Annotated in this window: 171 protein-coding genes, 2 tRNA genes and 5 pseudogenes (2 of these 178 cut by a window edge); 88 read left to right on the forward strand and 90 right to left on the reverse strand. The window is 72.3% G+C overall.

Annotated elements, in window-relative coordinates; all coding sequences use genetic code 11:
* From WME98_RS36100 to WME98_RS36110, 3 genes are all read left to right on the forward strand, one after another.
* Positions 1-665 carry the 3' end of an RtcB family protein gene (locus WME98_RS36100; RefSeq protein ID WP_437946181.1) on the forward strand. 898 nt of this gene lie to the left of the window's left edge, so the window shows 665 of its 1,563 coding nt (coding positions 899-1,563); its start codon lies off the left edge, out of view; its stop codon occupies positions 663-665.
* 115 nt (positions 666-780) lie between these two features.
* Positions 781-5,016: a PAAR-like domain-containing protein gene (locus tag WME98_RS36105; RefSeq protein ID WP_437946183.1), complete on the forward strand. Its 4,236-nt coding sequence runs from the start codon at positions 781-783 to the stop codon at positions 5,014-5,016.
* Positions 5,017-5,027: 11 nt separating this feature from the next.
* Complete coding sequence (locus WME98_RS36110) at positions 5,028-5,474, forward strand: hypothetical protein (protein WP_437946184.1); 447 nt, start codon at positions 5,028-5,030, stop codon at positions 5,472-5,474.
* A gap of 231 nt (positions 5,475-5,705) precedes the next feature.
* Here WME98_RS36110 and WME98_RS36115 read toward each other — a convergent pair whose 3' ends face one another.
* Entirely contained in the window at positions 5,706-6,413 is a 708-nt protein-coding gene (locus WME98_RS36115; RefSeq protein ID WP_437946185.1) for a DUF4405 domain-containing protein, read from the reverse strand.
* Positions 6,414-6,580: 167 nt separating this feature from the next.
* Complete coding sequence (locus tag WME98_RS36120) at positions 6,581-7,186, reverse strand: RNA 2'-phosphotransferase (protein ID WP_437946187.1); 606 nt, start codon at positions 7,184-7,186, stop codon at positions 6,581-6,583.
* A 111-nt stretch (positions 7,187-7,297) separates the two neighbouring features.
* On the opposite strand from WME98_RS36120, the gene WME98_RS36125 reads away from it, so the two are divergent.
* A complete protein-coding gene (locus WME98_RS36125; RefSeq protein WP_437946188.1) occupies positions 7,298-8,236 on the forward strand; it encodes a LysR family transcriptional regulator in 939 nt (312 codons plus the stop codon).
* A gap of 23 nt (positions 8,237-8,259) precedes the next feature.
* Here WME98_RS36125 and WME98_RS36130 read toward each other — a convergent pair whose 3' ends face one another.
* Positions 8,260-9,204 (reverse strand): hypothetical protein, encoded by a 945-nt coding sequence (locus WME98_RS36130; RefSeq protein WP_437946189.1) that lies wholly within the window; start codon positions 9,202-9,204, stop codon positions 8,260-8,262.
* Positions 9,205-9,650: 446 nt separating this feature from the next.
* On the opposite strand from WME98_RS36130, the gene WME98_RS36135 reads away from it, so the two are divergent.
* Positions 9,651-10,973, forward strand: a complete 1,323-nt coding sequence (locus WME98_RS36135; protein ID WP_437946190.1) for a hypothetical protein — start codon at positions 9,651-9,653, stop codon at positions 10,971-10,973.
* A gap of 130 nt (positions 10,974-11,103) precedes the next feature.
* Complete coding sequence (locus tag WME98_RS36140) at positions 11,104-12,543, forward strand: hypothetical protein (RefSeq protein WP_437946191.1); 1,440 nt, start codon at positions 11,104-11,106, stop codon at positions 12,541-12,543.
* 67 nt (positions 12,544-12,610) lie between these two features.
* On the opposite strand, the gene WME98_RS36145 is transcribed toward WME98_RS36140, so the two are convergent.
* Complete coding sequence (locus WME98_RS36145) at positions 12,611-13,153, reverse strand: DinB family protein (protein ID WP_437946192.1); 543 nt, start codon at positions 13,151-13,153, stop codon at positions 12,611-12,613.
* A gap of 309 nt (positions 13,154-13,462) precedes the next feature.
* Here WME98_RS36145 and WME98_RS36150 point away from each other — a divergent pair, with 309 nt between their 5' ends.
* From WME98_RS36150 to aqpZ, 5 genes are all read left to right on the forward strand, one after another.
* Entirely contained in the window at positions 13,463-14,263 is an 801-nt protein-coding gene (locus WME98_RS36150) for a methyltransferase domain-containing protein (protein ID WP_437946193.1), read from the forward strand.
* 83 nt (positions 14,264-14,346) lie between these two features.
* Positions 14,347-15,906 carry a DUF6798 domain-containing protein gene (locus WME98_RS36155; RefSeq protein ID WP_437946194.1) on the forward strand — a complete coding sequence of 520 codons (1,560 nt, stop codon included), beginning with the start codon at positions 14,347-14,349 and terminating at the stop codon, positions 15,904-15,906.
* Between the two features lie 119 nt (positions 15,907-16,025).
* The gene (locus WME98_RS36160) at positions 16,026-17,933 is read left to right on the forward strand and encodes a GNAT family N-acetyltransferase (protein WP_437946196.1); all 1,908 of its coding nucleotides are present in this window, start codon (positions 16,026-16,028) and stop codon (positions 17,931-17,933) included.
* 122 nt (positions 17,934-18,055) lie between these two features.
* The gene (locus tag WME98_RS36165; RefSeq protein WP_437726777.1) at positions 18,056-18,448 is read left to right on the forward strand and encodes a DUF4156 domain-containing protein; all 393 of its coding nucleotides are present in this window, start codon (positions 18,056-18,058) and stop codon (positions 18,446-18,448) included.
* 263 nt (positions 18,449-18,711) lie between these two features.
* Positions 18,712-19,449 carry an aquaporin Z gene (aqpZ, locus tag WME98_RS36170; protein WP_061626955.1) on the forward strand — a complete coding sequence of 246 codons (738 nt, stop codon included), beginning with the start codon at positions 18,712-18,714 and terminating at the stop codon, positions 19,447-19,449.
* Here aqpZ and WME98_RS36175 read toward each other — a convergent pair.
* Complete coding sequence (locus WME98_RS36175; protein WP_437946198.1) at positions 19,386-20,240, reverse strand: sulfite exporter TauE/SafE family protein; 855 nt, start codon at positions 20,238-20,240, stop codon at positions 19,386-19,388. The genes aqpZ and WME98_RS36175 overlap by 64 nt on opposite strands.
* Before the next feature lie 108 nt (positions 20,241-20,348).
* On the opposite strand from WME98_RS36175, the gene WME98_RS36180 reads away from it, so the two are divergent.
* Both WME98_RS36180 and WME98_RS36185 read left to right on the forward strand, forming a co-directional pair.
* Positions 20,349-22,427, forward strand: a complete 2,079-nt coding sequence (locus WME98_RS36180) for a hypothetical protein (protein ID WP_437946199.1) — start codon at positions 20,349-20,351, stop codon at positions 22,425-22,427.
* A gap of 84 nt (positions 22,428-22,511) precedes the next feature.
* Positions 22,512-24,296, forward strand: coding sequence for an ABC transporter ATP-binding protein (locus WME98_RS36185; protein WP_437946200.1), 1,785 nt, complete (start codon positions 22,512-22,514; stop codon positions 24,294-24,296).
* Here the strand turns inward: WME98_RS36185 and WME98_RS36190 are convergent.
* Positions 24,277-24,708 carry a hypothetical protein gene (locus tag WME98_RS36190; protein ID WP_437946202.1) on the reverse strand — a complete coding sequence of 144 codons (432 nt, stop codon included), beginning with the start codon at positions 24,706-24,708 and terminating at the stop codon, positions 24,277-24,279. The genes WME98_RS36185 and WME98_RS36190 overlap by 20 nt on opposite strands.
* A gap of 356 nt (positions 24,709-25,064) precedes the next feature.
* Between WME98_RS36190 and WME98_RS36195 the strand changes: the two genes are divergently transcribed.
* The gene (locus tag WME98_RS36195; protein WP_437946203.1) at positions 25,065-27,065 is read left to right on the forward strand and encodes a hypothetical protein; all 2,001 of its coding nucleotides are present in this window, start codon (positions 25,065-25,067) and stop codon (positions 27,063-27,065) included.
* Between the two features lie 52 nt (positions 27,066-27,117).
* On the opposite strand, the gene WME98_RS36200 is transcribed toward WME98_RS36195, so the two are convergent.
* The 4 genes from WME98_RS36200 to WME98_RS36215 all read right to left on the reverse strand — a co-directional run bounded on the left by WME98_RS36200 (position 27,118) and on the right by WME98_RS36215 (position 33,770).
* Complete coding sequence (locus WME98_RS36200) at positions 27,118-28,548, reverse strand: DUF1552 domain-containing protein (RefSeq protein ID WP_061627337.1); 1,431 nt, start codon at positions 28,546-28,548, stop codon at positions 27,118-27,120.
* Positions 28,549-28,550: 2 nt separating this feature from the next.
* Complete coding sequence (locus tag WME98_RS36205) at positions 28,551-30,299, reverse strand: DUF1592 domain-containing protein (protein ID WP_437946204.1); 1,749 nt, start codon at positions 30,297-30,299, stop codon at positions 28,551-28,553.
* Between the two features lie 563 nt (positions 30,300-30,862).
* Positions 30,863-31,912 carry an SGNH/GDSL hydrolase family protein gene (locus WME98_RS36210; RefSeq protein WP_437946206.1) on the reverse strand — a complete coding sequence of 350 codons (1,050 nt, stop codon included), beginning with the start codon at positions 31,910-31,912 and terminating at the stop codon, positions 30,863-30,865.
* A 94-nt stretch (positions 31,913-32,006) separates the two neighbouring features.
* Complete coding sequence (locus WME98_RS36215) at positions 32,007-33,770, reverse strand: glycoside hydrolase family 43 protein (RefSeq protein WP_437946207.1); 1,764 nt, start codon at positions 33,768-33,770, stop codon at positions 32,007-32,009.
* Positions 33,771-34,830: 1,060 nt separating this feature from the next.
* Between WME98_RS36215 and WME98_RS36220 the strand changes: the two genes are divergently transcribed.
* The 3 genes from WME98_RS36220 to WME98_RS36230 all read left to right on the forward strand — a co-directional run bounded on the left by WME98_RS36220 (position 34,831) and on the right by WME98_RS36230 (position 38,918).
* Positions 34,831-35,592 (forward strand): hypothetical protein, encoded by a 762-nt coding sequence (locus WME98_RS36220; protein ID WP_437946208.1) that lies wholly within the window; start codon positions 34,831-34,833, stop codon positions 35,590-35,592.
* A gap of 156 nt (positions 35,593-35,748) precedes the next feature.
* Entirely contained in the window at positions 35,749-37,194 is a 1,446-nt protein-coding gene (locus WME98_RS36225; protein ID WP_437946209.1) for an endo-1,4-beta-xylanase, read from the forward strand.
* A gap of 188 nt (positions 37,195-37,382) precedes the next feature.
* A complete protein-coding gene (locus WME98_RS36230; protein WP_437946210.1) occupies positions 37,383-38,918 on the forward strand; it encodes a non-reducing end alpha-L-arabinofuranosidase family hydrolase in 1,536 nt (511 codons plus the stop codon).
* 473 nt (positions 38,919-39,391) lie between these two features.
* Here the strand turns inward: WME98_RS36230 and WME98_RS36235 are convergent, their stop codons facing one another.
* Together WME98_RS36235 and WME98_RS36240 are read right to left on the reverse strand one after the other, a co-directional pair.
* On the reverse strand, positions 39,392-40,750 hold the full coding sequence (locus tag WME98_RS36235) for a DUF1552 domain-containing protein (protein WP_437946212.1): 1,359 nt from the start codon (positions 40,748-40,750) through the stop codon (positions 39,392-39,394).
* A 14-nt stretch (positions 40,751-40,764) separates the two neighbouring features.
* Positions 40,765-42,459 (reverse strand): DUF1592 domain-containing protein, encoded by a 1,695-nt coding sequence (locus WME98_RS36240; RefSeq protein WP_437946213.1) that lies wholly within the window; start codon positions 42,457-42,459, stop codon positions 40,765-40,767.
* 538 nt (positions 42,460-42,997) lie between these two features.
* Here WME98_RS36240 and WME98_RS36245 point away from each other — a divergent pair.
* Positions 42,998-44,467, forward strand: a complete 1,470-nt coding sequence (locus WME98_RS36245; RefSeq protein ID WP_437946214.1) for a PAS domain-containing protein — start codon at positions 42,998-43,000, stop codon at positions 44,465-44,467.
* A 93-nt stretch (positions 44,468-44,560) separates the two neighbouring features.
* On the opposite strand, the gene WME98_RS36250 is transcribed toward WME98_RS36245, so the two are convergent.
* From WME98_RS36250 to WME98_RS36265, 4 genes are all read right to left on the reverse strand, one after another.
* Positions 44,561-45,922, reverse strand: a complete 1,362-nt coding sequence (locus tag WME98_RS36250) for a DUF1552 domain-containing protein (protein ID WP_437946215.1) — start codon at positions 45,920-45,922, stop codon at positions 44,561-44,563.
* 88 nt (positions 45,923-46,010) lie between these two features.
* Entirely contained in the window at positions 46,011-47,372 is a 1,362-nt protein-coding gene (locus WME98_RS36255) for a DUF1552 domain-containing protein (RefSeq protein WP_437946217.1), read from the reverse strand.
* A gap of 31 nt (positions 47,373-47,403) precedes the next feature.
* Complete coding sequence (locus tag WME98_RS36260; protein ID WP_437946218.1) at positions 47,404-48,894, reverse strand: DUF1592 domain-containing protein; 1,491 nt, start codon at positions 48,892-48,894, stop codon at positions 47,404-47,406.
* Between the two features lie 565 nt (positions 48,895-49,459).
* Positions 49,460-50,512, reverse strand: coding sequence for a LacI family DNA-binding transcriptional regulator (locus WME98_RS36265; protein WP_061628533.1), 1,053 nt, complete (start codon positions 50,510-50,512; stop codon positions 49,460-49,462).
* Between the two features lie 337 nt (positions 50,513-50,849).
* Here WME98_RS36265 and WME98_RS36270 point away from each other — a divergent pair, with 337 nt between their 5' ends.
* The 8 genes from WME98_RS36270 to yjfF all read left to right on the forward strand — a co-directional run bounded on the left by WME98_RS36270 (position 50,850) and on the right by yjfF (position 61,216).
* Complete coding sequence (locus WME98_RS36270) at positions 50,850-52,457, forward strand: glycoside hydrolase family 43 protein (protein WP_437946220.1); 1,608 nt, start codon at positions 50,850-50,852, stop codon at positions 52,455-52,457.
* 150 nt (positions 52,458-52,607) lie between these two features.
* Complete coding sequence (locus tag WME98_RS36275; protein ID WP_437946222.1) at positions 52,608-54,287, forward strand: ribulokinase; 1,680 nt, start codon at positions 52,608-52,610, stop codon at positions 54,285-54,287.
* An 11-nt stretch (positions 54,288-54,298) separates the two neighbouring features.
* Positions 54,299-55,804: an L-arabinose isomerase gene (gene araA, locus WME98_RS36280; RefSeq protein WP_437954057.1), complete on the forward strand. Its 1,506-nt coding sequence runs from the start codon at positions 54,299-54,301 to the stop codon at positions 55,802-55,804.
* Between the two features lie 10 nt (positions 55,805-55,814).
* A complete protein-coding gene (locus WME98_RS36285; protein WP_061628530.1) occupies positions 55,815-56,513 on the forward strand; it encodes an L-ribulose-5-phosphate 4-epimerase in 699 nt (232 codons plus the stop codon).
* 114 nt (positions 56,514-56,627) lie between these two features.
* Positions 56,628-57,566 (forward strand): ABC transporter substrate-binding protein, encoded by a 939-nt coding sequence (locus WME98_RS36290; RefSeq protein WP_044988052.1) that lies wholly within the window; start codon positions 56,628-56,630, stop codon positions 57,564-57,566.
* Between the two features lie 43 nt (positions 57,567-57,609).
* Positions 57,610-59,133, forward strand: a complete 1,524-nt coding sequence (locus WME98_RS36295) for a sugar ABC transporter ATP-binding protein (protein WP_437946223.1) — start codon at positions 57,610-57,612, stop codon at positions 59,131-59,133.
* Complete coding sequence (locus WME98_RS36300) at positions 59,130-60,188, forward strand: ABC transporter permease (RefSeq protein WP_061628528.1); 1,059 nt, start codon at positions 59,130-59,132, stop codon at positions 60,186-60,188. The genes WME98_RS36295 and WME98_RS36300 overlap by 4 nt, the downstream gene beginning before the upstream one ends.
* Positions 60,188-61,216, forward strand: a complete 1,029-nt coding sequence (gene yjfF, locus WME98_RS36305; protein ID WP_437954058.1) for a galactofuranose ABC transporter, permease protein YjfF — start codon at positions 60,188-60,190, stop codon at positions 61,214-61,216. Before WME98_RS36300 ends, yjfF begins: the two co-directional genes overlap by 1 nt.
* Positions 61,217-61,305: 89 nt before the next feature.
* Here yjfF and WME98_RS36310 read toward each other — a convergent pair whose 3' ends face one another.
* The 7 genes from WME98_RS36310 to WME98_RS36340 form a co-directional block, all read right to left on the reverse strand.
* Positions 61,306-62,397 (reverse strand): S41 family peptidase, encoded by a 1,092-nt coding sequence (locus WME98_RS36310; RefSeq protein ID WP_437946225.1) that lies wholly within the window; start codon positions 62,395-62,397, stop codon positions 61,306-61,308.
* Positions 62,398-62,408: 11 nt separating this feature from the next.
* Entirely contained in the window at positions 62,409-63,083 is a 675-nt protein-coding gene (locus WME98_RS36315; RefSeq protein ID WP_437946227.1) for a DUF3540 domain-containing protein, read from the reverse strand.
* A 10-nt stretch (positions 63,084-63,093) separates the two neighbouring features.
* Positions 63,094-64,830, reverse strand: coding sequence for a pentapeptide repeat-containing protein (locus WME98_RS36320; protein ID WP_437946229.1), 1,737 nt, complete (start codon positions 64,828-64,830; stop codon positions 63,094-63,096).
* Positions 64,827-67,253 (reverse strand): DUF2169 family type VI secretion system accessory protein, encoded by a 2,427-nt coding sequence (locus WME98_RS36325; protein ID WP_437946230.1) that lies wholly within the window; start codon positions 67,251-67,253, stop codon positions 64,827-64,829. The genes WME98_RS36320 and WME98_RS36325 overlap by 4 nt, the downstream gene beginning before the upstream one ends.
* Positions 67,254-67,277: 24 nt before the next feature.
* Positions 67,278-68,372 carry a hypothetical protein gene (locus tag WME98_RS36330; RefSeq protein ID WP_437946232.1) on the reverse strand — a complete coding sequence of 365 codons (1,095 nt, stop codon included), beginning with the start codon at positions 68,370-68,372 and terminating at the stop codon, positions 67,278-67,280.
* A 47-nt stretch (positions 68,373-68,419) separates the two neighbouring features.
* On the reverse strand, positions 68,420-69,673 hold the full coding sequence (locus WME98_RS36335) for a hypothetical protein (protein WP_437337242.1): 1,254 nt from the start codon (positions 69,671-69,673) through the stop codon (positions 68,420-68,422).
* 173 nt (positions 69,674-69,846) lie between these two features.
* The gene (locus WME98_RS36340) at positions 69,847-70,968 is read right to left on the reverse strand and encodes a DUF4419 domain-containing protein (protein ID WP_061621761.1); all 1,122 of its coding nucleotides are present in this window, start codon (positions 70,966-70,968) and stop codon (positions 69,847-69,849) included.
* Positions 70,969-71,504: 536 nt separating this feature from the next.
* Between WME98_RS36340 and WME98_RS36345 the strand changes: the two genes are divergently transcribed.
* A complete protein-coding gene (locus WME98_RS36345) occupies positions 71,505-72,251 on the forward strand; it encodes a Bax inhibitor-1/YccA family protein (RefSeq protein ID WP_437946234.1) in 747 nt (248 codons plus the stop codon).
* 157 nt (positions 72,252-72,408) lie between these two features.
* Positions 72,409-72,807: a cupredoxin domain-containing protein gene (locus WME98_RS36350; RefSeq protein WP_061621763.1), complete on the forward strand. Its 399-nt coding sequence runs from the start codon at positions 72,409-72,411 to the stop codon at positions 72,805-72,807.
* Positions 72,808-72,849: 42 nt separating this feature from the next.
* Here the strand turns inward: WME98_RS36350 and WME98_RS36355 are convergent, their stop codons facing one another.
* On the reverse strand, positions 72,850-73,389 hold the full coding sequence (locus WME98_RS36355) for a hypothetical protein (protein ID WP_437946236.1): 540 nt from the start codon (positions 73,387-73,389) through the stop codon (positions 72,850-72,852).
* A 446-nt stretch (positions 73,390-73,835) separates the two neighbouring features.
* Between WME98_RS36355 and rplC the strand changes: the two genes are divergently transcribed.
* Together rplC and WME98_RS36365 are read left to right on the forward strand one after the other, a co-directional pair.
* Positions 73,836-74,537 (forward strand): 50S ribosomal protein L3, encoded by a 702-nt coding sequence (rplC, locus tag WME98_RS36360; RefSeq protein WP_437946238.1) that lies wholly within the window; start codon positions 73,836-73,838, stop codon positions 74,535-74,537.
* Positions 74,538-74,622: 85 nt separating this feature from the next.
* Positions 74,623-75,240 (forward strand): SAM-dependent methyltransferase, encoded by a 618-nt coding sequence (locus tag WME98_RS36365; protein WP_020734394.1) that lies wholly within the window; start codon positions 74,623-74,625, stop codon positions 75,238-75,240.
* A 13-nt stretch (positions 75,241-75,253) separates the two neighbouring features.
* Here WME98_RS36365 and WME98_RS36370 read toward each other — a convergent pair whose 3' ends face one another.
* A complete protein-coding gene (locus tag WME98_RS36370; protein WP_437946239.1) occupies positions 75,254-76,315 on the reverse strand; it encodes an NAD(P)H-dependent flavin oxidoreductase in 1,062 nt (353 codons plus the stop codon).
* Positions 76,316-76,425: 110 nt separating this feature from the next.
* Here WME98_RS36370 and WME98_RS36375 point away from each other — a divergent pair, with 110 nt between their 5' ends.
* Positions 76,426-77,328, forward strand: a complete 903-nt coding sequence (locus tag WME98_RS36375; RefSeq protein ID WP_437946240.1) for a LysR substrate-binding domain-containing protein — start codon at positions 76,426-76,428, stop codon at positions 77,326-77,328.
* A gap of 135 nt (positions 77,329-77,463) precedes the next feature.
* On the opposite strand, the gene WME98_RS36380 is transcribed toward WME98_RS36375, so the two are convergent.
* The 11 genes from WME98_RS36380 to WME98_RS36430 form a co-directional block, all read right to left on the reverse strand.
* Positions 77,464-78,648 (reverse strand): acyl-CoA dehydrogenase family protein, encoded by a 1,185-nt coding sequence (locus WME98_RS36380; RefSeq protein WP_437946241.1) that lies wholly within the window; start codon positions 78,646-78,648, stop codon positions 77,464-77,466.
* 72 nt (positions 78,649-78,720) lie between these two features.
* Entirely contained in the window at positions 78,721-80,667 is a 1,947-nt protein-coding gene (locus WME98_RS36385) for a L,D-transpeptidase family protein (protein ID WP_437946242.1), read from the reverse strand.
* A gap of 242 nt (positions 80,668-80,909) precedes the next feature.
* Positions 80,910-82,760, reverse strand: a complete 1,851-nt coding sequence (locus WME98_RS36390; protein ID WP_437946243.1) for an SUMF1/EgtB/PvdO family nonheme iron enzyme — start codon at positions 82,758-82,760, stop codon at positions 80,910-80,912.
* A gap of 510 nt (positions 82,761-83,270) precedes the next feature.
* Positions 83,271-84,068 (reverse strand): creatininase family protein, encoded by a 798-nt coding sequence (locus tag WME98_RS36395; protein ID WP_437946245.1) that lies wholly within the window; start codon positions 84,066-84,068, stop codon positions 83,271-83,273.
* Between the two features lie 2 nt (positions 84,069-84,070).
* A complete protein-coding gene (locus tag WME98_RS36400) occupies positions 84,071-85,768 on the reverse strand; it encodes a benzoate-CoA ligase family protein (RefSeq protein ID WP_437946247.1) in 1,698 nt (565 codons plus the stop codon).
* A 2-nt stretch (positions 85,769-85,770) separates the two neighbouring features.
* On the reverse strand, positions 85,771-87,255 hold the full coding sequence (locus tag WME98_RS36405) for an NADH:flavin oxidoreductase (protein WP_437946249.1): 1,485 nt from the start codon (positions 87,253-87,255) through the stop codon (positions 85,771-85,773).
* Between the two features lie 2 nt (positions 87,256-87,257).
* The gene (locus WME98_RS36410) at positions 87,258-88,481 is read right to left on the reverse strand and encodes an acyl-CoA dehydrogenase family protein (RefSeq protein ID WP_437946250.1); all 1,224 of its coding nucleotides are present in this window, start codon (positions 88,479-88,481) and stop codon (positions 87,258-87,260) included.
* The gene (locus WME98_RS36415) at positions 88,478-89,359 is read right to left on the reverse strand and encodes an enoyl-CoA hydratase family protein (RefSeq protein ID WP_437946252.1); all 882 of its coding nucleotides are present in this window, start codon (positions 89,357-89,359) and stop codon (positions 88,478-88,480) included. Before WME98_RS36415 ends, WME98_RS36410 begins: the two co-directional genes overlap by 4 nt.
* 48 nt (positions 89,360-89,407) lie before the next feature.
* Positions 89,408-89,986: a MarR family winged helix-turn-helix transcriptional regulator gene (locus WME98_RS36420; RefSeq protein WP_437337256.1), complete on the reverse strand. Its 579-nt coding sequence runs from the start codon at positions 89,984-89,986 to the stop codon at positions 89,408-89,410.
* A complete protein-coding gene (locus WME98_RS36425) occupies positions 89,983-90,456 on the reverse strand; it encodes a RidA family protein (protein ID WP_437946253.1) in 474 nt (157 codons plus the stop codon). The genes WME98_RS36420 and WME98_RS36425 overlap by 4 nt, the downstream gene beginning before the upstream one ends.
* Positions 90,453-91,214 (reverse strand): SDR family NAD(P)-dependent oxidoreductase, encoded by a 762-nt coding sequence (locus WME98_RS36430; protein WP_437946255.1) that lies wholly within the window; start codon positions 91,212-91,214, stop codon positions 90,453-90,455. The genes WME98_RS36425 and WME98_RS36430 overlap by 4 nt, the downstream gene beginning before the upstream one ends.
* 216 nt (positions 91,215-91,430) lie before the next feature.
* Here WME98_RS36430 and WME98_RS36435 point away from each other — a divergent pair, with 216 nt between their 5' ends.
* Both WME98_RS36435 and WME98_RS36440 read left to right on the forward strand, forming a co-directional pair.
* Positions 91,431-93,611, forward strand: a complete 2,181-nt coding sequence (locus WME98_RS36435) for a hypothetical protein (protein ID WP_437946256.1) — start codon at positions 91,431-91,433, stop codon at positions 93,609-93,611.
* Positions 93,608-94,366, forward strand: a complete 759-nt coding sequence (locus WME98_RS36440) for a hypothetical protein (RefSeq protein ID WP_437946258.1) — start codon at positions 93,608-93,610, stop codon at positions 94,364-94,366. The genes WME98_RS36435 and WME98_RS36440 overlap by 4 nt, the downstream gene beginning before the upstream one ends.
* A gap of 37 nt (positions 94,367-94,403) precedes the next feature.
* On the opposite strand, the gene WME98_RS36445 is transcribed toward WME98_RS36440, so the two are convergent.
* The 3 genes from WME98_RS36445 to WME98_RS36455 form a co-directional block, all read right to left on the reverse strand.
* Positions 94,404-95,048, reverse strand: a complete 645-nt coding sequence (locus WME98_RS36445; RefSeq protein WP_437946259.1) for a Uma2 family endonuclease — start codon at positions 95,046-95,048, stop codon at positions 94,404-94,406.
* A gap of 72 nt (positions 95,049-95,120) precedes the next feature.
* Complete coding sequence (gene sthA, locus WME98_RS36450; protein WP_437946260.1) at positions 95,121-96,518, reverse strand: Si-specific NAD(P)(+) transhydrogenase; 1,398 nt, start codon at positions 96,516-96,518, stop codon at positions 95,121-95,123.
* 38 nt (positions 96,519-96,556) lie between these two features.
* Entirely contained in the window at positions 96,557-97,084 is a 528-nt protein-coding gene (locus tag WME98_RS36455) for a tetratricopeptide repeat protein (protein WP_437337263.1), read from the reverse strand.
* A 61-nt stretch (positions 97,085-97,145) separates the two neighbouring features.
* Here WME98_RS36455 and WME98_RS36460 point away from each other — a divergent pair, with 61 nt between their 5' ends.
* The 4 genes and pseudogenes from WME98_RS36460 to WME98_RS36475 all read left to right on the forward strand — a co-directional run.
* The gene (locus tag WME98_RS36460) at positions 97,146-99,218 is read left to right on the forward strand and encodes a hypothetical protein (protein ID WP_437946261.1); all 2,073 of its coding nucleotides are present in this window, start codon (positions 97,146-97,148) and stop codon (positions 99,216-99,218) included.
* 73 nt (positions 99,219-99,291) lie between these two features.
* Positions 99,292-100,056, forward strand: coding sequence for an esterase/lipase family protein (locus WME98_RS36465; RefSeq protein WP_437946262.1), 765 nt, complete (start codon positions 99,292-99,294; stop codon positions 100,054-100,056).
* A 37-nt stretch (positions 100,057-100,093) separates the two neighbouring features.
* A complete protein-coding gene (locus tag WME98_RS36470; protein WP_437946263.1) occupies positions 100,094-100,660 on the forward strand; it encodes a hypothetical protein in 567 nt (188 codons plus the stop codon).
* Positions 100,661-100,759: 99 nt separating this feature from the next.
* Positions 100,760-100,873, forward strand: a pseudogene (locus WME98_RS36475) (adenylosuccinate synthetase); the annotation flags it as partial.
* Positions 100,874-101,147: 274 nt separating this feature from the next.
* Here the strand turns inward: WME98_RS36475 and WME98_RS36480 are convergent.
* Both WME98_RS36480 and WME98_RS36485 read right to left on the reverse strand, forming a co-directional pair.
* On the reverse strand, positions 101,148-101,666 hold the full coding sequence (locus tag WME98_RS36480; RefSeq protein ID WP_437946264.1) for a hypothetical protein: 519 nt from the start codon (positions 101,664-101,666) through the stop codon (positions 101,148-101,150).
* Positions 101,667-101,674: 8 nt separating this feature from the next.
* On the reverse strand, positions 101,675-108,760 hold the full coding sequence (locus tag WME98_RS36485) for a DNRLRE domain-containing protein (protein ID WP_437946266.1): 7,086 nt from the start codon (positions 108,758-108,760) through the stop codon (positions 101,675-101,677).
* A 109-nt stretch (positions 108,761-108,869) separates the two neighbouring features.
* On the opposite strand from WME98_RS36485, the pseudogene WME98_RS36490 reads away from it, so the two are divergent.
* Both WME98_RS36490 and WME98_RS36495 read left to right on the forward strand, forming a co-directional pair.
* Positions 108,870-109,052: pseudogene (locus WME98_RS36490) on the forward strand (adenylosuccinate synthetase); the annotation flags it as partial.
* A gap of 50 nt (positions 109,053-109,102) precedes the next feature.
* A complete protein-coding gene (locus WME98_RS36495; RefSeq protein WP_437946268.1) occupies positions 109,103-109,669 on the forward strand; it encodes a hypothetical protein in 567 nt (188 codons plus the stop codon).
* A gap of 1,318 nt (positions 109,670-110,987) precedes the next feature.
* Here WME98_RS36495 and WME98_RS36500 read toward each other — a convergent pair.
* A complete protein-coding gene (locus WME98_RS36500; protein ID WP_437946270.1) occupies positions 110,988-111,206 on the reverse strand; it encodes a hypothetical protein in 219 nt (72 codons plus the stop codon).
* Positions 111,207-111,771: 565 nt separating this feature from the next.
* Between WME98_RS36500 and WME98_RS36505 the strand changes: the two genes are divergently transcribed.
* The 4 genes from WME98_RS36505 to WME98_RS36520 all read left to right on the forward strand — a co-directional run bounded on the left by WME98_RS36505 (position 111,772) and on the right by WME98_RS36520 (position 114,612).
* The gene (locus WME98_RS36505; RefSeq protein WP_437946271.1) at positions 111,772-112,551 is read left to right on the forward strand and encodes a hypothetical protein; all 780 of its coding nucleotides are present in this window, start codon (positions 111,772-111,774) and stop codon (positions 112,549-112,551) included.
* Positions 112,552-112,731: 180 nt separating this feature from the next.
* Positions 112,732-113,475, forward strand: coding sequence for a hypothetical protein (locus tag WME98_RS36510; RefSeq protein ID WP_437946273.1), 744 nt, complete (start codon positions 112,732-112,734; stop codon positions 113,473-113,475).
* A 10-nt stretch (positions 113,476-113,485) separates the two neighbouring features.
* On the forward strand, positions 113,486-113,989 hold the full coding sequence (locus WME98_RS36515; RefSeq protein WP_437946274.1) for a hypothetical protein: 504 nt from the start codon (positions 113,486-113,488) through the stop codon (positions 113,987-113,989).
* Between the two features lie 38 nt (positions 113,990-114,027).
* Positions 114,028-114,612, forward strand: a complete 585-nt coding sequence (locus WME98_RS36520) for a hypothetical protein (RefSeq protein ID WP_437946275.1) — start codon at positions 114,028-114,030, stop codon at positions 114,610-114,612.
* Positions 114,613-114,672: 60 nt separating this feature from the next.
* Here the strand turns inward: WME98_RS36520 and WME98_RS36525 are convergent, their stop codons facing one another.
* The 11 genes and pseudogenes from WME98_RS36525 to WME98_RS36575 all read right to left on the reverse strand — a co-directional run.
* Positions 114,673-118,569: a serine/threonine-protein kinase gene (locus WME98_RS36525; RefSeq protein WP_437946276.1), complete on the reverse strand. Its 3,897-nt coding sequence runs from the start codon at positions 118,567-118,569 to the stop codon at positions 114,673-114,675.
* 216 nt (positions 118,570-118,785) lie between these two features.
* On the reverse strand, positions 118,786-120,150 hold the full coding sequence (gene gcvPA, locus WME98_RS36530) for an aminomethyl-transferring glycine dehydrogenase subunit GcvPA (protein WP_437946277.1): 1,365 nt from the start codon (positions 120,148-120,150) through the stop codon (positions 118,786-118,788).
* Positions 120,151-120,191: 41 nt separating this feature from the next.
* Positions 120,192-120,593: a glycine cleavage system protein GcvH gene (gene gcvH, locus WME98_RS36535; protein ID WP_061629481.1), complete on the reverse strand. Its 402-nt coding sequence runs from the start codon at positions 120,591-120,593 to the stop codon at positions 120,192-120,194.
* 75 nt (positions 120,594-120,668) lie between these two features.
* Positions 120,669-121,790, reverse strand: a complete 1,122-nt coding sequence (gcvT, locus tag WME98_RS36540) for a glycine cleavage system aminomethyltransferase GcvT (protein WP_437946278.1) — start codon at positions 121,788-121,790, stop codon at positions 120,669-120,671.
* An 88-nt stretch (positions 121,791-121,878) separates the two neighbouring features.
* Positions 121,879-122,418: a hypothetical protein gene (locus WME98_RS36545; RefSeq protein ID WP_437946280.1), complete on the reverse strand. Its 540-nt coding sequence runs from the start codon at positions 122,416-122,418 to the stop codon at positions 121,879-121,881.
* Complete coding sequence (locus WME98_RS36550) at positions 122,415-126,062, reverse strand: hypothetical protein (RefSeq protein WP_437946281.1); 3,648 nt, start codon at positions 126,060-126,062, stop codon at positions 122,415-122,417. Before WME98_RS36550 ends, WME98_RS36545 begins: the two co-directional genes overlap by 4 nt.
* 16 nt (positions 126,063-126,078) lie before the next feature.
* Entirely contained in the window at positions 126,079-126,675 is a 597-nt protein-coding gene (locus WME98_RS36555) for a hypothetical protein (protein WP_437946282.1), read from the reverse strand.
* Positions 126,669-127,973, reverse strand: a complete 1,305-nt coding sequence (locus WME98_RS36560; protein WP_437946284.1) for a PilW family protein — start codon at positions 127,971-127,973, stop codon at positions 126,669-126,671. The genes WME98_RS36555 and WME98_RS36560 overlap by 7 nt, the downstream gene beginning before the upstream one ends.
* Positions 127,970-128,575 carry a type IV pilus modification PilV family protein gene (locus WME98_RS36565; protein ID WP_437946285.1) on the reverse strand — a complete coding sequence of 202 codons (606 nt, stop codon included), beginning with the start codon at positions 128,573-128,575 and terminating at the stop codon, positions 127,970-127,972. The genes WME98_RS36560 and WME98_RS36565 overlap by 4 nt, the downstream gene beginning before the upstream one ends.
* Complete coding sequence (locus WME98_RS36570) at positions 128,572-129,111, reverse strand: pilus assembly FimT family protein (protein ID WP_437954059.1); 540 nt, start codon at positions 129,109-129,111, stop codon at positions 128,572-128,574. The genes WME98_RS36565 and WME98_RS36570 overlap by 4 nt, the downstream gene beginning before the upstream one ends.
* Positions 129,112-129,405, reverse strand: a pseudogene (locus WME98_RS36575) (hypothetical protein); the annotation flags it as partial.
* Between the two features lie 137 nt (positions 129,406-129,542).
* Between WME98_RS36575 and WME98_RS36580 the strand changes: the two are divergent.
* Positions 129,543-130,562 carry a DUF6599 family protein gene (locus WME98_RS36580; protein ID WP_437946286.1) on the forward strand — a complete coding sequence of 340 codons (1,020 nt, stop codon included), beginning with the start codon at positions 129,543-129,545 and terminating at the stop codon, positions 130,560-130,562.
* A 125-nt stretch (positions 130,563-130,687) separates the two neighbouring features.
* On the opposite strand, the gene WME98_RS36585 is transcribed toward WME98_RS36580, so the two are convergent.
* From WME98_RS36585 to WME98_RS36600, 4 genes are all read right to left on the reverse strand, one after another.
* Positions 130,688-131,404: a peptidylprolyl isomerase gene (locus tag WME98_RS36585; RefSeq protein ID WP_437337276.1), complete on the reverse strand. Its 717-nt coding sequence runs from the start codon at positions 131,402-131,404 to the stop codon at positions 130,688-130,690.
* 50 nt (positions 131,405-131,454) lie between these two features.
* Positions 131,455-132,303 carry a MaoC/PaaZ C-terminal domain-containing protein gene (locus tag WME98_RS36590; RefSeq protein WP_437946288.1) on the reverse strand — a complete coding sequence of 283 codons (849 nt, stop codon included), beginning with the start codon at positions 132,301-132,303 and terminating at the stop codon, positions 131,455-131,457.
* Between the two features lie 123 nt (positions 132,304-132,426).
* On the reverse strand, positions 132,427-133,263 hold the full coding sequence (locus WME98_RS36595) for a hypothetical protein (RefSeq protein ID WP_437946289.1): 837 nt from the start codon (positions 133,261-133,263) through the stop codon (positions 132,427-132,429).
* A gap of 10 nt (positions 133,264-133,273) precedes the next feature.
* Positions 133,274-135,706 (reverse strand): serine/threonine protein kinase, encoded by a 2,433-nt coding sequence (locus WME98_RS36600; RefSeq protein WP_437946290.1) that lies wholly within the window; start codon positions 135,704-135,706, stop codon positions 133,274-133,276.
* A gap of 125 nt (positions 135,707-135,831) precedes the next feature.
* Between WME98_RS36600 and WME98_RS36605 the strand changes: the two genes are divergently transcribed.
* On the forward strand, positions 135,832-138,147 hold the full coding sequence (locus WME98_RS36605; protein WP_437946291.1) for a segregation/condensation protein A: 2,316 nt from the start codon (positions 135,832-135,834) through the stop codon (positions 138,145-138,147).
* Entirely contained in the window at positions 138,134-139,951 is a 1,818-nt protein-coding gene (gene scpB, locus WME98_RS36610; protein ID WP_437946292.1) for an SMC-Scp complex subunit ScpB, read from the forward strand. Before WME98_RS36605 ends, scpB begins: the two co-directional genes overlap by 14 nt.
* 42 nt (positions 139,952-139,993) lie before the next feature.
* On the opposite strand, the gene WME98_RS36615 is transcribed toward scpB, so the two are convergent.
* Positions 139,994-140,338: a helix-turn-helix domain-containing protein gene (locus tag WME98_RS36615; protein ID WP_061626783.1), complete on the reverse strand. Its 345-nt coding sequence runs from the start codon at positions 140,336-140,338 to the stop codon at positions 139,994-139,996.
* A 77-nt stretch (positions 140,339-140,415) separates the two neighbouring features.
* Here WME98_RS36615 and WME98_RS36620 point away from each other — a divergent pair, with 77 nt between their 5' ends.
* From WME98_RS36620 to WME98_RS36630, 3 genes and pseudogenes are all read left to right on the forward strand, one after another.
* A complete protein-coding gene (locus tag WME98_RS36620) occupies positions 140,416-142,011 on the forward strand; it encodes a lamin tail domain-containing protein (protein ID WP_437946293.1) in 1,596 nt (531 codons plus the stop codon).
* A 200-nt stretch (positions 142,012-142,211) separates the two neighbouring features.
* A pseudogene (locus WME98_RS36625) lies at positions 142,212-142,322 on the forward strand (DNA-binding protein); the annotation flags it as partial.
* A gap of 39 nt (positions 142,323-142,361) precedes the next feature.
* Positions 142,362-142,841, forward strand: a complete 480-nt coding sequence (locus WME98_RS36630) for a DNA-binding protein (protein WP_437954060.1) — start codon at positions 142,362-142,364, stop codon at positions 142,839-142,841.
* 272 nt (positions 142,842-143,113) lie between these two features.
* Here the strand turns inward: WME98_RS36630 and WME98_RS36635 are convergent, their stop codons facing one another.
* Positions 143,114-144,478 (reverse strand): TldD/PmbA family protein, encoded by a 1,365-nt coding sequence (locus WME98_RS36635; RefSeq protein WP_437337284.1) that lies wholly within the window; start codon positions 144,476-144,478, stop codon positions 143,114-143,116.
* Positions 144,479-144,650: 172 nt separating this feature from the next.
* Positions 144,651-145,403 carry a hypothetical protein gene (locus WME98_RS36640; protein WP_437946295.1) on the reverse strand — a complete coding sequence of 251 codons (753 nt, stop codon included), beginning with the start codon at positions 145,401-145,403 and terminating at the stop codon, positions 144,651-144,653.
* A 245-nt stretch (positions 145,404-145,648) separates the two neighbouring features.
* On the opposite strand from WME98_RS36640, the gene larB reads away from it, so the two are divergent.
* A complete protein-coding gene (larB, locus tag WME98_RS36645) occupies positions 145,649-146,401 on the forward strand; it encodes a nickel pincer cofactor biosynthesis protein LarB (RefSeq protein WP_061622021.1) in 753 nt (250 codons plus the stop codon).
* Between the two features lie 368 nt (positions 146,402-146,769).
* Positions 146,770-147,894, forward strand: a complete 1,125-nt coding sequence (larC, locus tag WME98_RS36650) for a nickel pincer cofactor biosynthesis protein LarC (protein WP_437946296.1) — start codon at positions 146,770-146,772, stop codon at positions 147,892-147,894.
* Between the two features lie 108 nt (positions 147,895-148,002).
* Here the strand turns inward: larC and trxA are convergent, their stop codons facing one another.
* From trxA to WME98_RS36690, 8 genes are all read right to left on the reverse strand, one after another.
* A complete protein-coding gene (gene trxA / locus WME98_RS36655) occupies positions 148,003-148,644 on the reverse strand; it encodes a thioredoxin (RefSeq protein ID WP_437337287.1) in 642 nt (213 codons plus the stop codon).
* 197 nt (positions 148,645-148,841) lie between these two features.
* The gene (locus WME98_RS36660) at positions 148,842-149,837 is read right to left on the reverse strand and encodes an ABC transporter permease (RefSeq protein ID WP_437337288.1); all 996 of its coding nucleotides are present in this window, start codon (positions 149,835-149,837) and stop codon (positions 148,842-148,844) included.
* Entirely contained in the window at positions 149,834-151,363 is a 1,530-nt protein-coding gene (locus WME98_RS36665) for an ABC transporter permease (RefSeq protein ID WP_437946298.1), read from the reverse strand. Before WME98_RS36665 ends, WME98_RS36660 begins: the two co-directional genes overlap by 4 nt.
* A gap of 15 nt (positions 151,364-151,378) precedes the next feature.
* Complete coding sequence (locus tag WME98_RS36670) at positions 151,379-152,968, reverse strand: trypsin-like peptidase domain-containing protein (protein WP_437339473.1); 1,590 nt, start codon at positions 152,966-152,968, stop codon at positions 151,379-151,381.
* A complete protein-coding gene (locus WME98_RS36675; RefSeq protein WP_437946299.1) occupies positions 152,968-154,062 on the reverse strand; it encodes a S1 family peptidase in 1,095 nt (364 codons plus the stop codon). Before WME98_RS36675 ends, WME98_RS36670 begins: the two co-directional genes overlap by 1 nt.
* Before the next feature lie 16 nt (positions 154,063-154,078).
* On the reverse strand, positions 154,079-155,899 hold the full coding sequence (locus tag WME98_RS36680) for a Stp1/IreP family PP2C-type Ser/Thr phosphatase (protein WP_437946300.1): 1,821 nt from the start codon (positions 155,897-155,899) through the stop codon (positions 154,079-154,081).
* A complete protein-coding gene (locus WME98_RS36685; RefSeq protein ID WP_437946301.1) occupies positions 155,896-157,914 on the reverse strand; it encodes an FHA domain-containing protein in 2,019 nt (672 codons plus the stop codon). Before WME98_RS36685 ends, WME98_RS36680 begins: the two co-directional genes overlap by 4 nt.
* Before the next feature lie 39 nt (positions 157,915-157,953).
* Complete coding sequence (locus WME98_RS36690) at positions 157,954-158,799, reverse strand: hypothetical protein (RefSeq protein ID WP_437946303.1); 846 nt, start codon at positions 158,797-158,799, stop codon at positions 157,954-157,956.
* A gap of 202 nt (positions 158,800-159,001) precedes the next feature.
* Here WME98_RS36690 and WME98_RS36695 point away from each other — a divergent pair, with 202 nt between their 5' ends.
* Positions 159,002-159,391 (forward strand): hypothetical protein, encoded by a 390-nt coding sequence (locus WME98_RS36695; protein WP_129574434.1) that lies wholly within the window; start codon positions 159,002-159,004, stop codon positions 159,389-159,391.
* An 80-nt stretch (positions 159,392-159,471) separates the two neighbouring features.
* On the opposite strand, the gene WME98_RS36700 is transcribed toward WME98_RS36695, so the two are convergent.
* From WME98_RS36700 to WME98_RS36715, 4 genes are all read right to left on the reverse strand, one after another.
* On the reverse strand, positions 159,472-160,584 hold the full coding sequence (locus WME98_RS36700) for a tetratricopeptide repeat protein (protein WP_437946304.1): 1,113 nt from the start codon (positions 160,582-160,584) through the stop codon (positions 159,472-159,474).
* Positions 160,581-161,672 (reverse strand): low-specificity L-threonine aldolase, encoded by a 1,092-nt coding sequence (ltaE, locus tag WME98_RS36705; protein WP_437946305.1) that lies wholly within the window; start codon positions 161,670-161,672, stop codon positions 160,581-160,583. The genes WME98_RS36700 and ltaE overlap by 4 nt, the downstream gene beginning before the upstream one ends.
* 65 nt (positions 161,673-161,737) lie before the next feature.
* Entirely contained in the window at positions 161,738-163,312 is a 1,575-nt protein-coding gene (locus tag WME98_RS36710) for a GMC family oxidoreductase (protein ID WP_061621451.1), read from the reverse strand.
* Positions 163,309-163,896 (reverse strand): hypothetical protein, encoded by a 588-nt coding sequence (locus WME98_RS36715; RefSeq protein ID WP_437946307.1) that lies wholly within the window; start codon positions 163,894-163,896, stop codon positions 163,309-163,311. Before WME98_RS36715 ends, WME98_RS36710 begins: the two co-directional genes overlap by 4 nt.
* Before the next feature lie 443 nt (positions 163,897-164,339).
* Between WME98_RS36715 and WME98_RS36720 the strand changes: the two genes are divergently transcribed.
* From WME98_RS36720 to WME98_RS36755, 8 genes are all read left to right on the forward strand, one after another.
* Positions 164,340-166,010: a hypothetical protein gene (locus WME98_RS36720; protein WP_437946308.1), complete on the forward strand. Its 1,671-nt coding sequence runs from the start codon at positions 164,340-164,342 to the stop codon at positions 166,008-166,010.
* Positions 166,011-166,488: 478 nt separating this feature from the next.
* Complete coding sequence (locus WME98_RS36725; protein ID WP_437946309.1) at positions 166,489-167,037, forward strand: Spy/CpxP family protein refolding chaperone; 549 nt, start codon at positions 166,489-166,491, stop codon at positions 167,035-167,037.
* A 17-nt stretch (positions 167,038-167,054) separates the two neighbouring features.
* Positions 167,055-167,285, forward strand: coding sequence for a hypothetical protein (locus tag WME98_RS36730; protein WP_044988081.1), 231 nt, complete (start codon positions 167,055-167,057; stop codon positions 167,283-167,285).
* A gap of 58 nt (positions 167,286-167,343) precedes the next feature.
* The gene (locus WME98_RS36735; RefSeq protein ID WP_020734467.1) at positions 167,344-168,030 is read left to right on the forward strand and encodes a response regulator transcription factor; all 687 of its coding nucleotides are present in this window, start codon (positions 167,344-167,346) and stop codon (positions 168,028-168,030) included.
* Positions 168,030-169,394, forward strand: a complete 1,365-nt coding sequence (locus WME98_RS36740; protein WP_437946310.1) for an ATP-binding protein — start codon at positions 168,030-168,032, stop codon at positions 169,392-169,394. Before WME98_RS36735 ends, WME98_RS36740 begins: the two co-directional genes overlap by 1 nt.
* Positions 169,395-169,563: 169 nt before the next feature.
* Entirely contained in the window at positions 169,564-169,938 is a 375-nt protein-coding gene (locus WME98_RS36745) for a response regulator (protein WP_437946312.1), read from the forward strand.
* A 98-nt stretch (positions 169,939-170,036) separates the two neighbouring features.
* Positions 170,037-171,158 (forward strand): hypothetical protein, encoded by a 1,122-nt coding sequence (locus WME98_RS36750; protein ID WP_437946313.1) that lies wholly within the window; start codon positions 170,037-170,039, stop codon positions 171,156-171,158.
* Positions 171,159-171,277: 119 nt separating this feature from the next.
* Positions 171,278-171,841, forward strand: coding sequence for a hypothetical protein (locus WME98_RS36755; protein WP_437946315.1), 564 nt, complete (start codon positions 171,278-171,280; stop codon positions 171,839-171,841).
* 21 nt (positions 171,842-171,862) lie between these two features.
* Here WME98_RS36755 and WME98_RS36760 read toward each other — a convergent pair whose 3' ends face one another.
* The 6 genes from WME98_RS36760 to WME98_RS36785 form a co-directional block, all read right to left on the reverse strand.
* Positions 171,863-172,879: a PEGA domain-containing protein gene (locus WME98_RS36760; RefSeq protein ID WP_437946316.1), complete on the reverse strand. Its 1,017-nt coding sequence runs from the start codon at positions 172,877-172,879 to the stop codon at positions 171,863-171,865.
* Positions 172,876-175,491 carry a Kelch repeat-containing protein gene (locus WME98_RS36765; RefSeq protein WP_437946318.1) on the reverse strand — a complete coding sequence of 872 codons (2,616 nt, stop codon included), beginning with the start codon at positions 175,489-175,491 and terminating at the stop codon, positions 172,876-172,878. Before WME98_RS36765 ends, WME98_RS36760 begins: the two co-directional genes overlap by 4 nt.
* A gap of 13 nt (positions 175,492-175,504) precedes the next feature.
* Positions 175,505-177,076, reverse strand: a complete 1,572-nt coding sequence (locus WME98_RS36770; RefSeq protein WP_437946320.1) for a serine/threonine-protein kinase — start codon at positions 177,074-177,076, stop codon at positions 175,505-175,507.
* A gap of 160 nt (positions 177,077-177,236) precedes the next feature.
* Positions 177,237-178,268 carry a diacylglycerol/lipid kinase family protein gene (locus WME98_RS36775; protein ID WP_061623127.1) on the reverse strand — a complete coding sequence of 344 codons (1,032 nt, stop codon included), beginning with the start codon at positions 178,266-178,268 and terminating at the stop codon, positions 177,237-177,239.
* Positions 178,269-179,456: a hypothetical protein gene (locus WME98_RS36780; protein ID WP_437946321.1), complete on the reverse strand. Its 1,188-nt coding sequence runs from the start codon at positions 179,454-179,456 to the stop codon at positions 178,269-178,271. It abuts the gene before it with no gap.
* A 143-nt stretch (positions 179,457-179,599) separates the two neighbouring features.
* A complete protein-coding gene (locus WME98_RS36785; RefSeq protein ID WP_437337305.1) occupies positions 179,600-180,868 on the reverse strand; it encodes a hypothetical protein in 1,269 nt (422 codons plus the stop codon).
* Between the two features lie 379 nt (positions 180,869-181,247).
* On the opposite strand from WME98_RS36785, the gene WME98_RS36790 reads away from it, so the two are divergent.
* Complete coding sequence (locus WME98_RS36790; protein ID WP_437946322.1) at positions 181,248-182,711, forward strand: MFS transporter; 1,464 nt, start codon at positions 181,248-181,250, stop codon at positions 182,709-182,711.
* A gap of 116 nt (positions 182,712-182,827) precedes the next feature.
* Here WME98_RS36790 and WME98_RS36795 read toward each other — a convergent pair whose 3' ends face one another.
* Complete coding sequence (locus WME98_RS36795; RefSeq protein ID WP_437946324.1) at positions 182,828-183,127, reverse strand: hypothetical protein; 300 nt, start codon at positions 183,125-183,127, stop codon at positions 182,828-182,830.
* A 214-nt stretch (positions 183,128-183,341) separates the two neighbouring features.
* Here WME98_RS36795 and WME98_RS36800 point away from each other — a divergent pair, with 214 nt between their 5' ends.
* The 5 genes and pseudogenes from WME98_RS36800 to WME98_RS36820 form a co-directional block, all read left to right on the forward strand.
* Complete coding sequence (locus WME98_RS36800) at positions 183,342-183,929, forward strand: hypothetical protein (protein WP_437946325.1); 588 nt, start codon at positions 183,342-183,344, stop codon at positions 183,927-183,929.
* Between the two features lie 305 nt (positions 183,930-184,234).
* On the forward strand, positions 184,235-185,092 hold the full coding sequence (locus WME98_RS36805) for a hypothetical protein (protein ID WP_437946326.1): 858 nt from the start codon (positions 184,235-184,237) through the stop codon (positions 185,090-185,092).
* Positions 185,093-185,250: 158 nt separating this feature from the next.
* Positions 185,251-186,732, forward strand: a complete 1,482-nt coding sequence (locus WME98_RS36810) for a M16 family metallopeptidase (protein ID WP_437946327.1) — start codon at positions 185,251-185,253, stop codon at positions 186,730-186,732.
* The gene (locus WME98_RS36815; protein ID WP_437946328.1) at positions 186,729-188,276 is read left to right on the forward strand and encodes a M16 family metallopeptidase; all 1,548 of its coding nucleotides are present in this window, start codon (positions 186,729-186,731) and stop codon (positions 188,274-188,276) included. The genes WME98_RS36810 and WME98_RS36815 overlap by 4 nt, the downstream gene beginning before the upstream one ends.
* Positions 188,277-188,322: 46 nt before the next feature.
* A pseudogene (locus WME98_RS36820) lies at positions 188,323-188,430 on the forward strand (hypothetical protein); the annotation flags it as partial.
* Between the two features lie 248 nt (positions 188,431-188,678).
* On the opposite strand, the gene WME98_RS36825 reads toward WME98_RS36820, so the two are convergent.
* The 3 genes from WME98_RS36825 to WME98_RS36835 all read right to left on the reverse strand — a co-directional run bounded on the left by WME98_RS36825 (position 188,679) and on the right by WME98_RS36835 (position 194,764).
* Positions 188,679-189,311: a hypothetical protein gene (locus tag WME98_RS36825; RefSeq protein WP_437946329.1), complete on the reverse strand. Its 633-nt coding sequence runs from the start codon at positions 189,309-189,311 to the stop codon at positions 188,679-188,681.
* Positions 189,312-189,356: 45 nt separating this feature from the next.
* Entirely contained in the window at positions 189,357-190,895 is a 1,539-nt protein-coding gene (locus WME98_RS36830; RefSeq protein WP_437946331.1) for a DUF6600 domain-containing protein, read from the reverse strand.
* Positions 190,896-191,173: 278 nt separating this feature from the next.
* Entirely contained in the window at positions 191,174-194,764 is a 3,591-nt protein-coding gene (locus tag WME98_RS36835) for an Npt1/Npt2 family nucleotide transporter (RefSeq protein WP_437946332.1), read from the reverse strand.
* Between the two features lie 369 nt (positions 194,765-195,133).
* On the opposite strand from WME98_RS36835, the gene WME98_RS36840 reads away from it, so the two are divergent.
* Both WME98_RS36840 and WME98_RS36845 read left to right on the forward strand, forming a co-directional pair.
* Entirely contained in the window at positions 195,134-196,315 is a 1,182-nt protein-coding gene (locus WME98_RS36840; RefSeq protein ID WP_437946333.1) for a hypothetical protein, read from the forward strand.
* Positions 196,312-197,100: an MXAN_2562 family outer membrane beta-barrel protein gene (locus WME98_RS36845; protein ID WP_437946334.1), complete on the forward strand. Its 789-nt coding sequence runs from the start codon at positions 196,312-196,314 to the stop codon at positions 197,098-197,100. The genes WME98_RS36840 and WME98_RS36845 overlap by 4 nt, the downstream gene beginning before the upstream one ends.
* A 166-nt stretch (positions 197,101-197,266) precedes the next feature.
* Here the strand turns inward: WME98_RS36845 and WME98_RS36850 are convergent, their stop codons facing one another.
* Complete coding sequence (locus tag WME98_RS36850; RefSeq protein WP_437337316.1) at positions 197,267-197,836, reverse strand: serine protease; 570 nt, start codon at positions 197,834-197,836, stop codon at positions 197,267-197,269.
* A 165-nt stretch (positions 197,837-198,001) separates the two neighbouring features.
* Positions 198,002-198,075 (reverse strand) — tRNA-Pro (locus WME98_RS36855).
* A gap of 154 nt (positions 198,076-198,229) precedes the next feature.
* Here WME98_RS36855 and WME98_RS36860 point away from each other — a divergent pair.
* The 5 genes from WME98_RS36860 to WME98_RS36880 all read left to right on the forward strand — a co-directional run bounded on the left by WME98_RS36860 (position 198,230) and on the right by WME98_RS36880 (position 200,874).
* Positions 198,230-198,646, forward strand: a complete 417-nt coding sequence (locus WME98_RS36860) for a VOC family protein (RefSeq protein ID WP_437946335.1) — start codon at positions 198,230-198,232, stop codon at positions 198,644-198,646.
* A gap of 315 nt (positions 198,647-198,961) precedes the next feature.
* Positions 198,962-199,900, forward strand: coding sequence for a hypothetical protein (locus WME98_RS36865; RefSeq protein ID WP_437946337.1), 939 nt, complete (start codon positions 198,962-198,964; stop codon positions 199,898-199,900).
* 172 nt (positions 199,901-200,072) lie between these two features.
* Positions 200,073-200,145, forward strand: a tRNA-Arg gene (locus WME98_RS36870).
* Between the two features lie 22 nt (positions 200,146-200,167).
* Positions 200,168-200,575, forward strand: coding sequence for an addiction module protein (locus WME98_RS36875; RefSeq protein WP_437946338.1), 408 nt, complete (start codon positions 200,168-200,170; stop codon positions 200,573-200,575).
* A complete protein-coding gene (locus WME98_RS36880; protein ID WP_437946340.1) occupies positions 200,572-200,874 on the forward strand; it encodes a type II toxin-antitoxin system RelE/ParE family toxin in 303 nt (100 codons plus the stop codon). The genes WME98_RS36875 and WME98_RS36880 overlap by 4 nt, the downstream gene beginning before the upstream one ends.
* 427 nt (positions 200,875-201,301) lie before the next feature.
* Here WME98_RS36880 and WME98_RS36885 read toward each other — a convergent pair whose 3' ends face one another.
* Positions 201,302-201,526, reverse strand: coding sequence for a hypothetical protein (locus tag WME98_RS36885; RefSeq protein ID WP_437946342.1), 225 nt, complete (start codon positions 201,524-201,526; stop codon positions 201,302-201,304).
* 1,034 nt (positions 201,527-202,560) lie between these two features.
* Here WME98_RS36885 and WME98_RS36890 point away from each other — a divergent pair.
* Entirely contained in the window at positions 202,561-203,559 is a 999-nt protein-coding gene (locus WME98_RS36890; RefSeq protein ID WP_437946343.1) for a hypothetical protein, read from the forward strand.
* A 218-nt stretch (positions 203,560-203,777) separates the two neighbouring features.
* Here the strand turns inward: WME98_RS36890 and WME98_RS36895 are convergent, their stop codons facing one another.
* From WME98_RS36895 to WME98_RS36910, 4 genes are all read right to left on the reverse strand, one after another.
* Positions 203,778-205,172 (reverse strand): phospholipase D family protein, encoded by a 1,395-nt coding sequence (locus WME98_RS36895; protein ID WP_437946344.1) that lies wholly within the window; start codon positions 205,170-205,172, stop codon positions 203,778-203,780.
* Between the two features lie 168 nt (positions 205,173-205,340).
* Positions 205,341-207,800: a TonB-dependent receptor domain-containing protein gene (locus WME98_RS36900; RefSeq protein WP_437946345.1), complete on the reverse strand. Its 2,460-nt coding sequence runs from the start codon at positions 207,798-207,800 to the stop codon at positions 205,341-205,343.
* Between the two features lie 195 nt (positions 207,801-207,995).
* Entirely contained in the window at positions 207,996-209,090 is a 1,095-nt protein-coding gene (locus WME98_RS36905; protein WP_437946347.1) for a hypothetical protein, read from the reverse strand.
* A 154-nt stretch (positions 209,091-209,244) separates the two neighbouring features.
* The gene (locus tag WME98_RS36910; RefSeq protein ID WP_437946348.1) at positions 209,245-210,750 is read right to left on the reverse strand and encodes a lysyl oxidase family protein; all 1,506 of its coding nucleotides are present in this window, start codon (positions 210,748-210,750) and stop codon (positions 209,245-209,247) included.
* Positions 210,751-211,045: 295 nt separating this feature from the next.
* Between WME98_RS36910 and WME98_RS36915 the strand changes: the two genes are divergently transcribed.
* Together WME98_RS36915 and WME98_RS36920 are read left to right on the forward strand one after the other, a co-directional pair.
* Complete coding sequence (locus WME98_RS36915) at positions 211,046-211,525, forward strand: helix-turn-helix domain-containing protein (RefSeq protein WP_437954061.1); 480 nt, start codon at positions 211,046-211,048, stop codon at positions 211,523-211,525.
* Positions 211,522-214,140: a VIT domain-containing protein gene (locus WME98_RS36920; RefSeq protein ID WP_437946349.1), complete on the forward strand. Its 2,619-nt coding sequence runs from the start codon at positions 211,522-211,524 to the stop codon at positions 214,138-214,140. The genes WME98_RS36915 and WME98_RS36920 overlap by 4 nt, the downstream gene beginning before the upstream one ends.
* A gap of 46 nt (positions 214,141-214,186) precedes the next feature.
* Here the strand turns inward: WME98_RS36920 and WME98_RS36925 are convergent, their stop codons facing one another.
* Positions 214,187-215,218 carry an OmpA/MotB family protein gene (locus WME98_RS36925; protein ID WP_437946350.1) on the reverse strand — a complete coding sequence of 344 codons (1,032 nt, stop codon included), beginning with the start codon at positions 215,216-215,218 and terminating at the stop codon, positions 214,187-214,189.
* A gap of 525 nt (positions 215,219-215,743) precedes the next feature.
* Here WME98_RS36925 and WME98_RS36930 point away from each other — a divergent pair.
* From WME98_RS36930 to WME98_RS36985, 12 genes are all read left to right on the forward strand, one after another.
* Positions 215,744-215,911, forward strand: a complete 168-nt coding sequence (locus tag WME98_RS36930; protein WP_437946351.1) for a hypothetical protein — start codon at positions 215,744-215,746, stop codon at positions 215,909-215,911.
* A 1,011-nt stretch (positions 215,912-216,922) separates the two neighbouring features.
* On the forward strand, positions 216,923-217,375 hold the full coding sequence (locus tag WME98_RS36935; RefSeq protein ID WP_437946353.1) for an aromatase/cyclase: 453 nt from the start codon (positions 216,923-216,925) through the stop codon (positions 217,373-217,375).
* Positions 217,376-217,476: 101 nt separating this feature from the next.
* Positions 217,477-218,544: an alpha/beta hydrolase family protein gene (locus WME98_RS36940; RefSeq protein WP_437946354.1), complete on the forward strand. Its 1,068-nt coding sequence runs from the start codon at positions 217,477-217,479 to the stop codon at positions 218,542-218,544.
* Positions 218,545-218,598: 54 nt separating this feature from the next.
* Entirely contained in the window at positions 218,599-219,450 is an 852-nt protein-coding gene (locus WME98_RS36945; protein WP_437946355.1) for a cyclase family protein, read from the forward strand.
* A 69-nt stretch (positions 219,451-219,519) separates the two neighbouring features.
* On the forward strand, positions 219,520-220,473 hold the full coding sequence (locus tag WME98_RS36950) for an aromatase/cyclase (RefSeq protein WP_437946356.1): 954 nt from the start codon (positions 219,520-219,522) through the stop codon (positions 220,471-220,473).
* A gap of 12 nt (positions 220,474-220,485) precedes the next feature.
* Positions 220,486-221,265 (forward strand): SDR family NAD(P)-dependent oxidoreductase, encoded by a 780-nt coding sequence (locus tag WME98_RS36955; protein ID WP_437946357.1) that lies wholly within the window; start codon positions 220,486-220,488, stop codon positions 221,263-221,265.
* A gap of 142 nt (positions 221,266-221,407) precedes the next feature.
* Positions 221,408-222,706 (forward strand): beta-ketoacyl-[acyl-carrier-protein] synthase family protein, encoded by a 1,299-nt coding sequence (locus tag WME98_RS36960; protein WP_437946358.1) that lies wholly within the window; start codon positions 221,408-221,410, stop codon positions 222,704-222,706.
* The gene (locus WME98_RS36965; protein ID WP_437946359.1) at positions 222,703-223,965 is read left to right on the forward strand and encodes a beta-ketoacyl-[acyl-carrier-protein] synthase family protein; all 1,263 of its coding nucleotides are present in this window, start codon (positions 222,703-222,705) and stop codon (positions 223,963-223,965) included. Before WME98_RS36960 ends, WME98_RS36965 begins: the two co-directional genes overlap by 4 nt.
* A 44-nt stretch (positions 223,966-224,009) precedes the next feature.
* Positions 224,010-224,258 carry an acyl carrier protein gene (locus WME98_RS36970; RefSeq protein ID WP_437946360.1) on the forward strand — a complete coding sequence of 83 codons (249 nt, stop codon included), beginning with the start codon at positions 224,010-224,012 and terminating at the stop codon, positions 224,256-224,258.
* Between the two features lie 138 nt (positions 224,259-224,396).
* Positions 224,397-224,795, forward strand: coding sequence for a holo-ACP synthase (locus WME98_RS36975; RefSeq protein WP_437946361.1), 399 nt, complete (start codon positions 224,397-224,399; stop codon positions 224,793-224,795).
* A gap of 707 nt (positions 224,796-225,502) precedes the next feature.
* Positions 225,503-230,062: a copper oxidase gene (locus WME98_RS36980; RefSeq protein WP_437946363.1), complete on the forward strand. Its 4,560-nt coding sequence runs from the start codon at positions 225,503-225,505 to the stop codon at positions 230,060-230,062.
* A gap of 19 nt (positions 230,063-230,081) precedes the next feature.
* Positions 230,082-230,686: the beginning of a YncE family protein gene (locus WME98_RS36985; RefSeq protein WP_437946364.1), read on the forward strand. Its footprint extends 1,540 nt past the window's final position; the window shows 605 of its 2,145 coding nt (coding positions 1-605); the start codon lies at positions 230,082-230,084; the stop codon falls past the right edge of the window.

The following is a 230,686-nucleotide window of genomic DNA, read 5'->3' on the forward strand; positions in this document are numbered from 1 at the left end:
CGCACGGCTTCTATGTGCTGCCGGCGGTGGGGCCCCACGCCCGCGAGGCCTCGGTCTACCTGGATGCGATGCGGAACGCCGCCAACTTCGCGTTCGCGAACCGCCTCTTCCTGGGCCTCATGGTGGTGCGCGCGCTGCAGGAGGTCCTCGGCCGTCGGGTCGCGAGCTCGCTCGTGTACGATGCGCCGCACAACCTCATCTGGGAGCCCGACGGCGCCGAGCCGCGCTACTTGCACCGCAAGGGCGCGACGCCGGCCGGGGGACCGGAGGGGCAGGGCGGGGTGTTCGCGTACACCGGTCACCCGGTGATCATCCCCGGCTCGATGGGCGACGCGAGCTGGGTGCTCGCCGGCGAAGGCCACGCGGAGCTGCTCGCGAGCGCGTGCCACGGCGCGGGCCGCAGCCTCACGCGCGGCCGCTCCGCGCACGCCGACGAGGACCTCTACCGGCGCGCCGTCGAGAAGCTGCATGTCGTGACGCCCCTCGATCCGGATGCGCCGAGCGTCCGGCGGCGGCGCGACATCCTCGCGAAGTACCACCAGCGGATGAAGGAGGAGGCGCCGTATGCCTACAAGCCGATCACGCCGGTCGTCCGTTCCGTCGAGGATGCCGGGATCGCGCGGCGCGTGGCGCGACTCTGGCCGCTCGTCACGGTCAAGGGATAGGGCGCGCTCCGTACGATAAGCGAAACGACCACGCCGCAGGCAGGCCATGAAGCCGCGCACGTTCCGGGTTGGCGCCCCCGGAGCAGCGCTGTAGCCTGCCGCAGGAGGCTCGCTCATGGCCAAGGTGACCGCGCTGGGCATGGACACGATCACCGAGAAGTCCGGCCACCAGATGACCGGCATGGCCGTCAGCGTGTGCCTGACGCCGGCAGCGCCGAGCCCCTTGCCGATCCCCTATCCCACGATGGGCACGGTCGCCGAGGGGATCATCGATCCCTGCATGCGCACGAAGATCGAGGGGGCGAAGATCCTCACGGTGGGCGGCTGCATGAAGGCCTGTCACGGGAACGAGCCGGGCACGCTGAAAGAGGTCGTCAGCCTCAACACGAGCGGGCCGTGCTTCCCCTGGCTCGGGGCGCCCAACGTCTTCATCGAGCTCGGCATGGCCGGCATCACCGGCAGCATGGGGCAGATGAACAAGAGCATCACCGTCGGCGCGGGCGCCAGCGCGAGCGGCGCGGGCGGGGGCGGCGGAGGCGGCGGCGGCGGCAGCGGCGGCGCCGGCGGCCCGGGCGGCGGCGGCCCGCAGGGCGGGGGCAACGGCGGCGGGGGCGGCGGCGGATCGAGCAGCGGCGCCTCGCCGCCGAAGCCGCCCGCGCCGCCTCAGGCCGAGGGGCAGGCCGCCGCAGCGCACCCGATCGACGTGGTCACCGGGACCATGTACACGAACCCCAAGCTCGATGTCCTGCTCCCGGGCCCGTTCTCCGTCGGCCTCGTGCGCCGGTACGCGACCTCGGCGGTGCGCTCCCGCTGCGGGATGGGCTGGGGCTGGTCGCACAACCTGCACTGGTACGCGCGCAGGCAAGGCGACGGGCTCGTGCTCGTGGACCCCGATTTCCGCGAGGTGCACATCCCCGAGCCCGACAGCGATCAGGTGCTCGTGCTGCCTTACGGCGTCAAGGTGGGCCGCGTCGGCGGCGACCTCGTGGTGGACCTCGACGACGGCGCCGTGCGCGTGCTCCGCTACGATCCGGCGGAGCTGCGCTATTGCCTCGCGGAGCTGCGCGACGACGCGGGCAACGTGGTCGAGCTCGAGTGGCGCGAGGGCACGCTCGTGCGCCTCGTCGACTGCGCCGGCCGCGTCCTCACGGTCGAGCGGGACGGGAACCTCGTCGTACATCGGCTCTCGGTGACGGACGACGAGGGGAAGGTCCACCAGAGGACGCTCGTGGTCCTCGAGCTCGACGCCCGCGGCGATCTCGTGCGCGCCGTCGACGTGGGCGGCGTCGAGACGCTCTTCGCGTACGACGAGGATCACTACCTCGTCCGGGAGTCGTCGCCGGACGGCATCGATTACCACTTCGTCTACGCGGACGTCTCCGGCGAGCGCCGCTGTGTCGAGAGCTGGGGCGAGCTCCGGGGCGGCGACGTGCTGCGCGAGATCGGGTGCTCGCCGCCCGCCGGAGCGCCCAGGCCCAAAGGCATCTTCCATACGCGCCTGTCGTGGGGCCCCGAGCCGTTTCAGACGCACGTGATCGACGGCCTGGGTCAACGGCACCTCTACGTGGGCAACGCCTTCGGGCTCGTCACGGCCTACCAGGATCCGCGGGGGTACGTCACCCACTACAGCTACGACGGCTCCGGCCGGCTCCTCGCGATCCGGGACGCCGAGGGGCGCGTCGCACGCCGGCGCGTCGACATGTCGGGCAGGCACACCGAGGTCTCGGTGGGCGGCGATCTCCTGCGCGCCGTGCGCTTCGACGACGGCGCGGGGGCGGTGACCCTGACCGAGCCCGGAGGCGCGACGCGGCAGGTGCGCTACCAGGGATCGAGGGTGACCGAGGAGGTCGACGAGCTCGGCCGCTCCACCGTCTACGGCTACGACCCGCGGGGCCTGCTCGCGCAGGTGATCCACGCCGACGGCACGGAGGACGCTTACGCGTATGACGCGCACGGCAACGTCCGCGAGGTGAGCGCCGGCGGCGGGGTGGCGCGCTTCCGGTACGAGTTCGACCTGCTCGGCCGGCCCGTCCGCGCGGAGACCCCGAAGGGCATCCCGCTCGAGCTCGATTACGACTCTCGCGATTACGTGATCGCCATCCGGGAGCCCGGGGGCAAGGTCACGTACTTCGACTACGGCCCCACGGGGCACCTCATCGCCGAGCGGGCGCCGAACGGGCATGAGATCCGGTACCGCATGGTCGGCGACGTCACGGTGGAGTCGGTGCACAGCGACGGGCGCCGCTACCGCGCCGGCTACGACGCGCTGCTGCGCCTCGCCTGGATCGAGAACCCGGCGGGCGAGCGGCACCTCTTCGAGTACGACCCGTCCGGCAACATCCGCGCGGAGACGTCGTTCTCGGGCGTCCGCACGGAGTACGAGCACAGCGGGGTCGCCGAGATCGCCTCGGTGATGAAGGCGGACGGCTCCTGGGTGCGGCTGTCGAGCGACGCGATGGGCCGGCTGCGCGTGCGCGAGCACTCGACGGGCGAGCGCGAGGAGTACGGCTACGACGAGCGCGGCGGGCTGCTCTGCGCGAGGAGCGCCGCGTCGGAGGTCGTCTTCGTGCGCGATGCCGCGGGCCGGGTCCTGCGCGAGGAGCAGCGCCTCGGCGGCTTCCAGTTCGCGGTGTCCTACCGCTACGACGACGCCGGCCGCGTCGTGGAGCGGAGCTACTCCTCGGGCTGGCGCGTGACGACCGAGCGCCGCCCGGGCGACGGCGCGCCCACGGCATGGGAGGTCGCCGTGGACGAGGCGCGCGCCGCCCGGCTGACGCTCGCCTACGATGAGCGCGGGGTCGAGTCGGAGCGCGCGTTCGGAGAGGACGGGCCGCGCGTGATCACGCGGAGCGACCTGTACGGTCTGCCCATCCATCGGGCCGTGGTGTCGTCGACCGGCGGCGAGATCGCGGCGCGCTCGTATGCGTGGTCCAAGGCGGGGCCGATCGAGGTGGTGGACGACAGCCGCGCGGGGCAGCGGCGCTACGTGCTCGACGAGATGGGCCGCCCGCTGTCGGTGCAGGGGCTCGGCGCGAACGAGCAGCTCTCGTATTCCCCGCAGGGCACCCCGGTGCCCCGGGGCGAGGCGTGGTCGCTCGGCCCCGGGGGGCGCCCCGTGCGCACGGCCGGCGAGCACCTCGCCTGGGACGCCCTCGGCCGGCTGGCGCGCCGCACCTCGGCGGAGCGCGGAAAGAGCTTCGAGTACCGCTACGACGCGCTGAACCGCCTCGCGGCCGCGGTGCGCGACGACGGCCTCGTGATCCAGTTCCTCTACGACGCGCTCGGCCGCCGCGTCGCGATGACGATGGGCGGCGAGAGCGTCTGGTTCGGGTGGGACGGCGACTCCGCGGTCGAGGAGGTGGCGAGCGGGGGAGGGCGCGTGCGGCGCGTCTTCGCCGACGACGGCTGCACGCCGCTCCTCGAGGCGCGGCAAGGGGGCGACTTCCGCGCGGTCGTGACCGACGCCGCCGGCACGCCGTGGCTCTTCCTGTCCGCGGCCGGCGCCTTCGACGAGGTGGACTTCGGCGCGCTGGGCGATGTGACCCGCCGCTCCGGCGATCCAGGGACGCTGCGCTTCGCCGGGCAGCGCTGGGACGCCCCGACAGGCCTCTTCTACAACCGCCACCGCTACTACGATCCAGCGCTCGGCCTGTACATCACGCCCGATCCCGCGGGGCTCGCCGGGGCGTTCCACGAGCTCGGGTTCGTTCCGAACGTCACGCTGTACATCGACCCTTCGGGGCTCACGACGATCATCGTCGGCCAGCGCGGCGACAAGGCGATCGAGAGCCACAAGGCCAATCTGCAGAAGATGTATCCGGGGGCCACGGTGCTTTACCACGACGAGCTGAAGAACGCCCCGCTGGCGAACGAGAACCACGTGATCGTGTCGACGCACGGGTACCCGGGCGGGGTCGAGTGGGGAGAGAAGAAAAAATTCCTGGGGCTCATCCCTTACGGCAACCGGCCCACGATCAACGGGCAGCAGCTCGGGGACGCGCTGAAGGGCGCGGGCTTCAAGGGGGGGCCGGGCTCGCGCGTCGATCTGTCGACGTGCAACGGCGCGACGCCGCCGGATCCGAAGTGGGGTATCGGCAACGACAGCACGGCGCAGGGCGTCGCGAACGTCACGAAATCGAGCGTCTGGGGCGCCAAGTCGAACGACCCCGCCGCCACGTACCGCGGCGATGTCGAGGATATCTCGGGCAAGAAATGGTATCAGTTCTGGAAGAAGCCGAACAACTGGGGGCCTGGGATGATGGCGCCCGTCGGACAGAACCCGGTGAACGGGGCGATGAACCCGAGGCGAGATGTGTACGTCCGGAAGGGCGCCTACGTCGAGACCCGGTGAGGAGCTGAGCCATGCCGGCGCCCCGTCTCCCTCACGTCCCCGCGCGTCTGCCCTGGCCCGACACGACCGGGCCTGACCCTTCCCAGGCGGCGCTCGACGCGCTGTGGTCGAAGACGCGCGCGGTGCGCGTTTACCCCGGCGAGCTCGGTGAGCACGGGCCGCTCGCCCGAGCGCCCGCCGTGGAGCTCCGCGGCCCCGACATCGCCGAGCTCGCGCGTCTGCTCGCGTTCGAGGCGCCGCCGGAGCGCTTCCGGGTGCCGAGCCTCGGGCAGTGCGCGCTCGAGCTCCGGGGCCGCCTGTTCCGCGTCGGTCTGCTCGGGCTCGACGCGGAAGGGGCGCTCCGCGTCCTCGGCTGGGGCTCGGACGTCACGCTGCGCGAACCGGCGGCGGTCTTCGCGTGGATCGCGGAAAAGGGCGGGCCTTCTCTCGCGGAAGCGCGCCAGCAGGGGGCGCGCTAGCGCTCGGGGCAACGGCGTAAGGCTGAACGCCTCCCGAGCTCAGCTGGCGGGCCGCCCTGCTGGGTAGTTGTCGATTTTGCCCAGAGAGAGCCCACATGAAGGCGGGGAGGCGGGAAGATCATCAAGGTTTCTTCCCGCCTTCCCGCCTTCATGTTCAAATTTGACCACGACTCCCTGCTGAGCGGCTCCTCGTCCTCAGTATTCGTAAGCGTCGATCTCTGGTCCACCTCTTCATCTGGCTTCGTAAAGAAGTGTTTCTACGATTTCTTCGGGAGAAGAATCGTTGTTCAACCAGATGTCTTCGATCGTGTCGGCGCCCTCGAGCCCGATTCCCTTCTTGTCCAATGCCGTGGCCGCTTTGATGTGATCAATCTGAAGGACCCTGAATGAGTCGGAGATCGGGGCTCTCGCCACTCTCTCCATGATGATCAAATCTGCCGGAATCTGAGCTCGTTCAAGGGCGATGAGCCCAACGGACAATACGGCCGCAGCGGCGGCTGCAATGAAGAAATTCCGCTTTCCGAAGTGGCTCTTCATGCTCTTCCAGTTGATGGCCACATGGGAAAAAGCAAAGAGCACAAACGTTAGCCCCATCACCTCGTGCAACACCTCTGTGAAGCCGTCGGCTAAGTGGAAGAACATCAACACGCCGGAAAATCCGACAGAGATAAAGATGAATGCAAGAAAAGGGGTTACAAAAGTCCTGTTCAGCTTCATGCTCAATCCTGTGTTGAGGTCCTCGGACGCGCTGACGATCGCCGGAGCTCCCTCGAGGGCGCTGGGCGAGGTGGGCGGCGGCCCCGACTCCGCGTCATCGCAGCCGGCGAACGCGAGAACCGAGATGGCGGCCGCGATCATCGCGGCCGGTTTGGTACCAGCAGCGCCATTTACGGAGATCCTCCGCAGATGGTGTGCGGCCGCTGGACGCTGCTCGCCCACAGACGATTATTGAGTGCTTTATACACGTAATTCCGAAGGGGGCGCGCGTCAAGAAAAATGTGCATGATGCACGCTTCTGCCTGGTGACCGCCCACCCATCGCCGTGGCCGTGGCCAGTCGCGGTGCTCGCCGGGGTCGACCTCCGCTCTCTCCCGCCAGCTCGGCCCTCACCCCCCGCCGATCAGCGCCCGCAGCGCGTCCGCTTCCCGCTTCGCCCGCGCCGCGATCGGCACGAGCCCTACGAGGCACGGCGCCGGCACCTCCCGCGCGAGGATCACGCCGTTCTGGCTCCGGAACACGCGCACGCCGCGCGCCCGGAGCCGCGCTGGGCTGATCTCGAGCATCACGTCGACGTTCGCGCGCTTGCCCACCGCGCTGCCCGGCGCGTCGGTGCAGTGCACGTGCGTGCGCGCCGCCGGCCGGATCCCCTCGCGGGCGATGCTCCGGACCGCGCCCACGCTGGTGCCGTGCCAGATCGACGCGTCGCCGTGCACCTCCTCCCAGGACGCCTCCAGGCCGGCGAGCGTCACCGGCATCCCCTCGCGCGAGTGCCCCTGCGAGGCGCGCACCCGGTCGCCCCGGATCTCGAGGCGGTTCTTCGTGTTGGTCTCCACAACGGCGTCGAGCAGCGAGCGCGGTATCCCCAGCGCCCGCAGCACGTCGTCCACGGCCACCCAGCCTGCCTCGTCCATGGCGACGCCCATCGAGGGCGCCCCGTGGCGGAGCAGCCAGGAGAGCTTCTTGCTCATGTCGGTCAAGCGATCGCGGCCCATCGTCAAGCTCCATCCTTTCGAACGTCGGACGAGGAGAAGCATAAACACCCCGCTATCGCGCGGAAGAAGTATTTCTGGATACGCTATCGCGTTTCGCGATAGCGTCCCGGCATGCTCAACCTCGACTGGCTCGGCGCCTTCGTGGTCTTCTCCGAGCACCTCAACTTCACCCGCGCGGCGCGGGCGCTGCACGTCTCGCAGCCGGCGCTCCACGCCCAGATCGGCAAGCTCGGCGAGGCGCTCGGCGTCACGCTCTACCAGCGGCGCGGGCAGCGGCTGGAGCTCACGGCCGACGGCAAGCGCGTCGCCGCCTTCGGGCGCGAGGTGGGCGAGCGGACGCGCTCGTTCCTCGACGTCCTTCGCCACGGCGAGAGCCGGGAGCCGGTCGTGCTCTGCGCCGGCGAGGGCTCGTACCTGTACCTGCTCGGCGAGGGGATCCGCGCCTTCACCGCGCGCGCCGTCGCCCCGCTCCGCCTGCTCACGCGCGACCGCGAGGCCACGCTCGACGCCGTCGTGGCGGGCGAGGCGCACCTCGGCGTCGCGCCGCTCGAGGGCGCGCCGGACGGGCTCGCCGCCGACCGCTTCACCGAGGTCGAGCAGGTGCTCGTCGTCCCCGAGGCGCACCCGCTCGCCCGGAAGCGCCGCGTCCACCTGCGCGATCTCGAGGGGGCGCGGCTCGTGGTCCCCGCCCCAGGGCGGCCGCACCGGGCCGCCCTGGCGCAGGCGCTGCTCTCGGCCGGCGTCCGCTGGGAGCCGGCGGTCGAGGCGAACGGCTGGGAGCTGATGCTCCACTTCGTCCGGCTCGGCGTCGGCATCGCCGTGGTCAACGCCTGCTGCCGCCTGCCGCGCGGCCTCGTGGCGCGCCCGCTGCCCGAGCTGCCGCGCAAGGTCTTCTACGTCGTCTACCGGCGCGGCGTCGATCTCCAGGGCGGGCCCGCGGCGCTCCGGGACGCGCTGCTCGCGCACGGCGCCGCGTGGCAGCGCAAGCACGCGCGCGGCGCGCCGGCCGCGCCCGACGTCACGCCGAGCGCGCCGGCACGCCGGCGCTGAGCTCCCTCACCCGATCTCCGGGCTCAGGCCGCCTTCTTGGACTTCGACTTGCCCTGCTTCGCCTGCTTGCCGCCCATGTCGTCCGGGCGGCTCACCAGCTTCGAGAAGTAGCTCGGCTCGCCGTTCGCCTTGGCCTCCTGGTACACGAAGGCGAGGTTCGACTCCTCGAACTTGGCGAAGAAGTCGTCCCACGAGATCTCCTCCAGCGTGTCCTCCCCGCTGAACCCCGGGAAATCGATCCGGAGGACGCCGGGCTCCCCGTTCTTCTCGGTCCGCGTGACCGTCGCCGGGCGGCCGCCGCGCGCCTCGACCCACGCGCGGATCTCGTCGTGGTCGACCGTCATGTGGGACGAGTGGTCGTCCTCGGCGCCCTTTCCGCGGGGCTGCTTTCCGCGAGGCCGCTGCTCGGCGCCGCCGCGCTCGCCCTCGCCCTCGTCGAGGTCGATCTGGGCCTCCACCTCGATCTCCTGCGCGCCCTCGCCCGCCTGCCCGCCGCCCTTTCCGCGCGCCTGCTTGGCGTGCGACCGCTGCTCGGCGCCGCCGGGCTCCTTGTCGAGATCCATCTGGACCTCGATCTCGACGTCCAGCTCGCCGCCGCCGCTCCCGCCCTTCGCGCCGCTCGACTTCGCCTTGCTGCCGCCCTTCGCGGCGCCGGACGTGGATTTGCCCTTCTGGACCATGTCCTCCGGACGGCTCACCAGCTTGGAGAAGTTGCTCGTCTGCCCGTCCGCCGTCTTCTCCTGGTACACGAAGGCGAGGTTCGACTCCTCGAACTTGGCGAAGAAGTCGTCCCACGAGATCTCCTCGAGCGAGCCCTCCCCGCTGTAGCCGGGGAAATCGATGCGGAGGATGCCGGGCTCACCCTTCTTCTCGGTGCTCTTCACCGTCGCCGGGCGGCCTCCGCGCGATTCGGCCCACTGGCGGATCTCGTCGTGATCGATGGTCATCTTCGATGAATTGGCCGACATGGTCTCTCTCCTGTGCTCGTACGTCGATTTGGCTCGAGAACGGCAACCTGCGTGCCAGAGGACCATGAGAAGATCCGCGCGGGTGATGGACGGGCTCAGCCGTGGGCGGCCTGGAGCGGCGCGTACGCGCGGCGCGGTACGAGCCCGTCACGCCGTCGCGCGCCGCCGTCGCCCGTGTCGCGCGTGCGAGCCCGGCGTTATCGTGACGAGACCGAGCCGAAAAGGAAGGGAGCTCTGCCGTGGCCGAGCGCGGGCGCGACGAGGCAATCTGCCTCGACTGCGGCGAAATGCTGCCGATCCGATGGGATGATCATGAAAAGAAGGGTGGTTCCGTCCGCTATGTGGGGTCGGGCGCAGATGTCGAGTGTACGCGGGTGCGGCGCTTGACCAGCTCGCCGGCAAGGTTTTAGCTGCTCGGTGGGAGGCTGCGCGATGCGCGGAGTTCTATGAAAATGCACTCAGGCGAACGACAGGAGACGCCCTCAGCGAGGGTCGCGCGCCCGCTGCGCCGCGGGCGCCGGGGATGGGCTGCGGGGGCCGCGCGCGCCGCGCTCGCGTCGAGCGCCGCGGTGCTCGCGCTCGGGTGCGTGCTGGAGATCGACGCCCCCGGCGCGACGGGCAGCGGCGGCGCCGGCGGCAGCGGAACGGCGAGCGTCGGGGCCGGCGGCGAGGGCGGCGGAACGGCGAGCGGCGGGGCCGGCGGCGAGGGCGGCGCGGCGAGCGCCTCGGCGTCCGGCGGCAGCTGCCCGGGAGAGACAGACTGCTCCGGCGTATGCGTCGACACGGGCTCCGACCCGGCGAATTGCGGCGCGTGCGGCGACGCCTGCGCAGCAGGGGAGTCGTGCTGCGAGGGCGCGTGCGCCGATCTGAGCAGCGATGGGCTGCACTGCGGCGCTTGCGGCCATGGCTGTCAGGGTGGGCTGTGCAGCGACGCCGCGTGCCAGCCGGTCGTGCTCGCGGCGGCGGCCGGCGCTCCCCTCGCCGTCGCGGTGGACGCGACCCACGTCTACTGGACGCACCGGGATACGGACGAGATCATGAGCGCGCCCATCGACGGCGGCGAGGCGGTCACGATCGCAGAGAGCTGCCCGTCGTTCGGGATCGAGGTGAGCGCGACGGACGCGACCTGGACCTGCGCCGAGCTCGGCACCGTCTACAGGGCGCCGCTCGAAGGCGGCGAGCCCGTGCCGCTCGCGACCGGGCTGAACTTCCCGATGGGCCTCGCGCTGGACTCGACGAGCATCTATGTGGGCGACGACAGCGCGGTGAAGCGGATCCCGATCGGGGGAGGGGAGGCGGTGCAGCTCGCCGTGGGCAGCGGCTCCCGCCGCCTCGAGATCGACGACACCCACGTCTACTGGACCAACGCGGACGCGAGCACCATCCGGAAGGTGCCGATCGGGGGGGGCGAGGACGTGATCCTCGCGACCGGATACTTCGAGTCGCACGAGGTCGCGCTCGACGCGACCACCGTGTACTGGACGACCCCGGGCGAGGGGCCGAGCGTGGGCTCGGTGAACAAGGTGCCCAAGGCGGGGGGCGCGCCGGTGGCGCTCGCCAAGGGCCAGGCGTCCCCGTTCTTCATCGCGGTGGACGGGACCCACGTGTACTGGGTCAACGTGGCCGACGGCGAGATCAAGAGGGTGCCTGTCGACGGCGGCGAGGCGGTCGTGGTGATCTCCGGCGTATCGCCGAACGACCTGGCGGTCGACGGCACCAGCATCTACTGGACCGATGAGAGCGGCTTCGTGATGAAGCTGGCCAAGTAGGCGTCCGGCGCGCCGAAGGGACGAGGGAGGCCCACGCCGCAGCGCGCCAGCGCGTCTACCCGCTGCGCGAGCGCCGGGCGGGTGCTACCTAGCATCGAGCGGCGCAGGCCGCGCTGCCGAGGCCGAGCACGTGACCGCCGCGTACCATCTGCTCCTCCGAGCCGCTGTGCTCGCCGTGACCACGGCGACCACGACGCCGGCGGCCGCGCGCGAGCCTCGACCTCCTGCGGCTGCTTCCGCCACGGGCGCGCCGCGGTCCGCGCCGCCGTCGGCGCGCTCGCGTCGGCCCGCGCCGGCCCGGCCTGCCGCGCGCGCCCCGCAGCCCGCGCGCGCCCCGCAGCGCGCGCATGCCCCGCCGGCCGCGCCGGAGGCGCCGGAGGCTCCCCCGGTCGCGCCCGAGCCCGAGCCCGCGGCCTGGCGCGCCCTCGTGGTCGGCGGCGGCCCGCGGCCGCCCATGAACCAGGTGGCCATCGAAGGCCACGTCCGGTACTTCCAGTCGCTGCTCCCGGCCACGGTGGAGCGCCGCGTCCTCTTCGCCGACGGGAGCCGGGGCACGCGGAGCGTGCAGTTCCTCGACGGCCTCCGCATGCGCTACCGCGCGCCCAGGCTGCCGCGCATCGACGGCGCGACGACCCGCCGCGGGTTCGACGCGATCTGGCGCAAGTTCGTCCGCGCGCGCCCGGCCGACCCGCTGCTCCTGTACTTCGCCGGCCACGGGAGCCCGGATCCGCGGCGCGATCTCGACAACAACGTGTTCGACCTCTGGGGCGGCGGGGGGCTGTCCGTGCGCGACCTCGCCGCCCGCATGGAGGAGCTGCCCGACGACACGCCCGTCGTCCTCGTCATGGCCCAGTGCTTCTCCGGCGCCTTCGCGAACCTCCTCTTCGAGGGCGGCCGGCCCGACGGCGAGCTCGTCGAGCGCGACGTCGTGGGGTTCTTCGCGGCGACCCGGGACCGCCCCGCGTCGGGCTGCACGCCCGAGATCAACGAGGCGGATTACACCGACTTCAGCAGCTACTTCTTCGCCGCCCTCTCGGGCGTCGATCGCCTCGGCAACCGCGTCGTCGGCGCCGATTTCGACCAGAACCGGTTCGTGGGGATGAACGAGGCGTTCGCGTACGCCCTCCTCCACCAGGCGACCGGCGACGTGCCGGTCGCGACGTCCGATGTGTTCCTCCGCCGCTTCGTGAACAAGCCCGATCACGAGACCATGGCGACGCCCTATGCCAGGGTCCTCTCGTGGTCGAGCCCGGCCGAGCGGGCCGCCCTCGAGGGCCTGTCGGACGCGCTCGGCCTCCGCGGCGAGCACCGGCTGCGGGCGGCGTACGATCGCGAGTTCGGGCCGGGCGCGGGCCGGAGCGACGTGGAGGACGTGACGTCGGCGCACCGGCTGCGGTTCATCCGGCTCGCCAAGAGCGTGGTGCTGGCGAGGGCGCTGCGGCAGAGCGGCGATCGCGCCCTGATCGAGCGCTTCGAGCGGCTGCGCGCCGCCGAGGCGCGCAACCCGCTCGCCGAGGCCAAGGCGGCGAGCCAGGCGCGACAGGACACGAGGCGGCGCGCCGCCCGGTGACCCGGCGGCGGCCTCGCCGGCCTCCCCAGGGCTCCGCCACGGCGCTCGGCGCGAGGCGCCGCGCGCGTCAGGGCGCGGACTTCTCCTCCACCTGCATCGCGAAGAGATCCGTCACGCCGGGGTCGATTCCCATCTGCGTGAGCAGGGTGGTCACCTGGCCGCGGTGATGGGTCTGATGATTGAAGAAATGGCCCACGGTCCACCAGAGCGGCTGGGTCAACACCGTGCCGCCCCGCGTGAACGTCAGGTCGCCCGAGAGCGCCTGCTCATCGATGGCGTGCACCCAGGCGAGGATGTCCGCGTCCGTCCTGGCGCGCTCGCGGGAGAGATCGTCGAAGTCCGCGTAGAGCTCCTGCGACAGCGAGGTGATCTCGATGGCCTTGCCGCTCGCGTCGCGCACGGCGAACCGCTCCTCGTCGCGGGTGAAGCGCACCATCCACCTGCGATCGGCGAGCAGGATGTGGTTCAACGTGCCGTGGATCGACCTGAAGAAGGCGCCGCGATCGCGCTTGCGCTCCGCGTCGTCGAGCTTGCCGACAAGCGCATAGAGCTTGTCGTTCATCCACAGGTTGTAGCGAGCCAATGCGCGATACTGATCTACCCAGCTCATGAGTCAACCCTCGTCCGTCCAGGTGCAGGCACGCACCCTATCACGCCCCGCCGCGACCGCGAACCCCGGCCAGCGCCGCCGCGGACATTGGCGTCGCCGCGCGCGGCGTCGACCGGCCGGCCCGCGCCACCCTCGCGGGCGGCGCGCCTCGGACGCATCACCGCCGTCGCGCGCTGCGACCGAGATCGCGCTTGCTCGGTCCGCTATCGCGGACTATTGTCCTCGATAACAGACACGTGGTGATCGGCGAGATCTCCCGGTTCGGAGCCGCCTTTCGCCCATTTTCACCTCCTCTCCCAAGGAGCCACGATGGTCAGCCTTGCGCTCGATTCAGCTGTCCTGGCCGAGACGTACGATCGCGTCAGCGATCGGCAGTTCAACCACGGAAAGCTGCTCATCGAAGATCTCCAGATTTCCCCGGGCGAGCGCGTCCTCGACGTCGGGTGCGGGACCGGTCGGCTCGGGGCGCATGTCGCCGAGCTGGTCGGCCCGTCCGGCGAGGTGGCCGGCGTCGATCCGCTGCCGCTCCGCGTCGAGCTGGCGAACAAGAAGCGCCGGCCGAACTTCCGCGCCAGCGTCGGTCAGGCCGAGGATCTCTCGCAGTTCGCCGCCGGGAGCTTCGATGTCGTGTTCCTGAACAGCGTGCTCCACTGGCTGCCCGAGAAGCTCGGCCCGCTGCGCGAGGCGCGCCGCGTGCTCAAGCGGGGAGGGCGCATCGGCATCAGCTCTGCGGCCAAGGAGCGCCCGCACGAGGTCGAAGTGGCGCTCGAGAGCGCGCTGTCGTCGCTCGGCCTGGCCGGCACCGCGGAGACGCTCGGCAATACCACCTACAAGGTGACCTCCGACGACCTGAGGGACACCCTCCTGCGCGCCGGCTTCGAGGATCCGAAGCTCCAGATCCGCACCTTCACGGATCACTTCGCGGCCACGGACGATGTGATCGAGTTCTACCTGGCCAGCTCGTTCGGCAATCTCCTGTCCAGCCTCCCTTCGGCGGACGCCGCGCGGGTCAAGGCGGCGCTCGAGGCCGAGCTCGAGCGCCGCCGCGCGCCGGAGGGGATCCGGCTGCGACGTCACCTGATCTTCGCCGTCGCGCGCGCGGGCGGCTGAGCGGCAGCCGACGATCTCCGCACGTCGCCGCGCCCGTGCTCGGGCACACCTGAGCGCGCGGCCGTGGTAGGTTCGCGGCCTCCGTGCTGCCGGCCACCAAGGTAAAGCGACCCGCGGCCGAACCAGCGCCCGATCCGGAGGACGCGCCCCGCGCGGACCACGACGCCGCGGGGCGCGCGTGGTCGTGGCTCGCGCCGTGCGCCGTCTTCGGGGCGGTCGCGTCGATGTCGCGCTCGTTCGTGTCCAACCAGAACACGTACCTCGTGCACGCGGCGCGGAGCTCCGGCGCCTACCCGGAGCTCGCGGCCGACTGGTTCGCGCACACGGCGGATCCCACGCCGTTCTTCACGGGGCTCGTGGCCCCGCTGCTCGCGCTCGCCGGCCCCGGCGTCCTGCCGGCGCTGAACGCGATCCTCACCGCCGCGTGCCTCGCGGCGATCGTCCTCGCGGCCGAGGCGCTCGTGCCCGACGGCGCGCCGCGCGCCCCGCGGTGGGTCGTCGCCTGCGCGCTCGCGGTCGCGTGGCTCGCCAGCCCTCGCGCTCAATACGGCTTCGCGGGGGTCGCCGACCAGCAGGTGCTCCGCAACTTCCTCCAGCCGGCGAATTTCGGCGCGCTGCTCCTCGTCGGCCTCGCCCTGCTGCTCCGCGGGCGCCCGCGCGCCGGCGCGGCGATCGCCGCGCTGGCGGCGGTCATGCACCCCACGTACATCCCTTCCGTGCTGCTCCTCGTCGGCGCGGCGCTCGCGCTCGACCGCGGCGCCCCGTGGCGGCGCAAGGCGGTCGCGGCCGCGCTCGCCGGGGCCGTGCTCGCGCCCCCGCTCCTCTGGACGGCGACGCGCTTCGCCCCCTCCGACCCCGCGACGTTCCGCGCCGCGCAGAGGATCCTCGCCGACGAGCGCATCCCGCACCACACGAGCCCGCAGCTCTGGTTCGATCTCGGGGCCGTCCTGTGCGCGCTGATCGTCGCGGCGGCCCTCCTGATCGCGCGGCGGTCCGGCAAGGCGCTGCTCGGCGCGTACGCGGGCGTCTGCGTGCTCGGCACGCTCGCGGCCGCCGCCTTTCCGCAGCTGTACACGCTGCGGCTCGCCTTCCCGTGGCGGATCTCCACCTGGCTCGTGCCGCTCTCCACCGCCGTGCTGTTCACGGCGCTCCTCGGCCGCCTGATGCGCCGCCCAGCGCGGCGCGTCCTGCCGGGCATCGCCGCGGGCGTGTGGGTGATCGCGACGGCCGTCGCCGTGCGCCAGGGGCTGCACCGCCTGCGGCCCCGCGAGGAGCCGGGCGTCGCGCTCGCCCGCGAAGCGCGGCGCCGGGGGGCGGCGACGGACGTGATCGTCAGCCCCCCGTCCTGGGAGCACCTGCGCCTCAACGCGCCCGCGGCGATCTTCGCGGACTGGAAGTCGCACCCGTACGCGGACCGCGAGGTGCTCGAGTGGGACCGCCGCCTCCGGCTCCTCTCCGAGCTCTACGCGGGGGCGGGCGCCCTCTCGTGCGGCGCGCTCGCGCCGATCCTCGCGAGCGCGCCCGCGGCGCGCTGGGTGATCGTGCCGCGGGGCGCCTCGCTCCCGTGCCCGGGCGTCGAGCTCGCCGTCGAGGCCGCGGACGGCAGCCTCTATCGCGTGCTCGCCGCGCCGCCTCCGGGCTAGCGCGCGGCGGTTGCGCGGCCGCTCGCCTCTGCGAGGATACGGCGCCGAGAGGGGCCGGGAGCCCGGCGGAGCGCCTTCGGGCGGCGCTCTCCGAGGAGAGCCCGCCTCCCGGAGGCCAGGTGAGCGAACGACTCGACGTTGAGGTGCTGAACCGCCGCGAGGCGCTCGAGGCGCTGCGGGAGCCGTGGAGCGCGCTGTGGGAACGATGCCCGGCGGCGACGGTGTTCCAGCGGCCGGAGTGGCTGATCCCGTGGTGCCGCGAGCTCGGGCCCGAGGAGGTGCTGGCCCTGGCGTTCCGGTCGGAGCAGGGGCTGGTCGGCCTCGCGCCCCTCGCGATCCACCACTACCGCGGCGAGCGCCTCGTCGCGCTGCTCGGCGCCGGGCTCACCGACTACAACGACGTCCTGGCCGCGCCCGGGTACGAGCGCGCGGTCGCGGAGGCGGTGCTCGCGTACCTCGACGAGCGCGCGGACGCCTGGGACGTCGCGGATCTCCACGACCTGCGCGGGTCGTCGCCCCTGTTCGCGGCCGAGGCGCCCGCTGGCTGGTCGGACGAGATCGAGAAGCACGAGGCGTGTCCGAGGGTGACGATCCCGGAGGGCGCCGGGCCGGACGAGCTGTTCTCGCCGGGGATGCGCGCGCGCGTCAGCCGCGCGCGGAAGCGGCTCGCGAAGGCCGGCGCGCTGCGCGTCGACGTGGCCGACGCGTCGAGCGTGGACGAGCTGCTCGACGCGCTGTTCGCGAACCACCGGGCGCGCTGGGTCTCGCGCGGGGAGGGCGGGGTGCTGGACGAGGCGCTCCGGCCGTTCCACCGCGCGGTCGCGCGGGGGCTGTGCGCGCGGGGCGCGCTGCGGCTGTTCGGCCTGCGGCTCGACGGGCGGGTGATCGCGTCGCTCTACGGGCTGGCCGAGCGGGGCGGCATGGCGTCGTACATCACCGGCTTCGATCCGGAGTTCGCGTGGTACAGCCCTGGGCTCGTGATGCTCGCCAGCGCGATCGAGCACGCGGCGGCCGAGGGCGCGCGGACCGTGGACTTCCTCCGCGGCCGCGAGCCGTACAAGTACGAGTGGGGCGCCGTCGACCGCTGGACGTACCGCCGGCGGCTGCGGCACCGGCGCGCGCGCGAGGCCGGGCAGGAGGCCGGGCAGGGCGCGCTCGAGGGCGCGGTGGCGGCCGTGATGGCCGGCGAGGCGTCGCCGGAGGTCGGCCTGGTGCGGCTGCTCGGCGCGGCCGGGGACCTCGCGGACGCCGCGCGCGCGATCGAGGCCGCGCGGCCCGCGGCAGGGGAGGCGGCCGCGCGGCTCGAGGCGCTGCGCCGCTGCCTGGACGAGCGGCGCGCCGCGTGCGCGACGGTGGCGGAGATGCTGGGCGCGCACCGCGACGCGGGCGTCGCCGGGCCGGACGCGCCGGCGCGCGCCGCGCGGCTGTTCGACGAGCTCTGCGCGCGCTCGGAGGAGGCGAGCGTCGCGGCGTACTCGCTCGGCGATCCGGCGCTCCTCGAGCGGGCGACGGGGGAGGTGGTCGAGCTCCTCGAGCGGTGGGGCGCGATCGGGGAGGACCGCGCGATCCTGCAGATCGGCTGCGGGATCGGCCGCTTCGAGGCGGCGCTCGCGCCGCGGGTGCGCGAGGCGTGGGGGCTCGACGTCGCGCCGCGGATGATCGAGGCCGCGCGCCGCCGCTGCGCGGGGCTGCCGAACGTCGCGCTCGCGGTCTCGTCGGGCGTCGATCTCGGCGACGTGCCGTCTTCCCGCTTCGATCTCGTGTACGCGGTCGACTCGTTCCCGTACCTCGTGGCGGCGGGCGAGGCGGTCGTGGATCGGCACGTCGCGGAGGCGCGCCGGGTGCTGCGGCCGGGCGGGGAGCTCGCGATCCTGAGCTACTCGTACCGGGGCGACCTCGCGCGCGATGCGGCCGACGTGGCGCGGCTCGCGGCCCGCCACGGGTTCGACGTCCTGGTGAGCGGCGAGCGGGCGTTCTCGCTGTGGGACGGGCGGGCGTACCGGCTGCGGAGGATCGAGGACCGGTGAGGCACCGCCTTCCCAGAGGCAGCCCGCCGCCCGCGAACCGGCGTCGGAACCCTGCCCGACCGGCGGCGTCGCGAGGAAGAAGCGCCGCCGCGCGCCGTATGCATCGGCAGAAGGTACTTGACATGAAGACCACGACCTACCGCGCGTTCGCCCTCGTCCTCCTCTCCTGCCTCACCCTGCCTGCCTGCGCCGCCGTGGAGCTCAACCCGGGTGCGGAGAAGGTCATCGTCACCAAGCAGCCGGCCCCCGAAGGATGCCGGTTCCTCGGCACGCTCGTCGGAGAGCAGGGCGGCTCCATCTCCGGGAAGTTCACCAGCAACGCCAACCTGCAGAAGGGGGCGGTGAACGACATGAAGAACCAGGCCCACGATCTGGGCGGCAACTACGTGGTCCTCGAGAACACGAACGCCGGCACCACCATCTCCGGCGATCGGGACAGCATGTCCGGCGAGCAGACCGACGTCACCCACATGGGCAACGCGTACAGCTGCCCGCCCCAGCTCGTCGGCCTGTAACCTCCCCCGCGCCAGCGAGCCGGCCGCGGCGATGGCCCGCGGTCCGAGGCCCCCGCCGGAAGCGCCGGCGGGGGCCTCGCGCCGTCCGGCAGCAACGCGGCGCGCCTGGGCTCATCCAACGTCGACGAAGCGCAGGTGGAGCGCCGCCTCGGCGGCAGCGCCGGGCGAGCGCGCGGCCTGCCCCGGCGCCGAGGCGGCTCGGCGGACGGGCGCGGCCGCGCTTCGCGCCGCACGAAGGAAAGCCGGCCACAGGAGAGGGGGAGATGGAGCTGTCGTTGTCCAAGCGCACGGCCGCGGAATTTCTCGGGACGTTCTGGCTCGTGCTCGGCGGCTGCGGGAGCGCCGTGCTGTCGGCCGCGGTTCCCGGGCTCGGGATCGGCTTCGCGGGCGTGGCGCTCGCGTTCGGGCTCGCCATGCTCACGATGGCGTACGCGGTCGGCCACATCTCGGGCGCTCACTTCAACCCCGCCGTCACGCTCGGGATGATGGTCGGCGGGCGCTTCCCGGCGCGAGACATCCTGCCGTACATCCTCGCCCAGGTCGCCGGCGCCATCGTCGCCGCAGGGATCATCTACGTCATCGCCAGCGGCTCCGCCGGGTTCTCCGTGAGCGACGGCTTCGCCTCGAACGGCTACGGCGCGCACTCGCCCGGCGGCTACTCGCTCGTCGCGAGCCTCGTGGCCGAGATCGTGCTCACCTTCGGCTTCGTGGTGGTGGTCCTCGGCGCCACCGATCTCCGCGCCCCGATCGGGTTCGCGCCCATCGCCATCGGCTTCGCGCTCACGCTCGTTCACCTGATCGGGATCCCGGTCACGAACGTCTCGGTGAACCCGGCGCGCTCGACCGGCCCTGCCCTCTTCGTCGGCGGGTGGGCGCTGTCGCAGCTCTGGCTCTTCTGGCTCGCCCCGCTCGCCGGCGGCGCGCTCGCCGGGGCGCTCTACCCGATGCTCGTCGGCGCGAGGCCGGCCCGCGCCGCCGTCACGCCGCGCTCGACGGTCTGAGCCGGGTGCTCCGGGCCGAACCGGTCCCACCCGAGCTTGGCCGTGAGCACGAGCCCGAGCGCGACAACGAACCACCGCACCTTGCTCGGCGCGATGCGCCGGGCGACCACGGCGCCGACGAGCGAGCCGACCACCGCCGCCGCCATCATGATCGGCGTGGCGACCGGATCGACCGCGCCCGCGAACAGGAACGCGAGCGCGGCCACCCCGTTGATCAGGCTCGCGAGCACGGTCTTGATCGCGTTCAGCCGGTGGATGTCCACGTTGCCGCCGAACGACGAGAGCAGCGCCAGCATCATGATGCCGATGCCCGCGCCGAAGTAGCCGCCGTACACGCTCACCAGGAACTGGAGCAGGAACACGAGCCACGGCCGCGAGGGCAGGGCGAACTCCTCCGCCGCGCCGCCCTTCGCAGACGGCTTCGCCGGGCGCAGGTTCTGCCAGAGCAGGAGCAGCGTCGCGACGAGCACGAGCCCGGGCACCGCCGCGTCGAACACGCGCTGCGGCGTCACGAGCAGGAGCGCCGAGCCCGCGACGCCGCCGAGCAGCGACGGCAGGAAGAGGACGCCGAGGACCCGGTAGTCCCGGGCGAGCTCGCGTCGATACGCCCACGCCGACGCGAGCGACGCGGGCGTGAGCGCCACGGCGTTCGTCGCGTTCGCGGGCAGCGGCGCGAGCCCCGCCGCGATCGCCGCGGGGAACGACACGAGCGTGCCGCCCCCGGCGACCGCGTTGATGACGCCGGCCACGGCGGCGCCGCCGGCGAGGAGTGCGGCTCGCGTCAGATCCACGCCGCGACATGGCCCGAGCCCGGCCGCGCTGTCAACCGCGGCCCGGAGCCCCTAGCATGGCGCTGCCGCCGATCCCGTCGGCCGCTCCTCCCTGGAAAGCCGAGCGCCATGCCGCGATCCCCCACGTTCTTTCCCGCCGCGTTGCTCTCCGCGCTGTCGCAGGCCGCGATGCCCGCGAGCGCCGCCGCCGGCGAGGCGCAGCCGGATCGCGCGCTCGTCTGGGCGGCCGACGACGGCACGCGCGTCCGGCGCGAGGACGTCGGCCTGCCGCTCTCGCGCGGCGAAGGCAACGCGCTCTTCCGGCCCGGCGGGCCGATCCGGCTCGGCGCGCTCCGCGCGGAGGTCGTCGCCTTCCAGGTGATCGTCGAGGCGGGCGCCGAGCCCCTGCGCGGCGTCACGGTCGAGCTCTCCGGGCTCGCCCCCGCGGCCGCCGCGGGCGCGCCGGCCAGGGACCCGGCCGCGGCGCAGCCGCCGGCCCCGGGCGGCGCGCCCGCGGACGCGATCTCGATCGCCCGCTTCGTCGAGCACTACGTCGAGATCCGGCAGCGCTCGCGCAACGACCAGCGACCCCTGGAGTCGCTCGGGTGGAGCCCGGCGGCGCGCCCGCCGGACGACCGGCACCTCGGGTTCCTCCCCGACGCGCTGATCCCGGTCGAGCTCGCGCCGCCCTGGGCGCCGTATCCGCTCGAGGTCGGCGCCCGCGAGACCAGGGCGGTGTGGGTCGACCTCCACGTCCCGGAGGGCGCCGCCCCCGGCCTCCACGAGGGCAAGGTGGTGGTCCGCTCGGCCTCGCACGGCGAGCTCGCGTCCCTCGATCTGAGGCTCGACGTCGCGCCGGCGACGCTGCCGTACGGCCCGGTCGACTTCATCGCCTTCTACGAGATCGACCGCGTCGCCGAGCGGATCGGCGACGGACCCGCCGTCGAGCAGCAGCTCTGGCAGCTGCTCCACGAGCACCACGTCGACGGCTTCGCGTCGGTCCGGAGCCCCGCCGAGGTCGAGCGGCTGCGGCCGGCCATCGACGGCTCGCTCTACACGAAGGAGCGCGGCTACCGCGGGCCGGGCCAGGGCGTCCCGCCCGCCGCGGTGGCGCTCGGCGCCTACGGCGGCTTCGGCGACCCGAAGGAGGAGACGCTCCGCCGCGTCGAGGCCGTCGCCGACAGCCTCCCGCCGGCGGTGGACGACGTGATGCTCTACGCGATCGACGAGCAGTGCGAGAGCCCCCGCGGGCCCGGGTGGCGCCGGCTCGTCCGCGGCTCGCGCCTGTCGTCGCGCATCCTCGTGGGGCACTCGTGCGGCGAGGTGCACCCGCTGCAGCAGGACGTCGACCTCGTGCTCACGCCGGCCAACCGCTTCGACTCCGTGTGGGCGCGGGCCGCGCGCGAGGCCGGCAAGCGGCTCTGGGTGTACAACGGCGCGCTGCCGCGGACCGGCACCTTCATGATCGACGCGCCGCTCACCGGCCTCATGGCCGACGGCTGGATCGCGGCGACCCACGAGGTGGGCCGCTGGTTCCTCTGGGAGACGGCGTTCTGGCACGACGGCAACCGCGGCGGGAAGGGGCCCGTCGACCCGTTCACGGTCGCCGAGAACTTCCACAACCGCGACGGCGACGCCTGCCTCGGCGACGGCATGCTGCTCTACCCCGGGACGCAGCGCGGGCCGTTCGCCGCCCGCTCCGTCGGCTTCGCCGGCGTGCTCCCCTCGATGCGCCTGAAGAGCCTGCGCCGCGGCATCCAGGACGCCGGCTACATCGCCCTGGCCAGGTCGGCGTCGCCCGGCGCCGCGGACGCGATCGTGAAGGACGTGATCCCGGCCGCGCTCGACGAGACGCTCGACGCCTCGCCGACCGCGTGGAGCAGCGAGGGCGCCGCGTTCTTCGAGGGCAGGGCCGCGCTGCGCGCCCTGATCCCGGCGGGCGCCTCGCTCGACGCCGCCGGCGTCCGCCGCGCGCTCTCCGAGGCGGCGGCCGCGCGGCGCGCGCTCGTCCCGCTCGCGCGGCCGAAGGGCGCGGGCGACGCGCCGCCGGCGGAGGGCCCGGGGCAGGCCGCGCCGGGGCCGCTGCGCCGCTGGGGCGCGACGGGGCTGCTCCTCGCCGTCCTCGGCCTCGGCGCCGCGGCGCTCGCGCTGGCCGTCGCGCTCCACCGGCGGCGGCGGCGGTCCGGGCGCCGGGCCGACCGGCGCTGATCGGCGGGCCGCGCGCCGGCCCGCGGCGCCGCCCGGCCCGCGGCGCGGCCGCCTCCGCGCCGCCTGCTACGCTCGCGCCCCCCCATGCAGAGCCCAGACACCGGCCGGCGCCCCGGCCGAGCGCACCTCCGGCGGCTCCTCCGCCTCGCCCGCCCCGAGCTCGGCAAGCTCGCGCTCGGCACCCTCTTCCTCGGCGTGGGCAGCGGCATCGGCCTCCTGCTCCCCCAGGCGATCCGGAAGATCATCGACGACGCGCTCGGCCCGGGCAGCGGCGTCGAGGCGATCGACGACGCCGCGCTCTGGCTCGCGCTCCTCATCGTGGTGCAGGCCGCCGCCGTCGCGCTGCGGTACGTCCTCTTCTCGACCGCCGGCGAGCGCGTCGTGGCCCGGCTCCGGGCGCAGCTCTTCGAGCACCTCCTCCGGCAGGAGGTGGCGTTCTTCGATGACCACAGGACCGGCGAGCTGACGAACCGCCTCGCCTCCGACACCACGGTCCTCCAGAGCGCCGTCAGCGTGAACGTGTCGATGGCGCTGCGCTACGCCGCGTCCGTGATCGGCGGCGTCGCGTTCCTCCTCTACACGTCTCCGCGGCTCACCCTCCTGATGCTCGCCGTGGTCCCCGTCGTGGCGCTCGGCTCGGTGGCCTACGGCCGCCGCGTCCGCCGGCTCTCCCGCAGCGTGCAGGACGCGCTCGCGCGCGCCAGCGAGGTCGCCGAGGAGGCGCTCTCGGGCATCCGCACCGTCCGGGCCTTCGCCGCCGAGCAGCACGAGGCGGCGCGCTATTCCGGCCGGGTCGCCGAGTCGTTCGACCTCGCCAGCAAGCGCATCCGCGCCTCGGCGAGCTTCATGGGCATGGTCACGTTCGCCGGCTACAGCGCCGCCGCGCTCGTCCTCTGGTACGGCGGCCATCTCGTCGTCGAGGGCCGCATGACGCTCGGCGGGCTCACCTCGTTCCTCGTCTACACGATCGTCGTCGCCTTCGCCCTCGGCGGCCTCAGCGACCTCTGGGCCGACTTCATGAAGGCCACCGGCGCCGCCGAGCGCATCTTCGACCTCCTCGACCGCGAGCCGGCCATGGCGGACGCGGGCGGCGCCCAGCCGAGCGCCGTCGAGGGGCGCCTCGAGCTCCAGCGCGTGCGGTTCAGCTACCCGACCCGCAAGGACGTGCCCGTGCTCAAGGGCATCGACATCGCCGTTCGCCCCGGAGAGGTCATCGCCCTGGTCGGGCCGTCCGGGGCGGGCAAATCCACGATCGCCTCGCTGCTCCTGCGGCTCTACGACCCCGACGAGGGCCGCATTCTCCTCGACGGGCGCGATCTGCGCGAGCTCTCGCCGACCTGGCTCCGCCGGCAGGTCGGGATCGTCGCGCAGGAGCCGCTCCTCTTCGCCGCGAGCGTGGCCGACAACATCCGTTATGGGCGGGAGGACGCCTCGGACGCGGAGGTCGAGGCGGCGGCGCGCGCGGCGAACGCGCACGCGTTCATCCAGCGGTTCCCCTCGGGGTATCGCACGCTCGTCGGCGAGCGCGGGGTGCAGCTGTCCGGCGGCCAGAAGCAGCGCGTGGCGATCGCGCGCGCGATGCTCAAGGACCCTCGGCTGCTCGTGCTCGACGAGGCGACGAGCGCGCTCGACGCGGAGAGCGAGCACCTCGTGAAGGGGGCGCTCGACGCGCTGATGAAGGGGCGCACGACGTTGATCATCGCTCACCGCCTCTCGACGGTGATGGGCGCCGACCGCGTGCTGGTGATGGATGGGGGTACGATCGTGCAGAGCGGGGCGCACGCGGCGCTCATCGCCGAGGACGGCCTCTATCGCCGGCTGGTCGAGCGGCAGTTCGTGAGCGCGCAGCTCACGACGACTGCTGTATGATGAGCTGCTGCGTCGCCTTGCGCTCGCCCACGATGGAGACGGCCGTCTCCGAGGCGAGCGCCGTCGCGCCCTGCGACGTGCGGCGCAGCGTGCCGAGCAGCGCATACCAGCCGTGCTGCCCGTTCGTGAGGGCGCGCGCGCTGATCGCGTCCGTCCGGACGAGCGTCTTGCGCGCCACCCGGAGCACGCTGCGCTGGATACCCTCGATCAGGTCGAGCGTGGCGCCGAGCCGCTCCTGCGTCTCGACGCGCACGTCGTCGAGCAAGCCGAACCCCGCGCGCACGACCTCATCGGCCACGCCGAGGCTGCCGTCCACCCACGTATAGATCAGCCCCTCTCGCGGATTGCTGAGCTGCGCGTGCTCTGAAACGTTGCTGCCGGCCGCGATCTGGCCGGAGATGCTCTCGTCCATCTCGAACCCCCTTTCCTCATGGTGGTTGGCAGGCGACTCGCCTGCTGCGAACCCACTATCGACAACCGAGGTCTCGAATGGGTTATCACAGCGAAACAAAGGTGTGAACCCTTTCTTTCTCATCGCCTCCCTTTCGGATGCGGGCGCGCAGAGGTCGCCTGAAGAGGCTGTCGTGAGCGTTCTGCTGAATCCGTGATAATTCAATGAAAACACGTGAACAACGGCCAGCGTGTCGGTGACGTAAGCTAGCGGCCGCAGGAAGATCCTTAGTCCTTGGCAGGCGCGCCCTGGCTAGCTAGCGTCTCGCGGTGCCCACGCGGCCCACGAATACCGGGCGATTCATGAGGAGAACCACCTTGTCAACGCTTCTTGCCGCCTCCTGCGCCTCCGGCGCGCCGCACGTCGAGGCGCCCCCGGCGGCGCCCGCTCCTGAGCTCCTGGCCTTCGAAATCCAGGAAGGCCGGATTCGTAATCACTTCTTCCGTCATGGTCATATCGCCGCTCATGTCCTGACGACATCCGGCGTGTCGCCGCGGCTCATCGTCGCTTTTCCGGCGGGCGACATGGGAATCGCCGTGTGGTTCGACGCGCTCCCGGCGCCGGCCGAGCTCTCGGTGGAGGGGGGCCTCTCCGGCGTCGAGCGGCCCGGCGGCATGCGCGGCGTCTCGGCGCTGCTCGCGAGCGAGGCCCCGGCGCTGCGCGTCCATCGGCTGATCCTCGGCAGCATCCGCACGGTGCGCGACGTGGGCCGCGACGCGCCGCTCCCGGCCTGGCTGCGCGGCGACGTCGAGGCGGGCGGCGCGTCGATCGCCGCGCGGCGCACCACGCAGGACGGCGAGCACCACCTCGAGCTGCTCGTCGAGCCGGAGGGCGGCACGACGGCCGCGCTGGGGCCGGACGGCCGGATCGAGCTCACCGCGGGCCCGAGCGGCCTGCGGGTCCGGGTGACGGCGCTCTCGGACGAGCCGCCGCTCACGCCGGTGCCGCTCGACGAGCTCGTCACCGAGCGCGCCGCCGACGACCCGCGCCACCGGCAGGCGCTCGCCTTCCTCGCGTACCGGGAGAAGCTCCTGGCCGGGTCGTGGCGCTTCCTCACGTACTTTGGCCGGGACACGCTGCTCGCGGTGAGGATGCTCCTGCCGGTGCTGGAGCCGGCCGCGATCGAGGCCGGCATCGGCTCGGTCCTCGATCGGCTGAGCCCGTCCGGGGAGGTCGCGCACGAGGAGGCGATCGGCGAGTACGCGGCGCTCCTGCACCTCGCCGCCGGCCGCGCCGAGGCGCTGCGCGAGCCCGTCTACGATTACAAGATGGTCGACGACGACTTCCTCCTCGCGCCGCTCTGCGCCGAGTACCTCCTCGGCAGCGCGCCGGGCCGGGAGCGCGCGGCGGCGTTCCTCTCGCGCCGGACGCCGGCGGGCGACACGTATGCGCAGGCGCTCGCGCGGAACGTGTCGCTCGTGCTCCGCCTCGCCGCCCCGTTCGCCGAGACGGGGGATCCGAGGGCGCTCGTCTCGCTCAAGGAGGGAGAGTCCGTCGGCGAGTGGCGCGACAGCGCGGAGGGCCTCGCGTTCGGCCGCATCCCGTACGACGTGAACGCCGCCCTCGTCCCGGCCGCGCTCCGCGCGTCGGCGCGGCTGCTCGCGAGCCCGCTGCTCGGCGCCGACGCGGAGGGCGCCGGCCGGGCGGAGCGGCTCGCGCGCGCGTGGCGGGACGCCGGCGTGTTCTTCCGGGTGGAGGTGCCGGAGGCGGAGGCGCGGCGGCGCGTCGCCGCCTATGCGGCGTCGCTGGGCATCGACGCGGCGCCGGCGCTCGCATCGCTCTCGGGGCCGCTCTCGTTTCCGGCGATCGCGCTCGACCGGGAGGGCAGGCCGCTTCCCATCATGCACTCCGACGACAGCTTCGTCCTCCTGTTCACCGACCCGCCGCCCGGCGCCCTCGAGGAGATCGCCGGCCGCCTGCTCCGCCCCTTCCCGGCGGGCCTGCGAACGCCGGTCGGCGTCCTCGTCGCGAACCCCGCGCTCGCGCCGGATCCGGCGCTCTGGGCGCTGTTCACGAGAGGCCACTACCACGGAACGGTCACCTGGTCGTGGCAGCAGGCGATGCTGGCCGCGGGCCTCGACCGGCAGCTCGCGCGCGGCGACCTGCCGGCCCCCGCGCGCGGCGCGCTGGAGCGCGCGCGGCGCGCGCTGTGGGAGGTGATCCAGGCCTCGCGGGAGGCGAGCACCCAGGAGCTCTGGAGCTGGGCCGTCGAGGGCGGCCGTTACCGGCGGGTCCCGTTCGGCGCCGAGCGGGCGCACCACGACGAGTCGAACGCCGTGCAGCTCTGGAGCACGGTGTACCTCGCGGTGCGCCCGTGATCGGCGCGAGGCGTGATTGGGGAGGGGGAGAGCTCGCCCGGAACGCTCGCGCCTACGCGAACAGCCCCGAGATCGCCGTCGTGTGGAGGTCGGAGTCCCCGATGACGAAGTTCGGGAGGCCGAACGCGCCCGCGCACGCCATCCAGTAGTCGTTGGTCGACCGGAGGCCGCGGCCGCCGTTGTCCCACACGCGCCCGCCGAGGAGCTTGGTGCCCGCGCCGCCGAAGAGCAGCCAGGCCACCTTGTCCCAGTTGTGATGTCGGGTCCCGACCTCGGTGATGTAAGGGACGAGGGTGTTGTCGAGCAGCGATCCGCCGTTCACGTCCTTTGCGGCCGCGAGCTCCTGCAGGAACCCCACCATCTTGTTGGCATAGAACTCCTCCACGCGCGTGAGGAACTCGAGCGTATCCTTCGTGTCGGGATCGTGGCTCGTCGTGTGGTGGACCTTGAAGATCTTCGAGTCCGGCGGCCACAGGTCGCCGAAGCTCACGTGGTTGGTCCCCGGGGCCCACTGGAAGGTCACCACGCGCGTCAGGTCGCACCGGAAGGCCGCCTTGACCACGGCGAAGTGCAGGGCGCCGATGCGCGCGTGCTTCTCGTCGTCGCGCTCTCTCACGACGTGCGACGAGTTGTAAGGGTCGATGTACTCGCTGACGCTGACGATCTCCGGCGGCTGCTCCATGCCGCAGAACGCGGGGTTGGTCGGGTCGGCGTCGAACTCCTTCTCCACCTCGCGGATCGCCTCCAGGTGCGAGTCCAGGAGCTCGCGCTGCGCGCTCGGCGCGAGCTCGTGGAGCCGGCCGATGTCCCGCGTCGCGAAGTCGAGCACGCTCTTCTTCTGCCGGCGCGCCCTGGCGAGCGCCTCGAGGTTGTCGTTCGTCGTCCCGCCGGGCATCAGCGAGCCGAACACCCGCTGGTAAGCGTCGAACGGCTGGTAGTACGGCGTCATCGGGGCCCGCGGGCCGGAGTACGACATGTGGCGCGTCGACACCTCCGGCGTGTCCGCGCGCTTGTCGCACGAGAGCTGGAGCGACGCGATCGCCGTCCCCTGCAGATCGGCCGACTGCTTCTGGATCAGCTGATCGACGCTCGCCGCCTCGGACATCGGGTCGTCCCCGCCGTTGCCGGGGTAGAGCTGCTTGGTCCGCGTGCCGGTCGCCATCAGGACGGTCCCGCGCTCGTGGCCGCCGCCGACCGACCCCTCATACGGCAGCTTCAGGTCGCGGAACACCACCATCTTGTCCTTCACCGGCTCGAACGGCTTCAGGATGCGGGACAGCGTGAAGCTCGTCCCGTTGCCTTGCGGCCACCAGTTCTCGTAGACGGTGCCCACGGGCCGCTGGACGATGAGGAACCGCTTCGGGCTCGGCGCGCCCTCCGCGGTCCGCTCGAGGCCGCGGAGGATCGCGAACATCCCCGCGGCGGCGCCGACGCCCTGGAGGAAGCGGCGGCGGGACGAGACATAGGGCAGGTGGCGGTTCATGGTCACTCCTCCTCCGTGCGCTCGGCGAGCGCGCGCGACGTCGCGACGGCCTTCACGAGGGCCGGCAGGGTGCGCTCGCCCACCGGCAGCGCGTTGATCACGCCCTCGACCTGGCAGTCGTCCGGCCTGAGCTCTTCATCGTCGGTGCTGTAGGTGACGAGGTGCCGCGTCAGGCACGCGGCGAACTCCTCCCTTTGCGCCATCACACCGATGAACTCGACCGCGTTCGGGTAGCTCTCGTACAGCCCGAGGAGCCCGTTCATCTCGATGACCGAGTCGATGGGCTCTCCATCGAGCGTGTCTCGATAGCGGCCCAGCGGATCGTAGTTCTCGAGCGTCAGGCCGAACGGGTCGATCCCCCGGTGGCACACGCCGCAGGTGCTGTTCATCGCGCGCGCCTCGGCGCGCTCGCGCTCGGTCATGTCGGCCTTGAGCAGGTCGGCCACCGCCTGCGCGAGCTCCTCCGGCGGCGACGCGAGCTTCGGCAGGCAGAGCAGCGCGCCGCGGACGAACAGCCCCCGCGCGACCACGCTCGTGTTGTCCGTGCGCGAGAGCGTCGCGAGGACGCTCGCCTGCGTGAGCAGGCCGGCGCGCTGGCCTTCGGGCAGGGTGACCCGCGAGAACTCCTCCGCCGCGCCCGTGTGCTCCACGCCGTACACCTTGGCGAGCGGCTCGTTGACGAACGTCTCGCGCGACGTGAGCAGCTCGGTGACGTCCGCGCCGCGCTCCCAGAGGGTCTCGTCCACGAACAGCTCGGTCTCGTGGAACATGGCCGCCTGGAGCCCGGGACCGTATTCGGGGAACATCCCAGGATCCTTGATCGTGCCGAACAGGTTGCTGAGCCCCCACGCCGCGAGCAGCGTCGTGCTCAGGCTGCGCCGTGTCTCCGGCAGCGCGAGCAGCCGCTCGGTCTGCCGGGCGATCTCCTTCGGGTCGCGGAGGGCCCCGGAGTCGGCGGCGGCCATCAGCTCCGCGTCCGGCTGGCTGTCCGTGAGGAAGAACGAGAGCTCGCTGGCGAGCTCGTGCGGCGTCAGCCGCACGACGCCGTCGCTGTCCTTCTCGCCGAGCTCCGTCCGGTAGGAGAAGGAGGGCGCCGCGAGGATGGCCTCGACGGCGAGCACCACGCCGCGCTCGTAGCTCTCTTCCTTCCCGAGCGCGAACACCTCCATCAGGTCCGCGAGCTCGGCCTCGCCGATCGGCCTCCGGAACGCCTGCGCCGCGAACCGAGCCAGGAAGTCGCGCGCGCACGCGTCATCCCCGTTCTGCGCGCAGCCCGTCACCTCCTGGAAGCGCCCCTTGAGGGTCTCCGCGGCGTAAGCGGCGCTGTCGAGCCGCCCGCGCACCAGCGACGTGCCGGCGACCAGCCCCTTCTTCATGAACGGCTTGGTCTTGTCGTCGGGCGCCAGATCGGCCCGCACGGCGTCGTCCCCGAGCACGGTGCGCACGGAGTTCGTGAACTGAAGATCGGTGAGCAGCACGACGCGGCGCCCGAGCCGCGGCGCGCACTGCGCCTCCGCGTCCGGGTGCCCGTCGTTGGGTCGCCCGCTGCTGCCACCCGGTTCTTGTTCGCCGGAGTTGTCCCCGAGGGTGCCCGTGCACGCCGCCGCCACGAGGGCCGAGGCGCACGCGGCGAGCCACGCCGAGCGGCGCCACGCGGCGCTCCGAGGCGAGCGCTCCCGGGCGGCCTGCCCCTCCCCCGAAGCGGGGGGCGCCGCGCGCTTTATCCGATCCCAAATCCGAGGTCGATGCATGAACAAACCTCCCAATCTATCCCGCGGCGCGAGCGCCTGTTCACTCGCCCATCGTTTGAGACCTGCCTACGGCACGGGGCGAGGTGGGCTTAACCGGTACAGAAGGCAAGCCCCTCTCGACTGGACGCCATCCCGAACCCCCCATGCTCCACACCCTAGGATGCGAAGCCGCACAACGACAACCGTGTCGTCGCCGCAGCGAAGCGCCACCTCGCCGTCGGGCGAGGATCCTCCGGGGGGCGAGCGCGCGGTGCTGCCGAGCGCCCTGCTCACTTCCGAATATGTTTAGTTTCGACCACACACGCTCATGAGTCAAACCAATTTGTCGCGATCAGGGCGTTTGACTAGGACGCCAAGTTTACGACAATACAGCAGTTTTCCGGCGTCCGCGGCGCGTGGAGGCGCCCAGCGCGACGCGTTAGGCTGTGCTCCTCCTGGAGCAGCACCGATTCGCGCGCCGGGGCCTCTGCGACCGCGCAAGCTACGATGTCGGTGGACCGGCGCTGTCCGGCGGCGCGGCGCGCGGGGATCGCCTCGCAGGGAGGCGATCGCGCGCCGTCGCCTCACGGCAAGAGGTCGCCGATCGCCGCGTACCAGACGTCGGCCATGCGCCCGTAGCCGCGCTGGTTGGGGTGTACGCCGTCCGGGAGATCCGACAGCGGATACCCGGAGTGCTGGTCCACCAGCACCACGTGCTTCCCTGCGGACGCCCGGGCCTCGACGATATCCTCCACTGCATCGTTGTAGGCGACCGCCTTGGGATCGGCGGAGCGGATCGGGATGATCTTCGCCACGACCACGAGCGTGTCGGGAGCCGCGGTGAAGATCTTGTCCAGGACCGCTCCCAGGCGCTGCGGCGCGTTGGCGAGGTCATCGTTCTGGTTCACGTCGTTGGTCCCCACCATGAGCAGCACGATGTGCGGGCCGCTCGAGAACGCGGGCGTCGGCACGAGCCCACCGATCTGGTTGATCTTCCAGCCGCTGTGCCCCTCGTGGTTCCGCGGAAACGCAGCGCCGTCGACCATCGTCGGCCCGTTGATGAGCGAGCCGACGAACGTGATGTTCTTGCCCGCGGCGCGCGCCTTCTTGAACAGCTCGATCCGATAGCCGCCGCCGCCTTGCACCCCCCCGACCCCGTCCGTGATGGAGTCGCCGAGCGGCAGGATCTTGCAAGGCTCTCCGTTCGTCGGGCACGGCGTGAACCCGGCCGCGCCGCCCGCGCCGCCCGCGCCGCCCGCGCCGCCTTCGCCCCCCGCGCCGCCTCCGCCCTGGGCGCCTGTGCTGGCATCGCCGCCGCCGTCCGAGCCCCCGGCGCCGCCCGCGTTGTCTCCGCCGCCGCCGCTCGCGCTGGTCGCGCCGCCGCCCGTCGTGCTCGCGCTGGTCGTGCTGCCGCTCGTCGTATCCCCGCTGCTCACGCTAGAGGCAGCGCCCCCGCCGGTCCCGGAGCCGGTCGACGTCGTGTCGCCCGGCTCATCGGAGCACCCGCCGAGCAGCGCCACGAGGGCGACGGCCGCCGCCCTGGCGGCCCACGTCGAACGGCGCGGCCCGCGACGCTCCGCGTCGCTCCGTTCGTGCGATCCACCCCGCGAATCCTGCATTCCAACCAGAATCATCGCATTCCTCCAAGCCACGCACGCTGAATGGCAGAGCCGGAGTTCCCCCGACGCGCTCGCGGTTTCCAGGTGATGTCTCGCGCGCAGCTCGAGTTCACGCGGTCTCCGAGGAGCGTCGACCCGCGGCCCCGTGCCGCCCAGCGCCTCGCGCACGGCGCCGCCGCGCGGCGACCGCGCCCAGCGCGATCAACGCGGCGAGCGCCCCCGCGGGGGAGTTGGACCCCGAGCTGACCCGGAACGCGCACCCGGCCTCGTCGTGGCTGTCGCCGTCAGCGGGGGCGGCGCCAGCGCCGCCCGCGCCGCTGCCCGCCGTCGCTCCGGTGCTGGTGGTCGCTGCGCTGCTGACGCTCCCACCCTCGCCCGAGCCGCCGCTGCCCGTGGCTCCCCCTTCACCCGTGCTCGGGGCGCCGCCGCCGCCCCCGCCGCCCCCGCCGCCCCCGACGCCGGTCGGCTCCGGATCCGGGGCGTCGAGCGGCGTGAATTTCCACCAGTTGAAATTGAACAGAGGACCGTTCCCGCCGGTGAACTTCAGGTACAGATCGTGGATCCCTGTCGCGCCGTCGACCGCGCACGACGTGGTCACCCAGGTCTGGGCGCCGCCGGTACCCTGGACCATGCAGGTCCCCACCAGCGTGCCGGTCGGGCTGTCGAGGCGCAGCTCGATGCTGCCGCCGCCCGTCGCCGAGGCCACCCTCGCGTCGAACGACACCGCGCCGGTGCCGAAATCGACGCCCTTCACCTTGATGAAGTCCCCGTTGTCGATCGAGGTGACGTTCACGCCGCCCTCGCTGCATCGCTCGGTCTCGACACCGGATTCCCAGGCGATGGTCTCAGCCTCCGTCATGACATACGGATTCAGGTTGCCGACGCCAGGCGGGCCCTCCTTCGTCATCCTGATCGTCGGGATTGTACCGTCGGGGTTGAACGTGAACTTCTCGACGGCCGCCGAGCGGTGAAAGCCTCCGCCGCCCGGCAAGGCGCCGTTGTGATAGAAGAAGTAGGAGTTCCCCTTGAAATCGATGACGCCCGCGTGATTGGTGAAGCTGCTGCCCTCCGTGGGCATGATGACCCCGCGGTACGTCCACGGGCCGGTGGGGCTGCTGCTCGTGGAGTAGGCGATGTATTCAGGGATGGGGCCAGCCGCATACACGAGGTAGTACAGCCCGTCGCGCTTGTAGAGCCAGGGACCTTCTTCGTACTTGGTCGTATGACGACCATCATTTTCCCCGGTGCGCTGCCCGAAGCTCGCCGCCGTCATGGGCACGTGCACGACGCCTCCCTGGTAGGAGATCATGTCTTCGTTCAGCTTGACGTAGCACGAGCTCGGGTTCCCCCAGTACAGATAGGCCTGGCCGTCGTCGTCGATGAGCACCGTCGGATCGATGTCGCCGCAGTCGGCCGCGACGAGCGGCTTCCCCAGGGCGTCCTTGAACGGACCGGTAGGGCTGTCCGACACGGCCACGCCGATGGTCATCCTGTTGAGCGAGCGGCTCGTCACAGGCACGTAGTAGTAGAACTTCCCGTTCCTGTGGATGACCTGGCCAGCCCACGCGTCCCCCTTCGCCCAGCTGAAATCGCTGAACTTCAGCGGCGAACCGTGGTCCGTCCAGTTCACCATGTCCTTGGAAGAGTACACCCTCCATTCGTTCATCCCGAACCAGTCCGTGGCGCTGTCTTCGTCATGGCCGGTGTAGAGGTACACCGTGTCACCGTGGACCATGGGCGCAGGATCGGGGGTATAGATGGTCTGAACGATGGGGTTGTCCGCCAGGGAGACGGACGGGAATGCAGCCACGCCGCAAAGTATCGATGCCGCCGTGAGGACCTTACGTTGGATGAGCGTCGTATTCGTTGCCATTCTCGGATCCTTGCTGGTCTCCTGAAGCTTCGTCAGGTATCGTCGATGTCGTAGGCGGCTCGGCTGGAGCATCTCCGGACGGCGTGGCGGCAGCCCATCAAGAGCTCGCCAGCGCTCGCGTCCGACACCACCGCGCGAACGGAGTCGGTGCCGAGATCGATCGGATGACGAGGACCCCGGGCGCGGACGACCCATCCCTGGGGAAGCAGAAGGATACTTCTCCTGGCCAATGTGAACGCTAACATGGCCGGAGTCAACACAGATCGACCGGGCCGCGGGTGATGCTCCGACCCGGGGAAGGCCGAGGCTGGCGGGGCTCCTCCGGCCCGCGGCGTGGAGAGGGGCGGGCGCGGGTCGCCGCGGGACATCAGGCGAGGCCCGCGCTCGTGTGACCTGTCGCCCTCGATCGGTGTCGTTCGCGGCCTCAGCTGCGGAGAAATCCAGGCGTACTGTCGAGTGCGGCAGCATGGCAGGCATGGCAGCATGGATGAAGCCAGCGCCCGCTCTTCTTGACGCGGCGCTCCGGAGGAGCCCTGTCAGCCTTCTCGCTTCAGTTACGAGGAAGATGCAGGGTGGTCGATCTGGATTGACATCGCTTCTGTTAGCGTTAACATGACAACCCATTCGTATCTCTTGCTTCGCTCCGGAGGGGTGGTCATACGCGCCGAGAGCTTCGTCAGCCGATCGATCTCGGCGCCGGTTCAGCACGCTCGGTCGTCACGGGCGCGAGCCACGTTGAGCTCGCGGACGTCGCGGTCGCGGGTCAGCAGCGCTGGGCGCGGGGGCTCCACGGCGACCCGCGCGCGCGTCGGTTCGCGAGCATCTGCTCGACGCCCCGCACATCCACCGATCTGACCCGCGTCGACGACCTCAGGGGGATCACGACCTGAGAGACCCGTCGAGCCGGTCATGAGGCGGCTCGCGGCGCTGCGCCGGGCCGCTCACGACCATGGCATGGCCATTCGAACGAGACGCGATGTCGACGAGACGACGTTTGGCATTCCCACGTTCAATACCGGCGCGCTCGCCGGACTGGTGCAAAATGAGAATTTTTCCACTCGTGGTCCCTGCATTCATGCTCCTCGTCGCCTGTGGCTCCGACGCCGACCCGCCTTCGGGCGACCAGGCTAGCTCCAGCTCCAGCTCCAGCTCGACCGGCGTCGGGGGGGCAGGCGGAGGCGCCGCGACGAGCGCCAGCACGACCGCCTCGACCAGCGCGAGCTCCGTCGGCAGCGGCGGAGCCGGCGGCGACGGCGGCGCTGGCGGCGGCGGGGGAGCCGGCGGCAGCGGCGGCGAAGACCTGCTCGCGGCGGCCGCCAGCATCGACGGCTTCCGCTGGGAGATCCCGTGCGACCAGGACCCCGGCAACCGCGACGAGTGCGCGACGTCCACGCGGGTCGACGAGAAGAGGACGTTCGGCGGCTCGCCCGACACGGTCTACCAGGTGACCGTCCGGCTCCGGGGCGTGGTCGAGCCGGAGACGTATCGTGGCGGCACGCCCGACGGCATGCACTTCCGCGTGGGCGGCACGCCCGACAACGCGACGTACAACAGGTACAGCTTCTCGGTGTCCGACCCGCCCGAGGTCTACTACCTCAACGACAACCCCACCGTGGGGCACGACGTGTTCATCATCGACCACACGAAGACCATCCCGATCCGCGGCGGAGCCACCGTGTCCTTCCTGGGCGACGATCCGAATCGTACGATGATCGCCAACTATAAGCATCTGGTCGTGGACGGCGTGCCGCCGGCGCCCGAGCCGTTCATCGGCCAGTTCATCCAGCTCGACGTGCAATCCGTCGAGCTGGCGCAGCCGTGACCTCGCGCCGCGGCGCACCGCGCGCCGCGGCGCTCTCTTCCGGCCGCCTTGAGGAGTGACGTTATCCTTGAGGAGCGACGTTATATCGATGCATTCCTGCATCGAAGCAGCCGATTCTACGCTACAAACTTACCCGCTTAAGCACAGGAGAACCTTATGAGAATGCGATTCGAACGATGGCCCCTGCTGACCGCCCTCGCGCTCGTCGCGTGCGGTCCCGTCGATCAGCTCGACCTCGACGAAGAGGGCTTCGACTTCGGCGACGCAGCCGAGAGCGTCACCATCGACGCAGCGGCGACCTACACGATCGTCGGCGTGCAGAGCGGAAAATGCGTCGAGGTGGCCGGGGGCAGCACCGCTGACGGCGCGGGCTTGCAGATCGCCACCTGCAACGGGTCTGCGCGGCAACAGTTCCGCATGGAATCGGCGAGCGGCGGCTACTATCGCATCCGCAACGTGGGCAGCGACCGCTGCATGGACGTCGCGAGCGCCTCGACCACCGACGGCGCCCGCGTCCAGCAATACTCCTGCTGGACCGGGGAGAACCAGCAGTGGTCGTTTGCGGACGTCACCGGCGGCGCCGTGCGCCTCACGGCGCGCCACAGCGGCAAGTCCCTGGACGTCTACGGCCGCGGCACCGCGGACGGCACCGCCGTGATCCAGTGGGCGTCGAACGGCGGGACGAACCAGCAATTCCGACTCACGCCCGTGAGCTCGGGCGGAACGGGGACCGGCACCGGTGGAGGCAAGTTCGTCGGCAACATCACGACCGGCGGGCAGGTGCGATCGGATCTGGCCCGATACTGGAACCAGCTCTCCCCGGAGAACGAGGGCAAGTGGGGCTCCGTCGAGGGCCAGCGCAACGTCATGAACTGGTCCGGCATGGATCGGGTCCGGGATTACGCGCGCCTGAACAACATTCCTTACAAGGGCCACACCCTGATCTGGGGCGCCCAGCAGCCGGGCTGGCTCGCCGGTCTGTCGCAGAGCGAGCAGCGCGCGGAGGTGGAGGAGTGGATCCGGGCGTTCTGCCAGCGCTACCCGGACGTCGCCATCATCGACGTCGTGAACGAGCCGCCCCCGCACACCACGCCGGTGTACATGAACGCCCTCGGCGGCGCGGGAGCGAGCGGGTACGACTGGATCGTGCAAGCGTTCAAGTGGGCGCGGCAGTACTGCCCGAACGCCAAGCTGCTGCTCAACGACTACAACAACATCGAGTACAGCGGCGACAACCAGAACACGATCAACATCGTCAATCGGATCCGGGCGGCAGGGGCGCCCATCGACGGCATCGGAGCGCAGGCCCACGCCGCGTTCTCGATGCCGACCAGCACCGTGAAGACCTTCCTCGACCGGCTCGCCGCCACCGGTCTGCCGGTCTACATCACCGAGTACGACATCAACCTGGCGAACGACGCGCAGCAGCTCAGCGTGATGCAGAGCCAGTTCCCCATGTTCTACGACCATCCCAGCGTGAAGGGCATCACGCTGTGGGGCTACGTCAGCGGCCAGACGTGGCTCTCCAACTCGGGGCTCATGAGCAGCGGCGGCCAGATGCGGCCCGCCATGTCCTGGCTGATGGGCTACCTGGGGCGCTGACCGCGCCGACGCGCGCGCCCCCCGCGCGCGTCCCCGACAGCCGCGCGCCCGGAGAGCGCCGCGCAGGCTCGTCCTCACGGCGCAGGTTCGACGGAGCCTGCCCGTGAGCCCGAGCCCGCGCGGCCGATCCCGGGCGCCCTGTGTGTCTTGTTTGCAGCTTCATACCCTGGTGAGTACAGGAGACGATGATGAGAATCGGACTTCGACTATCTTTGCTGTCCACGATGTTCGCCGCCGCGACCGCGTGCGGTCCCGCCGAGCAGCTCGACGAAGAGGGCTTCGATTTCGGCGACCTGGCGGAGAGCGTCACCATCGACACCGCGGCGACCTACACGATCGTCGGCGTGCAGAGCGGAAAGTGCGTCGAGGTGGCCGGAGGCAGCACCGCTGACGGCGCCGGCGTGCAGATCGCGACCTGCAACGGCTCGGCGCGGCAACAGTTCCGCATGGAATCGGCGGGCGGCGGCTACTATCGCATCCGCAACGTGGGCAGCGACCGCTGCGTGGACGTCGCGGGAGCCGCTACCAGCGACGGCGCCCGCGTCCAGCAATACTCCTGCTGGACCGGGGAGAACCAGCAGTGGTCGTTCACCGACGTCACCGGCGGCGCCGTGCGCCTCACGGCGCGCCACAGCGGCAAGTCCCTGGACGTCTACGGCCGCGGCACCGCGGACGGCACCGCCGTGATCCAGTGGGCGTCGAACGGCGGGACCAACCAGCAATTCCGGGTCACGCCCGTGACCTCGGGCGGAGGGACGGGGGGCTCTGACGGCGGGGGCTGCGGCTTGCCCACCTCCTTCCGCTGGCAGTCGAGCGGCATCCTGGTGAGCCCGAAATCGGACGCGACTCACAGTATCGTGTCCATCAAAGACCCGACGGTCGTCTTCCACAACGATCGCTACAACATCTATGCCACCACGGCGAACACCGCCGGCAACTGGCAGATGACGCACCTGAGCTTCACCGATTGGCCCCAGGCCGCGTCCGCGCCGCACTATTATATGGATCGCACGCCCGGGTTCAGCGGCTACCGGTGCGCGCCGCAGATCTTCTTCTTCAGGCCGCAGAACAAGTGGTACCTCATCTATCAATCGCAGCCGCCGCAGTTCTCCACGACCGACGACCCGAGCCGCCCGGAGACGTGGAGCAGGCCCCAGAACTTCTTCGCGTCCACGCCGGCTGGCATGCCCAGCCTGCCCATCGACTACTGGGTGATCTGCGACAGCGCCAACTGCTACCTCTTCTTCACCGGCGACGACGGTAAGATGTACCGCAGCCAGACGGCCCTGCGCAATTTCCCGAGCGGGTTCGGTCCTGTCTCGGTCGCCCTTCAGGACTCGAATCGCAACAACCTGTTCGAGGGGAGCTCCACGTACAAGATCAAGGGCATGGACAAGTACTTGACGCTCATCGAGGCCATCGGCCCGACGGGCGCCAGGTTCTATCGCTCGTTCACCGCCGATCGCCTCGACGGCGCGTGGACCCCGCTCGCGCACACCTGGAACGCGCCGTTCGCAGGCCAGAACAACGTCACCTACGCGTCGGGCGTGGCCGACTGGAGCGATGACGTCAGCCATGGCGAGCTGCTCCGCGACGGCAACGACGAGACCGCGACGATCGACACCTGCAATCTCCAGTTCCTGTATCAAGGCCGCGATCCGAGGTCGGGCGGCGAATACTCGCAGCTCCCGTATCGCCTCGGGTTGCTGCGGGCAGCGCGCTAGAGCGCCGATCGCTCGAGAAATGAGCCGCCAAGGACGCCAAGAACGCCAAGAAGAGAACAAGAGCTTGGCGTCCTTGGCGGCTTGGCGGCTCGGCTTTCTGCTCTTTCGAGCGGCCTCAACGCCAGCGAAGCCGGCGACCGCGTGAGAGGCGATCGACGCCTGTAAGTGGTCAAATTTGAACATGAAGGCGGGAAGGCGGGAAGAAAAACTTGATGATCTTCCCGCCTTCCCGCCTTCATGTGGACTCTCTCTGGGGGAAGTTGACCACTATCCGGCGCCTCGAACCCCCGGCTCAGAACTGCGTGAAGAAGTCCCAGACCTCGCGAGCCGTGTACCAGTGGTAAGCGACGACGAGCCGGTAAGGACGGTCCTTGTCGTAGCCGGCGGGGAGCCACAGGATGTACTTGCGGTCCTTGCCACCGCTCCGGCTCGTGACGGTGCTCTTGTCCTTGACGTGCGGATCTCCTGCTCCCTCAGGCGAGGATCGAATCGACGAGCCCGCCCTCGAGGCTCTCGTCGCCGAAATCGTCGAGCGGGCCGCCCTGGCCGTTCTTGCAGCCGACCGCCGCGCCGATCGTGTTGAGCAGCTTGTTGTTGGTGATCTTGACGTCGACGAACTGGCCGGTCTTCAGGTAGCCCGCGGCGCCGCCGGCGAGGATGTACGGGACCCTCCGGTACCCGTGGAACTTGTCGGCATTGTCGTTGAGCCACACCGCCACGCCGCGGTCGAGGAGCGTCCCCGAGCCGAGCTCGTAGGACGAGAGCCGGTCGAGCAGGTGCTTGAACATCCGCGCGTGGATCCGGTCGATCTGGTGGTGCAGCTCCTGCGCGCCCTCGATCGGCGGACCGGAGGTGCCGTCGCTGTCGATGCGGTGGGAGATCTTGTGGTAGCTCTTCTGCCGGACGCCATGGATCGTGTACTCGGTCCCGTCGTTGCCGTCGCCCACCTGGAGCGTCGCCGCGCGCGTCACGCCGCACGCCATCGCGAGCGCGATGATATCCATCTGCATGCGCGTGACGGTCTCCACGTTCTCGGATCTGCCGACGTTCGGCGAGATCGCCTCCATCTCGGCGACCGCCTCCGCCGGGAGATTGCACGCGAGCGCGACCTCGAGATCGCGGATGCTGTCGAAATGGAGCGCTAGCCGCTCGCGATCGCTCTTGCTGAGGTCCTTCCGGCTCATGAGCGCCCGCATCTCCCCGCGCACCAGGTCGTTGACGCTGGCGCGGCGCTCGGTCAGCGCCTGCTGGGCCTCGGCGCCCACGTCGGCGAGCCCGAAGAGCTTCTTGTACGCGTTGAACGGGTTGCGCTCGGCGGCGCGGAGCTGCTTCGGCCCGCGGTACGAGAGCACCTCGTTGATGTAGCCGCCCATCCTGCCGGCGTAGAGCGTCAGCGGCTCGACGCCCGCCGGGTTGAGCTCGGTCGCGATGCGGTTGTCGATCGACTCGCCCATCGCGAGCGACTCGTTGCCCGATGGCTGATCCGACACGCGCGCGGCCGTCAGGCACTGGTTGCCGCCGCCGGAGTGGCCGCACCCGTTGGCCTTGAACGCGAAATCCACGCCGCGCACCATGATGAGCTGGCTCGCGTAGTCCTTGAGCTCGCTGACCGCCCGGTCGCTGTCCCGCTCCAGGGACGCCTTCGACAGCGGGCCCGTCTCGCTGGGCCAGAACATCTCGGGCTCGTCGCCGGCCGCCTGCGCCACGCCGTTCGCCTGGCGCATGAAGATCGCGAAGGGCGGCGCGTCGCCCGTGCCGGCCGCCGCGCGCCGGGGCGCGAACGTCTCCAGGAACGGGAGCGCGACCGTTACGCCAAACAGGCCTCGAAGCACACGTCGTCGGCTGATCATTGCGCCTCCGCGGGAACACGGGTGAGGAAGGTGTCGGACGAGACGACCTGAAGGATGAGCTCTTTGGTGGAGGCGCCGCCGCGCGACGCCTCGCCGAGTTCCTTGATGGACTGCCGGTCCTTCGCGCCCGTGCTGCGGCCCTGCGCGAACTCGATCCAGCGCCGCGCGTAGCACGCGTGGGCCTCGTCGCTCTCGGCGAGGATCCGGCTGAACTCGATCGCGTCCGCATAGCTCTTCAGCTCGCCGCCGAACCGGTAGGCGTCCGCGGCGTCGACCGGCACGCCGTTGTCGGTCGTGCGGTACTTGCCGATCGCGTCGTAATGCTCGAAGGCGAACCCGGCCGGGTTGATCCATGTCCCGTGGCACGCCTCGCCGCACGTCCCCTTGCCCGTGTGCGCCTCGACGCGCTCGCGGTTGGTCGCGTGCTCGCCCGGCGGCAGCCCCGTCGCGTTGTCCGGCGGCGGCGGCAGCGCGGCGCAGAGGACCCTGAGGTTCACGAAGACGCCGCGGTGGATCGAGTCCGGCTGCCGCGCCGTCGCCTTCGACGCGAGGAAGCCGAGGCGCGTGAGCAGCCCCGAGCGCTCCGCCTCGGCGAGCTCCACCTGCTCGAATTTGTCCGAGAACTCGCCCTCGACGCCGTAGACCGCGGCGAGGTGGTCGTTCACGAACGCGGTGCGCGAGGTGAGCAGGTCGGTGAGCCCACCCTCCTTGTCGAAGACGATGTGCTCCACGAACAGCTCCGCCTCGCGCTGCATGTCGTCCCCGATCTCGGGGACGAACTCCGGGTAGAGCGCCCGGTCCTTGTTGAGATCGTGGTACTGCTCGTAATCGTAGAGCTGCCGGTGGAACGCGCCGACGACCTCGCGGGCGCGCGGGTCGTCGAGCATGCGCTCGGCGTAGGCGCGGACGGCCTCGGGGGTCGAGAGCTCGCCCGCCTTCGCCGCCGCGAGGAGGTCGTCGGAGGGCATCGTGTTCCAGAAGAGGTACGCGAGCTTCGTCGCGATCTCGTGGCCGCTCAGCGGGATGAGCCCGCCCTTCGCGGGCCCGGCGCCGACCTCGACCCGGTAGACGAAATGGGGTGACTGCAGAAACGCCTCGAGCGCCGCGCGCGCGCCGGCGGCGAACGGATCGTCGCCCTCGAAGAGCTCCTCGCCGCGGTGGAACAGCGCGAGGTACGCGTCCCGCTCGCCGGCCGTGAGCGGCCGCCGGAACGCCCGCTCGCCGAACCGCTCGACGAACGCAAGCGCCCGCGCCTCCGGCTCGTCCGGCAGGTCCGCGGGCGCGATCCGATCGAGCTTGCCCTTGTCTTCGGCCACCATCGCCGCGAGCTCCTCGGCGGCGCGCTGGTAATCGCTCCAGAGCCCCGGGGTCACGAGGAGCGCGGCCTCGTTGTTGTCGAACACGCCGCCGAGCGGATCGGTCGTGAACGACGCCGAGAGACCGGGCCTGTCGTCGAGGCGCAGGAGATCGCGCACCGTGTTCTCCCACTGCGCGTGGCTCAGCCGCGGGAACATGCTGCGCTCGGCGACCTGCGCCGCCGCCGCGCCGCCCGGCGAGGCACCGTCGCCCTGAGCCGGGTCGCCCAGGGAGCCGGTGCACCCCGCGAGGAGGAGCGCCGCAGCGCAGAGCCCCGCGCCGAGCGCCCGCCTCCAGCGCGGTCGGCCGGTGATCGAAAAAGACGGTGAGGTCATCATTGTCTCCTCAACAGGCTCTGACGAGTGAGCAGCTCTTTCAGCGTGGCTGACAGCGCAACCACCAGAGACCAGAAACGGTGTGTTCTCCTCCGTCATCGAGCGCGGCTTCGGTTTGACCCGCGACGTCTGGCCGGCGGCCGATCGACGACGAGCAATTCGAGCCCGACCGGAGCTCGCCACATCGCTCGTGCGCGAAATCGCGAGGGATCGCGCGATCCCGGGAGGCGCGCGACCGCGGGCGACCTGCGGTGCGCCGATCCGCCGCTCGCGGCGCGCACCGCAGGACGTACGGAGTCGGGGCGGGATCGAGCGGACGACGAGGGCCTCGGGCGCACGACACCCACCCAAGGCGAAGCAAAAGGATACCGCTTTGGTCGATTGTGAGCGTTCACATTGGGAGTGTCAACGCCAATCGACCGACGCCCCCGCTGCCTGCGAGTGGCGGCTGGTCGGATTTTTGGTGGGATCTCGACTTGCAAGTCCGTTACACTACGGACACGGACGCGCTTTCGGAGCAGCGCGCAGAGGGGCGAGGATGAGCCGCGACAGGAGCGAGGGCACGTCGGGAGCGAGCGGACGCGCCCACGCGCACGGGAGATCCGGAGGAGACCGCGGCTCGGGCGCAGAGGGCTCGGCGGGCGCGTATCGCGAGCTCGACGGGAGCCCCGCGCGGGGTGGGGTGTCCGCGCACATCGGTGGCGACATCGACCCCAAGGCAGAGAGCGCGGCGCTGCGCGCGCGCGTCGAAGAGCTGGAGAGCGAGCTGGCCGCGCTGCGCGGTGAGCTCGCGCGCGAGAGAGGGCTGGTCAGCGCGTCAGCGGGGTACCTCGACGCGCCGTTCGCGCGGGGCGCCACGCGGGTGCCGGCGCTGGTCCACTGGCGCCTGGATGGCACCGTGACGCGCTGGAGCGACGGCGCCGAGGGCCTCTTCGGTTGGAGCGAGGGCGAGGCCGTGGGCCGCCGCCTCTCCGACCTCGTGGCCGCGGATCCGGTGTCGCCCCAGGCGGTGCAGGCGTTCAAGCACGACGCTGGCGAGAGCTTCTTCGCCACGACCACGAGCGCGGGCACGACGAGAGAGGGAGACGCGATCACCTGCCGGTGGACCTACGCCGTGCTGCGCGACGAGCGAGGCGACGTCCGGGAGATCGCGGCCATCGTGGATGAAGGCGACGATCCGCGGCGGAGAGAGCACCTGGTGCACGAGCGCTATCAGCTCCTCCTGCAGCTCGTGGACAACTCGCCGAACGTCATGTTCATCAAGGACGCGGAGGGGCGGTACGTGTTCGTCAACCGCCATTATGCGCGCGCGCTCGGGCGGCACGCCATCGAGTTCCTCGGCAAGGACGAGCATGAGTTCGGCGCCACGCCGCCCAACGTCGCCGACGCGATCGTGGCGAAGGAACGCGAGGTCTTCGCGAGCGGCCGGCCGTTGCGGTACGAAGAGGTGCTGGACTACGGCAGCCAGAATTTCTATTTCTCCACGGTCAAATTCCCGGTTCACGACGCGCGCGGCGAGCTGGTCGGCGTCGGCGGCGTCGTGAGAGAGGACACCGACCTGAGGCGCTCGGAGGCCGAGCGCGCCGCGCTGCAGGAGCAGGTCATCGCCGCGCAGCGGGAGACGCTCCGGGAGCTCTCGACGCCGCTCATCCCGCTCGCCGACGGCGTCCTGGCCATGCCGCTCGTCGGAACGCTCGACCGCGCGCGGGTGGGGCAGGTGATGGAGACGCTGCTCGCCGGGATCAGCAGCCAGCGCGCCCACACCGCGCTCCTCGACATCACCGGCGTGCGCGCCGTCGACGCGCTCGTCGCCGACGCGCTGACGCGGACCGCGCGCGCCGCCCGGATGCTCGGCACGCGCGTGGTGCTCACGGGCATCCGCCCGGAGGTGGCGAGGGCCCTGATCGAGCTCGGCGCGGACCTCTCCGGCATCGTCACGCTGAGCAGCTTGCAGAGCGGCATCGCCCACGCGCTCCGGCCCACGGAGCGCCCGCGCGCCGCCCGTTGAGCGACCGAGCCGGCGCCGCCGGTGCTGGCGGCCGCGCTCGGGCCCGCGGTCACGCGCGGGCGAGGGGAGCGCCCGCTCCGGGCTGCGCCGCGCTCAGACCTGGATGCCTTGAAGCGGTGAGTTGACCCGCCCGGCGTCGATGCCGATCTCGGTCGCCTTCGAGCCCATGATCTGGGCGACCGTCAGGAGCGCCTTGCTCAGGTTGTCGCCGGGGAAGTTGTGGTGCTCGTCGCCGCGCAGCCGCCCGCCGGCCTTGCCCGCGAAGAGCACCGGCCATTCCGTCCGCGAGTGCGTCTTTCCCCAGGCGGTGTCGGACGTGACGAAGACGAGCGAGCTGTCGAGCAAGTTCGAGCTGCCGTGCGGCGTATTCTTGAGCTTGGTCAAGAACTCGTTGAGGCAGCGCATCGTGTAGATCACGCCCTTGTCGACGCGGGGCTGGCTGGATTGATCCCCGGGATCGCCGTGACAGATGGTGTCGTGGAAGTCGTCGTTCATGTCCTGCGCGAGGTGCCGGTAGTAGACGTGCGCGGCGGGCAGCGAGAACATGAAGGAGAGCACGCGGGTCCTCTCGCAGGCGAGCGCGAGCGCCGAGAGCTCGACCATGGCGGTGTTCACCGCCGGGGGCGCCTCGCTCTGTACATCCTTGCCGACGGCGGGGGCCGTCGGGCTGCTGCACTCCGCTGGCGTGCCGTCGCCGGGGGCCGTCGTCTCGAGGCGTCGCTCGATGGCGCGGATCGAGTCGAGGTGCTGCTCCACGCGTTGCCTGTCGGCCGCGCCGAGCCGCTGCTGCAGGCTCGCGCCGTCTTCCAGGACGGAGTCGAGCACGCTCTTCCGGACCCGCGCGAGCTTCGCGGCCTGCTCCGCTTGCGGATCGCTGGGCGCGGGCGATGTGCCCATGAACAACCGATTGAACACGGCCTTCGGGTCGAATTCCGGGTTGTTGCGCGAGTTCGGCCCCCGGTGCGAGACCGTGTGCAGCGAGTCCTGGGGGCCTCCCGGCGTCGCCGGCGTCAATCCCACCTCGAGAGAGCGGTACGGCGCCCCCGCCGAGATGACATCCGCGACGATCTGGTCGATGGAGGCGGCCCGCACGGCGTTGCCGCCGAGCGGCGCGCCGGTCGTCGCCCCCGCCGACCCGGTGGGGTGCTCGAGGCCGGACACGACGAGCTTGTTCTCGAGGCCGCTGATCACGGTGAGGTGCGACTTGTGGTCGGCGAGCGGCTGGAGCTCGGGGCTGAGCTCCCAGGCCGAGCCGGAGCCCGTGCGCGCCGGCTTCCAGCGGCCGGGCAGCGTGCCGTTCCCGAAGAACCAGGTGACGTAGAGCGGCGAGACCGGGGCGTTCGGCGCGGCGTACGCCGTGCCGCTCTGGTTCAGCATGATCTCCAGCAGGGGGAGCGGGATGGTGACGGCGGCGCCCGTCGCCAGCATGCCCCGGAGTACCGTTCGTCGGTTCAAAGCTTTAAGCGTCATGGGGAACACCGTGCGATGAGGGGTGACGTGTTCGCGAGCGCGGGCGGCGCGCCCGCTCCGGGCTGCGCCGCGCTCAGACCTGGATGCCTTGGAGCGGTGAGTTGACCCGCCCGGCGTCGATGCCGATCTCGGTCGCCTTCGAGCCCATGATCTGGGCGACCGTCAGGAGCGCCTTGCTCAGGTTGTCGCCGGGGAAGTTGTGGTGCTCGTCGCCGCGCAGCCGCCCGCCGGCCTTGCCCGCGAAGAGCACCGGCCATTCCGTCCGCGAGTGCGTCTTTCCCCAGGCGGTGTCGGACGTGACGAAGACGAGCGAGCTGTCGAGCAAGTTCGAGCTGCCGTGCGGCGTGTTCTTGAGCTTCGTCAAGAACTCGTTGAGGCAACGCATCGTGTAAATCACGCCCTTGTCGACGCGAGGCTGGCTCGATTGATCCCCGGGATCGCCGTGGCAGATGGTGTCGTGGAAGTCGTCGTTCATGTCCGGCGCGAGGTGCCGGTAGTAGATGTGCGCGGCGGGCAGCGAGTACATGAACGAGAGCACGCGGGTCCTCTCGCAGGCGAGCGCGAGCGCCGAGAGCTCGACCATGGCGGTGTTGACCGCCGGGGGGGCTTCGCTCTGCATGTCCTTGCCGGCGGTGGGGGCCACCGGGGTACTGCATGCACTCGGCGAATCCTCGCCGGAGGCCGTCGCCTCGAGGCGCCGCTCGATGGCGCGGATCGACTCGAGGTGCTGCTCCACGCGGTGCCTGTCGGTCGCCCCGAGCCGCTGCTGCAGGCTCGCGCCGTCTTCCAGGACGGAGTCGAGCACGCTCTTCCGGACCCTCGCGAGCTTCGCGGCCTGCTCCGCTTGCGGGTCGCTGGGCGCGGGCGATGTGCCCATGAACAGCCGGTTGAACACGGCCTTCGGGTCGAACTCCGGGTTGTTGCGCGAGTTCGGCCCCCTGTGCGAGACCGTGTGCAGCGAGTCCTGAGGGCCGTTCGGCGTCGCCGGCGTCACGCCCACCTCGAGAGAGCGGTACGGCGCCCCCGCCGAGATGACGTCCGCGACGACCTGGTCGATGGATGCGGCCCGCACGGCGTTCCCGCTGATCGGCGCGCCGGTCGTGGCCCCCGCCGACCCCGAGGGGTGCTCGACGCCGGACACGACGAGCTTGTTCTCGAGGCCGCTGATCACCGTGAGGTGCGACTTGTGGTCGGCGAGCGGCTGGAGCTCGGGGCTGAGCTCCCAGGCCGAGCCGGAGCCCGTGCGCGCCGGCTTCCAGCGGCCGGGCAGCGTGCCGTTCCCGAAGAACCAGGTGACGTAGAGCGGCGAGACCGGGGCGTTCGGCGCAGCGTACGCCGTGCCGCTCTGGTTCAGCATGATCTCCAGCAGGGGGAGCGGGATGGTGACGGCGGCGCCCGTCGCCAGCATGCCCCGGAGTACCGTTCGTCGGTTCAAAGCTTTAAGCGTCATGGGGAATACCGTGCGACTAGCGTTGGGGGGCGACGGACGAAAAGGCCTTGCTCGTCACGACGTCGAGGACCAGCTCGCGCAGCTGGAACCCCGACGCTTCGAACGAAGCGCTCAGCTCGTTGACGACGCTGCCGTCGACGTCTCGCTCCTCGTGCCCCGCCGCATACGAGTAGAATTTGCGGACGAGGCATTGCGCGACCTTCTCGTTCGAGCCGATGGCCTCGCCGAGCTCGCGCGCGTCGGCGACCGGCTGCTTGTCGAACGACCCGCTCGGGTCGATCGGCAGGCCGTGGTCGGTCGTGCGGTAGCGGCCGATCGCGTCGAAGTTCTCGAGCGGCAGGGCCAAGGGGTCCATGAACGCATGGCAACCGGCGCAGGTGGGGTCGGTCCGGTGGCGCTCGAGCCGCTGACGCTTGGTGAGGGGCATATCCGCGGTCGGCTCGTCGAGCACGATGTCGACGTCGCCGGGGGGCAACGGGATGGTCTTGCACAGAAGGGCCTCGCTCATGAACCTGCCGCGCAGGGTGGGGGAGCCCTCTTTCTGGTTCGCGAACTGCGAGAGGAAGCCTGCCTTGCCGAGGATCCCGAGGCGCGGGCCGTCCGCGGGCAACGAGCGGACCTCGAAGCGGTTCGAGCTGAGGCCGGTCGTGTCGAGGCCGTAGAGCTCGGCGAGCTCCGAGTTGACGACGACCTTCGTGGTCGAGAACAGGTCGAGCGCGCTCGCCTGATCGTCGAACGCGAGGGCCTCCCAGGTGCCTCGCATGTCGCGGACCATCGCCTCTTGCAGCGCGGGGCCGTACTCCGGAAATAGCTCCGTGTCCTTGGCCTGCGTGCCGATGCGCTCGAGCCGCATGTACTCCTCGGCGAACGCGCCGACGGCCTCGCGTCCAGCGGGCGCGTCGAGCAGCCGCGTCGCCGCCTCACGGACCCCCTCCACCGTCTCGAGGGCGCCGCTCTTGGCCTGGTCGAGCAGCTCCTTGTCCGGCAGGCTGTTCCACACAAGGAACGCGAGCCGGGACGCCATCTCGTAGCCCGTCAGGCGGAGCGACCCGCTGGCGCTCGGCGCTCCGAGCTCCGGGCGATACAGGAAGTTCGGCGACGTGAAGAGGGCCACCGTCGCCCAGCGGGCACCCTCGATGGCGCTGCCGAGCTCGGTCGCGGCCGTCGCGGCGACCCCCGCGAGCCGGTCGACCTCCACGGCCTCGAGCGGGCGGCGCCACGCTCGGCGCCCCAGCGTCTCGATGAAGCCGCGCACGCAAGCGTCGTCCTGCGCGCCGCTGGGCGCGCAACCGATGAATCGTTCCCGCCTCGCGGAATCCGCGAACACCGTGTTCACGGCGTCCTCGATGGCCGTGTGGTACTGCTCGACGCCGCGTTCCGAGGTCACGACGGTCGCGGCGCCGATGACTGCAAAGTTACCGTTCCAGCTGTCGGAGTCGAGCTTATTGACGTCGACCTCGACCTCGAACACGTCGCGCACCGCGTTGCGGAACTGCGTTCGCGTCAAACGGCGCAGCATCCCGGCAGCGGGCTGGAACGGCGGAGGAGCCGAGCCCGTCGACGGTCCGTCGCTTCCAACGGAGGGCGGCCCATCGCCGTCATCCGAGTCACCCAGCGTGCCCGTGCACGCGGCCGCGAATGCGAGCGTGCACACAGCGGCGATCTCTCTTGAAGTACGGCGCTCGTGCCACCACGGCTTCTTCATCTTGCTCTCCGATAACGTAAGGGAGTGACGACGCACGGGTGCCCGCGGCGGGCAATCCTGCCTCAGGGCTGCTGGTCGCACCTCGAACCGCACATCGCCCGGCGTGACCTGGGCACAACGTTGATCACCGTCAGCGATCGCTTGCGCGACGACCGTGCGAGCGGTGTCGGCGCGCGGATCGATCCCGATCCCGAGGACGCAGGGCCCGGTACGCACGGCCGCCTCCTCCGGGGCAAAGCGAAAGAATACCCCTGGGGAGAATGTGAACGTTCACATAGCCGATGTCAAAACAAATGTGACGGAGCGTCCGCGCCCGGACCCGGTGGAGGACCGGGCCGGCGGGCCTACGCCGGAGGCCCGTACGCGCTCAGCGATTCCGGGGGGCCGCGGCCGTGCTCTTGCGCACGACCAGCTTGGTCTCGACCACGACGTGCGCATAGGAGCGGTGGCCGCTCTCGATCTGACCGAGCAGGAGGTGGAGGCACCTTCGCCCGAGCGCGGAAAAATCCTGGTTTACGGTGGTGAGAGGCGGCGTGAAGTAGGCCGCCTCCGGGATGTCGTCGAAGCCGACGATGCTGATGTCCTTCGGCACGTCGCGCCCGGCCTCGTGGAGAAAGCGGAGCAGGCCGAGCGCCATCTGGTCGTTGGCCACGAACACGCCGGTGATGCCCGGCGTGCGCACCAGCTGCGGGCCGAGCTCGTACCCCGAGCGGGCGCTCCAGTCGCCGCGCAGGAGAGGGGGCCGCTCGACGCCGGCGGCGACGAGCGTCGAACGCCAGCCGTCGATGCGCTGGTCGGCCTCGAGCCAGTCGGGCGGACCGGCGACGTGCCACACCGTCTTGTGGCCCAGGTCGAGGAGGTGGCGGGTCGCGGCCGCCGCGCCGCCGTGCTGGTCGACGGCGACCACCGGGATCGAGTCGTCCGGCCCACCCTCGACGGCGACCACCGGCACGTCGGAGGTGATGTGGCGGAGCGCGTCCACCGCCGACCGCTGCGGGGCGATGACCACGACGCCGTCGGCGCCCTGGTCGCACAGCCGCTTCACCGCGTCGACCACCGACGCGCGGCTGAGGGACTTGACACTGGCGATGCTGACGCCGTACCCGGCGTCGTGCGCCGCCTCCTCGAGCCCGAGGAGCGTCGACGCGGGGCCGTAGAGCGTCGTGTCGAAGCTGACCACGCCCAGCGTCCGCGAGCGCCCGGTGACGAGCGCCTGCGCCACGGAGCTCGGGCGGTAGTCGAGCTGGCGGATCGCTTCGAGCACGCGCTCGCGTGTCTCGCGGTGCACGTGGGGGCTGTCGTGCAGGACGCGCGAGACGGTCTGGTGCGAGACGCCGGCGAGCTTGGCCACATCGACCATGACCGCGGCGCGGCGCCCGCCTCGCTTGACGCGCCGCTCTGGAGGGGAGTTCTCAGCCATCGGGGCTGGAGCTTAGTCGTGAACGGACAGATTGGAATCCACATCGAACATGACCAGGGCTCGGCGCCCGTCCGCTTGACGCGCCGCTTCAGGAGCGATGCGCCAGCCGCCGCCGGGTCCCAGGCCCAGCCGTCGCGGGCAGGATCAGCATTGACTTCGGCCATGTGAACGTTCACAATGGCGCCTCATCCTTCGGCTTTGCCCCGAAGCGGGCCGCTGCGCGCGCCGGAACCGCCGCTGCCGGGCCCGTTCGGCACGGACGCCGTCCGCCAGCCGTCGTGGGCGCAGCCCAGCCGAGCGCGGGAGGGGCGGGCGAGGCGTGGGACCAGGAGCCACGATGACCATGAGGAGACTCGCTCGTTCTTCGTTGATGCTCGCAGCTGCCCTCTCGGCGCCGAGCTGCGCCGGACCCCTCGACACCCCGGGGTCCTCGACGGGAGGAGGCCAGGGTGGCTCCTCCGAGGGCACGACCGTCAGCACCGGCGGCGCCTCGACGACCAGCGCCGCCGTCTCCACGACCGGCGGCACCGGCGGCGGAGCGACGACGGGCGGGGTCGACGCCACCGGCGGCGGCGGCGGCGGCGCCGGCGGCGCTCCCCCCGGCGTGGCGAACGGGTACGCCCGGAACCCGATCGTGAGCCACATCTTCACGGCGGATCCGTCGGCGCACGTGTTCGAAGGGCGCGTGTACATCTACGCGTCCCACGACCCGGACGACCAGTCGGGCTACTCGATGGTCGACTACCACGTCTTCTCGTCGGACGACCTCGTGAACTGGCAGGATCACGGGGTCGCGCTGGCCGCGGCGGACACGTGGGCCAGGTACCTGTACGCTCCGGACGCCTGCTACAGCGAGGCTAACGGAAAATACTACCTGTACTTCCCGGATTCGGGGAGCGGGATCGGGGTCGCGGTCTCCGACACGCCGGGAGGCCCGTTCAAGGAAGCGCTGGGCAAGCCGCTCATCTCGAAAAGCACGCCGGGCGTCGGGGACGTGGACTGGCTCTTCGACCCCACGTGCTTCATCGACGATGACGGCCAGGCGTACCTCTATTTCGGCGGAGGTCCGACCGGCACGGGCGACAACGCTCGCGTCATCCGGCTCGGCCGGGACATGATCAGCCTCGCGGACGCGTCGGCGACGACCATCAAGGCGCCGGCCTTCTTCGAGGCGTCGTTCATGCACAAGCGCGACGGGAAATACTACTTCTCGTACTCGACCGACTTCACGGGCCACGCGGCGTACATCGATTACATGATGAGCGACAACCCGATGACCGGGTTCACCTACGCAGGGACCGTCCTGCCGAGCCCGGCCGACAACAACGGCGACAACAACCACCACTCGATCGTCGAGTACCAGGGCAACTGGTACATCTTCTTCCACAACCGCGTGCTCGCGAAGCGCGACGGCTTCTCGAACTACCAGCGCAGCATCACGGTCGACAACCTGATGTACGACGCGCAGGGCAAGATCGTCCAGGTCTCCGCCACGAAGGGCAGGGTGGCTCAGCTGAAGAGCGTCAACGCGCGCGCCCGCATGGAGGCGGAGACCATGGCCGCCCAGCGCGGCATCGAGGTCGACGTCGTGCAAGAGGGCGGCGCGCGCGCCGGGGTCGCCGTGGGCTGGATCAACGACAAGGACTGGATCGGGTACTCGCAGCTCGACTTCGGCGGCGGCGTGGAGACGTTCCGTGCGCGCGTGTCCTCGGGCTCGACCGCTGGCGGCTCGATCGAGGTGCTGCTGGGCGGCTGCGAGGGGTTCACCGACGCGCCGGGCGAGCGCATCGGCGTGTGCGCGGTCGGCCCCACGGGAGGCTGGCAGGCGTGGACGGATGTCGAGTGCGCGGCTCCGGTTCCGCCGGGAGTCCACGATATCTGTCTACGCTTCACCGGTAACGGTTCTGATCCTCTGCTCAACCTGGATTATTTTCAGTTCAAGTGATCGCGGCGCCGCGCTCGACGCGCCGGCCAGACGAGCTCGCCCGCCCGGGAGCCGAGCCGCAGCAGCGGCACGGCGATTGTTGTTGACATCGAAGATGTTAACGTTCACATTGAAACATCATCACTTCGGATTGGCCATGAGCAGGTCGTCATGAGCACTGGGACCTTCGTCATCGGGATCGATTTCGGCACCGACTCCGTCCGTTCGGTCGTCGTGGACGCGCGCGACGGCGCGCTCGCGGGGGCGGCGGTCGCGCCCTACCCGCGCTGGGCGCAAGGTCGTTATTGCGACCCGCGCGAGCACCGGTTCCGCCAGCATCCGCTCGACTACCTCTCTGCGATGGAGTCGTCGATCCGAGCGGCCCTGGCGCAGGCGGGCGGCGACGTGGCCGCCCGCGTGCGCGGGATCTCGGTCGACACCACCGGCTCGACGCCGGTCCTGGCCGACGCGAAGGGCAGGCCGCTCTCGCTGCTCCCTGGCTTCGAGGAGGATCCGGACGCGATGTTCATCCTCTGGAAGGACCACACCGCCGTGGCCGAGGCGGCGCGGATCAACGAGCTCGCCCGCTCCTGGGGCGGCCCGGATTACACGAAGTTCTCGGGGGGCGTGTACTCCTCCGAGTGGTTCTGGGCCAAGGCGCTCCACGTCATCGAGAACAACCCGGCGGTGGCGCGCGCGGCGGTCACCATCCTCGAGCACTGCGACTGGATCCCAGCGGTCCTCACCGGCACCGAGGATCTCGGGCGGATCCGGCGGAGCCGCTGCGCCGCGGGCCACAAGGCCATGTGGCACCCGGAGTTCGACGGGTATCCGTCGAGCGATTTCCTGGCGAGGCTGAGCCCACGCTTGCCCGCGCTCAGGGAGACCCTCGGCTCGCGCACCTTCACCGCGGACGCGCCCTTCGGGACGATCTCGCCCGCGTGGGCCGCGACGCTCGGCATCCCGGCGGACGTCGTCGTGGGCGTCGGCGCCTTCGACGCGCACATGGGCGCGGTGGGCGGCGACATCCAGCCTCACCACCTGCTCAAGGTGATGGGCACGAGCACGTGCGACATGCTCGTCGCCCCGAAGACGGACGCGCCCGAGGTCCTGGTCGCCGGGATCTGCGGCCAGGTGGACGGCTCGATCCTCCCCGGCGCGATCGGCTACGAGGCGGGGCAGTCCGCCTTCGGCGACGTCTTCGCGTGGTTCAAGCAGCTGCTCAGCTGGCCGCTCCTCGCGATCCAGCCGGACGCCCCGGAGGCCGGCGATCCGCGCCGGGCGGCGCTCGCCGACGCGATCATGGACCGGATCATCCCCGCGCTGGACAAGGCCGCCGCGGAGATCCCGCCGTCGCGGAGCTCCGTCGTCGCGCTCGACTGGTTCAACGGGCGGAGGACGCCGGACGCGGACCAGCGGCTCCAGGGCGCGATCGCCCGCCTGGATCTGGGCACCGACGCGCCGCGGATCTACCGCGCGCTGGTCGAGGCGATCGCCTTCGGCTCGCGCGCCATCGTCGAGCGCTTCCGCGCGCAGGGGATCCGCATCGACGGCATCATCGGTATCGGAGGGGTCGCGCGCAAGAGCCCCTTGACCATGCAGGTCCTCGCGGACGTGCTCGACATGACCGTCGAGGTCCGCGCCGGCGAGCAGCCGGTCGCCCTGGGAGCGGCGATGTTCGCCGCGACCGCGGCGGGCCTGCACGCCACGATCGAGGACGCGCAGCGCGCGATGTCCTCCGGGACCGAGGCCCGTTATCGACCGGATCCCGCGCGCGCCAGGCTCTATGACGCGCTGTACAGGGATTATGTCGAGCTCGGATCGTTCGTGGAAGAGGAGCTGACGCAATGAGCGGTGTCGCGATGCAGGATCTTCGGGAGAGCTTCGAGGTTTGGTTCTTGACCGGCAGCCAGGACCTCTACGGCGAGGACACGCTGAAGCAGGTCGCCGAGCACGCGCGGGAGATCGCCGGGTTTCTCGACGCCTCGGGCAAGCTCCCGGTCAAGGTCGTCTGGAAGCCGACGCTGAAGAGCCCCGAGGCGATCCTCGCCGTCTGTCGCGAGGCGAACGCGACGCCGCGGTGCGCCGGCGTGATCACGTGGATGCACACGTTCTCGCCCGCGAAGATGTGGATCGCGGGGCTCACGCGGCTCGAGAAGCCGATCGCTCACCTGCACACGCAGCACGGGCGCGAGCTCCCCTGGGGGAGCATCGACATGGACTTCATGAACCTGCACCAGTCCGCCCACGGAGATCGCGAGTTCGGGTACATCGGCGCGCGTCTGCGCATCGAGCGGAAGGTCGTGGTCGGGCACTGGCAGGACGACGACGTGCTCGCCAAGCTCGACGTCTGGGCGCGCGCGGCCTGCGCGATGCTGGACGCGCGGCGGCTCAAGATCGCGCGCTTCGGCGGCATGAACATGCGCGAGGTGGCCGTCACCGGCGGGGACCGCGTCGAGGCGCAGGTCAAGCTGGGGTGGTCGGTGAACGGCTACGGCGTGGGCGACCTCGTCGGGCGGATCGCGGACGTGGACGAGGCCGAGGTCGAGCGCCTGGTGGCGGAGTACGACGAGGCGTACTCGGTCGCTCCCGCCCTGAGGAAGGGCGGCGCGCGCCGCAACGATCTGCGCTACGCGGCGAGGCAGGAGGCGGCGCTGCGCTCCTTCCTGAAGGAGGGCGGCTTCGGCGGGTTCACGACGACCTTCGAGGACCTGCACGGGCTCAAGCAGCTCCCCGGCCTCGCGGTGCAGCGGCTCATGGCCGACGGCTACGGCTTCGGCGCCGAGGGCGACTGGAAGTCGTGCGGCCTCGTCCGCGCGCTGAAGGTCATGGCGACCGGGCTGCGCGGCGGCGTCTCGTTCATGGAGGACTACACCTATCACCTCGTCGACGGGAAGGAGCGGGTCCTCGGCGCCCACATGCTCGAGATCTGCCCGACGATCGCCGCGGGGAGGCCGTCGCTGGAGATCCACCCGCTCTCCATCGGCGGCAAAGCGGACCCGTGCCGGCTGGTCTTCGACTCCGGGATCGGGCCCGCCGTGAACGTGTCCATGATCGATCTGGGCGGCCGCATGCGGATGGTCGCGAACGAGCTCGAGGCGGTGCCGCCCGAGGAGGAGATGCCGAACCTGCCCGTGGCGCGCGCGGTGTGGATCCCGAAGCCGGACTTCAAGCGCGCGTGCGAGGCCTGGATCCTCGCGGGTGGCGCTCATCATTGCGCGCACAGCCGCGCCGTGACGATGGAGCACCTGGAGGACTTCGCGTCGATCGCCGGCGTGGAGCTGATCCGCATCGGGGTCGGGACCGAGATCCACGCGCTGAGGAACGAGCTGCGCTGGAACGACCTCGCCTACCGGCTGTCGCGCTGAGGGATGTGACGTGAGCGCGACCTACCGAGAGCTGCGAGAGCGCGCCTGGGCGGCGAACCTGGAGATCCCGCGCCGAGGGCTCGCGATCTACACGTTCGGCAACGTCTCGGCGTTCGACCGCGACCGGGGCGTCCTGGCCATCAAGCCGAGCGGCGTGCCGTACGACCGGCTGTCGATCGACGACATGGTGGTCGTCGATCTCGAGGGGAAGGTGGTCGAGGGCCAACTCCGACCTTCCTCGGATACCCGGACGCACATCGTCCTCTACGCGAACTTCCGCGGGGTGGGCGGCATCGTCCACACCCACTCGACCTACGCGACCGGCTGGGCGCAGACGGGCATGCCGATCCCGATCTACGGGACGACCCACGCCGATCACCTGGCCGAGGACGTGCCGTGCACCGCGGTGATGCGGCCGGACGCCGTGCAGGGCGACTACGAGACCGAGACCGGCAGGCAGATCCTCGAGTGCTTCGCGGAGCGGAACCCGCTCCACACGCCGATGGTGCTGGTGGCGGGACACGCCCCCTTCGCGTGGGGAGAGGACGCCGACAAGGCGGTGTACAACGCGGCGGTGCTCGAGGAGATCGCGCGGATGGCGTTCATCACGCGCGCCATCCACCCGGGCGCCCCGCGCCTCCCGGACGCGCTCGTGCGCAAGCACTTCGAGCGGAAGCACGGCAAGGGCGCGTATTACGGCCAGAAGTAAGGCCGGACACCGCGAGGGCGACGAAGAGCGAGCGTCCCGCGGACGAGATGTGCATAGGATGGAGCGGAAAGGAGCTGCGCCATGAAGAGGAGCCGTGTTGTCGCCGTCGCGGTGATGGTCCTGACTGGACTATCGGTGATCCTGGGTGGGTTGGGTTGTCAGTCGGAGAAGAAGAAGATCACGCTGGGGTTCTCGCAGATCGGCGCCGAGAGCGAGTGGCGGACGGCGAACACGAAGTCGATCGAGGAGGCCGCCAAGGCCGCGGGGATCGAGCTCAAGTTCTCCGACGCGCAGCAGAAGCAGGAGAACCAGATCAAGGCCATCCGGTCGTTCATCGCCCAGAAGGTGGACGTCATCGCGTTCTCGCCCGTGGTCGAGACCGGCTGGGAGCCCGTCCTGCGCGAGGCCAAGGCGGCCAAGATCCCGGTCATCTTGACCGATCGCGCCGTGGACACGAAGGACGACAGCCTCTGGGTCACCTTCATGGGGTCGGACTTCGTCGAGGAGGGCCGCCGCGCGGCGAAGTGGCTGGTCGAGAAGACGAAGGACCAGCAGGGCACCGTCAACATCGTCGAGCTGCAGGGCACGGTCGGCTCCGCCCCCGCCATCGATCGCAAGAAGGGGTTCGAGGAGATCATCAAGGACAAGCCGAACTTCAAGATCCTCCGCTCGCAGACGGGGGACTTCACCCGCGCCAAGGGCAAGGAGGTCATGGAGGCGTTCCTCAAGGCGGAGGGGAAGAACATCAACGTCCTCTACGCGCACAACGACGACATGGCGATCGGCGCGATCCAGGCCATCGAGGAGGCCGGCCTGAAGCCCGGCAAGGACATCCTGATCATCTCGATCGACGCGGTGAAGGGCGCGTTCGAGGCGATGATGGCCGGCAAGCTCAACGTGACGGTCGAGTGCAGCCCCCTGCTCGGGCCGCAGCTCATGAGCGCGGTGAACGACCTCGTGGCCGGCAAGACGTTGCCCAAGCGCATCGTGACCGAGGAGGGCGTCTTCCCGATGGAGACCGCCGCCGCGGAGTTCCCGAAGCGCAAGTACTGAGCGCGACGGAGAGCTCGGCGCGGAGACCGGACGGAGGAGTGCGATGATGAGCGACGCCCTGCCCATGCTCGAGATGAAGGCGATCTCCAAGCGGTTCTCCGGAGTGCAGGCGCTCCAGTCGGTCGACTTCCGCCTGCTGCCGGGAGAGGTGCACTCCCTCATGGGGCAGAACGGCGCCGGCAAGTCGACCCTGGTCAAGGTCCTCACCGGCGTCCACACCGCGGACAGCGGGCACATCCTCCTCGAAGGCCGGGAGATCAGGCCGACGAGCCCGCTCGAGGCGCAGAAGCTCGGCATCAGCGCGGTGTTCCAGGAGGTGAACCTCTGCACCAACCTGTCGGTCGCCGAGAACATCTGCCTCGGCCGGGAGGGCTCGAGCCCTTACGCCCTCCGGTGGGGGGAGATGCACCGGAGGGCCGCCGCCGCGCTCGAGGATCTGAACGTTCACATCGACGTCACCGCGCCGCTCTCCGACTTCTCGCTCGCCGTCCAGCAGATCGTCGCGATCGCCCGCTCGCTGACCGCCCGGGCCAAGATCCTCATCCTCGACGAGCCGACGTCGAGCCTGGCCGAGGACGAGGTCCGGGTGCTGTTCTCGATCATCCGGCGCCTCAAGGCGCAGGGGATGGCGATCCTGTTCATCTCGCACTTCCTCGATCAGCTGTTCGAGATCTCCGACCGGGTCACGGTGCTGAGGAACGGGCAGCTGGTCGGCGAGTACCCGATCGCCGAGCTGTCGCGGATGCAGCTCATCACGCGGATGGTGGGGCGCGAGGTCCAAGACGAAGGTCCTAGCCGGTCCGCGCGCCCCCGGGCGGAGCGGCCGGCGGGCGGAGACGCGCCGCTCTTGCGGACGCGCGGGCTGGGCAAGAAGGGCTCGGTCCAGGACATCGACATCGAGGTGAGGGCGGGGGAGGAGCTCGCCCTCGCGGGCCTCCTGGGCGCCGGGAAGACGGAGACGGCGCGGCTCCTGTTCGGGGTCGACCAGGCGGATCAGGGCACCATCGAGATCGACGGCGCCGAGGCGCACATCCGCTCGCCGCTCGACGCGATCGCGCACGGGATCGCGTTCTGCCCCGAGGACCGGAAGGCCGAGGGCATCATCGGCGACCTCTCGGTGCGCGAGAACATCGTCCTCGCCCTCCAGGCGAAGCGCGGCATGTTCCGCAACCTGTCCCGGGCTCGACAGGACAGCATCGCCCGCGGCTACATCGAGCGGCTCGGCATCGCGGCGGCCGACGCGGAGGTGCCCATCTGCAAGCTGAGCGGCGGGAACCAGCAGAAGGCGCTCCTCGCCCGATGGCTGGCGACCGATCCGCGCATGCTCATCCTCGACGAGCCGACCCGCGGCATCGACGTGGCGGCCAAGGGGGAGATCATGGGCCGGGTCATGGAGCTCTGCGATCGGGGCATGGCGGTGGTGCTCGTCTCCTCGGAGATGGCCGAGGCGCTGCGCTACGCGGACCGGGTCGTCGTCCTGCGGGACCGGCGCCAGGTGGCGGAGCTCGACGCGGGCCAGACCGACGAGCAGGGGGTGTACCAGATCATCGCGGGAGGGCACGCGTGAGCGCGGCGGCGGCTTCCCTGCGCCGGCTCGCCGGGAGGAGCATCTCCTTCCCGCTGGCGATGCTCGGCCTGCTCCTCCTGTTCAACCTCATCAACAACCCGCAGTTCTTCGCGGTCACGGTCAAGGATGGCCACCTGTACGGCAGCGTCATCGACATCCTGAACCGCGCGTCGCCGCTCATGATCATCGCCATGGGGCTCACCCTGGTGATCGCCACCCACGGGATCGACATCTCCGTCGGCGCGGTCGTCGCCATCTCGGGCGCGGTCGCGGCCGCGCTGATCGGCGGCGAGCTCTCGATGAGCGGCGGGGCCGGCATGGCGGACGTGACCCAGGTCCCGCTGCCGCTCGTGCTCGCCGGCGCGCTGGGCGCGGCGGTGGCCTGCGGCATGTGGAACGGCGCGCTGGTGTCGATGGTCGGCATGCAGCCGATCATCGCGACCCTGATCCTGCTCGTCACGGGCCGGGGCATCGCCCAGCTCATCACGGGCGGCCAGATCATCACGATCTACTACAGCCCTTACCACGCCATCGGGAACGGCTTCTTGCTGGGCATCCCGGCGTCGCTGTTCATCGTGGCGGGCGTGGGCGCCGTCCTCGGGCTCCTGGCCCGCAAGACCGCGCTCGGCATGTTCGTCGAGGCGATCGGCATGAGCCCGGTCGCCTCGCGGCTCGCCGGGATCCGGGCGCGCTCGATCACCTTCGCCTGTTATGCGGTGTGCGGCCTGTGCGCCGGCATCGCGGGGCTGATCGTGAGCTCGAACGTCAAGAGCGCCGACGGCAACAACGCGGGCCTGCTCTTCGAGCTCGACGCCATCCTGGCGGTGGTCCTGGGCGGGACGTCGCTCGCCGGGGGCAAGTTCACGCTGGCGGGGAGCGTCGTCGGCGCCCTCATCATCCAGACGCTCACGACCACGATCTACGCCGTCGGCGTCCCGCCCGAGGTCAACCTCGTGGTGAAGGCGCTCGTCGTCTTCGTGGTCAGCATCCTGCAATCGCAGAAGGTCAGGGGCCTCCTTGGGAGGCAGCGGGCCGGGAGAGTGGCCGTTCCATGATGGACACCGCAGCCGTGACGGGCAACACCGCAACCGTGACCAGGCCGTCGCTCCGGTTGAGCCCGAGGCACCTGCCCCTCGCCGTCACCATCGGCCTGTTCGTGCTCATGTTCGGCGCCGGATCTTGCCTGTTCGACGGGTTCTTCTCGCTGCAGGTGTTCCTCAACTTCTTCATCGACAACGCGTTCCTGGCGATCGCGGCCGTCGGGATGACGTTCGTCATCCTCTCTGGCGGGATCGACCTCTCGGTCGGCTCGGTCATCGCGCTGACCACGATGGTCTCGGCGTCGCTCGTCGAGAAGCACGGCGTCAGCCCGGCGGCGGTCATCCCGCTCGTCCTGGCCATGGGCGCGGGCATCGGCCTCGCGATGGGGGTGATCATCCACTACTTCGAGGTCCAGCCCTTCATCGTCACGCTGGCGGGCATGTTCCTGACCCGCGGGCTCTGTTACCTCATCAGCATCGACTCGATCACCATCCACGACGGCTTCTACGTCGCCGCCTCGTCGCACCGCATCCCGTTCCTGTTCGACACGTCGATCACCTGGAACGTGATCATCGCGCTCGTGCTGTTCGCCGCGGCGATCTACCTCGCGCACTACACGCGCTTCGGTCGCACCGTCTACGCGATCGGCGGCAACGAGCAATCCGCCATGCTCATGGGCCTCCCGGTGGGGAGGACCAAGGTGCTCATCTACACCTTGAGCGGGTTCTGCTCGGCGCTGGCGGGCGTCGCCTTCACGTTCTACATGGTGTCCGGCTACGCGCTGCACGCCGGCGGGATGGAGATGGACGCCATCGCCGCCGTCGTCATCGGCGGCACCCTGCTGACCGGCGGCTTCGGCACGGTCGTCGGGACCCTGTTCGGCGTGCTCATCTACGGCACCATCCAGACCCTCATCATGTTCGAGGGCACGCTCAGCTCCTGGTGGACCAAGATCGTCGTCGGGCTCCTCCTGCTGTTCTCCTGCCTGCTGCAGCGGCTCTTCGAGCGGCGCCTGGCCGGCGGGACGCCGAAGAGGCCATGAGAGCGATACCGGCGAGATGCGGTATCGCTCCCATGGCCGGACCTGCGCCGGAGCCAGCTACGACTTGAACGGGTAAAGCCTCGGACGGCTCACGGATTCGAGGTGACCCCGGCGAAGAGCTGGGCAATCGACGGCGGCACCCCGTCCGGCGCAGTCGCCTCGCTCCCCAGCTCGACGTCCGGCCGGACGCCGACGCCGTGGATCGCCTCCCCGCCCGGCAGGACCATCATCGCCGCCGGCGCGAGCACCGGCGCGCGCTCCGCCGGATCGACCGCGACCTTCAACGCCGTCCCCTTGCCGTACGTCCGCTCCCCCGCGACGATCGCCCGCCCGTGCCACTGCAGGCTGCCGGCGAAGAGCTCCGCCGCGGACGCCGTCGCGGCATCCACCAGGATCCACAGCGGCGCGCGGCACGGGTTCCGGTGGCTCGACCGGTGCACGATCTCGTCGCCGTCCGCGTCGATCGCCCGCGCGAGGACGCTCCCCGGCTCCAGGAAGTCGCCCGCGAGCTCGAGGGACGCCGTGAGCTCCCCCCCGGGGTTGCCGCGCAGGTCGAGCGCGAGCGTCTCCAGCCCCGCCGCCTCGAGCGCGCCGAGCGCCGTGTGGACCCGGGCCGGCACGTCCAGCGAGAACCGGTGGATGCGCAGGTAGCCGACCCCCGGCGCGATCCAGGCGCTATCGACGACGGGCGACGCGCTCCCGCAGGGATGCAGCGACGCGACAAGCGCATCGAGGTCTGCCACGTGCGCAACGCCGGCCGGACGGGCGTCGCGCGCGCTCCCGGCGCTCTCCGCGCTGCCCGCGTTGTAGCCGACGCGTGAGTTGTTCAGGCTCGGGAGCAGCTGGGCGCCGACGGGGCAGTTGAAGTTGTTGCCCATCCTCGGCGACAGGTGCGTCGTCACCGGAAGGCCGTTGATGATGACCTTGATATAGCCGAACGTGTGCCGCCCTTGCCCCATGAACGTCGGGTGCAGCGTGCCCAGCTGGTCGCCCAGCGTGATCGGGCTGAACGACGCCAGGTTCAGGGCGGGCGCCATCGAGAACCACACGTTGGGCGAGAACGGGAACATCGTCGCGTTCGGGTGGAAGTTGAAGAAGGGGTACGGGCCGAGCATCGGCGACAGGCACACGTCCGGAAGACCGGCGCTCATGCCGACGGCCTTGTTGTTCGGGGGGAGCATCGCGTGGCCTCCTAGCCCAAGAGGATCTGCTTGCCGTTCACCGTGACCGTCTCCTCGGTCAGGATCGTGGCGTTCTTCGCCTTCGTGAACGAGGTCTTCTCCACCACCGTGTGCGACTCGCTGGCCTGGACGCTCAGGAGCGCGCTCACCCGCTGGTAGACCGACGTGAACTTCTGGACCACGGCGTCGGCCACCATCCGGATCTTGCCGGCCTGCACCTCGAGCTCCGGCCCCCGGATCTCGACGCCCTTGTCGCCGCACAGCGAGAGCGCGCCCTCCCGCGCGTGCACCGCCACGTCGCCCTGGAGCGACAGGACCGACCGCCCCCGCCCGTGGAGCACGCCGATCGCGTAATACGCGTCGTCCCGCCCGATGACGAGCAGCGTGTCGTCCAGCGCGGGCTCGTAGGGCAGCGCGAGCGCCATCTGGACCGCGACCGGCTGGCCGCCCGGCAGCTCCACCGCGATCGCGCCCGCCTCCGCCGAGGTGACCCGCGCCGGGCCCAGGTACTCCCGCGGGAGCGCCGCGGCCGGGCCCGCCTCGCCCTCCGCCGCGGCGCCGGCCCGCGCCAGGCCGATCCTGGGCAGCTCGGCGCCCCGGCCGCGCGCGGCGTGCTCCTCGCCCCCCGGCGCGTCCACCCGCACGGCCGCCGCGCGATCGCTCTCCTTCATGGCTCCCATCGACATGGCTCCTCCTCTACGAGCGCCGCTCAGGCGGCATCCAGGCCTCGGCCTCCAGCCGGTCCACGTCCGTGCGCCTCGCCGTGGCGAGGTTCGCGTCGAGATAACGCGCCTTCTCGTCGCGGATATGGTGCAGGTTCGCCCACGTCAGATCCGCGCCGGTGAAGTCGGCGCCGGTGACGTCCGCGTGCGAGAAGTCCGCGTAGTTCGCCCTGACGCCCACGAACAGCGCCCCGGCCGCGCGGGCCTCGGTCAGCAGCGACTCCCGGAGATCGGACCCCGCGAGGTTCGCCCCCGCGAGATCGGCCTTCACGAAGATCGCGTTGCGGAGCATCGCCTGCGTCAATACGGCCCCGGCGAGGGTGCCCTCGCCGAAGAAGGCGGCCTTCGCCATGGCGCCCGACAGGGTGGCGTGCCGCAGGTTCGCCTCCTTGAAGTTCGCGTTGGCCAGGATGGCGCCCTCCAGGCGGGTGCGCTCCAGGTTGCACGCGGTGAAATCGCAGTTCGACAGGTCGCACCCCGACAGGTCCATCCCCGAGAGGTTGCCGAGCGCGAAGAAGCACCGCGAGATGGTCAGTCCGGCGAGCGACGTGCGGGTCAGGTCCACGCCGGAGAAGTCCACGCAATCGAAGATCGCCTTCTCGAAGCGGATGCCCTCCACGCGGGCGAGCCGCAGCGTGGTCTGCGAGACGAGCGCGCGGGTCAGGTCCGCGCCCGAGAGGTCCGCCCGCTCCAGGACGCAGCGCACGAGCCGCGACCCGGACAGGTTCGCGCCGGAGAGGTCGGCCTCGGTGAAGACGACCATCTCGAGGTCCTTGCCCGAGAGATCCGCGCCCGGCAGCCGCGCCCCGTACAGCATGCACGACCTCAGCGTCGCGCCCCGGAAATCCGCGCCGGTGAGGTCGCAGTTCGCGAGCGTCGTCTGGTCGAGCGTCGCGCCCCGGAAGCTCGCGCCGCGGAGGTTCGTGCCCTGGAGCGACGACAGCGTGAGGTTCGCGTTCTCGAAGCTCACCCCGGCGAAGTCCATCTCCTCCAGCGCCGCGCCCGCGAGGTCCGCGCCGGAGAGATCGATTCGGCCGAGGCGCGCGCCGTCGAACACGGCCTTCGTGAGCTTCTTCGGGAGCACGGCCTCCCGGAGATCGGCCTTCAGGAACACCACCGTGTCGAGCTCGGCGCCCGAGAGATCGGCCCGCCGGAGGCTCGCCTCGGCGAACGTCGAGCCCTCGATCCGCGCCTGCACCAGCGAGGCGCCCGAGAGGTCCGCCCGCGCGAACGAGGCGTGCGCGAGCGTCGCGCCGTCGAGCGAGGCGTCCGTGAGGTCGGCGAGATCGAGCCGCGCGTTCGACAGGGTCGCCCCCGAGAGCTCCGCCCCCGCGAGCCGCGACTCGGCCAGGTTGGCCCCCTGGATCCGCGCGCCGCTCAGGTTGGCGCCGGCCAGCTGGCCGCGGACCAGGTGGGCCCCCGCGAGGTTCGCGCCGGAGAGGTTCGCGCCCGAGAGATCGCTCTGGGCCACGGCGGCCCCCTCGAGATCGGCGCCCGACAGGTCCGCGCCGCGGAGCCCGCACCAGGCGATCTGCGCCCCGCGGAGGTCGGCGCCCGACAGGTCCGCGCCGTCCAGCTGCAGCCGGCCGAGCTTCGCGCCGCGCAGCCGCGCCTTGCGGAGGTCGGCGCCCCGCAGGTCCATCTCCCCGAGCGCCCGGCCCTCGAGCGCCTCGCCCGCCTGGACCCGCGCCTTCAGCTCGTCCGGGGTCATCGATCCCGCTCCAGCGTCGAGCGCTTCAGGTTCGCCCCCCGGAAATCGCAGCCGGAGCCGGCGGTCTCGTAGAACTTGGCATCGTAGAGGTTCGCATCGACGAACTTCGCCTCCGGGACGAGCGCCTTGTGCAGGTCCGCGTCGAACAGGTTGGCGCGCGTGAAATCGGCCCGCGTGAGGTTCGCCCGGAAGAACCGGGCGCCGCGCGCGTTGGCGCCGAAGAAGCTCGCCCCGTCGGCCACGGCGTCGGTGAAGTGGGCGCTCGTCAGCACGGCGAGCCTGAGATCCGCGCCGGTGAGGTTCGCGCCCATCCACACGCTGCCCTCGCCGCGCGCGCCCGTGAACACGGCCTTTCGCAGATCGGAGCCGGAGAAGCTCGCGCCGGCGAGGGTCGCGCCCGCGAACGTGGCCGAGGCCGCGCTCGCCTTCGACACGAAGCACCGCGCGAGCGACGCCTGGGACAGGTCCGCGCGCTCGAGCACGGTGCCCTCCAGGTACGCCGCGGTCCACCTCGCCTCCCGCGCGGTGGCCCCGGTCATGTCCGCCCGCGAGAAGACGATCTGCGCTCCCTGGCTCTCCGAGAGATCGGCGCCCATGAGCCGCGCGCCGTCGAACGAGGCGCCCTCCAGCGTGGCGCCGCGGAAGACGGCGCGCTCGCCCCACGCGCTCTGGAGCGTCGCGTGGCTCAGGTCCGCGCCCGTGAAGTCGGCGTCGCGCACGTCGGCGTCGAACAACACCGCCTGCTTCAGCGTCGCGCGGGCGAGCTTCGCGCCGCGGAGGTTCGCGCCCGTGAGGATGGCGCCGGTGAGGTTCGCGCCGGTCAGATCGACGCCGCTCAGGTCCTGCTCGCTCAGGTCCTGGCCGGAGAGGTCGCTCCCCGGCCCGGGCTGCCCCGGCGGCCGCGGCGGGGCCGCGGACAGGCCCATCGCCGCGAGCTTCGAGTCGCTCGCGAGCTTGTCCCACGCCGCGAGCGCCGGGACCTGCGCCCCGCGCGCGGCCGCCAGCGACTTCGCCTCCTCCACCGCCCGCGCGACCCGCCGGAAGGCGGTCCGGAGCTGCGCGTCGGTCACCGCGGGCCGCGCGTCCGCGCTCGGCGGCGGGAGGGCCTGCGACGACCGCGGCAGGTTGCGTAGCGCGTCGGCGATCACGCCGCCGAGGGCCTTCCCCCCCGGCACGGCGATGCCCGCGAGCCCCGCCATGGCCCGGCGGATCTTGTCCTGCTGCGGCTTGGCGGCGTCGCCGAGCCGCGCCTTGAGCAGCGCCGACAGCGGGTCGAGCCCGGACGCGTCCGGCGGCGCCGCCTCGTCGCCCTTCCGCGCCAGCGCCTGGAGGGCCTTCCACTCCTCCTTGAGCTCCGGCGCGATCTGCTGCTCGATCTCGAGCGGATCGGCCTCGAACCGCTCGAGGATCTCCCGGTAGTGCTCCGGCGGCGGCGACGGCCCGTCGAGCGGCTCGGAGGCGACGAGCGTGGTGGTGAGCGAGAGATCGTCGTCGGTCACCTCGGTGAGGCCTCGCCAGGTGAGGTACAGGGCCTCCTTGTCCAGGTCGGCGAGCAGCGTGTCGAGGTGCACCGGCACCTCGCGGAACCCGCGCTCCGCGTCCTTGACGAAGACGCGGATCCTGAGCCCCGGGAGCCGCGACCGGAACACCTCCGCGTCCGGGTGGAGGTTCTGGAACAGGAGCTCCTCGTCCCCGCGCAGGTAAGGGAGCCACTGATCGGGCCGAGCGGCGTTGAAGAACGTCCAGTCGAAGTCCTCGGCGTAGTACGGCGCCCGCTTCTCGCGGTACGACTTGCCGTACTGCTTGCCGACCTTGGCGCGCCGGTCGGGCCGATGGGGCGACAGCGGCCCGAAGCCCGCGGGGGCCGGCCGGTCCGAGCGCGACAGCAGGAGATCGTCCGCGTTCTCGACGTTGGGGAGCTCGCGTGTCCCGTGGCCTTTGCCCACCGGGTTCAGCGGGTGTTCGGGCCCGCCGAAGCTGTACCGATCGCCGAGGGGCATCCGGTCGAAGGGGACCGGATCGCTCATGGCCGGCCCGAGGAGGCCATCCATCCACACCCGATCGCCGACCACGCGCAGGATCTTGGACCACGATCCGACGCCGAACCGCACCGGACACTCGGTCATGCGCGCCTTGCCCGGCGTGTGGCAGGTGCCGAGCAAGAGCACGTCCGCGTGCGGCTTGAAGTCGGCGAGATCGCTCGGATACAGGCACTCGCCGGTCATGTCGTGGTCGTCGTCGCGGAACACGTCGCCGAGCAGCGTCCCCTGCGCGAGCGCCGGGTGGCCTTCGGGCAGGGAGAGCGGCGCTCCGGGCCGCAGCGTGAACTTCGCTCGGACGATCAGGGTCATCTCCGGCTGGGGTGGCCGGCGCGAGGTGACCTTGCTGCCGAAGAGGAACGGGGTGAGGTTCTTGTTCGCCATCCGTGGGTTCGCCGCGCTCCTGCGTCACACGAGGAGGTGGACCGCCGCGATGTTCGTGCGGACGGGCGCGGCCTTGCTCCGGTCCAGGGAGATCTTCTCGCGCGAGGGCCCCATCGAGAGCGAGGGGCCGACGCTGGCCTCGAGGGTCGCGGTCACGCTGACGGACGCCTCCAGGCCGACCGTCGCGTCGACCGTCGCCCCGACCGAGAGGGTCGCCTCCCCGCCGAGCGTCGCCTCGATCATCGCCCCGAGGACGACCTCGTTCACCACGCCGAGGTTGATCGTGGTCTCGATCCCGTCGACGACGGTCTTGCTGTTGCCCTGCGTGTAGGAGTCGGCGTCTCCGTACATCTCATCCTCGGTGTCGGCGCGGGTCTCCGAGATGATCTTGTCGGCGGTGGTCTTGTTCTTGATGGTCCCGGCCTTGGTGGTGTCCGAGATGGTCTCTTCGACCGTGGTGGTGGACGAGATCGACCCGGCCTTCATCGTATCTTTCGACGGCCCCTCGACGGTCGTCTCGTCGGTCATCGTCGTGACGTGCGTCTTCGACACCATCGCCTCCGCCCAGGTCTCCTCGTGGATCGAGGGCACCGGCAGCTTCGCCGAGCCGGTATAGGACGAGATGCTCTTCGCCCACGTCCTGGAGACGATCGTGGGGTTCTCGGTCATCACCGACGGGTAGTCCTCGATCGGCGTCGGCGTGTCCGGGTCGCCGGTGCGGCTCACCAGCTTGCCGCCGTAATGGTACTCGTACGAGTCGCCGTGGTAGGTCGAGTGCACCTCGCCCTTGACGGTCGTCTCGCGGATCCGCCGCTGGCCGCGGGGGCCCTTCACGATCTCGATATCGCTCCGCCCCTGGAAGGTGATGCCGCCCTGCTTGATGCGCCCTTCCTCCACCTCCGAGCTGGCCTTGAACTCCCTTCGACCGAGGACCGTCATCGAGTAGGTGCCCCCGATGATCTCGATCTTGTCGCCCCGGGTGGTCGTGATCCGGTTGCCGTCGGTCTCGTCCCGCCACGTGTAATCGTCTTCGGGCGTCGCGCCGATGCGCAGGTACGACGACATCCCCTCGCTGAAGTCGGGGACGTGGAGGATCGCGTATTTGCCATCGCCGGCCATGGGAGCTCCGTATCCGGTGGGCGCGTCGAGCGGGGTGCTCGCCGCCCTCAGAAGAAGAGATTGAACGCCGAGAGGACCTTGTGCGTGAGCGCGATCTCGGTCTTGCTGGCGTGGAGCTCCACGCCGGCCGTCCCCACCTCGAGCTTGGGGCCGACGGAGAAGTCGACGCTCGCGGTCATGCTGAGCTCCACCTTGGCGCCGACGGTCACGTCGAGGGAGCCCCCGGCCGTGAACGTCACCTCGCCGCCGAGCGTCGTCTCGATCATCGCCCCGAGGACGACCTCGTTCACGACGCCGAGGTTGATCGTCGTCTCGATCCCGTCGACCACGGTCTTGCTGTTGCCCTGCGTGTAGGAGTCGGCGTCTCCGTACATCTCGTCCTTCGTGTCGGCGCGCGTCTCCGAGATGATTTTGTCCGCGGTGGTCTTGTTCCGGATCGTCTTCGCCGTGGTCGTGTCCTCCATGGTCCCGTCGACCGTGGTGGAGGACGTGATCGACTCGGCCTTCATCGTGGACACCGACGCTTCCTTGACGGTCGTCTCGTCGGTCATCGACTTGGCGTTCGTCTTCGAGACCATCACCTCCGCCCAGGTCTCGTTCGTGATCGTGGGGACCGGCAGCTTCTCCGAGCCGGTGTAGGACGAGATGCTCTTCGCCCACGTCTCATCGATGATCGTCGGGTTCTCCGTGGGGATCGACTGGGGGGAGGGCGGGTTCGTGTCGTCGATGTAGTCGTCGGTGACCTGCAGCGTGGGGAACGTGTCGGTGCCCGTCTGGCTCTGCTTGATCTTGCCGTAATAATAGTCGTAGACGTCGCCGTGGTAGGTGGTGCGCACCTCGCCCTTGACGGTCGTCTCGACCACCTTCCACGTGCCGCCGTAGTTCTGCACCCACTCGATGGTGGTGCCGCCGCCGAAGGTCTCGCTGACCTCGGTGAGGTGCCCTCCCGAGATGTCCCAGCCGGCCTGGTGCTCGCCGCGGCCGAGGATGAGCAGGCGGTAATTGCCCCCGATCACCTCGACCTTGTCGCCCTTGGTCGTCGAGATCCGGTTGCCGTCCGAGTGATCGCGCCAGCCGCCCTTCGTGTGCAGCTTCGCCGTCTCGGCCTGGCGCTCGCCCTCGGGCACGAAGTCGGGCGAGCCGTCGCGCTTGCGCGTGTCGTCGGTGAAGGTCTGAATCCGCTCCGCGAGGTCGTCGCCCGCGCTCTCGCCGAGGGGCGCGGCGGCCCCGAGGCGCAGGTACGACGGCTGCCCGCCGTTCAGGTCGGGGACTTCGAGTAGCGCGAACTTGCCTCCGGGCACTGGAGCCTCCGTGTCGAGCGTGATGGACGACGCATGGCGTCGCCCCGTGGCGGGCTCCCTATCCTAGGTCACGGTGCGCCAGCCGTCCATGCAGAACCGCCCGGAGCGTTCCCGCCTCGAGCCCCGCGCGGTCGATCGGCATGTGCGCATGCGCGCATGCGCCGGCGCGCGGCTCAGGAGGCCTCGGCGGGGCGCTCTGCGGCAGACTCGGCTGCTTGGTGCACCACGGCCCACACGAACTCGGGGATGAGCGCGAGCGAGTGCGGGTCCTGCGTGACGCCGATCAGGCCGCTGATGAACTCCATGGGGTGCGGCCGGCGGCCCCCGTCGACGAAGCGAAGCTGGGCGCTCGTCAGGCCGGGCGGTATCTCGGAGAGCCCGGGCCCTTGCGGGTTGCCGAGCCCCCCGAGCGCGTCGCTGCGGGACTCCGCCGTCAGCCACCGCTCGTGCCAGCTCTCGATATAGGGGTTCGGGGCGAAGTAGTCGTTGGGCCAGGCGCGCAGGTAAGGAAACAGCACGTGGATCCACCCCGTGAGCTCGTCCGCCGGGTTCTCGTAGCGGAAGAACGCGCGCCAGAACGACCTGTCGGCGCGCCCCTCCGACGAGGCGGCGATCTGGTCGAGCACGGGCAGGAGGGCGCGCGTCCAGCGCTCCTGTCCGACGGCGCCGAGCATCGCCACGCGCTGGCGCACCCAGCGCCAGTCGTCGGAGGTGCCGAGCAGGTACACGCGCGGGATGCCGCGCTGCGGGTACACGAGATCGCCCGGGAACGGCGGCTCCCAGTCGAAGTGCGGCGCGAGCGGGGTCGCCACCGTGAGCTCCGAAGACACCCGCTCGACAGGACCCGTGGTGGAGAAGTTGGCTGTCACGAGATCCCGCAGCGTCCCGACCCGCGCTGAAACCTGCCTGGAGAAATCCGGAAACAACGCGGGCCACGGGTTCACCTGGCCGAGGTTGAAGTCGGGCCGCTCGACGACGAGCGCGAAATCGCGGTCTTCCGCGAGGAAGCGGCGCCGCTGCTCGTCGCTCGCGGCGAGGTGGAGCGTGAAGCCGCGCGCCAGGCAGAACCAGACAACGTCGGGCGAGATCACGAGGGGATAGCGCTGGGTGAAGGCGGTATAGGCCGCCTGGACGAGCGGGTGCAGGTCGGTGCGCCCGACGAGCGGCAGCCGGTGCCGGTAGGACGCCTCGATCGGCGCGACCAGCAGGCTTTGCACGGCGGCCTCGCTGTCGAACCCCGGTAAGGGCGCCGTCGCTGGCTCGACCTCCGCGACGGCGATCGTCGTAACGTTCATGACCCCTCGTCCTCCTGGCCCGGCGCGACGCCGTCGTGATCTGGCGCGTTTCTTTCGTACACGAGCGTGCCGCGCGCGACAACCTGCCGGCTCGCGCGGCCCACGCCGGCCTCGCGGCATGAAACCGCCGCCTTCGCGGGATGAAACGGAGCGGTCACGGAGGCTCGCTGCGCGACGGCGACTCGCCTCGCGATCAGGACGAGCGCACCGGCCAGGGCGCGCCTCGGACGTGGGGACGTGGGCCGCCTCGGGCCGGCGCGGCGCTGCCGGCGCCGCCGGCGCCCGCCCAGGTGAGTGGCGCGCGGCGCGTGGCGACGGCGCGCGGGCGATGCCGTGGGCATGTGATTTTTTGCGGATGGCGGATGGTTGTGGGCGTACTGTGGGCGTGGTGTGCGCGTAAGATCGCGCGTAAATCGCGCGCGGATTGCCGGGCGTTGGTGGGCCTCGTCGCAGCGGTGTTGCACGTCCGTGGCGAATGGTGCACGACTAGACGCTCGCGCAGCCGCTTCGATCGGCTTGAAGGAGGAGCGCAGCAGATGAGTTCACGCCAGGCGGGTTCGTACGTGGCGGGGGCACCGCCCAACGCGAAGGCGGCGCTGCGGATCGACTTTCTGAAGAAGGTCTATGGGCTCTTCACGGCGAGCCTTGTCGTGTCGTCCCTGGGCGCCATGTGCGCGCTCTACATCGGGGCGCCGGACGCGGAGGAGGCGGCCGCGGGGGGCCCGATGCCGCCGCTGGTGGAGCTCTTCGCGAGCCACCCGATCCTCTCGATGCTCATCGTGTTCGCCGTGATGTTCGGCGCCCGCGCGGTGCGCCGCGTCCCCGGCGTCAACGTCCTCGCGCTCTTCGGGATGGCGGCGATCCTCGGGGTCACCACGGCGCCTGCGCTCTACATGGCCCAGGTGGCCGCGGGCCTCGGCGGCACCCTGTCGTCGGCCCCGGTGCGGGACACGTTCATCCTGACGGTCCTCACGTTCGGCAGCCTCACGCTCGGTGTCCTCCTCTCGAAGGAGGACCTGTCGTTCCTGGCCAGCGGGCTCGTGATGGGCGCCATGGTCGTCCTCGGCGCCATGCTCCTCAACGCCCTGCTCGGGAGCACGCTCCTCGGGCTCGCGATCGCCAGCGTGTCGGTGCTCGTGTTCGGGGGATACGTCCTCTACAACACGTCGCGCCTGCTCCACTCGGACGAGCAGGATCCCGTGGGCGGCGCGCTCGACCTCTACCTCAACTTCATCAACCTCTTCTCGTCCATTCTGCAGATCCTCTCGGGCCGCCACTTCTGACGGCCGCCCTCGCATCGCGCGCGCCGGCGCGCGATGCGATCTACGCTCCGCCGTTGCGTTGCGTTGCGCCGCTCCGCGGCCGCGTGCGCGCCCAGGGCGGATGCCCGGGGGGGCGCGGCTTGACGTTCCCTGGGCGCCGGGTAAGAACGCGCGGACCATGCGTCGCCCGCTCTTCGCCGCCGCGCTCGCCCTCCTCCTGTCGTCGCCGCTCGCCGGCGCTGCTTGCAGCAAGCCCGTCGAGGAGACGAAGGCGGTGGCGGCCGCCGAGCTCGCCGCGCCGGCGGGCGTGAAGCGCATCGACATCGCCGTCAACGACAGCGGCTTCTCCCCGTCGACGATCGAGCTCAAGAAGGGAGAGCCGGTGGTGCTGCGCTTCACGCGGACGACGAAGAGCGAGTGTCTGAAGGCGATCGCGATTCCCGATCTCAAGGTCGAGAAGGACCTGCCGCTCAACACGCCGGTCGAGGTGGCCATCACCCCGGAGAAGGAAGGGAAGATGGTGCTTCAGTGCTGGATGGCGATGGTCAAGGCGACCATCAACGTGGTCGGCTCGTGACGCGGCCGCGCCCTCGTCGGGGCGCGGCGCCGCGCGGACCGGTCAGAGGATGAGCCAGAGCTCGGCGTCGTAGCGCCGCGCGCCGCCGGCGTCCCGCGCCGCGCGGCGCGTCCCCGAGGCGGGTGCCTCGGCGCGGCCCGGCTCGGCGGGGGAGCCGGCGGCGCGCGCCGCCGGCGCGGCGGCGCGCGCCATGTCGACGCGCGCCGCCGGCGCGGCGGCGTGCGCCAGGTCGGCGCCCGCGGCGGCGCAGCGGGCCACGGCGAAGCGCAGCATCTCGCGCACGTCGCTCGCGGCGAGCATGCCGTTCGTCCGGTGGCGCGCGAACGCGGCCGCGCGCTCGACGCACGCGGCGCAGGGCGCCGACTCCGACCTGAACCTGAAGAGCAGCGTCCCTTCGGGCCACCCGAGCGCCGTCGCCTCGATGCTCACCACGACGAACGCGCCGTCACGGACCACCTGCGTGCCGCCCACCCCGGCGCCGCCCTCGCCGGCGCCGGGAGCCCCGCCCCTCAGCAGGAACCAGTAACGATCCATGAGGCGCTCGACGCCGCGCGGCTCACCGTGAGCGATGATGTCTGTCATCCATGACCTCCGACGTCAGAATTTGAGGCCCGCGCCTCGGAGCGGCGACGCCGGGGAGGGTCAGGAAATGTCCGGAGAGACGGACAATGTCCGGGCGGCCTCGGCTGCGGCGGCGCGCGCCTCGCCCTGCGCTCACCGCGCCTCGCCCCGCGCTCACCGCGCGGCGGCACCCTCAGGGACGGCGCGCCGCGCTCATGGGCGGCTGCCGCGCCCGCGGTGGCTCAAAAAGTGAGGCGGACCACGTCTGAAGCGGAAACTTTCGCTTCCTTTTGGGCTTGCCGTGAGTAAGCTCTGCGCCCCCCAACGCACCCGGCGGGCGACCGCCCCGGTTCTTCGCTCCGAACCGGCTCGTGACCGAGGCGTGCCGAGGGGATCGCGCCCGCGGCGTGCCGCGCGCGCGGAGGCAGTCCGAGCCACCCCAGACGGAGCGAAGAGGCAACCGCATCATGAATCAGCATCCCGGCATCATCGGCAAGAAGATCGGCATGACGCAGATCTTCAGCGAGACGGGCGAGGTCCTGCGCTGCACGGTCGTGCAGGCGGGCTGCGTCGTCGTCGGCAAGCGCACGCTCGAGAAGGACGGCTACAGCGCGCTCGTCCTCGGCCTCGGCGAGCGGGCGGAGAAGCACACGACGAAGCCGCTCGCGGGCGCGTTCAAGAAGGCGGGGCAGACGCCGAAGCGCGTCGTGCGCGAGCTGCGCTGCTCCCCCGAGCACGCGGCGAAGTTCGAGCTCGGGCAGGCGCTCAAGGTCGACGAGATCTTCGAGGTCGGCCAGCGCGTGGACGCGCAGGGCCGCTCGCGCGGCCGCGGCTTCAGCGGCGTCATCCGTCGGTGGAGCTTCGCCGGCGCGGTGAACTCGCACGGCACCCACGAGTACTTTCGCCACGGCGGCTCGATCGGTACGAACATGACCCCCGGCCGCACGCTGCCCGGCCTGAAGATGCCCGGCCACTATGGCGACGAGACGGTGAGCGCGCTCAACCTGAAGATCGCGAAGCTCCTCCCCGAGGACAACCTCATCCTCATCGAGGGCCCGGTCCCCGGCCCGAAGAACCAGGTGGTCACGATCCGTGGCGCCGTGAAGAAGCGCGGCGGCAAGGGGCTCCCCGTGCCGGCGCAGCAGCCGACCAAGAAGAAGGGCGGCTGATCGGCTGATCCACGCGCCGCTGGTGGAGAACGCGCGCCTCTGAGGAAGCGCGCGCGCCCCGCCGGCGGCGCCCTCCGGTCGCACCGTGCCGCAGAAGCCCAAGAACCCGTACAAGCGCCCGGACGCCTTCACGAAGGCGGCGAAGGCGCAGGGCTACCCTGCGCGCAGCGTCTTCAAGCTCGAGGAGATCGATCGCCGGGTGCGGCTGCTCCGCCCTGGCCAGCGCGTGCTCGACCTGGGCGCGGCGCCCGGCTCGTGGTCGATGTACGCGGCGCAGCGGATCGGCGCGGCGGGGAAGCTCCTCGCGGTGGATCTGTCGCCGATCACGGCGGCGTTCGGCCCGCAGGCGACGGTGGTGCAGGGGGACGCGCTGTCGCTGACGAACGAGGCGCTCGCGCAGTTCGCGCCGTACGACGTGGTGCTTTCGGACATGGCGCCCGCGACGAGCGGCAGCAAGATCGCCGACCAGGCGCGGAGCTACGAGCTGTTCATGCGCGCCGTGGCCGTGGCCGAGGCGCTGCTCGCGCCGGGCGGCGCGTTCGTCGGGAAGATCTTCATGAGCGAGGATTTCGTGAAGGCCCGCGACGCGCTGCGGAACCTGTGCGAGGAGGTCCGGAGCATCCGGCCCGAGGGCACGCGGGCGAACAGCGTGGAGATCTTCCTGGTGGGGCTGCGAAGGAAGGCAGCGGGGAAGGCGGGGTAGGGGCGGCGACAGGTCAACAGGCCGCGCCCGGCCAGCTCTCCCGCATCTCCCGCATCAGCGTCTCGACGAGCTCCCGCGCGGGCATCGGGCGCACGAGCGGCGCCCCCTGGCCCGCCCACAGCAGCATCAGGTCCGCGCGCCCCTGCTTGGCGGCCGCCGCGCGGAGGTCGAGCGTCCTCCGGTGCTGCTCCGGGAAGGGCGGCGTTCGCCGGCCCTCGAGCGCCTCGGTGAAGCGGTTCCGGATCGCGCGCCCCGGCCGCCCCGTGAACGCGCGCGTGACGACCGTGCGCAGCGCGGCGTCCGAGCGGAGCGCGGCGCGGTAGGCGGGCGAGATCCCCGCCTCGGGACAGCCGAGGAACGCGGTCCCGAGCTGCGCCCCCGCGGCGCCGAGGGCGCGCGCCGCCGCGATGCCGCGCCCGTTCATGATGCCGCCCGCGGCGAGCACCGGGACGCGGACGTGCGCCGCCACCTGCGGCACGAGCGCCATCGTGCCGACCAGGCCGTCCTCGAACGAGCCGTGGAAGGTGCCGCGATGCGCCCCCGCCTCGGCCCCCTGCGCCGAGATCGCGTCGACCCCCGCCTCCTCGAGCAGCACGGCCTCATCGACCGTGGTCGCCGTCCCGATGACGACGATGGACGCCGCGCGGAGCGCGCGCAGGTGCTCCGGCGCGAGCAGGCCGAAGGTGAAGCTGAACACCGCCGGGCGGCACCGGAGCACCGCGTCGAGCTGCGCCTCGAAGCGCCCCTGGATCTGTGGCGGCGCCGTCTCGCTCGGCAGCCCGAGCTCCGCGCGGAGCGCGTCGAGCACCGGCGCCGTCTCGGCGACGACCTCGGGCGAAGACGGCTTCGGGGCCTGGGGCGCGAACAGGTTCACCGCGAAGGGCGCGGTGGTCCGCGCCCGGATATCGGCGCAGATCGCCTCGATCGCCTGCGGCGTCATGTACGCCGCGCCGACGGAGCCGAGCGCGCCGGCGCGCGACACTTCGGCGACGAGCTCGGGGGTCGTGATCCCGCCCGCCATCGGCGCCTGCACGATCGGATGACGTATGCCGAGGAGGCTCGCAAGTTTGCTCATGACTACGCTCCCGTGGGTTGACTGGCACAGGGGTAGCGCCTTCCATGTATCGCTTGCAGTGATTTGATTTGATGCGAGCCATCGTTCATGGTGATGCCAGAGGCGATGCCATGAACTCGTCCGATCTGCGCGTCTTCGAGGCGGTCGCCCGCACGGGCGGCATCGGCAAGGCTGCGCTCGAGCTGCGCACCGTGCAGTCCAACGTGACGGCGCGGGTGCGTCACCTCGAGGAGGAGCTCGGCGTCCGGCTCTTCGAGCGGCACCGGCGCGGCGTGATGCTGACGGGCGCGGGGAAGCAGCTCCTGCCGTATGCGCTGCAGGTCGGGCGGCTGCTCACCGAGGCGGAGGAGATCGTCCGGCGCGGCGACGAGCCCGTGGGGACGCTCGCGCTCGGCTCGCTGGAGACGACGGCGGCGCTGCGCCTCGCGCCCGTCCTCTCCGCGTACCACCGCGCGCATCCGCGGGTCGACATCGCGCTGCGCACGGGCACGACGGCCAGCCTGACCGCGGACGTGCTGGGGCGCCGGCTGGAAGGGGCGCTCGTCGTCGGCCCCGTACGCCACGAGGAGCTCGTCGAGGAGAAGCTGATCGAGGAGGAGCTCGTCGTCGTGGCGCCCGCCGCGTGGCCCACGTGGGTGCCGCGCGAAGGGGGGGCGAGGATCGTCGTGTTCCGGGCGGGGTGCTCGTACCGCCAGCGGCTCGAGGCGCTCCTCGCGGGAAAGGGGCTCGTGGCGACGCGCCTGCTCGAGTTCGGGACGCTGGACGGAATCCTCGGTTGCGTGGCGGCCGGTATCGGGATCACGATGCTCCCGCGCGCGGTGGTCGCGCGCAGCGCGCTCGGCGCCGATCTCTCGATTCACCCCCTTCCGGCGAACAAGGGGCGTACGGCGACCGTGTTCATCCGCCGGCGCGACGCGCTCGTGTCCGCGGCGCTCGGCGCGTTCCTCGCGCTCGCACGCGCGATCCACGCGCCGGCGCGGCGCTCGGCGGAGCTCGAAAGAGACATGGGGTGACCGCCACGACGAAAGGGAGAGAAGGAGAGAAGAAGATGCGAGAAGCGCTCTTCAGCGCCCTTCTTCCCCTTGTTCTTCCCCCGGCGTCCTCGGCGCCTCGTCGGCTCAGCCCGCTCGGACCGCCCGAAGGCCCCCTCAGAACGCGTTGTGCCCCGTGATCGCGTTCCCGAGGATCAGGCAATGCACCTCGTCGGTGCCCTCGTACGTGTACACGCTCTCCAGGTTGAGCATGTGCCGGACCACCGGATAATCGAGCAGGATCCCGTTCGCGCCGAGCACGCTCCGCGCGGTCCGCGCGATCTTGAGCGCCCAGCCCACGTTGTTCCGCTTGCACAGCGACACCTGCACCGGGCTGATCCCGCCCGCGTCCTTCAGCCGCGCGAAGTGCAGCGCCATGATCTGCCCCTTCGCGATCTCCGTCGCCATCTCCACGAGCTCCGCCTGGATGAGCTGCCGCGACGCGATCGGCTGGCCGAACTGGACGCGCTCGCGCGCGTACGACACGGCCGTCTCGTAGCAGGCGCGCGCGGCGCCGAGCGCCCCCCACGCGATCCCGAAGCGCGCCTGCGTCAGGCAGCCGAGCGGGCCCCTCAGGCCGACCACGCCCGGCAGCACGTTCTCCTCCGGGACGCGCACCTCGTTCAGGACGATCTCCCCGGTCGGGCTCGCGCGCAGGCTCATCTTGCCGTGGATGAGCGGCGTCTCCAGCCCCTTCATCCCCCGCTCCACCACGAAGCCGCGGATCGACTCGGGGCCTCCGTCATCCACCTTGGCCCACACCACGCAGAGGTCCGCGATCGGCGCGCTCGTGATCCACATCTTCGTGCCCGTGAGCACATACGAGCTCCCGTCCTTCCGGGCGCGCGTCTTCATCGAGCTCGGGTCCGAGCCGCTGTCGGGCTCCGTCAGGCCGAAGCAGCCGATCAGCTCGGCCGAGGCCATCCTCGGCAGCCAGCGCTGCTTCTGCTCCTCGGAGCCGTATTTCCAGATCGGATACATCGCCAGCGAGCCCTGGACGCTGACGAAGCTGCGCAGGCCGCTGTCGCCGTACTCCAGCTCCTGCAGCGCGAGCCCGTAAGCGACCGAGTTCATGCCGGCGCAGCCATAGCCGGTCAGCGAGCCCCCGAGCAGGCCGAGCGCGGCGATCTCGGGGATCAGGTCGGTCGCGAACTCCTCCCGCGCGAACAGGTCCGCGGCGCGCGGGAGGTACCGCTCGCGCACGAAGCGGCGGACGGAGTCGCGGACCATGCGCTCCTCGTCGGAGAGCAGCGGATCGATCGCCATGAGCTGATCGAGCGAGACGGGCTCCTGCGTGGCCATGACGCCAGCGTGTAGCGTGCCTTCGGACGGCGCGGAAGACGGAAGGGCAGAGCGCCGGCGCGCGCCGCCGGATCAGGGGCGGATGGAGACGAGCGTGCCCTTCCGCAGCGAGAGCGCGCCGTGCCAGTCGGCCGGCACCTCGGGGGTCGTCCACTCGAACAGCCAGGCGGCGTCGAGCGGCGAGAGGTTCACGCAGCCGTGGCTGCGCGCGGTGCCGAAATCGTCGTGCCAGTAGGCGGCGTGGAACGCGAAGCCCCCGGTGAAGTACTGGACGAACGGCACGTCGCGGAAATCGAAGGGATCCTCTTCCTCCTCGTCGCCATCCATCGTGACGGTGACGTGCTTCGTGTGGATGCGGAACAGCCCCTGGATGGTCGAGCGCGTCGTCTCGGGGTCGCCGAGGCCGTCCGCTCCGGTCGAGACCAGGGTCACGTAGACCGGGCGAGCGCCCTCGTAGGCGACCAGGCTCTGCTGGTTGATCGAGACGTCGATCCACTTGCGCCCGCGCACCGCCCACGCCGGGGTCCTCGGGAGCGGATCGACGCGCACGATGTCGTCGGCGCGGACGAGCGAGCCGTCCCGCGCCTCGAGGTAGTCGACGCCGGCGACGCGCCGGGAGGCGCCGGACAGCGGGATCGCCTCGCGGAAGCGGAGCGGGGCGCGGGCGAGGCCGCCGCGCTCGCCCGGGACGAGGCGCGCGGCGTGGCGGCGCCGGGCGAAGGCGACGGGCAGGGCGACGCCCTCGGGGAGCAGGAGCCCGGAGAAGGCGCTCGGCCGGATGACGCGGGTGCGGTCGAGCGGCAGGACGGTGAGGTCGGTGGTCAGGCCGAAGCGGCGCCCGTCGTGATCGAAGGTCGAGAGCAGCGCGAAGCCGGAGCGCGTGCGGGCGCGGCCGAGGACGAGCGCGTCGGGCGAACGGCGGTCGCCGGCGAGGCCGGGCGCGGGACGGCCGTAGAGCAGGACGGAAGGGGTCGCGTCGGGGGGCGGCGGGGCGACGAAGTCCGGCGCGCGCGCGGCGACCGCGGCGCGGAGCAGGTGCCCGCCGAGGTCGGGCTCGGCGCTGCGCTGCTCGTCCTCGCTCGGCAGGCGCGCGTACAGCGGCGGGGTGGGGGAGCGCGACATCACGTACGTGTAGGGCAGCCCGCCGAGGAGGGCCGCAGCGTCGAGCGCCTCCGGCGCGGCGGGCGCGGTATCGACCGCATGCACGGCATTCGGAGCGGCGTCGCCCGGCTGCATGGCATTCGGGGCGGCCTCGCCCGGCTGCATGGCGGCCAGCGCGACCTCGCCCGGCTGCATGGCATTCGGAGCGGCCTCGCCCGGCTGCACGGCGGTCGGCGCGCTCTCGCCGGCGCTCGGCGCGGCCGGCGCGGCCTCGCCGCGGACGGTCGGCAACGCGGGCAAAGCGAACCGGCGGACCGGGCGGCGCGACGAGGCCTCGACCGCGAGATCGTGGATGTTCAGCGTCGCGCTTGCGCCGATGCAGACATAGCCGCTCGGCTCGATGCGGTACCAGCCCCCGCCGCACGACTCCCTGCCGGACGGCTCCGGCCGGCGCGCGACGATGGCGCCGGCGCGCAGGTATCCGATACGCCGGCTTGTCCAGCGCGGCTCGGCGAAAATCCAGGTCTCCCGGGCGATGCTCGCGAGCTCGTGGACCTCCTCGGCCGCCGTCGGCGAGGTGACCGGAGGCGGATCCAGCTCGGGCAGCCTGTCGGATCCGTCATCCACGAGCTCCGGCGGCAGCGCCGGCAAGGCGAGCGGGTCGCCGCTCGGCGCCGCCGCCTCAGCGCCCGGCACCGCCGTGACGCCCGCGCCGGCCGGCGCCGGGTCCTCCGCGGCGGCCGGGGGCGCCGGGGCAGCGACCGAGGGGGCCGCTCCGGCGAGCGGCGCGGTGACCGCGGATGCGGGCGCAGGCGCGGGCGCAGGCGACGCCGTCGGCTCGGAGGCAGGGCGCGGGCAGCTCACGCTGAGCGTCGAGAACGCCATCGCTGGCAGCAGGAGAAAGCCTCGCACGCGCATGGAGCGCGCGTATCAAGAGGCGCGGGGGAGGGCCAAGTTCGAGGGATTCAGGAGTGCGCGGGCTCGGGAGCGGGCGCCTCGCTGGCCGAGGCGCTCGTCTGGAACTCGCCTCCGCCGGCGGCCCGGCCGCCGGCGGAGGCGAGGGGCCGCCGGCGGAGGCGAGGGGCCGCCGGCGGAGGCGAGGGGCCGCCGGCGGAGGCGCGGGGACCGGCGCGGCGGGCCCGCGCCCGGCGGACGTCAGCTCACAGGTCGCGCGCGCACATCGCGGTGACGTAGTAGCGGCGATCGTCGTTCCGGTAGGAGACCTGATAATCCGTCGTTTGCTTGAACCCGGCGGCCAGGAAGCTGCCGCCGTGCATGAAGCGCGTGGCAGAATTGTTGTCGAGCCGCGAGCAGTCGTTGCAGGGCACCAGCAGCTGATAGATATCCGAGCCGTCGCGGGTGGCCTTGTACGCGTTGCCGGCCAGGTCCATGTGGCCCCAGCGCCCGGTGCCGTTCGGGAATTTGCCGACCTCGGTGAGGTCCCTCTCGCTGCACGGGTAGAGCGAGGGATACGACGTCTTGCAGGCGCCCGCGACGCTTCCGTCGCCCTGGCAGCACCACGAGGCGTCGTCGATCTCGATGTCCTCGACGCTCGTGCCGCCCCAGGGATAGATGCGCTGCTCGTTGCCGCCTGCAGACACGTAGTTGATCTCCGCCTGCGTCGGCAGCCGTCCGCCGTCCCACGCGCAGAACGCGAACAGCTCGTACCACGTCGCGCAGACGATCGGCTTCTTCTCCTCGGCTCCTGGGGTGTTGCTCCACGACGGCCAGTCCCACTGCTCGCAGATGAGCGCCGTCCGGAGCGCGTCCGTGCTGGCCGTGAGCTTCGAGTTCCACGTCGGATCCCAGCCGCTGTTCGGGATCTTCGGGTGGGCGCCCGCGCCGGCGGGCGGCGGGTTGGCCTGCGTCGGGCCGCCGGTCCGCTCGATGTACTGCCGGAAGCGCCCGACCGTGACCATGTACTTGTCGAGGTAGAAGTCGCTGACCGTCGCGGGGTAGCTCGGGTGGTTGAGCCGGTTGAACGTCCCACCCGGGACCGGCAGGGTCGAGCAGCAGTTGTCGCTGCCCGCGAGGCCGCAGTTCGCGCCGGCGCCCGGCGTGTTGCTGCTGCAGCTGATCGGCAGGCCGGGCACGCCGCCCCCGCCTCCGCCGCCGGCACCGCCCGCGCCGCCGGCACCCCCGGCACCGCCCGCGCCGCCGGCACCCCCGGCGCCGCCCGCGCCGCCGGCACCCCCGGCGCCGCCCGCGCCGCCGGCACCCCCGGCGCCGCCGGAGCCCGAGCTGGAAGCGGAGGTGCTGGAAGCGGAGGTGCTGGAAGCGGAGGTGCTGGAAGCGGACGTGCTGGAGGCCGTGGTGCTCGATCCGGAGCCCGTCGCGCTGTCATAACAGACCGTGAGCTTCGGACGCCGCTCATCCCCGACGGCGTTCGTGTTCTCGCTGGTCCGGATATCGGTGGTATTCGCGGTCTGCTCGAAGAGAACGCCGTTGTTCGCGACGGTGCCGTTCACCCAGCTCTGCACGAGGTCCGTGATGCTGACCGTCTGGTAGCCGTAGGCGAATCCCCCGCTCGTCGTGATGGTCCCGAGGACCCCAGGATCCCATGCCTCCGCGTGCGTGCTCCACTTCGCGGTGGTCTCCTCCCAGGGCAGCGTGACCCGGTGTACGCGGACCACCTCGGCGGTCGCACCGCCGAGGTTCACGGCGAGGTTCGCCGAGATGATGCTGGCGTCAGAGGGAATGGACGAGAGGTCGAACGCCATCAGCCCGAACATCCGCGTCGGGGTCGCCGCGGAGGTCATGCCAACATTCATGTTGGGACCATTGTCCGCATAGCTGCGAGACGACTCATGGATGGTCACATCCTTGACCGTGCCCGTCGTCCCGGCGCGCTGGAGCGTCACGCAGGTCGTCACCGCCTGCTGCGCTTCGTCGACGAGCTCGTCGCCCGCGCCCGGCCCGCCGACGCACCCGGCGGCCGCCGCGCCGGACGCCGCGGCGAGGTAGGCCAGGAGAAGATGCCGATTCCCGCTCACGAACGTGCGATTCCTCATGATGCTCTCCGATCCGCATCGCCGGGCGAGCCCGCCAGCGAGGCCAATAGTGACGCCGTCGCGCTGGAGCGCCAGAGAGCGCCCCCGCCAAACTCATTCTCTGCCTGCGCGCCGTGAGTGATCACCTATGTCAGGCCAACGGTCGGATCGTTCTGGGTTCGATCAGCGCGCGAGGAAAACGATACCGTTGTACGTCTTTAAAAGGAATACGTCAATCGCGAATCGAGATTTGTGATGAGAAACCTTGTGAGAGCACGAGTCGTGTTGAGACAAAAAGAGACATTATTGCGCCAATCGCCAGCGCTTGTCGAGCCCCCGCCTGCTCATTTTTGTGATGCCGCTCACGGGCGCGTCCTCGGGCTACCCGGGCTGCCAGGACTTGCCGGGGCGCGCGGCGCACTGGTGGAATTTTACCGGCAAGGTGCGTGTGCGCGGGGGTGAGGAGGCAGGCCTGATTGCCTCTGCCTACCCGCGTGCCAGTCTGACCACTTACCTGTTCAGGCCGCTAAATCACGCGCTGCTGCCCTGCCCAGGCGCGGAGTCGGGGCCGGCGGCCCTGGAAAGGCCCTCTTCGACCTCGGTGACGATCATCGCCGCGAGGAGATCGAGCAGCGCGAGGCCCTCGTCCTCCGAGGCCGCGCGCGGAGCGCCGGTGTAGGCGGCGTCCATACCCAGGTCGCTGAACCGCTTCACCCCTGCCTTGATGCCCTCCGACAGGCTCACCTCGAGATCGGGCAGGCCCAGGGCGATGTCCCTCCGGACGAGCGCGGGGGCCGCGGCGAGGACGAGCGAGGTCTCGTAGCGGCCGGCGTGACAGGCGCCGCTCCGGAACTCGGCGGAGAGCGTCCGCGCCCAGCGGCGCGCGAGGGGGCAGGCCACCGAGCCGCGGCCCGGGGGCAAGTCGCTCACGGAGGCGCGCACGGCGCGGTCGTGCTCCGGCTCAAGGTGGTTGTTGATGAAGCAGACGTGGGCCAGGCCGGCCGACAGGTAGGCCTCCGCGACCGCGCGCAGGAAGGCGGTGAGCGCGGGCGCCGGGATCGAGATCGCGCCCGCGAAGCCCGCCGCGAAATCGGTGACGCCGTAGCCGACGGGCGGCGCGAGGAGCGCGGCGACGCCCCGCTCCCAGAGCCGCAGGCCGGCACGCTCGGCCGCGGCCTCGCCGATGAGCGTGTCCGTCCCGAGCGGCAGGTGCGGGCCGTGCGGCTCCACCGACCCGACCGGCACGAGCGCGACGCACGGCGCGCCGCCCGACAGGAGCGCGGCGAGCTCGGCCGTCGTGAGCTCGGCGAGGCGCGGCGCGGGCTGCACGCCTACAGGCCCGCCGGGTTCTCGCCGGCGGCCTCGCGCTGCCGGAGCGCCTTGCGATCGACCTTGCCGCGGTCGTTCCTGGGGACGTCGTCGACGAAGACGACCCACCGCGGGTACTTGTGCTTGCTCAGCCGGTCCTTCACGAACGCCTTGAGCTCCGCGGCGAGCTCGGCCCGCCCCCGCTCGGTGGCGACGCGGCCGCGCGCGTCGTCGCGGACCACGATGAACGCCTTCGGCTTCACGAGGCCCGCCTCCTCGGCGCCGATCACGGCGGCGAGGCTGACGGCGGGGTGCTCGGTCAGGCACTCCTCCACCTCGGTCGGCGCGACCCAGACGCCGCCCACCTTGAGCAGCTCGTCGGCGCGGCCGCTGAACCAGAGGTAGCCCTCGGCGTCCATGCGGAAGAGATCCCCGGTGCGGCACCAGTGGCCGTGGAAGGTGCTCCAGCTCTTGTCGCGATCCTGGAAGTAGCCGAGCGCGACCGAGTCGCCCTTCACCCACATGACGCCGGTCTCGCCCGGCGGGAGCTCCGGCGCGCCCGGGCCGATCGCGTCCGAGGCGAGGATCTTGATCGTGTACCCCTCCACGGCGCGGCCGAGCGACCCGGGGCGCACGTCGCCGGGGCGGTTCGTGCAGTAGATGTGGAACATCTCCGCGGAGCCGATGCCGTCGTAGACGTCGGCCTGGAACCGCGCGCGGAAGCGCTCGAGGAGCGCGGGCGGCAGCGCCTCGCCCGCGGAGAGGTGGAAGCGGACGCTGGACAGGTCGAGGCGCGGCTCGCCGCGCGCGGCGCGGGCGTCGTCGTCGTCGAGCAGCTTGCCCATCATCGTCGGGACGTTCGTGACCACGGTGGGGCGGTAGCGCTCGATGTACCGGGCGAGCGACTCGGGCGTCGGGCGCTCGACGAAGAGGCCGGCGGTCGCGCCGACCGCGAACGGGAACAGCAGGTTGGTGCCCGTGGCGTAGCCGAAGAAGAGGCGCGGCACCGAGACGGTGACGTCGTCGCTGCGGTAGCCCACGGTCGCCTTGGCGTAGCGCTCGGTGTTGAAGGCGAAATCGCGGTGCGTGTGGATCGCCGCCTTGCTCCTGCCGGTCGAGCCGGACGTGAACAGCCAGATGGCGACGTCGTCGCGCCGCGTGGGGCGGGGGACGACCGGCGCGCTCCGCGGCACGAGGGCGGCGCGCCCCTGCGCGAGGGCGTCGCGGAGCGAGATGCCCCGCAGCTGACCGAGGGCCGGCGAGACGGCGAGGTCGGCCTCGAGGTCGCCGCCGGTCGGGACCTCCGGCACGAGGACGAGCGTCCGGAGGTCCGCCGCCGCGAGCGCGCCCTGGATCGCCTCGGCGACGCGCGGGATCGTGACGACCGCCGCGGCCCGCGTGTACTCGACGAGGTACGCGAGGTCGGCGGCCGGCGCCTCGGGGTTGCCCATCGCCACGACGGCGCCGTGGTGGAGCGCCGCGAAGAAGGCCCAGACGAACGCGGGCGAGTCGTGCAGGACGATGAGCACCCGCTGCTCGCGCGCCACGTCCTCGACCGCGAGGTGCCCGCGGAGCCGGCGGACCTGCTCGGCGACGTCGGCGTAGGTGTGCCGCTGATCGCCGAAGAGCAGCGCGACCTTGTCGCCGAGCCCCTCGCGCAGCCGGTCGAACAGGTAGTAGTCGGCGAGGTTGAACTCTTCGGGAAATGTCGGTGCGCTCATGGTCACGCCTCCTCTCGCCTCCACCGCGGCGCCGTGAGCCGCCGCTTCCCCCCGTCCGTCGTCGCGACGCCGGGCTCGTCGAGCCCCTCGCGATCCCAGAGCTGGCACGTGACGGGCCGGTGCCGCTGATCGAGCGCCTCGCAGTAGTTGGAGTAGATGCAGCGGCGCACCTCGCCGCCGCGGCCGAGGCGCAGCTTCAGGAACCAGTCGGGGTCGGCCAGCGTCTGCCGGGCGGCGCCGATGAGGTCGGCGTCGCCGGCCGCGAGGATCGCCTCGGCCTGCGCGAAGGTGCAGATCCCGCCCGCGACGACGACCGGCGTGTCGAAGCCGGCCTCGCGCACGGCCCGCCGGACCCGCGCCTGCTTCGGCACCTGCCGCCCGAACGGGCCGGCCGCGTCCGAGAGCGCCGTCGGCATGCACTCGTACCCGCTCGGGCCGGTGTAGGGATACGCGGCCTCGCCCACCTTGGGCTGCTTCGCGTCCTCGAACTTGCCGCCGGTCGAGAGCGAGAGGAAGTCCATGCCGGCGCGCGCGAAGGCGATCGCGAAGAACGCCGCGTCGTCGACCCGGTTGCCGCCGGCGATGACGTCGTCGCAGAGGAAGCGGCAGCCCACCGCGAAGCGGGAGGACACGGCGGCGCGCACGGCCGCGTAGACCTCGAGCGGGAGGCGCGCGCGGCGCTCGCGGTCGCCGCCGTAGCCGTCCGTCCGGGTGTTCAGCGCGGAGAGGAACGAGGCCATCGTGTAGGCGTGGGCGTAGTGGAGCTCCACCCCGTCGAAGCCCGCCTCGCGCGCCCGCGCCGCGGCCGCGGCGAAGAGGCCGGGCAGCGCGCGCGGCAGGTCGCGGATGTGGGGGAGCGCGACGTCGGTCACGCGCTCCCGCTCGCCGAAGCGCAGCGCCTCGAGCTCGCGCGGCGCGAGCACGGCCTCGAGCCGCGCGTCGTCGAGCGCGAGCAGCCGCTCGCGCACCTCGGGCTCCGGGGCGCCCTCGAGCCCCGGCTCGACGAGCGCCTCGGCGAGGGCGCGCCGGTGCGCGCCGGTGATCTCCAGGAACTGCCGCAGGAACCTCTCCCTGGTCGGGCGCCTGCGAATGCGGAGGAAGTCGATGAGCTGGAGGAGCACGCGCGTGCGGCCCGCGCTCCGGGCGCGCACCGTCCGGACGAGCTCCGCGAGCCCCGGGATGAACCGATCGTGGCCGGCGCGGAGCAGCGGCCCGCTCGGCACGTCGCGGATGCCGGTCGCCTCGACCACGAGGGCGCCGGGCTGGCCGTCGGCGAAGCGGCCGTACCAGTCGAGCACGTCCCGCGTGACGAGCCCGTCCTCCGTCGCCCGCCAGGGGACCATCGCCGGCACCCACGAGCGCTCCGCGAGCTCGAGGCCCGAGGCGAGCCGGAGCGGCGAGAAGAGGCGCGCGCGCGCCGCCTCGTCCGCGGTCGGGGGCTCGTCGCGGGGCAGGGCGTGGCGGATCCGCTCCGGCGGCTTCCACATCGCTACCGCGCCTCGCCGCGGGCGGGCTCGCCCGCCGCGAGCTCCGCGGCGGCGCGATCGAGGATCCCCTTCGCGATGATGAGCTTCTGGATCTCGGTCGTCCCCTCGTAGATGCGCAGCGGCCGGATCTCGCGGTACAGCCGCTCGACCTCGGTCCCCTCGACGACCCCGAGGCCCCCGTGGAGCTGGACCGCGCGATCGATGATCCGCTGCGCCGCCTCGGTGGCGAACATCTTCGCCATGGCCGCCTCGGTCGAGACGCGGGCCGTCGCGCCGCCGGTGTCGCGCTTGTGGGCGGCGCGGGCCACGAGCAGGCGCGCCGCGTCGAGCTCGGTCGCCATCTCGGCGAGGTAGGCGCGCACCATCTGCTGCTCGGACAGCGGCGCGCCGAACTGCCGGCGGCGCGTGACGTGCGCGATCGCCTCGCGGAGCGCGCGCGCCGCCATGCCGTTCGCCGCCGCGCCGACCGAGATGCGGAAGGCGTCGAGCGTCCGCATCGCGAGCTTGTAGCCGCCGCCCACCTCGCCGAGGCGCGCGCCGTCCGGCACGCGGCAGCCGTCGAAGCGGAGCCGGCCGATCGGGTGCGGGACCGACATGGGGAGCGGCTCCGCGGCGACGCCGGGCGCGCCGCTGTCGACGAGGAACGCCGTGATCCCGGCGCGGCCCTCGCCCGTGCGCGCGAAGACGACCAGGTGGTGCGCGAGCGGGACGTTCGAGATCAGCACCTTCTCGCCGTCGAGGACCCACCCGTCGCCCTCGCGCCGGGCCTCGGTCCGGAGCGAGGCGACGTCGCTGCCCGCCTCGGGCTCGGTCAGGGCGAAGGCGCCGATGCGGCGCCCCGAGAGCACGTCGGGCAGGATCGCGCGGCGCTGCGCGTCGCTGCCGGCCAGCACGATCGGGTATGAGCCGAGCCCCTGCACCGCGAAGATCGCGTCGGCGAGCGGAGAGACCTGGCCGAGCGCCTCGCGGATGAGCACGAGCGATCGCACGTCGACGGCCGCGGGGTCCGCGGCGGGGCCGCCGCCCGCGGGCGCGCCGCCGAGCGCCTCGGGGACGAGGTGCGCGTAGAGCCCGAGCGGCTCGCCCATGCAGCGCGCCACGGCGGCGGGGCCCTGCGCGCCCGCGAGCGGGGCGAGCGCCTCGGGGGTGAGCCGCGCGGCGAGGGCCGCGTGGCGCTCCTCGAAGAAGACCGGGAGATCGGCCGAGGAGAGCGCGAGCCTCGTCATGTGCGGGGCGCCGACGGGCCGGTGGCCCGGGGGGTGGGGGCCGCGTCGTCCTCGGCGGGCGCCGCCGCGGCGTCGCCCAGGGCGGCGCCCTCGAAGCGCGGCGGGCGCTTCGCCTTGTTCGCCTCGTACGCCTCGCGGAAATCGGGGTGCGCCATGCAGAGCGCCTGCGCCTGCGCCTCGGCCTCGATCGCGGCGGCGAGGGCCATCGTGCGCTCGCTCTCCAGCATCTGCTTGGTGATCGCGTGCGCGAACGCCGGCCCGCGCGCGAGGCGCTCGGCCCACTCGCGCGAGAGCGGGAGCGCGTCGCCGTCGGGGACGACGCGGTTCACGAGGCCGATGCGGAGCGCCTCGTCGGCGCCGATGAGATCGCCGAAGAAGAGCAGCTCGGCGGCGCGCCCGTGGCCGACGATGCGCGGCAGGAGGTAGGAGGCGCCCATGTCGGCGCCGGACAGGCCGACCTTGGGGAAGATGAACCCGAAGCGGGCGCTCGCCGCGGCGACGCGCAGGTCGCAGGCGGCGGCGATCACCGCGCCCGCGCCGACGGCGGCGCCGTTCACCGCCGCGATGACCGGGCGCCGGAGCTCGCAGATGCTCTGGATGAGCGCGCCGGTGACGCGGGTGAACTCGAGCAGCCCCCGCGCGTCGCGCGCGAACAGCTCGGCGATGATCCCCTCGACGTCGCCGCCCGAGCAGAAGCCGCGCCCCTCGCCGGTGAGCACGACCGCGCGCGCGGCCGACCGCTCGAGCGAGCGGAGCGTGGCCGTGAGCTCGCCGTAGATCTCGAAGGTGAGGGCGTTCAGCCGGTCGGGGCGGCTCAGCGTGATCTCCGCGACGCCGTGGGCGATCTCGAGCTGGAAGGAGCGGGGGGTGAGGGTCATCGGGGCCTCTCGGGTTCGGGTGCGCTGCGCTGGGACGAGGTCTCGCGGTCAGGGCTTGGTCCGCGTGCGCCGCGGCGGGCTGCGGGCGCTGCGCTCTGGGTGCGCGCGGGCGCTGCCGGGGCGCGACGGGACGGGCAGGTCCGGCTCGCGGAGCGTGGTGCGCAGCTTGTCGAGCAGCCGCGTCAAGGTCGAGAGCTCGGCCGGGCTCAGCCCGGAGAACACCTTCGCGACGCGCGCGGCGTGGCGCCGCTCGGCGTCGCGGAACGCGCGCTGCCCCTTGGGGGTGAGGTGCACCCGCCAGGCGCGGCGGTCGCTCGGGTCGGCCCGCCGCTCGACCATGCCGTCGCGCGCCGCGCGGTCGACGAGCCCGGTGAGGTTGCCCGCCGTGACCAGCATGCTGCGGGAGAGCGACGCGAGCGTCTGCCCGTCGCTGCGCACGAGGTTCGCGAGGAGGTCGAAGCGCGGGAGGGTCATCTCGTGCTCCAGGTCCTCGCGGATGGCCGCGAGCGCGCGCTTGTGGACCGCGAGGATGCGCACCCAGGCGCGCACGGCGGCCTGATCGCCGCGCGCGCTCTCGGGCGGGGGCGCCGCGGCGAGCGGGCGCCTCGCCGGCGCCCCGCGCCTCACGGGCCGCCCTCGTCGCCGACGGGCGCGGCGCCCGCCGTGGCGCCCCCGCCCGAGAGCGCGCGCGGCTCGACGAGCGCCGCGACGGCCTCGATCTCCACGAGCGCCCGCGGCTCGACGAGCCCCGCGACGCCGACGAGGGCCATCGCCGGGAAGTGCTTGCCGAACCGCGCTCGCCACGCGGCGCCGATCGCGGCGCGCGAGCGCCGGTACGCCTCCAGGTCGGTCACGTAGACGGTCATCCGCGCGACGTCGCCCGGCGCGCCGCCGGCGGCCGCGACGACGGCGAGCACGTTGTCGAGCGCGAGCGCGAACTGCTCGGCCAGGTCGTCGCTCGGGATCTGCCCGGACGCGGCGTCCCACCCGATCTGCCCCGCGACGTGCAGCGTCGGGCCGCGCGTCACGACGCCGTTCGCGTACCCGCGCGGCGCGGGCCACCCGGCCGGCTGCACGATCTCGAGGCCGCCCTTCACCGCATCACCTGCCCGCCGTCGACCGGGATCGCCTGGCCGTGGATGCTGCGCGCCTCGTCGCTGCAGAGCATCGCCACGACGAGCGCGACCTCCTCGGGCTCGACCATCCGGCCCTGGGGCGACATCGCTTCGAGCGCCCGCCGCGCCGCGTCCTCGCCCCGCCCCGTCTTCTCGGCGATGCGGGCGATCGCCTCGTCCGCCATCCTCGTGTTCGCCCACCCGGGGCAGACGCAGTTGATGGTGACCGGGGTCCGGGCGATCTCCAGCGCGATGGCGCGGGTCATCCCGACCATGGCGTGCTTCGACGCGCAGTACGCGGTCGAGTAGGCGCAGCCGGCGAGCCCCGCGGTGGAGGCGACGTTGACGACGCGCCCGAACCCGCGCGCGATCATCTTCGGGATCAGGGCGCGGCACAGCGCGAAGGCGCCGGTCACGTTGACCGCGAGCATGCGGTCCCAGAGCGCGTCGGTGGTCCTGTCGAACGGCGCGCTCTCGGCCGCGCCCGCGTTGTTGACGAGCACGTCGACGCGACCGACCTCGGCCTCGAGCCCGGCGAGCGCGGCGAGCGCGCCCTCGCGATCGCCCACGTCGAGCCGGACGGCGACGCCGCCGACGGCCGCGGCCGTCTCGTCGATCTCGGCCTGCGTGCGGCCCGCGACGGCGACGCGCGCGCCGTCCCGCGCGAGCCGCTCGGCGATCGCGCGGCCGATGCCGCGACCCCCACCCGTGACGAGCGCGATCCTACCTTCCAGGGACATGTGGAGCACCTAAATCATATATATATGAAGCACAGGCCGAAGTCACCCTCGCCGCGGCGCGCCGCCTGCGCTTCGGGCGTGCCGTTTCGGGCGCATCGTCGCGCCGGCCGCCGGCCGCACGATGGCGCGGCTTGCCCGGATCGCCCGGCTTGTCCGGCGCGGCGGCCGCGACATGGCCGTGCGGAGCGCCTGAAACGCGGACGGCGCGGGCGTGTCGTGCGCTCCGCGACGATCGCGTCCGAGACGCAGGCGAGCGCGTCCGTGGCGCAGGCGAGCGCGTCCGCGACGAAGCGAGCCGATCAGCGCGTCGCGCTCTGCCTGTCCGGCTGCGCCGCGCGCGTTCCGGCCGTCGATCTCGACGAGCCCGTGCGCCACTATCTCCGGATGCGTGCCTCCTCCGCCGCGGCGACGATCGCGGCATCGTCGCTCGTCGCAGCGCTCGGCTGCGGCGACGCGCGCCCGAGCGTCTCGTCGATCTGGGTCTCGCCGGCGCACCTCGTCGAGCTCCGCGGGGCGCGGTTCTTCGACGCGCCGTGGCCGAGCGATCTGCGCCGCGAGGGCGGCGCGGTGCGGCTCGACGGCTACCCCAACCCGCGGCGGCTCAGGCTCCTCGACGAGTACGTCGGCGAGATGGACTCGGTCCTCGACGGGTTCTCGCCGGCGGCGGCGGGGTACCTGCGCTTCGCCGGGCCGATCGACGTCTCCTCGCTCCCCGAGACGCCCGCGTTCGCCATGAGCCCCGTCGGGTCGGTGCAGCTCATCGACGTCGATCCGGGCTCGCCCGCGCGCGGAGAGCGGCGCCCGATCTCGGTCCATTTCCGGCGCGAGGCCGGGGTCTACTGGCCGGAGAACACCCTCGCCTTCATGCCCGTGATGGGCTTCCCGCTGCGGCCGCGGACCCGGTACGCGCTCGTCGTGACGGACGCGCTGCGCGGCGAGGGCGGCGGCCGCGTCGAGGCGAGCCCCGAGCTGCGGCAGGCGCTCGGGATCGACCCGGCCGGCGCCGACGTCGAGGCCGCGCGGGCGGCCCTCGCGCCGGCGGTCGACGAGATCGAGGCGGCCGGCGTCGAGCGCGCGCGGATCGCCCACCTCGCGGTCTTCACCACCGCCGACCCGACCGCGGAGCTCTTCGCGCTGCGCGATCACCTGCTCGCGAGCGTCCCGCCGCCGGAGGCGCGGCCCGCGCTGTGGCGGCTCGTGAAGCGCGCGCCGTCGTGGGACGAGTACGCCGGCGTGTACGGGCCGTCCCCGAGCTACCAGATCGGCCGGGCCCCGTACGCGACCCACGCCGACGGCGGCGGCTTCGCGAGCAAGGCCGGCGAGCCGGTGATCGCCGGCTATTTCGACCTGCGCTTCTCGATCACGGTCCCCGCCGCGGGCCGCTGCCCGATGCCGGAGGCCGGCTACCCCGTCGTGCTCTACGCCCACGGAACGGGCGGCGACTACCGCTCCTACGTCCGCAGCCACACCGGCGTCGCGCTCGCCGAGCGGTGCCTCGCGGTCATGGGCGTCGACCAGATCTTCCACGGCGCGCGCCCGGAGGCGCCCCAGGACGCGGCGCAGGCCGGGCCGCTGTTCTACAACGTGCAGAACGTGTACGCGGCGCGCACGAACGCGCGCCAGTCGGCGCTCGACGAGGTGCAGCGGGCGCGCCTCTTCACCGAGTCGCGCATGACCGTGCCCGCCGGCGTGTCCAGCACGGGGGAGGAGATCCGGTTCGACCCGTCGAAGATCCTGTTCTTCGGGCACTCCCAGGGCGGGCTGAACGGCCCGCTCTACCTCGCGGCCGACGACTCGGCGCGGGGCGGGGTGCTCTCCGGGGCGTCGGCGGTCATGTCGATCACCCTGCTCGAGAAGACGAACCCGCCGCCGAGCATCGCGGCGCTCGTCAAGGCGGTCTTCCTCGGGCTCATGGGCGACGAGGAGGGGGAGGTGAACGAGTTCCACCCCGCGATCTCGCTCGCGCAGTCGATCGTCGACGTGGTCGATCCGATCCACTACGCTGCGCGGCTGTTCGTCGCGCCCCGCGACGGCTTCGCGCCGAAGAGCATCTACATGACGGAAGGCATCAACCCGGACGGCAGCGGCGACACGTACGCGCCGCCGCGCGGCATCGAGATGCACGCGCTGGCGATGGGCTTGCCGCTGCAGTCGCCCGCGCAGCGTTGGATCCGCGAGTACGGCTTCGGCGGCCCCGCGCCGGTCGAGGTGCCGCCCGAGGGGCTCGCGGGGAACCTCGCCGGCGGCCGCGCCTCGGGGGTGCTCGCGCAGTGGCCGGTCCCCGAGGGGAGCGACGGTCACTTCGTGGTCTTCGACGTGCCCGCGGCGGCCGCCCAGGCGCACGGCTTCCTCCAGAGCCTCGCGGACGCGCCGCGTGGGCGGGTGCCGGCGCCGTGAGCGCGGCCTCGGATCTCGCGTCGCGCGTCGCCGCGCTGCTCGCGCACCCCGGCGTGGAGGCGCGGCCCCAGGCGGCCGCGGGCGCGTGGCCGCTCGATCTGGCCGAGCCGCCGGACGTCGCGGCGCTCTACGCGGTGGCGGACGGCCTCGCGCTCCCGGACGGCACGCAGATCCTGCCGCGCGGCGAGCTCGCGCGGGCGACGGCGTGGCTCACGGAGGAGCGCTCGCTCGACTGGGAGCGCGACCTCCTGGTCGTCGGGGAGCGGGAGGATCTCGTGATCGTGCTCGACCTCGACGCGGCGGGCGCGCGCGCCGGGGGCGGCGTGCTGGAGGTGCCGACCGACGGGCTCGCCTCGTTCCAGCGCGTCGCCCGCTCGCTCGTGGGCTACCTGGAGCGGCGCGTCGGCGTCGCGGGGGCCGAGGCCGCGTCGCCCGAGGTGCGGGCGCGCGAGGCCGCGGCGCGCCGCGACCTGCCGGCGCTCGCCGAGGCGCTCGCGGAGGCGATGTACCCGGGCGCGGAGCGGCAGGTCGCGCACGCGGCGCTCACGCTGGGCGTGCTCCTGTCGGAGTGCGGGGACGAGGCGGCGCTCGACGCCTTCGCGCGCTCGGTCGAGGCGCGGGTCGCGGCGGCGGCGCGCGGCGCGGCGGCGCCGGAGCGGCTCGCGGCGTGGCGCGCGTGCGAGATCGCGGCGCGGGAGGCCGGGGCGGAGGCGATCGCCGCGGCGTGCGCGGCGCGGGGGAGGGGCGGGGCGTAGCGAAGGAGCTGGCCCGTCGCCGCTCAGCGGGCCGCGCTCACCGTTTGCCGCGCTCCCGGAGCATCGCTCGCCACGCGCGCACCACGGCCGTCTGGTCTCCCTGGCGCACCATGAACTCCGTCAGCGCCGTGATGTCGAGCCCCGGCAAGAACCGGCTCCGCTCCGCCTCGGCGTAGCCCTCCGGGCCGAGGAGGTGGAGCGAGAGCTTCCCCTTCTTCAGGAACCAGACCTCGGGCACGCCGAGCCCCGCATAAACGGAGAGCTTGTCGATCGTCCCGCTCTTCTCGATGACCTCGATCGCGAGCTCCGGGATGTCCCCATCCTCCACCGTCCCGAGCACGTAGCACTCGTCCGGCTCCACCCCCCGCTTCACGAGCCGCTCGCGGACGGTCATGCTGCCGTACCCGCTGAGCGGCAGCTCCGCCTCCTCCGCGTAGGCCTCGACGAGGCGGGCCAGGATCTTCTTCCGCCCTTCGTGCGGTCCTCCCGGGCTCATCAGCTCCAGCACTCCCTCGCAGTACGTCACCCGCACGCCTGCGCGGTCGCCGAGGGCCGCGAGGAGGCCCTCGTACTCCTCCCACGAGACGTCATGGACGACGAAGAGCTGGTCTTCCGAGCCGCTTGCCGCGACCGCTTCGGCGCGTTCAGCAGGGGGGGCGAGGAGGGGTGCAGCGGCGGCCATGACAGCGTGCTCCTACCGGGAGTATCCCCGCGGCGCCGCCCGCTTGCAACCGCCGACCCCGAGCGCGCCCCCTCAGAACACCCGCCCGAGCCCGTCGAGCGCCGCCACCCGGTAGGCCTCGGCCATGGTGGGGTAGTTGAACGTCGTGTTCACGAAATACCGGATCGTGTTGTTCGGCGCCGGCTGCGACATGATCGCCTGCCCGATGTGGATGATCTCCGCGGCGTTCTCGCCGAAGCAGTGGATCCCGAGCAGCGCGAGCGTCTCGCGGTGGAAGATCAGCTTCAGCATCCCGACCTGCTGGCCCGTGATCTGCGCGCGGGCGAGCGTCTTGAACGTCGACTTCCCCACCTCGTAGGGCACCTTCGCCGCCGTGAGCTCGCGCTCGCTCTTGCCGAGCGACGAGATCTCCGGCGTCGTGTAGATGCCCGTGGGGATGTCCCGGACCAGCTTCTCGTCGGCGTCGCCGCAGATGTGGCTGGCCGCGAACCGGCCCTGGTCGTAGCTCGCGCTCGCGAGCGCCGGGAAGCCGACGACGTCGCCGACCGCGTAGATGTGCGGCTGGCTCGTCTGGAAGGTCTCGTTGACCTCGAGCTGACCGCGCTTGTTCGGCGTGATCCCGAGGTTCTCCAGGCCGAGATCGGCCGTGTTGCCCGTCCTCCCGTTCGCCCACAGGAAGACGTCGCTCCGGAGCTTCTTCCCGCTCTTCAGGGAGAGCACGACGCCCTCCTTGGTGGCCTCGACCTTCTCGTGCTCCTCGCCGTTGAGGACGCGGATCCCCTTGTCGCAGAAGTGGTACCCGAGCGCGTCGGTGATCTCGTCGTCGAGGAACTCCAGGAGATGGGCGCGCGTGTTCACGAGGTTCACGGCGATCTGCATGTTGCGCAGCATCGACGCGTACTCGCAGCCGATGACGCCCGCCCCGAAGATCGTGATGCTGCGGGGGGTCTGATCCATGCGCAGCAGCGTGTCGCTGTCGAAGATGCGCGGGTGGCTGAAGTCGATGTCGTCCGGCCGGTACGGGCGCGAGCCGGTCGCGACGACGAAGGTGTCTGCCGTGAAGCGCCGGCGCTGGCCCCCGTCGCCCTCGACCTCGACCGTGTGCGGATCGACGAAGCGGGCTTGCCCCGGGATGAGCTGGACGCGGTTCCGATCGTAGAAGCTCTCGCGCAGGTCGACCTGCTCGTCGATCACGTGGTTCGCCGTCGCGAGGAGCTCGGCGAACGGGTACTCCGGGACCACATCCATCCGCTTGTAGATGGGGCTCTGGTTGACCAGGTTCATGTGGTAGATCGCGCGGCGCAGCGCCTTGCTCGGGATCGTCCCCCAGTGGGTGCAGCCCCCGCCCACCCGCGTGTAGCGCTCGATCGCCGCGACCGATTTGCCGTGCTTCGCGGCCGTCATGGCGGCGCCTTCGCCGCCCGGCCCCGTTCCGATGATGATGAGATCGAAGTGCGGGGTGGTCGCCATCGCGTTCCTCCGAGGCGCGCCGCGCGCCCCGGGAGAGGCTACTCGAACTGGAGCGGCTCGTCGTCGTCCCCGACGCCGAGCATCTCGAGGATCTGGCGCACCTCCATCGCGGCCTCGACCTCCGGGCCCGCGTCCAGGAAGCCCTGGAGGTGCTTGCGAGCGAGCGCACGGTTGCCGCGCGCCGCGTAGGCGAGCCCCATCGCGTGCATCGCCTCGCCGTCCTTCGGGAACCGGCGGAGCGCCTCCTTCGCCTGCGCGATCGCCCCGTCGGTGTCGCCGAGGCGCCGGAGCGCGTGCGACAGGGCCACCCGCGCCCCGAGGAAGCTCGGCGCGAGCCGCACGGCGGCGCGGTAGGCGTCGCGCGCCGGCTCGAGCTGGCCGAGCTCGTAGAGCGCGTGCCCGAGCAGGTTGTACGCGTACGGGTTCGACGGCGAGGCCTTGATCACGTCGCGCAGCGCGACGAGCGCCTCCTGGACCTGCTCCTCCTGAAGGAGCTCGGCCGCCTCCTCGACCGCCTCCCAGTGGGCGGCGTCCACCGATTCATCCACCACAGCCCTGAGCACCATGGCCCGCAGTCTAGCCAGAATTGCCGCCCGGTCCCCGCCCCTTCGTGGTACCGGCCGGGCCGTGAGGCGCGCGCCTTGGATCAGGCTGCTCCTGTGGCACGCGAGCGCCGCCATCCCGGTCCTCGGCGCGGCCGCGGCGTTCTACGGGCCCGCGCTCGAGACGACGGGCGGCGCCTGGCCGGCGCCGCTCGACGACGTCTACATCCACTTCGGCTTCGCCCGCGCCGCGGCCCTGGGCCACCCGTTCTCGTGGATCCCTGGCAACGGCTACTCCTCGGGCGGGACCAGCCTGACGTACCCCCTCGCCCTCGCGCCCGGGTACCTGCTCGGCTTCCGCGGCGCCTGGCTCGGCCTCTTCGCCGCGCTCCTCGCCTGCGCCGCGCTGCTCGACCTGTGCCGCTCGCTCCGGCGGCTCCTCGAGCCGCGCGGCGGCCCCGGCGCCGCCTCGTCCCGCTGGGTCGGCTGGGTCGGCTGGATCGCGCCGCTCTTCGTCGTCGCCGTGCCGCTGCTCGACTGGAGCTGGTTCTCCGGCATGGAGGTCGCGCTGCTCGGCGCCGTGCTGGGCCGGGCGCTCGTCGCGGTGCGGCGCGCGGAGCTCGCCCCGCCGGCGCGGCGCCCGGCCGAGCAGCTCCGGGCGGGGCTCCTCGCCGCGCTGCTCGTCGCGACGCGGCCCGAGGCGATCACCCTGGCGGCGCCGCTCGCCGTCGCCGTCGCCCACGCCGCGGGCTCGCTCGGCGCGGCCGCGTCGCTCGCGCGCGCGTCGCTGCCCACCGCGCTGCTCCTCGGCGCGCACGCGGCCGCGAACCGCGCCTTCACGGGCGAGTGGGGCGCCGCCGGGGCCGTGCGCAAGCTCCTCCTCTCGAACCCGTACCCCACGCCGCTCGAGAAGGCCGTGGAGGTGATCAAGAACCTCGCCGCGCTGCGGGTGCAGGCGCTGGAGAGCGCCCTCGGCGGCCCGTGGCTCTCCCTCGTCCTGCCGTTGCTCGGCGCGGTCGCGGCGCTCGATCGCCGCTCGCGGCGCGTCGCCGTGCCGCTCTTGCTCGGCGCTTACGGCTCGCTGCTGCTCGTCGCGCTCAACGCGACGGCGCGGTACCAGAACCTCCGCTACGCCGCCCCGTCGCTCGCGATGCTGCTCCTCGCCGCGGCGCTCGGGGCCGAGGCGCTCGCGCGGCGGGGCCGGCTCGCGGCGGGCGTCGCGGCGGCGCTCGCGGTCGCGGCGCTCGCCGCGCCGTCCGCGGGCTTCGCGCGGCAGATCGATCACTTCGCCCGCGCCTCGGCGAACATCGCCGGCCAGCACGTCGAGGTCGCGCGGCGCATCGCCGCGCGCGCGCGTGGGCCCCGAGCGCCGCGGCGGGTGCTCCTCGGCGACGCGGGCGCGATCCCGTACCTGTCGGGCATCCCCGCCATCGACGGGCTCGGCCTCGGCGGGTACCGGGGGATGCCGTTCGCGCGGGCCTCGGTGCACGGCGTGCCCGCCGTGGTCGAGCTCATCGAGCGGCTCGACCCGGCCGAGCGGCCGGACGTCTTCGCCCTGTACCCGTCCTGGTGGGGCGGCCTCGCGGACGTCTTCGGCCGGCGCGTCGACGCGGTGAAGATCGACGACAACGTCATCTGCGCCGCGGACGAGAAGGTGATCTACGAGGCGGACTGGTCGGCGCTCGCCCCGCCGGGGGAGCGCCGCGCCGGGGTCATCGACGAGGTGGACATCGCCGATCTCGTCGACGAGCGGGCCCACGGCTACGCCTTCCCGTCGCCGCGCGGCGGCTGGGTCATCGGCGCGGTGCTGCCGGGCGGCGGCGACGGCGCGGGCGGCGACAGCGCGCCGCGGTTCGACGCTGGCAGGCTCATCCCCGAGGGGCGCGAGCAGTCGTTCACGATCGACGCCGCCGCCGCGATCGCCCGGGGGCCTGCCGTGCTCGCGCTGCGCACCGACGGGGGCGGTCCGATCGCGCTCGGCGTCGCGGCCCTGCGCGACGCGGGCGGCGAGGCGCGCGTCGAGGTGCCCGAGCGCCCCGCGGGCCGCTGGTCCGAGATCCGCGTGCCGCTGCGCGACGTCATGCCGGGCGATCGGATCCGGATCCGCTCGCTCCTCGGGACCTTCCGCAGCTTCCACGTCTGGCTGCTGCGGCCGTGATCGGCCGGGACGCAGCGCGTCGGGAGGGCGCTGGGGCGTCGCGCGACGGATCCGTGGTAAGAGCCACCGTGTGGTGAGGTGGTTCCGAGCGTCGGCCTTCGCGGCGACCGCTGGCAGGGAGGTGGCCTCGTTCGCGCGGCAGGCGGTCCTCCTGCCGTACGACACCCTCGCGCCGGTGATCCCTGCCGGGACGCGCGACGGCGACGACGTCGTGATCATCCTGCACGGCCTCTTCGCGTCGGCCGGCGTCCTCCGGCCGTTGCGGACGGCGATCGAGCGCCACGCGTCCGCGTCGCGGGCGAGAGGCCTGCCGGTCCCGGCGCGGGCCGAGCCTCCGTCGGGGGCGGTACACACCGCGACGATGTCGTACGCACCGGGGCCTGGCGTCGAGGAGCTGTCGGCGCGCCTCGCGACCCTCGTCGCGGCGCTGCCGGGCGGGGTGCGCTTGCACCTCGTCGGCCACAGCATGGGCGGCATCGTGTGCCGCTTCTTCGCGCAGGAGGTCGGCGACCCGCGGATCGTGCAGACCATCTCGATGGCGAGCCCGTTCGGCGGCATCCCGCGCGCCGCGCTGCTCGGCTTCGGGGGCGCCCGCGATCTCGACGCCTCGAGCCCGCTCCTCCGGCGTGTCCTCCTCGGGACGGCGCGCTCGAGCATCCCGCACCTGTCGATCGTCGCGGGGGCCGACACGCTGGTCCGCTCGCCCATCGCGCACGCGCTGCCGGGCTTCGAGGTGCGCGTGATGGAGGCGCGCGGGCACAACACGCTCCTCTTCGACCCCGAGGTGGCCGCGCTCGTGGCGCGGCGGATCGTCGAGCGGCGGGGCGGCGCGCCCTGACCTATCGCCGCTCGGCGCTTCGTGGTAGCTCGCTCGCGTGCGCTCGCCGATCGCCTGCCTCGTCGCCCTCGGGGCGTTGCTCGCCCCGCTCGCCTGGTCCTCGCCCTCGCGCGCGGACGCCTCCGCGTGGACCTTCGTCGGCGCCGGCGCGGTCGGCTGGAAGCAGGGGGACAGCGATCTCGTCCTCGACGGCGCGCTCTCGCTCGACGTCGGCGTCGGGACCACGCCGGACGCGCCGGTCATCGTGGGCGGCCTCGTGCGCGCGACGCCCCTCCTCGACAGCGGCATCGATCTCGCGTTGCTCGCGCGGGTCGCGACGCGCGGCTTCCAGGCCGGCCAGCTCGGCCTCGCCCTCGACGTGGGCGGCTACCAGCGCTTCTGGGGGGCGGGCTCCACCGGCGTGGCCGGCGCGCTCACGCTGGGAGCGCCGCTCGGGATCAGCCTGTCGCTCCAGGGGAGCTACGGGACCGACGACGCGATGGCGTTCGGCGCCATCGCGGGCATCGATCTGCTGCGGCTCACCGTGTACCGACAGGCGCTGCTGCCGGTGTGGCCGAACCCGTTCCCCGCGCAGGAGCGGGGCCGGGACGTCGCTTCGCGGTGAGGGGCGCGCGAGGCCTCTCCTTAATATACGACGGCGTCTCATCGAGCCGAGGAGCCGGGAAGCGAGGGTCCTTCGGTTGTCGCGGATGCATAGTCGCAGCTTATCGACGGGGCGCTCCGCCGCGGCGAGCGCGTGCTGCTGGAGGGGGCGCAGGGGACGCTGCTCGACGTCGATTACGGCACGTTCCCGTTCGTCACGTCGTCGTCGGGGGGCCGAGTGGAGCGAGCCGACCGACGGCGCCCGATCCATGATGGAGCTGCCGGCGGCGGCGCGGCAGTACGTGGAGCTGGTCGAGCAGGAGACGGGCGTGCCGGTCGGCGCGGACCGCGAGGCGACCATCGTGCGGCGCAACGCGTTCGCCTGAGCGGGCGGGACCGCGGCTCGCCGGAACGAGCGCGCTGACCCGCCGCGTCGTCCGACGGAACGGCTGCCCGGACGTGCATGGTTGCCACGTCTGGGGTTTCAACACCCCAGACGTGGCATTTCGTCACCACACGCCAAACACCACTTCGTGCCAGACGGCGATAGTGGTGCCGATCGCTATAGGAGCTCCTCGGAGGCTCGCCCTGCGTGCCATGCGGATGAGCTGCTCTGTGAAAGCGCCGTCGCGACCGCGGCAGATCATCCGTAAGCACCATGCTTCGACGCGCAGCATGCAGAGCACGGAGAACACCATCCACAGAAGAGTGGCACACACCGCGATCCGGCCCGTCCACCTCCACGGATTATTGTGATGAAACACGGTTCCAGTCGCCGCGTAGAGCACGCGGCGAACTGGCAAGGGCGAGCTCGAACCGCCCACGGCAGCGACGCCCAGAAGCACGCCTGGGATAACGAGCGTAGCTACGCTGAGCGAGGCCACTTTGGCGACCGCGAGATTCCGCAGCATCGTGACCGCGACGCCGCGCGATCGCCGCCACTGCTCGACCGCTTCGACCGTGAATGTAAGCGCCGTAGCCACGATGAACCCCGTGCAGTTGAAAAAGAAGGGCAACATGCCGATCACGCTCTCCGCTACGGGCAGTAGTGGCGGCACCTCGCGAGCGTCTCGTCCGCCCACTCCTGGCAGTTGGTATCGGGGCCGATAAGTCCGTATTGGGGGCGATCGGGCGACAGTATGGCAGTAGCCAGACAGGATTCAAGGCAAGTGTTGTCGGACTCGATCTCCTCGCACCGTTGGTCAACGAAGTGATCCTTGGAGGGCGCACCAGTGCCATACATTCTATCACCCGCCGACGCGTGACCTCCGCAAATCATATCGCCTCCCTGCAAGACGCAAATGTACTGGTGATAGAATGGGTTGCTATCCCATGAGTCCGGTCCGCTCTTCAGGTTTTCAGCGTCGTCCGTGTTCCCGAAGAAATCGAGCGGCTTTCGACAAGTGAACGTGGTTAGCCCGCTGGGGTCACGCTTGTTTATCGGATCGCTGCCCGCGTACTCGTAGAGATTGGAGCTCCCTCCTCGGAAGAGGATGGGATCGCTGCTCACCCACCTCCCAACCTCCGCGTCGTAATCTCGCGCCACGAAGCGCACCAGCTTCGTGTCCGTGTCGTACAGCCCGCCGGCGAAGCCGAACGGCTGGAACCCTGGGTTCGTGTCCTGGAGCACGCGGCCAAACTCATCGTAATCCATGCGCTGCGCTATCGCCCCGGTCGCGGTGTTCACGACCAGCCGCGGGCTCCCATGGTGGTCCGTCAGGACCCGGTAGGTCGCCCCTCCCTTCAGGATGAGATCTGGAACATTGCGCTTCCGGCCGTAGACGAAGTGCGCCACCACCGCGCCCGTGGCGTCGATCTCCGCCGCGGGCCGCAGATCATCGCGATAGAGGAATCCTTGCACCAGCACGCCGTTCTTCTCCTTCCAGATCCGGTGGTTCCTCCCATCCACCAGGTATTCGATCACGTCGCCGGTGCTCAGCGCCACATGGCGGAGGTTTCCGCGCGCGTCGTACGTGAAGGTGCTCGTCTGTCCCGTGACCGTGTCGGTCACGCTCGCGAGGTCGCCCGCCGGGCTCATCGCGTAGGTCTTGGCCCCATAGCTCAGGAGCCGATCCCGGTCGTCATACGTGCCTACCTCCGTCCCGCCCGACGAGGTTCGCGCCGAGCGGTTTCCGTTCTCATCGTAGTCGTAGTGTGCCGTGAGCACGCTGTCACGATACACGTCAGTAAGCCTGCCGACGAGGTCGTAAACATACTCGTAAGCGTGCGTTTGCCCTTGTATCGTCTCCGTCAGGTTCTCGATGCGTCCTAGGGCATCGGGCGTATACGTCACCTGGTATATCGTCGAGCCGCTCACCTGTGCGGCGTACGTCGCCACGGCGCCATAGCCGTCCGGGGTCACCGTGTCGCTCACGACGCCGATGCTGCTGCCCGTGTACAGCCCGTTCTGCAGATGCCTGAACAGTGAGAGGCCGCCGGCCTGATTGAGGAGGCCGTCGTTGTCGTACCCGAAGCTGACCGCCGCGCCGCCGTTGATGCTCTCGCTGTCGACGCGGAAGTCATTGTTGTAAGTCCACTGCACCGTGCCCGAGCCGGCACCGAATCCATCGCCTGTCCACGTCCGGTTCGTCAGCAGCGCTCCGTCGTAGCCGTAGGCGAGCGATACCCCCGAGGGGCCGCTCAGATTCACGAGCTTCCCCGTCGTCGGGCTGTAGCCGAAGGCCACCGTACCCATCCCCAGCGGCAAGACCATCTGGCTGACACGGCCTGTCGATGGCTCCCGGACATACGTCATTGCAGGCTCCCCGGCGCGGGTCGAGCTCGTGAGCAGCTGGTCGAGATCGTAGGACCAGGACGCCTCACCGGACACGGCGCCGAGCGCCGGCGCCACGTACGCCTCCAGCAGGTCGGCTGGATTGTAGCTCAACGTGTGCGCCGGACGCCCCGGAGGCGTCACCGTATGCACGCGCCCACCAGGGTAGTAGGTGGTCCCGACCACCTGGCTGTCCGTCCTCGTCATCTGCGTGATGCGGCCGACCGCGTCGTGAAGGAGCGAGACGCCGTTGAGCAGCGGATCGATCGCCGTCGTGAGCCAGCCGTTGTCTTCAAAGGTATACGCCCAGGTCCTGGAGCCTTGAGACTGGGTGTGCAACCGACCGTCTGGATGGTACGTGAAGTCGGTCGGCAGGATTCCGGGCGCCTGGTAGCGTTGAATTCGTCCTGTGGTCGTCAGTACAGTGGATGACTGGCGCCCCGCCGGCGAGGTGGATAGGGTCGTCCTCGTCGCCCGGTTGAACACGCGCGAGGACGCGCGCCCGTTGCTCGATATGACATCGGTCAACGAGGTCACGCTCAGCGCGTTGGTCGGATCCGAGAGGACCACCGATCGCGACCGGGTAACCTGCTTTGTTCGTCCCAGGGGGCTGGTCGTAACCTCCTTGCTGACGATCGGCGACTGCATGCCGAAGCGCGGGTCCCCCTGCACCTCGACGGAGGTCACGGTTCCGTCCGGCGCCGTGATCGTCCTGGCTCCGCTCGTGCTGATCTGCTCCACCGTCGAGAGCCCGTCCGATCCGGTGCGGATGCGTTGCTTGCTTCCGTCCGGGAGCGTCGCGATCTCATATCCCCGGGTCAACCCCATCGCGGTCGTGATCGTCACGCGGTGACCCGAGGCCATCTCGGTCCGGGTGAGCTGCTTGTAGCCACCCGCCGGATCCTCGTCCCTGATGAGGCGTCCTGCCGCGTCGAACTCGAACTCGTGCAGCCGCCCGAGCGGGTCCTCCAGGGATCGGAGGAGGCCGCTGTCCGGGTAATACAGGAGCGTTGTCGTCTCGTTTGCCGGATTCGTGACCGTCCAGAGGTTGCCCTCGGCGTCGAGCGTGAGTGAGGTGCTCTGCCCCGTCGGCCCCAGGATGGCCGTCGGCTCGCCGCTCGCGTTGCGCTGGATGGTCGTGACCTGCTGATCGACATCGGTGATGGTCACCAGCCTTCCCACGGAGTCGTAACCGAACGTGTAGCGCACGGTGCCGAGGAGCGCGTCGCGGGTAGTGAGGTGTCTCCCCTGCTCGTCGAAGGTGTACACCTCGGTCCCGTCATCGCTCGCGATGGCGATGGCGGCGGCGATGTCGGCCCCCTTGATGCCCACGAGCGCCATGTCGACGCGGCCGATGTAGTAGGAGCTGTCCTCGCCATCGATGAACATCAGGCTGTCATCTGGAGTAATTGCCAGATCCATCATTCGCAGTAGCCAAACCGCGGTCGGGGGACCGCCAAGGCCGCAGGCGTAGCAATCCCAAGGGCGAGGAGCTCGGTTGCCGGCGACCGTAGTGAGTACCCCAGCGGGCGAGATGCGCCGGATGAGGTTGGCTGCCTGCGGCGGGCGGGACACCGCGGCGAAGTACACGCTGCCGTCCTGTCCGACCGCCAGCGAGCCGGGAACACCGATCGAAGCCGAGATCGCGGGCACCCCGTCCTCCGATGTGGTCGTCTCGACGGTGCCCGTGATTTTGTCAATAATCCCACTGCGATCGATCCGCCGGATCCGGGCACCAACTCCCGAATATTCGGATAGATCCGAGATGTATATCGATCCGTCCGGCCCAAGCGCCATGTCCCGAATCCCAAAGAGTCGGGCCTGGACAGCGGGGCCGCCGTCGCCGGTGCTGACCAAAGTCACGGTGTTATATGAGCCTGCAACCGTCGTGATGATCCCGTCAGGCGCCACCTTGCGGATAGCTTGGTCGAAAGCCAGGTACAGGTTACCATCGCTGGAAACGTCGAGGCCACTCGCGGTGCCCACGGAGTTCAGAGAGCCGGAAGTGGCAAGCGCACCGTCGGGCGGTCGAGTACCCGATAGACCATTGCCTGCGACAGTGGTGATGATTCCATCGGGCGAGATCTTGCGGACGCGGCGGTTGCCCGTGTCGATGAAATAGATGGCGCCGTCGGGGCCGATCGTGAGCCGCCGAGGATCGTCCAACAAAGCCTGTGTCGCAGGCTGGTTATCTCCATTGAATCCGGCCTGCGCGTAGACGCCGGCGATCGTGGTAACGAAGCCGGCTGGCGAAATCTTGCGGATGCGATCGTTACCCGACTCGGAGTAGTAGATGCTTCCATCCGGACCGACGGCGATTCCGGAAGAGAAAGCAATAGGCACCCTCTCGGCGCGGGCTCCCTCGGCGGTGGCGCTGCTCGCAGGAGGAGGTGGCTTGCCGGCGACGCGCCGGAGCATGGAGACCATGTTCCGGCCGGTGCGACGCGAGCCGTCGCCGCGGTAGAGCGTGGACGTGCTGGGATCGAAGACGTGATGATGGCTCAAGCTTAGGCCGCCGAGCGCAGGCGTGCCGTTGGTCCACCCGCCGAGCGTGCTCTCCCAGCGTCTGCCGAGGGAGATCTCCTCCCGCGCGCGGTTTCCCGTGATGAGCACGTCAGAGGGAACCCCGAAGGACCGGAGACCGCCGCCGCCGCCCGAGCCGCCGCCCGAGCCGCCGCCCGACATCATTCCCTGTTCGGAAGGCACATAGTAATAGGCGTCGTATACGTAGTCGATGTCCACGGTGACCGGCTGCGCTCCGCGGACCAAGCGCCCGAACGCGTCTCGACCGTTCCACTCGAACGTGTACTGCTGGTCGGGCGAGCAGGGGCAGTCGACGCTGAAATCGAACGTCCTGCCCGCCACCGTCACCTTGAACTCGATCCGCTCGAGGGTGGAGGGTACGGACGATGTCGTGAGGGGGATCGAGAGGCGATAGAGCTCTCGATTGCGTCCGGCGGTTCTATCGCTCTTGTAGCGGAGATCGAACGGCGTTCCGACGATGGGCAAGCGCTCTCCGAGCGTCTGGGTCTCGCATTCGATGATGGAGCCACACTCGCGGTTGGGGTCGTCCGGGTCCGAGCCGCCGCCGCCGCCGGAGCCGCCGGAGCCGCCGCTGCCGCCGGAGCCGCCGCTGCCGCCGGAACCGCCGCTGCCGCCGGAGCCGCCGCTGCCGCTGCCGCTGCCGCCGCCAGGACCGCTCGGCGGCGGCCCGGCGCCGGGGCCCGGGCCGAACGGCCAATTGCAGTCCCACGGCGTGAAGTGCGTGACCTGGGACCGCCAGAGGCTCGTCCCCACCGCATAGTGCGCGCCGAGCTGCCCGAGCTCCGTAGCGCTGATCCCGAGCGCGTCGAGCTCGCTCGCGTCGTCGGCCGCGCCGTCGCCGTCGATATCGACCGACGCTACCCCGCCGCTCACGGCGAGGATCTCGATGACGCGGCCGTCCTTCGCCGGCACCCATGCCCCTTTCTCGGCGTCATAATAGCCGAGCGGCACGTGCATCCCGACCGGGAAGTCGAGGAAGTTCTCGACGTAGAACGGAATGGGCTGGTTGAACTCGACCTTCGTCGCCCCGGCAGCGACCGCCTCGTCGAGCCCGAGCTCCACCGCGTACGTGTATCCGCTCGTCGGCGGCAGCGTCCCCGGCATCGCCTCGGGGCCGTTCGGCCCGACCGTGTACTCGGTCGCGCGCACGTGCACCTCGGCCGGCAGCGCCACGGTCATCGTCGCTCCCGGCGGACCGCTCAGGTCCGGCACGGTCATCGTCCCCGTCGTGCCCGAGGGGAAGAGCAGCGTCGCCTGGCGCGTGCCGCTCTCATCCGTCTGGACGCTCCCGCGCGCCACCTGCGCTCCGGCCGCGCTGCCCAGCGCGACGGGCGTCACCACCGGATCGCTTTCGATCAGCACCACGTCGGGCGCCTCGGACCAGCGCTGCCACTGGGTGCCCACCTGCCGCTGCACCGGCAGATAGCCGGCCTTCTCGTACTTCATCGTGAGCGGCTGGCCTCCCCGCACGACCAGCTCGAAGGCGCCGTCCGCACGCGTGAGGACCTGCCCGTAGCTCTCCGCGTCCCCCGCATCGTGGTGCAGCACGCTCACCTTCGCGCCCGAGATGGGGACGCCCGCCCGCGTCGCGACCTTGCCCTTGACGACCGCCACCGAGGCCGGGGCGATCGTCGCGGTCACGCCCGTCTGCGGCGCGTTCGGCCCCTGGTAGATGCAGCCCACGGCGTCGATGAGCCGCGTGGTCACGGTCGGGTCCAGCGCCGGACAGGCCACGTGCGTCACCGCGCCGGTCGCCGGGTCGCACAGGTCGATCGTGCTCGGATCGCCGTCGTCGGTCGCGATGGGCGTATGCAGAATACCCAGCACCGGGTCGCAGGTATCGGTCGTGCACGCGTCGCCGTCGTCGAGCGTGCCGGTGCAGCTCGACGACTCCGTGTAACAGACCTCCAGGCTCGGCCGCTCGGCGATCTGCGGCTCCTCGCTGCTGCGGAACTCGGTCGTGAGGACCGGCGCCTCCTCCAGCAGGATGCCGTGGTTCGGGACAGACTCCGCGAGCCATGCCGCGGTGAGCGCGGTCAAGTCCGCCGATCGCGTCCCCGCGCCGGGGAGCGATTGGAAGGACGACGCGATCGCCGGGTCGAAGGCGCTGCCATTCCCAAGGCTCGCCCAGGTCGCCGTCGACTCGGACCACGCCGACGTGACCCGGTGAATGTTGATGGTGCTGGTGCTGACGTCATCCCGGTAGATCTGGCGCAGGCGCAGGGTCGCGGAGACGACCGTGGCTCCAGCGGGCACCGGCGAGAGGTCGAACTTGAGGACGACGTGCCGTAGGCCGAACTCGCTTAGGGTGCCCGTCCGGAGGGACACCGTGTTGTCATTCCAGGTCGGGAAGTTCTCCCAGATCGTCGCGTCCTCGACCGCGCCGGGTGTCCCGCGCTGGATGGTGACGCAGGTCGGGTCGCCCTCCAGGGCGAGCTTCGCCTTGCCGTGCAGCTCCTCGTCCGGAGCGTTCGAGCTGCAGGAGGCGCCGGTCGCGATAGCGCTGAAGAGGGTGCCCCCCATCAGCAGGAAGTATTTCCGCCAAGGCGCGCGTGAGGGTCTGAAGCGTCCCAGCGCGCGCAGGAATGATGGATCGTGATGTTTCACCGAAGAGCTCCTTATGAAAGAAAGCGCTGCAGAGCGTCCCGCAGCAACGTGGACGCATTCAACCGCAGAGCCCCAACGAGGCGTCGTCTCCGCCTGTGCCTCGTCACCGTTGTTCGCGCGCGCCCCTGGTGTGCGCGCAGTAGGTCGACTGTGTTGGGAAGAACACCTTACATAGCGCTCGGGGTGCTCCGCATTCAAGAAAAATATGAGCTCCGCGATTCGTCACCCGAAGCGAACCCAAATGTTTCGATGCCGCGTCCACGGGCGCCATCGGATGCGCCTGCGCCGTGAGCTCATGCATTTTGTGATCCTCGAGGAGCTCACCCCGCTGGCAAAGCGCATCACACCGCTGCTCGCCGACACATCGCAGCTTTTCGACGGGGCGCTCCGCCGCGGCGAGCGCGCGCTCTCGGAAGGGGCGCAGGGGACGCCGCTCGACATCGATCCCGGCACATTCCCGTTCGTCAGGTCATTGTCGGCCACCGCGGGGCGGCGCGCCCTGACCTATCGCCGCTCGGCGCTTCGTGGTAGCTCGCTCGCGTGCGCTCGCCGATCGCCTGTCTCCTCGCCCTCGGGGCGTTGCTCGCCCCGCTCGCCTGGTCCTCGCCCTCGCGCGCGGACGCCTCCGCGTGGACCTTCGTCGGCGCCGGCGCGGTCGGCTGGAAGCAGGGGGACCGCGATCTCGTCCTCGACGGCGCGCTCTCGCTCGACGTCGGCGTCGGGACCACGCCGGACGCGCCGGTCATCGTGGGCGGCCTCGTGCGCGCGACGCCCCTCCTCGACAGCGGCATCGATCTCGCGTTGCTCGCCCGGGTCGCGACGCGCGGCTTCCAGGCCGGCCAGCTCGGCCTCGCCCTCGACGTGGGCGGCTACCAGCGCTTCTGGGGGGCGGGCTCCACCGGCGTGGCCGGCGCGCTGACGCTGGGGGCGCCGCTCGGGATCAGCCTGTCGCTCCAGGGGAGCTACGGGACCGACGACGCCGTGTCGTTCGGCGCCATCGCGGGCATCGATCTGCTGCGGCTCACCGTGTACCGACAGGCGCTCCTGCCGGTGTGGCCGAACCCGTTCCCCGCGCAGGACCGCGGGCGGGACGTCGCCTCGCGCTGAGGGGCGCGCGAGGGCCTCTCCTTAAAATACGACGGCAAGCTATCGAGCCGGGAAGCGAGCCGTCGAGGACCGGGCGCGCGGGCACGGCAGAAGCCGGTTGACCGGCGAAGCGGCGCGTGCCTAGCGTGCGCCCAGGGGTGGCCATGGGAGTGATCGCTGCGCTCGCCGTTCTCCTCCCGGCGTTCATTCTCGTTTCCCTCCGCGTGATCGGTCGTCGCACGTGGAGGGGTGTCGCCGCGTGGCGTGGCCTGCGGAGGGCGTTCTCTCGTCCGTTCGACAGGGTCGCGGAGGGCCAGCTCCGCAAGGCATGGCTCGGCGCCGCGCTGAAGGCGCCGCCATGCGCCGCCTTCGTCGCGGCCCTCGTGCTGCCTTCCATCAGGTGCCGGGCCGAGCGGGAGGCGTTCTTCTACCAACACCGGAACAACCCCAGGTGCCTCTATCACGAGCAGTGCTTGTCCATGAACTGTCCACCTCCTCGTGGGGTCTTCTGCCACTGGCACGAAGAAGAGTATAACGGAGTCTGTGTGTGTCAGCGATACGGCTTGCAGCGGTCGGACCCGGTGGATGCGGGTCCGCCCTGAGCCGGTCCTCATCACACTTTAGAACCTACCAGTGCGCAACTTGGGACTCGAGGACCAGAAGAGACAAAAATGTACCGTCAGAGCTGCGCCATCCTCGCCGCTAGTGCACTGGTGTTGGTCGGGTGTAACGCCGATCGGGAATGGTTCTGGTATAAAAATCGTGACAATCCCAGATGCTACTACCACGAGGAGTGTTTCTCGATGAGCTGTCCACCGCCCAATGGAGTCTTATGCGTCTGGCACGAAAAAATACGGGAAGGGGTCTGCGTGTGTCAACAGAACGGGCTGGGATTAAAACCGTCGGATCTGGTGGACGCAGGTCGGCCCTGAGCCTGGGTTTCTCTAATCTCAGTCCTGCCAGCGTGCGACATGGTTCCACAGTGCGTCGGTGGCCAGACCAGATGGGAATGTACAATCCGGGCGACCGCGTGTCACATGACCTATGTTAACCATGTGTGCGCCGCCGATATGCAATCCGCGATCGCTGAAGCGAACAGGGATGCAATATTCCAATTGAAACTGCAGGACCAGAACATCGTCGGTACGACGTGCAAGAACACCGGTGACACGAGGGCACCCTTGATCTTCAAGCCGCCCAGGTACAGACCCCAGGGGGTCACGTCCTGCGAGCTGACTACGGCGGACGATAGCTGCATCGGGTGCGCCAAGGTCTTTTGCTGCGATCAATACCGAGCCTGTTCCGAGGATACGAACTGCTCCTGCCTCGTCGGCTGCCTCTACCAGGGGAACTCGGTCGAGACCTGCACGAGCCCCGCGCACTGCGGCGCCGCCTCGTTCACTTCGATCGCGACGGCGGACTGCCTCAACTTGGCGTGCGGCGACTGCTCGGGCGCCGCTGGCCTCGGCGAATCCTTCTGCCCCGAGGCGCCGCCCGACCCCTCGTGTACGGGCTCTTCCTTGGGCGGCGAGACGTGCTCGAGGGACAGCGAGTGCATCTCCTGTTTCTGCGACCCGGTCACCCGGACCTGCGATTGACCGCCGCTCAGCGGGGGCAAGCGATCCCGGGCGGGCCGGTCCGATGTGGGGACACCCGCCCCGCCGCGCAGGGGCGCCGTCGCCCCTCCGGAAGCCCTGTTGCGCGGTCCGGAAGGCCACCCGCCGCGTTCCGGAGGGCATGTCGGCCGTTCTCGAAGGCATGTCGGACCTGCCGGAGGCCTTGTCGGGCGAGCCGAAAGGCCACCCCTCGCGCCCCGGAGGGCATGTCGGCCGCTCCGGAGGCATGTCGGTCCGGCCGACATGCCCTCGGGACCGCCAAATCCGGCTCAGATCCCGGCCGTCCAGCCCTCCAGGCCGCCGGCGACGCCCTCGGGCCCGACCGACATGCCTTCAGCTCCGCGCCCCTGGGCCTTCAGGACCGCCCCGCATGCCCTCCGCGCCGGCCGACATGCCCTCGGTCAAGCGCCGGGCATGTTCTCGGCGAGCGTCGCGTTCGTGCCGAGCCGCGCCGCCGCCTTGCCGAGCCAGAGCACCACGTGGTCTCGTTCCGTCCGGGAGGTGGATGTGAGCTCAGACATCGAGATCGACGGCGAGGGCCCGAGCCGGCAAGTCCTCGCCGAGGTGCCGGGCCGCGCGCTCAGGTTCCTGTCGGCGGCGGGCAAGAACCGGCAAATCCGCGCGCTCCTCCGGGAGCGCGGCTACACCGACGAGGATCACAGGGAGGGCTGGGAACTGCTCCACCGCGCCTCCGGCTTCGGCACCGGCGAGCCCGACGAGGTCGAGGACGCCGAGGTCGGCAAGGCGGTCGCCGAGCTGGACGCGTGGGACGAGCCGTACTTCCGGTTCATCCGCGCGGCGCTCGAGCGGCGCCACCCGGCGCAGGAGAAGTTCGTGTTCGACAACCTCACCGCGCAGGCGGGCGCGGCCGCGGTCGTGTCCGTGAAGACGCTGCTCGATCGGCTCGACGCCCTCGAGAAGAGCCCGAAGCGCAAGGCGACCCGCAAGGAGGACCACGCCGCGCTGGAGACGATCGCGAAGCGCGGGATCACCAAGGAAGAGCGCAGCCGCCTGCGGCAGCTCGTCGACATCGCGTCGGGCGGCGGGGCGGCGGCCGAGGAGGGAGAGGGCGCAGAGGACGGCGGCGCCGAGCGGGCGGTCGTCGACAGCCAGGAGCACCTCGAGGCGCTCCGCGCGCTCCACGCCTGGTACCGCGAATGGTCCGAGACGGCGCGCGCCTTCATCAAGCGGCGCGACTTCCTGGTCCGACTGGGGCTGGCGCACCGCAAGACGAAGGCGAAGGTCAAGCCGAGCCCCGCCGCGCCGCCCGCGCCGGACGTGCTCTGAGCACGGCGGAGGGGACCATCGGCGCACCGCCGGGGCCGTCTCGATGTGCGCGCGGGCGCGCCCGCTGCGGTTCGCACAGCGCACGCCGATCCGCGACGAAGAGGCGCGGAGGTTCAGGAGATCCCTGATACGTCGATCGGGAGGGGCGTCCATGGATGCGCCCCCACGAGCGTCCGTAGAATGCTCCGCGTCGAGGGGGGCAACATGCAGCTGTGGACGCGTCGAGCGCTCGCGTTGGTGTTGACAGGGAGCATCCTTGCCGCGCTGGTTCCGGCATGCACCATCCACCTCCGACCGGCGGACCGAGACGAGATAGAAGACGCGCCCGCGGAGAACGAGCCGGCGGAGCGCCCTGACGAGGAGAGTGAGCCCGGAGGCGGCTCGGCGCCCGATGAGGTCGGCGACGAGCCGCTGTCCCCGGAGGAGCAGGCGTACGAGGAGCTGCTGAAGGTCGATCCCCAGGAGCTCGCCCTCAAGACCATGGCGACATCGTACGCGGCGGTGATGGTCGCGAGCCTCGTCGAAGCCCAAGTCATTGATCCAGCGGCGCTCGATCCAGCGGCGATCGAGTCGCTGATCGAGCAATACGCACCAGCCGGATGGGATGCGGCGCACGCCTGGAGGGAAACCCCGGAGGCCGTTACGCTGGCTGCGAACGATGGGGTCTATCCAGACTTCGCGTGCTTCAACGAGCCATATGCGTGCCCTCAGACGACCGAGTGTCCCTACAACGGCGAACAGGCGTTCTGCATGGTGACACATTGTGGTGACGCTCAGTGTCCGTGGTGCCCATGGATACTGGGGAACCTGATCTTCAAGTCCTGGTGCGCTTACGGCTGCCTCAAGCACGGCAGCCTCGTCGCAGGAGCGTACATCCTAGTTTCACGCTGGGGCCATCGTAAGCCTCATTGTACCTATTGGTGAGCGACGAGCAATGAAAGTTACTTTTGAGGATGGGAGCACCCTCACGTTCACGAGTGGCGATGGCAGGGAGGACATCGAAGATGAGACCGATGTCATCAATGTCACGTACTGGCTATCGGCGTTTGCTGCGCCGCGCATTTACCAGACGTTCAGCCGCGTGCCTCCTCGCGAACACATCCTGCGCCTGCTAGACGTTTATCTCTCCTACGTGAAGAAGGGCGCTCACTACGCGGCGCCGCAGTTCCGACCCGTGCACTACGAACGGCGCCTGCCGCTCGCGACGCGCCTGCGCGAGCTCTTCGAGCAGTGGACGCAGCCTGAGTTGCCCCAGGAGATCGTGGACATCTCTCGGGCGCTCATCGAGCACGAGGGCATCAAGGCGCCCGCGTGCGGGTGGGACGCCTATGAGGACCCGGAGGCAGGCGGGATCAAATTGGAGGACTCGCTTCTCTGGCCCGAGGGGGTACCCGCCATCCTCAAAGGCCAATGGCCGCCGAAGCAATCCAAGCGTTGATCTCAAGCCAGGAGCGCCCCATGCCGACGATGTGCTCGATGAATATCTCCGGCGCCGCCGCGCTGTCCGCCGCCCTCTCCGCGCTCGCGGCAGGCTGCGCGACCCGTGAAGGCAGCGCGCCGGAGCCCGCCGAGTCGCGCAGCGCGAGCGGTGCCGGAGAGGTGACGGGCAGCCAAGGCGGGAAGGCTGCCGGCGAAGGAGGCGAGGAGGCGCCGGCGCGCGCCGATCCCGCGCAGCCAGAGGCCATGATGGACCGCACGAGGAACCACGCCATGGCGACGGCCGGGTTCGCCAACACGATGGCGGCCTTCGCGGCCCCGCGGGTCATCGCCAAGGCCAAGAGCCTCCCGAGCCGCGAGGAGATGCTCCGGTGTATCGATGCCTATCTCGAGGTGGTCGCCGAGACGAAGCGAGCCCCCCAGGGGGAGGGCAATCAAGCCACGCTCGACGCGGAACCCTACGCCCTCAAGCTCCGCGCCCTCTTTGCGGCCTGGACACCCTCGACCACCGTGCCACCCGAAATCCAAAGAAACGCGCGTGACGTGCTCGCAGCGCTCGGCGTTCCGGAGCCGCCCGAGGGGTGGGACCGATGCGAGGGACGCGCCGCGCCGAGCTCGCCGTAGCCGGCGGCAGAGAAGCTCGCTCGACGTCCGAGCACGCCGCGCCTTCGCCGCCCGCCGACCTCACTCCGCTGCCCCCCCACCCGCCCCCTGGTCGACCCACGCCCGCGCGAGCTCCAGCGTCCGCGCGTTCTCCTCCACATCGCGGAGGAACCTCTCGCGCATCCCGGGATCCGCGATCCGCATCGCCACCTCAAGCAGCCGCTCGCGCGCCTCGGCGATCGCCGCGCGCGCCCCGGCGTGATCCCCCGCCGCGAAGAGCGCCTCGGCGTACACGAGGCGGGTGAGCGCTTCCCCCTCCTCGACCCTCTCCACCGCGGCGAGCTGCGCCACGGCCTCGCGGCTCTCCGCGAGCGCCTCGGCCGACCTGCCGCGCGCGAGCAGCACGGACGCCAGCGTCGCCCGGGCCGCGACCTGGGCCTGCTGCGCCGTCTCCAGCAGCGCCGCCGCGCGGCGGGCCTCGACCTCCGCCTCGTCGAGCCGGCCCGCGTCTCGCAGGATCCCCGCGAGGTAGGTCCGAGACCAGCCCTCCCCGCGCCGGCTGCCCTGCGCCGCGCACAGCGCCGCGGCCCTCGCCTGCACCACGCGCGCCTCCTCGAGGGCGCCGGTGCGCCAGAGGACACGACCCAGATCGTGCAGCGTGAAGCCGAGCACGTAGTCGAGCCCCATCCGCTCGGCCTCCGCGACCGCGGCGCGCAGCCGCGCCATCGCCTCCGCATAGGCGCCGAGCAGCGACTCCCGGAACCCGAGGTTGCAGCGCTCGATGCACGCCCGCCGCAGATCGCCGACCTGCTCGTAGCAACGGAGGGCCTGCGCGGCCATCGCGCAGCTCTCGTCGAGGTGCCCGGCGAAGAGCTCGCGCATCCCGCGCTGCCGGTAGATCGGCCCGCTCACGCTCGGGTCGTCGCGGAAGCGCTCGGCGACCGCCTCGATGCGCCGATGGAGCGCCTCGGCCCGGTCGTGGAGGCCCGCGAGCAAGAGGTCCAGCGCGATCGACGCCGCCGCCGTCACCGCCGGAGCGGACGCCTGCCCCTCGGGCCACGCGTCGGCGAGCGCCGCGTCGAGCTGGAGGAGATCCTCGGGCTGCCCGAGGTGCCTCGCCGCGCGCCCGGCCTCGGACAGCGCGGCGTACCAGGCCGCGGTGCCCTTCGGCAGCACCCGCAGCGCGATCTGCGCGCAGCGACCGAACTCGGCGAGATCCCCGCGCCACCTCCGCGCCTCGGCCCGCAGCAAGAGCAGCTCCCCCTGAGCCTCGCCGCTCGCCCCGAGCGAGAGCGCGCGCTCGGCCCACTGGACCACCGCGCCGAAGTCGTTCGCGGCGAACGCCTGCGCCGCCGCTCTCTGGTAGAGCTCCGCGGCGCGCGCGCGCTCGCCGCCGCGATCGAGGTGCTCGGCGATGACCGCCGCCGACGGCTCGGCGGCGCGCTCGAGCCACGCCCCCGCCAGCCGGTGCCCGAGCGCGCGATCCTCCTCGGTCAGCATCCCGTAGGCCGCCTCGCGCACGAGCGCGTGCCGGAACGCGATCTCCCGCTCGCCCTGGAACCTCGACGCCGACCGGGTGACGATCCACTCCAGCCGCTCCAGGCGGGCGAGGTGACCGTCGATCTCCGCGCCGCCCGCGCCGCCCGCGCCGCCCGCGCCGCCCGCGCCGCCCAGCAGCGCGTCGAGCGCGCCTCGCCAGAAGACGTCCCCGAACACGCTCCCGGCGCGCAGCAGCCGGCGCGCCACGTCGTCCAGCCCTTCGAGCCTGGACCGCACCATCGCCAGCACCGTCTCCGGGGCGTCGCGCACGTCGCCTTCGGCGGTCGCGCGGATCAGCTCCTCCAGGTAGAACGCGTTGCCTTCGGCCTGCGCCACGATGCGCTCCAGCGTCGCGTCGCTCACCCGATCGCCGAGCACCTGCCGCACGAGCCGCGCGCTCGCCTTGGAGGTCAGCGGCTCGAGGCGGATCTCCTGGAGCCCCCGCTCGGCCCACAGCCCGGGGAACAGCTCGTGCACGTCCGGGCGCGCCAGCGCGAGCAGCATCCATGGCTTGTCGCGGACGCGGCGCAGCGCCTCGTCGATGTACTGGACCGTCGGCGTGTCGCTCCAGTGCAGGTCCTCGAGCACGAGGAGCAAGGGGCGCTCGTCGCACGACGCTGCGAGGAAATCCACCCAGGCCCGCTGCATCTGGTCGCCGAGGAGCCGGACGTCGCCGCGCGCGGCGCGCAGCTGGAGGCTCTCCTCGTCGGGGAACGGCGTGCTCAGGAGCTCTCCGAGGAACTCCGACACGCGCTGCGCGTCGGCCTCGCCGAAATACCTGCCGATGTGGGCGCGGAGCTTGTCCCGGCGCGCCTCGATCGGCTCCCCGTCCTGGATGCCGCCGCACGCCTGCCGCAGCGCCTGACCGAGCAGGCCGAGCGCGGCGCCCGTGCGCAGCGGGTCTCCTCGGCCGACCCACAACGCGAACGAGGGCTCGCGCTGGCGGGCGCGGAGCAGCATCTCGTAGGCGATGCGCGACTTGCCCATGCCCGCCGGCCCGGTCACGAGCACCGCGCGCGCCCTCGACTCCTCGATGCACTGGGCGCGGAGCGCCTCGAGCGCCGCGATCACCCAGTCGCGCCCGACGCACGCGGTCGGCCGGCCGAGCAGCGTCCGCGCGCCCTTCGCGAGCGCCTGCTCGCCGTGGAGCCACAGGCCCGCGTCGGTCTCGACCACGTCGAAGCGGGCGTCGAGCAGCCCCGCGGTCACCTCGTCGATCGCGATCGGCCGCGCCTGCCCGGCGGCGTGCGCGGCGGCGGGCGCGGGCTGCGCCAGCGTCCGCGCCACCCGGTCCATGAGGTTGCCGGCGGGCAGCCTCCCCGAGAGCTCGGCGGTGCCCGTCGCCAGGGCGATCGGCCGGTCGCCGGCGTGCTTGCGCAGCGAGAGCGCGCAGCGGGCCGCGCGCACCGCCTGATCCGTGGCCAGGCCCGTCCCCGTGAACGTGACGAGGATCGAGCTGTCCAAAAGGAGGTCGAGCTGACACCCGAGCCCGGCGACCTCGCGGGTCACCTCGTCCGAGGCCGAGGCGATCTCGGTCTCCGCGTCCGGCCTCCCCGCGCCGCTGGCCGCGCCCGGCCCGGGGGCCATCAGCAGCACGCACTGCACCCGCCGCTCCCTGTGGGTCAGCGACAGCGGCGACGAGGGCGCCGAGCTCGCCGACGCCGCCGCCAGGGAGACCGTCGCGCCCAGGCCGACCGCCTCGAGCGCCGCGGCCACCGCCGCGCCGTCGCGCGGGCGCTCCGCCGGGTTCTTGGCGAGCATCCGGGCGCAGAGCGCGTCGAGGTGCGGCGGGACCCCCGCGCGCAGCTCGCTCGCCCGCGGGACGTCCTCCAGCACGATCTTCAGCAGCGTCGCCATGAAGCTGTCGCCCCGGAACGCCTGCACGCCGGTGAGGCACTCGAACAGCACGCAGCCGAGCGCGAACACGTCGGCGCGCGCGTCGATCGCCGTCCTGCTCCGGGCCTGCTCGGGAGCGATGTAAGCGGGGGTCCCCACGATCATCCCCGACTGGGTCATCCGCGTCGCCTCGGAGAACCGGGCGATCCCGAAGTCGAGCAGCTTCACCCGCGCGACGTCGCGATCCACGAGGAACAGGTTGGAGGGTTTGAGATCGCGATGAACGATCCTCCGCGCGTGCACGACCGCGAGCGCCTCGGCGGCGCGCGTCACGAGCGTGACCACCTCGTCCACGCTGAGATCGCGGCGCGAGAGCCTCGCGCCGAGGTCCTCTCCCTCGAGCCACTCCATGGCGAGGTAGGGCGCGCCCTCCGCCGTCCACCCGTGCGCCACATAGCGACAGATGCCCGGGTGATCGAGCTCGGCGAGCAGCGCGGCCTCGCGCATCAGGCGCTCGGCGTTCCGCGGGTCGAGCTGGTAGAGCACCTTGACGGCGACGGTCCCGCCGGACGCTCGATCGCGCGCCTGGTAAACCTCCCCCATTCCACCGGCGCCTCCGAGCTTTTCAAGCTCGAATCGCCCGGCGATCACCTCTCCCCCGCGCATGGCGGCAAAGTATCGCCCGGTTCGAGGCGTGTTTGTACCGGGGAGCACTCGACCGGCGCGGCCTCCAGGCGGCGACGAGGTCGCCGGGGGGCAACCTGCCGCGGCGGCCCCGTACCCTTCGCCCCCGCGCGCCCTTCGCCCCCGCCCGGGGCGTCAGCCCGAGAAGCCCGCGAGCGCCTCCACGAGCCGATCGAGGTCCGCGCGGCTATGCCGCTCGGTCACCGCGACGAGGAGCTCGTCGCGCCGCCGGGCGTCGATGCGGCCGAGATCGAGCCCCGGGATGACGCCCTGCTCGGCCAGCGCCCGCGTGAGCTTCCCGGCGTCGCCGCCGCGGACCTTCACGACGAACTCGTGGAACGTCGGCGCCGAGAGCGGCAGCGCGTACCCGTCGAGCCGCGCGATCTCCCGCTTGAGGTGCTCCGCCTTCGCGAGGCACTGCCGCGCCGCCTCGACGAAGCCGCGCTTGCCGAGCATGCACATCCGCATCGTGACCGCCGTCGCGCACAGGCCGCTGTTCGTGCAGATGTTGCTCGTCGCCCGCTCCCTCCGGATGTGCTGCTCGCGCGTGGCGAGCGTCAGCACGTACCCCCGGGTCCCGTGCTTGTCGACCGTCTCGCCGACCAGCCTGCCCGGCACCTGCTGGAGGTACTTGCGGTCGTTCCTGCACGCGAACAGCCCGACGTTCGGCCCGCCGTACTGCGGCGGCAGCCCGAGCGGCTGGCCCTCCGCCACCGCGATGTCGGCGCCGAGCGCGCCCGGCGACTCGAGCAGCGCGAGCGCGTACGGATCGAGCGTGACCGTGATCAGCAGCGCGCCCTTCTGGTGGCACGCCTCGGCCACCCTCCGGATGTCGCCCACGACGCCGAAGAAATTCGGATAGCCGACCACCACGCACGCGGTCGTCTCGTCGATCGCCCGCGTCAGCGCCTCGACGTCCGCCGTGCCGTCGCGGCCGACGTCGACGCGGGCGAGCGACGCCTTGCCGCTGCCGATGCCGTGCACGTACGTCTCGACCGTGCCCACGTAGTCGGGGTGCACGCCCTCGGACAGCACCGTGCGCTCGCGCCCCGTGAGCCTGCGGGCCATCAGCACGGCCTCGGCGAGCGCGCTCGCGCCGTCGTACATCGACGCGTTGGCGACCGGCAGCCCGAGGATCTCGCTCACGATCGTCTGGAACTCGAAGATCACCTGGAGCGTGCCCTGGGAGACCTCGGGCTGGTACGGCGTGTAGGCGGTGTAGAACTCGCTGCGGAGCAGCAGCTGATCGGCGGCCGGCGGGAAGTGGTGCTCGTAGGCGCCGGCGCCCAGGAACGAGAGCATGCGCCCGGCGCGGTTCCTCTGCGCGAGCTCCTCGAGGTGCCGCATGAGCGAGGCCTCGTCGAGGGGCGGATCCATCGAGAGCGGGCGCGTGAGGCGCGCCTCCTTCGGGATCGCGCTGTAGAGCTCCTCGAGCGACGACAGGCCGACGGCCTGCAGCATCTCGCTGATTTCCTCGGGCGTGTGGGGCAGGTAACGCATGGTGTTGTGCAGCGGGCAGGGTGATGCGGAGGGCGCGGCGCTCAGTGCGCCGCGGTCTTCAAGAGCTCGGCGTAGGCGGCGGGGTCCAGGAGCGCGCCGAGCTCGCCCTGGTCCGAGGGCGCGACCTCGATCATCCACGCCTTGCCGTAGCAGTCGTCGTTGACGAGCTCGGGGCGGCTCTCGAGCTCGCCGTTCACGCGCACGACCTTGCCGCTGAGCGGCGCGAACAGATCGCTCAGCGTCTTCACGCTCTCGATGGTGCCGAACGCCTTGCCCGCCGTGATCGTGTCGCCCGGCTTCACGTCGAGGTTGACCAGCGTGATGTCGCCGAGCTGATCGACCGCGAAGGCGGTGATCCCGACGACGACGTGGTCGTTCTCCTGCTTGGCCCACTCGTGGTCCTTCGTGTACCGCCGGTCCGTTCGGACATCATCGCTCGCCATGGACTTCTTCTCCCTTTGCCAACCTGGATCTCTGCTCGTCTCGCGGCCGCTCGGGCGGGCCGCGCGCGCCGCGCGTCAGGCCCGCTTGTAGAACGGGGTCTTGACCACGACGGCCTCGACCGTGCGCCCGCGGCAGTCGACCTGGAACGCGGTCCCCACCTTGGCCATCGACACCGGCAGGTAGCCGAGCCCGATGTTCTTGCCGACGGTCGGCCCGGGGCTGCCGCTCGTGCACACGCCGACCTTCTCGCCGCCTTCGTCGAGCAGCGGGTAGCCGTGGCGCGCGATGCCGCGCCCCACCATCTCGAAGCCGATGAGCTTGCGCGCGGGCCCCTCGTCCTTGACGCGCTGGAGCGCGGCGCGCCCGACGAAATCGCCCTTGTCGAGCTTCACCACCCAGCCGAGGCCCGCCTCGATGGGGTTCGTGGTGTCGTCGATGTCGTTGCCGTAGAGCGACAGGCGCGCCTCCAGGCGGAGCGTGTCGCGCGCGCCGAGGCCCGTCGCCTCGAGGCCGAGCGGGCCGCCGAGCTCGACCAGCGCGCGCCAGAGCCGCTGCGCGTCGGACGGGGAGCAGAAGATCTCGATGCCGTCCTCGCCGGTGTAGCCGGTGCGGGCCACGGTGCAGCGGACATTGGCGAGCGTCGCGTCGCGGAAGTGGAACGACGGCAGCTCGCGCAGCGCCGGGCCGTCGCCGCCCGCGAGCGCGACGATGTCGAGCGCCTTCGGCCCCTGGAGCGCCATCATCGCGGTGCGGTCCGAGGCGTCCTCGAAGCTGCAGTGGCCCTGCGCCGCGCTCCGGAAGTGGGCCGCGATCTTGTCGCGGTTCGACGCGTTGCAGACGATGAGCCACTGCCGCGCGTCGATCCGGTAAACGATGAGATCGTCGAGGATCGTGCCGCCCTCGTTGCACGCGCACGTGTAGAGCGCGTGTCCGTCCTCCAGCTTCTTGACGTCGTTCGTGACGAGGTGGTCGACCACCCGTCCGGCGTGCTCGCCGCTCAGGATCATCTCGCCCATGTGCGAGACGTCGAAGAGCCCGGCGGCGGTGCGCACCGCCCGGTGCTCCTCGGTCACGCCTTTGTACTGGACCGGCATTTCCCAGCCGGCGAACGGGACCATGCGGCCGCCGAGCTTGATGTGCTCGTCGTAGAGCGGGGTCCTTCGGAGCGGAGCGGTGGGGAGCGGCTTGGTCGACACGGGCGCGATCTACTTCGAAAGGTCGGGGATGTCGACTGGCGTGGCGGCCTCCGCGACGCGCCACGTCGAGGCCGCCGGCGGCGCGCGCTCACTCGAGGCGCGTGGGATCGAGCACCTTGCCGTCCGGCGTGAGCCCGCTGCGACGCCAGCGCTCCTCGACGGAAAGCCCCCGCTCCGGGGGCGGCCGCGTCTCGTCGCGGACGACGAGCTCCGAGACGTGCGCGCGCGAGACGACCTCGACGCGGAGCATCCGCTGCGGCGCGCTCTTCACGGTCGCGCGCGAGAAGATCGTCTTCGCCGGCCCGGTCTCGACGTTGCCGGCGAGCACGCGCGTGCGCACGTAATTGGCCACCCGCTCGGCCGGGATTTCCCCGACCGCGAAGACCGCGTCGGGGAAGCGCGCGCGCACCTTCATGCGCCGCGGGATGGGGAGGCCGAACGCCTGCTCGGTGCCCTCGGCGAGCTCGCCCGGCAGCGCCTGGTCGACGGGCGGCCTCGGCGCGGAGGCCTCGCTCGCCGCCGGCGGCGGCGCCGGCGCCGGCGCGTCGCTGCGGCAGGCGGGCGCGGCGGACGCGCACGCGACGGCCGCGGCGAGCGCCGCGGCGCGCGACAGGCCGCCGCGCTTCATTCGAGGATGGTCGCCCACGAGTCGATCTTAACGACCTTGCGCGGCGGCTGCAGCGTCCTCGTGGTCGTGCGCGTCTCGCCCCCCTGGGCGTCCTCCTGGCCCGCGGCGCCGGTGTGGAACACGAGCTGGTACTCGGGCGGGGTCGACTGCCGGATGATCGTCTGCGTGCCGAAGTACGCGTCGGTGTACTCCTCCGTCTCCGTGCACGTCGGCTTCTGCGTCACGGCGACGCCGAAGACGACCGTGCCCGGCGCCTGATCCTCGAAGGGAGGCTGGAGCGGATCCTCGACGAGGCAGCCGCTCCCCCTCGGGTACGCGGCCGGGGTCGCCGCCTGGCCGACCAGGTAGTCGACGCCCCAGATCGAGCCGAACCCGTCCGCGCACGCGAAGGTCCCGGGCGCCACGGGCGTGAACGTCGCGAAGTACGCGCAGCCGTTGAAGAGGGAGATGGGCCCGGTCACGCGCTTGCCGTTCGTGAGGGGCACGACCCAGTTCTCGGAGATGCGAACGCTCGTCTCGTGCGGCCGCTCGGTGATCGACCAGACCCGCGTCGCGACGCCCGGCGTGAACGACTCCTGATCGCCGGTGGAGAACAGGACGACCGTGTTGCCGAGCGGATCGGTGCTCACGATCGGCGTCGTCTGGATCGGCTGGCTGCTCGCCGCGCTGTCGCCCGTGGGGAACGAGTACGCGTCCCAGGCGAGGGACACGCTCCACTCGTCCGGGTCCGTGCTCGACAGGTTGACGCGCCAGAGCGTCCCGTCGGCGTCCCCGACGTAGATGCGCTCGGCGACCTCGCCGACGCCCGCCGGGAACGGCACGGGGACGCCGGTGATCGGCGAGTCGAAGTCGACCTCCGTGGTCCGCGTCGAGAGCCCGGCCGGCGCCTCGGAGAGGAGGCCGCGGAACGTGCGGAGCACCTCGCCGGTCTCGAGCCGGACGATCGTGAGCGAGCGCGCCGGCCCGACGGGGCCGCCGCTGCCCGCGGTGCCCCAGCACCGCACCGAGCTGCGGACCGACAGGCTGCCCGTCGGATCGAAGAGCGGGTTCGTCGTGCCCTTCCGGGGGCACGCGGGCTGGCTCGCGTCGAGCGGGGCGGAGCCGCCGGGCAGGATGGCGACCGCGATCTCGCGGATCTGGCCGCGGTCCTCCATCTCGACCATGCCGATCGCCGGCGTCGGGGTCGACGCGCCGAACAGCGGGTTGCCGTCCTTGTCGGTGGAGAGCTGCCAGAGGAACCGCGGGGCCGTTGGGTTCGTCACGTCGAGCGCGTAGTAGAAGCCGCCGCCCGCGCCGCCGCCGGCGAGCAGCACCGTGCTCCACGGCGCGCTCGCCGCGCTGATCTGCGCCGACGTGCGCTCGAAGACGACGTTCTTCACGACGGGCGCGCCGTCGAGCAGGATCGATTGCTGGTTGAACGTATCGAGGAGGCGCGGGAGGACGTAGGGCGGCAGGAAGGACCAGAGCTCGTTGTTCTGGACCCGGTCCACCTTGAGCGTGTCGGTCGCGGTCGCGGCCGTCACCTGGAAGGCGTGGAGCTGCCCGTCGGTCGTGGCGGTGTAGAGCACGAGCGGCCGGTTCGCCTGGGCGGGCTGCTCCGCGAAGAGCCGGTAGGACTCGTCGGGGATGTAGTCGCGCGGCGGCCCCACGACGACCGGCGTGGAGTGGTAGATGCTGCCGAGCTCGTTGCCGTCGCGGGACGGGACGTTCGCGGGCATCGGCTCGCCGGTCTCCCACTCGATGATGCGCTCGGCGCAGACCTCGGCGGTGGCCGCCTGCAGCCCGCCCGAGCACTGCGAGGGGACGGTGCCCAGGCTCGGATTGAGGCCGAGCGCGCGCGGCGCGCTGGAGAGGGCGTCCGCGAACGCCTGCGCCGGCGCAGGCGCGCCGCTGCCGGTCACCGTGCCCGTGTAGTCGCTGAGGTCGTCCACGGCGGCGGCCGCGGGGCGGATGGTCCGCTGCGACCAGATGCGCTGCTGGGCGACGTCGAGATCGCCGATCACGGTGAGGAACCTCCGCGGCCGCGCCAGATCGTTGGAGCTCACGTTGGCCGAGAAGTCGTCGCCCTTGCCGGGGTCGACGTCCTCCAGCTGCGTCGTCATCACGCCGTTCACGGACTCGCAGACGTAGCGCTTGCGCTCGAGGTTGCCGCTCCAGAGCGAGCCGTCCGCCGGCGGGCTGAACGACGAGCCGAACTGGTAGGCGACCCCCGCGGCGTCGCTGCCGTTGCTCACGGTCGAGGTCGCCATCGCGAAGACGGGGAGGGTGCGGCTCGTCGAGTTCGCGGAGATGCGCGCGAAGATCTGCGACATGACCGCGGACAGCTCGTTGGCGTCGTCGGGGAAGTAGCCGCGGTCGGTCCCGCCCTCGATGGCGATGCGCGAGAGCGTGCAGCACGCCTTGACCGCGCCGGTGGCGTTGTCGCAGCGCCCGGCGGGCAGGAAATCGGTGCTGGAGATCCTCGCGCAGTCGAAGGTCGGATCGCTGAGCTCCTGCCGCGCCTGGGTGGTGAGGCCGAACCCGACGGCATAGGTCCGCACGCGCCGGTTCGGGTTCACGTGGGTGTTGAGCGAGTGCGCGATGACGTGCGGCTCCTCGTACGGACAGCCCGTGCCTTCGGGGCCGGGGCCCGGGCCCTGCGCGCACGTCGGGCGCAGATCGAGGTTCGGCTCGCCGTCGGAGACGAGCACGATCGACGTCTTGCGGCAGCCGCCGCTGATGTACGGATCGTCGCGCGGCCCGAGCGGCTGGCCCTCCCAGAGGGAGGCATCGTTGAGGATGTAGTCGCGCGCGTCGGACAGCATCCCGGCGAGCGGCGTCGCGCCGTACGGCCGCGTCGCGAGGAGCGCCTTCTGGATCTTCAGGTTTTTTGCGCGCACGGCGTCGATGTCCGCGTCGTGGGTCGGGAAGGGGATGAGCGGCCCCTCCCAGAGCGGCGCCGCCGGGTTCTTGGCGCCGACCTCCATGTCCGCGACGGCGCAGTCGGGCGGGTTGCCCCGCGCCGGGTAGCCCGCGCCGCTCTGGAACTCGAGGAAGTAGCTCCACATCCCGCGCATGCCGCTCTGGGCGTTGGGCACGCCGCCGACGAGCCCGGTGCGCGCGTCGGGGAGCGTGTCGAACGTCATCAGCGAGAACCGGATCCGGTCCTGGTAGACGTCGAGCAGGCCGTTGGGAGCGTCGTAGGGGAACGTGCAAGGGATGGCCGCATCGTCGTACCTGTGCCCGACCACGTCGTTGTGGGTCGGCCCGGGGGTCGGCGTGCAGCCGTTGGAGAGCAGGCGATGGAACGCGAGGTAGTAGTTCGCGTCGTACGGCGGCTCCCCGTCGATGGTGAACTCGTCGATGAACTCGGACTGCGTGCGGGGCTGCGCGTAGCAGGAGAAGTCCGGGATCGGGCCGGTGAGCGACTCGACGAGCTTCGTCCAGCGGCTCTTCTGGGCCTCGGAGGCCGGGGGCGTGAGCGGGTTGCAGTCCGGCTCCCCGCCCGCCACCGTCTTCTCCATCGAGCCCGACGTGTCGACCAGCAGGAGGACGTTCGGCAGCGGCGGCTCGACATCCATGGCCTGCGCGCGCGCGCGGGCGGCGACGAGGCCGACCGTGGCCGCGGAGCCCATCGTGACAAGGACCTTCGTCAGGTTTCGCATCGTGCGCTCCGGTTCGTCACTTCGAGCAGAGGATATCGGCAACGACGGACAGGGATTCCTGGCTGCCCGCCTCTTCCATGACCGCGCCGTTCGGCCAGGCGATGAGCCGCGCGTTCATGGTGACCGTGCAGTAATCGGCGCTCACGGCGTTCGGGCCGCCCTGGTCGCTGCCGGCGCGATTGCCTATCGCGGGCTTGATCTTGTCGGTGATCTCCACCTTGGCGATCCACGCGACGTCGGCGCGGCCGAGGCTCCCCGGCACCTCGGGCGTGGGCAGCTCCACGAGATCCTCCGCCGCGTCGAACGTGTGCGGGTAGAACGACCAGCACGGCTCGGTGCTGATCGAGCAGTTTGTCGATTCCGTCGGGGCGATGGCGTCCAGGCCGCCGTTCTGCTCGATCTCGGCGAGCGCGAGCTGCATCGCGTACTCGGCGAGGTAATGCGTCTGCGTCATCCGGCGCTCGTGGCCGGTGGCGATGGTCGACAGCGTGGCGACGTTGGCCGCGAACAGGCCGATGGCCATGAGCATCGTGATGACCAGCACGACGATGAACACGGCGGCGCCCCGCTCGTGGGCGCGCCGGCGGGATCGGGCGATGCTTGCGTTCACCATTTGACGTAGGCCTGGTTCGGGAGCGCGACGTCGGCGTAGAGCGTGCGCATCCGGGCGTAGGTGGTGCCGCCGAGGATGTCGGGGATCAGGAACCTGAGCCTGCGGCCGTCGGAGCGCTCGGGGAAGCCGACGTCGCGGTCGGGCGCCCGGGTGCGGGTCGAGAGCCGGATCTGGACCGACCGCACGCGCTGCGGGGCGGCGGTGCTCAACTGATCGAGCGGGGAGGCGACGTTGTACACGGCCGGGTTGTCGGTCGACATGATCGGAAGCCGCTGGATGAACGGGTCGGTCACGCTCAGATCGGCGCTCTCCTCCGCGACGGAGATCCCGAACTTGAGATCGACGGCGTACTCCGCGACGAGCTCGAGCGTCTCCGGGATCTCGTTGTTCTGATCGTCGAGCTCGACCCGCACGAGCTCGGTGCGGCCGTCGTCGCCGGTCTGCGCCCCCGCGATCGGCGCGACGAGGGGGGCGTAGGGCGTGTCTTTGCCGACGAGGCTCCGGATGTTGTAGCGGACGCGGTTGACGACGTTCACCCATCCGCCGTCGCCGGTGGCGCCGCCGGGGGTCACGCCGCACCGGCCGAGCCCCGAGAGGATCGGCAGGCCGGGAGACGGCTTGAGGGTGATGGCGATGAGGTTGGGCGGATTGCCCTGCACGTTGGTGCTATGGATGACCCCGTAGAGAAACTGGGTCTGGCCTCGGACCATGACGCGCAGGATGCGGTTCGGCGCGAAGATCTGGGATAGCCCCTGTCCGCTGCCGTTCGCGCGCTGGAGCGTGCGCTGCACGGCGGCGCTGTTCGGGTTGAGCTGGACGACCAGGGCGCCGCCCGCGTCGCTGATGCTCCTGAACTCGAAGAGCTCGTTGCTGCTCAAGCTCCCGCCGATGATGATGGAGTCCGGATACAGGTCGTTGGCGGCGCTCTGGGCGAGCTCCGCCCCGCCCTCGACGTACGATCCTTGCCGCCGGATCGCGATGCCCGCGAGGAGAGTCAGGCCGAGCGGCTCGGGCTGGACCTGGCAGACCTCCGGATCGACGCGGATGTTGGGCGTCGAGAGGTACGCGGCGCGCTGCAGGTCCGCGGCGAGCCGGTTCAGCCCGACGGTCGCGGCGAGGTGCGAGGCGGACGCCCTCGCCTCGTTCTGGAAGAAGCGCGTCGCGTTCTTCGAGAGAAGGAACGCCGCCAGCGACACGACGAGGCCGGCGGCCATCGCCACGAGCAGCTCCACGAGCGTGAAGCCCCGCTGTCCTGCGGCGCGCGCCCGCGCGGGGGAAGTGCGGCGATCCGTCGTCATCGTCGGTCCTCGCTCGTGTTCCGGAGGACGCCGGTCGTCACGTAGACCGCGCCGAAGCGCTCCGGATGCTGATCGACGTCGACCGGGTCGATCGTGCAGTCGATCGGGTTCCCGTTGCGCTCCCAGATGACGCGGATCTCGGCGCGGATGAGGCTCTCCCAGAGCCGCGTCCCCGTCGCGGGGTGGGTGAACTGGCGGAAGCGGACGTGCGTGCAGAACGCGGGCTCCGACCCGTCGCCCAGGTGGATGTCGGTCCCGAACACGTCGGCGCTCGGCGCCCCGAGCGCGTCGACCCGCGTGGGCGTCACCTTCGCCGGGAACGGGCTGGCGGTCGTGAGCCTGAGCCACTGGGTGTCGCCGTCGAGGTCGGGGACCCGCCGGGGCTCGTTCCACTGGAGCGCGTCCACCCGCAGCCGCTCCGCCCAGGTCATGGCGATGTTGTTGGCGATCGCGATGTTGCGCGCGTTCGTGTTGCTGATGAGCGTGGCCTTCTGCAGCGCGAGCACCCCGGTGGCGCCGATGGCGAGCACGCCGAGCGCCGCCATGACCTCGATGAGCGTGTAGCCGGAGCGCCCCGCTCGCCTCACCCGCGCCGCGCTCACAGGCCGAGCCTCGCGACGCCGTTCGGCGGGACGAAGACCGAGCGCAAGAGGCCGGTCCTCGTGTTGGTCACGTTCACCCGGATCGCGCCGAGCAGCGGCACGAAGTCCCCGGAGGCCGCATAGCGCACGTACGTCCGGCCCCTCGGCGTGAAGCAGATGTCGGCGTGCGCGCGCACGGCGCCATCGGGGGCGGTCGGATCGCGGAGCTCCACGGCCGCCAGCTCGACGCCCGCCGTTTGCAGCGTCGTGACGGGGTCGGTCAGGGCGGGGTTCGTCCAGTCGGCGATGCTGCGGCAGCTCGTCGCGATGAGCGAGCCGGCGGCGATGTTCTGGACCCGCGCCTGCCGCACCTCGAACAGCCCCGTCGCGGCCGTCCACCGCACGAGCACCGCCGCCCCGCGGCCGATCGCCTGGTAGCGCGCGAGCCGGTAAAGGCCGCTGATCTCCATCGCGGTGCGGTTCACGCGGCGATCGCGCATGCCGTTCACGAAGCTCGGCGACGCGGCGGCCGCCAGGATGCCGATGAGGACGATCACCGCGAGCAGCTCCGGCAGGGTGAAGCCGCGCCCGTTGCGGCGGCGCCGCGCGCGCTCTCGCGGTGACGACGCCCGCGGTCGATCGGGATCTCGAAGAGGAGGTCGCGAACAGGGGAAGGGACGCACCAGAGGGCCGGCAAAGGCAAGCCGCATGCCCTCGGCGATGCGCGCTAAACCATGGATTTGCATGATGAATCTCTCAAAGCGGTCCGGGACGGGCGCTAACGATTGCGGCGCTATGAAAAAAGGTGCAAGGCGAACGGGCCATGCGATTCCCGCCGGAAAGGTGTTCATCGAGAGTCCCGTCTGCCCACGGCGCGCCTGTCGCGTGCGGCGAAAGGCCCCGGCGCTTCCGCGCCGGGAGCTGTGCGCTGCTCGCGGGCGCGCTCGCGGCCGCGCTGTCCGCGGGCTGCAGCAAGAAGGAGGAGCCCATGGGCGCGCCGCCGCCGCCGCCGCCGGCCGCGAAGCCGGCCGCGTGCGCGGACGGCGGCGGGACGATCAGCGACGCGGCGAGCGCGCCGTTCTTCCCGCGCATGACGGGCGGGTTCTGCCTCGACCCGAACGGCGCCGAGAAGACGTTCGGCGAATCGGCGCCCCTGCCGCTCGACAGCATCTGCGACATGTTCGACGGGGAGTGCGAGATCTACAAGGGATTCGGGGTGCGGCGGGTGGTCGAGGCGCGCTACGTGAGCGGCGCCGGCGGCTCGGCGACGGTCGACGTGCACCTCTCGAAGTTCGGGTCCACCGAGGGCGCCTACGGGATGTTCACGAAGCGCACCGTGGGCGACGGCGACCCCGCCGACGAGGCGACGCCGCGCCAGATCGACGGCGGCGGCGCGGCCGCGATGGGGGTCGGGAACGCGTACCTCTGGCGCGGGCAGTACCTCGCCGAGATCACGTACAACGACGAGGCGCTGGCCGAGGCGGCGCTCAAGTCGTCGAGCGAGAAGGTCCTGCCGGGGCTCGTGAAGGAGATGGGCTCGAAGCTGCCCGGCGAGCCGTCGCTGCCGCCGGCGGCGGCGGCGCTCCCCAAGGACAACATGATCCCGCTCGGGGTCCGCTACGAGACCAAGGACGTGCTCGGGGTCGACGGCGCGGGGCCCGGCGCGTTCGGCTACTACAAGGAGGTCGACAAGCGCTACCGGGTGGCCGCGATCGTGCGCGCCGACGTCGATCAGGCCAAGGACGTGCTGTCGACGCTGGCGAAGCTGCCGGGCGCCGTCCGGGAGAAGGGCATCGGCGACGGCTCGGTGCGCCTCATGCACAAGGAGGGCGAGAGCCCCGCCACCGAGTGGATCTTCGCCCGCGCCGACAAGACCGTCTACGGGGTCGGCGACGAGGCCCGCGTGCTCCGCAGCGGCATGACGGCCGACGAGCACGCGAAGCTGACGCTGACCAAGGAAGAGAAGTCGGCGAGGCTGAAGAAGATCGTCTCCGCGCCGGCGCGCTGAGCGCGCGAGCGAGCGGGTCGCTCACGGCGCTGCGGCGCGCGGGCCGGCAGCGCTGCGGCGCGCGGGCCGGCGGCGCTGCGGCGCCGTTCGGGCCTGCGGCGCCGCGGGCCGGAGGCGCCGCGCGCTCACTGCGTGCGGAGGATGACGTGGAAGCCGAACGGCGTCTCGACGAGGTCGCTCACCTCGCCGACCTTGATCTTCTCGAGGCCCGTCTGAAACTCCGGGACCATCGCGCCCTTCGGGAACTTGCCGAGGTCGCCGCCGCGCCGGTCCGCGCCCGGCTCGTCCGAGTACTCCTTCACGATGTCCGCGAACTTGCTCGGGTCGGCCTTGGCCTTCGTCATGGCCTCGGTCGCGCGGGCCTTCGCCTCCTCCTTCGTGCGCGTGATCGTCGCGGGCGCGCGCCGGCTCCCCTGGTACATGACGAGCAGGTGCTTCGCGCCGAACATCTCCCGGGGCGGCTGCGCCGACTGCGCCGGACGGGGCGTCGGGGCGGGCGCGGGAGGCGCGGCGGCGGCCGTGTGCGCGTGCTCGTCCGGCTCCGGGGCGACAGGGGCGGCGAGGCGAGCGAGCGGCGTCTTGTTGAACATGCCGAAGAAGCCGAGGAGCCCGATCAGCACGAGCGCGCTGAGCACCGCGTGCGGCGTCCACCAGTACGCATCTTCTGGATCGGCGCCGTCGTCGTCCGCGTCGTCGTCGTCGTCGTGCGCGTGGCCGCGTCCGCGGACCGCGGTGGCCTTCGCCTCTTCCTCCTCCCCGTCGTCGTTGCCTTCGTCGGTCGACTCGTCCTCGTCGAGGTCCTCGTCGTCCTTGGCCCTGTCCTTCTCGGTCGTCTTGCTCATATCGCTTCCCTGATCCGGGCCTCGGCCTTAGCACGCGGCCGCGCCGGCCGTCAGCCGATCTCCGCCCACGCGCTCGTGAGCACGGGATCGGGGCGCTCTTTGACCGAGGTCACCAGCGCGACCTTGCCGCCCTCGAGCATGTAGCCCCGCGTGATGAGGGTGTCGCCGGGCCAGACCGGCTTGCGGAACTGCGCGCCGTAGGCCCGCAGCCGGCTCGCGTCGCCGCCCGCGGCCTTCTGGATGATCGCGCGCGCCGCGAAGCCGTACGTGCAGAGGCCGTGCAGGATGGGGCCCTGCGCGAAGCCCGCCTTCGCCGCGACCTCCGGGTCGGCGTGGAGCGGGTTCTCGTCGCCCGAGAGCCGGTACAGGAGCGCCTGCTCGGGCGTGGTCGCCTGCTCGACGACCCAGTCGGGCTCGCGGTCCTTCGGCGCCGAGGCCGCAGGCTCGCTCTGCGGCGGGCGCGGCCCGCCGAAGCCGCCGACGCCGCGCACGATGATCGACCACACCGTGTCGAAGAGCGGCTCGTCGTCGAGGGTCGTCTTCGTCTCGACGATCACCTGCGCGAACTTCTTGAGGTCGTAGATGCCGGACACGGTGGCGGTGGTGAACAGCGTCCCGCTCGTCGGGAGCGGCCGGTGCACGCGGAGCGTCTGGCCGCCGTGGACGATGAGCGGCAGCTCGGCCCCGGCCGCCTCGAGCGCCGCGAACACGGCGTCCTGCGAGGGGATGACGCCGAACGTGGGGTAGACCTTCATGCCGCCCGGCACGCCCTCGTAGAGGTACTCGAGCTCCTCGCGACGGGCGCCGATGCCGAGCGCGTAGGTGGCCAGGGTCTTCCAGTTGAAGGTGAAGGCGCTGGGCTTGGTCGTGTGGCCGACCGTCGAGAGATTCAGCGGCATCGGGGGGCTCCTCGCAGGATGGAAACGGTCGAGGAGGCGTACAGACCTGGCGATGTCGCGTCAACTGGCGCACGCCGCGCGGGCGCCGCTGGCGCGCGCGCCGGGGCCACCCCGCGCGCGGGATCAGAGCGCGACGCGATAGGCGATGAGCACGCCGATGTTGAACATGTCGACGCGCTCGGAGAGCGACGCGCGATCGCCGGTCGGCGAGATCTTGCGCTGCTCCGGGAGGAACCAGCTCGAGTAACGAAGATGGCTCCCGACGCTCCAGTTCTCGGCGAACGCCCAGTCTCCTCCGATCGCGAGCCCCGCGGCGACCCCTTCGGTGCCGATCGTCGCTGCCCTGGGACCGACGTACGCCGTGTCCGAGTACGGGTTGCGATCGGCCTCGACCGACCAGGAGTCGTTGACGACGACGCCGCCGACGGTCGCGCCGACCCACCACTCCGTCATGGGCGTGCGGAGGGCGTAGTAGCGGAACACCCCGTCGAGCATGAAGTAGCGGCGCGAGTGATCGCGCTCGAGGCTGCTGGCCCCGTACGCGGCGTCGGTGCTCAGCGACGCCGCCCAGAAGATGCCCGCGCCGAAGCCGATGTCGCCCCAGCGGTAGAGGTTGTGGATGCCAAAGGAGACGCTCGTCTCGCCCTGCTCGCACGCCTCTGGGGCCAGGACGGGGCAGACGTCGGCGCCGGGGAGCGTCATCACGCCGCCGCTCATCTCGACCATGGTGTAGGGGCGATCGCGCTCGCGCGCGGCGGCGGCGCGGCGGGCCGCCCTGCTCTCGTCGGCGCGGCCGGGGGCCGCGAAGAGGAGCAGGGCGAGCGCGGCTGCGCCCGCTGCGCCCGCGGCGCGGCGCTTCGAGCGGGCGCTGTGTCGGCGCGGCGGCGCTGCTCGGTCACCCTCCCCAGCGCGGACGTTGGTGGGCGCGCGCGACGTCGGGTACCAGCCGCCTCGATTCACCTTCGTCGAATTATAGCCACGGACCGGTCGACGAGGGGAGCGGCGAGGAGCCCTCTGTGGGCAGCGGGGGCGGCGACGGCGGCAGGACCGGCGCGTCGCTGGCCGGCGGCGGGGCGGCGCCGGCCTTCGCGGGCGCGCCTGCGCCTCCCGACGCAGGCGGCGGGGCGGCGCCGGTCTTCGCGGGCGCGCCCGCGCCTCCCGACGCAGGCGGCGGGGCCGGCGCGCCGCGGGGACCCGCCGCCGGCGGCTGGCCGGGGGTCGAACCGCGATCGCCGTCCGGCGCCGGACGGCGCGGGGGCGGCCGGCGATCCGGGCCGGCGTTCCGGAGCCCGCTGCTCTGCGGGGAGACCTGCGGCGGCGGCTCTTCGGGGGCGTCGCTCGGCGGGGCCGAGAGCTCGGCGACGAGGTGCTGGGCCGTGGTGAGCTCCGGGTGCAGCTCGATCGCGAGCTTCGCCAGGCGGATGGCGCCGGGCCTGTCGCCGGCGTACTTCCGCCCGAGGGCGTCGGCGACGACGCGCTCGGCGGACTCGCGCCGGAGCGCGACAAGCCGCGCGTCCCTGGGCCACCGCGCGAGGGCCTGCGCGATGATGTCCTTCACGTTCTCGCCGGGCGGCGTGTCCCACGCGTGCCTGCCCATGCAGTCGCGCGCGCGGTCGATGTGCCCTTCCAGGGAGTCTTGGGCGGTCTTCCCCCCGAAGGCGCCGAGGTGCCGCCCGCCGAGGAACGCGACGAGCCCCACCGCGCCGGCGCACGCGAGGAGCGCGGTGGCGCGGGCGATCACCGCGCGGCGGGGGAGCTGCGGCGGCGCGGACGCGACGCCCTGCATGGTCGACGGTGCGGGCGCGGAGTCGCGCGCGGGGTCGATGCCGAGGCCGACCGCCGTCCGCGCGGGCTCGTCCGGCGCGCCGCTGAAGTCCGCGCTGCTGAAGGAGGAGCGCTCGACGCCGCTCGCTCGGGGCGACGAGGCGCGCTCCGCGTCGCTCGCCGAGGAGCGCTCGACGCCGCTCGCTCTGGGCGACGAGGCGCGCTCGCCGCCGCTCGCGGAGTACCGCTCGACGCCGCTCGCGGAGTACCGCTCGACGCCGCTCGCGGAGTACCGCTCGCCGCCGCTCGCGGAGTACCGCTCGACGCCGCTCGCTCGGGGCGACGAGGAGCGCTCCTCGTCGCTCGTCGAGGCGGGATCTTCCTCGTGGCGGGGCGACGCGGGGCCGCCGTAGAGCGCCGACTCGCTCGACGGGAGGAGCGGATCGAGGTCGCTGACGCGGGCGCTCTCCAGCGTGGGCGCGGCGATGCCTCCGATCTTGGCGGCGAGCGCGGGGGAGAGGTCGAGCGACTTGGTGCGCGACTTCGACGCCAGCTTCATGACCGCGCTGGCGCGCAGGAGCCCGGGCTGGGCGGCGATCTCGTCGGGGTCGAGGCCGCTCGCGCGCACGGCGAGGGCGAGATCGCGGCCGAGGGCGCGCGCGTCCGGGGCGCGGTCCGAGGGCTTCTTGGCGAGGTTCTGCATCACGACCTGCGCGATCGGCGCGGGCACGTAGCTCGAGCGCGCGATGCTGCGCAGGTCCGCCGGCGGGGCGTGGGTGTGCTGGACGAGCAGCGCGACGGGCGAGTCGCCCTCGAACGGCGCGCGGCCGGCGAGGCACTGGTAGAGCATCGTGGCGATCGAGTAGACGTCCGCGGGCGGGCCGACCCGCTGCCCCTCGGCGCCTTCGGGGGAGATGTACTTGGCCGTGCCGAAGATGAGCCCGGCCTGGGTGGTCATCGCCTTATCGGCCCAGTCGAGGCGGGCGATGCCGAAGTCGAGCACCTTCACGTAGTCCGGGTCCTCGCCGCGGCGGACGAGCATGATGTTCTCGGGCTTGAGATCGCGGTGGACGATGCCCTGCGCGTGCGCCTCGCCGACCGCGTCGCACACCTGGAGGATGACGTGGAGCGCCCTCGGGAGCGGGAGCGCCTCGCTCTCGCCCGCCGTGCCGGCGGCGGCGAGCGCCGAGAGCAGCGAGATTCCGTCGAGGTGCTCCATGACGAGGTAGAGCTCGCCGCCGATCCTGGCGTCGGCCGTGGCGGGGATGCTCCCGGTCATGAGCACCTGGACGACGTTCGGGTGGACGAGCCGGCTCGCGATCTTGGCCTCGCGGTGGAAGCGGCTCACGAGCTCGGCGTTGCTGCTGAGCTCGCGGTGGAGGACCTTCACCGCCACGTCGCGCTCGATCCCTGCCTGGAAGGCGCGGTAGACGCGGCCCATCGAGCCGATGCCGATGAGGTGGCGGACCTGGATCTGCCCGCCGAGGGTGAGGCCCACGTACGGATCGCGCTCGGCGGCGCCCAACGAGGCGCTCTTGCGCGAGCTCGCGAGCGGGGTGCCGTCGCGCGGGCAATACAGCACGCCCGCGTCGTAGCGCTCACCGCACGAGGGGCAGCTCTTCGCGGGGGACGGCTTCATCGACCGCGCTGATCCTAGCACCGCTCCCGCCACAAATTCTCGGAGGGAGCGGCGTTTCGGCGCGTCGCGCCGCCGGGGGACGCTCGGGCGTGGACCGACCGGCGCCTTGCGACTACGGTCGCGGCGTGAGCGGTTCCAAGGCGGGCGCAGCGAGGGCGCGCGGCGGCAAAGGGCGTGGCAACGCGGGCGCCGCACCTGCGCCCGCCGCCGGCCGGGGCGCCGCCGCTACCGCGCGCGCCGCCTCGCCCGCCTCGCCCGCCCGGGAGGCCGCCTCGGCCCGGGAGGCCGCCTCGGCCCGGGAGGCCGCGTCCCGGGCCGAGGCGGCGGCGGACGCGGGGCCGCGGGAGGGCGAGTACGTCGTCACGCTTCCCACGTTCGAGGGGCCGCTCGACCTGCTGCTGCACCTCATCCAGCAGCACGAGCTCGACATCCTCGACATTCCCGTGAGCTTCGTCACGGAAAAGTACCTCGAGTACCTGAAGCTCATGCGCTCGCTGTCGATCGATCTTGCGAGCGAGTACCTCGTGATGGCGGCGACGCTGGCGCACATCAAGTCGAAGATGCTGCTGCCGAGCGTCCCTGCGGGGCAGGACGACGACGGGATGCCGGGCGAGGAGGAGGATCCGCGGGCCGAGCTCGTCCGGCGGCTCCTGGAGTACCAGAAGTACAAGATGGCCGCGGCCGATCTGGCCGAGCGCGGCACGCTGGGGCGGGACGTGTTCACGCGCGGCATGAGCGAGAGCGAGGTGCCCAAGGGCCCTGCTCCGTTCGCGTCGATGCAGATCTTCGGCCTGCTGGACGCCTTCGAGCGGGTGCTGAAGCGGACGAACGTCCAGATTGATCACGAGGTCGTCTTCGATCGCATCAGCATCACGGATCGCATCGTGGAGCTCACGGAGAAGCTCTCGGCGCGGCGGTCGATGCGCTTCGAGGATCTGCTGCTCGACAGCGTCTCGAAGGGGGGCGTCATTCCCCGCTTCGAGGTGGTCATCACGTTCCTGGCCGTGCTCGAGATGTGCAAGCTGAGGCTGATCCGGGTCCACCAGACGGACCCGCTGGCGCCGATCCACATCCAGCTCTCGGTGCCGGACGGCACGCCTCCGGCGGATTTCGAGGTCGACGAGGGGGCGCCGTCGGCGGAGCGGGTCGAGGCGGCCGGGGGCGACGAGGCGGGCGCGCCGCCTGCTGCCGGCGAGGGTGATGGAGCGGAGGTCGCGAGCGTGGGGGGCGGCGAGCTCGCGGAGCCGGAGCTCGTGGAGGCGGCGGAGCCGGAGCTCGTGGAGGCGGCGGAGCCGGAGCTCATCGAGGCGGCGGAGCCGGAGCTCATCGAGGCGGCGGAGCCGGAGCTCGTGGAGGCGGCGGAGCCGGAGCTCGTGGAGGCGGCGGAGCTGGGGCTCGTGGAGGCGGCGGAGCCGGAGCTCGTGGGGGCGGTGGAGCTGGGGCTCGTGGAGGCGGCGGAGCTGGTCGAGCCCGTGGAGGACAGGAATGTCGAGGCGGAGGTGCCTGAGCCGGCGGCGGCTGCGGAGGCGCCTGAGCCGGCGGAGGCGCTTGAGCCGGCGGAGGCGCCTGAGCCGGCGGAGGCGCCTGAGCCGGCGGAGGCGCTTGAGCCGGCGGAGGCGCCTGAGCTTGCGGCGGTTGCGGAGGCGCCTGAGCTTGCGGAGGCTGCGGAAGCGCCGAGCGAAGAGTCGGCGTGGCCGGGTATGGCCGCGCCCTTGGAGCACAGGAGCGTCGAAGTGGAGGCGCCCGAGCTTGCGGAGACTTCGGAGGCGCCCGAGCTTGCGGAGACTTCGGAGGCGCCCGAGCTTGCGGAGACTTCGGAGGCGCCCGAGCTTGCGGACGCTTCGGAGGCGCCCGAGCTTGCGGACGCTTCGGAGGCGCCCGAGCTTGCGGACGCTTCGGAGGCGCCCGAGCTTGTGGAGACGTCGGAGGCGCCCGAGTTTGCGGAGGCGCCCGAGCTTACGGAGGCGCCGAGCGAAGAGCCGGCGTGGCCGGAGGTTGCCGAGCCCGTGGAGGCCATGAGCGTCGAAACAGAGGCGCCTGAGCCTGCGGAGACACCGAGCGGAGAGCCGGCGTGGCCGGAGGTTGCCGAGCCCGTGGAGGCCATGAGCGTCGAGGCGGAGGCGCCTGAGCCTGCGGAGGCTACGGAGGCGCCGAGCGAAGCGGCGATGTGGCCGGAGCTGACCGAGCCATCGAGCGGCGAACCTGCAGGGCCGGACCGGGCCGAGCCGGCGGAGGAGACGAGCCGCGCGCACGAGCTCGTGGGGGGCGAGCCAGCGGCCGAACCAGACGCCGGTCCCGCCTTGGAGCAGACGGAGCGCGATGCGGCCGCGGATCCGAGCGACTTGCCGGCCTCGGAGGAGGCCGCGACACCGCCGGAAGAGGCTGCGCCGGCGGAAGAGGTGGATGAGGTAGACGCAGGGAGTGGCCGTGACGGTGGCTGATGCCGCGGCGAAGCGGCGGCGCGTGGCGAAGACGACAGGACAGGGCGCGCCGGCGCAGCTGAGGGCGGCGGCGCACGCGTGGCTCGGCGGAGCGAAGCGGTCACGAGGAGCGAAGAAGGAGCCGCGGGCGCCGAGGACGCCGGGGCAGGGCGCGCCGGCGAAGGCGAACGCGCAGGGCACGCCGGCGCGTCTGCGGGCGGCGGCGTACGCATGGCTCGGCGGAGCGAAGCGGCCGAGGGCGGCGAAGAAGGAGCCGCGGGCGCCGAGGACGCCAGGGCAGGGCGCGCCGGCGAAGGCGAACGCGCAGGGCACGCCGGCGCGTCTGCGGGCGGCGGCGTACGCGTGGCTCGGCGGAGCGAAGCGGCCGAGGGGGGCGAAGAAGGAGCCGCGTGCGCCGAAGACGTCGGCGGAGGGCGCGCCGAGGACGCCGGGGCAGGGCGCGCCGGCGCGGGCGAGCGGGCGGGGCACGCCGGCGCGTCTGCGGGCGGCGGCGTACGCGTGGCTCGGCGGAGCGAAGCGATCGCGCGGCGCGAAGAAAGAGCCGCGCGCCCCCAGGGCGACGCGGCAGGATCCGCTCGCTCGCTTCCGCGCAGGCGCCTGGTCCCAGCTCGGCGATCCTGCGCGTCGCGCCGATGCTCCCGTCCGGAGCGCGACCTCGGGGCCCGCGCAGGTGCCCGGGCTCTCTGCGGTCGCGCGCAAGCATCTGAAGGGCGTGCTGGAGGCGCTCATCTTCGTGGCGGAGCGACCGGTGCCGGCCCGCGAGCTCGCGCGTTCGGCGAACGCAGAGCACCGCGTCGTGCGCGAGCTCTTGGCCGAGCTCGTCGCGGAGTACGACGGGCGGGGGTTCCGTCTGGACGAGGTCGCCGGAGGGTACGTCTTCCGGACGAGCCCCGCATTCGCGCCGTTCGTTCGCGAGGTGACCGATCAGAAGCCGGTCAAGATGTCTCGCGCCCAGACCGAGACGCTCGCGATCGTGGCCTACCGGCAGCCGATCACGCGGCCGGAGATCGACGAGATCCGCGGCGTCGATTCCGGCGCGGCGCTCAAGTCGCTCCTGGAGCGAGACCTCGTGAGGATCCTGGGCAAGAAGGACGAGCCCGGGCGCCCGATGCTGTACGGCACGACGGCGCAGTTCCTCGAGTTCTTCGGCCTGAAGGCGCTCGGCGAGCTGCCGACCCTGCGCGAGTTCACCGAGCTGACCGAGGAGTCGCGACGCGCCTACGAGCGCGAGCTCGGCGAAGAGCCGCCGGAGACGGCGGTGGCGACCGCGGGACAGGAGAGCTTCGCCGGCGCGGAGGGATCAATCCGGACGACGGTCGCCACTGCGGCCGAGGATCTACCGGAAGACGTCGGCGTGTCGCCTACTGCGCCGCGGGAGGGAGATGTTGCGATGGAAGCCATGGAAGATCACGTGCGTGAGGGGAGCTCGGTCGTTGGGGAGGATGCTGGGGCTGTCGAGAAGGCCGCCGTCCGGCGCGACAACCCTGCCGAGGAGGATGCGTTGCGCGACGAAGAGGACGAAGAAGACGAAGACGAAGAGGACGAAGACGAGGACGAAGAGGGCGAGGACGAGGAAGACGGCGAAGGGGGAGACGAGGACGAAGAGGGCGAGGACGAGGAAGACGAGGACGACGAGGACGAAGAGGACGAGGACGAGGACGAGGACGAAGAGGGCGAGGACGACGACGAGGACGACGAGGAAGAGGAAGACGAGGACGAAGAGGACGAGGATGAAGAGGACGAGGACGAAGAGGACGAGGACGACGACGAGGACGAGGACGAGGACGACGACGAGGACGACTGATTCGTCATCTCCTCCTGATCCTCAGGCCCATCGGCCCGTCGCTCACGACGGTGGGGCGTCCATCGGATCCGGATAGGTGTCGGCCAGCTTCATCGCTGCGCTCCTCAGCTCGGGGTGGGCGAGGAGCTTGCGGAAGAGCCGCCAGAGCTCGGGGTCGGAGAGCAGCTGGAGCGGCGAGGCGGCCGCCTGCTTCTTCTTCTTGCGAGGGATCGCCTCCGGACCTTTGCGCCGCAGCTCCTCCATCATGCCGACGAAGCGCTTGGTCGGGAACAGGTCGCCGTGCTCCCAGGCGAGCACCGTCTCCTGCTCGATGCCCAGCGCTCCGGCGAGCTCGCGGGCCGTGCACCCAAGCTCCTGCCGGAGCTTCTTGATGTCCTCGGGGGCCATGCGAGGCGAGGGTAGCGGCCTCGAAAAAAAAAGCGACGTCGAGCAACCGGCGGCGAGCTCCTGCCGAACTCCGCGTCATGACCCAGCACCCGCCGACTCGCCCCTCGTGCACCCCCCGCGCTCGCCGCGCCCTGCCGCTCGCGCTCGCGCCGCTCGCGGCCTCCGCCCTGTCCTGCGCGCCGGAGCTCGCGGCTCCCCCTCGCTCCCCGCCTGACGAAGAGGACGCCGAGCTCGCCGACCCCGCGGACGCGGGCCCCGAGCTCCACATCGAGCCCGAAGCGCCCCTGCATGCCGCGCCGCCGGTGCTGCGGCTGCGGGTGCGCCTCCCGGGCGCCTCGCTCGAGGGCGTCGATCCTGCCCGTGCGCTGGTCGTCCGCGGCAAGGTCGGCGCGGCGCACCTCCGCCAGATCGAGCAGGGCGAGCTGTCGAAGGCGCTCTCGGCGCGCGTCGTCCCGTCGATCGCCTGGCTGGACGGCACGCCCTCGGGGGATCTCACGCTGACCGTGGCGCCGCTCGTCCCGCTCGCGCCCGGCGAGACCTACGCCGTCGCGAGCGGCAGCCCCGTCTTCTCGCACCACCTCCAGGTCGCCGCGGAGGGCTCGCCCCCCGTGCTCCCGCGGATCTGGCCGCCGCCCGACGCCGGGGCGAGCCTCGGCCTCGGCGTCTGGTGCGGCGATGCGCCGCTCCCGGAGACGATCGCCGCGGCGACCCTCGAGCCGAGCGGGCCGGCGGGCAAGCTGCGCCGCGGCGCCGTCGAGGGCATCGGCGCCCGCTGCCTGCGCTTCGAGGGGGAGTCGCCCCCAGCGCCGGGCGAGGGGGACGAGCTGCGCCTCGTGGGCCCGCCCGTCGCGTTCGACGGCGAGCCGGCGGCCGTGAGCCTCGATCCGCGTCCGTTTGCGCTGGAGTCGGAGCCCCTCTCCGCCGTCGCCGCGGCGTGCGCGCCGGACGAAGTGCCTCTCGGGCCGGGGTGCGCCCAGGTCGCCGACGATCGGATCCGCGTCCGGTCGGCGGACGCGCCGCTGCTCTGGGCGATCGCGGGCGAGGGGCTGGACGAGGTCCTCGCCCTGCGACCGGGCGAGCCGTTCGTCCTCGGGCCCTTGCCGCCCCTCACCGCCGTGGAGCTCGCCATTGCCACCGTCGACAACGCCGGCCGCATGGAGCGGCGGACGTTCTCGGCCATGACGCGCGAGCCCATGCCCCACGTGATCATCAACGAGGTACTGGCAAATCCTGTCGGGCCGGAGCCGGGGCAGGAATGGGTCGAGCTCTACAATGATGGCGATGTCCCAGCTGACCTTACAGGGTATGTGTTGGCCGATGTGGGCGGAGAGACCGAATTGCCTTCCATTTCGCTGGCGCCCGGCGCGTACGCGCTGGTCGTCAACGAGGGATTTATCTCCGATGATGAGCTCGATCCCCCGGCTCCTCCGGAGGCGCTCCTGCTCCGGGTGCCAAAACTTGGCAACCATGGGCTGTCGAACTCGGGAGAACCGCTCAAATTGATGGATGGAGGAGGTGCAGTCTTGTCCAGGTCGCCCGCCATGCCCGAGCCGAAAGCAGGGATGAGCCTGGCCCGCGTAGGGCCGCGCGCTCCCGACGGCTCGGCTGGCTCCTTCGTGACCAGCTGGCCGACGCCCGGGCGCGTGAACATAATGAACCAGGACATCCCCTGAAGGATGGGGAGTTTGCCTCCGTACAGGGCGATCTCTCCGAGGGGCAGAGAAAATTCGAGCAAAGCGGGTGACGGACCCGTCTGTGAGAGCTAGGTTTCAATCGAGTAGACAGACGGGTGGGGGGGGCCGCCACCTGAGGAGACGCTGCCGCGCTGTGAACGCGAGCTGTGCGGCAGGTGCCTTTCGCGTGGAGTTCGGCGATGGCTGGTGTTCGTGAGAAGCTGTTGACCGCATCCGACCTCGCAGCCCTGTGCGAGGTCGACTTGAAGACAATCCATAATTGGGTGGATCGAGGGAGGATTGCCCATTTCCGTACGCCAGGGAGACACTTGCGCTTCAAGGCGGCGGATGTGGCCGAGTTCCTCCGTGCATGGGGCTATTCGGTGCCCCGGGAGCTCGCCAAGGCGACCTCCAAGTCGATGATGGCCATCGGCAGCAAGGACACGATGGCCCACGTGGCGCGAGCCCTCGGGGAAGGCGTGCCCATCCGGCACGCGAGCCACCCGTATGACGCGCTGATCTACGCGGGGGCGGACCCCGCGGACGTGTACATCATCGACGTTCGGGCCGTGTCCGGCGACGTGGACGTCACCTCCCTCTTCGAGGCGCTCCACCGAGCGAACTCGCAGGGGACGTTCGTCGCGCTGTCGGACGAGCCGATCAGCCTGCCCTCGTTCGTGGGGAGGATCGGCCGCAACGACGCGCAGCAGCTAAGGGCATTCCTGATGCCTGAAGCGGCCGCGCAGCCGGGAGCGCCCCTCCAGGCGAGCGCCGGCGCAGCCTCGGAAGAGCCGCCGCGGAGCCTGGCCGCAGGCGGATCCTCGCGCTGAGCGAGGGCCCCGGCCGTCCTACGCCCAGCTCAACGGCTGGGCGAGGACGGCCGCGGGCGACGGAGGAGAGCCCGCCACCGAGCGCAGCACTGCAGCACGACCCGCTGAGGACAGAACCCCCCTCCGCAGCGCAACCTGGGGCCGGTTGAAGGGTCGCTCGCAACCCAGCTGCCGAGTCCGCTTCTGCGCTTTCCTGGATGAGCTGAAGAAGAAGAGGTCGAGGAGCGCGGGCCGCGCCGCGGACACGCTCTGGCGACGGCGGCCGAGCTCGCTCAGCTGCCGGCGATGGTCATGGCGGAGACCCGGAACGTCGGAGATGACGTCGCCGTCCGGAGATCGAGGTCGTTCCCGACCGCGTCGATCCGCTGCAAGAGCTCGTCGAGGTTCAGCGAGATGGTCACCTCGCTGACCGGGTGGGTCAGCTCACCGTTCTCGATCCAGAAGCCGGCGGCGCCGCGGGAGAAATCGCCGGTCACGGCGTTGAAGCCGAAGCCCATCATCTCGGTGACGTACAGCCCGCGCGGCGTGGAGCGGACGATCTCTTCCGCCGGCGTGGAGGTGGGCTGCAGGATGAAGTTCGAGGTCGACGGGCCCACGCCGCCGCCGGCGCCGCGCGAGGCGCTGCCGGTCGAGGGGCGCTTGAGCTTCCGGCCGCTGTAGCTGTCGCAGAGGTAGGTCTTCAGGATGCCCTGCTCGACCACGACGTTGCGCCTGGACGGGAGGCCCTCGCCGTCGAACGGGCGCGAGCCGGGCGCGCGCGGGAGCAAGGGGTCGTCGACGACGGTGATGAGATCGCTGGCGACGCGCGTCCCCTCGCGGCCGATGAGGTAGCTCGACTTGCGCCAGATCGAGCTGCCCATGAGGCAGGAGCCGAGCAGACCGAGCATCGAGCGGGCGACGTCCGGGTCGAAGACGACGGGCGCCTCGCAGGTCGGCACCTTGCGGGCGCCGAGCTTGCGCAGCGTCCGGCGGGCCGCCTCGCGGCCCACGGCCTCCGGGGCGTCCAGGTCCGCGAGGTGGCGCCGGGCGGTGAAGTAGAAGCCGCGGCGCTTCTTGTCGTCGCTGTCGTCGGCGACCGGGGAGACCACGAGCTGGGCGTACGAGCCGGCGACGCCGCCGCGGAACCCGCCGGACAGGACGAGGGCGTAGGCGCCCGCGCTGCGCGAGAACGTCGCGCCCTCGCTGTTCGTGATGCGGGGGTCGGCGTCGCGCGCGGCCTGCTCGCCGCGGCGCGCGAGGTCGATGGCCTGCGCGGCCGTGACCTCGCCGCCCGAGGGATCGTAGAGATCGAGCGCGGGGAAGTTCCCCTTGGCGATGAGCTCCGGATCGGCGGGGCCGGCGAACTCGTCCTCTTGAGAGATGTCGGCGAGCTCCAGCGCGTCCGCGACGAACCGATCGAGGCCGCGGGGCGTGAGGTCGGAGGTCGAGGTCAGCGCGACGCGCTGCTTCTTGATGATCCGCATGCCGAGGCCCTTGTGGACGGCCTCCTCGACGAGCTCGGGCTCGCCGAGCCGCACCTTGGTGGTGAGCTCGGAGCCGGAGCGGGCGATCGCCTCCGCGACGTCGGCGCCGCCTTTCCTGGCGCGGGTCACCACCTGCTCGGCCAGCTCCATCAGTTCTTCGATCTGACGATCCATGCGGGCTCGTTCGGACATGAGGCGACAGGGTGGAGGAGCGCGGTGGCTCCGTCAACGCGGTGACGCGGCGGGCCGGCCGCCGCGACGGTCCGTCGACGCGGTGACGCGGCGGCCGCGCGGCCGCGGCGGTCCGCCGACATGGTGACGCGGCGGCCGCGCTCGCGGGTGCGCCTCAGCCCGGCCGGTTCGAGCGGTCACCCTTGCCGAGGCCGAGCCGGCGCTGCGGGCGCGTCGAGGCGGGCCGGGGCGGCTCCACCGCTGGAGCCGGCGCGCTCGGGACGGCGCGGGGGCGCGGGCCGGCGGGGGGCTCACCCTTCTGTCCGCCGCCCGGCGGCTCGCGCCGGAGGAGGGCGCTCACGGTGACCGCGAAGCCGGCGGCGAGCATGGTGTGCATCCAGAGGAGCGCGTAGCCGAGCGGACCGCCGGTGATCGGATGGACGCCGAAGTCGCCCTCGACCTGCCGGTAGGTGCCGTCGAGCGCGAGGCGCCGGGACAAGGCGAGGACGGCGATCAGGGCGATCGCGAGCGGCGCGCCGGCGAAGACGGCCAGCGCGCGGATCGAGCGCTGCGCGGTCGGACGGCCGCCGGCGCTCGCGGCGAAGCGCTGCGCGGCGACGAACCCGGCGGGCACCGAGGCGGCGTCGAGGAGGAGCAGCACGAGGTCGACGGCGGACGGGACCCGGCGGGTGTCGACGAGGTACGCGAAGCTCCAGTCGGGCGCGAACACGAGGAAGTAGGCGCAGACCGGGGCGAAGACGAGGACGGCGAACAGGGAGACGAGGGCGAGCGGCCGATCGGGCGGGCCGGACGCGAGCCGTGGCTCCGCCGCGCGCAGCGCGCCTGGGCGGTGAGGGGCTGCTGCGCTGAACCATGCGAGCAGCGCGCCGAGAGCAAAGCCGACGAGGGGAGCGACGAAGGCGGGCACGCGGCGCGGAACGTAGTCCTGTCGCCCCCTCCTGTGCAAAGAGCCTGGAGAGTTTGCGTGGAGCGGCACAAGGAAGGGAGGGGAGCGCGCCGGGATGGCGCGCCCGAGGACGGCGCGCCGAGCGAGAGGAGCGCGCGCCGAGCCGCCGGACGCGCACGGCCGGGCGCTCCACGGGACCGGGGGGAACGGGCGGCCGGGGCGGAACGTTTGCTCTGGCGGCGCCGCCGCGCTAAGCGGCTGCGCACATGGAGCCGCGCCTCGTCCGGGACATGCTTGAGCGCGTTCGCACCGGCGAGCTCGCCGTCGAGGAGGCGCTCGAGGCGCTCCGAGGCCTGCCTTTCCGGGATCTGGGCGTCGCGACGGTCGATCACCACCGCGCCCTCCGGCAGGGCGTGCCCGAGGTGATCTTCGGCGAAGGGAAGACCCCCGAGCAGATCGCCCTGATCGCCCAGGAGATCTCGGGGGCCGGGCAGAACGTGCTCGTGACCCGGGTCGACGCCGCGAAGGGCGCGGCGGTGGCGTCGCTCTTGCCCGCGTTTCGCTACGTCCCCCTGGCGCGGACCGGCACCGTCGAGGTCGCGCCGACGCCGAAGCGCGCCGCCGGTCCGGTCGCGGTCGTGACCGCGGGCACGAGCGACGTCCCGGTCGCCGAGGAGGCCATCGAGACGCTGCGCGCCGTGGGGCTCGAGGCGAAGCGGCTGTACGACGTGGGGGTCGCGGGGCTGCATCGCTTCCTCCATCGCGTCGAGGAGCTGCGCAAGGCGTCCGCCGTGATCGTGGTCGCGGGCATGGAGGGCGCGCTGCCGAGCGTGGTCGGCGGGCTCGTGGCGGCCCCGGTCGTCGCGGTCCCGACGGCGGTCGGCTACGGCGCGGCCCTGGGCGGCTTCACCGCGCTCTTCTGCATGCTCACGTCGTGCGCCTCCGGCGTCGCCGTGGTCAACATCGACAGCGGCTTCGGCGCGGCGATGGTGGTGCACCGCATGTTGCCGAAGGAGTGAGCGCTCGACGAGCGCGACCGCGGGAGCGCCGCGAGGCACAGACGCCGGGCGAACGGAGCAGGCGAGACATGGGACACGGGCACGATCACGACCATGCGCATGGGCACGGTCACGACCACGCGCACGGGCACGACCATGCGCATGCGCACGACCACGCGCACGGGCACGATCACGACCACGCGCACGATCACGACCATGAGCACGGTCACGATCACGGTCATGCGCACGGTCACGATCACGACCACGCGCACGACCACGGCCACGATCACGCGCAAGGGCACGACCACCCGCGCGCGCCGCTCCTCGAAGAAGGCGCGGGCGCCGGCAAGATCCTGTTCTTCGATGCCTTCAGCGGGATCGCCGGCGACATGACCATCGCCGCGCTGCTCGATCTCGGGGTGCCGCTCCTCGTCATCGAGCGCGCGGTCGCGGCGCTGCCCATCGAGGGGTTCCACCTGCACCGCGGGCACGCCCACCGCAGCGGCATCGTGGCGACCTCGTTCGACGTGCACGTCGAGGCGCCGCAGCCGGAGCGCACCTACGGATCGATCGACGCCATGCTCGCCGCGGCGCCGCTCGATCCGCCCGTCGCCGCGCTGGCGCGCCGGATCTTCCGGCGCCTCGGGGAGGCAGAGGCCGCCGTGCACCGGATCCGCCTGGAAGACGTGCACTTCCACGAGGTCGGCGCCGTCGACGCGATCGTCGACATCGTGGGCACCGCCGCGGCCATCGTGCACATCGGGGCGGAGGTCGTCGGATCGCCGCTGCCCATGGGGCGCGGGTTCGTCAAGGCGCGGCACGGGATCCTCCCGCTGCCGCCGCCCGCCGCGGTCGCGTGCCTCCGCGGCGTCCCGACCTACGGTGTCGACCTCGACGCCGAGCTGGTCACGCCCACCGGCGCGGCCATCATCTCCGCGCTGGCGACCCGGTTCGAGCGCTGGCCGACGTTCGCGCCCGACCGGATCGGCTTTGGCGCCGGCCAGCGAGAGCTCCCGGACCGCCCCAACCTGCTGCGGGTCGTCCTGGGGACGCGCTCGGGCGGGGAGGAGAGCCTCGGCAGCGCGTCGCACGTGATCGTCGAGGCCAACGTCGACGACCTCACCGGCGAGGTGGCGGGGCACGCGATCGAGGCGCTGTTCGCGGCAGGCGCGCTCGACGCGTGGGCGGCGCCGATCACGATGAAGAAAGGGCGGCCCGCGCTGACGATCGCGGCGCTCGCCGCCGCCCCCCAGGCCGACGCGGTGGCGACGGCGCTGCTCCGCGAGACGACCAGCATCGGGCTCCGGAAGATCCCGGTCGCCCGCACGGAGCGGCCGCGGCGCATCACCACCGTGAAGACCGCGTACGGCGCCATCCGGGTGAAGATCAGCGAGGGGCCGTTCGGGCCGCCGCAGATCAAGCCGGAGTTCGACGACTGCGCCGCGGCGGCGAGGACCCACGGCGTCCCGGTGCGCGAGGTCGTCTCGGCGGCGCTCGCGGCCGCCAAGGGGTGACGCGACGGCCGCCGGTCGCTGACGCCGGCGGCGACGCCACGCCACGCCTCGGCGCGCGCGCGCGCCGGGCCGACGGCCGCGCTCACCGGAGAGGGCGGACGCGCGCGCTCAGTCGGGGCGCTCGATCGGCAGCGCCTCGGCCTCCCACGCGAGGAAGCCCCCCTCGAGGAACGCGACGGGGACGCCCTCCTCCGCGAGCTTCGCGGCCACGTCCTTCGACTTGTCGCCGGAGCGGCAGTAGAGCACCGGCGCGCCGGTCAGCATGTGGAGCTCGGCGAGCCGGCCCTCGATCTCCTCCAGCGGGATGTGCACCGCGCCGGGGATGTGGGCGCGCCCGTAGGCGGGGCCCTCGCGCGTGTCGACGGCGACCACCTGGCCCTCGCGGATCAGCTGCGCCAGCTCGGCCGCCCGGATGGCGCCCTCGGCGCGCGGGAGGAACGGATCGAGGAGCTCGCGGAGCTGCTTGCGGTTGAGGACGCCCTGCTCCGCGGCCGCCGGGCGGCCCCGGTGAAAGACCATGAACGTCGGGACGGCCTGGATGCGCAGCATCGTGGCGATGCGCTTCGACTTGTCGATGTCGATCTTGACCACCTTGGCCTTGCCCTCGAGCTCGCGCGCGATGGCGTCGACCTCCGGCGCGACCGTTTTGCACGGCCCGCACCAGGTGGCGGTGAAATCGATGAGCACGGGCAACTCGCTGCGGAGCACCTCGCGCTCGAACTCCTGCTCGCTGATCTCGGGAACGGCCATGGCGGGCGAATTCATAGCGGGCCTTCCCATCGAGATCGAGTGGCGCGAGGCCCCCGCCGCCGAGATCGCGCGGATGAGGCCGATTTCGCGAAATCCCGGCGCGACCTCGGCGCGCGGCCGGCGCCGGGCGGCGGGCGCAGCGGAGACGGCCGCGGGCGCGTCGCCCCGCCGCGCGCGTCGCCCCGCCGCGCGCGCCCTCAGCGCGGCGTCCGCGAGCGCACGGTGCGCGCGTCGACGGCGTCGCGCAGCGCGTCGGCGATGAGGTACGAGCCGCCGACCGTCGCCAGGAGCAGCAGGCCGGGGAGCACGAGCAGCCGGATCTCGCTCGGGTGCCGCGCCGCCTGGCCCAGCGTCTCCCCCCACGACGCCACGCGCGTGGGCGCGCCCATCCCGAGGAACGAGATCGCCGCCTCGAGCAGGACCACGGACGCCACGCCGAGCACCGAGCTCACGATCGTGGGGCCGAGCGCGTTCGGGAGGATGTGGCGGTAGAAGACGCGCAGCCGGGTGCTGCCGAGCGCGCGCGCGGCCATCACGTACTCCTCGCTCGAGGCGCGCAGCACCTCGGCGCGCACGAGGCGCGCGATCTCCGCCCAGCGGACGAAGGCGACCGCGAGCACCAGCGACAGCGCCGAGGGCTCGCGCTCGATGGCGCGCACGATCGCCACGACGAGGATCGCCGGGAAGGTGTCGACCGTCTCGACGAGGCGGACGAGGCCGTCGTTCCAGAAGCCGCGCAGCGTGCCGGCGAGCCCGCCGAGCACCACGCCGAGGAACATGCCCACGAGCACCGCGCTGAGCGACAGGCCGAGCGCGGTGCGCGCGCCGTAGATCAGCCGCGCGGCGAGATCGCGGCTCTCGAAGTCCGTGCCGAGCGGGTGATCGAGCGAGGGCGACGCGTTCGGGCCGGCGTCGGTGCGCTGCTCCGGGCCGTAACGGATGGGCGGCCAGATCGCGACGCCCACCTCGAAGCGCACCCGGAGCTCGGCCTCGGTGAGCGACTCGAGCTCCGCGGCGTCGGTGACCGCGGGCAGGATCTCGGCGCCGTCCGGCCCGAGCCGGGCGATGGGCGCAGGGGCGGCGAGCAGCTCGGCGAAGATGGCGAGCAGCGCGAGCACGCCGAGCAGGACGGTGCCCGCGGCCACGCGCTTGCTGCCGACCATCCGGCGGAGGAACGCCGCCGCGTGCGTCACGCGCCGCTCCTCCGCGAGAGCACGGCCGGGCCGAGCCGCGGGTCGACGAGCACGTACGCGAGATCGGTGACGATCACGCCGAGCGCGGCGATGCCCGCGGCGCCGATGGAGATGGCCATGAGCCAGCTCACGTCGCGCGCCTGCACGGCGAGGAGGGTGAGCTCACCGAGGCCGTGGAGCTCGAAGACGCGCTCCACGACGAAGGCGCCGCCGAGCGCCATCGGCGGCTCGAGCATCGCGAGCGTCACGACCGGGAGCACGGCGTTGCGCAGCCCGTGGACGGCGATGGCGCGCGCGGCGCCGGCGCCGCGCGCCCGCGCGGCCCGGATGAAGTCCTGCGTGAGCACGGCGACGAGCGCCGCGCGCTGCTGACGCGTCGGCGCGGCGATGAGCGAGAGCGCGATGAGGCACGTCGGCAGGAGCAGCGAGCGCGCCCCGCCCGTGAGGAGCGCGGCGGCCACGGCCACGACGGCGGTCGGGAGGACCGCGAGCGTGAGCACGGCGGCCGCGATGGCGGAGTCGCTCCGCCGCCCGCGCGAGGCCGCGCTCAGCGCGCCGAGCGGGACGGCAACGGCGTAGGCCAGGGCGATCGCGCCGAAGACGAGCGTGAGCGTGACCGGCGCGCGCCGCTCGAGCTCGTCGAGCACCGGCTCGCCGGTCGCCGCGACGCCGAGGCGGTGGGTGACCGCGCCGAGCGCCCACTTGCCGTACCGCGTCTCCAGCACCGTCGCCGCGAGCCGCGCCGGGCCGGAGAAGACCTCGAAGTCGCTGCGGTAGACGTTCCAGAACGACTTCCACCGCGTGACGCACGCGCGCGCCTCGGCGAGGTCCTCGCCCGGCGCGATCCGGTCGTCGATCTCGGTGATGTGGGCGGCGACGTCGACGAGGGCGCGCGCCTGCTCGAGCGCCGCCGCGTCGCGCGGCGGCTGGAGCGCGGCGATCACCGGCTGCAGGGCGAACGTGTCGAGCTCGAGCAGCTCGGCGGCGCGCGACTCGGAGCCGTAGCGGACCAGGCGGCGCACCGCGCTCCGGACCGACGCGCTCCGGAACTCGATGCCGCGGTCGTCCCAGAAGCGCGTCCAGAAGGCGACCGCGTGCGCCGGGTCCGCGGCCTCGTCGGCGCGCGGCAGGCCCATCCGCGCCGCGACCGGCGCGAGCGCGAGGGCGACGCGGGTGCGCGGCTCGGGCGCGAGCGCGTCGAGCGGCAGGATGTGCGGCAGCGCGGCGCCGCCGAGCCGCCGCAGCTCGTCGGCCGCGGCGGCCGCGCCGTCGCCGCCGGCCGCGACCGCCCGCACGGCCGCGAGGGCGCGCAGGCGCACGTCGCGCGGCTCCAGGTTGATGAAGCGCGGGAGGTCGAGGAAGCGCTCCCGGCGCAGCCGCGCGAGCTCCGCGCTGGAGAGCGAGCTGGCGAGGAGCGGATCGTCCGTGGGATCCGGGACGAACGAGAGCACGAAGAACGTCAGCAGCGAGACGCCGACGAGGGTGGGCAGCGTCCAGAGGAGCCGTCGGAGCGCGTGGCGGAGCATCTCTCTCGCGCGGGGTCAGCGCAGGATGGCGTCGAGCAGGTCGATGCGCATCCCGAACTTGTAGGGGGAGGCCTTGACCACCTCCGTCTTCTGGCCGGAGATCGTCTCGTCGTTGCCCTCCAGGTAGCCGCCGGCGTTGATGCCGATGACCTTGCCCTGGCCGTTGAAGATGGGGCTCCCGTTCATGCCGCTCGTGCTGCGGGCGTCGTGCTGGATCAGCCAGGCGTCGGCCGCGGCCGCGGGCCGGCCGTTCGCGCCGGTGATCCGGCCGATGTTGGCGGCCAGGAACGTGGCGACCGGGTTCGCGGCGTCGGTGAGGCGCTCGGGGAAGCCGATCAGGTACACGTCGTCGCCCGCGCCGGCCGCGGCGAGCTCCTCCCGGGTGGCGAGCTCCAGGACGGCGGCGGCGCGCCCCGCGATCGACACGACGCCGATGTCCGGGGTGAGCTGGTCCGCGCTGTCGCGGTACTGGGGGTGTGTCCGCATGCTGGTCACGGCGAAGCTTATCTGGCCCCGGCCCTCGTTCTCGAGCGCCACGATCGTGCCGCCGCGGCGCTTGGCCGCCGTGATGCAGTGCGCGTTCGTCGCGAGGACCGAGGGCCGCACCGCGAACGCCGTGCAGAACCCCTCGCGCCCCGAGGCGAGCATGAAGATCCCCTTTCTGGAGCGGTCGTGGAGGTTGCGCCCGAAGTTGGCGTTCGAGGGGTGCAGCGTGCCGAGGCGCCGCTCGATCTCCTTGCGCCGCGGGTCCTCGGGCGGGAGGCGCGCGAGCTCGGCGCGCAGCTGGCTGATCTCGTCGTGGGAGGAGCGGTTGTAGAGGATGAGGCCGACGAGGCTCGCGAGCGCGACCACGAGGAGCGAGGCGAGGATGTAGGTCGTGCGACGCTGGCCTGCGGTCGCGGCGTGCACCTCCTTGTGGAGCATGGCGTTGAGCTCGACGGTGCCGCGGGGCTTCGCGCGCCCCGTGGCGGCCGAGACGGCCGAGGAGATCATCATGGCGATCGTCCGCTCGCCGACCCGCCGGGCGCCGGCGGGCGGCGCGGCGGCGACGTGCCCGGGGTGGGCCGCGGCGGGCGCGGCGTAGCCCGCGGCTTGCGCCGGGAGAGCGGCGGCGGGCGCGGGGTGGCCGGCGGCCGGCGCCGGGTACGCGGCCGGCGCGGGATAGCCGGCCGCCGGCGCCGGGTACGCGGCGCCAGCCGGGTACGCCGCGGGCGCAGGGTAGCCCGTGGGCGCGGGGTAGGCCGCGGCGGGCGCGGGGGGAGGCGGCGCCGCGTGCGCCTGCGGCGGACCCGGAGGCCGACGCTCGACGACCTCGATCCGCACCCGCGGGCCCTTCGCGCCGAACGTGACCTCGTCGCCCGAGGCGATCGCGTGCCGCTTGATCCGCTGCCCGCCCGCGTAGGTTCCGTTGCGGCTGTCGAGGTCGTACAGCACCCAGCCCGCCGCCTCGAGGCGCGCCTCGGCGTGGTGGCTGCTCGCGTCGCGATCGTGGTTCGGGTCGAACACGACGTCGTTGTCCGGCGCGCGGCCGAAGCGCACCACGCGCTTGTCATGGAGCTCCACGGACCCGGCGTTGCGCCCGAACGTGTGCACGACGCGCAGCATCACGGCGCGGGGACCCCCTTCAGCAGATCGATGCGCATCCCGATCCGGAACGGCGAGCTCTGCGTCACCGTCGTCTTGCGCCCGTCGATCGTCACGTCGTCCTCGTCGTCGATGTGCGCGGCATGGATGCCGATCACGTGCCCGTACTGGTTGAAGATGGGGCTCCCGCTGTTGCCCCCGCGCGTGACCGCGTCGTGCTGGATGACGACGGCGCGGTCCGGCGTCGTCGCCTCGTCGTCGATGCCGGTCACCCGCCCGATGCGGCCCTCGAGGAACGTCGCCGAGGGGCTCAGCGGATCCATCAGCCGGCCGGGGAAGCCGAGGACGTAGGCGTCGTCGCCCGGCCCGATCGCCCGCAGCTCGGCGTCGTTCGCGAGCTTCACCGTGTGCGACGCCCTGCCGTCGATGCGCAGCAGGGCGACGTCCGGCGAGCCGGCCCCCGCCTGCCCGGGCTTGTACGCCGGGTGGGCCGACATCGCGACGATGCGGAGCCGCGTCTTCCCCATCGAGTCGTTCTGCGTGACGATCGGGGTGCCGCCGCGCGCGCGGCAGTCGCGGACGCAATGCGCGTTCGTGGCGAGCAGATCGGGCGCGACGGCGAAGGCCGAGCAGCAACCGCCGATGCGGTTGTCCACCTTGTAGCCCATCACGTAGAGGGCGAGCCGGTTCTGCTCGAAGATGGCGCGGCCCGAGAGCACCTGCTCCGGGATCTCGCCCGTCGGCCGCGCGGCGGGCGCGACGCCGAGGCCGACCTCGCGCGCCAGCGCGTCGGCCGCCAGGCGCGACCGGTACGCGACCACGCCCGCCACCGCCACAGCGACGAGCGCCGCGACGACGCCGAGCCCGAGCAGCAGGTTGTGGCGCGCCACCCGCCGCCGCGCCTCGTCCGCCTTGGCCCGCACGAGCGCGACCGCCTTGTCCTCGCGCTGCATCGCCTGCACGACGGCGTCCCTGACGATGCGCTGCGCGGTCTCGACGTCGACGCGGCCGTCCGCGTCCGGTCCCCGCGGGGGCGGCCCTTCCTGCGGGGCGGCCGGAGCCTGCCGGCCACGCTTGTCGTTGCTGCGCAGCATCGCGGTGGGTGGCGCGCGCACGTGCGCGGCGCTCAGCCTAACGGAGCAGGTAGTAGCCGGCGATGGTAACGCACGCGACGGCGCTCACGATCATCAAGATCACGAGCCACTGCGGCGCGCCGTCGGTCGGGATCATGATCGGCTCGTCGCCCTGGACGGGGGCGCGGGCCTTGCGCTCCTCCAGCGCGTCGTCCGCCGGCAGGGGCGAGATGACGGGGTCGTAGTCGTCGCCGTCCTCGTCCAGGTCGCTGTCCGCGGCGCTCAGCCACGACTTCGGCGAGGGGGGGCGCTGCGAGATCTTCTTCTCGTCGAGCTCCTTCACCTTGCGCGCCGGCTCGGACGCGGCGGCGTTCTGCGCGAGGAGGTGCTCGGGCAGCGAGTACTTCTGGTAACGGAGCTCCTCGATGTCCACGAGGTCCGGCTCGGCGAGCCCGTCGCCGTCGAACTTCGCGACCACCACCGTGATGTTGTCGTGGCCGCCCGCCTGGTTGGCCCGATCCGTCAGCACCTTGCAGGCCTCGATCGGATCGTCGACGGTCCGCAGCACCTCGCGGATCTCCTCGTTCCGCACCATGCCCGAGAGCCCGTCGGAGCAGAGCATCAGCGTGTCGCCCCGCTTGAGCTCCACGTAGGTGAGGTCGACCTGCACCGAGTCCGCCGTGCCGAGCGCCTGGAGGATGATGTTGTTGTGCTCGAAGGTCTCGGCCTCCTCCTCGGTGAGCTGGCCGGCCTCGATGAGCTGGTTCACGAGCGACTGATCGCGCGTCACCTGCACGAGCCGATCGCCGCGCAGGACGTACGCGCGGCTGTCGCCGACCTGACCGAGGAACAGGTGATCGTCCATGAGCGCGGCGATGGTCGACGTCGTCCCCATCCCGCGCCGGGTGCGATCGAGCTTCGCCTCGCTGAAGATCCTGAGGCCCGCGGCCTCGATCGCCTGCACGAGCCGCGCCGCGAGCTCGTCGTGGTCCTGCGGGGGACCGCCGGCGCTCATCCGCTGGTAGATGATGTCGACCGCGAGCTGGCTCGCGACCTCGCCGGCCGCGGCGCCGCCCATGCCGTCGCACACGCCGAGCAGCGCGCCGCGCTCGCCGACCACCTGGTAGCGGTCCATCTCCATCAGGCCGCGGCTCGCCTTGGTGAGATCCGCGACGATGAAGTTGTCCTCGTTGTGCTCGCGGACCTGCCCCACGTCGGTCCGGCCGAACAGCCGCAGCACGACCTCGGGTCGACGCGGATCGGCCGGCGCCGCGGCCCCGCCGTCCGTGTCGTCGGGGCGCTGCGCGCCCTCGGCCGGCTCGTCGCCAGCGGCGGGGCGCAGGGTCGAGCCGTCGCCGATGGTCTCCGCGGCGGGGGTCTCGCCGAGCGCGCCGTCGTGCGACGCGGCGACCGCCGGGGCCCCGAGGGAGGCGTGCGCGTGAACGCCGGCCGGCGGCGCGTCGGGGGTCGCCGCGTCCGCGAGGTCGTCCGACCGCGTCGGGCTTCCATCCGCGTCCTCCTCGCGCAGCCCGCCCGCGGTGAGCCGCACCCGCGGCGGCGGAGGGAGCTTCCTCCCGACCTTGTCGGGGCCTGGGGCGCCGGGCGCCTTCACGGATTTCACGGCGATGCCAGCCTTCTGTTCGCGCGCGGCGTTCGCGGCCGGGCGCATCTTGGGCGGCGGGGGCGGCTTCCAGTTCACGGGCTTGCCTGCTTCCAGAGACCCCGCCTTGCCGGCCTCGAGCGACGCGGCGCCGTGCGGGGAATCACCAAGGGCCTTGCCCGCGTTGCCGCTGGAGTCGGTCCCCACCGACGCCGCGCTCGAGAGCCCGTCGACTTCCAGCGCCTCGGTCGGCGTTTCGCGGACGGTCGGGTCGCTCATCGGGGGAGATCCACGCGGAACAGGTGCTGCCCGATGCGCACGAAGTCGCGATCGTGGAGGCTGACGTCCTCGCGGATGGCGACGTACGTCCCGTTCGACGACTCCAGGTCGGTGAGCGTGAACTCCCCCGTGGCCGGGTTCCTCCGGATGGCGGCGTGGCGTCGCGAGAGGAACGGGTCGGCCGTGAACACGATGTCTCCCGTTTCCCGTCCGATCACCGTCTCGTCCCGGTAGAGGTGGTACACGTCCCGCGTCACGCCCTCCACCGTCCGCTGGCAGAGTCGCGCCCGCCGGTGGATGGCGGGCGAGCCAAACAGCAACGTTCCATGCTGGATCGCATGGCCGAGGCCTCGCTCCCCGTCGCTCACGGTCTGAAACTGTAACACCTCAAGCCCCAGGAGGAGCAAGTCGGCATCTCGAAGGGCGTGCGTCTTCCGGATGCGCAGGTAGATGCGGTTGACGCTGCCCAGGTCACGGAGAACCCAGGACCCGTTCTGGGGAATGATCCGCGCGTGCCGCGGCGAGACGTACAGGTCGTCCTCGAGGACGATATCCCCCTCGGTGCGGCCGATGTCGATCTGCGGGCCGGTGAGGGGAAAGCTCTTCCCCTCGGTCCCGTCTTCGACGATCACGATGAGCTTGCCATCGGGCGCCCGGGCCGGCCGCGTGTCGGCCGGGACCCACGCCGGCGGGCGGACCGAATAAGACGCCCGCAGCGGAGCGAGCGGCACCTGGGAGGGCGGCGGCGCGCTGCCCGCCTCGGTCGAGATCGGCCCGACGGCGTCGCCCTGCGGGGGCCGCGGCGGATCGTGCGGGGGCCGCGGCGGGTCGCGCCCGACCTCCGGGGCGAGCGAGGGCGCGAGCTGCGGGCGGTCGGCGGTGGGCCTGGACGGGCGCTCGGAGACGGGCCGCTCGCCCTCGAGCGGCGCCCCGCAGTACTTGCAGAACCGCGTGCCCGCGAGGCACTGGCCGTGGCAGCGCGCGCACTCGACCGGCCGGGCCGGCGCCTTCTGCGACGACGCGATGTCGAGCACCGGCGAGCCGACGATCTTGTCGGGGGTGCTGCCGCTGGCCGGGGGAGGGGGCGGCTGGGCGACCGGCGGCAGCGGAGGCGGCGCCGGCCTGGCCGGCGGCGAGGCGCCGGGGCCCTGCCGCAGCGCGTCCGCGGCGCCGGGGCGCTCGTCGCGCGACGCGGGCGGCGGCGCGGCCTCGGGCGCAGGCGCGTGCCGGGGCGCGGCCTCCTGGACCCCCCGCGCCGTCGTCTTGGTCTCGTCGGGCGGCGGGTGCGCCACGTACGGCGCGGCGGGGGACAGCGCGCCGTCCGGGTCGCTGCCCCTCGCTCGCCTGGGCGCGACGCTCGCCGGCTGCAGCGCCGCCGCCGGCGCGGCGCCGTCCTTCCGGTGGAGCGGCGCGCCGCACGTCACGCAGTAACGATAGCCCGGCGGGTTGTCCCCGCCGCAGCTCGCGCACGAGAGCCCCAGCAGCGCCTCGGTGATCGAGGGCGTCGCCTGCGCCACGGACGGCGCCTCCGCGTCGCTCCGGTCCGCGGGCCGCGGCCCTTGCAGCGCCGGCGCCATCTGGATGGCGCTGTCCAGCGCGCCCACGGCCGGCGTCGGGGCGCCCTCGCGCGCGGGTGCGGAGGCGGACCGCGCGGCGATCTCCGCGCGGCCGTGCGCCGCCGGCATGGAAGGCTCCGTCCTCGCCGAGCCGATCGGGCTGAACGAGAACACCGGCGCCTCCGGGCGAAGGCGCCCCGGCGCGCCGCGGGCCCCCGGCGCCCGGGCGGCCCCGCGGGCGTCGTTCGCGGGCGGCGCGTCCGCCTGCGCGGGCGAAGGCAGCGCCGGGAGCGACACCTGGGGTAGGCCGCTCGGCGGCGTCGGCGGGGCGACGCGCGCCTCGCGCGCCTTGAGCCGTCGGCCGCAATCCTGACAGAACGTCAGATCGGCAGCGTTGTCGCGACCGCACACATCGCAGATCACGCTGCCGAGGGGACCGCGGAGCGACGGTCGAGTCAAGTGGACGGTGCGTTCTCTCGAGCGGGCAGGGGGAGCCGCTCAGCGCCGACCGAGCTCGGTCCGCACCTCGAGCAGGAGCTCGAAGCCCACGAACTGCGCGATGCCGGTGCCCCGCTCGTAGTTGGCCGTGTCCTTCCAGCCCGCGATCAGCACCGGCCGGTAGACGCAGCTGACGCCGAGCACCGCGCGGCGCGACACCTCCAGCTCGACGCCGACGCCGCCGAAGATGAGCGCGCCGCCCGTCTCGACGCCCCACTCGTTGCCGTAGACGACGCCGCCGATGCCGGCGGAAAAGTACGGGGCCGCTCGGTAGCCGATGTCCGGCATGTACCTCATCTCGGCGCGCAGCTGCTGGAAGATCCCGAGCCGGTAGAGGTTGCTCGAGTCCATCTTCGTGAACTGGTACGCGCCGCCGAAGTACCAGGGGCCCGGCGATCGGTAGCCGCCGCGGATCGCGAGCCCGCCGCCGCTGCCCAGGATGCACGAGTACAGCGGCCCCGATCTCGGGCAGACGGCGCCGGGGTCGAGGCTGATCTCCGCCACGAGGGCGACGCCGTACTGCGCGTACTCGACGTGCAGCGGCGGCGGCCGCGCGGCGAACTCGACGCGCGGCTTGACGGGAGGAGGCGGTGGCCGCGCGGCGGCGCCGCTCGCCTGCGCGTCGCGCGCGGCGCGTTCGGGCGCGGCGAGCGCGCCGTCGCTCCCGTCGCTCTCGTCGCGCGCGGCCTCGCCTGTCCGAGCGTCGGCGCGAGTGTCGGGCGCGGCGGCGGGGAGGTCGCCCTCGGCCTTGCCCTCCGGCGGCGCGGCAGGCGCTGTCAAGGACAGCAACGCGCTCGCCGCGAGGGTCGCGGCCGGGAGCGCGCCGGGCGGAGGTCGTAAACGCACGAGTTGCTTGAGATACGCGAGAGATCTGCCGCCGGCAACGCCCGTCCGCGCGCGGGCGGCGGGGCCCGGGGGCGGCTGTCAGTCCCCCGCCGCGCCGCCAGGAAAAGAGCGGACGGGAGGGGGAGGCGAGCGGTCTCGTGAAGCTCGACTCCATACGCCGCTTGACGGCAGCTGCGAGGGTCGCCTAAACGAAGCCACCTTCATGGAGATTCACCTCGACAAGCGTGCCGTAAAGCAGATCCGCCTCTCTGCGGCGGATGCCGTTGAGGAAGGCGACACCGAGGCGCTGCGCGAGGACGTCCTCGAAGCGTTCTCGGAAGAGCAGGTCGAAGAGATCGAGCGTCGTCTGGACAGCGGTGACTTTTTTGAGTTCTTGACCGACGTGCTCGACGAGTGGGGGGGCGACGACGTAGACGAGCTCTTCGAGCTCCTCGAGACGCAGCTCGGCGACATCGGCATCGACCTGAAGTACGAGCCGCGTGAGGACGACGACGACCTCGACGAGGCGGAGGACGACGACCTCGGCGACGATGACGACGACGAGGGCGACGACGACGCCGAGCTCGAGCCCGAGGACGACGAGGACGACTGACCGCGGGGCGGGCCGCCGAAAGGGCGGTCCATCGCCACGGCCGGCCGCCGACACGGCGATGCGCCGTGCGGCGTCCCGCGTCAGCGGTCCTTTTCGCCGTCTTTTCCGCCGTCGAGCTCGCGCACGATGTAGTCCGCGCACGGGCGCTGCGGCGCCGGGAGCGACGGGCAGATCGCGTGCGCGCATCGCGCGTAGCGCGACTCCGGGAGCTCCCGGGTGATGAGCGCCGCGGTCGCGCACGCCTCCTGGGTCCGGCCGTCCTCGCGCCACAGCTTCGCCTCGGCCCAGAGCGCGTCGTCGCGCAGGATGGACGCGGGGTGGTTCGTGTAGAGCTTGCGCAGCTCGCGGCGCGCGGCCGCGCGATCGCCGAGCGCGTCGCGGTAGAGCCGCGCGATCTCCAGCTGCGCGTCGTCGAACCGCGCGCGATCGTAGCTGCCGGTCGCGGCGGACTCGCGCGGCGCGAGCAGCTCCCTCAGGTAGCCGATGGCTTCCTCGGGGCGCCCGAGCGCGGCGGCGAGCTCCGCCGCGCGGAACAGCGCGTCGTCGGTCAGGCTGCCGGCCGGGTACGGGTGCGCGCGCGCGGCGGCGACGAGCGTACGCAGCGCGCCCTCGCGATCGCCGCTCTGCTCGAGGAGCAGGCCCGTGTGGTAGGCGACGTCCTGATCGAGCTCCGTCCCGCGGAACGCCGGGCCGTGCTGCCGCAGCCACGCGAGCGCGCTGCCCGCGCCGGCGCGCTCCTCCTCGCGCCGGAGGAGCCGCTTCAGCGCGTTGCGCGCGAGCCCGTGCGACGGGTTCCGCCGCGTCGCCGCGAGGAGCATCGCGTAGCCCGCGTCGGCGTCGCCGTGCTCGATCTCGAGGTCGGCGAGCTCGAACTCCGCGCGCACCGAGCGCGGCCCGCGCGGCGAGTCGGCGAGCAGCCGCTCGTACGACGCGCGCGCCTCGGCCCAGGCCTCGGCGCGCTCGAACGAGCGCGCTTGCAGGAGGCGCGCCTCGTCGCGGTCCTTCACGCGCAGCGCGCGCGACGCGGCGCCGTCGAACGAGCGGGCCGCCTCGTGGTAGCGCCCCGCGTGGTAGGCGCGCTCGCCGGCGGCCATCGCGGCGACGTAGGCGTCGCCGCGCGCGGGCGCGCACGCGGGGCCGAGCAGCGCGGCGATCGCGAGGGCGAGCGCCGAGGCGGCGGCGCGGCGGCTCATGTGCGCGCGCCCTCGTGGCCGCGATCGCGCGGCGTCGAGAGCACCTCGTCGAGCGCCTCGGCGAGGGCGCGGGCCGCGGGCGCGACCTGCTCCGGCGCGACGTCGAGGTGGGTCACGGCGCGGACGGCGCTCTTGCCGGTCGCCCCGATCAGCACGCCGCGCCGCCGCGCGGCGTCGACGAGCCGCTCGGCCGGGATCCCGGGCGTGTCGACGTAGAGGATGTTCGTCTCGGGCTCCTCGATCGTCGCGGGCGGCGCGGTCGCGCCCGGCCGGGCGGCGCGGCGCGCGGCGTCGCGCATCGCCCGCGCGATGGCGCGCGCGGCCTCGTGGTCCTCGGCGATGCGGCCCTGGTGGTGCGCGAGCGCGTACAGGGCGGCGGCGGCGAGCACGCCCGCCTGCCGCATGCCGCCGCCGAGCATCTTCCGGAAGCGCAGCGCGGCGCGGATCGCGTCGGCGCCGCCGCACAGCGCGGAGCCGACCGGGGCGCCGAGCCCCTTCGAGAAGCAGACGCTCACCGTGTCGAACGGCGCCGCGAGCTCGGCGACCGTCCGGCCCGAGGCGACCGCCGCGTTCCAGAGGCGCGCGCCGTCGAGGTGGAGCGCGAGGCCGTGCGCGCGCGCGACCTTCGCGATGGCGAGGACGTCGTCCTGCGGGAAGACGCGCCCGCCGGCCCGGTTGTGGGTGTTCTCGATCGCGACGACGCGCGTGCGCGGCTGGGTGTACTGCGGCGGCTTGATCGCGTCCTCGACGTCCGCCGCCGTGAACAGGCCGCCGCGCCCGGCGAAGGCGAACTGCACGCCGCTCCACGCGGCCCCGGCGCCGCTCTCGTAGAACGCGCAGTGCGCGCCCTCGCCCGCGATCACCTCGTCGCCGCGCTGCGTGTGGCAGAGCAGCGCGATCTGGTTGCCCATCGTCCCGCTGGGCACGAACAGCGCGGCCTCCTTGCCGGTGAGCTCCGCGGCGCGCTCCTCGAGCCTGCGCACGGTGGGGTCCTCCCGGTACACGTCGTCGCCGACCTCGGCCGCCGCCATCGCCGCGCGCATGGCCGCGGTCGGTCGGGTCACCGTGTCGGAGCGGAGATCGATCATCGCTTGCCTCCTGAAAACCTCGGCTGTCGGCCCGGCCGACATGCTAGCACCGCGCCCCCTCGCCCCTACGCGGGGCCCTCCGCCGCGAGCCGCGGGAACCGCTCGGCCATCCGCCACGCGATGCGCGTCGCCATCGCCATGATCGGCACCTGCGAGTTCACGCCGATGCTCGTGGGGAGGATGGAGCCGTCGGCCACGAAGAGCCCCGGCAGCTCGAAGCACTCGCCGCTCTGATCGACGATCCCGCGCCGCGGATCGTTCGCGACGCGCGCGCTCCCGAGCGGGTGGAACGCCATGCACTCGATGCGGCGCGCGTCGACGGGGGCGCGCTCGGCCGCGAGCGCGGCGTCCATCGACGTGATCGGCGGGGCGCCGATCATCGCGGTGTAGACCTCGCGCGCGCCGGCGGCGATCGCCATCTCGCTGAGGAGGGTGATCGAGCGGCGCAGCCGCGCGAGATCCCGCGGCGCCATCGCGTACGAGACGAGCGGCTCGCGGCCGAAGCCGGGGCGGACGCGGCCGCCGCCCTCGTCGTGGATCATGGCGCCGAAGACCGCGCAGCGCGGCAGCGCGCGGACCCGCCGCCGCAGCGCGGGCCCGACGCCCGGGAGCCCGGCCGCGAGCACGTTCACCGCCGAGTAGACGCCGACGAGCTTGATCCCCTCGGCGTCGAAGTGGTCGGAGTAGACGCTCTGGAGCGCGCCGTCCCAGCCGTTCAGCGCGTCGTCGAACCGCGCGACCACGCGCACCGCGGGGTGCAGCGTCACGTCGTTGCCGAGCGCGCCGCTCGCCTTGAAGGCGCCCGCCGTGCGGAGGAGCAGCGGCGTGTGCAGCGTGCCGCACGCGGCGACCACCACCTTCGCGCGCACGCGGAAGCGGCGCGGCGGGGCGCCGGGCTCTCCGCCGAGCAGCGTCCCCTCGACGCCGGCGGCGCGCCCGCGCCGCACGGCGATCCGCTCGACGAGCGCGTCGGCGACGACGCGCGCGCCGCGCGCCGTCGCCGACGGCAGGTAGGCGACGTCGACCGAGCGCTTCGCCCCGGCGGGGCAGGTGAAGTTGCACCGGCCGTTCCCCTCGCACGCGTCGCCGGTGTTGCGGCGGAGCGGGCGCATCGGGATGCCGAGCCGCCGCGCCCCCTCGACGAACCGCGCCGTCGACGCGGAGCGCATCGCCTCCGGGACCTCGCGGACGTGGAGCCGCTCCTCGACGCTCTCGTACGCCGCCTCGAGCGCCCGCTCCGAGAGCTCGTCGAGGCCGAGGTCGCGCACCCACCGCGCGTGGACGCTGCCCGGGATGCGGAAGCAGACCCCGCCGGTCACCACCGATGAGCCGCCGACCGCGCGCCCGAGCGTGAGGGAGATGATCGGCGTCTCGCCCACGCCGAACGCCGTGACCATGCCGCCCTCGCGGAACAATCGCCGCAGCGACTCGCTGGGCTTCCAGCGCTGGTAGTCGTCGGGGCGGTAGTAGGGGCCCTCCTCGAGCACGATCACGCGGCGCCCCGCCTCGGCGAGCAGCGCCGCCACCACCGCGCCGCCGGCGCCCGAGCCGACCACGGCGACGTCGCACGCCTCGTCGAACCCCGCCGGCAGATCGCGCCCGCGGACGATCGGCTCGCCCGACGCGATGGCGCCGCTCACGCGTCGCCCCGGGCGGCGGGCGTCGCGCGCGGAGGCTCGCCCGCGTCGGCGCGGGGCGCGGCCGGAGCGCCCGCGGCCGGGCGGAGCGCGGGCAGGCGGCGCCGCGCCGCGGTGCTCTCGCGATCGAGGCCCGTCAGCGCGAGCTCCGCGCCCTCCTCGAAGGCGGGGATGCACATCGGCACCTTGAAGGCGACGAGCAGCATCGCGAGGAGCCCGGAGCGGCTCGACTCCAGCGCCTCGAGGTAGGCGAGCCGCCGGCCCAGCGGGAGCCGGCTCATCCGGCCAAAGGCGCCGATCACGAAGGGCGGCAGGAGCTCGAGGCAGGCGGCCAGCAGCGCGAAGCCGCGCCGGGTCTCGGGGCTGGCCTGCCCGAGCGAGAGATCCAGCGCCGCGACCGCGCGCTCGCACACCTCGGCGCCCGGCGGGGCGAGCTCGCCGCGCTCGTCCTCGTCGCAGAGCATCGCCTCCGCGGCGGACCACGCGACGCGGCGCGCCCAGGGCGAGAGCCCGCGCCCGGGGCGGTCCAGCCGATCGAGCCCACGCGCGGCGCGCTCGCGCGCCGCATCTCCCGCGTTCTCCTGCATGGCCGCGAGAGCCTAAGCCCGGATCGACCCGGCGCCGAGGCCCAAGGCGGCGCGCGCCGCGGCCGGGTGATCCCGGGCGCTGGCCGCGGCCACGCGGAGGGGTCGCGTTCGAGGGTCGGCCGCCGCCCGCGGCGCTGCTCGTCGAGGCCGGCCGAGCGCGGCGAGGCGCCCGGCGCTCTCTCCTCGGCCCGGCGCTTCCTCCTCGACGCCGACGCGACGCACCGCGCGGTGGCGAGCCGCGGGCCGCGCTCGATCGGCGCGCCGCCGCCCCGCGTTCGCGCGTCGTTGCAGAACGACATCCTGGCGGTCCGCGGGGATGCGCGCCGCGCGCGTCGAGGCTCGGTTCCCGCCGGGCTTGCGCGCGCCACCGCCGCGCGCGCGGGCTGCCGGCGCGGATCCGGTTCTGGTATTCAGCGGAGCGGCCGGGGGAACACGGAGGAACGATGGCGGAGCGATCGCTGCAGCACCGGGATCCCGATAGCAAGGACGACGAGACGCTGAGGAGAGAAGCGCGCGTGCACCTCGCGAGCGAGCCTGCGCTGCAGCTCGTGGCGGAGCTGATCGCGCGGCTGCGCGAGCTCGATCTGCCGTGGTGGACGCCGGTCAAGCTGCGCGAGCGGTTCGGCGCGGTCGAGCGGATGAGCTGGTTCCGCGAGCGGAGCGACGTTCGCCAGCAGATCACGACCTCGCTCACGGGCCTCTCGCCGCGGGCCGCCCGCCGCAAGACGCCGGACTTCCAGGGCGCGCTCATCGACTCCGTCATCGACGAGGGCGACATCACCCCGCGCGCGTTCGAGGCCGCGTTCGATCCGCGCGATCTCGCCGTGTACGGCCCGGCCGGGGGCTACTGGCAGTTCTTCCGCGAGTCGATGCCGTGGGATCAGGACACGCCGCAGCACCAGGAGATCGTCGCCTGGCTGCTCAAGGCGCTGCTCGCGGACCGGAGCCCGTTCGAGGGCATCGGCAGGACGCCGATCCTCACGCCGTGGGACGTGCGCACGGCGATCGACGGCCGGCTGTGGCAGACCCGGATCCCGCTCGAGGTCCGCGTCGCCATCGACAACGCGCGGCTCAAGCAGGAGCGCGAGCGCCCGGGCGTGCCGTTCCACGCCGACGGCGAGCTCGCGATCGCCGGGCCGGACGTGATCGCCGCGAACATCCCGCCGCGCGAGATCCTCCCCGTGGTGCAGCTCGCGCAGAAGGCGATGCGCTTCGACGCGGCGCGCGCCGCCACGCCGAAGGCGGACGCGCCGAAGGCGGCGCCGGCCGAGGTGTCGTCGGTCCGCAGCGGCGCGCCCGCGCCGTCCGCCGCGCCGCCCGGCGGCGCGCCCGCGCCGGCCGTGCCGGCCGCCGGCGCTCCCGCGTCGGCCCCGGCGGCGTCCGCGCCGGTCTCGCCCGGCGGCGCGCCCGCGTCGAAGCCGGCGGCGCCCGCGCCGGTGTCGCCGGCCGGCGCGCCCGGTTCGGCGCCCGCGGCGTCCGCCCCCGCGTCGTCCGGCAACGCGCCCGCCTCTTCGCCGGCGGCGCCAGCCTCGGTGTCGTCCGGCGGCGCGCCGGATCCCGGCAAGCCCGCCGCGGCCGCCGCTCCGGGCGGGGCCTCCTCCGGGGCGGCGAGCTCGCCGCCGGCAGGGCTCCCGCCCTCGGTGAGCAGCCCGCCGGCCGGCGCTCCTGCGGGCTCGAGGCCGGCCGGAGGCATCACGCCGCCGAGCGCGATCGTGACGAAGCCGCCGTCGACCGGCGGCGCCGCGGCGGCGTCCGTCTCGTCGCAGGTGGCCGAGCCGCCGCGCAGCAGGCTCCCGAGCGACCCCGGCGTCTCGTCGGCGCGCGCGTCGACGCCTCCCGCGCCGCCCGCGCCGCGCGCGTCGACGCCGCCCGCGCCGCGCGCGTCGACGCCTCCCGCGCCGCCCGCGCCGCGCGCGTCGACGCCGCCCGCGCCGAGCGTCTCGCCGGCCGGGGTCGAGTCGCTCGACGATCTCGAAGCGGAGGACGCCGACGAAGGCGACGGCGCGCCAGCCGACAGCGAGCGCACAAATCCGTGGGCGGTCTCGAGCGACGAGAAGGCCAAGGCCGAGGTGGACGACCTGGACGACCTCGGCGAGGTGGAGCCGGCGAGGTAGGGCCGCCCGAGGGCGCGAGGTCGCACGGGCCGCGCGCCGCACGGCATCGTCGCAGCGCGGCGCCTCACCGCAGCGCGGCGCCTCACCGCCGCGCGGCGCCTCACCGCCGCGCGGCGCCTCACCGCAGCGCGGCGCCTCACCGCAGCGCGGCGCCTCACCGCCGCGCGGCGCCCCACCGCAGCGCGGCGCCTCACCGCAGCGCGCCGCTCCGTATCGCCCAGCACAGATCGCCGCGCCGCGCGCGGCCTCCTTCATCTTTCTTCACGAGCGCGCCTGCACATCCTTCACACGCCCTGCGCAGCTTCGTCGTGGCTCGGGGCCGCGCGTTTGCGGCTCCAGCCTCGCAGCCCGGGGCCGCGCGAGCGCGGCTCCGGCCGACTGCGACCGGGGCCGCGCGCGCGTCCGGACGAGCCGGGCGCCGCGCGGACATGCCCCGTGCACGTATCGACAGCGGAGACGCTCACGGAGGGTGCTCATCATGTTGGGATTCATCGTTGGAACGGCCTGCCTGATCGGCCTGATCATGACCCTGAAGCGCGCCGGCCGGTACGATTGCGGCGGGCACTGGGGCGCGGGGCCGCGCCCCTTCGGCCGGCGCGGCTTCGGCGGCTTCGGCTTCCGCCGTCGCTTCTTCCTGTCGTTCCTCTTCGACCGGCTCGGCACCACGCCGCCGCAGGAGAAGGCCATCGTCGCGGCCGTCGACGAGCTCCGCGCCGCCGCGGACGCGCACCGGAGCGAGATCCGCAGCACGCGCGCGGACGTCGCGGCCGCCATGCGGAGCCCGAGCTTCGACGAGACGCGCCTCGGCGAGCTCTTCGCGCGGCACGACACCGCCATCGAGTCGCTGCGCAAGGCCGCGGTCGGCGCGCTCGGCAAGGTCCACGCCGTGCTCGAGGACCGCCAGCGCGAGCAGCTCGCGGACCTCATCGAGATCGGGCCGGCCGCGTTCCGCGATCTGTGGTCCGGCAGGTCCGGTCGGCGCGGCCACCGCGCCGACCCCTACAGGACGCACGGCGAGTGGGCGTGAAGGAGGCAACGAAGACCATGATGCGACGCCAGATCACGATCACGCTGCTCGTCCTCGGCACCGTCTTCGGTTACGCCTCCGGCTTCTCGGCGCTGCGCTGCCGGGCCGAGGCCCGCCGCGACGCCTTCCAGCGCCACGTCGCGTCCCTCTGCGTGGACGCCGCGCGGGAGGCCGAGCGCTCCTCGTGGCGGAGCGCCGCGCCCGCGCGCCCCGCGGCGCCGGAGACCGACACCGCCCCCGGCCGCTGAGCTATACACGACAGAGGCGGCCGCCGCGCGCTGCCGCCCCTTCCCTTCGGGTCCCTCCATGGCGCTGCGGCTCCTGCTCATCGACGACGACTCCAGGCTCCACGCCCTGCTCGCGAGCTACCTCGAGCAGAACGGCTTCACGGTCACGGTCGCGTGCGACGGCGCGCGAGGCCTCGCGGCGCTCGCCGCGGGCACCTTCGACGCCGTCCTGCTCGACGTGATGATGCCCGGCATGGACGGCATCGAGGTCGTGCGCCGCATCCGGCAGAAGAGCTCGATGCCGATCCTCATGCTCACCGCCCGCGGCGACGAGGCCGATCGCGTGGTCGGCCTCGAGATCGGCGCCGACGACTACATCGCCAAGCCGTTCAGCCCGCGCGAGCTGCTCGCGCGCCTCCGCGCCGTGCTCCGGCGCGCCACGCCCGACGCCGCCGGCGAGCGGATCGTGGCCGGGGACATCGCCATCGACGTGCCCGGCCGCGTGGTCACCGTCGCGGGCAAGCCCGCGGAGCTCACCGGCATCGAGTTCGACATCCTCGTCGCCCTCGCGCGGCGCGCCGGCCGCGTCGTCGCCCGCGAGGCGCTCCTCGAGGAGGCCGGCCGCGGCGACGTCAACGTCGGCGGGCGGACCGTCGACGTGCACATCTCGCACCTGCGGCAGAAGCTCGCCGACGACCCGAGGTCGCCGAAGCTCATCAAGACCGTGCGCGGGGTCGGCTACGTGCTCGCCAAGGACCGCGCGTGATGCGCTGCCGCTCGTGGCTGTTCGAGAACGGGCGGAAGGTCTCGATCAACCGCTTCCTCAGCGCCCGGCTGCACCGCCGGATCTTCATGTGGTTCGGCGCGACCATCCTGATCACCGCGTTCGCGGCGATCGCGACGGTCGGCGCCATCGACCGCGTCGGCAACTCCGGCTGGCGGCACGAGCACGCCCGCGCCCAGTCCTTCGTGGGCCTCCAGTTCCAGCGGGTCTGGGGCGATCCCGTGGCCCGCGACGCCCTCGCCCGCGTGATCGCGGAGGAGTTCGACACCGACCTGGACCTCCTCGACGCGAAGGGGCGGCGGCTCGCGCGGTACGGCCAGCCCTGCCGGGTGCAGCCCCTGGTCGCGCCGGTCCCCGGCGACGGCGGCTCGCTCGGCACCGTGCTCCTCTGCCCCGGGCGCGGCCGGTCCGGCGCGTCCCTCCGCCTCGCCCTGCCGCTGTTCGCCGTGGCCGCCGTCCTGTGGGCGGCCTCGGGCCTCATCTCGCGCCGCCTCGCGCGCCCGCTCGTCGACCTGGCCCACGTCGTCCACGAGATCGGCGCCGGCAAGCTGTCGAGCCGGGTCCGGCTCGACCGCCACGGCCACGGCGAGGTCGGCGTGGTCGCCGAGGCGGTCAACGACATGGCCGCGCGCATCGAGCGCCAGATCGCCGACCAGCGAGAGCTCCTCGCCGCCGTGTCGCACGAGCTCCGCACGCCGCTCGCCCGGATCCGCCTGCTGACCGAGATGGCCCGCGGGGACGGCGGGGCCGGCGCGCCCGTGCTCGACGACCTCGATCGCGAGGTCATGGAGATCGACGCGCTCGTCGGCGACCTCCTGGCGAGCTCGCGCATCGACTTCGCCGCGCTCACCCTGACGCGCCTCGACCCGGCCGAGGCCGCGATCCGCGCGCTGGAGCGCGCCGGGCTCGACCCGACGCTGCTGGAGGTCGCCGAGGGGACGCCGGCGTTCGAGGCGGACGCGACGCTGCTGGCGCGCGCGCTCGCCAACCTGCTCGAGAACGCGCGCGCGCACGCGGGCGGGGCCGAGCGGCTGCGCGTCCGCCCCGGCGGTCCGAGCCGCGTCGTCTTCGAGGTCGAGGATCGCGGGCCCGGGTTCGCGGACGGGGAGGAGACGCGCATCTTCGAGCCGTTCTTCCGGCGCGAGCGGGCGCAGGGCGGGGAGAGCGGCGCCGAGCGCGGCTCGCTCGGCCTGGGCCTCGCGCTGTGCAAGCGCATCGCCGAGGCGCACGGGGGTCGCGCGTTCGCCGAGCGCCGCGGGGGCGGCGGGGCGCGCGTGGGCATCGAGCTCGCCCTGCGCCCGCCGGCGAGCGCCGCGCGCCTCCGCGATCGCCCTCGCCGCGTCTAGCATTCGCTCCTGGAAGGATGGCCACCGCGCGGCGTGGGGCCGGCCGCGGAGCGGACGCCGGGGGGGGGCGGCGCCCCGAGGCGACCACCCCGGCGCGAGCGGACCGGGCGGGCGCGTTCCCGCTTGACCGCGCGACGGCGCCGGTGCGAGGCTCCGTGAGCTCGCGACCATGCGTATCCTCCTCTGTGAAGATCAGGACGCGATCCGGCGCATGATCGAGGCGCTGGTCGGCGCGAGCGGCCATGAGGTCATCGGCGTCGGCACCGGCCCCGAGGCGGTGGAGCGCGCCCTGACCGAGCCCTTCGATGTTCTCCTGCTCGATCTGATGCTCCCCGGCAGCATGGACGGCTTCGAGGTCTGCGCGCGCCTCCGCGCGGACCCGGCGACGGCCAGCCTGCCGATCGTCGTGATCAGCGCCCTCGACGACCGCGAGGCGCGCGGTCGCGCCGAGGCGCTCGGCGCGACCGCCTACTACGCGAAGCCGTTCCGGCCCCTCGAGCTCCTGGAGCTCATCGGCGGGCTCAAGGCCGCGCGGCGGGCCTGACCGCCGCCGCGGCTCCCCGGCCGGCGCAAGAGCGCGCTGGAACGCGGCGCGGGTTTTGGCTACACCCCGCCGTCATGCACACTCGGTGGCGCGGGGTTATGGCTTCGATGCTCGCGGCGGTCGCCCTCTCGGGGCTCGCGGGCTGCGACGGGGACAAGAGCAAGGCGCAGTCCGCCGCCGACGCGGGCGCGCTCGACGCCGGCCCGGCGCTCCCGGTCGTCGGCGGCAAGCTCGGCGCGGAGCTCGCGGCGGCGGCGGCGTCGGGCGGCCCCGAGAGCCGGCCGGCGCCGGGCGGCGCGAAGGACGGCCCGCCGGAGAACGGCGTGTTCTCGGCGCAGGCGGCGGCCGCCGCGCTCCCGAAGGACGTGCCCTACAAGATCGAGGTCATCGACGCCGGCAGCGAGCCGCGCGCCCAGCTCGCCGCGAAGGTCGATCCGAAATCCGAGCAGAAGGTCGCCATGACGCTCGGGCTGCGCATGGGCGGGCCGCAGGGGTTGCCGAACCTCGAGCTCGGCCTGAGCATCAAGGCCGACAAGCCGGCCGACAAGCCCAAGGAGGGCGCGCCCGCGCCCGCGGCGCCGACGACGGTGACCGCGAAGATCACGTCGGCGACGCTCGCGTCCATGTCCATCGGCGGCCCGCCGAAGGAGCTCGCCGACGCGCTGGCGAAGCTGAAGGGGAGCGCCCTGCGGTACGATATCTCGCCGGCGAACGCGGTCAGCAACCAAAAGCCCGAGCTCGCCAAGGACGCCGACCCCGGGCTCCAGCCGCTGCTCGCCGCCCTCGGGGAGGCCATCGCGCTCCTCACGCCGCCGCTGCCGGACAGGCCCGTCGGCGCGGGGGCCTACTGGATGGTCACCGACCGCGCCGTGGTGTCGGGCGCGCAGCTGCCGGTGCTGCGCTACCGCGTCTTCAAGATCGAGAAGGTGGAGGGGGATGTCGTCTCGCTCAGCGTGGACACACGCCAGTACGCGGAGGGCGCCGACCTCAAGCTGCCGGGCCCGAACGGCGACGTCACGCTGACCATCGACCGGCTCGACTCCGCCGGCAAGGGCACGCTCACCTGGTCGCCGTCGAGCTACGCGCCGGGCACGGCCGACGCCTCGCAGCGGCTCCAGGCGCTGCTCGTGCCCCCCGGCGCCAGCGGCCAGCAGGCCGCCCAGCGCAGCGTCGCCCAGGTCGAGCTCACGGCGAAGATCGCGCCGCCCGCAGCGCAGTAGCCGCCCGCCGCGCGGGCGCGCGCCGCCGCGCCGCGCGGGCGCGCGCCGCCGCGCCGGGCCTGGAGAGCTTGGCGACCGCGCCGCGCCCCGGAGCGGCGCAGGGGGCGTTGGCTAATCCCGTGCATGAACGCCCATGCGGGGAGGCGTGGCGGCTGTCCGACCCGGCTGGCAAAGGCGGGCGAGTAGACTGCGCCACGACGGGCGGCATGAGCTACGGGGGCGGGCGGAACATGCACGGGTGCAGCCTCGAGACCTACCTCGAGGAGCCGGGGCTCACCGAGGGACAGCGGCGGCGGCTGCGGCTGTTCCAGACGGTGGAGGACGCCGTGAGCGATCGCGTGGAGCAGCTGTGCACGTGCAGCGAGCTCGAGGTGACCGACGCGGCGATCCTGGTCGTGTCCCCGGCGGCGCGCCGGCTGCTCTTCCGCAGCGCCGCGGCCGGCGGCGCGGACCCGCCGGCCGCGAGCGTCATCCTCGGCCACCGGGCGCGGCTCCACGCGTTCCTGCACGCCGTCCTGCCGCCCACGGACGAGGCGCCGTTCGACCCCTACGCCGACCTGCTCGCGCCCTCCCCGCCCCAGTGCGTCCGCGTGCTCATCCTCGACGAGGACTCGCTCACGGTGCTGAACTACGGCGCGTTCGTGGTGGTGAGCCTCGACCGCGGCGAGATGCCGACGGCGTAGCGACCGGCCCCCGCGGGCCGATCAGAAGCGCACGGTGAGGCGGAGCGGGCCGACGGCGGCGCGCGGCGAGGCCTGCTTCCGCGGGGCGCCGGTGGGGCCGCGGTCGAGGACCAGCACGAGCACGCCGGCGCCCGCCGCGAGGAGGCCGGCGCCCGCGACGATGTCGCCGGCGAGCGCCTGGGCCCGCGCGGCGTCGGCCGCGTCCCCGTCCCGCGTCGGCGCGTCCGACGCGCTCGCGACGCCGAGCAGGCCGATCGCCACGCCGGCCGCGACCGTGGTCAAGCCGCCGGCGAGCAGCACGATCGGCACGACGCGGACCGTCGCTGCGTCGGGCGCGGCGCCGTGCGCCGCGCGGGGCGCCGCGCCGCCCGGCAGCGCCTCCGCCGAAGGCGCCCGCGGCCCGGCGGAGGCGCCCGGGGTGGACGCGCCCGGCGCGGGGGCGTCGCGCTCCAGGGTCAGCATGACGACGACGCGGCTCCCCGGCGCCGCGGCGACGCTCCGCCGCGCCTCCCGGTAGCCCGGCGCGCTCACGGTGACCACGTGGTTCCCCGGGTTGACCGGCCGAGGGCGATCGAGCGCCGCCGCGGGCACCTCGACGCCGTCGATCTTCACCACCACGCCCGCGACGCCGTCCGGCGAGAGCCTCAGATCGAGCCCGGCGACGTGGCGCTCGAGCTCCTGCACCGCCTGCCGCGCGAGCTTCTCGTACTCCTTCGTCGCCGGCGCGGACGGCTCGACGAGGAACGCGCGGAAGCTCTCCAGCGCCTCGACGAGCTGGCCGGTCTGCTGCTGCGCCACCCCGAGGCTGTAGAGCGTGATCGGCGCGCGCTTGATCGCGAGCGAGCGCTCGTACCGCTCCCGCGCCTCCTCCCAGCGGCCCTGCTTGGCGAACTCGGAGCCCTCGATGAAGATCTCGCGCGCGACCGCGACGTCGGCCGCGCTCTGCGCCGCGGCGGGCGCGGGCGCCGCGAGGAGCCCCGCCGCGGCGATGAAGAGCGCGAGGGGGCCGGCGAGGGCCCGCGTCCGCCGCGGCGTCACGGCCTGAACCGCTCCCCGTCGGCGAGCAGCGAGAACCCGTCGAACCCGGACCACAGGATGAGCTCGGTCCCCGTCCAGACCCCCACGCCGTAGCTGTGCTGCCTGTTCGCCACCGCCACGCTCGCGCCCCACCCTGCCGCGGGATCGTACAGCTTCCCGTCCTTCTTGGGCATCGAATCGCTCCGCCCGCCCGCGATGAGCGCGCGCGTGCCGGTCCACGCGGTCCAGCCCGTGCGCCGCTCGCTGCGGCTGCGCCGCGAGGGGGCGTCCTTGTCGTCGACCGCGGCCCACGCGCCGGCCGCCGGGTCGTAGATCGCGCCGTCGCCGAGGTCGCGATCGCCCTTGTCCACGCCGCCCCAGACGAGCAGCCGGCTTCCGATCCAGACCGCGAACGCGTCGGCCCGCGGGCTCGGCGCGCCCGCGCTGGGCAGCGCCCGCCACGCGTCCGTCGTGGGGTTGTAGGCGTACCCGTCGCCCGTGGTCGAGTCGCCGGCGCGCCCGCCGAACAGGTAGAGCTCCGCGCCCGACCACGCCCACGCGACGCCGTCCCGCGCCGGAGCCGCGCCCACGCTGGAGACGGGCGACCATGCGTCGGCGACCGGATCGTAGAGCGCGCCGCCGCCCACCGGCGCGCCGCCCGCGGCGCCGCCCCAGATCAGGAGGCGCGTGCCGGTCCACACGGCGATCGGCGACCGCCGCGCCGTGGGGGCGTTCGTGGTGCTCATCGCGCGCCAGGTCCGCGCCGCCGGGTCGTAGGCGGCGCCGGTGGCCAGGCCCGCCGTGCTCCCGAACGCGCCGCCGCCCCACACGAGCACCCGGGAGCCCGTCCACGCCGCGCCGGCGAGCACGCGGGCCGAGGGGGCGCCCTCGATGCCCAGCGGCGACCACGCGTCGCGCGCCGGATCGTAGAGCCCCCCGTCGTTCACGTCCCTGTTCGCCGTGCGGCCGCCCCACACGAAGAGCGCGTCCCCGATCCAGGCCGCCGCGGCCATCTGCCGCGGCATGGGCGCGCCCGCCGCCGCCATGACGACCCGCGGGGGCGTGCACTCGCCGTCGCGGCACTCGCGGCCGCTCAGGCAGGCGTTGCCGCACGCGCCGCAGTGCTCGACCGAGCTCAGGCTGACGCACGCCCCGTCGCACGCCACGAGGCCGGAGCCGCAGGGCGGGATGCAGGCCCCGCCGGAGCAGATCTCGTCGCCGCTGCAGTCGGCGCTGGTGCAGCACTGGCGGCACGCGACGAGGCTGCAGCACTGCTCTCCGGCGGCGCAGCCCGTGCGCCGGCACGCCGTGCCGCCGGCTTCGCACACGTCGGTGGTGCAGCCGTCGCCGTCCGAGCAGTCCGCGTCCGAGCAGCAGGCGCGGCAGTCTGCGCCGCAGTCGTGCGGCGTGAACCCGCCGCACGCGCACACGCCGGCGACGCACGCGGCGCCCGGCTTGCAGGCGTTGCCGCACGCGCCGCAGTGCTGCGTGCTCCGGGCGAGATCGGACTCGCAGCCCGGCGCGCTCGGGTCGCAGTCGGCGAAGTCCGCGTCGCAGGCCAGCGCGCCGGCCTCGCAGTGCTGGTGAGGCCCCGCGACCACGCCGCACGCGCCGCAGTGGCGCGGGCTGGTCTGCGTGTCGACGCATGAGAGGCCGCACGCGGTGAGGCCCGGGGCGCAGGTGACCACGCACGCCGTGCCGTCGCAGCGCGGCGTGTCCGCCGGGCACTGCACGCCGCAGGCGCCGCAGGTCGCCGGGTCGGTGACGATCGACTCGCAGCCGGGCAGGCCGTCGCAGTCGAGGAGCCCGTTGGTGCAGGCGCAGCCGCCGATCAGGTCGCAGGCCATGCCGTCCGAGCAGGCGTCGCCGCACGCCCTGCAGCTCTCGGTCGTGCCGAGCGAGGCCTCGCAGCCGTCGTCGGGCGCCATGTTGCAGTCGGCGTACCCCGCCTGGCACCCGCACACGCCCGCCTGGCACTCCATGTTCGGCCCGCAGGTGACGCCGCAGGCGCCGCAGTGCGCGGGGTTCGACGAGCCGTCGGTCTCGCACCCCGTGTCGGAGAGGCCGTCGCAGTCGAGGAGCGGCGGCGCGCAGGCGCACTCCCCCTCGTCGCAGATCGCGCCCGAGGGGCAGCGGAGGGAGCAGCCGCCGCAGCGCTCGGGATCGCTCGTGAGATCGACCTCGCAGCCGTTCGTGACGATGTTCCCGTCGCAGTTGTCGAAGCCGAAGACGCACTCGGACGAGCAGTGGCCGCCCACGCAGAGCGTGTTCGGGCACGCCGCGCCGCAGGCGCCGCAGTTCGACGGATCGTTCAGCACGCTCGTGCACTCGCCGTCGCAGCACGACTCGCCGGCGCCGCAGGCGTTGCCGCAGGCGCCGCAGTGCCCTGGGTCCTGGCTCAGGTCGACGCACGCCCCGCCGCAGCACGCGTCCGCCGGGCAGTCCGGCGCGCAGCCGCCGGTCGACGTGCTGCCCGGCGCGCCGGCGCCGCCCTCGGAGGGCTTGTCGGAGAGGGCGCTGTCCGCGAGCAGCGAGCAGGCGCCGGTGAGCACGGCGAGGGCGAGCAGCAGCGGCCATCGCGCGCCGAGCGTGGGCTCGCGATGTCGCGCTCCGCGAGCGGGCCTCACGTTCATCGGCATCGCGGCTTCAGAAGTTCGGCCGAGCCGGGACCGGCAGGGCGGCGGAAGGGGTCTTCGAGGTCGTCCGCGGGGCGGCGCTCCGCCGGGCGCCCGCGTTCCGAGGCGACGCCGAGGGGCCGGCGCCGCCGTCCGTCGGCTCGCGGCGCGGCTCGCCGGCGGCCGCCGGCGCTCCGGCCGAGCGCGCCGGCGCGGGGTGGGCCAGGTTCCCGGCGTCTTGCCCGGCCGTCGTCGGCGCGGCGGCGGCGGCGGGCGAGGGCAGATCGCGCGGCGCGGCGGACGTCGCGGCCGGGGGCGGATCGGCGCCGCCGTCGCGCGCGGTCACGCCGCGCAGGGTGAACAGCGCGAGGCCGATGGCGACGACGGCCGCGACCGCCGCCAGCGCGACGATGGCGGAGCGCCGCCGGCCCGAGGGCGGCAGCGCGATCTCCTCGCGCTCCTCGCGCGCGATCGTCTCCACGTCCGGGCCGCTGCGCGGCGGGCGCGCGGCCGGCCGCTCCGAGAGGCGCCGCTGGCCGCCGTCGCTCAGCCAGTGCACGGCGAGCGACGTCCCGGTCACGTCCTCCTCGACCCCGTTCTCGGTGGCCCACCGCGCGAGCGCCACGCCCATGTCGCGCATCGTCCGCCACCGCCCGGCGCGCTCCTTGGCGAGCCCGCGCTCGATGATGCTCCACAGCGCCGCGTCGCCGACGCCGAGGTCGGTGATCGGCACCGGATCCTTCACGAGGATGGCGGCCACGAGGTCGTGGTAGTTGCCGCCGAGGAACGGCCGCTGCCCCGTGAGCGTCTCGTAGAGCACCACCGAGAACGCCCAGACGTCGGTCTGCCCGTCGACGTCGGTGATGCCGCGGGCCTGCTCGGGCGACATGTAGTCGGGGCTGCCGAGCACCGTGCCCGCCTTGGTCACGTCGCCGCCCGCGGTCTCGCTCCACACCTTGGCGATGCCGAAGTCGACGATCTTGGGGATGACGTCGCCGCGATCGTTCTTCACGAGGAAGATGTTCTCGGGCTTGAGGTCGCGGTGGACGATCCTGCGGTCGTGCGCCGCGGCGAGGGCGCTCGCGATCGGCAGCAGGATGCGGAGCGCGGCCGCGGGCGAGAAGCGCTTCCGGCGCTCGATCGCCTCGACCAGCTGCTCGCCGCGGAGGACCTCCATCACGATGTACGGATCGCGGTGATCGGACTCCCCGAAGTCGAGCACCCGGACGATCGAGGGGTGATCGATCCGTGCCGCGGCGCGCGCCTCCTGCTGGAGGCGCAGCGTCGCCTCGGTCGACGTGACCTCGCGCCGGATGAACTTGAGCGCGACGTCGATGTTCAGCACGTCGTTGTGGGCCAGCCACACCATCCCCATGCCGCCTTCGCCGAGGACGTAGCGCAGCCGGTACTTGCCGCCGATCACGTCGCCCTCGCGGTAGATGCGCCGCGTCGACCGCGCCGGGCCGGGCGACGGCGCGCCGACCTGCCGGAGCGACGACAGGAGCGAAGGATCGAGCGACTCCGGATCGAGCAGCTCCGGGTCGCCCGCGTCGGGGGCGCTGCCGCGCGGGAAGGCCGCGGACGACGACGAGGGGCGGCTCACGCCATCAGCCCGCAGCGTCGATCCCGTCGAGGGTGCGGGCGCGGAGGTTGAGCGCGGCGACATGGAGCGAGGGTATTCTAACTTTGCCGGTCTCCTACAGCCATGGTCTCGCGCGGCCGTTGCGCGCGCGGCGAGCGCGCGCTCGCCGCAGGGCGCTCGATCAACGCGCGCGGCGCGCGCGCTCGCCGTGGGCGCCGCGGGCGTACACCTCGTGCGATGTGCGCCGACTGGCGACAGGGCGGTGCCCGGTCTTGTGCTCCACGAGGATTTTTACCCGCGGGCCGATGCGCACCGTGAGCGGGCCGACGTGCTCGTGCACGTCCCCATCGCACACGTAGCGGACCACACCGGAGCGCGCCTCGAGCACCGCGCGCTGCGCGATCTTCTCGAAGGTGTGCGCCTCTCCCATCGGCTGCGCCCGCCAGATGTCGCGCAGCTTCCGCACGAAGCCGAGGGCGGAGGTGTGGATGCCCAGCATGTGGAAGCTCTCGGGGCGCTCGTCGTAGCGATGGAACGGGCGGAACCCGAGGCCGATCTGGTCGACGGTGCCGGCGGCGACGGCGAGGTAGTCGCGGTCCGGGAAGGCCGAGCCGTCGTCGAAGTGGACGCGGCCCTCCCAGCGCGCGGCGACCTGGGTGTCGGTCTTGAGGAGCACGGCGGCGCTCGCGCGGGCGAGGACCTTCGCGGCCCAGATCGCGTTCCGCTCCTCGCTGCGGTTGTACTCGGCGATGAACCCGTGGACGCAGCCGGTGCCGAAGATGAAGCCGTAGTGGGCGCCGATGTGCATCACGTGGCGCTCGACCCAGCGCAGCGGGTGCCGGCCGCGGTCGGTGTAGCGGGCGATGAGCCCGGCGAGCAGGCCGTCGGGGCGCCCGCGGGGCACGCCGACGGCGTTGGCCACGGTGTTCATCGTCCCGCCGCGCAGGAACGCGATCGGCGGCAGCGGCTCGTCCTCGTAGACGTCGAGGAAGCCGGTGATGGTGACGTGGTTCGTGCCGTCGCCCCCGGAGATGCCGAGCACGTCGATGGAGAGCTTCCTGAAGTCCTCCGCGATCCGGGCGAGGTCCTCGCGGGTGCGCGCGGTGCGGACGACGCCGTGGTCGCCGAGCGCGCGCGCGAGCCGGACGGCCGCGCGGGGATCGCTCAGGTTCTGGCGCGAGCGGGGGTTGATGATGACGCCGATGCCGCCCATCTAGCGCCGCCCTTGCGGCGTCTTCCACCGCGGCTTGAGGTGGACCCGCATGACGTCCGCCATCAGGCCGAGGTGGGCGCAGTGGTCGGGCTTGTCGTCGCCGGTGTACCCGCGGAGGTGGAAGTCGCCGCGGTCGAAGCGTCGGATCATGTCGAGGCCGAGCACGTCGCGGCGCGAGGAGCCGCGCGGCTTGCCCCGCAGCTGCTGCACGATGAAGCTCGCCGTCTCCGCGGTCGACGCGTAGCCGGGCGGCAGGATGGAGGAGTGGCTCATGAACATGAACGCCTCGCCCGCCGCGGCGCGCCGCGCGAACGCGATGAACGGCTCGATCTGCGCGACCTTGAGCTTGCGCTGGTGCTCGTCGGCGTACCCGGCGTGCAGCGAGTCGAGCAGCACGAGCGCGTCGACCCGCTTGCCGGCGGGCTGGCGCAGGATCTGCTCGATGGCGCCGTAGCCCGCGCTCCAGGCCGAGAGGCCGAGCTTCCGGATGTAGACCTTCTTCTTGCCGGTCTTCTTCGCCACCGCGCGCTCGATGCTGTCGAGCAGGTTCTCGAAGACGTAGGGCGCCGAGAACGCGCTCGAGTACGCGCCCGAGCCGATGCCGAGGTCGATGCCGACGAGGACGGCGCCGTCGGCCGTCTTCACGAACTCCTTCCGGAGCGCCTCGTGGCCGTGGAAGTGGATGATGACGTCGAAGCCGCCGCGCTTCGTGACCCCGCCCTTGTGGGGCATGATCATCTGCCCGATCGAGGGCGCGCGGGACCACCGGTCGTAGACGCCCCAGCCCGGATCGGGCGTCATGCAGGGGTTGATGTCGCCGCGGCGCTTCTTCGAGGGGGTGGCGCGGCTGCTGGTCGCTCCCGGCCGGTCGCGCCGCGCCGGGCTGCGATCGGCGCGCGGGCCGGATTCCGGGGCTGCGCCGCCCCCGCCGGAGGGCGGGGCGCCGGCGCCGTCCTGGGGCGCGCCGTCCTGGGGCGCGCCGTCGTCCTGTGCGGCGCCGTCTTCCTGGGCCGCACCGGCCGGCGGGGCGGCCTGCGCGGCCGGCGGAGGCTCCGGGGGCGCGCCGGCGTTCGCGGCGGCCGGGTCCTGCGCCGCTGCAGGGGGCGCGGCGAGCCACCAGGTGGCGGCGAGCAGCGAGAGAAGCGCCCATCGCCCGGGGGGCCGGCGGGCCTGCAGAGGAGTTTTCATGTCGGGTGGGCCTCCATTCCATGGAACCGCGTGTGGATCGAGCGATCGGTGCAGCGGCGCCGCCGCGGTGCCGTCCGCCGCGACGGCGCGCGGTGTCCGGCGGCGGCGCGGGCGGCGGGCGGGGCGCCCTGCTCGGGCGAGCGTCACCCCGGCGGCGGCTTCCCCTGGGGGAAGGCCGCGCCGGCGTCGGCGGCGGCGAGGATGCGCTCCTCGGCCTGCGAGGCGAGCTTCTCGACCGCCGCGGCGGCGTCGGCGGGCGGCAGCGAGCGGAGGAACTGGATGAACTCCGGCTCGAGGCCGGGTTTCACGCCGCTCAGGACGAGCACGATCGGGATGGCGGGCTTCTCGACCTCGGCGAGCTCGGTGGCGCGGGCGCGCCAGCGGCTCGCCCCGAGGGCGAGGCGGAAGGCCCACTGCCCGCCGAGGCCGATGAGGAGGCCGGCCATGACGCCCGCGACGAAGAGGTCGGCGTCCTTCGGCGCGAGGAGCGCGGCGGAGAGCCCGCCGATGGCCGCGCCGATGACGATGCCGGGCTCGCCGCTGTTGTGCGCGGCGGCGGTCTTCAGGATCTCCGCGGCCTGCATGCCGGGGCGCCCGCTGCGGACGGCGTCGCGCAGCGGCAGCAGCGTCGCGAGGCGGCGCATCGAGGCGGCGCGCACGCCGAGGTAGCTGATGAGCAGGGCGCAGACGGTCAGCCCGACGCCGACGCTCACCGCCACGCGCCGGGAGAAGACGCCCTGGGGGAGCGGCTCGCGGACCATCGCGGTGAGCGCGCGCTCCCGGTCGCGCTCGGCGTTCGCCTTGTAGGCGGCCTCGGCGTCCTTCGTGGCCTGCGCGACCTTGTCGGCGGGGATGTCGGCGAGGAGCGAGAGCAGCTGCTTCGCCGCCTCGAACTGCTCGGCCTCGGCGGTGCCCGGCGGCGTGATCGCGGCCGCCTTGACGATGGCGTCCCAGGCGGGGATCGCGCTCACGCGCGCCCCGAGGAGCGCCTCGGTCGCCTCGCGGCAGCCGGCGAGGGTCTTGACCTGCTTGTAGAGCGGCTGGGCGGACGCCCAGGCGCCCTGCTTGTCCGGCTCCTTGGGCTTCGGCAGCGGCGTGTTGCGCGGCGCGCGCGTCTTCGTGACCGGCGGCGGCGCCGGGGGCTCCTCGCCCGGGGCGGGCATGCGCGCGGATTTCGCGGCCTTCTTGAACAGGTCGATCTCGACGATGAGCTTCTCGCCGGCGAGGGCGCACGCGCGCGCGGGGGCGATGCGGGCCTCGGACTCCTCGGCCTGCCGCCGCGCGGCCGGGTCGGGGACGAGCCTGCCCTCCACGGTCACGAGGCGGAGGACCGCCACGGCGATGCACAGGACGAGGATGGCCGAGGCGATGAAGGTGGCGCGGACCTCCTCGCGCCGGGTGTACTCGTTCACGCTCGCTCCCTCGGAAGTCCCGGAGATGGGCAGGTCGGCGCGACGGCCGTGCGCGCCGGGGCGGCCGCGCGGCCGTCCGGACGCGCGGCGCCACGATCGGCGTGTCGGCCGTCCGGACGCGCGGCGCCACGATCGGCGTCGCGGCCGTTACGGCAGGGGGACACCGAGGGAGCGCGAGCCCGTCGCATGCAGTTCACCGTTAAACCAGATGCCGGACCGATACCACAGCGTCGCTCGCAATGGAGTCCGCTGCTTCCCTCGCGCCGGCGTCGGCGCGGTTCCGCGCGGTCGCGCACGGTTCGGCGCGGTGGTCTGCGCCCCCGAGCGCCCTGGAACTTGCTCCGCCCCGGGGCGCTTCGTGTAAGGGTGCGGAGAAGGCGTGGAGGCTGCCGTCACATCCCACAAGTCCGTCGAGACCGCTGCCCCGGCGCGCGCCGCGCTGTCCGAGCAGGGCGCGGAGGCCGCGAGGCGCGGCGCCCCCGCAGTGACGTCCGGCGTGGCGGCGGCGTCCGGCGTGGCGGTGACGTCCGGCGTGGCGGTGACGTCCGGCGCGGCGGCGGCGTCCGGCGCGGCGGCGGCGTCCGGCGCGGCGGCGGAGCGAGCGGCGAGCCGGGGTCTGTGGATCTCGTCGACCTACTTCGCCGAGGGCTTGCCCTACGCGATCGCGCACAAGGTGGCGGGGGAGTTCTTCACGGCGGCGGGGGCGAGCCTCCAGATCATCGGCCTCGTGTCGCTCTACGGGCTCCCGTGGAACCTCAAGTTCCTCTGGAGCCCGCTGGTCGACCTCCACGGCAGCGCGCGGCGCTGGCTCGTGGGGGCCGAGATCGCGCTCGCGGTGATCCTCCTCGGCCTCGCCGCGACGGCGGAGAGCGGCGCGCTCGGGCTCGTCGCGGCGCTGTTCGGGCTGGTCGCCGTCGCGGCGGCGACGCACGACATCGCGGTCGACGGCTTCTATCTGCAGGCGCTCGACAAGGACGCGCAGGCGGCGTTCTCGGGGCTGCGGGTCGGGGCGTACCGGCTGGCGCTGCTCGCGGGCGCGCTCCTTGTCGCGTTCGCGGGCTGGGCGTCCTTCGGCGCGTCGTTCGCCGTGGCGGCGGCCGCGCTCGCGCTGCTCGCGGGCGCGCATGCGGCGGGGCTGCCGCGCCCGGCGGCGGCGCCCGCGCCCGGCGCCACGGCATCCGGAGCGGCGCCAGGCGCGGCGTCGGCGCCCGGCGTCACGGCATCCGGGGCGGCGGCGCCGGGAGCCGCCGGGCTGCGGCGGTACGTCGAGCCGTTCCGTGTGTTCCTGCGCCAGCCCCGGATCGCGTCGAGCCTCGCGTTCATCCTCTGCTACCGGGCGGGGGACGCGCTCATGTTCGCCATGTCGTCGCCGCTGCTGAAGGACCTCGGCCTCGACACGGCGGCGCGCGGCAACGTGGCCGGCGTCGGCACGATCGCCTCGATCGCCGGCTCGACCCTCGGCGGTGTGCTCATCAAGCGGTGGGGGCTCGCGCGCACGATCTTCCCCATCGCGCTCCTGCAGAGCCTGGCGATCCTGCTCTACGTGGCGCTCGCGTGGCTGCGGCCGACGCTCCCGTGGATCGTCGCGCTCGTCACGCTCGAGCAGCTCGCCGCCGGGATCGGCACGGCGGTGCTCGTGGTGTTCCTGATGCGGCGCTGCGTGGACGGGTACAAGTCGTCGCACTTCGCGATCGGGTCGGCGCTGATGTCGGTCTCGGCGACGTTCGCCGGCAGCGTGAGCGGCTACCTCGCCGCCAGCGTGGGGTTCACGGTGTTCTTCGTGATCGCCTTCGCCGCGTCGATCCCGGGGGTCGTCCTGTCGCGCTGGGTGCCGCGGGAGTAGCTGCTGGTCTCGACCGCCCAGACGGGGGTGCCGCACGTCGTCGGCCGCGCATCGAGCACCGGTCGTTCGGGAGGGAAGCCCACCTGCTCAGCGCCGCCGGCCGCGGAGGCCCGCGCTCACTCCGCGTCGGGGCCGAGCAACCAGGCCAGCAGGGCCTCGGTGTCCAGCTCGAACACGGCGGCAGCCGCCTGGGAATCGCCGAGCGTGCTCGCCCTGTTGGCCACGGCGGCCTGCTCCGCGGCGTTCAGCTCGCGGCGCAGCCGGCGCGCGAGCACGCCCCGCAGCATCTCCTCGATACCCTGTCTGCGGCCCTTCTCGACGCCCTGCTCCATGCCCTTCTCGATACCCTGCTCGAACACCTCCCGCAGGGTTTCGCTCGCCAGGATCGACTGCTGATCCAGCTCCTGTACTCGCATCCCGATCTCCTTGTGCCAAGTGTGCCCCCCAGGGGGCCAGCTCCGCCAGCACCTGCATCACGGCATACAGCTCCGCGCGCTGCTCGTCGCGAGGCTCGCGGCGGCGGATCTCCTGGACCACCTGCCGGATGGAGCCCTCCGTTGCGTCCACGGCCAGAGGCGTGAAGACGAGCCAGAACACGCCCGGTCGCGCCATCAGCTCGGCCACCTTGCGTTGGTAGACAGCCTCGATGCGGAAGCTCTGTCCGCAGAAGCGCTCGCTCTCGGGCCAGTTCGTGCGGAACTGCCCCTCCAGCGGCCACGGAGCCGCGCGCCCGCTGAGGAGGACGGCCACGCTCTCCACCGGGGGAATGGCGCCGTCGCCCCGGCCCGGGTCGACCGCGGCCCGGAGCGAGAGCACGAGCAGGACCGCGTACTCGAACATGCGCAGAGCGAGGTCATTGCCCGGCGCGACGATGAACTCCAGCTGCACCAGGCGTCGCTCACCGCCGCCGCGGAGCTCGAGGACCCGGTCGATCCTGCGCTCCAGCGCGGTCAACTGCGTCTCGACCCACGAGACCGAGTCGACCGCGAATGCGAGCGTCAGACCCCGAGCGAGCTCGTCGCCGCAGCGCAGCGCGATGTGCCGCAAGGCGATGTCGTACTGACCCATTCCACCGATCTCCACGTGGGCGCACGCAGCGAGAGAGGCCGCTGCGCCCGGCTGCCCCAGCGCTCCACCTCGACCCTCGACCGGCCCTGTGCCGCCCGAGGTGCTCTCGTTGTGGATTCCGGGCAGGAGGCGCGGATGATTTGGAAATGAGACGAGAGGCCACGAGCGAGGCCGCCGCGCCCTGCGTGACCATCAGGACACGCCACCCGGCCACCAGGACACGCCACCCGGCCACCAGGACACGCCACCCGGCCATCAGGACACGCCACCCCGCCATCAGGACACGCTACCCGGCCATCAGGACATCCCACCGCCACCTCTCCCCTCCGGCACCCTCCCACGCGCGTCCAGATCGTGCGTCGACTCTGGACACCCCTTCGAGCGAGCTCATCTTTGCCGCTCCGCGCCGCGCCCGCAGGGCCGCGAACCGCAGGAGGAGGGGTCGAGGAATCGTCATGGCAAAGAAGGGGAAGGATTACGATCGCTGGGTCAAGGCCGCCGCCGAGCAGGCGCGGACCGACAACCCGCTGAGCCTGCCGTACGACGTCGCCGTGCGCGAGGCGGTCGCCGCCGCGGCGTTCGTGAAGAAGTATTGGGAGCCCGACGGCGAGCGCCCGGGCCTCAAGCGCGTCAAGAGCCGACTGCCCGCTTCGAGCAGCGAGGAACTGCTCTCCATCGTCCACGCCGTGCAGGAGGCGCAGACGCGGCTGCTCCTCATCATCGACCCCGCAGTGACCGACCTCGGAGAGCGCGCCCGGTTCTTGGTCGATGAGCTCGAGTCGGCGCTCGAGTTCCTGCTCGACGATGACGTCGACGAGCCCGCCGACGCGCAGCTCGCGCGCCTCAAGGAGTTCCACGCGCAGGATGGCCAGCGCTCCAGCGCCCTCTCCCAGGCGCTCCGCGATTACGCGGGGCTCGCGGAGTCGCTCGAGGACCGCCTGGTCGAGGCCGACGAGGAGTTCGACGTCCGCCTCATCGCCGAGGCCCGGAAGCTCGCGGAAGACCTGCAACGGCGAACGCTGGAGGCGATCCCCGAACGCGCCACCTCGGCCGCCGCGACCACGATCCGCAATCAGCTCCTGCACCTCATGCTCGAGCGCGTCGGCGCCATCCGGAAGACGGCGGCGCACGTCTTCCGTCGCCATCCGGAGATCGTCCGCGAGGTCACGAGCGCCTACGAGCGGCGCCGCCGCGCTGCATCGCGGCGGGAGAAGGCCCGCAAGGCCGCGGGGAGCAAGCCGATCGACCACCGGCCCGGGGCCGTACCTCCGCCCGCAGCGCCCGCGAGCCCGGCCGGCGCTCCGCCTTCGTGAGCCCGGCTGTCCCGCGCCCGCGCCGCGCTTTCCTTCCGCTTCCGCCGTGCGTCCGTTTTCCGTGACAACTTGACAACGGCACCCTCGCCGGCCGCATCTCGCCCTCGGTGCTCCCGGCCGCTTGCGTCCCGCCTGGGACCGGCGCAACCCTCGGGCCCATGCAGACCCGCGCGCGTCACCCGCCGCTCCCGCGCTCCACGGGGCCGATCCTGGCCGCCGTGGCCGCCGCCTTCTCTGTCTCCGGGCCGAAGGCCGCCCCGGCCGCGCCGCCCGAGGCCGCCGCTCCGAAGCCCGCGCCGGGAGCGCCGACCGCCGCCTCCCCCTCGCCCAAGCTCGACGTCCCCTTCACCAAGTACGCCCTCGAGAACGGCCTCACCGTGATCCTGCACGAGGATCACGCGCTGCCGATGGTCGCCCTGAACCTCATGGTCAAGGTCGGCTCGCGGTTCGAGGAGCCAGGGCGCACCGGCTTCGCGCACCTGTTCGAGCACCTCATGTTCATGGGCACGCGCCGCGTCCCCACGAAGCAGTTCGACGCGTGGATGGAAGCCGAAGGCGGCTGGAACAACGCGTGGACCAGCGAGGACCGCACCGACTACCACGAGGTCGCGCCGGCCCACGCGCTGCCGCTCCTGCTCTGGCTCGAGGCCGACCGTTTCGCGTCGCTCGCCGACAGCATGGACATCGCGAAGCTCAACACGCAGCGCGACGTCGTGAGGAACGAGCGCCGCCAGACCAGCGAGAACGAGCCCTACGGCAAGGTCGAGCTCCTCCTGCCCTCGCTGATGTACCCGAAAGGGCACCCCTACCATCACCCGGTGATCGGCTCGCACGAGGACCTCCAGGCCGCGACGGTCGACGACGTGACCGCGTTCTTCCGGCGGTGGTACGTGCCGAACAACGTCTCCCTGGTCGTGGCGGGCGACTTCGATCCGCAGAAGGCGCGCGACACCATCGCGCGGTACTTCGGCGGCATCCCGGGGCGGCCGGTCCCCGCGGTGACCGCGCCGCCGCCGGTGAAGCTGAGCGGCGTCGTGCGCCAGACGATCGAGGACAACGTGAACCTCCCCAAGGTGGTCATGGCCTGGCACAGCCCCGCGCGCTTCGCGCCGGGCGACGCCGAGCTCGATCTGCTCGCCACGGCGCTCGAGCAGGGCAAGGCGAGCCGCCTGTACAAGGCCCTCGTCTACGACAAGGCGCTCGCCCAGGAGGTGAGCGCCCTGCAGAGCTCCGGCGATCTCGGCTCGACGTTCACCGTCGAGGCGATCGCGCGGCCGGGCGTGCCGCTCGAGAAGCTCGAGGCCGCCATCGACGCCGAGCTCGCCCGCGTGCGCGACGAGAGCCTGAGCCGCGAGGAGCTCGACCGGGCCAAGAACCAGTACGAGACCGCCTTCGTGACGGCGCTCGAGTCGGTCGCCGGCCGGGCCTCGATGCTCAACCGGTACGAGACGTGGACGGGCCAGCCCGGGTTCGTGGAGCAGGATCTGAAGCGCTACCGCGACGCGACCGCGGCGTCGCTGCAGGCCGTCGCGAAGAGCACGCTGGACCCGAACGCGCGGGTGATCCTGCGGGTCGTGCCGAAGGGCAGCGACGAGGCGAAGAAGGGCAGCGACGAGACGAAGAAGGCGGTGACGAAATGAGAGCGAGGAACGCAGGCGCCCTGATCGCGCTGGTCGCCGCGGCCGTCGGCTGCGAGCCGAAGGCGCCGGCGCAGTCCCCGGCACGGGCGGAGGCGCCGCAGAAGGCGCCCCCGGCCGCGGCCGCCCAGCCCGCGGACCCGCTCGGGCCCAAGCCGGAGCTGCCCAAGCCGCAGCCGTTCACGCCGCCCGCGCCCGTGGTGCTCGACGGGCCGAACGGCATCAAGGTGTGGCTCCTCGAGCGCCACACGCTGCCGATCGTGGCGGTGTCCGTCGCCGTCGCGTCGGGGTCGGCGGACGATCCGAAGGGCGCCGCGGGCCTCGCCCACATCACGGCCGACATGCTCGACGAGGGCGCGGGGCAGCGCAGCGCGGTGGAGCTGTCCAGCGCGATCAACGATCTCGGCGCGACGGTCTCGGTCGGGGCGCGCGCCGACGGCAGCGTCGCGACGCTCTCCGTGCTGAAGAAGAACTTCGACAAGGCGTTCTCGCTCCTCGCCGACGTCGTCGCGCGCCCGCGCTTCGAGGCGAAGGAGTGGAAGCGCGTCAGCGAGCTCTGGCAGAACGACCTCCGCAAGCGCGGCGACGACCCGACGCGGGTCTCGGCGCTGGTCTCGACCGCCGCGCTCTACGGGCCGGGCACGCCGTACGGGCACCCCGTCGAGGGCCTGCTCGCGGACGCCAAGTCGATCGGGCTCCCGGCCGTCAAGGCGTTCTACAAGGCGGCGTGGCGCCCCGATCGCGCGGTGATCTCCGTGGTCGGCGACATCACCCGGGACGAGGTGATGCAGGCGATCGCGCGCGACCTCGGGGCCTGGTCCGGCAAGGGCGCGCCGGCGGGCGCCGCGCCGGCCGACAAGGGCGCGCCGGCCGCGCACGCCGCGGCCCCGGCCTGGAAGCCGCCGCGCCTCGTGCTCGTCGACCGCCCGGGGGCGCCGCAGTCGGTGATCGCGGTCGTGCGGGAGGGGGTCGCCGCGAGCGATCCGCGGCGGCCGCTGCTGCAGCTGGTCAACACCGCGCTCGGCGGCTCGTTCACGTCGCGCCTGAACCAGAACCTGCGCGAGGATCACGGCTGGTCTTACGGGGCCGCGTCGGCGTTCAGCGAGACGAAGCGGCCGGGCGCCTTCGTCGCGCGGGCGTCCGTGGTCGCCGAGGCGACCGGACCCGCCCTGAAGGAGATGCTCGCCGAGCTTGCCAAGATGGCGGACTCCGGGCTGACCCGGGACGAGCTGGCGAAGGTGCAGGCGCAGGACCGGGCGGACCTCGTCTCCGCCTACGAGACGGTGAACCGCACCGCGCTGCGCCTCGGCACGCTGGCGAGGCTCTCGTTGCCGGAGACGTTCGACGGCGCCGCGAGCCAGGCGCGGCAGCAGGCGACGCTCGCCGGCCTCGCGGAGCTGGCGAGGGCGGTGGATCCGAAGGGGGCGACCCTCGTGATCGTGGGCCCGCGGCAGGAGATCTTGCCGCAGCTCCAGGCGATCGGCCTCGGCGAGCCGGAGGCGTGGGACGTCGAGGGGCATCCGATCCAGCCGAAGAAGACGCCCTGACCGGCCCGCGTCCCTGCTGCCCGTGCTCCTCCCGCCGCGCGGTGAGTCGTCTCTCGTCCCCGTCTTCCGTCTTCCGTCTCCCGTCTCCCGTCTCCCGTCTTCCGTCTTCCGTCTCCCGTCTCCCGTCTCCCGTCTTCCGTCTTCCGTCTTCCGTGCGCGTCCATCGTGCGCGTGCGCGTGCGCGATTCCCCGGAGTCAGCGCGCACGCGCACGCGCACGGGGACGAGAGACGGAGACGAGAGACGGGGACGAGAGATGGGGACGAGAGACGGGGACGAGAGACGGAGACGAGAGACGGGGACGAGAGACGAGACGAGACGAGACGAGATGACGAACCACGGAAGACGCCTGCACTGAACCCGAACGAAGGCCGCTCCAGGCGCGAGGTCGGCCCCCGCGCCCTCAGGGCGAGGTCGGCTCGAAATCGATCGGGTTCGTCGGCGCGCCCTCATGCAGGACGCCGTCGCCGAACCAGTACACGTAGCGAGGCTCCTGAACGCCGTCGAGGTACGCCTCCAGCCGGACGATGGCGCCCTCGGTCGTGGTGAACGTCATCGCGTCGATGTCCGAGCCGGTCTCGGCGTGGAGGTACGCGATGCCGTCGTCGGCGAGGCGCGTCGCGTCCGACTTCTCGAGGTCGGTGCCCACGATGTCGAACAGCTCGGACGACGTGTCCACCGAGGCGTAGAGGTCGAAGCTGCAGACGACCTTGGAGCTGTTCGTGTCGCAGGTCGTCCAGAGCCGCCACGTCCCGCCGGCCGCGTACTCGACGAAGATGCCGACCCCCTCGCCCGGCTCGCTGCTCAGGGCGGCGTCCGTGTCGATGGCGACGAGCATCGGCTCGTCCGCGGGCGGCGGAGGCTCGTTGTGGTCGTCGTCGTCCTCCCAGCCGTCCCCATCGTCGTGCTGGTGGCCCCCGTGGTGGCCGTCCTCGTCGACGATGATGCAGCCGGACGAAGCGAGGGGCGCGGCGACGAGAAGGAACGACCACAGTCCCAGTGAACGAAGCTTCACGAAGTCAGCGGAAAACGTCATCGCATCTGCTCCTGCCCGTGGACGTCGCAAGACGTGGACCAATCGCTATCTCGACCGCGGACGGGCCGGCGGCGTCGGCGCCGCCCTCCCCGGAGCCGGGCCCGACGGGATGTGGATCCTGGGGCGCGGGGCCGGCGCGCTCGGGAGGGCGCGCGGCCTCGCGACCGGCGCGCTCAGCTGCGGTGCCGGCGCCGGCGCCGACCGCTGCGGGACGGCGCGCGGGGCGGACGGCGAGGCGTCGACGCGGGGCGCGGGCGGCGCGGTGACGACGCGCGGTGAGGGGGCAACGCGCGGCGAGGGGGCGATGCGTGGCGTGGTGTCGACGCGCGGCGCCGGGAGCGCCCGCGGCGGCGGGGCCGGCGCAGCCGACGGGGGCGCGACGGTCGCCCTCGAGGCGCGGTGCGGCGCGTCCGCGCCAGAGAAGCCCCGCCCCGGAAGGCCGGGCCTAGCGACGGAGGCCGGCGCGTCGTCGTGCGACCTCGGCGTGCGCAGCGACGGCGCCGCCCGCCGAGCGCCCGCCGGCGCCGGGGGCGCCGAGATGCGACGCGACGACGGGGGCGCGAGCCGCGCGCTCGGTGTCGTGCTCTTGCGCGCATACGCGAGGGCGCGGGGATCCGCCTTGCCGCGGACCTTCGGCGCTGCCGACGAGGGGACGCGGGCCTCGGCGAGCGAGGGTGATGCGGGGCGGTAGCTGCCAGGACGGATGCCGTGGGACGGGCTGGAGTGCCCCGCCCCCCGCCTGCCGTCCGGGCGGACGTCGTCGCGCCCGGTCCGGCTCACGGTCGGCCGCGCCGGCCTGTAGGGGTGCGAATGCGCGGCGATGCGCCGGACGACCTCGCGATCCCGGATGACGTGCCGGTGGACGTGGTGGTGGAACACGTAGGTCGTCGGGCAGAAGACGTACGCCGCCGGGGGCACCGTCCACAGCGACACCGCGACGCCGCTGCTCCAGGTATAGGTGGGCGGCATCGGGGCCCAGCCGATGTAGCCGTCGTCGCCGACGCGCCAGACCACCCACGCCGGGGCGTAGGCGCGCCCCGGGATCCAGGCCCAGCCGTGGACGGGGAGCCAGACCCAGCGGCCGTAGTGGAAGGGGATGTGACCCCACTCGTAATCGCTGACCCACAGCCACTCGCCGTCGTCGGTCAGCTCCCAGCGGCCCGCGGTCTGGTAGGGCGCGAAGCCCGGGCCGACCACGACCGCGGAAGGCACCCAGACCCGGCCGTAGCTCGCGTCGTCGATCCAGGTGCCGTACGGGGCGAGCGGCTCCTGGAACTCGACCAGGGCGCTCGGGTCGGTGTCCTCGTAGTCGTCCACCGCGATCTCGGCGCTCACGCCGACCTCGGCCTGGACCGGCCGGGTCTCGGCGGGCCGTGAAGCCGCGGTCTCACCGGCGGCGGAAGGCTCGTCGGTCGTGTAGCCCTGCGGCAGGCCCTGGGCGGCGGCGCTCGATGGCGCGGCGACGAGCGCGGCGAGCAGCGGCAGCGCGCCCGCGAGCCGGCGGAACCGGGCCCTGGTGATGCCCGACGCCGCAGGCGCAGGGCGCTGAGGGGGAGCGGACGGGGGGAGAGGCATCGGGTGCATGATGGGTCCTTCTCGAGGGGGATGCCAGGAAGAGGTCGGGCTGGCCTCGGGCGTCCTCGGGTCTCTTCAGACGTCCTCGCGCGCCGGATCAGTCACCGCGCGTTCACCGCGCTTTGCAAGCTCCGTTCCGGAGCTCGCCCGGAGCTCGGGGCGCCGCTCCGCCGGGCCACGCGTCGCGTCGCGGCGCGCGCCGTCGACCGTCGAGCCCGCGTCGCCCGCGTCGCGGCGCGCGCCGTCGCGCATCGCGGCGCGCGCCGTCGCGCATCGCGGCCCTTGCCTCAATCGAGGTCGCTGTCGTCGAGCGCCGGCGCCTCCTCGTCCGACGGCGGCGGCGCTCGCGAGGGCAGCGGCGGCGGCGCTCGCGAGGGCAGCTGCGGCGGCTTCGGCAGGAGCGACAGCCGCGCGTGCGCGTCGGCCAGCTTGCGATCGGCCTCCCGCAGGCGCCGGTTCAGCACCCGGATCACGGCGTCGGCGATCTCGGCCGTCTCCCGCACCGCCTCGTGGAAGTCCTCGGCGGAGACCCGGAGCAGCTCCGCGTCCTCGGTGACCACGGCGGTCGAGCCCCGCGGCTCGCTGTCGAACAGCGACATCTCGCCGAAGACGTCGTTCGCGCCGAGCCGCGCGACCTCGCGGCCGTCCAGGGTGAGGCTCACCTCGCCCGAGATGATCGAGTAGAGCGCGCCGCCCGGCTCGCCCTGGCGGAAGATGACGTCGCCCCGGGCCAGCGAGACCACGAGCGAGCCGCGCGCCAGCGCCACGAGATCGTCGCCGGCCACGCGCGAGAACAGCGGGACACGCTGGAGGAACAGGACCTTCTCGATGGTGGTGTACATCTCGTCCTCGGGCTCGATGCCGGTGCCGCCGGTGACCGCCCAGTATCGTGCGTAACGGGCCACCGCGGGATCCTCATCGGCCCGCAGCTCGGCGAGGCGCTCGGTGGCGCCGGGCGGCGCCGTGACCGCGATCGCGATGGCGGCGGCCTCGCGGACGAGCGGGTCGGGGTCCCAGGTCGCGGCGAGCGCGTCCGCGGCCGCGCCGGAGATGGCGCGCCGCGCGACGGCGTCGAGCGCGAGCGCGGCGCTGTAGGGCTCGCCGCGCGTGAGCTCGCCGCGGATCCAGGCGACGGCGCTGGCCTCGGGCGGCATGGGCTTCCGGGGGAACTCGGCCGAGAGCGCGAGCAGGCGCTCGACGAGGGAGACGAGGCGCTCGCGCAGCGGTCGGTCGAGGAGCGACTCCAGCACCTCGAACGCGTTGGCCCGCAGCGCCGGATCGGGGCCGAAGACGTGGGTGCGCACCAGGGCGACGACCTCGCGCGGGTAGGCGAGCTCGCACAGCCGGAGCACCCGGATGATCCCCTTCCGCAGCCGCCGGAGCAGGTGCTGATCGAGCAGCGGGCCCGCGACGCGGGGGCGCGCCGCGATGTACGACTCGCGCGTGCGGACGTGCTCGACCGTCTCGTCGTCGATGCAGGCGCGGATGCGCCGGAGGGGGGCCGGCGGCGCGCGCAGCGCGAGGCGCAGGCGCGAGGCCGACGCGAGCACCTTCTGGCGGAGGGCCTCGTTCGGGTGGTCGATCTGGGCGAGCAGCGCGTCGAGGGCGCCGTGGCTGGAGAGCCGCGCGAGCACGCGCGGGATCGCGAGCCGCGCGGCGCGCGGGGTGCCGTCGTCGTCGAGGCGCGCCGCGAGCTCGGGGATGGCGGCGTCGCCGAGCGCCTCGATGGCCCGGGCCGCGGCCGACGCGAGGGCGCGCTCGGCGAGGGCGTCCGCGAGCAAGTGGAGCAGGCGCGGATCGGCGACGCTCGACGAGGAGCGCACGGCCTCGCGGCGCACCGCGGGGTCGGGGTCGCCGATGAGCCGCGCGAGCGCGCGCTGGAGCGACGCGTGGCCGACCATGCCGAGGATGCGGGCGGCGGCGACGCGGTCGCGCGGGGAGGGGCTCTCGAGCAGCGCGCGCAGCCGCGGCGCGCCCTCGAGCATGCCGTCGAGGCCGCAGTAGCGCAGGAGCGCGGCGATCGCGGCGGCCCGGAGCTCGTCGTCGCCGGGCGCGCCGGCGGGGGCGCCGCGGGGCGCGTCGCTCTCCCGCGCGAGCGCGAGCAGCTCGTCGTGGGCGTCCTCCCGCAAGAGCGCCGCGAGGGCGTCGACCGCGGCGACGCGGACCGCGGTGTTCCGGTCGCGGATCGCCGCGCGCGCGATCTCGGCGCCCTCTTCGTGCTCGAGCTCCGCCGCGAGGCGCACCGCGAGCGCGCGCACCCTGGCCGAGCCGTGGCGCGCGAGCGCGGGCACGGCCTCGCGCACGAGGGCGGGGTCGAGCTGGCGCAGCTGATCGACGGCGAAGAGCACCTGCGTCATGGCGCGGCTGTAGAGCGCCTCCGTCAGGATCGCGCGCGTCTGCGGGCCGTAGACGACGCTGTCCGGCTCGATCTGGCGGCGCATCAAGGTCCGGCGCATGGCGTCGAAGTAGCCGCGCCGCACGAGCGGGATGAGGGCGATGGTGGCGACGCAGAGCGGGAGGCAGTAGAGGCCGATGCGCGCGGCCTCCTCGACGAGCGCGGGGCCGGTGGCGGCGGTGGGCGCGAGGGCGAGCAGGAGCAGCGCGCCGAGGCCGTAGCCGAGGGGCTTGGCGATCGCGGAGACGAGCGTCCGCACCCGCTCCCGGAGCGCCGGCGGGAACGGGAAGAAGAGCAGCTGCATCGTCGCGTCGTAGATCGTGAACTGGAGCGCGTTGTCGCTCAGCTTCATGATGGAGGCGAAGGCGAGCGAGGGGATCGCGACCAGCGCGGCGGTGCTGGCGGTGAACGCGGCCGGCATGGCGAGCAGCCCGCCGAGCACGCCGTGGCGGCGGAGGACCGTCGGCGTCGCGCCGAGCTGCACGAGCAGGCCGATCACGCCGACGGCGCCGTAGAGGTGCGCCATGAAGCGGGCGAGATCGTCGCGGTCGGGGTAGGCGGTGAGGGCGATCGCCTTGAACTGGTAGTCGCCGACCGTGAGCACGGTGAAGAGGAGGAGCGTCAGGAGCGCGATGGTGAGGGCGTAGCGCGATCGCCACACTTCCATGCGGGGGAGGCGGGCCTGGATGCGCTCCTCGTCGCCGGACGGGGGCCGCTCCAGCGGGTGCCGCCGCGCGAGCGCCGTGGTGAGCGAGGCCATGGCGAGCAGGGCGGCGATGAGCACGAACAGCAGGTTCTCGGTGCCGATCCACGTCACGACGAGGCCGGTCCCGAAGCCGCAGGCGACGGTGCCGACGACGCGGCCGCTGCCGATCAGGCCGAAGAGGCGCTTGGCGCTGCGCGCGTCGTGCAGGTCCTGGGCGACGGCCCAGACGAGGACGGCGGTGAAGTTCGCGATGATCTCGGACCAGATGTAGAAGACGAGGATCGCGCCGCGCACCTCCTGGCCGATGAGCACGCGCAGGAGCGCGAACGTGATCGCGCCGAACAGGGCGAAGGCGACGCACAGGCGGGCGCGCGGCAGGCGGCGGGCGACGCGGTCGTAGGCGAGCGCCGCGACCGCGGAGGCGGCGCCGTACACGATCCACATCGGCGCGATCCAGGTGACGGGGAACCTGGTGAGGAAGAGCGCGTCGCGCGCCGAGCGGCCGACCACGAAGATGAGGGCGGCGAGGAAGAGCAGGCAGAAGAGCAGCGCGCTCCGGTGCAGCTCGACACGGGTGAGGGTGACGCCGAGGACGGCGGTGTCGGTGCTCGGCGGCAGCCGGCTGGGCCGGCTCGACGTCGGGCGCACGGACGGGGCGGACCCGGGCGCAGGCGCGCCGTCCGGGCGCGCGCTCGGCTGCCCGGAGCGCTGCGGCTCCGGAGCGGCCGCGCGCCCCTTCGCGCTCGGCTCCGCGGGAGCTGCGTCGGTCGGGTCCACCCGGCCCAGGCTAGCCGAGCTCTCTCGAAGAGCGCGTGTTTCGGGCCACGCGGCGCGTCCAGCGTCGCGGCGCGGCGCGCCGGCCCGCTCGCCCCCGCGCGCCGCTCGCCCCCGCGCGCCGCGGCGCCGCTGCCAACTTGTCAGGAACGGACCGCGAGGGTGGCCACCTCGTCATTTCGCGCGTCGCCGACGTGGGTATCGAGGCGCCCTTCGGCGGGGGCGGTCGAAGGGTCCTCGGTGCTTCCGGGCGCGGCGGACGCGGGGTTCGGACGGGGCTCCGACTGGGGCAGAGGCGCCGTTTCCCTGCTGCGCGGAGGGCTGTGCGACGCATTTGCGGCGTGGTACGAGCTGTGCTGAAAGGACCCGCCCATGGACACGACAAGGACTCTCGTGCGGCTCCGGCCGCGAGGGCGGCGGCACCTCGCCCGGATGTGCGCGGCGGCGCTCGCGGCGGCGGCGCTCGCCGGAGGCGCGCGCCGGGCCGATGCGACGGTGACCATCAGCACCGACGTGGATCGCACCGGGGACAGGCGCCAGGACGCGCAGAACCCGCTCTGGATCAGCCGCGAGGACTGCCTGACGGACAACGATCTGCGCTTCACGGTCACGCTGAGCGACTTCTCGACCAGCCAGACGCTCGAGGTCTGGGTCAGCGAGTCGCAGGACTGCACTTTGTACTCGAACCGCGACACGGGCACGCGGTGCCGGCGGGTCAAGACCGTGTCCCCCCTGGACGACACGATGGAGATCGAGCTGTCGTCCAAGGAGATCGCGGCGGCTCTCGGCGCCGAGGAGTGCGAGGGCACGCGGTCCAGCACCGGCGCGGTGTCGGTCACCATGTACTTCATGCGGCTCGAGTCCCTGGACCAGGACGGGCCGGATCACGCGAAGTGGGAGAGCACCAAGCTGGATCTCCAGGGCCCGAAGCCGCCGACGCAGGTCGAGGCGCACCCCGGCGATGGTCGTCTCCTCGTCGACTTCAAGCAGAACGAGGACGAGGACGTGGAGGGGTACTATCTCTACTGCGATGGAGGGGGGCAGTCCTCGCCCGGCGCGGGCGGGGCGGGGGCCGGCGGAGGCGACGACGGCGCGGGGGCGGCCGGCGGCGGGAGCGGGGGTGGAGCGACGGGAGGCGGCAGCTCCGGATGCCAGTCGTCGCGCCTGGTCCCCGGGGAGGTCCCGGAGACCGCGTTGCGGTGCGGCAAGGTCGGGAAGGCCAACCGTGGCGAGGCGGCGAAGTTCGAGGACGGCGCGGCGATCGCCAACGGTACGTCGTACGTCGTCGGCGTCGCGGCCTATGACCTCGTGGGCAATGCCGGCCCGCTGTCGGAGCTGTCCTGCGCGACGCCGGTCGAGGTCGACGGGTTCTTCGAGAAGTACCGGGAAGCCGGCGGCCAGGCCGGGGGCGGGTTCTGCAGCGTCGGGGGGCCGGTCGGGGCCGGCCGGTGGGTGTCGGCGCCGCTCGGCGTGGTCGTGGCTGGCGCGGCGCTCGGTCTGTGGCGCAGGGGCCGCCGCCTTCGCGCGCGTTCCATCAAGCAGGAGAGCCAATGAACCGTCATCTCCGTCATCTTGCCGCGGCGTGCCTCGCCGGCAGCGCGGCGCTCCTCGTCGTCTCCGCGGCCGGCGCGCAGACGAGCCGGAGCGACTGGCGGCAGCACGATCGGGCGAGGATCCTGCGCGAGGAGCGCTATGCCTCGCCGCAGAGCTTCGCGTTCGAGCTCCGCTTCGCCCCGTACTCTCCGGAGGTCGACGAGGAGTTCTCCGGCGCGGGCCCCTACGAGGGGACCTTCGGCGACGGCGCGCAGTTCTATTTCGGCATGGAGCTCGACTGGCTGCCGCTCCGGATCCCGTACGTCGGCGCGATCGGCCCGGGGCTCGGCTGGGGGTACACGTCGACGTCGGCGAAGGCGTTCGAGGCGGGCAGCGACACGAGGGCCGAGGCGGAGGAGACCTCGCTCATCATCATGCCGATGCACGTGTCCGCCGTCCTTCGCGGCGATGAGCTGATGCGCAGGACGGGCGTTCCGATCGTGCCCTACGCGAAGGCGGGGCTCGGCATGGGCCTCTGGTTCACGTCGTCCGGTCCTGGCACGGCGGACGTCGATGGGGTCCGGGGCGAGGGCATCACCTGGGGCACGCACCTCGCGCTCGGCGCGATGCTCGCGCTCAACTGGATGGACCGCCGCGCGTCGTCGCAGCTCGACGAGACGACGGGCATCAACCACACCTACTTTTTCGGCGAGTGGATGTACGCGAACCTCGACGGGCTCGGCTCGAGCCCGCAGATGCACGTCGGCACCTCGACGTGGGTCCTGGGTCTGGCCCTCGACATGTGAGACGCCGCGCCCGGCGCTTCCGCGGGGGAGCGCGGCGCCGGGCGCTCGCGTGAAGGGAGCGCGGCGGCAGGCGTTCGTGTGAGGGAGCGCGGCGCCGGGGGGCTCGCGTGAAGGGATCGCATGCCGCCGAGCGCCCGTGGGCGGGCGCGCGGCGGTGGGGGCTCGCTCAGGGCGCGCCGTCGTCGAGCGGCGCGGCGCCGTCGTCCTCCTCGATCACCGTCGTTCCCCGGGGCCGGGTCGTCGCCGGGCGGCGCGGGGGGCTGTCGCTCTCGAGGGCCTTGACGGTCTCCGGAGAAGGAGGCCCGAAGATGGGCATCGCGAGCTCGCGCGCGGTTCCCTCGCGCTCGTAGGCGATCTTGAGCTCGCTCGCGCTGGCCAGGGCGCGATAGGCCGCGAACAGGTCGTCCGGGCGCTCGAGCGTCGTGCCGTTCACCTGGGTCACGACGTCGCCGGGCTTGAGCTCGATGGAGCTCCAGTCCGCGGGCAGCGCGAGGATCTTCCAGCCGATGAACGCGCCGGCCCGGATGACCTCCTCGACCGGGACGCGCCGCAGGATCCAGGGCGGGCCTTGCAGCAGCACCCGGTCGACGTCGGCGCGGGCGAGCTGCCCGGCGGGCGCCGCCTGCTTGGCCGGGGCTGCGCTCGCCCCCTGCTTGGCCGGGGCCGCGGCCGGAGCGGCCGCCTGCTGCCCGCCGCACCCCGCGAGGACGGACAAGGAGAGACATGCGCCGAGCATGAGCCTTCCGCGCGTCGACATCGGCGGGACTATGCGCGGGAGACCCGAGGGGGCCAAGTAAGCTGCAGGCGCGACGGGGACGATGAAAGCGGGCGGCGGAGCGGGCGAGCGCTTTGGCAGGGGGCTCGTCGGGGGCGCGGCAGGGGACGGGATCGTCGGAGAGGGTCGGGGAGGCGGGATTTGAACCCGCGACAACGAGCACCCAAAGCTCGTGCACTACCGGACTGTGCGACTCCCCGGGCGGAGCGTCCGCGAGCGGGACCATAGACGAGGTGTCTTGCCGGGGCAAGCCAGCTCGCTCGGGCGCCCGGGCCTGCGGGGGCGCGGGGTGCGCGGTTTTCGTACGGTTTTTCGGTGCGGCACCGCGAGAAAGGCGCTGAGATGAGGGGCTGCATGGGCGAGACGCTGCCGTCGCTGTCGGTCCATCACCTGGCCGTGGTCGTGCGCGATCTGGAGCGGGCGGAGGCGTTCTATGCGGGCGTCCTCGGGCTGCCGGTGGTGCGGCGCTGGACGGACGAGGCCGGAGCGCCGCGGTCGGTGTGGCTCGGGCTCGGGGGCGGCGCCTTCCTGGCCGTGGAGCGGGCGGCGGCCGCCGGGCCGACGCGCTCGGACGAGGCGCCGGGCTGGCACTGCGTCGCGCTGGGGATCGCCCCGTCCGAGCGCGAGGCGTGGCGCCGCCGGCTGGCCGCGGCGGGCGTGGCCGTCGAGCGGGAGAGCGCCTACACGATGTACGCCCGCGATCCCGAGGGGAACCTGGTGGCGCTCAGCCATTACCCGGAGCCGCGGGCGCCGCGGCTGGACGCGGGCTGATCGCGTGCCGGCGGCGTGCCGGCGCGGAACGCGGGCGGGGGCGGACGCGCAGGGAGGAGACGCGGCGTGGGGTCGGCCGGGGAGCCGAGCGGGGAGCCGAGGGGTCCACGGGCTCGCGCGGCGTGGGCGGCGAGGCGCGGGCGGCGCGCCGCGAAGGCAGTGCGCGTCGAGCGCGGGGATGAGAAGATGGAAGGTCGGGCGGCGAGCCAGCCTGCTGGAAGCTGCTCGAGGGCAAGCGCGTCGAAGGGGAACGAACGAGCCGGAGGTTTCAAGATGCCGCGTTCAACGTCCGATTCCGTGTCGCCTGATGGTCCTGTGTCGCTCGTGCTCCCCTTCGGGGCGATGGGGCTCGTGGGCGGCTGGCTCACCGCAGACAGCTTCCATCTCCCGGACCGCTCGGTCCATTACCTGCTCGCGGGCGTGACGCCGGTCGTCGCGGGGCTCCTGGGCCACTACATGACGAGCCGGATCGGGGGCGTGGGGAGCGCCGGCGCGGCGGCGCCGGGCGCGGTCGCGGGATGGGCGGACCGGCCGGGGGGGGCGAGCGGACCGGGGCGGTGGACCCGGCGGGGGCCGATCGTGGCGAGCCTGCTCTCGCTGTGGGCCATCGTGGTGGCCGGCGTCGTCAACGGCATGACCGTCGGGCTCGTGCTGGGGCCGGTGGGGATGCTCGTCGGCGCGCCGTTCGGGGCCGTGTTCTCGCTGCCGTTCGTTCCGGCGCTCGCGGTGGTGCTGCTCGCGGCGAACCGCGTCGGGAGGGCGCGCGCAGGCTCGGTCGTGGCGCAGGCGGATCGGCGCGCCGTGTGGTCGGCGACGGCGGCGGTGATCGCGGCGGCGGCGCTGACGGCGCCGGCGCTGTTCGGGAGGCCGGCGGTGCCCGAGGTGGGGCCCGCGGTGGCGGCGGTCGGGCTCGCCGTGGTGGGGGCGCTGTTCGTGGTCGACGCCGTGGCCCTGGCGAAGGTGCTGACGCTGCCGCTGCCGCGGAGGCTGATCGGGGCGGAGGAGGCGGGAGAGGGCGGGGCGGGGACCACGGGGATCATGGGGACGGGGGAGAGGGTCGACTTCGGCTTCGGGGACGAGGTGCGGGTCGAGGTGGTGCAGCCGACCCACGCCTACCGCGGGGCGCCGCAGATCGCCCGGGTGGTGCGGGGGAGCCGGGAGCGCGCGGTGGGGGCGCTGCGGGCAGGGCTGGCGCGGGGTGGGATCGCGCTGGCGATCGGGGTGGCGCTCTGGGGAGGGCCGTGGACGACGTGAGCGAGGGGCGGGGAGGGCGGGGCGGGGAGGGGAGGGGATGAAGGCGGACGAGCGGCGGAACGGACGGAGAGGAAGCGGAAGGGCGGGCTGAACGAAGAGGCGGCCAGGGATCGGGCTTGATGCACGCGACGAGGTGTGCCAGGGTCCCGCCCCCGTAGCGGCTGATGCCCCTGCCCCCGTAGCTCAGTGGATAGAGCAGCGGTTTCCTAAACCGAAGGTCGCAAGTTCAATTCTTGCCGGGGGTGCTGAAGGATTTCGCGGGGTTAGGTGGCCTCGTCCGAGCCGCCGCCCTCGTCCCGGACGGCCGTTATCTCGCTGTTCCCCGATAAGGGGATCGGACGGTTTCTCCGGATGGCCCTGCCCACGAGCGCTGTGCCCAGGAGCACCCTCGGGTCGGACGTCCCTCCGCTCTGCGCCGCCGCCGCATCTGCTACGCTGCTGGCCATGAGCCTCCCGGCCGAAGAACTCCTCGACCAGGCGATGAAGCTCCCCGAGAGCGAACGGCGCGTCCTTGCCCTGCGGCTCCTGGAAAGCGTGGGTGACGAGTCGCCGGAAGAGGTCGAGCGCGCGTGGGTCGAGGAGGCCCGGAGGCGCCTCGACGACGTCCGGGCAGGGCGCTCTCAGCCCGTCCCCTGGGAGGAGGCTCGGCGCCGCATTTTCGCGCGGCTCAGATGACGCGCCGTCCCGTCGTCCTCGCGAGCGAAGCAGAGAGCGAGGCTCGTGACGCGTTCCTCTGGTACGAGGCGCGCGATCCGCGCGTCGCCGATCGCTTCGAGGCTCAGGTGCTCGCAGCCCTCGACCGCATCGCCGAAGCCCCTGAGCAAGGCCCCGAGGTCGAGCTGGGTGTCCGGCGCCTGATTCTCCATCAATTCCCCTACGGGCTGCTCTACTCCGTCGAGCCCGATCGCATCCTCGTACTTGCGGTCATGCACCTCCGCCGCCGGCCCAGGTACTGGCGAGGCCGCGGCCCCTGAGCTGAGCGTTTGGTCCGCGTGCACGCAAAGCAACCGGAGGGCTTCCGACGGGCTCCGGGTTGAATTTCAATTCAGCCGGAGGGCTCTCGACAGGCTCCGGGTTGAATTTCAATTCAGCCGGAGGGCTCTCGACAGGCTCCGGGTTGAATTTCAATTCAGCCGGAGGGCTCTCGACAGGCTCCGGGTTGAATTTCAATTCAGCCGGAGGGCTCTCGACAGGCTCCGGGTTGAATTTCAACTCAAGCCGCCGGTAGCGCGCGACCTCACCATCTGAGCCAGCGCACTGTCAGCCAGCACCACGGCGAGATCGACATCCCTTGAGAACCGCGGTTCCGCCCGTGCGGACACAAGGCCTCCCACGAGCGCGAGTCACCTGTTGAGCCTCTCCAAGTCTGTGACCACGCGGTCGAGGGCGTCTTAAGTGTGCTCACGGGGCGCGTCGCGGCCAGGGAACGGGCCGCCCCTCTGCATCGCCAAACTCGGCGCCGGGACGCTCCCGCAGCCAGTCGGCAAGGCGCTCGTCGATGTCCTCCTCGCTCGCCTCGGGCAGCCGGCGCCGGAGATTCTGCCGCATCAGTGCCACGCCTGCGTCGTGCAGCTCGAAGGCCAAGCGCAGGTTCTCCGCCAATCGCGTCGGGTCTACGGCAGCCACTTGCCAAGCCTACCCCGTCCCCGGGGCGCAGGCGAGCGGGCGGCGTAGGCCGTGCTGCACGCTGCGTCCCCATGGGCCGTGGAGTAGAAGTTGTGGAAGGCTGGAAGGAAGAGTTCACGGACAACGTGTACCGGTCCCACAGCGAGAGCTCGGACCGTAACGGGGCCCCAGGGCGACGGGCGCGCCGCGCCGGGTTCAGCGCGGCTGCTCCGACCGTCCCCTGCGCACCGGCCTCCGCCGGGCGATGCTCTCGGCGATGCCAAGCGTGCCGCGCGCGTCGTTCTTCCTCGCGCCTCCTCGCGGCCTGCGCCTCGACGCCGCGCCTGCCGGCGCGGGTGCCAACGCCGGTCCCAGCACCCGGCGCCGCCAGCCTGTGGTCGCGCACTTCGTACGGTGGCCTTCCCGTCCCGGAGATGTAGCTTCGCATCGCGCGGGCGGCACGCGATCCCGGCGCAGTGGGCGGAGGATGCGCCCTTCTCTGGGGTGCTATTGAGACGACGCCGCTCACCGTTCCGCTGCGCCTCGCGTGGTCCGACGGCGCGCAGGATGACGTCGTTCTGTGCGACGTCGCCGCCTACGAAGCCCGGCTCAAAGATCCACGGATACCTCCAATCGTGGTCCTCCACCGGAGCGATGGCGCGTTCTATGCGAGCCATCCGTCAGGTCCGGATCGTCACCGGATCCAGGACGAACCAGACGGGAAGTTGTTCGCCGATCCGCGGATCCTCTGAAATGTTTTGATGATCCCAGCGCTTGGCGCAGGGGAAGACCCCGCATCTCTGATTCCGGTGTTGAGCTGGGTCAGCCGGAGGTTCCTGTTCGTCGTCTGGGAGCTCCCCCCTGACGCTCAACCCACAACCGCGGTCGGGGCGCGCTCGCCGACAGCGGTTCGCGAAGAGCGATGCCTTGACGCGGATACACCAACGCGGCGTAGCTGGTCCCACTGTGCAGGTCGTCGAACCGGTTGACCGCCGAATCCAGTTCGTCGTAGCCTGCTACCCATCATGGGCTGGCGTGGATTCGTTCGAAGCACCGTGGCGACCGCGCGTCGCATTGAGAGGGCCGAAGCCGCTGCCAGGCGCCGTGCGGAGCGCGACGCGCTCCGCCGTCGTCGCGAACTGATGGCCCAGATGGCGGCAGCCGAGCGGATGCAAGAGCAACAACGGGCGGCCTATGAAGTTGCGCTCTTTGAGAACTACCTCCAGGTCATCGTCTCCGTCCACAAAGAGTGCTGGAATCCTTGGGATTGGCGACAGATCGCTGCGGCAGCGCCGCCGCCGCCGCCAGTGTTCACCGGGCGCCACGAAGCGGCTGCACAGCATGCCCTCCAGACCTACGAGCCATCGCTCACAGAGAAGCTGTTCAAGCAGGAGGTCAAGCGGAGACAAGCGCTGACCGAGGACGTCGAACGGGCGCGCCAGGGAGACCAGGCCGAGCATCACATGGCATTACAGCAGCACCAGCAGGCCATGGCCCAGTGGCAGTGGTACAAACGCGTGGCCCACGGCGTCCTCTCGCACGAACTCGAAGCCTACAGGGCAGTGCTGGATTACATTGCTCCTTTCGACGAGCTGGGCGAGCTCGGGATCATCGTATCGCTTGACGAGGTTCTTCCGGGTGGAATCGCCGTCGCCTGTGCCGTGCGCGACCAGGAGATCGTTCCCACCGAGGAGCGGCGGCTGACCGCGGCAGGCAAGCTGTCCGTGAAGACCATACCTGCTGGGCGCTACTGGGAGATCTATCAGGATCACGTATGTAGCTGTGCATTGCGCGTGGCCCGTGAAATCTTCGCGCTGCTACCAGTTGAACGGGTCGTCGTGAATGTCTCGACGGAACTCCTCGACGTTAGCACCGGGCACAAGGGGCCGATGACGATCCTCGGCGTCAACTTCGTCCGCCCCACGTTCGAGCGGCTGAACTTGGACAGGCTCGACCCATCCAATGCCATGACGAACTTCGTGCATCGGATGTCGTTCAAGAAGACGAAAGGGTTCTCGGCCATCGTCCCGTTCACCCTTGCCGAGTGGGCCTGACGAGGCGCTGCCCTATCGTCTTCGTCGCGAGCCGCCGCGACGGGCAGCCGGTATGCCGCACAAGTTGGCCATACGATCGGCTTCGAAGCGCCGCTCGTCACGGGCGCCTAAAAGATGAGCAGTGCCGAGGGTCGGGACGCTCGCGCTGGCTGTTGAACGGCGGCATGCGCAGCTCCTACGAAAGCCGCTCGTGCCGACGGATCCGGAGAAGAACTCACCTACTTGAAGACCCGTACGTCGTAGCCGAGCGCTCGGAGAGCCTTGTTGGTACGGTCATTGCGAGGGGGATAGTCGTTAGGTCTGGCCCAACCGAGAACCTCGCCGAGAGAGCTCTTGCCAAGGCGCGGAAGCCTCCACCGTTTATCTTTCGTCGCCATCCACAGTCGATCCACGGCGTCGGCGGGATCGCTAGCGTAGATGACGAACTGGAGGAGATCGACGACACTCTTGCCGGCGTCAGAGCGCCTGGTCCAGATCCACTTCGCAAAGCGCTCGACCCGTTCACCCTCAGTTTCATGGTGACCGGCTGGGAGTCCGTAGATTGAGTTCTCGACATGACGAGCATTGTCGCGGAAAGCGTATACGTTGGTCATGGCCTCCACGAACGTCTCCTCCGTCATGCTCTCGAGCGTGGCCCTCGTGAGTAGTTCTTGCATGCGAGGCGCACGCTCGCGGATGAAGTATGCCTCATCATTGGCTCCCTTCGAGGGAGGCTCGCTGAGGCTGGCCCACCAGTCAGCCGCGGTGGCGAGCGCCCGCTCCGGGGACGTCTTGTGGCGTTCGTAGAGCTGCCCGACCTTCGCGCCGCTGTCGCCCTCGTCGAATGATTTCACTACGATGTGGTAGTAGTAGCCGTGCAGGAACTGGTCGAAGTGGACCGTGGGGTTTGTCGTCGCGGGCACCCAGACGGGCCGCTTCTGCATGGCATCGAAGTCGCGGCACAGCGTCCGCATGAGCTGAAGCGTCTCACGCCACTCATCCACGAACTCCTGACGTGCTTTCGACGGGCGCTCGCCGGGCCGGAACACGACCGTCTGCCCTGCGTATGGCTTCTCCTTGCCCAGCAAATCGTCGTACTTCCGCTTGAGGCTGTCGATGTGCGGCCGGATGGGGCGGCGTTCCTTCTCAATGTCATTGAGCTTCGCGTACAGCTCGTTAGTCAACCGGAGCGAGATCCGGTCCAGCTCCTCGAACAGGTTGTCGAGCTGCTCGGCGACCCCGCAGTCATCCAACTCATCCTCTGTAAGAAAGAGGCCGGCCTCGATGTTCTTCTCCCACCCGTTACGCGTGAGATTGGCCGAGCCGATGTACGCTCCGTACCCGTGCCACCAGATGACCTTGGGGTGATAGGCGCCGTTCACCAGGAAGCACTCGACCTTCGGAGAAGCCTTCTTGAGGAACCAGTCTAGGAGCTGGATCGCGACGGCGCCGGTCTCATCCATCCGTCCATAGAATTTCAGGCGAACCTCGGGATGCCGGCGAAGGTGATCGATCAGCGGATCGTACAACTCGGCGTACGCGACCGCGGCTCGGATAGACTTCGAGACCGGGTACGACTGGGTGAGCACGTTCACGAGAAACGTGCCGTTGAGCTTGCCCAGAATGGTCTGCATGGCGATGCAATGATCATCGAATGCGCCCACGGCGGCAAGGCCGGCTGTAGATGAGCCGGGTGTCAGAGACCGGCCTCATGGACCTTGGGGCGTGGTCACCGGCACATCGCGCCCCGCAGCCAGGCCCGCCGTCCGGCGCGTCCTCCAGGCTCACCTCGCCCCACGCCCTCAAAACCCGCCCTCCAGCCCGAGGCTCGGCACCGTGACCGGCCCGAACTCCGTCGGCTCGCACGGCCCGAACCCATCGCACATCCGCGGCATGTTCTCCTTCGACATCGTCGCGTTGAGCACGTCGAGCACCACCGCCAGCCAGCCCGACTTCCCGATCGACCAGCGCTTCTCCAGGCGGACATCGAGGCGGAAGAACGGCGGCAGCCGCTCCCACCGGGGCTCCGCGCCGGCGGCCGACCCGAGCCCCCCGGGGACGCCGCTGCCCGGCGGGAGCGTCACGCCGCCAACCCGCTGGGGAAGCCCGGAATAGAACACGAAGCGCCCGCCAGCCCTGTAGCCGCGGCCGAAATCGTAGGTCAGCGCTGCGTTCGCCACGTGGGTCCGATCGACCGAGGTCACCTGCCGGCTGCGGCCGATGCTCCGCGTCGAGCGGGACAGCGTGTACGACGCGAATCCTCCGATGCGCTTCGTGAGCCGCCGATGCGCGGACAGCTCCACGCCGGTCGCGGCGCCGAGCGCGCGGAGCGTGAAGGCTTCGTCGATCGACTGGAAGCCGGCGGCGCCGAGCGCGTCGGTCATGTCGAAGAACGCGTTGTGGAACACCGAGACCGTCGCGTCGATGTCCGCCGGCAGCGCGAACTCGAGGCCGGCGCTCGACTGGAAGCTCCGCTGGAGCCCGTCGTCGAGGCGCGGGCGGATGCCAGGGATCGGAACGACGAAGCTCGGCAGCTGGGACGCGAGGCCGTGCGCCTGCACGAACGTGACGCCGCGCCCCAGAGAGAGCCGCGCCGAGAGCCGCGGATCCACGCCGAGCGCGACGGCGCCGTCCGAATGGTAGAGATCGAGCCGGAGCCCCGGGGTGATGCGCAGGCGCGGGGTGATCGCAATGTCGGCTTCGATGTAACCACCCGTCGTGAAGTCGACGCGGCTCAACAGGAGATCGCCGACCGAGACATCGTCATCGTCGTCACCGTCCGGCGCGACGTCGCCCGGGGAGTCGCCGACGTCGGTCCCGAGGTCGAGCACGTTGTCGTCGACCACGGCGTCGATGCCGGCCCGGATCACGGTCTCGTCGCGCAGCCGGTGAGCGAGCGTGAGGCGCGCGCCGAGGCTCCGCGTCAGCGCCTTCTGGCCGCCCTCGATCCCCGTCTCGTCGTGGCCGAGCGTCAGCGCGCCGCGCAGCGTGCTGCCCTGGCCATAGGCATGGTCGTACCGGAGATCGATCCGGTGGAATGTCGTGTCGAAGAGCGTCGTCGTCTCGCCGCCGGATTCGTCTCCGAGGTAGTCGTGGGCGCCGAACGCGAAGACGCTCACCCGACCTTCCGGGGCGACCTGGTACGACAGCCGGGCCTGGTAATCCCAGTAGTCGAGCGCCACCTCGGGCGCGGCCAGCGAGAGGAGCAGCGCCGTGTAGGAATAGCGGCCGCCCACGAGCGCGACCCCGCGTCCGTCGGCGAAAGGACCCTCGACGAGCCCGCCCACGTCGACGAGCCGGAGCATGCCCTCACCGTGCCAGTACGGCAGTGGCGGCGTCGTCTCGCCAGCGACGATCCCGCCCGCGTACCGGCCGTGACGCGCGGGGTAGCCGCCCGGGTAAAGGTCGACGCGATCGACGATGCCGGGATGGACCACGGAGGGCCCGAGCCCGAGGTGATAGAGATAGGGGACACGGACGCCATCGAGGAAATAACCGACGTTGCCCGGCGGCGACCCGCGGACGTAGAAGAACGGTAGCCCCGTGACGAGCGGGGTCACCCCGGGGAGCATCTCGATCGCGCGGAAGGGGTCGCCGAACGCGCCGGGGACGATCCTGACCTCGCCGCGGCTCAAGCTGGAGACGCCCGGCGCCTGCTGCTCGCCGTGCACGGTGACCTCGAGCGATCGCGGCGCGCCGGGCGGCGGCGCGGGCGCCCGGGCCGGGCCGCCGCCCGGCGCGGGCGGCGGCGCCGCGGCAGGCGCGGAGGCGTCGGGCGGCGCGGGCGGCGCGGCCTCGGTGAAGCGGACCTCGACGCGGATCTTCGCGGCGACCGGCGCGCCGTTCCTGGTGGCCGGCGCGAAGCGGAACGACGTCGCGGTGGCCACGGCGGCCGAGGCGAACGGCTCCTGCCCCTCCTCGGCGACCGCGGCGCGGACCGTCCCGTCCGCGTTGACGGTGAGGACGAGGCGGACCAGCGCGTCGCCGTGCGCTCCAGCAGGGTAGTCGGCGCCGAGCGGCGTGAGCGGTGTTGGCGGCACCAACGCGTCCTTCGGCGCATCGCGCGGCGGCTCTGTCGACAGGGCATCGCGCGGCGCCTCGGCCGGCGGCGCATCGCGCCCGGCCGGCGGCGCCTCGGCGGAAGGCTCGGCCGGCGGCTTCGCATGCGGCAGCGGCGCGTCGGGCGCGGCAGCGGCCAGGCCCGGCGCGAGCGCGCTCGCGAGCAGCGCCGCGGCCGTCGTGGATCTCCGGAGAAAGCTCATCGCCGCGCCATGAAGATGGAAAAGGGCAGCCGCCGCCATCAGCCACGATCTACGCCGAACGACACGCTCACTTCCCCCTCGCCGGCTCGAGCATCCCCTGACGCCCCCATGCCCTCACGAGGAGATGACGCATCACGTCCACCTTTCCCGAGACAAGGAAGCACCGAGCGCCGCGCGAGGCGGCCTGTCGCCGCGTCACCGCCTCCGCGCCCGCTCGTACGCCTTGAGCCACCGCTTCGCCGTCACATCGAGGCTCTCCCTCAGCCAGTCGTCGAGCTTGCCGAGGTCGAGCCCCGCGAACGCCTCCGCGTGCTGCCGCGCGAGGATGCTCACCTGCGCCTCCAGCACCGCGCGGAGATCGCGCTTCGACAGGTCCTCGATGTCCACCGAGGCCCGGCCCAGGCGATCCCGGAGCAGGTACACGCTCCTGCCGACCTGCACCTCCTGGTAGAACGGCACCTCGAGGCCGCGCCATATCGACGCCTTCACCCGCTCGATCCGGCCCTCGTCCTCGTGCAGGAAGTTGTTCCAGCTCGTCGCCGCGTGCGTCGTCTCCTTGAGCTCGAGGAGGCGCAGCCCCCGCTCTCCGCCCCGCTCGCGGCCGAGGATCAGGTACCGCTCGAGCCCCCCCGAGCCGCCCGCGTCGCGGTCCCGGTGCGCGAGCGCGAGCACCTCGACGTCCGAGAGCTGCCCGGACCGCCCGAGCGCCTCGAGCAGCCGGTCGCCCGTCCCCGCCTCCGCGCGCGACAGCTTCAGCGAGGGCTCGTCGAACCGGAACGCCTCGCCCTCGGTCCACTTCGCGAGCTGGCGCGCGTCCCTGGCCGCGACGTCGGGGTACAGCGCCTCGGGGAGCTCGCGCAGGGGCTCGTTGCCCTGGAGCATGTCCTCGTAAAGCTCCATGAGCTCAGCGAGCGCCTTCCCGTCGTCGAGCAGCAGCCGGAGCACCGTGAAGTACCGCAGCGCGTCCAGCGCGGCGAGCCCGGGGCCCGCGTCGTCGAGATCGTTGAACACGTAGCGCGGGCCCACCGTGAACGTGATGAGCCCGAAATTGTCGGGGTGCGCGTCGCCGAAGCACAGGCACCGGCCGCCGGGCACCCGCGCCCGCGGGACGTCGAGCAGATCCACGTGCCACGCCTGCGGGAAGCTCCGCATGAACCGCATCGGCGAGCGCAGCGCGGCCTGCCACTTGTCCTCGAACTCGGCCGGCTCGACGTGCGGATTCACCGCCCGGAAGAACGACCGGGTGAGCTCCTTGACGGGCGGCAGATCGCTGTCTCGAATGGGGCGCATCGCGTCTCCTGCGGCCGGACGCGGGGCGCGCCCGGGGGGACGGCCCTCCGCCGCCCCGCGAGCGCGCCGCCGCCCGCGCGGCGCTCTCGTAGCACGCGCGCGGGCGGACCGTGAGGAGGAGATCGAGGAGACGGACCGGGCGCGAGGCCGCGCCTTACGGGGTCGCGACGGTGGCGGAGACGTCGCAGGTGAACGAGGCCGTCGCGTCGTACGAAGCGACGAGCACCGTGTAGACGCCGCTCTCCGGGCAGACGAACTGCGTCTGCGGGCAGTAGCCGCACGCGTCGTCCACCGAGGACAGGGCCTCCTCGCCGGTGCACCCCGAGGCGCCGTCGCACACCCGGAGCATCGGATCGTTCGCGCAGGTGCCGCCAGGGCAGCCGCAGCCCACGGTGATCACCGTGTTCGGGTCGCACGCCACGGCCTCGTAGCCGGGCGCGATCGACCAGCCGCAGTCGCGCCACTCGCCGCCCAAGGGGTTGGAGCAGGCCGAGAGCGGATCCCCGGGCACCGTCGAGCCGTCCTCCGGGATGGTCACGGGGATCTCGATCGTGTTGTTGCCGTAATCGCTCTCCGGCAGCGTGCGATCGGCGTTGATCGTGATGCGGAGGAAATAGTCCCCCGGGCTCACGCCGGTGATGTCGACCCACTGGCAGTCGAGGCCGGAGCTGTAAACGTCGCTCCAGCCGCGCTGGATGCCCTGGAAGCCGCAGTGGAAGCGCGACGTCGACGGCGCCCCCGGGATGCCCACCGGCGAGCTGTCGAGCAGGCAGAACGCCTGCTTGTGGCCGGTCGCGACGACCGCGCCGGTGCCGTCGAGGAGCTCGTACCGGGCGTATCCCTCGAAATGGTAGTGGCCGTGGCACGCGGAGTACTCGAAGCCGTCGACGGCCGTCGGATCGCCGAGGATCATGTCCGCCTCGCCGACGTTCGGCGTCTCGGTCGAGAAGCGCATCAGGCGGCGGTCGCCCGCCCCGCCCACGCAGCCCTCCACGATCGCGCAGCTGTCCGCCGGGAAGCTCTCGTGGCCGATGCTCAGGCTGAACTGCGCCGCGTCCGCGGAGACGGTGAGGTCGGGCAGCGGGCACGCCTCGCCCTCCCCGAGCTGCGTGCAGGTGCCGACGAAGCCCGCCAGGCAGCACGTCCCGCCCGGCCCGCACTCGCTGTCGTCGGTGCACAGCGTCGACGTGGAGGGCGCCTCCTCGACCTCGATCACGATGTCGAAGGAGCCCCGGTCGAGCACCACGTCGTCCCCACCGACCCGGAAGCGCAGCGGGACCAGCGTGTTCTGGTCGGCGTACACGTTGAACCACTGGGGGTTCGGCGAGAGGAACTGCGCCTCTACCGGCTCGATGGTGTTGTCCAGGTTCAGGCGCTCGAGCCGCCAGCCCTCCTGAAGGAACGTGTAATAGCTGCCCGCCGGGACGTCCGCGCTCAGGCGGAATCGGTTCGGGTCGTCCTCGGTGTTGAAGAAGATCGTGTCCTGCGGGCCCTGGACCATCACGATCCCGTCGCGCAGACGGTACACGTTGCCCGACGCCGCCGCGCCGATCAGGTTCAGCTCGATCTGCCCCGTGTCCTCCTCGTCCGTTCCTCCCCCTCCTGCGGAGCACCCGGCGAGAGCGATCATCCCAAAGAGCGCGAATTTCGAAAGCTTCATGTGAGCCGCGGACCTCCTCATCTCTCCACCACGAGACGCTTGATGCCCTCACCGCACCAGGTCCTTCACGCGAAGGCCGAGGTGCGCCGAATTTGTCAGGACATCACAGGTTCCCGACGCTGTCCATCGACCGACGTCATCGGCGGGTACGAAGCGCGGCTCACCGGTTCTCCCCGGGCCGCCCACGAAAGCAGCTTTGCGGCGGAGACCGGCGGCCGGTGTCCACACACACCGGCGGCACGAAGCGCGTACTGTTTGTGGTGTCTACTTGACAGTCGAAGTGTCGCGATCCAGGATGCTCGTCGTGATGACGTACAAGCTCGACGAGCTCGCGGGCGAGGCGGGCGTGGCGCCGCGCACGGTGCGGTATTACGTGCAGCGCGGCTTGCTGCCGGCGCCCGAGTTCCGCGGGAAGGACACCTCCTACGGGCGCGAGCACCTCGTCCGGCTCCGCGCCATCAAGGTCCTCCAGCAGGCGCACCTGCCGCTCGAGGAGATCCAGGCGCGCCTCGCGGGCGCCGGCCTCGACGAGATCGAGCGCATCGCCGCGGGGGCGCCGCCCCCCGCGCAGGCGGGCGCCTGCGCCGGCCCGGCGGAGGCGGCCGCGGCGTCGACCCCCGCCGCCGGAGCGCCGCGCGGCGCGCGCTGGGAGCGGGTCGAGATCGCCGACGGCGTCGAGCTCCACGTGCGGGGCGACGCGCCGGAGCGCTCGCGGCGCATCGCCCTCGATATCGAGTCTCGTTACGCAACCCTTGCCCCGAAAGGCTCGCGATGATCCCCTCCATCGATCCCTCGCTCCCGGCGGCGACGCCGAGCTCGTGTCTACGCTCCTCCGAGGGGCACCCGGTCCCGCTGCTCGGCGTCGCCCTCTCCGGGGAGGTCTTCGGCGGCGCGGCGCGGCTCGTGGTGCGGCAGCGCTACCGGAACGAGGAGCGCCGGCCGATCGAGGCGATCTACACCTTCCCGCTGCCGAGCGAGGCGAGCATCGCGGGCTTCGCCATGGAGTGCGCCGGCCGGCGGCTCGAGGGGGAGGTCAAGGAGCGGGAAGAGGCGTTCCAGGCCTACGACGAGGCCGTCGCCGCCGGCCACGGCGCGGCGCTGCTCGACGAGGAGCGGCGCAACGTGTTCACGGCCAGCGTGGGCAACCTCCTGCCCGGGGAGGAGACGGTCGTCGAGGTCGCGTTCGTGCAGCGGCTCCACGCCGACGAGGGGGCGCTGCGGCTCATGATCCCGACCCTCGTCGCGCCCCGCTACATCCCCGGCAAGGCCGGGGGCGAGCGGACCGGGCACGGCGCCCACGAGCCGACGGACCAGGTGCCCGACGCCGACCGCATCTCCCCGGAGATCGCGCGGGTCGACTACGGCATCACCGTGGACATCGTCTTCGATCTCGGGCGCGACGTCGCGATCGAGAGCCCCTCGCACGCGCTCGCCTTGCGCCGCGAGGAAGGGGGTCGACAGCGGGTGTCGCTCCGGGGCGACAAGGCCGCGCTCGATCGGGACATCGTGCTGATCGCCGCGGGCGCGCCGGGCGTTCAGGCGGGCCTCGTCTGCGACCGGGCCGCCGGCAAGGAGGGGACCTTCGCGCTTACCATTGTGCCGGACCTGTTCGACGCGCAGCGGTCGTCCGCCCGGCGCGACGTCGTGTTCGTGGTGGACGTGTCGGGCTCGATGCAGGGCGAGTCGATCGACCAGGCCAAGCGCGCGCTCCGCCTGTGCCTCCGCCACCTCGCCGAGGGGGACCGGTTCGGGGTGATCGCCTTCTCCAACACGTTCCGGGCCATGGAGCCGTCGCTCGCCCCGTTCACGCAGCGGACCCTCGAGGCCGCGGACGCGTTCGTCGAGGGCCTCGTCGCGTCCGGCGGCACCGAGATGCTGCAGCCCTTGCTCGCGGCCGCGGGCATGCTCGGCGACAAGGAGCGGGACCGCGTGGTCGTGCTGCTGACCGACGGCCAGGTGGGCAACGAGGCCGAGATCGTCGACCGGGTCGCCGAGCAGGGCGAGGGGGTGCGGGTCTACACGTTCGGGATCGGGACGAACGTGAGCGAGCTGCTCGTGAACGATCTCGCGCGCCGGACGCAGGGGGCCGCGGAGCTCATCCACCCGGGCGAGCGCATCGACGAGAAGGTGACGGCGCAGTTCGCGCGGGCGACGGCGATGCGGGTGACCGGGCTCGAGGCGCGCTTCGAGGGCATCGACGTGGGCGAGCTCTCGCCGGCCGAGCTCCCGGCGCTGGTCGACGGCGAGCCGTGGGTGCTCTACGGCCGCTACGAGCGGCCGGGGGTGGGGCGCGTGGAGCTGCGCGGGAGCCTGCGCGGAGAGCGGTTCCACCTCGCGGTGCCGGTCGAGCTCGAGGCGGAGGCGTCGCGGCCGGGGCTCGAGGCGCTGTGGGCGGGCGCGCGCGTGCGGGAGTTCGAGGCGTCGGAGCGCGCGCTGTCGGGCAAGCGCGCGGAGGCGATGCGGAAGCGCATCGTGGACCTCGCGGTCCGGCACCGGGTCGCCTCGAAGCACGCGTCGTTCGTGGTGATCGAGCGGCGCACGGGCGACCGGCGGGCCCACGGGCAGCCCGAGGCGAGGCCGGTGCCGGTGAGCGCTCCGGCGGGGTGGGGGATGAGCCGCCGCGGCCCGGCGGCGCCGGCCGCCGCGTTCGCCGCGATGGGCGGTCCGATGATCGGCGGTCCCTCCATGAAGGCCAATGCCTTGAAGGCCAATGCCTTCGTGAAGGCCAGGGCCTCGGCGCCCGCGCCCATGGCCATGTCGGCGCCGGCGCCCAGGGCTGCGGAGAGCAGCCCGGCGCCGGCCGCCCGCGGCCTGCTGTCGCGCGCGAAGCAGCTCTTCCAGCCGAGCGCCGCGGCCGGCCCGCCGCGCGCCGCGGCCCCGGCCGGCGCGGTGGTGCGGGGCGGACCCGCGGGCCAGCAGCACGGCTCCGGGCCGGGAGCGCCCCCCGCGCCGGCGCCGGGCGCTGCGCCCGGAGGGACCGAGTCTGCGGGCGCCGGCCTCGGGCGCATGTTCGAGGAGCAGCTCGCGTCCGGGCTCTGGGAGCGCGGGGAGCCGACCGACCTCGGCCGGCTCACCAGCACGGCGCGGTGCCTCGCGGCGTGCCACGAGCAGGGCGTCGACTCGGCCCACCCGATCTACGGCGCGCAGGTAGCCAAGGCGATCGAGGCGCTCTGCGCGCTGGCCGGATCGCTCCTCCAGCGCGGCGGCGCCGACGGCGAGGTCGCCGCGGCGCTCGCGGCCGCGTACCTCGCCGCGAGCGGGCGGCGGCTGCGGGCCCGGGTCCACGACGCGGTGGCGACCGCCGCGCCGGAGGCGGTGCGCGCGGTGCTGGGCGAGCTCGGCGACGCCGGGGCGCTCAGGAGGAGGGTCGAGGCGCTGCGCGGCGCGTGACGGGCTGGCTGCGGCCGGACGGCCCGCGGCAGCCCTCGCGTCGCTCTCACGGATACGTGTCGTCCCCGCCCTTCGTGCCGGTCGCCGGGCGGGCCTCGCCAGCCGGGCGGGTCGCACCGTCCGGGCGAGCCGCGCCCGCCGGGGCCGCGCCCGCCGGGGCCGCGCCAGCCGGGGCCGCGCCAGCCGGGGCCGCGCCAGCCGGGGCCGCGCCCGCCGGGCGAGCCTCGCCGGGCGGCCTCTCCGCGATCTGCGCCGTCCCCTCCACCACGATCTCCAGGCGCGGCTCCGCCGGTTGCGCGGGCGCGCCGCCGGCCGCGTCGGCAGGCGGCAGGTCGGCGAAGCTCGCCAGGCTCAAGCGCGCGACGGGCAGGCCAGCCTCCTTGGGCTGCGCCAGGAACAGCAGCACGGCGCGCGCCTGGGCGACCGTCACGTCCCAGCCGTTGCGCCACGCCACGCCCGGCGCCACGCCCGGCGCGCCGCCCGCCGTGTGGCCCACGACCTGGTAGTCGAGGCCCTTGAGCGGCTCATGGCTCCGGATGATCGCGGCGATATCCCGCAGGATCTTCTCGCCCGCCGGGGAGAGCGCGTCGCGGTTCCCCTTGAACAGCACCCGGGTCGGGATCGAGATCGCCACGCGGCCGTCGCGCGGCGCGACCGTGACCTCCCCGGCGGCGACCGGGAGGAACGCCCTCAGGACGCCGCTCTCGCGATCGGACGGCGGGCGAGCCCCGGCCGCCTCGCCGCGCTGCGCCCCCGCGCCCGGCCCGGTGCCGAGATCGATGCCCTCCGCGGAGAGCGGATCTTCTCGCGGCGGCGCCGCGGCGCCCCCGCGCGCGACGTCCTGCTCCAGCAGGCGGACGCGCTGCTGGCTGGTCTGCAGCTCGCGCTGGAGGCGCTCGGACCGCTCGAGCTGGGCCTGCATCTCGAACTCGGTGTAGCCGCACCCGACGAGGAGCGCGGGCGCGAGCAGCGCGACGAGGCGGCGTCCGACGCGCGCGACCCGGACGGGCATGGAAGGGGAGACCCCGGCGCTCCCCTTCACGCTCACCTCTGCGACACCCAAAGCAGGCAATTGCACTTGGCAGGCTCCTTCTTGCCGGATCATCCGGATCCATCCTCAACTCGCGCCGGTGCGCTGAGCGGCGGGAGCCTATCCGAGCGGTCCTGGTCCTACAAGGCAGCAGCCTCTCGTGAGGTGCGCGCGGCGAGGGCGGGGCGCGCGCTCCAGCCCGTCCCGCTGCGTGGCGGGACCCGTGACACGGCCGCAGGCACCCGGCGCGCGCCGGGGCGCGCCGCTCCCCCGTCGACGTCGCGCCCGCCGGGCGTGCGGGGGTGGAGGCGATCCTGGGCGGCGGCGACCGTCCGGACGATCATGAGCGCGTCGCCGCCGGCTCAAGTCGAGCTGGTCTGAAGCGCAGGTGAGCCCGCCTGCGACGGGGCTTCAGGACCGGCGCCGTTCGACAGAGAGATATAACGCATGTTCCTGTGGTGTTCCATCTCGGCGGAAATGAGCCGCACCAGCTCCGTCGAGAGCACGATCGCCTCGCGAGAGCCGTAGCCCTGCTTCCCCAGCTCCCGAACGAGCGATTTCGCAAGGATCCTCATGGCCGTGTTGCCGTCTCCCGAGGTCCTCGACGTTGAGGTCGAGAAGAAGAGCGCGGTCGCTTGCGCCGGGGCGTGCTGTCGCTGGTCGTTCGCGGGCTGGATGTGCAGCGGCCGCACGGCCTCCGGGGGCGCGTCGATCCTGGTGAACTGTCGATCGATCGTGTGAGTTCCGCCGCCTTCGGCCGACGCGGACGTCGTCGTCCTCGTCGTACCGTTCGAGTCCCATGATATCACTAGTCTGTCGCTCACGATGAGTCTCCGTCCTTTCGAGCGCTCGCCTCGTCTCCGTCCATCGTTCCCACACCTGTGGAGAGCCGAGTGGCGGTACGCCACGCTGGCTCGAGATGCGACGATAGCAGGCTGAGGTGAAATAGCAGTCAGTCATCTGCCCTACGCGCTGGATCTCCACGACTCGGCCGCCCAGGCTGCTCCGCCATGCCGGCGCGTTTCAGCGGTGTTTCACGTTGCCACGGAACCCTGAGCCGAACAGCGCGCAGGCTGAGGACGCCTTCCAGCGCACGCGTGAGCGTCGGCGTCTATCCGGATCATGGTGAGAGTTAAGAGTCGATAATAAGGAACGCTTATCCAAGGCTGTCTGTTAAGCGCGCGTCTGCGTCTCGGCTGTACGAAGCTGCGGCCGCGCCTGGCCGCCAGAGAAGAGTTGCCCCAGGCAGACGCATGTGTCCGAGCCCATCGATGGGCGGGGGTAGACGGTCCGTCGCCGCCCACGCTGCTGCGCTCGGAGCGCGCAGGAGGACCATCGCCGTTACGTACGGACGGCTGGATGTTGCCGTCGTTCCGGTTGGTTTCCGTTTGCGAGAGTTTGCATTCTCTTCGTTGACTAGAATTCTCTCCTCGTGTATTTCATCGCAGAACGACGAGCAGCGTCGGAGCGCGTCAAGAGCGCGACACGGTCCAGGCTGTATCGGAGCGATGTTTCGACGATGATGAGCGCGATGTAGTTCGTTCTATGGGCCGCCGGCGAGGTGCGCCTAGCTGGCGGATTGCCCACGATCGGCGCGGAGCGCTCGTCACGGGGCACCGCGCGCGCTCGCGCCGGCGAGGGCTTCCGACGGCCTCACGCTGAGTAGCCCATCACGAATCGGGCGGATCGACGCACGGAGCGCTGGCGCGGGGCTGCCCGGCGCCCAGGCTCGTGCCTGCCGGAGGACATCACATGAAGACCATCACCAATGAGATCGTGATCGACGCGTCTCCTTCTGCCGTCTACAGCGCCTGCGTAGATATCGAACGGTGGCCGCAGATCTTCCCCACCGTCCTATCGACCAGCCGCGAAGAGGTCGGTGAGGGCGAGATCGTCATGACGATGAGCGTGGCGAACGATTTCGGGGCCAACACGGTACGATCGCGCAGGCGCTACACCCCGAGCCGCAAGCACATCGACTTTGATATGCTGACCCTGCCGCCCCAGATCGGATCGATGACCGGGACCTGGGTCGTCGAGCCCAGCGGCCGCGGGAGCCGCCTCCTGATCACTCACACGTTCGACGTCCCGCCGCAGCTCGAGGGCGACGCGCGCGAAGAGGCGATGAGTCGGGTGGGCGCCACGATCTTCAGTACGACCGAGCACGTGCTATCTTGTCTCGCAGCGTCGCTCGAGCGGCGTTGAACGGGTGTCGTTTCCGATGGAGGGGGGAATCCATGAGTGTTCAGGCGGCGAGAGGTGGTGCTGAGGAGCGCGGGCGCGCCGGTGGTGCGAACACCATACCGATGAAGACGCTGGAGATGTGCGAGTATTTCTTCCCGCGTCTGCTGTACTTCGGCCTCGACTGGGGCGATCTGGTTCGCGCGCTGAAGGGCGTGCGGAAGGCCACGCTCCACGAAGACTGGGATGACTGGCACGACCAGTTCGCGAGGCTCGCCCGCCTCTACGAAGAGGCGGGCTCCGACGCGGAAGCCAGCGGAAAGCGGGCGACGGCGCGCCTCTGGTTCACGAAGGCGTCGGCTTGCTATCACTTCGCGGAGTTCATGTATTTCGACAACCCGGTCGTGAAGATCGAGACGAGGAAGGACGTGACTCGCACCTTCGAGCGGGCGCGCCCGTACATGCCCTGCTCGATCGAGCCGATGGAGATCCCGCACGCGGGGCGGTCGCTCCCGGGGTACTTCTACCGCTCAGGCGGCGGCGAGCGCCCGTGCGTAATCCTCGTCAACGGCCTCGACTCCGCGAAGGAGGTGGAGCTCCACGCGTTTGCGATGGAGTTCGTGAGCCGGGGCCTCTCCGCGCTCGTCTTCGACGGCCCAGGTCAAGGGCTCCTCGCCGGGACGGTCCCGATGGTGCTCGACTTCGAGCGCGTCATCGGCGACGTGCTCTCCGCCCTTCATCGGCAGGAGGCGGTCGACGGAGGCCGCATCGGCATCTTCGGGGTCAGCTACGGCGGCTACCTGGCGGCCCGTTCGGCGGCCTTCCACCCTCGCGATATCAAGGCGTGCATCAACCTGTCGGGCACCTACGACGTGGACAACTTCCCGAAGATGACCATCAATGTCCGCAAGGACCTCATGTTCGTCTTCGGCGTGAAGAGCGAAGATGAGATGAACCACATCGCGCAGTCCCGGGTGAATCTCCGGGACGTCCCGCGCCTCACGGCTCCTCTCTTGACGATCCACGGCAAGGAGGACGGCGTCTTCCCGTACGCATCGTGCCTGCGGCTGATGAGCTGGGCGAGGGGCGAGAAGGCGCTCATCAGCTACGACGGCGAGCGGCACGCGGCGATCAACTGCTTCTCGGACGCCATCCCGCGCCTCGCGGACTGGATGGCGGAGAAGCTCGCCTGATGGTGAGCGCGCGGCGGTCGTAGGGGGCTTAACACGCACGGGAGACGACGCAAGATGAACGCGACGACAGCCATCGAGGGCCAGCGCCTGATCGACCTCAGCGTGCCGGTGGATCCCGGGTACTGGGAGCCCGAGCCGGTCAGACTCGAGGTGGTCGATCACCGCCGCGGAGGAGATCTGCTCGGAAAATCCCTGGTGTACGTCGAGGGCACGACCCGGCTCTCCCGCGCGCTCGCGTGGGTCAAGCACAAGGTCGGGCTCGGCGTCGACCATCGCGATTTTCCCGGAGGCAAGGGGCTCTCGCTGATGCGATATACCCTGACCACGCACACCGGGACGCACATGGATGCCCCGTACCACTATGGGGATCTGAACAACCAGGGAGCGCGCGCCAGGACGATCTGCGAGGTTCCCCTGGAGTGGTGCTTCTGCGACGGCGTCGTCCTGAAGCTGCGGCCGCTCTCCGGCACGGAGGGCCCCGTCAGCAAGCAGGAGGTCATCGCGGCGCTCGACGCGATCGGTTACCGGCTGAAGCCCCTCGACATCGTCCTGCTCGACACGGGGGGAGACACACACATCGGAGAGAGCCGGTATTTCACGCGGTTCCGCGGCGTTACCAGGGAGGCGACGGAGTGGATCGTGCAGCAAGGGGTCCGGGTCATCGGGGTCGACAGCTTCGGGTTCGACGCCCCGTTCGCGAGGATGCTGAGGTCGTACATGAAGAGCAAGGACCCGGGCGATCTCTGGCCAGCGCACCTCTACGGGCGAGAGCGAGAGTATTGCCAGCTCGAGCGCCTCACGAACCTCGACAAGATCGGCAGGCCGCATGGCTTCAAGGTAGCTTGCTTTCCAGTGAAGCTCGCGCGGGCTGACGCGGCGTGGTGCCGCGTCGTCGCGATCACCTGAGCCCGACCGCGGGGATAGTCCTTTATCACGCCCGGCCGCCCCGGGCGGAGAGGTTGGTCCATGCATTTCATGCGACATGAGATAGAGGTGAGCGCCGGCGTCGATCAAGCGTATGCGCTGTGCCTCCGTGTGGAGCGATGGCCTGGGATCTTCCCGCCGTGCAAGGCGGCGAAGGTCATCGAGCAGAACGATCGCTCTCAGCTCATCGAGATCTCGGCCCTCGTGAACGGGCACCTCATGAGCTGGCGATCGAGGAGGGAGCTCGACCCCGAGGCGCGGGTCATCACGAGCGAGGTGGTCCGGCCTCCGCCGCTGCTCGACCGCATGGAGGTGGCGTGGAGGTTCTTCCAGACGAGGACCGGGACGCTCGTCGTCCTCGAGCACCGCTTCTCGGTCAAGGAGGACGTGCGCGGCCTGGTGGCCGGGGTCTCGACGCCCGCGGAGGCGCGCGCCTTCATGGAGCGCTCGACCGACGAGAACAGCAAGCGAGAGCTGCTCGCGATCAAGCTGGCCCTCGAGGCGAGCGCGCACGCAGGCCGGCGCGGCGAGCTCTCTGGCGAGTTCGAGGAAGAGATGACGATCGCGGGTCCGGCCGAGTCCGTGTACGGCCTCCTCGAGCGCGTGCGCGAGTGGCCGGCGCTCCTCCCCCACTGCCGCGCGGTGGAGGTCCGGTACGACGACGGCCAGGACCAGGAGTTCGTGATGACCGTCGACGTGCGCGGCCGCGACGAGCACCTCCGCTCCATCCGGCGCTGCACCCCGACCTCGAGGATCACGTACTTCCAGCCCGAGCCGCCGCCCGTGCTGAGGCGGCACTCCGGCGAGTGGCTGGTCGAGCCGTCGCCGGGCGGCGGCGTCCGGGTCGTGTCGCGCCACGGCGTGGAGCTCCGGCCCGAGGGGGTGAAGCAGGTCTGGGGTGACATCACGGCGCGCGAGGCGCTCGAGAGGGTCACCCGCGCGATCAACGAGAACAGCCGCAGCACCATGCTGGCGATCAAGGCGCGCGTCGAGTCGCGCAAGTGAAGGAGGCTGACGATGGACAAGTCGATGAACAAGGTTGCCCTCATCACGGGCGCGAGCAGGGGCATCGGGAAGGCGATCGCGCTGAGGCTCGCGAAGGACGGTTACACGACCGCGCTGCTCGCGAGGTCCAAGGAGCAGCTCCAGGGCACCGCGGCCGAGGTGCGCCGCGCGGGGGGCAACGCCGTCGTCGGGCTCTGCGACGTGACGTCCCCGTCGTCGGTCGTCGAGGCGGTCCGCGACGTGGTCGGTCAGACCGGCGGCGTGGGCGTGCTCGTGAACAACGCAGGTCGCGGCGGGGGCGGCGTGACGGCCTCGATGACCGACGAGCTGTGGCGGGAGATCCTCGAGACGAACCTGAGCAGCGTGTTCCACGTCACCAAGGCGATCCTGAACCACAACACGGAGGGAGCCCTGCGGACGATCATCAACATGGCATCGACTGGAGGCAAGCAGGGCGTCGTGCACGCCGCGGCGTACAGCGCGTCGAAGCACGGGATCATCGGGTTCACCAAGTCGCTCGCTCTCGAGCTCGCGCCGAAGGGGATCACCGTGAACGCCGTTTGCCCCGGTTTCGTCGAGACCGAGCTTGCTGAGAAGGCGAGAGCGGTGTACGCTCAGATCTGGGGCGTCTCCACCGCAGACGCCAAGCGGCGTATCGAGCAGCGTATACCCATCGGGCGGTATATCGTGCCCGATGAGGTCGCCGAGATGGTCGCCTACCTGGCCTCCGCGCCGGCGCGCGGGGTCACCGGGCAGGCGCTCAACGTCTGCGGGGGGCTCGGCAACTACTGAGCGCAAGAGCCAGAGTCACCCGGCCTCCGACGGCGGCGCGCGTCGAGGCGGACCGGGCGTCGAGGCGACGCTGCCAGGATCCGGTGCCGAGCCGTCGGGCTCCGGGGTTCACGACGAGTGCGCCACAAGGGGGAATGTACACGTGAAGACGTTCAACGCAAAGACGAGACGTCGAGTCGTCGTCACCGGCCTTGGGATCATCGCGCCCAACGGCACCGGCTGGGAGCAGTTCTGGAAGAACACCATGTCGGGGAGGTCCGGCATCTGCACGCTGGACCGGTTCCCCACGGAGCCGTTCAAGTCCAAGGTCGCAGGCGAGATCCGCGACTTCGAGCCGCGGGCGCACGGCCTCACCGAGGACCAGGTGCGGCGCCTCGACCGGTACGCGCAGCTCGCGGTCGCGGCGTCGAAGATGGCCGTGAAGGACGCGCGGCTCCCGGCGAGCACGCTGGCCAGCGACACGTCCGGCGTCTGCATCGGCAACGCGATCGCCGGCATCCTGGCCGTGGAGGAGGAGTTCCTCGTGCTCACCGAGCGCGGGAGGGAGCGCCTCGATCCGACCTGGGCGATGCGCACCCTCTACCAGGCGTCGACGTTCAACGTCGCGTCGGCGGAGGTGGCGGCGCTCCACGGGTCCCGCGGCCCATGCTTCACCCTCAGCACGGGCTGCACCGGCGGCCTCGACGCGATCGGCGCGGCGCTCGACCTCATCCGCAACGGCGACGCCGACGTCATGCTCTGCGGCGCGTCCGAGGCGCCGATCACGCCGATCGCCATCGCGGCCTTCGACGTGGTCGGGGCGCTCTCGACCAAGCGCAACGACGCGCCGGAGACCGCTTCGAGGCCGTTCGACGCCCAGCGCGACGGCTTCGTCCTGAGCGAGGGCGCAGCGGTCCTCGTCCTGGAGGAGCGCGAGCACGCGCTGAGGCGCGGGGCGCCCATCTACGCCGAGCTCCGGGGCTTTGGGTCGTGCAACAACGCGTACCACATGACCGATCTGCTGCCGGACGGCATCGATCTCGCGCGCGCGATCGAGCTCGCGCTGGCCGACGCCGAGATGCGGCCAGACGAGATCGACTACATCTGCGCTCACGGCAGCTCGACCCGGCAGAACGACATCAACGAGACCTCGGCGATCAAGCGGGCGCTGGGCAAGCACGCCTACAAGGTCGCGGTCAGCTCGATCAAATCGATGGTCGGCCACCCGCTCGCGGCGGCCAACTCGCTCGAGAGCGTCGCGGCCGTGCTCGCGATTCACAAGGGCCAGATACCGCCGACCATCAACCACGACAGGCCGGATCCGGCCTGCGACCTGAACTATGTGGCCAACAAAGGGATCGAAAGAAAGGTGAACGTGGTTCTGAAGGACGCAAGCGGCTTCTCCGGCCTCCACGGTGCGCTCTTGTTCACGAGCCCTGACTACGCCGGAGGTGCGAAGTGAGCCGCCGCGTCGTGATCACGGGGATCGGCCTCGTCGCCCCCAACGGGATCGGCAAGGACGCCGTCTGGGAGAACATCCTGGCGAAACTGCCGGCCATCGGGAGCATAACGAAGTTCGAGCCAGACGGCTTCCCCGTCGGGGTGGGGGGCGAGGTGAGCGGCTTCGATCCGCTCGACTTCATGCCGTCGCGGCTGGCAAGGAAGCTCGACGCGTTCACCCAGTACGCCATCGCCGCGTCGGACATGGCGATGAAGGACGCGGAGCTCCAGCTGGACAAGGTCGACAAGGACAGGTTCGGCGTGTTCGTCGGCAACTGCTTCGGCGGCTGGCACTTCGCGGAGCGGGAGATCCGCTCCCTCCACACGCAAGGCCTGCGCGCCGTGAGCCCCTTCCAGGCGACGGCCTGGTTCCCCGCCGCGCCGCAGGGGCAGATCTCGATCCTGTTCGGGCTCAAGGGGCACAGCAAGACGATCGTGTGCGACCGCGCCAGCGGCCTCGCGAGCGTCGGGTACGGGGCGCGCGCGGTCGCGGAGGGGCGCGCCGAGGTGGTCCTCGCCGGCGGCGCGGAGGCGCCGCTCACGCCGCTCATGTACCTGGCCTGCCTCACCGACGGCGTGATGATCCGCGAGCCGGACCGGGTGCCGAGCGCGTCGTACCGCCCGTTCGACGCGGGGCGACGGGGGATCGTCCCAGGCGAGGGGGCGGCGTTCCTGCTCCTCGAGGACAGAGAGCACGCGATCCGGCGGAACGCGCGCATCTACGCGGAGATCTCCGGCTTCGGCATGGCCACGGACGCGTGCCACCCGGCGCCGCTGCCGGCGGAGGAGCTGGGGCTGTCGGCGGCGATGCGCAAGGCGCTCGACGACGGCGACGTCGCCGCGAGCGCCGTCTCCTTCGTCATGGCCGACGGAATGGCGACGCGGGACGGCGATCACCAGGAGGCCGCCGCGATCCACGAGGTGTTCGGCGCCCGCGGCCGCCAGGTGCCGGTGACCGCGCCGAAGTCCATGACCGGCCACCTGTACGGCGCGAGCGGGGCGATGGACGTGGCGATCGCGGCGATGGCGCTCCAGCGCCGTGTCGTGCCCCCGACCAGCAACCTGGACGTGTGGGACGCGCAGTGCGACCTGGCGATCGCCACGGAGCCGATGAAAAACCGGATGATCGAGCACGTCCTCGTCAACGGCCGCGGGTCCGGCGGCATCAACGCCGCGCTGGTCATCAGCGGCGACGGGCCCGGTCAGGAGCCGTCCCGGTAAAGAGCACGCAAGGGATTTCGGCCTTTAAGGAGGAAAGAGAAGCCATGAGCGATAGAGAGAACATGGTGCGACAGATCCTCTCGGACCACCTCGGGAAGAGCGCGGACGAGCTCCACCGCGGCACGTCGCTCCAGGGGGATCTGGACATCGACTCCACGGAGATGGTGGAGCTCATCTGCGCGATCGAGAGGTCGTTCAAGATCACCTTCCCGGAGGGCGCCGAGCGGGAGGTGAAGACGGTCGGGGACGTCTGCGACCTCATCGACCGCGCGGCGGCGAGCCCGGTGAGCTAGCCGCTTCATCGACGTAGGAACTCGGCGGGGTGTCCGCCGGCTCGGGGCAACATGCGTGAACGCCGCAGGCGGGCGCGGAGGACGCGCGCGCCCGCGGCGCTCCGCGGCGCGCCCCGAGAGGGCTCGAAGGAGGATCGTATGATCGTCGGTTTTGGGATCGATCTCTGCAATATAGGCCGCATCGCGAGGGCCATCGATCGACATCAAGGAGGCTTCGAGAAGCGGCTCTTCACGGAGCAAGAGCGCGATTATTGCCGCGGGCGCGCCTCTCCGGCGCAGCATTTCGCGGCCCGGTTCGCCGCCAAGGAGGCGCTGTTCAAGGCGCTCGGCGGGCCGTCCGGCCTGTCCTGGCATGAGCTCGAGGTGGTCAGCGACGAGCACGGCTCCCCTCGGATCCGCCTGTCGGGCGCGGCGCGCGAGGCCGCGCGGCGGCGCGGCGCGAGGCAGTTTCACGTCAGCTTGACCCACGAGAAGGACACGGCGGCCGCCCTGGTGATCGCCGAGGGCGACGAGCAGCGGGCTCACGCCGAGCCGTGACGTGCAGCCGGGCGGAGCGGCGCCGCCCGGCCCGCGGCCGGCCCCTCGCGCGCCGACGCACCAGCCGAGCGGGAGCCTGACCGGACGGCGCCGGCCGCGCCGCCGGACGTCTCCCCGCGCGTGGCGTGCCGGAGCAGGCGCGCCGCGCTGAGGCGTCCGGCACGTCACTGCCGGCACGTCATGGCCGGCACGTCATGGCCAGCACGTCATGGCCAGCACGTCATGGCCAGCACGTCATGGATAGAGCGATAGGCACGCTGCCGATGAGCCGGCCCTCACCCCCGGCGGCGCGGACAGACAGCTCTCGCTGAGATCTGTTCAAAACAGCGCCATCGTCATGCGTTGTTTACAATCACGAAGATTCTTGACCTTAGAGAAATACGGAGACAAACCTCTTGTTACCGAGGAGCCTCAGCCGGCGGCTGCGCGACGCCCGTGCTCATCCGCCGGCCTGCGCTCTGGACATGGCGCTCGGGCGACATGCGTTCGAAGCGAGCGCCCCTTGTAGACCACACGGGGGTAGGGGATTTCCTGTGCTGATGAGGCATTCCTGGTGGCTCGGATGGGCCGCGATGACGATGGCTGTCCTTGGCTGTGCCGGCGCCGAAGCGCCTCCTCCGGAGGAGGAGAGCGTAGCGCAGAGCGAAGAGGCGTTGAGTGACGATTTTCATGTTCCCGCGTCGGGTAGGACCGTATTCGCGGACGTCGTGGCCATAGATCAAGTGTTCGTCTATGACCGCTTCGGCTCGTTCAACCCCTCGGGCATGGTATACGCCCTCCGCCGGGACGTCGTGGCCGCCGATCCGTCGAGGCCGATCGGGCCGGGCAACGCCACGCTGCGGCCGGGCAAGCGCCCGAGGCCGCTTGTCCTGCGGGTCAACGCCGGCGACAAACTCTCCATCTCGTTCACCAACTGGCTCACACCGGCGACGGGCCCTCTTACGAGCTTGACTCCCGCGACCCGGAGCGCCTCGATCCACGTGGTCGGGCTCCAGATCAGGAACATCGACGCGCTCGGCGGCAACGTCGGGCAGAACGAGAGCTCGCTGTGCGAGCCGGGCGAGACGCGCACCTACGAGCTCTTCGCCGGCCGCGAGGGCGCGTTCCTCATGTACAGCGCGGGCTCCATGGCCGGCGCGGACGGCGGCGGGCCGGCGCGGCTGATCGCCCATACGCTGTACGGCGCCGTCCACGTCGAGCCGCCGGGCGCGGTCGCCTACCGCTCGCAGGTGACGGCCGAGGAGCTCGAGGCCGCGTCCATCAAGCCGGCGAACCCGAACGGCACGCCGCGCGTCAACTACGATGCGGTCGACAGGTCCGGCGTCCCGATCCTCAAGATCATCAACGACGCCGGTGAGATCGTTCACGGCGATCTCAACGCCATCATCGCGGGCTTCGACGAGACCGAGGCCGGGACGCCGATCTCCGACGACGGTCACGCCTTCCGCGAGTTCACGGTGATGTTTCACGACATCCTGGGCATCGTTCAGGCGTTTCCGGAGCTCGCGGACCGGCGGTACGCGGGCGCCCGCAGCGGCTTTGGCATCAACTATGGCTCCGCCGGCCTGGGCGCCGCCGTCATCGCCAACCGGAGGCGGATCGGCCCGACCAAGGACTGCGCGGAGTGCAAGTTCGAGGAGTTCTTCCTGAGCTCGTGGGCGAACGGAGATCCGGGGCTGATCATCGAGAAGGACGAGGCCGGTAGCGCCGTGCGGGCCCTCTATCCAGACGACCCCTCGAACGTGTCCCACAGCTACCTCGGAGATGCGGTCCGCATCCGGAACCTCCACGCCGGCCCGAGCGAGACGCACGTCTTCCACGCCCACGGCCACCAGTGGCTCCGGTCGCCCAGCAACGACAACAGCGCCTACATCGACTCGCAGACCCTCGGGCCGAAGGCGGCCTTCACCTACCACATCGCCTACGGCGGGAGCGGCAACCGCAACCTCGCCGCGGGAGACGCCATCTACCACTGCCACCTGTATCCCCACTTCGTGGCGGGCATGTGGGGGCTCTGGCGCACGCACGACGTCTTCGAGGCGGGCACGCCGGACCGCGCGCTCCCGGACGGCGAGATCGCGGCCGGGACGCCCCAGCCCGCGGTCGTGCCCCTCCCCGGCACCGCGCTGGCGCCGATGCCGACCTACGCGCCGACGTCGGTCACCCTGCCCGACGGCCGGACCGAGGTCGTCCCGGCCACGCCGGGCTATCCGTTCTTCATCGCCGCGAAGCCCGGGCACCGGCCCTCGCAGCCGCCGCTCGACATGGAGCACGACGGCGGGCTGCCGCGCCACATCATCACGAGCGCCCCGCCGGAGGGCGTGGAGCGCGGCGCCGGCGGCCTCTTCGACGTGCAGCTCCACGCGGCCGAAGTGAAGCTGCTGCCGCAGCAGGGCACCCCGGCGGAGATCGCGGCCAGCCGCTTCCACGCGGGCGAGCTCCCGGGCGCCGTGCGCGCGACGACGCGCTACGGCTTCCCCGCCAAGGGCTATCCGTCCTTCACCTCGGCCGGCAAGCCGGCGCTCTTCCTCGTGAACGGCCAGCCGCCCGCCCCGGGCGCCCCCTTCGCGGACCCGTGCCCGAAGGGCGCGCCGGTGCGCACCTACCGCGCGGCCTACGTCGAGATCGACGCCGCGGTGAGCCGAGCCGGCTGGCACGACCCGCGGCTGCGGACGACCGTCCTCGAGGGGGACGTCGCGGCCACGCTCGACGGCACGCGGGCGCCGGAGCCGATGTTCCTCCGCGCGAGGTCCGGCGAGTGCGTCGACTTCCACGCGACGAACCTCATCCCGGAGGTGCTCCCGGAGGACGCCTTCCAGGCGCGCACGCCGACGGACATGGTCGGCCAGCACATCCACCTCGTGAAGTTCGACATCACCTCGTCGGACGGCGGGGCGAACGGGTTCAACTACGAGGACGGGACGCTCTCGCCGCACGAGGTGATGGCGCGCATCGAGGCGGCCAACCGGCTCGGCGGCGCCCGCGCCGCCGACGGCTCGCTCGACGAGTCGGGCGCCCGCGTGCGGCTCGAGGCGACGAGGCACCCGCGCCTGACCGACGCGCCGCTCGGGGCGCAGACCACGATCCAGCGCTGGTGGGCCGATCCGCTCGTGAACCGGGCCGGCCAGGACCGCGCGCTCAGCACGGCCTTCACCCACGATCATTTCTCGGCCTCGTCGCACCAGCAACACGGGCTCTACGGGGGCCTCGTCATCGAGCCGGCCGGATCGAGCTGGCGCGATCCGGAGACCGGAGAGCTCTTCGGCGGGCGCGCCGACGGCGGGCCGACGAGCTACCGCGCCGACATCCTGTTCCCGGCCGGCGACAAGAGGACGCCGTTCCGCGAGTTCAACCTGAGCATCTCCGATTACGCCACCATCTACGACGAGTGCGGCAACCCGGTGAACCCGCCGAACCAGGCGCAGGCGGCGCTGCCCCTGGCGGTCACCCACGCGGGCGTCGCCGTCGACGCGGTCTCGTGGCGCGACTCGGGGGTGGGGCTCATCAACTACCGGGTCGAGCCGATGCCGCTGCGGCTCGCCCAGCGCAACTGCGCGACAGGCGAGGTCGTCCCGAAGAGCGGCCCCGCCGGCGACATGCACAACGTCTTCAGCTCGAGCGTGCACGGCGACCCCGCGACGCCGGTGCTCCGCGTATACGAGGGAGATCGCGCGGTGATCCGCTTGACCCAGGGCGCGCAGGGGGAGCAGCACGTGTTCTCCGTGCACGGGAAGAAGTGGCTTCAGGAGGCCTTCGACCCGGACAGCGGCTACTCGAGCGGGCAGGTCATCGGCGTCTCGGAGCAGATGGACCTCGCGCTCGAGCCGGCGCCCGTCTTCGAGAAGAACGAGTCCGGCGGCGCCGACTACCTGTACAGCAGCGCGGCGACCGACGATCTCTTCGCGGGCGCGTGGGGCATCCTGCGCGTCCACGGCGCGCCGACCGATCTCCTGCCGATCTCGGGCGTGTCGCTGCCGAAGATCGAGAAGGACCCCAAGGTGTGCCCGAAGGGCGCGCCGAACCGGAAGTATGTCGTCCACGCGATCTCGGCGAGGGACCTGCCCGGCGATCGCCTCACCTACAACGCGGCGCACGGGCTCTACGACCCCGACGCCATCGTGTTCGTCGAGAAGCGCGACCTGGGCGCGGTCCGGTCGGGCAAGGCGGCGGTCGAGCCGCTCATCCTGCGCGCGGCGGCCGGGGAGTGCGTCGAGGTCACGCTCGTCAACGATCTGCCCGAGGATCCGCCGAAGACGCCGCACTGGAACTACAACGCTCCCATCGTCGACGGGTTCAACGTCAACCAGGTGAGGACCTCGAACCGCGTCTCGCTGTATCCGCAGCTCATGGCCTACGACGTCGTGGCGACCGACGGCGCGCACGTCGGCCAGAACCCCGACCGGACGGTCGCGCCTGGAAAGGAACGGAAGTACACGTGGTACGCCGGCGACGTCTCGTTGACGTCCGCGGGCGAGGTCCGCTGGCAGCCCATCGAGCTCGGCGCCGTGAACCTGAAGGACATGGCGGACGTGGTGAACCACCCGATGCACGGCGCGGTCGGCGCGCTGATCGTCGAGCCGGAGGGCGCCGAGTGGACCACGAGCCGGGGCACGCGCGCGCTCGCCCAGGTGAAGTACCGGGACGAGACCGGCGCCGAGCAGTGGTTCCGCGAGGTCGTGCTCCTGCTCCACGACGAGGTGGCCCTGCACTCGGACGATCCGGCGTTCCAGTGCGCCGCGTCCCTGGGCTGCGGCACGGCCCTCGCGAACGTCGTGAGCGGCGTCGACCCGGACACCACCGGTCACAAGGCGTTCAACTACCGCGCCGAGCCGCTCTGGTCGCGGCTCGGGGTGAAGCCGGAGACGCGGTTCAGCGCCATCGAGAACCTCGATCTCAGCGACATCTTCAGCTCGGCGGCCCACGGCGACCCGGAGACGCCGATCTTCACGATGGGAGTCCATGAGCGCCTGCGCGTCCGCGTGCTGCAGCCCTCGGGGCATCGGCGCCAGCACACCCTCGGCCTCTGGGGCATGGAGTGGGCGCAGAACGCGTGGGCGGAGGGCTCGGGATCCCGGTACATGGGCCGGAACAGCAAGGCCTACGCCATCAGCGCGCAGGGCGGTGTCGGCCCCATGACCGCGTGGAACATCAACCCCTACTTCAGGGCGGGCGGCAAGTACGCCGTCCCCGGGGATCGCCTCTACCTCGATCAGGCGAACGCCACGCTCGTCGACGGGCTCTGGGGGATCCTGCGGCTCACGCCGTGAGAGGAAGGACGAGCCACCGATGAAACGGACCTGGACGGGCACGCACGGACTCTGGCTCTCGCTGGCGTGGCTCAGCGCCTCTCCGGCGCTCGGCTGCGGCCGCGTCGAGGCGCTCCTCGCCTCGCGGAGCGAGGGCGCCGGACCGCCGGCGGAGGCAGCGGCGCCGCCCGCGCCGGCGGAGCCCGCGAGAGGGCCGGCGCAGGCGGCGGCTCCCCTCCAGTCGAGCCGGATCGAGCGCGACGGGCTGTCCATCGCGTTCGCCCTGCGCTCGCTGGAGCAGGGCGAGGGCGCTCTCCGCGGCGCGGCGCCGGCCCCGGAGGCGGCCGGCGCCGCGGCCGGCTCCGAGGTCCTGGCCGAGTTCACCATCACCGACGCGGCCACGGGCGCGCCGGTGACCGGCCTCTCGCCGCTCGGGTGGATGTCGCGCCGCGCCGGGGCGTCCGGCGCCGCGGCCCCGGCCGGCGCCGCCAGCGGCGCGGTCGACGCGGCGCCGGACGAGGAGGACTGCCAGGGGAAGATCAAGAGCTTCATGGCAGGGCTCCTGTCGGTGCGCCCGGAGGTGGACATGAACGCCTACCTCCTCTGGACGCTCAACGAGGACAGCACCCTCTCGGCCATCAACCC

This window comes from Sorangium sp. So ce296 (assembly GCF_051529605.1).
Lineage (GTDB): Bacteria > Myxococcota_A > Polyangia > Polyangiales > Polyangiaceae > Sorangium > Sorangium cellulosum_D.

Coding starts and splice junctions, on each gene's coding strand:
- WME98_RS36105 (WP_437946183.1), top strand. CDS start 781: ATGGCCAAGGTGACCGCGCTGGGCATGGACACGATCACCGAGAAGTCC.
- WME98_RS36110 (WP_437946184.1), top strand. CDS start 5,028: ATGCCGGCGCCCCGTCTCCCTCACGTCCCCGCGCGTCTGCCCTGGCCC.
- WME98_RS36120 (WP_437946187.1), bottom strand. CDS start 7,186: ATGGGCCGCGATCGCTTGACCGACATGAGCAAGAAGCTCTCCTGGCTG.
- WME98_RS36125 (WP_437946188.1), top strand. CDS start 7,298: ATGCTCAACCTCGACTGGCTCGGCGCCTTCGTGGTCTTCTCCGAGCAC.
- WME98_RS36130 (WP_437946189.1), bottom strand. CDS start 9,204: ATGTCGGCCAATTCATCGAAGATGACCATCGATCACGACGAGATCCGC.
- WME98_RS36135 (WP_437946190.1), top strand. CDS start 9,651: ATGAAAATGCACTCAGGCGAACGACAGGAGACGCCCTCAGCGAGGGTC.
- WME98_RS36145 (WP_437946192.1), bottom strand. CDS start 13,153: ATGAGCTGGGTAGATCAGTATCGCGCATTGGCTCGCTACAACCTGTGG.
- WME98_RS36150 (WP_437946193.1), top strand. CDS start 13,463: ATGGTCAGCCTTGCGCTCGATTCAGCTGTCCTGGCCGAGACGTACGAT.
- WME98_RS36165 (WP_437726777.1), top strand. CDS start 18,056: ATGAAGACCACGACCTACCGCGCGTTCGCCCTCGTCCTCCTCTCCTGC.
- aqpZ (WP_061626955.1), top strand. CDS start 18,712: ATGGAGCTGTCGTTGTCCAAGCGCACGGCCGCGGAATTTCTCGGGACG.
- WME98_RS36180 (WP_437946199.1), top strand. CDS start 20,349: ATGCCGCGATCCCCCACGTTCTTTCCCGCCGCGTTGCTCTCCGCGCTG.
- WME98_RS36185 (WP_437946200.1), top strand. CDS start 22,512: ATGCAGAGCCCAGACACCGGCCGGCGCCCCGGCCGAGCGCACCTCCGG.
- WME98_RS36190 (WP_437946202.1), bottom strand. CDS start 24,708: ATGGACGAGAGCATCTCCGGCCAGATCGCGGCCGGCAGCAACGTTTCA.
- WME98_RS36200 (WP_061627337.1), bottom strand. CDS start 28,548: ATGAACCGCCACCTGCCCTATGTCTCGTCCCGCCGCCGCTTCCTCCAG.
- WME98_RS36205 (WP_437946204.1), bottom strand. CDS start 30,299: ATGCATCGACCTCGGATTTGGGATCGGATAAAGCGCGCGGCGCCCCCC.
- WME98_RS36210 (WP_437946206.1), bottom strand. CDS start 31,912: ATGATTCTGGTTGGAATGCAGGATTCGCGGGGTGGATCGCACGAACGG.
- WME98_RS36215 (WP_437946207.1), bottom strand. CDS start 33,770: ATGGCAACGAATACGACGCTCATCCAACGTAAGGTCCTCACGGCGGCA.
- WME98_RS36225 (WP_437946209.1), top strand. CDS start 35,749: ATGAGAATGCGATTCGAACGATGGCCCCTGCTGACCGCCCTCGCGCTC.
- WME98_RS36230 (WP_437946210.1), top strand. CDS start 37,383: ATGAGAATCGGACTTCGACTATCTTTGCTGTCCACGATGTTCGCCGCC.
- WME98_RS36240 (WP_437946213.1), bottom strand. CDS start 42,459: ATGACCTCACCGTCTTTTTCGATCACCGGCCGACCGCGCTGGAGGCGG.
- WME98_RS36245 (WP_437946214.1), top strand. CDS start 42,998: ATGAGCCGCGACAGGAGCGAGGGCACGTCGGGAGCGAGCGGACGCGCC.
- WME98_RS36265 (WP_061628533.1), bottom strand. CDS start 50,512: ATGGCTGAGAACTCCCCTCCAGAGCGGCGCGTCAAGCGAGGCGGGCGC.
- WME98_RS36270 (WP_437946220.1), top strand. CDS start 50,850: ATGACCATGAGGAGACTCGCTCGTTCTTCGTTGATGCTCGCAGCTGCC.
- WME98_RS36275 (WP_437946222.1), top strand. CDS start 52,608: ATGAGCACTGGGACCTTCGTCATCGGGATCGATTTCGGCACCGACTCC.
- araA (WP_437954057.1), top strand. CDS start 54,299: ATGCAGGATCTTCGGGAGAGCTTCGAGGTTTGGTTCTTGACCGGCAGC.
- WME98_RS36290 (WP_044988052.1), top strand. CDS start 56,628: ATGGTCCTGACTGGACTATCGGTGATCCTGGGTGGGTTGGGTTGTCAG.
- WME98_RS36295 (WP_437946223.1), top strand. CDS start 57,610: ATGATGAGCGACGCCCTGCCCATGCTCGAGATGAAGGCGATCTCCAAG.
- yjfF (WP_437954058.1), top strand. CDS start 60,188: ATGGACACCGCAGCCGTGACGGGCAACACCGCAACCGTGACCAGGCCG.
- WME98_RS36310 (WP_437946225.1), bottom strand. CDS start 62,397: ATGCTCCCCCCGAACAACAAGGCCGTCGGCATGAGCGCCGGTCTTCCG.
- WME98_RS36315 (WP_437946227.1), bottom strand. CDS start 63,083: ATGTCGATGGGAGCCATGAAGGAGAGCGATCGCGCGGCGGCCGTGCGG.
- WME98_RS36320 (WP_437946229.1), bottom strand. CDS start 64,830: ATGACCCCGGACGAGCTGAAGGCGCGGGTCCAGGCGGGCGAGGCGCTC.
- WME98_RS36325 (WP_437946230.1), bottom strand. CDS start 67,253: ATGGCGAACAAGAACCTCACCCCGTTCCTCTTCGGCAGCAAGGTCACC.
- WME98_RS36330 (WP_437946232.1), bottom strand. CDS start 68,372: ATGGCCGGCGATGGCAAATACGCGATCCTCCACGTCCCCGACTTCAGC.
- WME98_RS36340 (WP_061621761.1), bottom strand. CDS start 70,968: ATGAACGTTACGACGATCGCCGTCGCGGAGGTCGAGCCAGCGACGGCG.
- WME98_RS36345 (WP_437946234.1), top strand. CDS start 71,505: ATGAGTTCACGCCAGGCGGGTTCGTACGTGGCGGGGGCACCGCCCAAC.
- WME98_RS36350 (WP_061621763.1), top strand. CDS start 72,409: ATGCGTCGCCCGCTCTTCGCCGCCGCGCTCGCCCTCCTCCTGTCGTCG.
- WME98_RS36355 (WP_437946236.1), bottom strand. CDS start 73,389: ATGACAGACATCATCGCTCACGGTGAGCCGCGCGGCGTCGAGCGCCTC.
- rplC (WP_437946238.1), top strand. CDS start 73,836: ATGAATCAGCATCCCGGCATCATCGGCAAGAAGATCGGCATGACGCAG.
- WME98_RS36370 (WP_437946239.1), bottom strand. CDS start 76,315: ATGAGCAAACTTGCGAGCCTCCTCGGCATACGTCATCCGATCGTGCAG.
- WME98_RS36375 (WP_437946240.1), top strand. CDS start 76,426: ATGAACTCGTCCGATCTGCGCGTCTTCGAGGCGGTCGCCCGCACGGGC.
- WME98_RS36380 (WP_437946241.1), bottom strand. CDS start 78,648: ATGGCCACGCAGGAGCCCGTCTCGCTCGATCAGCTCATGGCGATCGAT.
- WME98_RS36385 (WP_437946242.1), bottom strand. CDS start 80,667: ATGCGCGTGCGAGGCTTTCTCCTGCTGCCAGCGATGGCGTTCTCGACG.
- WME98_RS36390 (WP_437946243.1), bottom strand. CDS start 82,760: ATGAGGAATCGCACGTTCGTGAGCGGGAATCGGCATCTTCTCCTGGCC.
- WME98_RS36400 (WP_437946247.1), bottom strand. CDS start 85,768: ATGAGCGCACCGACATTTCCCGAAGAGTTCAACCTCGCCGACTACTAC.
- WME98_RS36405 (WP_437946249.1), bottom strand. CDS start 87,255: ATGTGGAAGCCGCCGGAGCGGATCCGCCACGCCCTGCCCCGCGACGAG.
- WME98_RS36410 (WP_437946250.1), bottom strand. CDS start 88,481: ATGACGAGGCTCGCGCTCTCCTCGGCCGATCTCCCGGTCTTCTTCGAG.
- WME98_RS36415 (WP_437946252.1), bottom strand. CDS start 89,359: ATGACCCTCACCCCCCGCTCCTTCCAGCTCGAGATCGCCCACGGCGTC.
- WME98_RS36430 (WP_437946255.1), bottom strand. CDS start 91,214: ATGTCCCTGGAAGGTAGGATCGCGCTCGTCACGGGTGGGGGTCGCGGC.
- WME98_RS36445 (WP_437946259.1), bottom strand. CDS start 95,048: ATGGCCGCCGCTGCACCCCTCCTCGCCCCCCCTGCTGAACGCGCCGAA.
- sthA (WP_437946260.1), bottom strand. CDS start 96,518: ATGGCGACCACCCCGCACTTCGATCTCATCATCATCGGAACGGGGCCG.
- WME98_RS36455 (WP_437337263.1), bottom strand. CDS start 97,084: ATGGTGCTCAGGGCTGTGGTGGATGAATCGGTGGACGCCGCCCACTGG.
- WME98_RS36500 (WP_437946270.1), bottom strand. CDS start 111,206: ATGCACTCGCTGTCCCTCGAGCACGTCTCGCCGCCCAAGGAAGAGCCC.
- WME98_RS36510 (WP_437946273.1), top strand. CDS start 112,732: ATGCTCCGCGTCGAGGGGGGCAACATGCAGCTGTGGACGCGTCGAGCG.
- WME98_RS36515 (WP_437946274.1), top strand. CDS start 113,486: ATGAAAGTTACTTTTGAGGATGGGAGCACCCTCACGTTCACGAGTGGC.
- WME98_RS36520 (WP_437946275.1), top strand. CDS start 114,028: ATGAATATCTCCGGCGCCGCCGCGCTGTCCGCCGCCCTCTCCGCGCTC.
- WME98_RS36525 (WP_437946276.1), bottom strand. CDS start 118,569: ATGGGGGAGGTTTACCAGGCGCGCGATCGAGCGTCCGGCGGGACCGTC.
- gcvPA (WP_437946277.1), bottom strand. CDS start 120,150: ATGCGTTACCTGCCCCACACGCCCGAGGAAATCAGCGAGATGCTGCAG.
- gcvH (WP_061629481.1), bottom strand. CDS start 120,593: ATGGCGAGCGATGATGTCCGAACGGACCGGCGGTACACGAAGGACCAC.
- WME98_RS36545 (WP_437946280.1), bottom strand. CDS start 122,418: ATGAAGCGCGGCGGCCTGTCGCGCGCCGCGGCGCTCGCCGCGGCCGTC.
- WME98_RS36550 (WP_437946281.1), bottom strand. CDS start 126,062: ATGCGAAACCTGACGAAGGTCCTTGTCACGATGGGCTCCGCGGCCACG.
- WME98_RS36555 (WP_437946282.1), bottom strand. CDS start 126,675: ATGGTGAACGCAAGCATCGCCCGATCCCGCCGGCGCGCCCACGAGCGG.
- WME98_RS36560 (WP_437946284.1), bottom strand. CDS start 127,973: ATGACGACGGATCGCCGCACTTCCCCCGCGCGGGCGCGCGCCGCAGGA.
- WME98_RS36580 (WP_437946286.1), top strand. CDS start 129,543: ATGGGCGCGCCGCCGCCGCCGCCGCCGGCCGCGAAGCCGGCCGCGTGC.
- WME98_RS36585 (WP_437337276.1), bottom strand. CDS start 131,404: ATGAGCAAGACGACCGAGAAGGACAGGGCCAAGGACGACGAGGACCTC.
- WME98_RS36590 (WP_437946288.1), bottom strand. CDS start 132,303: ATGCCGCTGAATCTCTCGACGGTCGGCCACACGACCAAGCCCAGCGCC.
- WME98_RS36600 (WP_437946290.1), bottom strand. CDS start 135,706: ATGAAGCCGTCCCCCGCGAAGAGCTGCCCCTCGTGCGGTGAGCGCTAC.
- WME98_RS36615 (WP_061626783.1), bottom strand. CDS start 140,338: ATGGCCCCCGAGGACATCAAGAAGCTCCGGCAGGAGCTTGGGTGCACG.
- WME98_RS36620 (WP_437946293.1), top strand. CDS start 140,416: ATGACCCAGCACCCGCCGACTCGCCCCTCGTGCACCCCCCGCGCTCGC.
- WME98_RS36635 (WP_437337284.1), bottom strand. CDS start 144,478: ATGGATCGTCAGATCGAAGAACTGATGGAGCTGGCCGAGCAGGTGGTG.
- larB (WP_061622021.1), top strand. CDS start 145,649: ATGGAGCCGCGCCTCGTCCGGGACATGCTTGAGCGCGTTCGCACCGGC.
- larC (WP_437946296.1), top strand. CDS start 146,770: ATGACCATCGCCGCGCTGCTCGATCTCGGGGTGCCGCTCCTCGTCATC.
- trxA (WP_437337287.1), bottom strand. CDS start 148,644: ATGGCCGTTCCCGAGATCAGCGAGCAGGAGTTCGAGCGCGAGGTGCTC.
- WME98_RS36665 (WP_437946298.1), bottom strand. CDS start 151,363: ATGCTCCGCCACGCGCTCCGACGGCTCCTCTGGACGCTGCCCACCCTC.
- WME98_RS36670 (WP_437339473.1), bottom strand. CDS start 152,968: ATGCTGCGCGTCGTGCACACGTTCGGGCGCAACGCCGGGTCCGTGGAG.
- WME98_RS36680 (WP_437946300.1), bottom strand. CDS start 155,899: ATGAGCGACCCGACCGTCCGCGAAACGCCGACCGAGGCGCTGGAAGTC.
- WME98_RS36695 (WP_129574434.1), top strand. CDS start 159,002: ATGGAGATTCACCTCGACAAGCGTGCCGTAAAGCAGATCCGCCTCTCT.
- WME98_RS36700 (WP_437946304.1), bottom strand. CDS start 160,584: ATGAGCCGCCGCGCCGCCGCCTCGGCGCTCGCCCTCGCGATCGCCGCG.
- ltaE (WP_437946305.1), bottom strand. CDS start 161,672: ATGATCGATCTCCGCTCCGACACGGTGACCCGACCGACCGCGGCCATG.
- WME98_RS36715 (WP_437946307.1), bottom strand. CDS start 163,896: ATGCAGGAGAACGCGGGAGATGCGGCGCGCGAGCGCGCCGCGCGTGGG.
- WME98_RS36720 (WP_437946308.1), top strand. CDS start 164,340: ATGGCGGAGCGATCGCTGCAGCACCGGGATCCCGATAGCAAGGACGAC.
- WME98_RS36725 (WP_437946309.1), top strand. CDS start 166,489: ATGTTGGGATTCATCGTTGGAACGGCCTGCCTGATCGGCCTGATCATG.
- WME98_RS36730 (WP_044988081.1), top strand. CDS start 167,055: ATGATGCGACGCCAGATCACGATCACGCTGCTCGTCCTCGGCACCGTC.
- WME98_RS36735 (WP_020734467.1), top strand. CDS start 167,344: ATGGCGCTGCGGCTCCTGCTCATCGACGACGACTCCAGGCTCCACGCC.
- WME98_RS36740 (WP_437946310.1), top strand. CDS start 168,030: ATGCGCTGCCGCTCGTGGCTGTTCGAGAACGGGCGGAAGGTCTCGATC.
- WME98_RS36745 (WP_437946312.1), top strand. CDS start 169,564: ATGCGTATCCTCCTCTGTGAAGATCAGGACGCGATCCGGCGCATGATC.
- WME98_RS36750 (WP_437946313.1), top strand. CDS start 170,037: ATGGCTTCGATGCTCGCGGCGGTCGCCCTCTCGGGGCTCGCGGGCTGC.
- WME98_RS36765 (WP_437946318.1), bottom strand. CDS start 175,491: ATGAACGTGAGGCCCGCTCGCGGAGCGCGACATCGCGAGCCCACGCTC.
- WME98_RS36775 (WP_061623127.1), bottom strand. CDS start 178,268: ATGGGCGGCATCGGCGTCATCATCAACCCCCGCTCGCGCCAGAACCTG.
- WME98_RS36780 (WP_437946321.1), bottom strand. CDS start 179,456: ATGAAAACTCCTCTGCAGGCCCGCCGGCCCCCCGGGCGATGGGCGCTT.
- WME98_RS36795 (WP_437946324.1), bottom strand. CDS start 183,127: ATGCGAGTACAGGAGCTGGATCAGCAGTCGATCCTGGCGAGCGAAACC.
- WME98_RS36805 (WP_437946326.1), top strand. CDS start 184,235: ATGGCAAAGAAGGGGAAGGATTACGATCGCTGGGTCAAGGCCGCCGCC.
- WME98_RS36810 (WP_437946327.1), top strand. CDS start 185,251: ATGCAGACCCGCGCGCGTCACCCGCCGCTCCCGCGCTCCACGGGGCCG.
- WME98_RS36815 (WP_437946328.1), top strand. CDS start 186,729: ATGAGAGCGAGGAACGCAGGCGCCCTGATCGCGCTGGTCGCCGCGGCC.
- WME98_RS36825 (WP_437946329.1), bottom strand. CDS start 189,311: ATGACGTTTTCCGCTGACTTCGTGAAGCTTCGTTCACTGGGACTGTGG.
- WME98_RS36830 (WP_437946331.1), bottom strand. CDS start 190,895: ATGCACCCGATGCCTCTCCCCCCGTCCGCTCCCCCTCAGCGCCCTGCG.
- WME98_RS36840 (WP_437946333.1), top strand. CDS start 195,134: ATGGACACGACAAGGACTCTCGTGCGGCTCCGGCCGCGAGGGCGGCGG.
- WME98_RS36845 (WP_437946334.1), top strand. CDS start 196,312: ATGAACCGTCATCTCCGTCATCTTGCCGCGGCGTGCCTCGCCGGCAGC.
- WME98_RS36850 (WP_437337316.1), bottom strand. CDS start 197,836: ATGCTCGGCGCATGTCTCTCCTTGTCCGTCCTCGCGGGGTGCGGCGGG.
- WME98_RS36860 (WP_437946335.1), top strand. CDS start 198,230: ATGGGCGAGACGCTGCCGTCGCTGTCGGTCCATCACCTGGCCGTGGTC.
- WME98_RS36880 (WP_437946340.1), top strand. CDS start 200,572: ATGACGCGCCGTCCCGTCGTCCTCGCGAGCGAAGCAGAGAGCGAGGCT.
- WME98_RS36895 (WP_437946344.1), bottom strand. CDS start 205,172: ATGCAGACCATTCTGGGCAAGCTCAACGGCACGTTTCTCGTGAACGTG.
- WME98_RS36900 (WP_437946345.1), bottom strand. CDS start 207,800: ATGAGCTTTCTCCGGAGATCCACGACGGCCGCGGCGCTGCTCGCGAGC.
- WME98_RS36905 (WP_437946347.1), bottom strand. CDS start 209,090: ATGCGCCCCATTCGAGACAGCGATCTGCCGCCCGTCAAGGAGCTCACC.
- WME98_RS36910 (WP_437946348.1), bottom strand. CDS start 210,750: ATGAAGCTTTCGAAATTCGCGCTCTTTGGGATGATCGCTCTCGCCGGG.
- WME98_RS36915 (WP_437954061.1), top strand. CDS start 211,046: ATGCTCGTCGTGATGACGTACAAGCTCGACGAGCTCGCGGGCGAGGCG.
- WME98_RS36920 (WP_437946349.1), top strand. CDS start 211,522: ATGATCCCCTCCATCGATCCCTCGCTCCCGGCGGCGACGCCGAGCTCG.
- WME98_RS36930 (WP_437946351.1), top strand. CDS start 215,744: ATGGCCGTGTTGCCGTCTCCCGAGGTCCTCGACGTTGAGGTCGAGAAG.
- WME98_RS36935 (WP_437946353.1), top strand. CDS start 216,923: ATGAAGACCATCACCAATGAGATCGTGATCGACGCGTCTCCTTCTGCC.
- WME98_RS36940 (WP_437946354.1), top strand. CDS start 217,477: ATGAAGACGCTGGAGATGTGCGAGTATTTCTTCCCGCGTCTGCTGTAC.
- WME98_RS36945 (WP_437946355.1), top strand. CDS start 218,599: ATGAACGCGACGACAGCCATCGAGGGCCAGCGCCTGATCGACCTCAGC.
- WME98_RS36950 (WP_437946356.1), top strand. CDS start 219,520: ATGCGACATGAGATAGAGGTGAGCGCCGGCGTCGATCAAGCGTATGCG.
- WME98_RS36955 (WP_437946357.1), top strand. CDS start 220,486: ATGGACAAGTCGATGAACAAGGTTGCCCTCATCACGGGCGCGAGCAGG.
- WME98_RS36970 (WP_437946360.1), top strand. CDS start 224,010: ATGAGCGATAGAGAGAACATGGTGCGACAGATCCTCTCGGACCACCTC.
- WME98_RS36975 (WP_437946361.1), top strand. CDS start 224,397: ATGATCGTCGGTTTTGGGATCGATCTCTGCAATATAGGCCGCATCGCG.